This window comes from Pontibacillus salipaludis, from assembly GCF_014642405.1.
In the GTDB taxonomy this organism is placed as follows: domain Bacteria; phylum Bacillota; class Bacilli; order Bacillales; family BH030062; genus Pontibacillus; species Pontibacillus salipaludis.
Window position 1 is genome coordinate 1 of the sequence record NZ_BMIN01000001.1, and the last position, 230,686, is coordinate 230,686.

230 protein-coding genes and 3 pseudogenes (1 of these 233 cut by a window edge) are annotated in these 230,686 nt (G+C 38.6%); 185 read left to right on the forward strand and 48 right to left on the reverse strand.

Translation table 11 applies throughout. From position 1 onward, the window contains the following. The first annotated feature begins 435 nt into the window (after positions 1–435). The 102 genes from flgB (at position 436) to glnA (ending at position 105,368) form a co-directional block, all read left to right on the forward strand. A complete protein-coding gene (flgB, locus tag IEW76_RS00005; protein WP_188649718.1) occupies positions 436–828 on the forward strand; it encodes a flagellar basal body rod protein FlgB in 393 nt (130 codons plus the stop codon). A gap of 2 nt (positions 829–830) precedes the next feature. Further along, the gene (gene flgC / locus IEW76_RS00010) at positions 831–1,286 is read left to right on the forward strand and encodes a flagellar basal body rod protein FlgC (protein ID WP_188649730.1); all 456 of its coding nucleotides are present in this window, start codon (positions 831–833) and stop codon (positions 1,284–1,286) included. A 23-nt stretch (positions 1,287–1,309) separates the two neighbouring features. Then, positions 1,310–1,612 (forward strand): flagellar hook-basal body complex protein FliE, encoded by a 303-nt coding sequence (fliE, locus tag IEW76_RS00015; RefSeq protein ID WP_188649732.1) that lies wholly within the window; start codon positions 1,310–1,312, stop codon positions 1,610–1,612. Positions 1,613–1,682: 70 nt separating this feature from the next. Next, positions 1,683–3,287, forward strand: coding sequence for a flagellar basal-body MS-ring/collar protein FliF (fliF, locus tag IEW76_RS00020; RefSeq protein WP_188649734.1), 1,605 nt, complete (start codon positions 1,683–1,685; stop codon positions 3,285–3,287). Positions 3,288–3,299: 12 nt separating this feature from the next. Continuing rightward, positions 3,300–4,313 carry a flagellar motor switch protein FliG gene (gene fliG / locus IEW76_RS00025; RefSeq protein ID WP_188649736.1) on the forward strand — a complete coding sequence of 338 codons (1,014 nt, stop codon included), beginning with the start codon at positions 3,300–3,302 and terminating at the stop codon, positions 4,311–4,313. Beyond that, entirely contained in the window at positions 4,306–5,067 is a 762-nt protein-coding gene (gene fliH, locus IEW76_RS00030) for a flagellar assembly protein FliH (RefSeq protein ID WP_188649738.1), read from the forward strand. Before fliG ends, fliH begins: the two co-directional genes overlap by 8 nt. Positions 5,068–5,085: 18 nt before the next feature. Beyond that, a complete protein-coding gene (gene fliI, locus IEW76_RS00035) occupies positions 5,086–6,390 on the forward strand; it encodes a flagellar protein export ATPase FliI (RefSeq protein WP_188650466.1) in 1,305 nt (434 codons plus the stop codon). Further along, complete coding sequence (gene fliJ, locus IEW76_RS00040) at positions 6,387–6,830, forward strand: flagellar export protein FliJ (RefSeq protein WP_188649740.1); 444 nt, start codon at positions 6,387–6,389, stop codon at positions 6,828–6,830. The genes fliI and fliJ overlap by 4 nt, the downstream gene beginning before the upstream one ends. A 10-nt stretch (positions 6,831–6,840) precedes the next feature. Further along, a complete protein-coding gene (locus tag IEW76_RS00045) occupies positions 6,841–7,413 on the forward strand; it encodes a MotE family protein (RefSeq protein ID WP_188649742.1) in 573 nt (190 codons plus the stop codon). A gap of 34 nt (positions 7,414–7,447) precedes the next feature. After that, positions 7,448–8,926: a flagellar hook-length control protein FliK gene (locus IEW76_RS00050; protein ID WP_188649744.1), complete on the forward strand. Its 1,479-nt coding sequence runs from the start codon at positions 7,448–7,450 to the stop codon at positions 8,924–8,926. 9 nt (positions 8,927–8,935) lie between these two features. After that, complete coding sequence (flgD, locus tag IEW76_RS00055; RefSeq protein WP_188649746.1) at positions 8,936–9,385, forward strand: flagellar hook assembly protein FlgD; 450 nt, start codon at positions 8,936–8,938, stop codon at positions 9,383–9,385. A gap of 39 nt (positions 9,386–9,424) precedes the next feature. Next, positions 9,425–9,802 (forward strand): TIGR02530 family flagellar biosynthesis protein, encoded by a 378-nt coding sequence (locus IEW76_RS00060; RefSeq protein WP_188649749.1) that lies wholly within the window; start codon positions 9,425–9,427, stop codon positions 9,800–9,802. Between the two features lie 90 nt (positions 9,803–9,892). Further along, the gene (gene flgG, locus IEW76_RS00065) at positions 9,893–10,789 is read left to right on the forward strand and encodes a flagellar basal body rod protein FlgG (RefSeq protein ID WP_188649751.1); all 897 of its coding nucleotides are present in this window, start codon (positions 9,893–9,895) and stop codon (positions 10,787–10,789) included. Between the two features lie 63 nt (positions 10,790–10,852). Further along, positions 10,853–11,068 (forward strand): flagellar FlbD family protein, encoded by a 216-nt coding sequence (locus tag IEW76_RS00070; protein ID WP_188650468.1) that lies wholly within the window; start codon positions 10,853–10,855, stop codon positions 11,066–11,068. A gap of 1 nt (position 11,069) precedes the next feature. Further along, a complete protein-coding gene (gene fliL, locus IEW76_RS00075) occupies positions 11,070–11,486 on the forward strand; it encodes a flagellar basal body-associated protein FliL (RefSeq protein WP_229721072.1) in 417 nt (138 codons plus the stop codon). Between the two features lie 34 nt (positions 11,487–11,520). Next, positions 11,521–12,522 (forward strand): flagellar motor switch protein FliM, encoded by a 1,002-nt coding sequence (fliM, locus tag IEW76_RS00080; protein WP_188649753.1) that lies wholly within the window; start codon positions 11,521–11,523, stop codon positions 12,520–12,522. Continuing rightward, positions 12,512–13,732, forward strand: a complete 1,221-nt coding sequence (fliY, locus tag IEW76_RS00085) for a flagellar motor switch phosphatase FliY (RefSeq protein ID WP_188649755.1) — start codon at positions 12,512–12,514, stop codon at positions 13,730–13,732. The genes fliM and fliY overlap by 11 nt, the downstream gene beginning before the upstream one ends. Positions 13,733–13,753: 21 nt before the next feature. Then, a complete protein-coding gene (locus tag IEW76_RS00090; RefSeq protein WP_036778714.1) occupies positions 13,754–14,116 on the forward strand; it encodes a response regulator in 363 nt (120 codons plus the stop codon). Positions 14,117–14,128: 12 nt separating this feature from the next. Continuing rightward, positions 14,129–14,806 (forward strand): flagellar biosynthetic protein FliO, encoded by a 678-nt coding sequence (locus IEW76_RS00095; protein ID WP_188649757.1) that lies wholly within the window; start codon positions 14,129–14,131, stop codon positions 14,804–14,806. Beyond that, positions 14,799–15,464, forward strand: coding sequence for a flagellar type III secretion system pore protein FliP (gene fliP, locus IEW76_RS00100; RefSeq protein WP_188649759.1), 666 nt, complete (start codon positions 14,799–14,801; stop codon positions 15,462–15,464). The genes IEW76_RS00095 and fliP overlap by 8 nt, the downstream gene beginning before the upstream one ends. A gap of 21 nt (positions 15,465–15,485) precedes the next feature. Next, positions 15,486–15,755, forward strand: a complete 270-nt coding sequence (gene fliQ, locus IEW76_RS00105; RefSeq protein ID WP_036778720.1) for a flagellar biosynthesis protein FliQ — start codon at positions 15,486–15,488, stop codon at positions 15,753–15,755. Positions 15,756–15,757: 2 nt separating this feature from the next. Further along, positions 15,758–16,540, forward strand: a complete 783-nt coding sequence (gene fliR / locus IEW76_RS00110; protein ID WP_188649761.1) for a flagellar biosynthetic protein FliR — start codon at positions 15,758–15,760, stop codon at positions 16,538–16,540. Next, the gene (gene flhB / locus IEW76_RS00115; RefSeq protein WP_188649763.1) at positions 16,541–17,623 is read left to right on the forward strand and encodes a flagellar biosynthesis protein FlhB; all 1,083 of its coding nucleotides are present in this window, start codon (positions 16,541–16,543) and stop codon (positions 17,621–17,623) included. 18 nt (positions 17,624–17,641) lie between these two features. After that, positions 17,642–19,675, forward strand: a complete 2,034-nt coding sequence (flhA, locus tag IEW76_RS00120) for a flagellar biosynthesis protein FlhA (protein ID WP_188649765.1) — start codon at positions 17,642–17,644, stop codon at positions 19,673–19,675. Next, positions 19,672–20,802, forward strand: coding sequence for a flagellar biosynthesis GTPase FlhF (gene flhF, locus IEW76_RS00125; protein WP_188649767.1), 1,131 nt, complete (start codon positions 19,672–19,674; stop codon positions 20,800–20,802). The genes flhA and flhF overlap by 4 nt, the downstream gene beginning before the upstream one ends. Further along, positions 20,795–21,652: a MinD/ParA family protein gene (locus IEW76_RS00130; RefSeq protein WP_188649769.1), complete on the forward strand. Its 858-nt coding sequence runs from the start codon at positions 20,795–20,797 to the stop codon at positions 21,650–21,652. Before flhF ends, IEW76_RS00130 begins: the two co-directional genes overlap by 8 nt. 7 nt (positions 21,653–21,659) lie before the next feature. Next, entirely contained in the window at positions 21,660–22,733 is a 1,074-nt protein-coding gene (locus tag IEW76_RS00135; protein ID WP_188649771.1) for a protein-glutamate methylesterase/protein-glutamine glutaminase, read from the forward strand. Between the two features lie 7 nt (positions 22,734–22,740). Beyond that, a complete protein-coding gene (locus IEW76_RS00140; RefSeq protein WP_188649772.1) occupies positions 22,741–24,831 on the forward strand; it encodes a chemotaxis protein CheA in 2,091 nt (696 codons plus the stop codon). Positions 24,832–24,848: 17 nt separating this feature from the next. Beyond that, a complete protein-coding gene (locus tag IEW76_RS00145) occupies positions 24,849–25,316 on the forward strand; it encodes a chemotaxis protein CheW (RefSeq protein WP_188649774.1) in 468 nt (155 codons plus the stop codon). A 6-nt stretch (positions 25,317–25,322) separates the two neighbouring features. After that, entirely contained in the window at positions 25,323–25,964 is a 642-nt protein-coding gene (locus IEW76_RS00150; RefSeq protein ID WP_188649776.1) for a chemotaxis protein CheC, read from the forward strand. Continuing rightward, complete coding sequence (locus tag IEW76_RS00155; RefSeq protein ID WP_188649778.1) at positions 25,954–26,439, forward strand: chemotaxis protein CheD; 486 nt, start codon at positions 25,954–25,956, stop codon at positions 26,437–26,439. The genes IEW76_RS00150 and IEW76_RS00155 overlap by 11 nt, the downstream gene beginning before the upstream one ends. Further along, on the forward strand, positions 26,439–26,774 hold the full coding sequence (locus tag IEW76_RS00160; protein WP_188649780.1) for a hypothetical protein: 336 nt from the start codon (positions 26,439–26,441) through the stop codon (positions 26,772–26,774). The genes IEW76_RS00155 and IEW76_RS00160 overlap by 1 nt, the downstream gene beginning before the upstream one ends. 21 nt (positions 26,775–26,795) lie before the next feature. After that, positions 26,796–27,572: a FliA/WhiG family RNA polymerase sigma factor gene (locus tag IEW76_RS00165; RefSeq protein ID WP_188649781.1), complete on the forward strand. Its 777-nt coding sequence runs from the start codon at positions 26,796–26,798 to the stop codon at positions 27,570–27,572. A gap of 17 nt (positions 27,573–27,589) precedes the next feature. Continuing rightward, complete coding sequence (locus tag IEW76_RS00170; protein WP_188649783.1) at positions 27,590–28,999, forward strand: flagellar assembly protein A; 1,410 nt, start codon at positions 27,590–27,592, stop codon at positions 28,997–28,999. A gap of 17 nt (positions 29,000–29,016) precedes the next feature. Beyond that, on the forward strand, positions 29,017–29,547 hold the full coding sequence (locus tag IEW76_RS00175) for a coupling factor for flagellin transcription and translation (RefSeq protein WP_188649785.1): 531 nt from the start codon (positions 29,017–29,019) through the stop codon (positions 29,545–29,547). Between the two features lie 151 nt (positions 29,548–29,698). Next, entirely contained in the window at positions 29,699–30,430 is a 732-nt protein-coding gene (rpsB, locus tag IEW76_RS00180; protein WP_036778753.1) for a 30S ribosomal protein S2, read from the forward strand. Positions 30,431–30,585: 155 nt separating this feature from the next. Further along, positions 30,586–31,470 carry a translation elongation factor Ts gene (gene tsf, locus IEW76_RS00185; protein WP_188649787.1) on the forward strand — a complete coding sequence of 295 codons (885 nt, stop codon included), beginning with the start codon at positions 30,586–30,588 and terminating at the stop codon, positions 31,468–31,470. 82 nt (positions 31,471–31,552) lie between these two features. Next, entirely contained in the window at positions 31,553–32,275 is a 723-nt protein-coding gene (gene pyrH / locus IEW76_RS00190; RefSeq protein ID WP_036778758.1) for a UMP kinase, read from the forward strand. A 2-nt stretch (positions 32,276–32,277) separates the two neighbouring features. Next, complete coding sequence (gene frr, locus IEW76_RS00195; RefSeq protein WP_188649789.1) at positions 32,278–32,835, forward strand: ribosome recycling factor; 558 nt, start codon at positions 32,278–32,280, stop codon at positions 32,833–32,835. A gap of 159 nt (positions 32,836–32,994) precedes the next feature. Then, positions 32,995–33,759, forward strand: coding sequence for an undecaprenyl pyrophosphate synthase (gene uppS, locus IEW76_RS00200; protein WP_188649791.1), 765 nt, complete (start codon positions 32,995–32,997; stop codon positions 33,757–33,759). A gap of 15 nt (positions 33,760–33,774) precedes the next feature. Then, positions 33,775–34,569, forward strand: a complete 795-nt coding sequence (locus tag IEW76_RS00205; protein ID WP_188649793.1) for a phosphatidate cytidylyltransferase — start codon at positions 33,775–33,777, stop codon at positions 34,567–34,569. A 27-nt stretch (positions 34,570–34,596) separates the two neighbouring features. Further along, complete coding sequence (gene dxr, locus IEW76_RS00210; RefSeq protein ID WP_188649795.1) at positions 34,597–35,742, forward strand: 1-deoxy-D-xylulose-5-phosphate reductoisomerase; 1,146 nt, start codon at positions 34,597–34,599, stop codon at positions 35,740–35,742. A gap of 16 nt (positions 35,743–35,758) precedes the next feature. Then, positions 35,759–37,015 carry an RIP metalloprotease RseP gene (rseP, locus tag IEW76_RS00215; RefSeq protein WP_188649797.1) on the forward strand — a complete coding sequence of 419 codons (1,257 nt, stop codon included), beginning with the start codon at positions 35,759–35,761 and terminating at the stop codon, positions 37,013–37,015. A 27-nt stretch (positions 37,016–37,042) separates the two neighbouring features. Further along, the gene (locus IEW76_RS00220) at positions 37,043–38,752 is read left to right on the forward strand and encodes a proline--tRNA ligase (RefSeq protein ID WP_188649799.1); all 1,710 of its coding nucleotides are present in this window, start codon (positions 37,043–37,045) and stop codon (positions 38,750–38,752) included. 66 nt (positions 38,753–38,818) lie between these two features. Beyond that, entirely contained in the window at positions 38,819–43,117 is a 4,299-nt protein-coding gene (locus IEW76_RS00225) for a PolC-type DNA polymerase III (protein WP_188649802.1), read from the forward strand. A gap of 212 nt (positions 43,118–43,329) precedes the next feature. Continuing rightward, positions 43,330–43,806: a ribosome maturation factor RimP gene (gene rimP, locus IEW76_RS00230; protein WP_188649804.1), complete on the forward strand. Its 477-nt coding sequence runs from the start codon at positions 43,330–43,332 to the stop codon at positions 43,804–43,806. Between the two features lie 14 nt (positions 43,807–43,820). Further along, the gene (nusA, locus tag IEW76_RS00235; protein WP_188649806.1) at positions 43,821–44,927 is read left to right on the forward strand and encodes a transcription termination factor NusA; all 1,107 of its coding nucleotides are present in this window, start codon (positions 43,821–43,823) and stop codon (positions 44,925–44,927) included. Positions 44,928–44,939: 12 nt separating this feature from the next. Next, positions 44,940–45,209, forward strand: coding sequence for an RNase P modulator RnpM (gene rnpM / locus IEW76_RS00240; RefSeq protein ID WP_188649808.1), 270 nt, complete (start codon positions 44,940–44,942; stop codon positions 45,207–45,209). Between the two features lies 1 nt (position 45,210). Further along, entirely contained in the window at positions 45,211–45,525 is a 315-nt protein-coding gene (locus IEW76_RS00245) for a L7Ae/L30e/S12e/Gadd45 family ribosomal protein (protein WP_188649810.1), read from the forward strand. Between the two features lie 4 nt (positions 45,526–45,529). Then, the gene (gene infB / locus IEW76_RS00250) at positions 45,530–47,689 is read left to right on the forward strand and encodes a translation initiation factor IF-2 (RefSeq protein ID WP_188649812.1); all 2,160 of its coding nucleotides are present in this window, start codon (positions 45,530–45,532) and stop codon (positions 47,687–47,689) included. Further along, positions 47,686–47,964, forward strand: coding sequence for a DUF503 domain-containing protein (locus tag IEW76_RS00255; RefSeq protein ID WP_188649814.1), 279 nt, complete (start codon positions 47,686–47,688; stop codon positions 47,962–47,964). The genes infB and IEW76_RS00255 overlap by 4 nt, the downstream gene beginning before the upstream one ends. A 30-nt stretch (positions 47,965–47,994) precedes the next feature. Continuing rightward, positions 47,995–48,345, forward strand: coding sequence for a 30S ribosome-binding factor RbfA (gene rbfA, locus IEW76_RS00260; protein WP_188649816.1), 351 nt, complete (start codon positions 47,995–47,997; stop codon positions 48,343–48,345). A 162-nt stretch (positions 48,346–48,507) separates the two neighbouring features. Beyond that, positions 48,508–49,419 carry a tRNA pseudouridine(55) synthase TruB gene (truB, locus tag IEW76_RS00265; RefSeq protein WP_308422018.1) on the forward strand — a complete coding sequence of 304 codons (912 nt, stop codon included), beginning with the start codon at positions 48,508–48,510 and terminating at the stop codon, positions 49,417–49,419. Between the two features lie 29 nt (positions 49,420–49,448). Next, positions 49,449–50,381, forward strand: a complete 933-nt coding sequence (gene ribF, locus IEW76_RS00270) for a bifunctional riboflavin kinase/FAD synthetase (RefSeq protein WP_188649818.1) — start codon at positions 49,449–49,451, stop codon at positions 50,379–50,381. A 145-nt stretch (positions 50,382–50,526) separates the two neighbouring features. Then, complete coding sequence (gene rpsO / locus IEW76_RS00275; RefSeq protein WP_036778804.1) at positions 50,527–50,796, forward strand: 30S ribosomal protein S15; 270 nt, start codon at positions 50,527–50,529, stop codon at positions 50,794–50,796. A gap of 120 nt (positions 50,797–50,916) precedes the next feature. Then, complete coding sequence (gene pnp, locus IEW76_RS00280) at positions 50,917–53,034, forward strand: polyribonucleotide nucleotidyltransferase (RefSeq protein WP_188650473.1); 2,118 nt, start codon at positions 50,917–50,919, stop codon at positions 53,032–53,034. A gap of 633 nt (positions 53,035–53,667) precedes the next feature. After that, positions 53,668–54,624: a polysaccharide deacetylase family protein gene (locus tag IEW76_RS00285; protein WP_373285909.1), complete on the forward strand. Its 957-nt coding sequence runs from the start codon at positions 53,668–53,670 to the stop codon at positions 54,622–54,624. Between the two features lie 40 nt (positions 54,625–54,664). Beyond that, positions 54,665–55,885: a M16 family metallopeptidase gene (locus IEW76_RS00290; protein ID WP_188649822.1), complete on the forward strand. Its 1,221-nt coding sequence runs from the start codon at positions 54,665–54,667 to the stop codon at positions 55,883–55,885. 56 nt (positions 55,886–55,941) lie between these two features. Continuing rightward, positions 55,942–56,178, forward strand: coding sequence for a YlmC/YmxH family sporulation protein (locus IEW76_RS00295; RefSeq protein WP_188649825.1), 237 nt, complete (start codon positions 55,942–55,944; stop codon positions 56,176–56,178). Positions 56,179–56,881: 703 nt separating this feature from the next. Then, positions 56,882–57,775 carry a dipicolinic acid synthetase subunit A gene (gene dpaA / locus IEW76_RS00300; RefSeq protein ID WP_188650475.1) on the forward strand — a complete coding sequence of 298 codons (894 nt, stop codon included), beginning with the start codon at positions 56,882–56,884 and terminating at the stop codon, positions 57,773–57,775. A gap of 2 nt (positions 57,776–57,777) precedes the next feature. Further along, a complete protein-coding gene (gene dpaB / locus IEW76_RS00305; protein WP_036778812.1) occupies positions 57,778–58,362 on the forward strand; it encodes a dipicolinate synthase subunit B in 585 nt (194 codons plus the stop codon). Between the two features lie 104 nt (positions 58,363–58,466). Continuing rightward, positions 58,467–59,519, forward strand: coding sequence for an aspartate-semialdehyde dehydrogenase (gene asd, locus IEW76_RS00310; protein ID WP_188649827.1), 1,053 nt, complete (start codon positions 58,467–58,469; stop codon positions 59,517–59,519). A 166-nt stretch (positions 59,520–59,685) separates the two neighbouring features. Further along, entirely contained in the window at positions 59,686–60,906 is a 1,221-nt protein-coding gene (gene dapG / locus IEW76_RS00315; protein WP_188649829.1) for an aspartate kinase, read from the forward strand. Between the two features lie 22 nt (positions 60,907–60,928). Then, positions 60,929–61,801, forward strand: coding sequence for a 4-hydroxy-tetrahydrodipicolinate synthase (gene dapA / locus IEW76_RS00320; protein ID WP_188649832.1), 873 nt, complete (start codon positions 60,929–60,931; stop codon positions 61,799–61,801). A gap of 645 nt (positions 61,802–62,446) precedes the next feature. After that, positions 62,447–63,190 (forward strand): ClpP family protease, encoded by a 744-nt coding sequence (locus tag IEW76_RS00325; RefSeq protein WP_188649834.1) that lies wholly within the window; start codon positions 62,447–62,449, stop codon positions 63,188–63,190. Beyond that, positions 63,187–63,408 (forward strand): YlzJ-like family protein, encoded by a 222-nt coding sequence (locus IEW76_RS00330; RefSeq protein WP_188649835.1) that lies wholly within the window; start codon positions 63,187–63,189, stop codon positions 63,406–63,408. The genes IEW76_RS00325 and IEW76_RS00330 overlap by 4 nt, the downstream gene beginning before the upstream one ends. A gap of 212 nt (positions 63,409–63,620) precedes the next feature. Further along, positions 63,621–65,954, forward strand: coding sequence for a DNA translocase FtsK (locus IEW76_RS00335; protein WP_188649837.1), 2,334 nt, complete (start codon positions 63,621–63,623; stop codon positions 65,952–65,954). Positions 65,955–66,204: 250 nt separating this feature from the next. Further along, entirely contained in the window at positions 66,205–66,930 is a 726-nt protein-coding gene (locus IEW76_RS00340; protein ID WP_188649839.1) for a GntR family transcriptional regulator, read from the forward strand. Between the two features lie 104 nt (positions 66,931–67,034). After that, a complete protein-coding gene (locus IEW76_RS00345) occupies positions 67,035–68,192 on the forward strand; it encodes a BMP family lipoprotein (protein WP_188649841.1) in 1,158 nt (385 codons plus the stop codon). Between the two features lie 224 nt (positions 68,193–68,416). Beyond that, a complete protein-coding gene (gene nupO, locus IEW76_RS00350) occupies positions 68,417–69,946 on the forward strand; it encodes an ABC transporter ATP-binding protein (protein WP_188649843.1) in 1,530 nt (509 codons plus the stop codon). Continuing rightward, complete coding sequence (locus tag IEW76_RS00355; protein WP_188649845.1) at positions 69,946–70,992, forward strand: ABC transporter permease; 1,047 nt, start codon at positions 69,946–69,948, stop codon at positions 70,990–70,992. Before nupO ends, IEW76_RS00355 begins: the two co-directional genes overlap by 1 nt. Next, on the forward strand, positions 70,993–71,949 hold the full coding sequence (locus tag IEW76_RS00360) for an ABC transporter permease (protein WP_188649848.1): 957 nt from the start codon (positions 70,993–70,995) through the stop codon (positions 71,947–71,949). Between the two features lie 309 nt (positions 71,950–72,258). After that, complete coding sequence (locus IEW76_RS21040) at positions 72,259–72,372, forward strand: symporter small accessory protein (protein WP_345238887.1); 114 nt, start codon at positions 72,259–72,261, stop codon at positions 72,370–72,372. After that, a complete protein-coding gene (locus tag IEW76_RS00365) occupies positions 72,372–73,955 on the forward strand; it encodes a sodium:solute symporter family protein (RefSeq protein WP_188649850.1) in 1,584 nt (527 codons plus the stop codon). The genes IEW76_RS21040 and IEW76_RS00365 overlap by 1 nt, the downstream gene beginning before the upstream one ends. Positions 73,956–74,133: 178 nt before the next feature. After that, entirely contained in the window at positions 74,134–75,423 is a 1,290-nt protein-coding gene (gene yfmF / locus IEW76_RS00370; RefSeq protein WP_308422020.1) for an EF-P 5-aminopentanol modification-associated protein YfmF, read from the forward strand. Beyond that, entirely contained in the window at positions 75,423–76,712 is a 1,290-nt protein-coding gene (yfmH, locus tag IEW76_RS00375; protein ID WP_188649852.1) for an EF-P 5-aminopentanol modification-associated protein YfmH, read from the forward strand. The genes yfmF and yfmH overlap by 1 nt, the downstream gene beginning before the upstream one ends. Positions 76,713–76,723: 11 nt before the next feature. Continuing rightward, positions 76,724–77,443: an elongation factor P 5-aminopentanone reductase gene (ymfI, locus tag IEW76_RS00380; RefSeq protein WP_188649854.1), complete on the forward strand. Its 720-nt coding sequence runs from the start codon at positions 76,724–76,726 to the stop codon at positions 77,441–77,443. 83 nt (positions 77,444–77,526) lie between these two features. Then, positions 77,527–77,784 (forward strand): DUF3243 domain-containing protein, encoded by a 258-nt coding sequence (locus tag IEW76_RS00385; RefSeq protein WP_188649856.1) that lies wholly within the window; start codon positions 77,527–77,529, stop codon positions 77,782–77,784. 373 nt (positions 77,785–78,157) lie between these two features. Next, entirely contained in the window at positions 78,158–78,949 is a 792-nt protein-coding gene (locus IEW76_RS00390) for a DUF3388 domain-containing protein (RefSeq protein WP_036778849.1), read from the forward strand. Between the two features lie 18 nt (positions 78,950–78,967). Then, positions 78,968–79,954 carry a helix-turn-helix domain-containing protein gene (locus IEW76_RS20905; RefSeq protein ID WP_188649858.1) on the forward strand — a complete coding sequence of 329 codons (987 nt, stop codon included), beginning with the start codon at positions 78,968–78,970 and terminating at the stop codon, positions 79,952–79,954. 85 nt (positions 79,955–80,039) lie between these two features. Further along, positions 80,040–80,618 carry a CDP-diacylglycerol--glycerol-3-phosphate 3-phosphatidyltransferase gene (gene pgsA / locus IEW76_RS00400; RefSeq protein ID WP_188649859.1) on the forward strand — a complete coding sequence of 193 codons (579 nt, stop codon included), beginning with the start codon at positions 80,040–80,042 and terminating at the stop codon, positions 80,616–80,618. A gap of 1 nt (position 80,619) precedes the next feature. Further along, entirely contained in the window at positions 80,620–81,870 is a 1,251-nt protein-coding gene (locus IEW76_RS00405; protein WP_188649862.1) for a competence/damage-inducible protein A, read from the forward strand. A gap of 165 nt (positions 81,871–82,035) precedes the next feature. Next, positions 82,036–83,073: a recombinase RecA gene (gene recA / locus IEW76_RS00410; protein ID WP_188649863.1), complete on the forward strand. Its 1,038-nt coding sequence runs from the start codon at positions 82,036–82,038 to the stop codon at positions 83,071–83,073. Between the two features lie 324 nt (positions 83,074–83,397). Further along, positions 83,398–84,960, forward strand: a complete 1,563-nt coding sequence (rny, locus tag IEW76_RS00415; protein WP_188649865.1) for a ribonuclease Y — start codon at positions 83,398–83,400, stop codon at positions 84,958–84,960. Between the two features lie 132 nt (positions 84,961–85,092). Next, positions 85,093–85,890 carry a 2',3'-cyclic-nucleotide 2'-phosphodiesterase gene (ymdB, locus tag IEW76_RS00420; protein ID WP_188649867.1) on the forward strand — a complete coding sequence of 266 codons (798 nt, stop codon included), beginning with the start codon at positions 85,093–85,095 and terminating at the stop codon, positions 85,888–85,890. Between the two features lie 108 nt (positions 85,891–85,998). Further along, positions 85,999–86,259, forward strand: a complete 261-nt coding sequence (spoVS, locus tag IEW76_RS00425) for a stage V sporulation protein SpoVS (RefSeq protein ID WP_036778868.1) — start codon at positions 85,999–86,001, stop codon at positions 86,257–86,259. A 225-nt stretch (positions 86,260–86,484) separates the two neighbouring features. Next, on the forward strand, positions 86,485–87,411 hold the full coding sequence (locus tag IEW76_RS00430; protein WP_188649869.1) for a dipeptidase: 927 nt from the start codon (positions 86,485–86,487) through the stop codon (positions 87,409–87,411). Positions 87,412–87,564: 153 nt separating this feature from the next. Beyond that, positions 87,565–88,605: an L-threonine 3-dehydrogenase gene (gene tdh / locus IEW76_RS00435; protein WP_188649871.1), complete on the forward strand. Its 1,041-nt coding sequence runs from the start codon at positions 87,565–87,567 to the stop codon at positions 88,603–88,605. Positions 88,606–88,626: 21 nt separating this feature from the next. Continuing rightward, positions 88,627–89,802 (forward strand): glycine C-acetyltransferase, encoded by a 1,176-nt coding sequence (locus IEW76_RS00440; RefSeq protein WP_188649873.1) that lies wholly within the window; start codon positions 88,627–88,629, stop codon positions 89,800–89,802. Between the two features lie 156 nt (positions 89,803–89,958). Beyond that, entirely contained in the window at positions 89,959–91,518 is a 1,560-nt protein-coding gene (miaB, locus tag IEW76_RS00445) for a tRNA (N6-isopentenyl adenosine(37)-C2)-methylthiotransferase MiaB (RefSeq protein ID WP_188649875.1), read from the forward strand. Then, positions 91,519–91,947: a YlbF/YmcA family competence regulator gene (locus tag IEW76_RS00450; RefSeq protein WP_188649877.1), complete on the forward strand. Its 429-nt coding sequence runs from the start codon at positions 91,519–91,521 to the stop codon at positions 91,945–91,947. A gap of 214 nt (positions 91,948–92,161) precedes the next feature. Continuing rightward, complete coding sequence (gene cotE, locus IEW76_RS00455) at positions 92,162–92,722, forward strand: outer spore coat protein CotE (protein ID WP_036778884.1); 561 nt, start codon at positions 92,162–92,164, stop codon at positions 92,720–92,722. Positions 92,723–92,903: 181 nt separating this feature from the next. Further along, positions 92,904–95,504, forward strand: coding sequence for a DNA mismatch repair protein MutS (mutS, locus tag IEW76_RS00460; RefSeq protein WP_188649879.1), 2,601 nt, complete (start codon positions 92,904–92,906; stop codon positions 95,502–95,504). A 34-nt stretch (positions 95,505–95,538) separates the two neighbouring features. Then, positions 95,539–97,389, forward strand: coding sequence for a DNA mismatch repair endonuclease MutL (mutL, locus tag IEW76_RS00465; protein ID WP_373285922.1), 1,851 nt, complete (start codon positions 95,539–95,541; stop codon positions 97,387–97,389). A 217-nt stretch (positions 97,390–97,606) separates the two neighbouring features. Further along, positions 97,607–98,542 carry a tRNA (adenosine(37)-N6)-dimethylallyltransferase MiaA gene (gene miaA / locus IEW76_RS00470; RefSeq protein ID WP_188649883.1) on the forward strand — a complete coding sequence of 312 codons (936 nt, stop codon included), beginning with the start codon at positions 97,607–97,609 and terminating at the stop codon, positions 98,540–98,542. 39 nt (positions 98,543–98,581) lie between these two features. Continuing rightward, a complete protein-coding gene (hfq, locus tag IEW76_RS00475) occupies positions 98,582–98,806 on the forward strand; it encodes an RNA chaperone Hfq (protein WP_036778891.1) in 225 nt (74 codons plus the stop codon). Between the two features lie 215 nt (positions 98,807–99,021). After that, the gene (spoVK, locus tag IEW76_RS00480; protein ID WP_188650479.1) at positions 99,022–99,906 is read left to right on the forward strand and encodes a stage V sporulation protein K; all 885 of its coding nucleotides are present in this window, start codon (positions 99,022–99,024) and stop codon (positions 99,904–99,906) included. 118 nt (positions 99,907–100,024) lie between these two features. Next, entirely contained in the window at positions 100,025–101,275 is a 1,251-nt protein-coding gene (gene hflX, locus IEW76_RS00485; RefSeq protein ID WP_188649885.1) for a GTPase HflX, read from the forward strand. A gap of 3 nt (positions 101,276–101,278) precedes the next feature. Continuing rightward, the gene (locus tag IEW76_RS00490; RefSeq protein WP_188649887.1) at positions 101,279–102,523 is read left to right on the forward strand and encodes a methionine gamma-lyase family protein; all 1,245 of its coding nucleotides are present in this window, start codon (positions 101,279–101,281) and stop codon (positions 102,521–102,523) included. Positions 102,524–102,579: 56 nt separating this feature from the next. Beyond that, entirely contained in the window at positions 102,580–103,452 is an 873-nt protein-coding gene (locus tag IEW76_RS00495) for a C39 family peptidase (protein ID WP_229721074.1), read from the forward strand. A 140-nt stretch (positions 103,453–103,592) separates the two neighbouring features. Beyond that, positions 103,593–103,994 (forward strand): MerR family transcriptional regulator, encoded by a 402-nt coding sequence (locus tag IEW76_RS00500; protein WP_188649890.1) that lies wholly within the window; start codon positions 103,593–103,595, stop codon positions 103,992–103,994. A 36-nt stretch (positions 103,995–104,030) separates the two neighbouring features. After that, complete coding sequence (gene glnA, locus IEW76_RS00505) at positions 104,031–105,368, forward strand: type I glutamate--ammonia ligase (RefSeq protein ID WP_188649892.1); 1,338 nt, start codon at positions 104,031–104,033, stop codon at positions 105,366–105,368. 112 nt (positions 105,369–105,480) lie between these two features. On the opposite strand, the pseudogene IEW76_RS20760 reads toward glnA, so the two are convergent. Together IEW76_RS20760 and IEW76_RS21045 are read right to left on the reverse strand one after the other, a co-directional pair. After that, positions 105,481–106,313, reverse strand: a pseudogene (locus IEW76_RS20760) (site-specific integrase). Positions 106,314–106,389: 76 nt separating this feature from the next. After that, positions 106,390–106,527, reverse strand: a pseudogene (locus tag IEW76_RS21045) (XRE family transcriptional regulator); the annotation flags it as partial. A gap of 79 nt (positions 106,528–106,606) precedes the next feature. On the opposite strand from IEW76_RS21045, the gene IEW76_RS00520 reads away from it, so the two are divergent. The 3 genes from IEW76_RS00520 (at position 106,607) to IEW76_RS00530 (ending at position 108,324) form a co-directional block, all read left to right on the forward strand. Continuing rightward, a complete protein-coding gene (locus IEW76_RS00520) occupies positions 106,607–107,146 on the forward strand; it encodes a P-loop NTPase family protein (RefSeq protein ID WP_188649896.1) in 540 nt (179 codons plus the stop codon). Between the two features lie 560 nt (positions 107,147–107,706). Then, positions 107,707–107,904, forward strand: a complete 198-nt coding sequence (locus IEW76_RS00525; protein ID WP_188649898.1) for a hypothetical protein — start codon at positions 107,707–107,709, stop codon at positions 107,902–107,904. 183 nt (positions 107,905–108,087) lie between these two features. Beyond that, positions 108,088–108,324 (forward strand): hypothetical protein, encoded by a 237-nt coding sequence (locus tag IEW76_RS00530; protein ID WP_188649900.1) that lies wholly within the window; start codon positions 108,088–108,090, stop codon positions 108,322–108,324. Between the two features lie 509 nt (positions 108,325–108,833). On the opposite strand, the gene IEW76_RS20910 is transcribed toward IEW76_RS00530, so the two are convergent. Next, positions 108,834–108,965: a hypothetical protein gene (locus IEW76_RS20910; protein ID WP_268235016.1), complete on the reverse strand. Its 132-nt coding sequence runs from the start codon at positions 108,963–108,965 to the stop codon at positions 108,834–108,836. A 489-nt stretch (positions 108,966–109,454) separates the two neighbouring features. Between IEW76_RS20910 and IEW76_RS00535 the strand changes: the two genes are divergently transcribed. From IEW76_RS00535 to IEW76_RS00600, 14 genes and pseudogenes are all read left to right on the forward strand, one after another. Beyond that, the gene (locus tag IEW76_RS00535) at positions 109,455–109,640 is read left to right on the forward strand and encodes a DUF3954 domain-containing protein (protein WP_188649902.1); all 186 of its coding nucleotides are present in this window, start codon (positions 109,455–109,457) and stop codon (positions 109,638–109,640) included. Between the two features lie 89 nt (positions 109,641–109,729). Continuing rightward, positions 109,730–109,915, forward strand: coding sequence for a hypothetical protein (locus IEW76_RS00540; protein WP_188650513.1), 186 nt, complete (start codon positions 109,730–109,732; stop codon positions 109,913–109,915). A gap of 14 nt (positions 109,916–109,929) precedes the next feature. Beyond that, positions 109,930–110,382, forward strand: coding sequence for an ArpU family phage packaging/lysis transcriptional regulator (locus tag IEW76_RS00545; protein WP_188649904.1), 453 nt, complete (start codon positions 109,930–109,932; stop codon positions 110,380–110,382). Next, entirely contained in the window at positions 110,382–110,924 is a 543-nt protein-coding gene (locus IEW76_RS00550) for a tyrosine-type recombinase/integrase (protein WP_188649906.1), read from the forward strand. The genes IEW76_RS00545 and IEW76_RS00550 overlap by 1 nt, the downstream gene beginning before the upstream one ends. Positions 110,925–110,998: 74 nt before the next feature. Beyond that, positions 110,999–111,643 carry a hypothetical protein gene (locus tag IEW76_RS00555; protein ID WP_188649908.1) on the forward strand — a complete coding sequence of 215 codons (645 nt, stop codon included), beginning with the start codon at positions 110,999–111,001 and terminating at the stop codon, positions 111,641–111,643. A gap of 274 nt (positions 111,644–111,917) precedes the next feature. Beyond that, the gene (locus tag IEW76_RS00560) at positions 111,918–112,709 is read left to right on the forward strand and encodes a hypothetical protein (protein WP_188649910.1); all 792 of its coding nucleotides are present in this window, start codon (positions 111,918–111,920) and stop codon (positions 112,707–112,709) included. Between the two features lie 198 nt (positions 112,710–112,907). Beyond that, positions 112,908–113,852 (forward strand): hypothetical protein, encoded by a 945-nt coding sequence (locus IEW76_RS00565; protein WP_188649912.1) that lies wholly within the window; start codon positions 112,908–112,910, stop codon positions 113,850–113,852. An 8-nt stretch (positions 113,853–113,860) separates the two neighbouring features. Then, the gene (locus IEW76_RS00570; protein ID WP_188649914.1) at positions 113,861–114,496 is read left to right on the forward strand and encodes a hypothetical protein; all 636 of its coding nucleotides are present in this window, start codon (positions 113,861–113,863) and stop codon (positions 114,494–114,496) included. Between the two features lie 112 nt (positions 114,497–114,608). Beyond that, positions 114,609–114,914, forward strand: coding sequence for an HNH endonuclease (locus IEW76_RS00575; RefSeq protein WP_188649916.1), 306 nt, complete (start codon positions 114,609–114,611; stop codon positions 114,912–114,914). Positions 114,915–115,001: 87 nt separating this feature from the next. Further along, positions 115,002–115,763 carry a DUF6602 domain-containing protein gene (locus IEW76_RS00580; RefSeq protein WP_188649918.1) on the forward strand — a complete coding sequence of 254 codons (762 nt, stop codon included), beginning with the start codon at positions 115,002–115,004 and terminating at the stop codon, positions 115,761–115,763. 167 nt (positions 115,764–115,930) lie between these two features. Continuing rightward, positions 115,931–116,290, forward strand: a complete 360-nt coding sequence (locus IEW76_RS00585; protein ID WP_188649920.1) for a hypothetical protein — start codon at positions 115,931–115,933, stop codon at positions 116,288–116,290. Next, positions 116,287–117,063 (forward strand): annotated as a pseudogene (locus IEW76_RS00590) (terminase large subunit domain-containing protein); the annotation flags it as partial. The gene IEW76_RS00585 and the pseudogene IEW76_RS00590, both read left to right, overlap by 4 nt. 208 nt (positions 117,064–117,271) lie before the next feature. Beyond that, complete coding sequence (locus IEW76_RS00595; RefSeq protein WP_188649924.1) at positions 117,272–117,658, forward strand: hypothetical protein; 387 nt, start codon at positions 117,272–117,274, stop codon at positions 117,656–117,658. Between the two features lie 122 nt (positions 117,659–117,780). Further along, positions 117,781–118,170 (forward strand): phage holin family protein, encoded by a 390-nt coding sequence (locus tag IEW76_RS00600; protein WP_188649925.1) that lies wholly within the window; start codon positions 117,781–117,783, stop codon positions 118,168–118,170. 163 nt (positions 118,171–118,333) lie between these two features. Here IEW76_RS00600 and IEW76_RS00605 read toward each other — a convergent pair whose 3' ends face one another. Beyond that, entirely contained in the window at positions 118,334–118,609 is a 276-nt protein-coding gene (locus IEW76_RS00605; protein ID WP_188649927.1) for a hypothetical protein, read from the reverse strand. A 193-nt stretch (positions 118,610–118,802) separates the two neighbouring features. Continuing rightward, positions 118,803–119,807, reverse strand: a complete 1,005-nt coding sequence (locus IEW76_RS00610; protein WP_188649929.1) for a DUF3427 domain-containing protein — start codon at positions 119,805–119,807, stop codon at positions 118,803–118,805. A 171-nt stretch (positions 119,808–119,978) separates the two neighbouring features. On the opposite strand from IEW76_RS00610, the gene IEW76_RS00615 reads away from it, so the two are divergent. From IEW76_RS00615 to IEW76_RS00630, 4 genes are read left to right on the forward strand one after another with little or no spacing between them, the layout of a single operon-like run. Then, the gene (locus tag IEW76_RS00615) at positions 119,979–121,868 is read left to right on the forward strand and encodes a DEAD/DEAH box helicase family protein (RefSeq protein WP_188649931.1); all 1,890 of its coding nucleotides are present in this window, start codon (positions 119,979–119,981) and stop codon (positions 121,866–121,868) included. Positions 121,869–121,870: 2 nt separating this feature from the next. After that, positions 121,871–122,047 carry a hypothetical protein gene (locus IEW76_RS00620; protein WP_188649933.1) on the forward strand — a complete coding sequence of 59 codons (177 nt, stop codon included), beginning with the start codon at positions 121,871–121,873 and terminating at the stop codon, positions 122,045–122,047. Further along, a complete protein-coding gene (locus tag IEW76_RS00625) occupies positions 122,048–123,982 on the forward strand; it encodes an AAA ATPase-like domain-containing protein (RefSeq protein WP_188649935.1) in 1,935 nt (644 codons plus the stop codon). A gap of 17 nt (positions 123,983–123,999) precedes the next feature. Further along, positions 124,000–124,464: a hypothetical protein gene (locus IEW76_RS00630; protein ID WP_188649937.1), complete on the forward strand. Its 465-nt coding sequence runs from the start codon at positions 124,000–124,002 to the stop codon at positions 124,462–124,464. A gap of 485 nt (positions 124,465–124,949) precedes the next feature. On the opposite strand, the gene lexA is transcribed toward IEW76_RS00630, so the two are convergent. Continuing rightward, on the reverse strand, positions 124,950–125,579 hold the full coding sequence (gene lexA / locus IEW76_RS00635; protein ID WP_188649939.1) for a transcriptional repressor LexA: 630 nt from the start codon (positions 125,577–125,579) through the stop codon (positions 124,950–124,952). Between the two features lie 305 nt (positions 125,580–125,884). On the opposite strand from lexA, the gene IEW76_RS00640 reads away from it, so the two are divergent. From IEW76_RS00640 to IEW76_RS00660, 5 genes are all read left to right on the forward strand, one after another. Beyond that, positions 125,885–126,535 (forward strand): YneB family resolvase-like protein, encoded by a 651-nt coding sequence (locus tag IEW76_RS00640; RefSeq protein ID WP_188649942.1) that lies wholly within the window; start codon positions 125,885–125,887, stop codon positions 126,533–126,535. A gap of 92 nt (positions 126,536–126,627) precedes the next feature. Beyond that, positions 126,628–126,861, forward strand: coding sequence for a DUF896 domain-containing protein (locus IEW76_RS00645; protein WP_188649944.1), 234 nt, complete (start codon positions 126,628–126,630; stop codon positions 126,859–126,861). 446 nt (positions 126,862–127,307) lie between these two features. Continuing rightward, positions 127,308–129,302: a transketolase gene (gene tkt / locus IEW76_RS00650; protein WP_188649946.1), complete on the forward strand. Its 1,995-nt coding sequence runs from the start codon at positions 127,308–127,310 to the stop codon at positions 129,300–129,302. Positions 129,303–129,640: 338 nt separating this feature from the next. Further along, positions 129,641–130,078 carry a sporulation inhibitor of replication protein SirA gene (gene sirA / locus IEW76_RS00655; RefSeq protein WP_188649948.1) on the forward strand — a complete coding sequence of 146 codons (438 nt, stop codon included), beginning with the start codon at positions 129,641–129,643 and terminating at the stop codon, positions 130,076–130,078. 71 nt (positions 130,079–130,149) lie between these two features. Further along, positions 130,150–130,377, forward strand: a complete 228-nt coding sequence (locus IEW76_RS00660; protein ID WP_036778920.1) for a YneF family protein — start codon at positions 130,150–130,152, stop codon at positions 130,375–130,377. A 59-nt stretch (positions 130,378–130,436) separates the two neighbouring features. On the opposite strand, the gene IEW76_RS00665 is transcribed toward IEW76_RS00660, so the two are convergent. Then, a complete protein-coding gene (locus IEW76_RS00665; protein WP_036778923.1) occupies positions 130,437–130,664 on the reverse strand; it encodes a hypothetical protein in 228 nt (75 codons plus the stop codon). 202 nt (positions 130,665–130,866) lie between these two features. Between IEW76_RS00665 and IEW76_RS00670 the strand changes: the two genes are divergently transcribed. The 4 genes from IEW76_RS00670 (at position 130,867) to IEW76_RS00685 (ending at position 133,000) form a co-directional block, all read left to right on the forward strand. Then, a complete protein-coding gene (locus IEW76_RS00670) occupies positions 130,867–131,568 on the forward strand; it encodes a cytochrome c biogenesis CcdA family protein (protein ID WP_036778925.1) in 702 nt (233 codons plus the stop codon). A gap of 66 nt (positions 131,569–131,634) precedes the next feature. Continuing rightward, positions 131,635–132,060, forward strand: a complete 426-nt coding sequence (locus IEW76_RS00675) for a Na(+)/H(+) antiporter subunit B (protein ID WP_188649949.1) — start codon at positions 131,635–131,637, stop codon at positions 132,058–132,060. 30 nt (positions 132,061–132,090) lie between these two features. Then, the gene (locus tag IEW76_RS00680) at positions 132,091–132,447 is read left to right on the forward strand and encodes a response regulator (protein WP_188649951.1); all 357 of its coding nucleotides are present in this window, start codon (positions 132,091–132,093) and stop codon (positions 132,445–132,447) included. 55 nt (positions 132,448–132,502) lie between these two features. After that, positions 132,503–133,000: a CcdC family protein gene (locus IEW76_RS00685; protein ID WP_188649953.1), complete on the forward strand. Its 498-nt coding sequence runs from the start codon at positions 132,503–132,505 to the stop codon at positions 132,998–133,000. Between the two features lie 42 nt (positions 133,001–133,042). Here IEW76_RS00685 and IEW76_RS00690 read toward each other — a convergent pair whose 3' ends face one another. Then, positions 133,043–133,471: a DUF2621 domain-containing protein gene (locus IEW76_RS00690; protein ID WP_188649955.1), complete on the reverse strand. Its 429-nt coding sequence runs from the start codon at positions 133,469–133,471 to the stop codon at positions 133,043–133,045. A 272-nt stretch (positions 133,472–133,743) separates the two neighbouring features. Between IEW76_RS00690 and IEW76_RS00695 the strand changes: the two genes are divergently transcribed. Continuing rightward, positions 133,744–134,853 carry an ATP-binding protein gene (locus tag IEW76_RS00695; RefSeq protein WP_188649957.1) on the forward strand — a complete coding sequence of 370 codons (1,110 nt, stop codon included), beginning with the start codon at positions 133,744–133,746 and terminating at the stop codon, positions 134,851–134,853. Positions 134,854–134,937: 84 nt separating this feature from the next. Continuing rightward, positions 134,938–135,303: a hypothetical protein gene (locus tag IEW76_RS00700; RefSeq protein WP_188649959.1), complete on the forward strand. Its 366-nt coding sequence runs from the start codon at positions 134,938–134,940 to the stop codon at positions 135,301–135,303. Positions 135,304–135,343: 40 nt separating this feature from the next. Here IEW76_RS00700 and IEW76_RS00705 read toward each other — a convergent pair whose 3' ends face one another. Further along, on the reverse strand, positions 135,344–135,496 hold the full coding sequence (locus IEW76_RS00705) for a small acid-soluble spore protein P (RefSeq protein WP_188649961.1): 153 nt from the start codon (positions 135,494–135,496) through the stop codon (positions 135,344–135,346). A 117-nt stretch (positions 135,497–135,613) separates the two neighbouring features. On the opposite strand from IEW76_RS00705, the gene IEW76_RS00710 reads away from it, so the two are divergent. Next, positions 135,614–135,874, forward strand: coding sequence for a hypothetical protein (locus tag IEW76_RS00710; RefSeq protein WP_188649963.1), 261 nt, complete (start codon positions 135,614–135,616; stop codon positions 135,872–135,874). Positions 135,875–136,119: 245 nt separating this feature from the next. On the opposite strand, the gene sspO is transcribed toward IEW76_RS00710, so the two are convergent. Further along, entirely contained in the window at positions 136,120–136,272 is a 153-nt protein-coding gene (sspO, locus tag IEW76_RS00715; RefSeq protein WP_188649965.1) for a small acid-soluble spore protein SspO, read from the reverse strand. 187 nt (positions 136,273–136,459) lie between these two features. Here sspO and acnA point away from each other — a divergent pair, with 187 nt between their 5' ends. The 9 genes from acnA (at position 136,460) to IEW76_RS00760 (ending at position 144,565) form a co-directional block, all read left to right on the forward strand. Then, positions 136,460–139,174, forward strand: coding sequence for an aconitate hydratase AcnA (gene acnA / locus IEW76_RS00720; RefSeq protein ID WP_188649967.1), 2,715 nt, complete (start codon positions 136,460–136,462; stop codon positions 139,172–139,174). 210 nt (positions 139,175–139,384) lie between these two features. Beyond that, positions 139,385–140,053, forward strand: a complete 669-nt coding sequence (locus IEW76_RS00725) for a hypothetical protein (protein ID WP_188649969.1) — start codon at positions 139,385–139,387, stop codon at positions 140,051–140,053. Further along, entirely contained in the window at positions 140,050–140,628 is a 579-nt protein-coding gene (locus IEW76_RS00730) for a redoxin domain-containing protein (RefSeq protein ID WP_188649970.1), read from the forward strand. The genes IEW76_RS00725 and IEW76_RS00730 overlap by 4 nt, the downstream gene beginning before the upstream one ends. A gap of 65 nt (positions 140,629–140,693) precedes the next feature. Continuing rightward, a complete protein-coding gene (locus tag IEW76_RS00735) occupies positions 140,694–140,828 on the forward strand; it encodes an FbpB family small basic protein (protein ID WP_229721075.1) in 135 nt (44 codons plus the stop codon). Positions 140,829–140,913: 85 nt separating this feature from the next. Next, a complete protein-coding gene (locus tag IEW76_RS00740; RefSeq protein ID WP_188649972.1) occupies positions 140,914–141,060 on the forward strand; it encodes an acid-soluble spore protein N in 147 nt (48 codons plus the stop codon). Positions 141,061–141,073: 13 nt separating this feature from the next. After that, entirely contained in the window at positions 141,074–141,310 is a 237-nt protein-coding gene (gene tlp, locus IEW76_RS00745) for a small acid-soluble spore protein Tlp (protein WP_188649975.1), read from the forward strand. A gap of 234 nt (positions 141,311–141,544) precedes the next feature. Then, positions 141,545–143,848, forward strand: a complete 2,304-nt coding sequence (locus IEW76_RS00750) for an AAA family ATPase (protein ID WP_188649977.1) — start codon at positions 141,545–141,547, stop codon at positions 143,846–143,848. Beyond that, the gene (locus IEW76_RS00755; protein WP_188649979.1) at positions 143,845–144,264 is read left to right on the forward strand and encodes an acyl-CoA thioesterase; all 420 of its coding nucleotides are present in this window, start codon (positions 143,845–143,847) and stop codon (positions 144,262–144,264) included. The genes IEW76_RS00750 and IEW76_RS00755 overlap by 4 nt, the downstream gene beginning before the upstream one ends. A 1-nt stretch (position 144,265) precedes the next feature. Then, on the forward strand, positions 144,266–144,565 hold the full coding sequence (locus IEW76_RS00760) for a hypothetical protein (protein WP_188649981.1): 300 nt from the start codon (positions 144,266–144,268) through the stop codon (positions 144,563–144,565). An 84-nt stretch (positions 144,566–144,649) separates the two neighbouring features. Here the strand turns inward: IEW76_RS00760 and IEW76_RS00765 are convergent, their stop codons facing one another. From IEW76_RS00765 to folE2, 3 genes are all read right to left on the reverse strand, one after another. After that, the gene (locus IEW76_RS00765; protein ID WP_188649983.1) at positions 144,650–144,955 is read right to left on the reverse strand and encodes a HesB/YadR/YfhF family protein; all 306 of its coding nucleotides are present in this window, start codon (positions 144,953–144,955) and stop codon (positions 144,650–144,652) included. A 148-nt stretch (positions 144,956–145,103) separates the two neighbouring features. Beyond that, on the reverse strand, positions 145,104–145,334 hold the full coding sequence (gene yidD / locus IEW76_RS00770) for a membrane protein insertion efficiency factor YidD (RefSeq protein WP_188649985.1): 231 nt from the start codon (positions 145,332–145,334) through the stop codon (positions 145,104–145,106). A 20-nt stretch (positions 145,335–145,354) separates the two neighbouring features. Then, positions 145,355–146,281 carry a GTP cyclohydrolase FolE2 gene (gene folE2, locus IEW76_RS00775; protein ID WP_188649988.1) on the reverse strand — a complete coding sequence of 309 codons (927 nt, stop codon included), beginning with the start codon at positions 146,279–146,281 and terminating at the stop codon, positions 145,355–145,357. A gap of 290 nt (positions 146,282–146,571) precedes the next feature. Here folE2 and IEW76_RS00780 point away from each other — a divergent pair, with 290 nt between their 5' ends. After that, the gene (locus IEW76_RS00780) at positions 146,572–146,760 is read left to right on the forward strand and encodes a protein YkzT (RefSeq protein ID WP_188649989.1); all 189 of its coding nucleotides are present in this window, start codon (positions 146,572–146,574) and stop codon (positions 146,758–146,760) included. A 464-nt stretch (positions 146,761–147,224) separates the two neighbouring features. Here the strand turns inward: IEW76_RS00780 and plsY are convergent, their stop codons facing one another. Next, positions 147,225–147,806, reverse strand: a complete 582-nt coding sequence (gene plsY, locus IEW76_RS00785; protein ID WP_188649990.1) for a glycerol-3-phosphate 1-O-acyltransferase PlsY — start codon at positions 147,804–147,806, stop codon at positions 147,225–147,227. A 143-nt stretch (positions 147,807–147,949) separates the two neighbouring features. Between plsY and IEW76_RS00790 the strand changes: the two genes are divergently transcribed. From IEW76_RS00790 to parC, 6 genes are all read left to right on the forward strand, one after another. Beyond that, complete coding sequence (locus IEW76_RS00790; protein WP_188649992.1) at positions 147,950–149,659, forward strand: glycosyl hydrolase family 18 protein; 1,710 nt, start codon at positions 147,950–147,952, stop codon at positions 149,657–149,659. A gap of 110 nt (positions 149,660–149,769) precedes the next feature. Further along, positions 149,770–150,825 carry an ABC transporter ATP-binding protein gene (locus IEW76_RS00795; protein ID WP_188649994.1) on the forward strand — a complete coding sequence of 352 codons (1,056 nt, stop codon included), beginning with the start codon at positions 149,770–149,772 and terminating at the stop codon, positions 150,823–150,825. After that, positions 150,822–152,342, forward strand: a complete 1,521-nt coding sequence (locus IEW76_RS00800) for an ABC transporter permease/substrate-binding protein (protein ID WP_188649996.1) — start codon at positions 150,822–150,824, stop codon at positions 152,340–152,342. The genes IEW76_RS00795 and IEW76_RS00800 overlap by 4 nt, the downstream gene beginning before the upstream one ends. A gap of 19 nt (positions 152,343–152,361) precedes the next feature. Further along, on the forward strand, positions 152,362–152,775 hold the full coding sequence (locus tag IEW76_RS00805; RefSeq protein WP_188649997.1) for a CoA-binding protein: 414 nt from the start codon (positions 152,362–152,364) through the stop codon (positions 152,773–152,775). Positions 152,776–152,952: 177 nt separating this feature from the next. After that, positions 152,953–154,905 carry a DNA topoisomerase IV subunit B gene (gene parE, locus IEW76_RS00810; RefSeq protein WP_188650000.1) on the forward strand — a complete coding sequence of 651 codons (1,953 nt, stop codon included), beginning with the start codon at positions 152,953–152,955 and terminating at the stop codon, positions 154,903–154,905. A gap of 17 nt (positions 154,906–154,922) precedes the next feature. Continuing rightward, positions 154,923–157,379 (forward strand): DNA topoisomerase IV subunit A, encoded by a 2,457-nt coding sequence (parC, locus tag IEW76_RS00815; RefSeq protein ID WP_188650002.1) that lies wholly within the window; start codon positions 154,923–154,925, stop codon positions 157,377–157,379. Positions 157,380–157,452: 73 nt separating this feature from the next. Here the strand turns inward: parC and IEW76_RS00820 are convergent, their stop codons facing one another. After that, positions 157,453–158,415, reverse strand: a complete 963-nt coding sequence (locus IEW76_RS00820; protein ID WP_188650004.1) for a nucleoside hydrolase — start codon at positions 158,413–158,415, stop codon at positions 157,453–157,455. Positions 158,416–158,636: 221 nt separating this feature from the next. Between IEW76_RS00820 and IEW76_RS00825 the strand changes: the two genes are divergently transcribed. From IEW76_RS00825 to IEW76_RS00870, 10 genes are all read left to right on the forward strand, one after another. Continuing rightward, the gene (locus IEW76_RS00825; RefSeq protein ID WP_188650005.1) at positions 158,637–159,233 is read left to right on the forward strand and encodes a TetR/AcrR family transcriptional regulator; all 597 of its coding nucleotides are present in this window, start codon (positions 158,637–158,639) and stop codon (positions 159,231–159,233) included. Between the two features lie 95 nt (positions 159,234–159,328). After that, positions 159,329–160,471 carry an acyl-CoA dehydrogenase gene (locus IEW76_RS00830; RefSeq protein ID WP_188650007.1) on the forward strand — a complete coding sequence of 381 codons (1,143 nt, stop codon included), beginning with the start codon at positions 159,329–159,331 and terminating at the stop codon, positions 160,469–160,471. A 34-nt stretch (positions 160,472–160,505) separates the two neighbouring features. Next, positions 160,506–162,146 (forward strand): AMP-binding protein, encoded by a 1,641-nt coding sequence (locus tag IEW76_RS00835; RefSeq protein ID WP_188650009.1) that lies wholly within the window; start codon positions 160,506–160,508, stop codon positions 162,144–162,146. Positions 162,147–162,166: 20 nt separating this feature from the next. Continuing rightward, on the forward strand, positions 162,167–163,519 hold the full coding sequence (locus IEW76_RS00840) for an acetyl-CoA carboxylase biotin carboxylase subunit (protein WP_188650011.1): 1,353 nt from the start codon (positions 162,167–162,169) through the stop codon (positions 163,517–163,519). Beyond that, positions 163,516–163,728 (forward strand): acetyl-CoA carboxylase biotin carboxyl carrier protein subunit, encoded by a 213-nt coding sequence (locus tag IEW76_RS00845; protein ID WP_188650013.1) that lies wholly within the window; start codon positions 163,516–163,518, stop codon positions 163,726–163,728. The genes IEW76_RS00840 and IEW76_RS00845 overlap by 4 nt, the downstream gene beginning before the upstream one ends. Before the next feature lie 15 nt (positions 163,729–163,743). After that, entirely contained in the window at positions 163,744–164,655 is a 912-nt protein-coding gene (locus tag IEW76_RS00850) for a hydroxymethylglutaryl-CoA lyase (RefSeq protein ID WP_188650015.1), read from the forward strand. Continuing rightward, entirely contained in the window at positions 164,652–165,434 is a 783-nt protein-coding gene (locus IEW76_RS00855; protein WP_229721076.1) for an enoyl-CoA hydratase, read from the forward strand. Before IEW76_RS00850 ends, IEW76_RS00855 begins: the two co-directional genes overlap by 4 nt. A gap of 18 nt (positions 165,435–165,452) precedes the next feature. Beyond that, the gene (locus tag IEW76_RS00860; protein ID WP_188650018.1) at positions 165,453–166,988 is read left to right on the forward strand and encodes an acyl-CoA carboxylase subunit beta; all 1,536 of its coding nucleotides are present in this window, start codon (positions 165,453–165,455) and stop codon (positions 166,986–166,988) included. Between the two features lie 104 nt (positions 166,989–167,092). Next, positions 167,093–168,577, forward strand: a complete 1,485-nt coding sequence (locus tag IEW76_RS00865; RefSeq protein WP_188650020.1) for a UDP-N-acetylmuramoyl-L-alanyl-D-glutamate--2,6-diaminopimelate ligase — start codon at positions 167,093–167,095, stop codon at positions 168,575–168,577. A 51-nt stretch (positions 168,578–168,628) separates the two neighbouring features. Continuing rightward, positions 168,629–168,874, forward strand: a complete 246-nt coding sequence (locus IEW76_RS00870) for a hypothetical protein (protein WP_188650022.1) — start codon at positions 168,629–168,631, stop codon at positions 168,872–168,874. 48 nt (positions 168,875–168,922) lie between these two features. Here IEW76_RS00870 and IEW76_RS00875 read toward each other — a convergent pair whose 3' ends face one another. The 4 genes from IEW76_RS00875 to IEW76_RS00890 all read right to left on the reverse strand — a co-directional run bounded on the left by IEW76_RS00875 (position 168,923) and on the right by IEW76_RS00890 (position 171,986). Beyond that, positions 168,923–169,303 carry a PadR family transcriptional regulator gene (locus tag IEW76_RS00875; protein ID WP_036779022.1) on the reverse strand — a complete coding sequence of 127 codons (381 nt, stop codon included), beginning with the start codon at positions 169,301–169,303 and terminating at the stop codon, positions 168,923–168,925. Between the two features lie 145 nt (positions 169,304–169,448). After that, positions 169,449–170,441: an ABC transporter substrate-binding protein gene (locus IEW76_RS00880; protein WP_188650024.1), complete on the reverse strand. Its 993-nt coding sequence runs from the start codon at positions 170,439–170,441 to the stop codon at positions 169,449–169,451. A 25-nt stretch (positions 170,442–170,466) separates the two neighbouring features. Next, positions 170,467–171,219 (reverse strand): ABC transporter permease, encoded by a 753-nt coding sequence (locus tag IEW76_RS00885; protein ID WP_188650025.1) that lies wholly within the window; start codon positions 171,217–171,219, stop codon positions 170,467–170,469. After that, a complete protein-coding gene (locus IEW76_RS00890; protein ID WP_188650027.1) occupies positions 171,216–171,986 on the reverse strand; it encodes an ABC transporter ATP-binding protein in 771 nt (256 codons plus the stop codon). Before IEW76_RS00890 ends, IEW76_RS00885 begins: the two co-directional genes overlap by 4 nt. A gap of 397 nt (positions 171,987–172,383) precedes the next feature. Here IEW76_RS00890 and IEW76_RS00895 point away from each other — a divergent pair, with 397 nt between their 5' ends. The 7 genes from IEW76_RS00895 to IEW76_RS00925 all read left to right on the forward strand — a co-directional run bounded on the left by IEW76_RS00895 (position 172,384) and on the right by IEW76_RS00925 (position 182,052). After that, positions 172,384–173,514 carry a glycosyltransferase family 4 protein gene (locus IEW76_RS00895; protein ID WP_188650029.1) on the forward strand — a complete coding sequence of 377 codons (1,131 nt, stop codon included), beginning with the start codon at positions 172,384–172,386 and terminating at the stop codon, positions 173,512–173,514. A gap of 66 nt (positions 173,515–173,580) precedes the next feature. Then, a complete protein-coding gene (locus tag IEW76_RS00900) occupies positions 173,581–174,153 on the forward strand; it encodes a sugar O-acetyltransferase (protein ID WP_188650031.1) in 573 nt (190 codons plus the stop codon). 301 nt (positions 174,154–174,454) lie between these two features. After that, entirely contained in the window at positions 174,455–174,883 is a 429-nt protein-coding gene (locus IEW76_RS00905) for a GNAT family N-acetyltransferase (protein WP_188650033.1), read from the forward strand. A 136-nt stretch (positions 174,884–175,019) separates the two neighbouring features. Continuing rightward, the gene (locus IEW76_RS00910) at positions 175,020–176,036 is read left to right on the forward strand and encodes an NAD-dependent epimerase/dehydratase family protein (RefSeq protein WP_188650034.1); all 1,017 of its coding nucleotides are present in this window, start codon (positions 175,020–175,022) and stop codon (positions 176,034–176,036) included. After that, positions 176,037–177,101, forward strand: a complete 1,065-nt coding sequence (locus IEW76_RS00915) for a dihydrodipicolinate synthase family protein (RefSeq protein ID WP_188650036.1) — start codon at positions 176,037–176,039, stop codon at positions 177,099–177,101. Positions 177,102–177,125: 24 nt separating this feature from the next. Next, a complete protein-coding gene (locus IEW76_RS00920; RefSeq protein ID WP_188650038.1) occupies positions 177,126–179,147 on the forward strand; it encodes an alginate lyase family protein in 2,022 nt (673 codons plus the stop codon). Positions 179,148–179,271: 124 nt separating this feature from the next. Further along, positions 179,272–182,052 (forward strand): CBM96 family carbohydrate-binding protein, encoded by a 2,781-nt coding sequence (locus IEW76_RS00925; protein WP_188650040.1) that lies wholly within the window; start codon positions 179,272–179,274, stop codon positions 182,050–182,052. Between the two features lie 37 nt (positions 182,053–182,089). On the opposite strand, the gene IEW76_RS00930 is transcribed toward IEW76_RS00925, so the two are convergent. Beyond that, on the reverse strand, positions 182,090–183,133 hold the full coding sequence (locus IEW76_RS00930; protein WP_188650042.1) for a response regulator transcription factor: 1,044 nt from the start codon (positions 183,131–183,133) through the stop codon (positions 182,090–182,092). A gap of 2 nt (positions 183,134–183,135) precedes the next feature. Beyond that, on the reverse strand, positions 183,136–184,962 hold the full coding sequence (locus IEW76_RS00935) for a sensor histidine kinase (protein ID WP_188650044.1): 1,827 nt from the start codon (positions 184,960–184,962) through the stop codon (positions 183,136–183,138). 141 nt (positions 184,963–185,103) lie between these two features. Between IEW76_RS00935 and IEW76_RS00940 the strand changes: the two genes are divergently transcribed. Genes IEW76_RS00940 through IEW76_RS00965 form a run of 6 tightly spaced genes read left to right on the forward strand, consistent with a single transcriptional unit; the run spans position 185,104 to position 191,006 of the window. After that, positions 185,104–186,441 carry an ABC transporter substrate-binding protein gene (locus tag IEW76_RS00940; RefSeq protein WP_188650046.1) on the forward strand — a complete coding sequence of 446 codons (1,338 nt, stop codon included), beginning with the start codon at positions 185,104–185,106 and terminating at the stop codon, positions 186,439–186,441. A gap of 29 nt (positions 186,442–186,470) precedes the next feature. Continuing rightward, a complete protein-coding gene (locus IEW76_RS00945; protein ID WP_188650048.1) occupies positions 186,471–187,418 on the forward strand; it encodes a carbohydrate ABC transporter permease in 948 nt (315 codons plus the stop codon). A 23-nt stretch (positions 187,419–187,441) separates the two neighbouring features. Further along, complete coding sequence (locus tag IEW76_RS00950; RefSeq protein ID WP_188650049.1) at positions 187,442–188,269, forward strand: carbohydrate ABC transporter permease; 828 nt, start codon at positions 187,442–187,444, stop codon at positions 188,267–188,269. 34 nt (positions 188,270–188,303) lie between these two features. Continuing rightward, a complete protein-coding gene (locus IEW76_RS00955; protein WP_188650051.1) occupies positions 188,304–189,227 on the forward strand; it encodes a helix-turn-helix domain-containing protein in 924 nt (307 codons plus the stop codon). 15 nt (positions 189,228–189,242) lie between these two features. Then, positions 189,243–190,019 carry a sugar phosphate isomerase/epimerase family protein gene (locus IEW76_RS00960; protein ID WP_188650053.1) on the forward strand — a complete coding sequence of 259 codons (777 nt, stop codon included), beginning with the start codon at positions 189,243–189,245 and terminating at the stop codon, positions 190,017–190,019. Positions 190,020–190,022: 3 nt separating this feature from the next. Further along, positions 190,023–191,006, forward strand: coding sequence for a Gfo/Idh/MocA family protein (locus tag IEW76_RS00965; RefSeq protein WP_188650055.1), 984 nt, complete (start codon positions 190,023–190,025; stop codon positions 191,004–191,006). A gap of 234 nt (positions 191,007–191,240) precedes the next feature. On the opposite strand, the gene IEW76_RS00970 is transcribed toward IEW76_RS00965, so the two are convergent. Together IEW76_RS00970 and IEW76_RS00975 are read right to left on the reverse strand one after the other, a co-directional pair. Next, entirely contained in the window at positions 191,241–192,344 is a 1,104-nt protein-coding gene (locus IEW76_RS00970) for an LAGLIDADG family homing endonuclease (protein ID WP_188650057.1), read from the reverse strand. A gap of 208 nt (positions 192,345–192,552) precedes the next feature. Next, positions 192,553–192,846: a Dabb family protein gene (locus tag IEW76_RS00975; protein WP_188650059.1), complete on the reverse strand. Its 294-nt coding sequence runs from the start codon at positions 192,844–192,846 to the stop codon at positions 192,553–192,555. 355 nt (positions 192,847–193,201) lie between these two features. Here IEW76_RS00975 and IEW76_RS00980 point away from each other — a divergent pair, with 355 nt between their 5' ends. Genes IEW76_RS00980 through IEW76_RS00990 form a run of 3 tightly spaced genes read left to right on the forward strand, consistent with a single transcriptional unit; the run spans position 193,202 to position 197,063 of the window. Next, complete coding sequence (locus IEW76_RS00980; protein ID WP_188650061.1) at positions 193,202–194,389, forward strand: CaiB/BaiF CoA transferase family protein; 1,188 nt, start codon at positions 193,202–193,204, stop codon at positions 194,387–194,389. 13 nt (positions 194,390–194,402) lie between these two features. Continuing rightward, complete coding sequence (locus IEW76_RS00985) at positions 194,403–195,596, forward strand: acyl-CoA dehydrogenase family protein (RefSeq protein WP_188650063.1); 1,194 nt, start codon at positions 194,403–194,405, stop codon at positions 195,594–195,596. A 12-nt stretch (positions 195,597–195,608) separates the two neighbouring features. Next, entirely contained in the window at positions 195,609–197,063 is a 1,455-nt protein-coding gene (locus IEW76_RS00990; protein WP_188650064.1) for an NAD-dependent succinate-semialdehyde dehydrogenase, read from the forward strand. 80 nt (positions 197,064–197,143) lie between these two features. Here IEW76_RS00990 and IEW76_RS00995 read toward each other — a convergent pair whose 3' ends face one another. The 12 genes from IEW76_RS00995 to IEW76_RS01045 all read right to left on the reverse strand — a co-directional run bounded on the left by IEW76_RS00995 (position 197,144) and on the right by IEW76_RS01045 (position 210,707). Then, positions 197,144–197,464 carry a DUF3870 domain-containing protein gene (locus tag IEW76_RS00995; protein ID WP_188650066.1) on the reverse strand — a complete coding sequence of 107 codons (321 nt, stop codon included), beginning with the start codon at positions 197,462–197,464 and terminating at the stop codon, positions 197,144–197,146. Positions 197,465–197,476: 12 nt separating this feature from the next. Next, positions 197,477–198,238 carry an IclR family transcriptional regulator gene (locus tag IEW76_RS01000; RefSeq protein ID WP_188650068.1) on the reverse strand — a complete coding sequence of 254 codons (762 nt, stop codon included), beginning with the start codon at positions 198,236–198,238 and terminating at the stop codon, positions 197,477–197,479. Positions 198,239–198,328: 90 nt separating this feature from the next. Next, positions 198,329–199,501, reverse strand: a complete 1,173-nt coding sequence (locus tag IEW76_RS01005; protein ID WP_188650070.1) for a saccharopine dehydrogenase family protein — start codon at positions 199,499–199,501, stop codon at positions 198,329–198,331. A gap of 24 nt (positions 199,502–199,525) precedes the next feature. Beyond that, a complete protein-coding gene (locus IEW76_RS01010) occupies positions 199,526–201,028 on the reverse strand; it encodes an aldehyde dehydrogenase family protein (protein WP_188650072.1) in 1,503 nt (500 codons plus the stop codon). Between the two features lie 59 nt (positions 201,029–201,087). Then, complete coding sequence (locus IEW76_RS01015) at positions 201,088–202,764, reverse strand: thiamine pyrophosphate-dependent enzyme (protein ID WP_188650074.1); 1,677 nt, start codon at positions 202,762–202,764, stop codon at positions 201,088–201,090. Then, positions 202,757–203,935: an aminotransferase class I/II-fold pyridoxal phosphate-dependent enzyme gene (locus IEW76_RS01020; RefSeq protein WP_188650076.1), complete on the reverse strand. Its 1,179-nt coding sequence runs from the start codon at positions 203,933–203,935 to the stop codon at positions 202,757–202,759. The genes IEW76_RS01015 and IEW76_RS01020 overlap by 8 nt, the downstream gene beginning before the upstream one ends. 99 nt (positions 203,936–204,034) lie before the next feature. Continuing rightward, positions 204,035–204,589, reverse strand: a complete 555-nt coding sequence (locus IEW76_RS20915; protein ID WP_268235017.1) for a Na+/H+ antiporter NhaC family protein — start codon at positions 204,587–204,589, stop codon at positions 204,035–204,037. Between the two features lie 23 nt (positions 204,590–204,612). Then, entirely contained in the window at positions 204,613–205,626 is a 1,014-nt protein-coding gene (locus IEW76_RS20920) for a Na+/H+ antiporter NhaC family protein (protein ID WP_268235018.1), read from the reverse strand. Positions 205,627–206,020: 394 nt separating this feature from the next. Next, positions 206,021–207,262, reverse strand: coding sequence for an NAD-dependent epimerase/dehydratase family protein (locus IEW76_RS01030; protein WP_188650078.1), 1,242 nt, complete (start codon positions 207,260–207,262; stop codon positions 206,021–206,023). Between the two features lie 241 nt (positions 207,263–207,503). Beyond that, positions 207,504–208,721 carry an NO-inducible flavohemoprotein gene (hmpA, locus tag IEW76_RS01035; RefSeq protein WP_188650081.1) on the reverse strand — a complete coding sequence of 406 codons (1,218 nt, stop codon included), beginning with the start codon at positions 208,719–208,721 and terminating at the stop codon, positions 207,504–207,506. 139 nt (positions 208,722–208,860) lie between these two features. Next, complete coding sequence (locus IEW76_RS01040) at positions 208,861–209,550, reverse strand: Crp/Fnr family transcriptional regulator (RefSeq protein ID WP_229721077.1); 690 nt, start codon at positions 209,548–209,550, stop codon at positions 208,861–208,863. 74 nt (positions 209,551–209,624) lie between these two features. Continuing rightward, positions 209,625–210,707 (reverse strand): PRK06851 family protein, encoded by a 1,083-nt coding sequence (locus IEW76_RS01045; RefSeq protein ID WP_188650083.1) that lies wholly within the window; start codon positions 210,705–210,707, stop codon positions 209,625–209,627. Positions 210,708–210,844: 137 nt separating this feature from the next. Between IEW76_RS01045 and yxiS the strand changes: the two genes are divergently transcribed. Both yxiS and IEW76_RS01055 read left to right on the forward strand, forming a co-directional pair. Further along, positions 210,845–211,150 (forward strand): protein YxiS, encoded by a 306-nt coding sequence (gene yxiS, locus IEW76_RS01050; RefSeq protein WP_188650085.1) that lies wholly within the window; start codon positions 210,845–210,847, stop codon positions 211,148–211,150. Positions 211,151–211,265: 115 nt separating this feature from the next. Continuing rightward, positions 211,266–212,474: an MFS transporter gene (locus IEW76_RS01055; protein WP_188650087.1), complete on the forward strand. Its 1,209-nt coding sequence runs from the start codon at positions 211,266–211,268 to the stop codon at positions 212,472–212,474. Positions 212,475–212,488: 14 nt separating this feature from the next. On the opposite strand, the gene IEW76_RS01060 is transcribed toward IEW76_RS01055, so the two are convergent. Beyond that, the gene (locus IEW76_RS01060; protein ID WP_188650089.1) at positions 212,489–213,352 is read right to left on the reverse strand and encodes a CvfB family protein; all 864 of its coding nucleotides are present in this window, start codon (positions 213,350–213,352) and stop codon (positions 212,489–212,491) included. A gap of 109 nt (positions 213,353–213,461) precedes the next feature. Here IEW76_RS01060 and IEW76_RS01065 point away from each other — a divergent pair, with 109 nt between their 5' ends. The 3 genes from IEW76_RS01065 to IEW76_RS01075 all read left to right on the forward strand — a co-directional run bounded on the left by IEW76_RS01065 (position 213,462) and on the right by IEW76_RS01075 (position 215,127). Next, positions 213,462–213,911: a YaiI/YqxD family protein gene (locus IEW76_RS01065; RefSeq protein ID WP_188650091.1), complete on the forward strand. Its 450-nt coding sequence runs from the start codon at positions 213,462–213,464 to the stop codon at positions 213,909–213,911. Positions 213,912–214,012: 101 nt separating this feature from the next. Next, on the forward strand, positions 214,013–214,744 hold the full coding sequence (locus IEW76_RS01070; protein WP_229721078.1) for a DUF421 domain-containing protein: 732 nt from the start codon (positions 214,013–214,015) through the stop codon (positions 214,742–214,744). A 17-nt stretch (positions 214,745–214,761) separates the two neighbouring features. Further along, positions 214,762–215,127, forward strand: a complete 366-nt coding sequence (locus tag IEW76_RS01075) for a DUF4363 family protein (protein ID WP_188650093.1) — start codon at positions 214,762–214,764, stop codon at positions 215,125–215,127. Between the two features lie 84 nt (positions 215,128–215,211). Here IEW76_RS01075 and IEW76_RS01080 read toward each other — a convergent pair whose 3' ends face one another. From IEW76_RS01080 to uvsE, 4 genes are all read right to left on the reverse strand, one after another. Beyond that, a complete protein-coding gene (locus IEW76_RS01080) occupies positions 215,212–216,525 on the reverse strand; it encodes a lysine N(6)-hydroxylase/L-ornithine N(5)-oxygenase family protein (protein WP_188650095.1) in 1,314 nt (437 codons plus the stop codon). A gap of 135 nt (positions 216,526–216,660) precedes the next feature. Next, a complete protein-coding gene (locus tag IEW76_RS01085) occupies positions 216,661–217,656 on the reverse strand; it encodes an LLM class flavin-dependent oxidoreductase (protein ID WP_188650097.1) in 996 nt (331 codons plus the stop codon). A 117-nt stretch (positions 217,657–217,773) separates the two neighbouring features. Continuing rightward, positions 217,774–218,688, reverse strand: a complete 915-nt coding sequence (locus IEW76_RS01090) for a formate/nitrite transporter family protein (protein ID WP_229721079.1) — start codon at positions 218,686–218,688, stop codon at positions 217,774–217,776. A 65-nt stretch (positions 218,689–218,753) separates the two neighbouring features. Continuing rightward, positions 218,754–219,725 (reverse strand): UV DNA damage repair endonuclease UvsE, encoded by a 972-nt coding sequence (uvsE, locus tag IEW76_RS01095; protein WP_188650099.1) that lies wholly within the window; start codon positions 219,723–219,725, stop codon positions 218,754–218,756. Positions 219,726–219,838: 113 nt separating this feature from the next. On the opposite strand from uvsE, the gene IEW76_RS01100 reads away from it, so the two are divergent. Continuing rightward, entirely contained in the window at positions 219,839–220,930 is a 1,092-nt protein-coding gene (locus IEW76_RS01100; RefSeq protein ID WP_188650101.1) for a nitric oxide synthase oxygenase, read from the forward strand. Between the two features lie 84 nt (positions 220,931–221,014). Here the strand turns inward: IEW76_RS01100 and IEW76_RS01105 are convergent, their stop codons facing one another. Next, entirely contained in the window at positions 221,015–221,539 is a 525-nt protein-coding gene (locus tag IEW76_RS01105; RefSeq protein ID WP_188650103.1) for a type 1 glutamine amidotransferase domain-containing protein, read from the reverse strand. Between the two features lie 206 nt (positions 221,540–221,745). On the opposite strand from IEW76_RS01105, the gene adh reads away from it, so the two are divergent. Both adh and IEW76_RS01115 read left to right on the forward strand, forming a co-directional pair. After that, a complete protein-coding gene (gene adh / locus IEW76_RS01110) occupies positions 221,746–223,266 on the forward strand; it encodes an aldehyde dehydrogenase (RefSeq protein ID WP_188650105.1) in 1,521 nt (506 codons plus the stop codon). A 1-nt stretch (position 223,267) separates the two neighbouring features. Next, positions 223,268–223,597, forward strand: coding sequence for a DUF779 domain-containing protein (locus tag IEW76_RS01115; RefSeq protein WP_188650107.1), 330 nt, complete (start codon positions 223,268–223,270; stop codon positions 223,595–223,597). A gap of 37 nt (positions 223,598–223,634) precedes the next feature. Here IEW76_RS01115 and IEW76_RS01120 read toward each other — a convergent pair whose 3' ends face one another. From IEW76_RS01120 to IEW76_RS01150, 7 genes are all read right to left on the reverse strand, one after another. Next, positions 223,635–223,826 carry a YfhD family protein gene (locus IEW76_RS01120; RefSeq protein WP_188650109.1) on the reverse strand — a complete coding sequence of 64 codons (192 nt, stop codon included), beginning with the start codon at positions 223,824–223,826 and terminating at the stop codon, positions 223,635–223,637. Positions 223,827–223,913: 87 nt separating this feature from the next. Continuing rightward, a complete protein-coding gene (locus tag IEW76_RS01125) occupies positions 223,914–224,609 on the reverse strand; it encodes a LysM peptidoglycan-binding and 3D domain-containing protein (protein WP_188650111.1) in 696 nt (231 codons plus the stop codon). A 276-nt stretch (positions 224,610–224,885) separates the two neighbouring features. After that, the gene (gene panF, locus IEW76_RS01130; RefSeq protein WP_188650113.1) at positions 224,886–226,328 is read right to left on the reverse strand and encodes a sodium/pantothenate symporter; all 1,443 of its coding nucleotides are present in this window, start codon (positions 226,326–226,328) and stop codon (positions 224,886–224,888) included. Beyond that, entirely contained in the window at positions 226,325–226,606 is a 282-nt protein-coding gene (locus IEW76_RS01135; protein ID WP_188650115.1) for a YhdT family protein, read from the reverse strand. The genes panF and IEW76_RS01135 overlap by 4 nt, the downstream gene beginning before the upstream one ends. A gap of 202 nt (positions 226,607–226,808) precedes the next feature. Beyond that, positions 226,809–228,977 carry a PAS domain S-box protein gene (locus tag IEW76_RS01140; protein WP_188650117.1) on the reverse strand — a complete coding sequence of 723 codons (2,169 nt, stop codon included), beginning with the start codon at positions 228,975–228,977 and terminating at the stop codon, positions 226,809–226,811. 145 nt (positions 228,978–229,122) lie between these two features. Then, positions 229,123–230,001 carry a DUF1206 domain-containing protein gene (locus tag IEW76_RS01145; RefSeq protein ID WP_229721080.1) on the reverse strand — a complete coding sequence of 293 codons (879 nt, stop codon included), beginning with the start codon at positions 229,999–230,001 and terminating at the stop codon, positions 229,123–229,125. A gap of 176 nt (positions 230,002–230,177) precedes the next feature. Further along, on the reverse strand, positions 230,178–230,686 hold the 3' portion of the coding sequence (locus IEW76_RS01150; protein WP_188650119.1) for an ABC-F family ATP-binding cassette domain-containing protein. The gene runs 1,117 nt beyond the window's last position; 509 of the gene's 1,626 nt are visible here — the last part of the coding sequence; the start codon falls outside the window, past its right edge — the gene reads right to left on this strand; the stop codon is at positions 230,178–230,180.

Here is a 230,686-nt window from a genome sequence, read left to right on the forward strand (position 1 = left end):
CTAGGGCTTCGTAGTTTATCTCATCGATATAAATTTCTACGTCAAACTTAGGGAAACCGCCGAGTACGGGTCCGTACGCTCGGTGGTGTGAGAGGACGGAGGTTAGTCACCTCCTCCTACTCGATTATACAACATAAATTGTTTAGAAATAGTTAAATTACCTTTTTCGACATTTTCTTTCATTCGGAGCTATGGCATAATGATACATAGATGTGGCGAAGTAAGGTAAAAAAATAGTAAATAACTCATAAATACCCCCGGTAATAGGTCTTTTTAACTACATACAAGGACTAAATTACTAACATTATTCCAATTTCCATGACAAATCATGTATAAATAGGGAATCCATCTCATGGACAAAAATTCGACGTTTTCTTACAATTAGCATTATGTAGGTCTGGATACTTATTTTTCTACTAAAAAGGAGGGATCTAGATGACAATGTTCGGTGGTACAATCCAAACCCTCGAGAAATCTATGGACTATGCTTCACTTAAGAACAAAACAATAAGTAATAATATTGCTAATGTGGACACACCAAATTACAAAGCTAAAGATGTACAGTTTAAAGATGTTTTCAGTAAACAAATGAGCTCGATTGATGCTAAACGAACGAATAGCAAACATATTCCATTCTCTTCTAATGCTTCTTCCCGATATTCAGTAACTTCAAACGGAAGTACGCAATATAACCACAATGGGAATAATGTGGATATTGATCAGGAGATGGCTGACCTTGCTAAGAACCAAATTTATTACCAGGCATTGGTTGATCGATTAAATGGTAAGTTCAGAAGTTTAGAGTCTGTTATTAAAGGAGGAAGATAACGTTGGGAATATTTAATTCGTTTAATGCAAGTGCTAGTGCGTTAACAGCTCAGCGTCTTAGAATGGATGTTATTTCATCAAACCTCTCAAATGCAGAGACAACTAGGGCAACCCAAACTGAAGATGGCCAATGGGAGCCCTACAGAAGGAAAATGGTAGAATTTCAACCTAAAGGAGAAACATTTCAATCTCATTTACAAAAGGCTATGGGGTCTAGTAATACCCCTGCTGAGGGTGTTGAAGTTTCTGAAATCCAAAAGGATGAATCTCCTTTTCGTATGGTGTATAACCCAAATCATCCAGATGCTGATGATAATGGATATGTAGCAAAGCCAAATGTAGACCCGTTAAAGGAAATGGTTGATCTTATGAGTGCTACAAGATCGTACGAAGCGAATGTTACAGCTGTTAATGCTAGTAAAAGTATGCTAATGAAAGCGTTAGAGATCGGTCGATAAGAAATGACAAGGAGGGAGCAGGTATGGAACCCGTAGTATCACAAGCTAGTCAAGCACCCTTACAAACTACTCAAAATACGAAGAAGATATCACCACAAGAAGCTCAGTCCGCATTTGCGACAAGCTTAAAGAATGCAATCAAAAATGTGAACAACGCACAGGTCGAATCCAATATTAAGACAGAACAACTTGCTAAAGGTGAGATTGATAATCTACACGATGTGATGATCGCTTCCAAAAAAGCGAGTATCACCTTACAGACAGCTGTTGAAGTGCAAGGGAAAGCGGTTGATGCTTACAAGGAAATAATGAGGATGCAAGTATAACTTAATCAACATCATTACATAAAACAAAAGGTACTATATGATTTAGATGATGTTCAGCACGGGGGCTATTATGAGAGAAAAGCTACAAGATTATAAATACAAGACTAGCGAATTTTGGAAGGGGCGCAGTTTGCCTCAAAAAAGTATTATGGTTGGTGCTGTTATTGGTCTATTAGCGCTGATCGTTGGAGCTAGCCTTTTTGCCTCTAATCCAAAATTGGTTCCTTTATATAATGACTTATCCGTTCAGGAAGTAGGGCAAATAAAAGAGGAGCTTGATGCTAGAGGCGTAAAATATGAATTGGGAAATCAAGGTACAACAGTAATGGTGCCAGAAGCAACTGTGGACGGTTTACTTGTTGACTTGGCTGCTCAAGGTCTTCCTGATAGTGGAAGCATTGATTATGGTTTTTTCAGCGATAATACTTCTTGGGGAATGACAGATAATGAGTTTGATGTCATGAAACTTGATGCTATGCAAACAGAATTATCCACTTTAATGAAGCAAATTGAGGGGATAGAGAACGCTAAGGTTATGATAAACATGCCTAAGGAAAAGATCTTTGTTGGGGAGCAGGAGCAAACTGCGTCAGCCTCAATCGTCGTCAACGTAAATCAGGGCTACCAACTAAAAGAAAATCAAATCCAGTCGTTGTATCATCTTGTTTCTAAAGCGATCCCAAATCTCCCTACCGATAATATCGCCATTATGGATCAAAACTTTAAGTATTTTGACCCAAAAAAAACGGGTTCAGTTGCCTCAGGGCAATCGTATGAATACCAACAAACAGTAAAAGATGATATACAAAATGACATTCAAAGACGCGTCCAACAGATGCTTGGCATGATGATGGGACAAGATAAAGTGATGGTTTCAGTCACTGCGGATGTAGATTTCACACAAGAGAAACGGACTGAAAATCTTGTACAGCCTGCTGAAGAAGGTGAAGAAGGTCTTCCTGTTAGCGTTGAACGTATTACAGAAACCTATACAGGTGATCCTGGTGATGTAAATGCTGGTGGAACGGTTACTCCTGATGGAGATGTGCCTGGTTATCAAGGTGAAGATCTTGAAGCTGGAAACGGTGACTATGAAATGATGAAAGAAACGATTAATAATGAGTTTAATCGAATTCAACGTAACATAGTCGAATCCCCTTACAAAATCAGAGACCTCGGTATTCAAGTAGCTGTCGATCAGAACAAAGAAGCCAACCAAGATGGGGCGATAGAGCAGCTATCTACAGCAGAGCAGGCTACATTATCCGAGAGTATCACATCAATTCTAAGCTCAATCGTGTCAACAAGCATAGACGAGGAATATGGACCTGTTGAGCCACAAAATAAAGTTTCAATCGTTTTCCAAGAGTTTAACGGAAAACCTCAATTTAATCCTAAAACATCTCCTGTTATACCAGTCTGGGCTTACGTTGCGGGGGGGATCTTACTTGTTGTTATTGCAAGCTTAATATGGACATTGGTAAGAAAAGGTCGTAAAAAGGAAGACCTAGCAGAAGGGTACGTAGAGCAAGAGCGAACACCGGTTGAGGTTCCAGCTATGGAAGAACCAGAAGAAACGGAAAGTTCTGTACGACGCAAGCAGCTAGAGCGTATGGCGAAAGAGAAACCAGAGGATTTCGCTAAGTTATTACGTTCATGGATCGCCGAAGATTAGGAGTGAGTATATATGGCAAAGCATAAATCAGGACTATCAGGCAGACAAAAAGCAGCCGTTCTCCTCATATCTTTAGGTCCGGATGTTTCAGCGCAAGTTTATAAACATTTGACGGAAGAAGAGATAGAGAAGCTGACACTAGAAATTTCGTCTGTCAAAAAAGTAGAACCAGATCAAAAAGAAGAGATACTAGATCAATTCCATCAAATTGCTCTCGCACAAGATTACATTTCCCAAGGTGGAATTGGGTATGCTAAAACGGTTTTGGAAAAAGCACTTGGGGATAAAGAAGCTTCTGATATTATTAATCGGTTAACCTCATCACTTCAGGTGAAACCGTTTGATTTTGCGAGAAAGGCAGATCCTTCTCAAATATTAAATTTTATACAAAATGAGCACCCTCAAACGATTGCACTAATTTTGTCATATTTGGACTCGGAGCAATCAGCTCAGATTCTTTCAGAACTTCCACAAGAAATGCAGGCAGACATTGCAAGAAGAATTGCCATCATGGATTCTACTTCTCCTGAAGTAATCAATGAAGTCGAACAAATTCTAGAAAGAAAACTTTCAGCAACAGTTACACAAGATTATACACAAACGGGTGGGATTGAAGCTGTTGTCAATGTCTTAAATGGTGTAGATCGAAGCACTGAACGAACCATTTTAGATTCATTAGAAATTCAAGATCCGGAACTGGCTGAAGAAATCAAAAAGCGTATGTTTGTCTTTGAAGATATCGTTACACTTGATAATCGAGCCATTCAGCGAGTCATTCGGGATGCAGATAATGAAGACTTGATGCTCTCATTAAAAGTTGCGAGCGAAGAAGTAAAAGAAGTTGTGTTTAAGAACATGTCTTCTCGCATGAGCGAAACCTTCCAAGAAGAAATGGAATATATGGGACCTGTTCGGTTGCGCGACGTTGAAGAGTCTCAAACTCGCATTGTTTCCATTATTAGAAGGTTAGAAGAGGTTGGAGAGATTGTTATCGCACGTGGCGGAGGTGACGATATCATTGTCTAACCATAATAAAGCTGGTCGTGTAATTGGGATAAAACCGATACGTTCTGAAACCTATGTATCCCAAATTGATCCTTCTTCTGAACAATCTTCAAATCTAGCATCGTCGCTTATCCAAGACGCTAATGACCAAAAAGAGTATGCTAATCAAATACTTCGGGAAGCCGAGGAGAAATCTGACCGTCTTTTAAAAGAAACAGAAGAAAAAATTATATCTCTCCGAAACGATTGGGAAACAGAAAAAGATGAGTTAATAGAAACAACAAAGAAGTTGGCATATAAGGAAGGATTTCAATCGGGTGAACAAGAGGCATTCCGACAGTACGAGGAGCTTGTCCAAAAAGCTCAAGAGACGATAAACCAAGCTAATTTGGATTACCGTTCTAAAATAGATGATAGTGAAGATGCTATCCTTCATTTAAGTATGAAAGCCGCATCTAAGATTATGAATCAAACGCTTGAAGACAACCCTGAACGTTATTTGCCTATTGTAAGAGCTGTAATTGAAGAAGGGAACAATGGTGACCAGCTTCAAGTTTATGTACACCCTGATCAATATGAACAAGTGTTAGAACAAAAATCTGAATTACAACTTATATTGGATCACCAGGCTGAACTTTCCATTTACCCTAAAACAAACTTAAAGCCATTCCAATGTTATCTAGAATCATCCTATGGGAGAGTAGATGTGAGCATCGACAGTCAATTAGAAGAGTTACGGTCAAAGTTGTTTCGTTTACTTGAGGAGGGCAAATAGGTGTATGTAAGTCATTTAATGGATGCGATCGACGACATTGATACATATAAGCGATATGGAAAAATTGTAAGGGTTGTAGGGTTGATGATTGAATCAAAAGGACCTGAAGCAAGTGTTGGAGAGGTTTGTGTCATTCATTCTAGTCCTAAAAAAGATGAGACAATACTTGCTGAGGTTGTAGGTTTTTCTGAGGAGAAAGTTCTTCTGATGCCCTACTCTGAAATTACCGATATTTCTCCTGGTTGTTTAGTTGAAGCTACAGGCGATCCTCTTCAAGTAAAAGTAGGTAGAGGAATGGTAGGGCAAGTTCTCGATTCCTTAGGTAGATCGATGTATGAAACAGCTTCCTTAAAGGGGTTAAGACCTTATCCAACCGATCAATCCCCCCCAAACCCGTTATCACGCCCTCCAATAGAAGAGCCTATACAAGTTGGGGTTCGTTCTATTGATACATTACTAACCGTGGGGAAAGGACAGAGAGTGGGTATATTCGCAGGTAGCGGCGTAGGAAAGAGTACGTTGATGGGCATGATTGCCAGAAACAGTGGGGCTGACATTAATGTGATTGCTTTAATAGGTGAACGTGGTCGTGAGGTAAGGGAATTTATCGAAAGGGACCTCGGGGAGGAAGGCTTAAAGAAATCTATTGTAGTAGTTGCTACATCAGATCAACCTGCTCTGATGAGGATTAAAGGAGCATACACCGCTACTGCAATTAGCGAATATTTCCGTGATTTAGGATACGATGTAAACCTTATGATGGATTCTGTTACGAGAGTGGCTATGGCACAAAGGGAAGTGGGGCTTGCTACAGGTGAACCTCCCACAACTAAGGGATACACACCTTCAGTATTTGCAATCTTGCCGAAACTTCTGGAACGGACAGGGACGAATGCATCTGGCTCTATTACAGCCTTCTATACGGTTTTAGTAGATGGTGATGATATGAATGAGCCAATAGCCGATACTGTAAGAGGTATACTCGACGGCCACTTTGTATTAGATCGGAAATTAGCTGAACAAGGTCAGTTCCCTGCTATCAATGTATTAAAGTCAATTAGTCGTGTTATGAACCATGTAGCAGACAAGGAGCATCTAGAAGCAGCTGTTAGAATGAGAAATCTACTAGCAACCTATGAGGAAAACCAAGAGCTTATTCAAATTGGCGCATACCGAAAAGGGAGTTCAAAAGAAGTAGATGAAGCTATTCAATATCATCCCAAACTTATTTCTTTCTTAAAACAAGGAACCCATGAGCCTGTACGAAATGTTGAGGCCGTTGAACAACTTATTCAATTAGTAGGTCGAGGTGGTCAAGGATGACAAGCTTACGTACATTTCATAAACTATTAGATTTAAAAGAGAAAGATAAACACGTCGCTCAAAAAAACTATCAAGATTCCATGGATCAATTTGAGTACGTGGCAACCTGTCTTTATGAGTTGTTGAAGAAAAAAGAGGATACGGAAGCTGCTTATCAATCATCCGTAAAAAAAGGATTAAGCATTATAGATTTAAATAACTATCACACATATATAGAACAGCTATCTAAACAGATCGAACAGCTTCAACATCAAGTTCAGAATGCAAGAAGTGAAATGGAACAGAAGCAAATGGAACTCTCAGAATCCCATATCGAATATAAAAAGTATGAAATGCTAATCAATCATAAGGTTGAACAAAGAGAGTTAGAGCAAGTAGCTTTTGATAAAAAAATGATGGATGAGATATCAGTCCAACAATATATTAATCAAGGAAATTAGGTGTAAGGTCGTGGCTATAACTGAAAAGCCAAAACAAAAATCAAGTAAAGTTCAATGGTTTGTGTTTGTAATCCTAATTCCACTAATTCTAGCTGTTACCGTAGCCCTTATTATTATGACTGTAGCAGGTGTAAATGTATTTGAGAAAACTAAGCAGTTTGCTGATGATGTACCAAAAGTATCCGCACTACTAAATACAGAAACTACAAAAGAATCAGAAGGTCAAGCTGTGGAATTAAAGGCAACAATTGAAGACCAAAATGCTCAACTTGATGAATTAAAATCTCAACTCACTGTGAAAGATCAAAAAATTGAAGAATTAAACAATGAAATTAATCAATTAACTAAAGAGTTAAAGGATAAAAAAATATCTGATAAGGATAAGGAAGATATTATGACAGATCTGTCTTCTTCCTTTAAGAACATGGACCCGGAACAAGCGGCAGCTATTGTGTCACAGCTAGATCAAGCATCATCTGTTGATCTTTTAGAAAAGCTACCAAGTGATGAGCGGGGCAAAGTTTTAGCGGCGCTAAATCCAGAACAGGCAGCTAATTTAACAAGCGCGCTTATGAATAGGTAAGTTATTCTATGAATCTTTGAAAGGAGGTGAAGTCATGAATGGAAGCGTTACTCTACTAAAGCAAATAGGGACAAATCTTAACGGGGCCAATAAATCATTAATATCTAATGCTAAATCAGAACAGGGTTTTGCAAACAAGTTACAATCTCTACTTGGAGAGGTTTCTTCAAACAAACAAGGACCACAATCATTGCTAAAGCAAATTAAACTTCTTTTGAACAAAGAAATGAACCCTGCTCAAATGGGAAAAGAGTTGAAAACACTAATTGATCAGCTCAAAGCATTCGTTCAATCTCTTCCTGATAATCAAAGCAGTGTTCTTTCTAATATGAGCACGCTTTCTGAGGAGGCAGGAGTGGAGAGTCTTATCCAATCCCTTGAAAAAGCTTTAGAAATCGGGAAGGATCGTAATCTTTCTTTAGATAACAATTTGGTTGAAAAATTAGAAGCGCTAGAAGGATGGCTTTCAGATTTAGAAACTAATCTAGAATCGAATAGTAAAAAAGATGTTCCAAAGCTATCAGCCATGTCATTAAGTATGCCTCAATCAATAACCTATTCATTCAACGTGTCAGAAACTGTAGAATCAAACCCTCTCATAAGTGGAAAGGTTGAAAAATTAGCGACTGAGCTTAAGGGATTGCTACAAGATTTATCGACGTCTTTGACAGGGAACAAAGAGCAAAACCCGCTTCAAATGTCTAAACAATTGAAAGAATTATCCTCTATAGCCGAACAACTAATAAAAATTGAAAAAAATAACCCAGCTTCAACTGATGTTAAACAACTATTGCAACAAGTAAAGCAAGATACAACGTCACCAAAAGCTTTCGCAAGCTTCGAACAAGCATTAATGAATTTAAGGAGACGCTCAAACCTTTCCATAACTAACAAATACAGTCACAATGCCAAAGTAACATCAGCAGAGTTTGGTAAGTGGATGGAAAACTCATGGTCAAGGCTCGGGGACTTTTCTGAAGCTAAGAAAGAATCTTCCTTAAAAACGATTTCGTTTTCTCCAACCGGTGATGGGATGATGACGAAGCAAGAGCAAATGGTTATAAAGTTGAACCCGAGTAGCCAAAGCGATCAAAGTATGCCGAAACAATTAATAGAAGAGTTCCAAAAGATCATGAATCGAAGCCGTTTCAATATGAACAAAGCAGGGTCCCAACTTTCTATTAAATTGAACCCAGGATCTCTAGGCGACATGATGGTGAAGATGACTCAACAAAATGGTGAGATGATGGTGAAAATCATGGTTAGTACTCAAGCTGCCAAAGAAATGTTAGAAGGAAATTTGAATCAGCTTCGTCATATGTTCACACCAAGTCAGGTTCAAATAGAGAAGCAAGATCTCTCTGCCCAACTAGATCAGTCGTTTACCTTTGAGAAAGAAGGAGAACAACAGCAGGAAAGGGATAGACAACAGGAGCAGTCTTCTAATCCAGCGAGTGAAGAAGATGATGAATCGCTAAGTTTTCATGATGTACTAATGAACGAAAAGGTGTAGGTGATAACGATGACAACTATTGATCCCTCTCTTTATTTAAAGTCACAGCAACAAACGAGATCAGTCGATGCTGGTAGTAATAGCATGTTAGGAAAAGATGATTTTTTAAAGATATTGATGACACAGCTTCAAAACCAAGACCCAACTAGTCCTATGAAAGATAAAGAGTTTATCTCTCAAATGACTAGCTTCTCAACTCTTGAACAAATGACAAATATGTCTACAGCCATTGAAAAATTAACACAAGCACAAAATTTTGCACCAGTTGTGAAGTATAGCTCGATGATTGGTAATCAGGTTTCCTACGAAGTTATAAATGAAAACGGTACGGTAATGGGCGCTGAAACCAGTGAGGTTTTAGCAGTTACAAAAAAACAGAATTCAGTAGAGCTAGAACTAAAAAATGGTGAAAAGATATCTCCTGAGCAGATTATGAGAGTTTCTGACCAAACAGATTAAATGTAGACATTTTAGATTAATAGGAAAGAAGGAGGTAACATGGATCCAAGAATCCACTCGTTACAATCTCATCCTCCGCTATCCATTTCAAGCACGAAGAGAACACCTGCTAAAAATGGGAATGCTTCTTTTAATAGTGTGTTACAGCAAGAATTATCCGAAATTAAGATAAGTAAACACGCCAAACTACGAATGAAAGAAAGAAATCTTTACATATCTGAAACAGAATGGGTAAAGATGGAGGAACGAATCCGGGAAGCGAAGCAAAAAGGGGTTACTGATTCGCTTATTCTTATGAAAGATAAGGCGCTTGTTGTGAGTACAAAAAACAATACTGTTATTACGGCGATGAATAAACAAGAAGCCAAGTCACAAATTTTTACGAATATAAACGGAACGATCGTTATGGAAGACTAAGGCTGGACCTGCGGGAGGCCTAAACGCTGCGGACTGAATGATGCAGTGAGTTTAATGGTTCTACTAAAAACCGAAAGGGATGAATGTTACATGTTACGTTCAATGTACGCTGGTATTTCAGGTATGAAAGGTATGCAAACGAAGTTAGATACGATTGGGAATAATATCGCTAATGTGAACACGTCGGGTTATAAAAAGGGAAGAGTGACTTTTCAAGATATGATGAGTCAAAATCTCTCAGCTGCAGAAGGTCCTTTAGCCGAGCGAGGAGGAATTAACCCTTCACAAGTTGGTTTAGGTTCGCAACTAGGAACAATTGATAATATCCATACACAAGGAAACCGTCAAACTACAAATAGACCATTAGATTTGTCATTGGAAGGAGATGGGATGTTTGTTTTAGGTGAAGGTGATTTAACTACTACTAATAGTACAGCTACTAGCCTTACTGGTATGGATGCAGAATTGAGCTATACAAGAGCAGGGAACTTTTACTTAGATAATGACGGCTATATCGTAAATGCGGACGGTAAATATGTTATTGGCGAAAATGCTACCTATGATACAGATGCTAATGGTGACTTGACGGTTCAGCCAGGTACTCAATACAACCCTATTCAAATAGACCCGAGTGCTCAAAGCTTCAGTATTCAAACTGATGGAACAGTTAAATTTATAGATCAAAATGGTAATTCACAAACTGCTGGTCAAATACAGATTGCTAAATTTTCCAACCCGGGTGGTCTTCAGAAGACTGGTGCAAATAACTATACCAACACGGATAATGCAGGGTTAGTTGATAACCTAATTGTTCCTGGTGAAGAGGGGGCTGCCTCTATCGTATCTGGCTCTCTTGAGATGTCCAATGTTGATCTAGCAGAAGAGTTTACAGAAATGATTACCGCGCAACGTGGCTTTCAGGCAAACACACGTATTATCACAACGTCTGACGAGATTCTACAAGAACTAGTGAATCTGAAGCGATAAAAAGATTTGATCCTGACTAAAAAGGGAGGTAGAGGGGCGTTACATACGTCTCTCTCATACATAATGATTTCATTAACCAGGTTAAATGGTGATTCATTTACTTTGAATGCAATTTACATAGAACAAATCCAAGCTCATCCAGATACAACAATTACGTTAACAAATGGTCGGAAGCTTCTTGTTCGTGAGGAAGAAGACGAAGTCATTACGTTAACCAAACAGTTCTACAGACAGATTGGGCTAGCTACAATTAGCGCGAATCAAAAGGAGGGATCATAACTTGAACCCGAAAACTCTAAAAGCAATGGTAATCAGTCTTGTGGTAATCACTGTAGGAGGAGTCGTTGCGCTTATCTTAGTCTTGAACTCTAGTACTCAAGCAAGTGACGAACCAACAATTGATGAATTAAGAGAGTATTCGATTGAAACAGATGAACTTACGACAGATTTACAAAACGATCGCTTCGTTCGCATTCAATTTAGAATCGTAACAGATAGCAAAGACGCTAAAGAAGAGTTAGAAAAACGGGACTTCCAATTAAAGAATATCTTAATTAAGCAATTATCTCCTATGAATGAAGAAGAATTTAAATCAGGGGTCGAAAATTTAGAAGGAACACTTAAAACACGCTTGAACGAACTTATGACAGAGGGTGTCGTGACGGAAGTCTACACCATAAAGAAAGTATTGCAATAATAAAAATGAAGAGCACCTGATTGGAGGTGACGTTTTGGCAGAAGAAGTTCTCTCTCAGAATGAGATTGATGCATTGCTATCCGCGATCTCAACAGGAGAAATGGATGCAGATGATTTAAAAAAGGAAGAGAAAGAAAGAAAAGTCCGCGTGTATGATTTTAAAAGAGCACTGAGGTTCTCTAAAGATCAAATCAGAAGTTTAGGTAGAATTCATGAGAACTTCGCGAGACTATTAACGACGTACTTTTCAGCTCAGTTAAGGACCTACATTCATATTTCTGTTGCTTCAGTTGATCAAATACCTTATGAGGAATTTATTAGATCTATCCCCAAAATGACGATATTGAACGTATTTTCGGTAGAACCTTTAGATGGAAGGATCCTACTTGAAGCCAACCCGAATATAGCATACGCCATGCTTGACCGGGTTTTAGGTGGTAAAGGTGTCAGCGTAAACAAGGTTGAAAGTTTAACGGAAATAGAAACCAATATTATGTCCCAACTTTTTGAGAAAGCAATTGATAATCTTCAAGAGGCTTGGAGCTCTGTGGTAGATATTAACCCTGAACTAGAAGAATTTGAGGTTAACCCCCAATTCCTTCAAATGGTTTCACCAAATGAAACAGTAGTCGTAATATCTTTGAACACAGAAATCGGTGAATCCTCTGGAATGATAAATATTTGCATTCCGCATGTAGTATTAGAGCCAATCATACCGAAATTATCTGTTCACTACTGGATGCAAACACAGACACCTCAAGAGACCAGTCCTGAGGAGTATCACTCACTTTCCAAAACGATTGAGAAGGCTGAGGTAGATGTCAAAGCTTTACTAGGTGAGTCTGAAATTACAGTAGACGAACTTTATCATCTAGCAAAAGACGATGTGATTCAATTGGATCAACTGATTGATGATCCATTAAGAATACAAGTAGACGAAGAAACAAAATTCTTAGCACAGCCCGGACAAATTAAAAAGAAAGTAGCTGTGCAAATATTAGAAGAATACCAAGGGGGGGACGACGATGATGAGTGACGATATGCTGTCCCAAGATGAAATAGATGCTTTATTAAATGGGACCGCTGATACAAGTAATATGAATAATGCACAACCCTCAACCGAGGATTATTTAAGTACATTAGAGCAAGATGCATTGGGTGAGATCGGAAATATTTCATTTGGTAGTTCAGCTACTGCTTTATCAAGTCTTCTAATGCAAAAGGTGGACATAACTACACCAACAATCTCCATCATTAAACGATCTAATTTGGCGGATGAATTTCCTGAACCGAATGTCGCGATTCAGGTCGAATATACAGAAGGGTTTTCAGGCATGAACTTACTTGTTATTCAACAAAGTGATGCAGCGATTATCGCAGACTTAATGCTTGGCGGGGATGGAACTTCACCAACTGATGAAATGAATGAAATTCATCTTAGTGCCGTACAAGAAGCAATGAATCAGATGATGGGATCGGCTGCAACGAGTATGTCTACGGTATTTAATAAACGTGTAGATATTTCTCCTCCAAGTATTGACCTACTTCATGTAAAAGAAGGAGAAGGAACGGAACAAATACCTGATGAAGATTTAGTTAATGTTAGTTTTCAGATTAAGGTTGGAGACTTAATAGATTCTAGAATTATGCAAGTGTTGCCGATTGACTTTGCCAGGGAATTGGTAGATCAATTGTTGAATCCCCCTTCTGAAGAGGGTGATATCTTGCAGCAAGTAGATACACATCATGAATCCAAACCTGCTGGTGAGGTAGAACAAGGGAATACTTCCGCACCGCCTGCCTATCAGCAGACTCAACAAGATGCGACACACCGTGAATCTTCTGAACCATATACCACTCAGTCACAAGAAGCCCCTTCCCCAAGAGAAACGCAATATATGGGGGGGATGAGCCAGGAAGATTCAAGCCAAGTTCAACAAGCCGTGTTTAGTCAGTTTGAACCAACAACTCTTCACCAACAAGAAAAGCGTAATCTCGATATGCTTATGGATATACCGCTAAAAGTCACAGTAGAATTAGGACGTACTAAGCGGACCATTAAAGACATTCTTGAACTATCATCGGGTTCCATAGTAGAGCTTGATAAATTAGCAGGCGAACCAGTTGATATTCTTGTTAATGATAAGCCAATTGCACAAGGTGAAGTGGTGGTTATTGATGAAAACTTTGGTGTTCGGGTGACTGAAATACTAAGTCAGCAAGAGCGATTAAAAAAATTACAGTAAGTAATTATTAGGAGGATCTTTATGGCCAGTAAAATTTTAATTGTAGACGATGCAGCATTTATGAGAATGATGATTAAAGATATTTTGACGAAAAATGGATTTGAGGTAGTAGGAGAAGCTCAAGACGGAAGTGAAGCGGTCGACAAATATAAAGAACTGCAACCAGATCTCATCACGATGGACATCACAATGCCTGAAATGGATGGAATCTCTGCCCTTAAAGAAATTAAAGGGATGAATGCTGATGCTAAGATCATTATGTGTTCTGCAATGGGACAGCAGGCAATGGTTATCGACGCAATTCAAGCCGGAGCGAAAGACTTCATTGTAAAACCATTCCAAGCAGACCGAGTACTTGAAGCAATTAATAAAGCATTAGCATAACAAGGAGGAAGTATGACTAAGCAGTTATTTATTTGGGTGAGTACCCTCGTCATCATTACGGCATTGTGGCCAACATCAATGACTTTATCTGCACAACCAAGTGTAGAAACATGCATAGAAAATCCAGCCCTTGAAGGATGTGGGGATTACGATTCATCTAAAGAAAAAGGAGAAGAGGAAGAACAAAATACCTCTTCTTCGCCTGCTTCCTCTGAGAGTTCGGTTATTTTAGATTTGATTAAGATTATTCTGGCTCTTGCTTTTATTATCTTTTTAATCTATGTGTTATTGAAGTTTATGAACAAACGAAATAAAAGCATTCACCCTTCGAAAGCGATGGAAAATATGGGAGGAGTGCCTTTAGGTCAGCAAAAATCCTTGCAAATTGTTCGTATTGGACAACAATTCTACGCAATTGGTGTGGGAGAGAATGTGGACCTAGTAACAGAGATTACGGATGAACGAACGATAGAAGAATTAACGAAAAAGAATCAAGCTGAATCTGAAAGTTTTTCTCCATCAATGGTAAAGCAATTGTTATCACAAAAGAAAAAACAGACAAGTCATAATGAAAGCTTTCAAAATCAATCGTTTCAGAAACTATTTCAATCTGAACTTTCTTCTTTAAAGGAACGGAGACAACAACTTATAGAAGCGGAAAAGAAAAAGAAAGAGGATTCAAATGAATGAATTTATAAATCTATTTGCAGACTCAGATCCCACAAACGTAGCCACATCTGTGAAGCTTCTATTAGTGCTTACGGTTCTCTCTATAGCTCCTGGAATTTTAGTTCTTATGACTAGTTTTACAAGAATTATTATTGTTCTATCATTTGTTCGTACATCACTGGCAACACAACAAATGCCTCCAAACCAAGTGTTAGTAGGGTTAGCTTTGTTTTTATCTTTCTTTGTGATGGCACCTACACTACAAGAAGTGAATGAAGAAGCGCTCACTCCTTTGTTTAATGAAGATATTTCTTTAGAAGAAGCTTATCAGAATGCTAGTGATCCCATGAAAGAGTTTATGGCAAAACATACGAGGGAGAAAGACCTTGCTTTGTTTATGAACTATGCTCAAATGGAAAAGCCAGAAAGCGTTCAGGATATCCCTTTAACGACTATGGTCCCAGCCTTTGCAATTAGTGAGTTAAAAACGGCTTTTCAGATGGGGTTTATGATTTTTGTTCCCTTCCTAGTGATTGATATGGCTGTTGCAAGTATCCTAATGTCAATGGGAATGATGATGTTACCTCCTGTAATGATTTCACTTCCGTTTAAGATATTGCTTTTTGTTCTTGTGGATGGTTGGTATCTCATTATGCAGTCACTTCTAGAAGGGTTTTAATATAGGGAGGGAGATCAATAGATGAATAGTCAGTTTGTTATTTCACTTGCTGAAAAAGGTGTAGTAACCGTGCTTACCATTACAGGGCCATTGCTCATATTGGCGTTATCAGTGGGCTTACTTGTTTCTATATTCCAAGCCACAACACAAATTCAAGAACAGACACTTGCCTTTATTCCGAAAATTGTAGCTGTTATGGGTGGACTTGTATTCTTTGGTCCATGGATGTTAACAAGAATGGTAGAATTTACAGCTACTATTTTTGAGAACTTGAACCAGTTTGTAGGATAGGAATGGTTAGTTTAATTGACCTAGCAAAGGTGCCTGGACTGTTATTAATATTCATGCGAGTCACAGCATTTTTTGTTACCCTTCCTCTGTTTTCGTATCGGAATATGCCCACTCAGCATAAAATAGGATTTAGTGTGTTTTTGGCTTTATTAATGTATTTCACAATTGATGTACCAATTATTCTATTAGATGAAACGTTTATTCTCCTAATTTTGAAAGAGGCCATGGTTGGATTATTAGTGGGTTTCATGGCTTACCTGATCTTATCAGCTATTCAAATAGCGGGAGGATTCATTGATTTTCAAATGGGGTTTGCAATCGCAAATGTAATCGATCCCCAGACCGGTGTTCAAAGTCCTTTGATTGGACAGTATCTTTATACGTTTACACTATTGTTTTTGCTAGCTGTAAATGGTCATCACTTATTAATTGATGGTGTTTTTTACAGTTATGAGGTAATTCCTATGGAACAAGTATCGATACCTTTTGGTGAAGGTTCTATTGCTGAGTTTGTTCTATTAACTTTTAATAAAATGTTCATAGTAGCTTTTCAAATGGCAATGCCTGTTGTTGGCTGCCTATTCCTGGTTGACGTAGCTTTAGGAATTATTGCTCGTACAGTTCCCCAATTGAACGTTTTCGTAGTCGGATTACCTTTAAAAATATTTGTAAGCTTTGTAGTTATTATTATTTCATTTGGTATGTTTTCAATCCTAGTACAGAATTTATTTGATTTAATGCTTGTCTCAATGAGGGATTTAATGGCACTGATGGGAGGATCTTAAATGCAGAAGTTACAATTAGATCTGCAGTATTTTTCTGGTGAGAAGACAGAGAAAGCAACACCGAAAAAACGTGAAGACTCTCGTAAAAAAGGTCAAGTAGCCAAAAGTCAAGATGTGAATACGGCTCTACTTCTTTTTTCTGTGTTTTTAATGATGTTCGTGATAGGTGGTTTTTTAAGAGATAGGTTCACAAGCCTTTACAGACATACGTTCCAAGAGTACATCACTTGGGAAGTAACAGAGCAAACAGTCCATCAAATGTTACTTCAGGTTACGATGGAGATGGCTTTTACAGTAGCGCCTTTGATGGGGGCGGCTATTGTGGCGGGCCTAGCTGCAAATTTTTTGCAAATTGGTTTTCTGTTTACGGGAGAACCATTAAAAATGGATTTGAAAAAGTTAAACCCTATTCAAGGGGCCAAAAAGATCTTTGCAGCTCGTGCATTAGTAGAACTGCTTAAGTCTTTACTTAAAATTGGTTTTATCGGGACTGTAACATTCACAGTTCTATGGATGAGACGGGGCGACCTTTTAGAAATGTCTCAAAAAAGTGTAGAAAGCGCCGTAAGTTTCTTTGGCCAAACAACCGTAATTATGGGACTTGCTGCTTCTCTTTTGCTTTTACTGTTATCTAGCATTGATTATATTTACCAGCGCTATGACTATGAAAAGAATATCCGGATGTCAAAGCAAGATTTGAAAGATGAGCATAAAAACATTGAAGGGGATCCTCAAATTAAGTCAAAGATAAAAGAACGTCAGCGTCAGATGTCACAGCAGCGAATGATGAGTGAAGTGCCAGAGGCGGATGTAGTCATTACAAACCCAACCCACTTTGCCATTGCGATTAAATATGATGAGGAGAAAGCTCAAGCCCCTTATGTTGTTGCTAAGGGTGTCGATTATGTCGCATTAAAAATAAAAGAGATTGCGCATGCAAATGACGTTACCACTGTTGAAAATCGACCGTTAGCAAGAGCATTGTATGATCAGTCAGAAATCGACCAACCCATAGGTGAAGAATTTTACCAAGCGGTTGCAGAAATATTAGCTTACGTATATAAACTTCAGAAGAAAGCGTAATCGTAGGGAGAGAAATGCATGGCCATTAGAGATTTATCGGTATTGGTTGGCGTTATACTTATCATCGTCATGTTAGTTATTCCAATGCCTCCTGTACTCTTAAGTATTTTTATACTCATAAATATTACATTAGCTCTCATTGTCATTTTAGTGGCAATGAACACGACTGAAGCATTACAGTTTTCCATTTTTCCATCTCTCTTATTATTGCTCACTTTGTTTAGGTTGGGGTTAAACGTATCTACTACACGTTCGATCTTAGCGAATGCGGAGGCTGGAGGCGTTGTTGCAACATTTGGTACTTTTGTAACAGGGAACAGCGCACTAGTTGGTTTTGTAATCTTTTCCATACTTGTGATCATTCAATTCTTGGTCATAACTAAAGGAGCTGAACGTGTGTCAGAAGTTGCCGCACGATTTACATTAGATGCGATGCCGGGTAAGCAGATGAGTATTGATGCTGACTTGAATGCTGGATTAATTTCCGAGCAACAAGCAAAAATGCGTCGTGAAAAGATTGAAAACGAAGCCGATTTTTATGGGGCAATGGACGGTGCGAGTAAGTTTGTAAAAGGTGATGCCATCGCTGGAATCATCATTGTATTAATTAATATCATCTTCGGACTTATTATCGGTATGACTCAAAAAGGGTATGGCTTTTCTGAAGCTATTGATACATATATGAGATTGACTGTGGGAGATGGGCTTGTGAGTCAAATTCCCGCTTTGCTTATTTCTACTGCAACAGGAATTGTCGTTACACGTGTGGCTTCAGAAGGAAATCTTGGAACAGATGTTTCTACACAGCTGTTAAGATACCCAAAACTGTTATACATTGCGGCTGCTACGATCTTTATGCTGGGGCTTACACCGATACCGATATTCATTACAACCTTTATATCAGGCGTCTTAGCCTTTGGAGGCTGGTGGCTGTCAAGAGAGGAAGCTCAAGACCAAGAACCTGATTTAGAAGAAGAGACTGAACAAGAAAGTTCAGACATGAAGTCACCTGAGAATGTCGTTAGCTTGATTTCAACTGATCCTATTGAATTTGAATTTGGTTATGCTCTTATCCCCTTGGCAGATACAAACCAAGGAGGGGATTTACTAGATAGAATTGTAATGATCAGGCGACAGTTAGCAATTGAACTCGGTTTAGTTATCCCTGTTGTTAGAATTAGGGACAACATTCAGCTAAACCCTAATGAATATCGTTTAAAAATAAAAGGCAATGAAGTGGCTAAGGGAGAGCTTCTTCTTGATCATTATTTAGCCATGAGTCCAGGAGTAGAGGACGATAGTGTAGAGGGAATTGATACGCAAGAACCAGCTTTCGGTTTACCAGCTAAATGGATTGCTGAGGAAACGAAAGAAGATGCTGAAATGTTTGGTTACACAGTGGTAGACCCACCATCTGTTGTTTCTACACATATAACAGAAGTTATTAAGCAGTATGCTCACCAGTTATTAGGAAGACAGGAGACGAAACAACTTATTGATCATTTGAAGGATTCCTATCCTATTCTGGTTGACGAAGTAACACCAGAGCCATTGTCTGTAGGGGAAGTGCAAAAAGTATTAGGGAAATTATTGAGAGAAAATGTATCGATTAAAAATCTTCCTGTCATTTTTGAAACATTGGCGGACTTTGGAAAGATGACGAATGATACTGAACTTCTTGCTGAGTATGCAAGACAGTCGTTATCAACTCAAATCACTCAACAATATTCTACTGGCCCGAATGGACTGAAAGTTATTACAGTGTCAGGAAAAGTGGAAAAAACCATAGCTGAGCATGTTCAACAAACAGAGCATGGAAGTTATTTGGCGTTAGATCCTGAGACTCAACAGCAAATCGTTCAATCAGTTGCTAGTCAAGTCGAGCAGCTTTCCTTACAGGAAGAGACTCCGATTGTATTGTGTTCTCCTGCTACTAGAATGTATGTAAAACAATTGTTAGAGAGGTTTCTTCCTCAGGTCGCAGTCCTTTCTTACAACGAATTAGAGCCTAGTGTAGAAGTGCAAAGTGTAGGGGAGGTGAATGTAGCATGAAGGTGAAGAAATATCGTGCACCAACGATGCCAGAAGTAATGAAGCAGGTACGTAATGAATTAGGTGCAGAAGCTGTCATTCTAAATTCCAAAGAAATCAATAAGGGAGGGTTTCTTGGAATGTTTAAGAAAAAGTCCATTGAGGTGGTAGCTGCTATAGACCCAGAACCTAAACGTGATTCAGAGCAAACTTATAAAGTGCAAACTATGCAACGTACACATGGTAATTCATCAGAAGAGAAACACCCTGATCAAAGTCAAAATGTGTACGAAGAATTACAAGAGCTAAAGAAATTAATGAAGACTCAATCAACAAGCAGTCCCCTGGTGTATCCAGGCGTGTTACAAAAATTATATAACCACCTTATTCATCAAGAAGTAGCTGAAAGGATTGCAAAACGTCTTATAGATCCTTTGGTCGAACATTATTACGTTGCAAAGGGGAACATTGACATTGCAACGGCTAAAGAGTGGGTGAAAGAGCGTCTTTCCTCTGAATTAGAAGGAATACCTTTTGGGGGTGTTGACTTTACTAAGAAGTACATCCATCTCGTAGGGCCTACAGGAGTAGGGAAAACAACTTCTCTTGCTAAGATCGCTGCAGAAGGTGTGTTAAGCCATCATAAACGAGTGGCTTTTATTACTACTGATACGTTCCGTATAGCAGCGATAGACCAATTAAAAACATATGCAAAAATATTAGATGTTCCAATAGAAGTTGCTTATAACCTTGATGATTACAAGAAAGCAAAAGAAAGATTTTCAGAGTACGATATTGTCTTAGTTGACACAGCGGGACGGAATTTTAAAGATGAGAAATATGTTCAAGAATTAAAGGAAACGGTTGATTTTGAGGAAGAGCTTGAGACTTATTTAGTTTTATCCATTACAAGTAAAGCTAAAGACATAGAGGAGATTTATAAACAGTTTAACAGTGTTCCTATTAAACGATTAATCTTTACTAAAGTCGATGAAACATCTCATTATGGTGCAATGGTTAATATAATGATGAAATATAATGTTGGTGTTGCTTATCTAACGGATGGACAAAACGTTCCGGATGATATAAGGAAAGCTTCCTCTCAAACAATTGTCGAAAAAGTAGTGGGGGGACTGTCATATGAGTGACCAAGCCTCTAACTTGCGTGAGAGATTGGAATCCATTAAATATTCCAAGGAAGCTAAAACAATTGCTGTTACAAGTGGTAAAGGGGGCGTGGGAAAATCAAATTTTGCTCTTAACTTTGGTCTGACTCTAGCCGATAGGGGGAAACGAGTCCTGCTGTTTGATCTTGATATTGGTATGGGGAACATTGATATTCTATTAGGACTTACTCCGAAAAGATCAATAGTAGATATGTTTGAACACCATTTATCCGTTTACGATATCATTGAAAAAGGACCTAAATCTCTTTCCTATATTGCAGGGGGATCAGGGCTTTCTACGATATTCACCTTTCATGACGGGCGTATGGATTACTTTTTTGATCAATTAGAGAAACTTATGCAAAGTTATGATTATATTCTTTTTGACATGGGAGCAGGAATTACAAATGAAGGTGTCCATTTCATTCTTGCGAGTAACGAATGTATCGTTGTAACAACACCTGAACCGACATCATTAACAGATGCTTACGCCATGATGAAGCATATCCACCAAAGAACGAGTGAACTACCCATTCGAGTGGTTGTTAATCGTTCGTTTTCGAATAAATCCGGTGAAGATACACTTAAACGTTTACAAACAGTTTCAGAGAAGTTCTTGAATCGAACTGTCTACCCACTTGGGATCCTTCCAGATGATCGAACAGTCGTAAAAGCTGTAACAGCACAAGTCCCTTATACGATATACAATAATAAAGCTCAAGTCAGTAAAGCGATCAATGAAATCGCTCTAAAATATTTAGGGGATCGGGTAACAGTAAATCCCAAGCGGTCGTTTTTATCCCGGTTAAAGCACTCTATATTAGAAAGGTAGATCTTTTATGAACACCATTCGAGTTTTGGTCGTTGATGACTCTGCCTTCATGAGAAAAATGATACGGGATATTTTAGAAGCAGATCATCGAATAACTGTAGTTGGAACAGCAAGAAATGGAGAAGAAGGCCTGAAAAAGGTCAGAGAATTATCTCCTGACATCCTAACGCTCGATGTAGAAATGCCTAAAATGGATGGACTGACCTGTTTAAAAGAAATAATGAGGACACACCCGCTCCCCGTTGTGATGTTATCAAGCATGACGACACTTGGTGGTGAAAATACACTAAAAGCCATGGAATATGGGGCAGTCGACTTCATAGAGAAGCCTTCTGGAGCGATATCTTTAAACATCGATTCAATAGGAGAAAAAATTGTAGCAAAAGTGATTGCTGCATCAAAGGCCAATCTGAATGCAGTTAATAAACCGCAGCTTTCCCCAAGAGTTACTTCTTCTAAAATTATAGATAGAAATCGATTTGATTATTCAAGGGGGAAGCAGGATTTGATTGCTATTGGTACTTCAACTGGTGGTCCAAGAGCTCTTCAACAAGTGTTAACGGCCTTACCAAAAGATTATCCAGCTCCAATAGTTATTGTGCAACATATGCCTCCAGGCTTTACTAGGTCTCTTGCTCAAAGACTTGACAGATTATGTGATATTTCCGTGAAAGAAGCGGAACATCAGGAAATTTTACAACAAGGTGTAGCATACATAGCACCAGGAAATTACCATATGAAGATTCAGTATCAAACGAATTTAATCATTCACCTAGATCAGACAGATGCAACAAAAGGACATAGACCGTCAGTAGATGTATTGTTTGATTCGATCGCTCGTTTAAACTCGATCAGCATGACCGCCGTAATAATGACAGGTATGGGGTCAGATGGAGCATTAGGTTTGGAGCAATTGAAGCAATCAAACAATTCTGTAGCAGTTATTGCAGAATCAGAAGAATCATCCATTGTGTTTGGAATGCCTAAAGCAGCCGTTCTAACCCGTTTAGTGGATGAAGTTGTACATGTAAATGAGATCAGTCTAGCTCTTATGAAAAGGGTGGGCGTACACAAGAGGTGAAGATTTAATGGAAATGAGTCAATATTTAGAAGTTTTTATTGAAGAAAGTAAAGAACATTTACAAACTGTAAATGATTCACTATTAAAGTTAGAAAAGAACCCAGAAGATCTGACCATAGTTAGCGAGATTTTTCGGGCTGCCCATACATTAAAAGGGATGTCAGCTACGATGAACTATCAAGATCTGGCTAATTTAACGCATAAGATGGAAAATGTTCTTGACCTCATTCGGAATAACAAAATTCAAGTAGACAGCGACTTATTAGATATTATTTTTGATGCTGTAGACGATCTTGAAGCAATGGTTGGTGATATTGCATCCGGAGGGCAAGGGGAACGGGATGTTCAACACGTTGTAGGAAAGCTTGAACGTATTGAGGAAGGTGAAGCTCCTGCCAAGGTACAAAGTGAACAAATTGTCAGTGAGTCTAAAGAAGTATGGACTAGTGAGATTTCATATGAACTCACCATAGATGAATTCCAGCGTACAGTTTTGATGGAATCTGCTGAACAAGGGTTTATCAATTATGAAATCACCGTTTCTCTTACCAAAGATTGCATGTTAAAAGGTGCGCGTGTCTATATGGTATTTGAAGTGTTAGAACAAATAGGAGAAGTAGCTCAATCAGCGCCGACAGTTGATCAACTGGAAGAAGAAAACTTCGATCTTCAATTTAAGGTGTTACTCCTTTCAACACATGAAGAAGAAGACATTCAAGCTCGCATACTAAAAGTTTCTGAAATCGATTCGGTAGACATAAAGAAAGTAACAGCTGAAGACTATGTATCTGATCAAGAAGGTGTTGCGAATTCCGCATCCCATGATCATTTTGTTGATGACTCCAATGAACAATCTAGAAAGAAAGAACAAGCGGCCATAGCTGTAAAAGAGAAGGGGGCTGTCTCTAAAGAGTCAAATAATCAAGAGGCTTCTCCTCAAAAGGCAGCACAGAGTAAAACAATTCGAGTTAATATTGATCGATTAGATGTTTTAATGAACCTGTTTGAAGAACTAGTCATTGATAGAGGGCGCTTGGAGCAAATTTCAACAGATTTAAACCATTCAGAACTTCAAGAAACAGTAGAACGAATGTCTCGTATATCTGGAGATCTGCAAAGCATTATTTTAAATATGCGTATGGTGCCGGTTGAGCAAGTATTTAACCGTTTTCCTAGGATGGTTCGGCAATTGGCGAGAGATTTGAATAAGAAGGTAAATCTAGTTGTTGAAGGTGCTGAGACCGAGCTTGACCGCACGGTAATTGATGAAATTGGTGACCCGCTAGTTCACCTAATCAGAAATTCATTAGATCATGGAATAGAAACACCTGAGAATCGTCTAGCAAAAGGGAAACCAGAAGAAGGAAACTTAAAACTCCAAGCCTATCATAGTGGCAATCACGTTTTTATTGAAATCTCTGATGATGGTGGAGGGATAGACCGAGATAAGGTACTAAATAAAGCTATAAACAATGGACTTGTTACGAATGAACAAGCTTCTGGTTTATCTGACCAACAAGTTTTCGATTATATCATGTCGAGTGGGTTTTCTACTGCTGATCAAATCTCTGATGTGTCTGGCCGTGGTGTAGGTTTAGATGTAGTGAAGAATACGATTGAATCGCTTGGTGGTTCTATCACAATTGATTCTGTTCCGGATAAGGGATCAACCTTCTCCATTCAATTGCCACTTACGTTATCTATCATTTCAGTCATGCTTGTTGAGGTACAACAAGAGAAGTATGCTGTTCCGCTTTCTTCTATTATTGAAACGGCTATCGTTAAGAAAGAAGACATCATGCATGCTCACAATAAACAAGTCATCGATTTTAGAGGTAGCGTGGTACCGCTTGTTTCCCTTGAGGATGTTTTTGAGGTGCCACAGGAAGTGGACAAAGGTGACTATTACTCTATAGTAATCATACGTAAGGGAGATAAAATGGCTGGTCTTGTTGTAGATTCATTTATTGGTCAACAAGAAGTTGTACTTAAATCTCTTGGCAACTATCTTCAAAACGTATTTGCTATTTCAGGAGCTACGATTTTAGGAGACGGACAGGTGGCTCTTATTATAGACAGTAATGCACTAATTAAATAAAAGGGGGAAGTGGAGGTATGGAAGATCATACTCAGGATTTAAAAGTAATTGTATTTCAATTGAATAATGAGGAATATGGAGTTCCTGTGAGTCGAGTAGGCTCTATAGAGAGGATGCAACCGATAACTCGAGTTCCTCGTACTGCTTCTTTTGTTAAAGGAGTTATGAATTTAAGGGGAGTTGTCACACCCATTATTGATTTGAGGGAGCGTTTTGATATTGGGGGAGCAACCTATGATGATCGTACACGTATAATCATTGTTCATCTTGAGGACATGGAAGTAGGCCTTGTGGTTGATGCTGCTAATGATGTCATAGATATTCCTGGTGGAACTATTGAGCCCCCTCCAGAGGTAGTAGGGACACTAGATGCAGATTACATAAGTGGGGTGGCAAAACTGGAGCGCCGACTTCTCATTCTACTTGATTTAGAGGAAGTATTGTCAGATCAAGAAATGAAGCAATTACAATCTATAGAAGGGTAATTCTGAATGAACCTTGACAATCGTTTTACCTCATATCATTTAGATATTTTAAAAGAGATTGGAAACATAGGCGCAGGAAATGCTGCCACAGCATTATCCAAACTCTTACAACGTAAAATTGACATGAAAGTACCTTCTGTCCGAGTAGTGGATTTTGATGAAGTAATGGATATTGTTGGAGGGGCAGATCGGATGATTGTTTCTGTATTCCTTCGTGTTGAGGGTGATGCCCCAGGAAACATGTTCTTTATTATGTCTCCAACGCAAGCTAGTCGCTTTGTAAGGTATATGACAGGGGATGAAGCCTTTGATTTCAATACACCACCTTATTCAGAACTTGCTATATCTTCTGTACAAGAATTAGGGAATATTTTATCAGGGTCATATTTATCGTCCATGTCGGATTTTACAAATTTAGACCTCTATCCATCCGTGCCCTCTATTGCAATCGATATGGTCGGGGCCATCCTTAGTTATGGACTTCTAGAGCTTTCGCAAGTCAATGATTATGCCATTGTTATTGATACGACGTTTGTAGATGACGTCGCTCAAGGGGAAGAAATGAAAGGTCACTTCTTTCTTCTTCCGGATCCCCCTTCATTTGAAACAATTTTCACTTCTCTTGGAGTCCCTACAGATGAAACATGATTTTGTGGTGAAAGTGGGAATAGCTGATTTAAATATTGTTCACGATCCGGCCGTAATCCGGACATCTGGACTGGGTTCATGCATAGGGGTTGTTATTTATGACTTACGCGCAAAATTAGGAGGAATGGCGCACGTAATGCTTCCTGATTCCTCCTTGGCTAAAGGAGAGCATATAAAGCTTGCTAAGTATGCAGATACCGCTATTCCGATGTTAATGGAACTGTTAAGGAAAGAAGGCGGGAAAACGTTTAAAGCGAAGCTTGCAGGAGGCGCTCAAATGTTCCAGTTTCAAAGCAATGATATGATGCGTATTGGCCCTAGGAACTTGGAAGCTGTTAAAAAACAGTTGAAGGATTATGGCGTTCCCATTGCAGCAGAAGATTGCGGGGGCAGCAATGGACGTACTATTGAATTTAATCCTTCTAATGGTGCCTTACAAATAAGAACAGTTAATAAAGGTGTGACAGAGATTTAATGGTGGGTTCAATCATATGGAATGTACTTTTTGCAAGTGTAGGTGCTTTACTAACCTTCGTTTTATCTTCACCTCAAAATACAATGCCTACTACCTCAATTAAAGTGGGAACTGTATTTACTCTCTTCTATTTATTTATGTATCTCTTCCGAAAGGCAATAGGAGTTTCTGTTGTTTCGGTAGGGAAACAAAACGGGGGAGTTCCGGGAGAAGAAAACTCAGGAGTGGATTTCCAGGAAACAAGTGAACAAGAAACAATGGAAAGTCGATTATCAGATGAAGAAGCCAAGCAAACCTCAGACATGGTTAGGGCTTTATTGAATGAAGATCAATAGGTAATAGCGAGGAGGGTATCTATGACCAACAATTCGGCTCCTCATGAAGAACAATTATGGGAGAGATGGCACAAGGAACGAGATTTAGAATCTGGAGATGAGCTTGTGAAGCGATATATGCACCTTGTCATGTACCATGTGCAACGAATTGCTGCTCATCTGCCTCAAAGTGTTCATAAGGAAGATATTCGGAGTCTGGGATTAATCGGACTGTATGACGCTCTTGAAAAATTTGATGTGACACGCGACTTAAAATTTGACACGTATGCCTCATTTCGTATTAGAGGGGCCATTATGGATGGCCTTCGAAAAGAAGATTGGTTGCCTCGTTCCATTCGTGATAAATCAAAGCGTATAGAGCAAACGGCAGAACATTTAGAACAGTCCTTGCAAAGAGAAGTAACATCAAAGGAAGTTGCAAATCATTTGGGCATACCTGAACAAGAGGTGGATTCTATTGTTAAGGACACTGTCTTTGCCAATCTTTTGTCTATTGAAGAAAAACCAAAGGATACAAAAGATGAGCATAAAGAGGGGATTGGTTATTCATTGCCGGACCATAACACCATTACCCCGCATGACCAAGTTATAAAAGAAGAGAATTATAGTGACTTAGCACATGGGATAAAGAAGTTAAATGAGAAAGAACAATTGGTTGTTAGTTTGTTCTATCAAGAAGAGCTAACCTTAACGGAGATTGGGCAAGTGATGAGTCTAACAACTTCTCGTATTTCTCAAATTCACGCACGTGCACTGTTTAAATTGAGGAAGGTTCTCAAAGATACGATAAGTATGTAAACGAGGGGGGCTTTTTAATGGGGGTTATTGAGAATTTTTCAGATTATTTCACTGTACAAGTTGCTTCAGATAAAATGTTAGCAACACTTCTATTAAAGAAAGAATACCATTTAGAGCTCTCCTGTTCTAAAGGCGATCTGATCGAAACATTAAACGCTTACCATATTTCATGGGGGCTTAAAGATGACAGTCTTCAAGTTATTGCTTCCGGGGCACAAGAGGATCAATTCCCTATTGTGGTTGCTGAAGGAATACACCCGCAGCATGGTATTGACGGTAAAATACAATATGAAAAAGAGTTGTCTCAGACATTCACTTATGATGAAAAAGTAAACTTTCGTGATGTCATTAAAATTCCTTCTGTTCACGCTGGAGATGCCTTACTTACGATTCTAAACCCCACGAATGGAAAGCCTGGCAAAAACGTGACTGGGGAAGAGATTCCTCCTAAACCAGGACGTTCTGTGCTATTACGACCAGGTCAGAATGTAGAATGGAAAAAGAGTGAATCAAGAATGTACTCAACTTCAGATGGTCAACTATCAGTTGGTGACAGAAGTATTCATGTATACCCCTTATATGAAGTTCATGGTGATGTATCTATGAGAACAGGCAATATAGAGTTTGTGGGAAGCGTTGTAATTCGTGGGAACGTACCTACAGGTTATACCATTAAGGCAACGGGGGACGTTACGATTTATGGCCTCCTTGAAGGCTCAACAGTTGAAGCAGGAGGTTCAGTATACATATCAGAGGGGATTGCAGGGCATGGAAAAGGTAGTGTAAGAGCTGGAGTAGACATTAAATGTGGCTATATAAATCAGGGGAAGATAGAAGCAGGGCGGGATCTATTCGTTGAAAACTCTGTATTACATAGTGATGTAATAGCGAGAAAACATATCTATTGTCAAAAGGGAAACATCATCGGTGGGGCCCTTTCTGCTGGTTCTTCGATTGAAGCGAAAGACATCGGTAACAAAATGAATACACCTACTCAAATCTATGTTGGATCAAATAAGAAGCTGTTAGAGACTCAGCAGGAACTTGAATTCGAAAAGGATCAATTAATGGATACTTTACATAAGCTCTCGATTATCGGAGATAAATTACTTCTAAAACAAGAAAATTCTGGACTCAGCGGTAAGGAACGCATAACCTTATTGCGACAGCGTAACTCATACGAGCAAACCTATACGAGGCTTCAAGTCGTGCAAAGGGAGTTAGAAGCTTTGGTTCCTGATTACGAAGATGGAGATCAAGCTTATTTATTGACTCACGGTACATTATTTGCGTATGTGACTATTGCATTTGGAAAATACCAACGTAGGGAAAGTAGAAATTACACCAAAGCAAAAGCTACATTCAAAGATGGTGAAGTACTTATACAATCTATGGAAGATCACCCTCAATCTTCAGTTTCTGTGTAGGTAAGGAAAGGAAATTTATGATATCATATTTAATCGCCATTAGCTTTTTGTTACATGGAATTCTTCTAGTAGCCATTGTGATCTTATCTCTAAGAGTATCGAAAGCGAAGGAGCTAGAAAAACGTCAGGAACAGATAGCTAAAGAAATAGAAGATACATTTACTGCTTATTTAATTGAAATTAAAGAAGAAAACGCCAATCTTTTGAATAAACTTGAAGAAAATGGTGACAATGGTGGGAAGGTGAAGCCGGATGAGGAAACGCTAGAGGATGCTCCTTATATTTTGAATACAAGAAATGATATAAATCATTCTTATGATCAAGTAGTGGAACAAGAGGACACAGGAAGCAAAAGGGGCAACAAAAATGAGACTCCTTCCTATCAGCCTCCAGTTCCGGATGAACAAGATCACTATCAGCCATCAATTGAATCAACCGTTCTTCAAATGTATAATGAAGGTGCAACGATCGAGGAAATTGCCAAACGGTTAGATCGTGGCACAACAGAAATTGAACTTACACTGAAATTCCACTCAAGAATGTCATAATTATTCTTGCTAGGAATGATGTCGTATGATATATTTATTTTTGGTGTTAGTACACACGCTTGTCGATTCATGCGGGTGGTGCTCTGCTCAGAGTTCCGTAATGAAGATGATACAGGCGGAGGATAACAAATAACCATTAGGAGGAAACATCATGTCAGTAATTTCTATGAAACAGCTTTTAGAAGCTGGTGTTCATTTCGGACACCAAACTCGTCGTTGGAATCCAAAGATGAAGAAATATATCTTCACGGAGCGTAACGGCATCTACATCATCGACCTTCAGAAAACAGTTAAAAAGGTTGACGAAGCGTTTAACTACGTTAAGGAAGTAGCAGCGAACGGCGGTAACGTCCTTTTCGTTGGTACGAAGAAGCAAGCACAAGAATCTGTTAAGGAAGAAGCAACTCGTGCTGGTCAGTACTACATCAACCAACGTTGGTTAGGTGGAACACTTACAAACTTCCAAACAATCCGTAAGCGTATTGCTCGTCTTAAAGATATCGAGCGTATGGAAGAAGACGGTACATTCGACGTACTTCCTAAGAAAGAAGTTGTAGAACTTCTTAAAGAAAAAGAACGTCTTGTTAAATTCCTTGGCGGTATTAAAAATATGGAAAGTCTTCCGGACGTAATGTTCATTATCGACCCGCGTAAAGAGCGTATCGCTGTAGCGGAAGCTCACAAATTAAACATTCCGATTGTTGGTATCGTTGACACAAACTGTGATCCAGACGAAATCGACTACGTTATCCCTGCGAACGATGACGCGATTCGCGCTGTAAAACTTCTTACTTCTAAGATGGCAGACGCTGTTCTTGAAGCTAAACAAGGCGAAGAAACTGAAGAAGTTCAAGCTGAAGAAGCAGAAACAGCTGCTGAATAAAGAAGGTTTGAAAGGTGATAAGAGGGATTAACCTTTTATCACCTTTTTTAAAGAAAAGATAGCATAATGTTTACGTTTTACAACAAGGAAAACGCCACAAATCGTAATTGCTTTTCTTTGAAACATAATATTGAACATTTAAGGAGGATTTTATAATGGCTGTAACAGCAAAACAAGTTAAAGAACTACGCGAACAAACGGGCGCGGGTATGATGGATTGTAAAAAAGCCCTTACTGAAACTGATGGTGATATGGAAAAAGCACTTGAATGGTTACGTGAAAAAGGTATGTCTAAGGCTGCCAAAAAAGCGGACCGTATCGCTGCAGAAGGTTCTGCTTCTATCGAAGTAGACGGCAACACTGCTGTTATCTTCGAATTGAACGCAGAGACAGACTTCGTTACGAAGAATGATCAGTTTAAAGCAATGCTTTCTGAAATTGGTAAGCATCTTGTGAAACAACAACCAGCAACTGTAGAAGCGGCACTTGAGCAACCACTTCATGGTGAAGGGGAAACTCTTCAAGACTACATCACTTCTCAAGTAGCTAAAATCGGAGAGAAAATTTCACTTCGTCGTTTCGAAATTATCACTAAAGGTGATAACGACGCATTTGGCGCTTACACTCACATGGGAGGTCGCATTGGCGTACTTTCTCTTCTTGAAGGTACAACAGATGAGGCTGTTGCTAAAGACGTTGCAATGCACGCTGCAGCAGTTAACCCTCGTTACGTGACACGTGACGAAGTACCTGAAGAAGAAGTAAACGGTGAGCGTGAAGTTCTTAAGAAAGAAGCGCTAAACGAAGGTAAGCCTGAGCATATCGTTGAAAAAATGGTAGAAGGTCGTCTTAACAAGTTCTACGAAGGTATTGTTCTTACTGAGCAAGCATTCGTTAAAGACCCAGACCAAAAAGTTAAACAATATGTATCTGAAAAAGGTGCTTCCATTAAAGGCTTTGTACGTTACGAAGTTGGCGAAGGCATGGAGAAGAAAGAAGAAAACTTCGCTGAAGAAGTAATGAACCAAGTAAATAAATAAAACATGATAGCTTTAGTGGAATAGGGGACACGTGGTGTTCCCTATTTTCAAAAGCTTACATAAATGTGATATGGAGGTTATTATGACAACAGCTCACTATCGTCGTGTTGTATTAAAGTTGAGTGGAGAAGCGTTAAGTGGTGCAGAAGGATATGGGCTAGACCCAGCAGTCATTCAATCCGTGGCACGTCAAGTTAAAGAGATTTCAGAATTAGGTGTTGAAGTTGCAGTCGTTGTTGGCGGCGGAAACATATGGCGTGGAAAAGTAGGAAGCGAAGTTGGCATGGACCGTGCAACTGCTGACTATATGGGGATGCTAGCGACTGTAATGAATTCGTTAGCGATGCAAGATAGCCTTGAGAATATTGGGATTCCTACACGCGTTCAAACGTCCATTGAAATGCGCCAAGTAGCAGAACCATATATTCGTCGAAAGGCAATTCGTCATCTTGAAAAGAAACGAGTAGTGATCTTTGCTGCCGGAACAGGTAACCCTTACTTCTCAACAGATACTACTGCCGCATTACGCGCTGCTGAAATTGAAGCAGATGTCATCTTAATGGCTAAGAACAATGTAGACGGCGTCTATAATGACGATCCTAAACAAAACAAAGATGCGAAAAAGTATGACGAATTATCTTATCTCGATGTTCTTAACGAAGGATTAGGCGTAATGGATTCAACTGCCTCTTCCTTATGTATGGACAACGACATCCCACTTCTTGTATTCTCAATTACAGAAGAGGGTAATATTAAAAAAGCCGTTCTAGGCGACCAAATAGGAACTATTGTGAGGGGGAAATAAATATGCCTAAAACAGTATTACAACAAACAAAAGAACAAATGGAAGAAGCGGTTCGCGCGTTTACACGTCAATTAGCTACGGTACGAGCAGGACGTGCAAACCCATCCATCCTTGATGGTGTGAAAGTAGACTACTATGGTGCTGTAGTACCACTAAATCAATTAGCAACAATTTCTGCTCCTGAAGCACGAATGCTAGTAATTACACCATTCGACAAGTCTTCAATTAGTGAAATTGAAAAAGCTATTCAAAAAGCTGACCTTGGTCTTTCTCCATCTAGTGATGGTAATATTGTTCGTATTAATATTCCAGCGCTAAATGAGCAGCGTCGTAAAGACCTTGTTAAAGTAGTTAAGAAATATACAGAAGAAGCAAAAGTTCAGGTTCGTAATGTTCGTCGTGATTCTAACGATCAACTTAAGAAGCTTGAGAAAGATGGAGATATCACGGAAGATGAACTTCGCAGCTACCAAGATGATGTGCAAAAAGAAACAGATAAGAACATTGCTGAGATCGACAAAGTTGCTAAGACTAAAGAAGAAGAAATCATGGAAGTTTGATGTATTTCCTTGTACAATGAATGATGAACCCTCTTGCTAGAAGGGGGTTTTTCATTTTTGGGCTAGTCAAGGTGTGCAGATGATTGGCTTTCGCTAATAAGCGAAAGCCTCATTTTTCTATACATATACAATTAACGCCCCCCAAATGGAGGATCTCGCATGGTACTAAAACTTCCTTTTTTTAAAAAGAAGATGACACCGACAGAATCAATACCACTTGACCGTACTAATATTCCTAGGCATGTTGCTATTATTATGGACGGGAATGGAAGATGGGCAAAAAAACGTGGGTTACCTCGCGTGGCTGGTCATAAAGAAGGAATGGATGTTGTCAAAAAAATCGTTCGTCGTGCAACAGACTTGAACGTTGGCGTCCTAACGTTGTATGCATTTTCTACAGAGAATTGGAAACGTCCTAAAAACGAAGTAGAATTTATTATGAAATTACCTGATGAATTTCTCAACACATATTTACCAGAATTGATGGAGAATAATGTGAAAGTAGAGACCATCGGGCATATTGAAAAGCTACCTCCTCATACAAAGAAAGCTGTAGAAAACGCTAAGAAACAAACCCAAGGCAATACAGGACTTATTTTAAATTTTGCTCTTAATTATGGCGGACGTGATGAAATTGTTCAAGCCGTTCGTCAGGTAACCCAGCAGGTCATAGATGAAAAAGAAAATCCATCTACTATTTCAGAAGAGATGATCTCCTCACATCTTTACACACACCAGTTGCCAGATCCTGATTTGTTAATTCGAACGAGTGGAGAACAGCGATTGAGCAACTATCTGCTATGGCAACTTGCCTATGCTGAATTTTGGTTTACAGAAGTATTATGGCCTGATTTTGATGAAGGTCAATTCGAAAAAGCTCTCCATGATTATCAACAACGCAAGCGACGTTATGGAGGGGTATAAGGTGTTGAAATTGTTATGAAACAACGAATCGTTACGGCGATTATATTTGGTTTGTTAATCATTCCTATATTCTTTTTTGGACAACTTCCGTTTGTCATTCTTATTTATGGTTTTGCGACCATTGGTCTTGCTGAACTAATGAGAATGAGACGAATATCCCCTATCTCGTTTCCAGGGGTTGTATCTTTTGTCCATTTATGGGTGCTGTTAGCTCCTGAAGAAACATTTTCAGGAATCATTGACATGACCAAAGCAGAATTCACATTATTAGCTGTGTTTATACTTTTAGGTTACACAGTTCTTGTTAAAAACAAGTTTACTTTTGATGAAGCAGGTTTCTTACTGCTTTCTGCTGTATACGTAGGTATGGGATTTTATTATCTAATTATGACTAGAAATGTGGAAGAGTTCGGTGTTCATTATGTCTTTTTCACATTATTGCTAATATGGGCTACCGATACGGGAGCTTTCTTCTTTGGTAAAGCAATGGGGAAACGCAAGTTATGGCCACAAATTAGTCCTAAGAAAACAATAGAAGGCTCTCTTGGAGGGATATTGTTAGCTTGTGTGGTAGCTGTTATTTTCCACTTATTAGCGCCACTTGATAAATCAATGTTCGTCATAATTGCTGGGGCTGTTCTTATTGCTGTATTTGGTCAAATTGGAGATCTAGTGGAGTCAGCCTACAAACGACACTATTCAGTTAAGGACTCAGGAAAGTTATTGCCAGGTCATGGAGGAGTACTAGACCGCTTCGATAGCTTAATTTTTGTGCTCCCCATTCTGCATTTTATCCAATTTATATCATAGGATTAAATTAGCATAGGAGCGTGAGGAATGAAACATATAGCTTTGTTAGGGTCTACTGGATCGATTGGGATCCAAACCACTGACGTTATACGCAATCATCCGGAAGAATTTAATCTTTTTGCGATGGCATTTGGGCGAAACGTAGAAAAAGCTTTGCCTTTAATCAGAGAGTTTAATCCGTCCATCATCGTCGTTCAAGATGAAGAAACCAAAACAAAACTAAGCGAAGAAAATGTACAAGCAGAAATATTAGCTGGATCTAAAGGCATGAAGGAGATCGCAACACATGATCGCGTTGATGTATTGGTAAACGCGATTATGGGAAGTGTGGGGCTAGAAGCCACTCTTGGGGCTATTGAATCACATAAACAAGTTGCTCTTGCCAATAAAGAAACTCTTGTTACAGCTGGTCATCTAGTTATGGATGCTGCTAAAAGGAATCAAGTTGATATCCTACCAGTAGATAGCGAACATTCTGCTATTTACCAATGCTTAAATGGAGAGAATCGTAAGGATGTTAACAAGATCACTCTCACAGCATCTGGTGGAAGCTTTCGCGACAAGACACGTGCTGACCTTGAAGGTGTAACCGTAGAGGATGCTTTGAATCACCCTAACTGGAGCATGGGAGCTAAGATTACGATTGATTCAGCCACCATGATGAACAAAGGTTTAGAAGTGATAGAAGCTCATTGGCTTTTCGATATCTCCTATGATGATATTGATGTTATTCAACATCGCGAAAGTGTCATTCATTCTATGGTTGAATTTAAGGATAAAAGTGTAATTGCTCAATTAGGCACTCCTGATATGCGTGTTCCGATTCAATATGCGTTAACTTTTCCTAATCGACTTGAAATGCAAGAAACGAAAACGTTAAACTTAGTAGAAATAGGAAAACTTCACTTCGAAGAAATGGATTTTGATCGCTTTCCATGCTTACGAATGGCTTATGAGGCTGGAAGAGCGGGAGGAACGATGCCTACTGTATTAAACGCTGCAAATGAACAAGCTGTAGCACTTTTCCTAGAAGGCAAGATTTCTTTCCTAACGATTGAAGCGTTAATTGAACGTGCATTAGAAGAGCATGAGGTAGTCTCTAAGCCCTCTCTTGACACGATCGTAGCGGTTGATCAAGAAACACGAACAAGAATCAAATCATACGTAAAGTAAAAGGTAGGTGCTATTTTTGCCAACTGTATTAGCATTTATATTCATGTTTGGATTGCTTGTATTTGTTCATGAACTGGGTCACTTAATATTCGCTAAGCGTGCAGGCATGTTGGCTCGTGAATTTGCAATTGGATTTGGTCCAAAAATCTTCTCATTTATGAAAAATGAAACACTTTACACCATTCGCTTATTGCCAATTGGTGGGTATGTACGTGTAGCAGGAGAAGATCCTGAAATTGTAGACTTAAAGCCAGGTCACCATATTGGTCTTGAATTTGGTCAGTCTGGAAAAGTTAATCGAATTATCGTGAACAATAAGTCTAAATATCCAAATGCGAGAGTCATTGAAGTTGAACATGCTGACTTAGATCATAAGTTGATGATTCAAGGGTATGAGCTTGATGAAGATGAAAAGCTTCTATTTGAAGTTGAACCAGATGCTATGTTTGTAATGGATGAGAAAGAAACGCAAATTGCACCATACGACCGTCAATTTGCATCAAAGACAGTATCTCAACGTGCTATGCAATTATTTGCTGGTCCAATGATGAACTTTCTGCTCGCTATCATCATCTTTTATCTTCTGGCTATGATTCAAGGGGTACCTTCTAATGATTCTACCCTAGGTAAGCTAACAGAGGATGGGCCTGCTCAAGAAGCGGGGCTACAACAAGGAGATAAAGTTACTTCTGTTAATGGGGAAAACGTAGGAACTTGGGTTGAGTTTGTAGAGGTCTTACAAGGAAAACCTAATGAAACAGTAGAATTATCGATCGTTCGAGATGGAGAAAGTTTGACCGTTCCTGTAAAAACAGGAGTCATGGAACGCGGTGGTGAAGAAGTTGGAAAGATAGGAGTTTTCCAACCCAAAGAAAAATCTTTCACTACATTAGCGACATATGGGTTTACGAAAACGTATGAAATCACTACAATGATTTTGACAAACCTCGGGAAGTTGGTCACAGGTCAATTATCAATTGATCAGTTATCAGGTCCTGTAGGTATTTACAATGCAACTGATGAAGTTGTTAGTATGAGTTGGGCGAATTATATGCCATGGATTGCGATGTTAAGTATTAATCTTGGGATTATTAACCTTGTACCACTTCCTGCCCTAGACGGAGGACGTTTACTATTTGTAGGCGTCGAAGCGGTGAGGGGGAAACCAATTGAACCTCAAAAAGAGGCTATTGTACATTTCATTGGTTTTGCTCTTCTCATGTTACTCATGATTGTTGTAACGTGGAACGATATTCAAAGATTATTTTTATAAGTAAATAGAGAGACGAGGTGAACAAGGATGAAACAGAGTGAAATGCTCTTACCTACACTACGTGAAAATCCTGCAGATGCAGAGATTAAAAGTCATCAACTACTAGTTCGTGCCGGTTTCATCCGAAAAGTAGCTTCTGGTATATATTCCTTTTTACCAGCAGGTACGAAAGTATTACGAAAAGTAGAAGCGATTGTTCGAGAAGAAATGGAAAATGCGGGCGCTCTTGAAATGAATATGACGGCGCTACAGCCATCTGAACACTGGAAAGAAACAGGGCGCTGGAATACATTTGGTCCTGAGTTAATGCGGTTGAACGACCGTCACAATCGTGAATTTGCTCTAGGTGCTACTCATGAAGAAGAAGTAACAGCTATTATTCGTGATGAAGTGAAGAGTTATAAACAATTGCCATTAACGGTTTATCAAATTCAATCCAAGTTCCGAGATGAAAAACGCCCTCGTTTTGGGTTGCTTCGCGGTAGAGAATTCTTAATGAAGGATGCGTACTCCTTCCATAGTTCTAATGAAAGTCTTGATCAAGCTTATGAACGTATTTTTCAGGCTTACACGAATATCTTCACTCGTCTTGGTTTGAATTTCCGTGCTGTTATTGCTGATTCAGGTGCTATGGGTGGTAAGGACACTCATGAATTTATGGTATTATCTGAAGTTGGTGAAGATACGATCGCATACTCAGATAAAAGTAGTTATGCAGCCAATATTGAAATGGCTCCAGTTGTAGATACGTACGAAGCTTCAACTGACCAACCGAAGGAACGTGAAAAGGTCGCTACACCAAATTGTAAGACGATGGCAGAAGCTGCTAATGCACTTGGGCATTCTATCTCAGAAGGTATGAAAGCCATTATGTTTAAGATCGATGATGAAAAATTAGTCATGGTTCTTACGCGCGGAGATCATGAAGTAAACGACGTTAAGTTAAAGAATCTTTATGATGCTAGCTTAATCGATTTAGCCTCAGAAGAGGAAGTTAAAGCTGCCATTGGTGCAGGATTTGGCTCACTAGGTCCTGTTGGGGTTTCTGAAACAGTCGAAATTGTAGCAGACCATGCCGTTAAGGGTCTTGCTAATGCGACTTGTGGAGCCAACGAAGATGGATTCCATTATACAAATGTTACACCTGGGAAAGATTTTGAGGTTACCCATTACGCGGACCTTCGTTTCATCCAAGAAGGAGATCTATCTCCAGATGGTGAAGGCATGATTCAATTTGCTAAAGGAATTGAAGTAGGGCATGTATTTAAGCTTGGTCAGTTCTATGCAGAAAAAATGGGAGCTAATTTCCTTGATGAAAACGGAAAGAACCAAACACTCATTATGGGGTGTTATGGAATTGGGGTATCACGCACGTTAGCTTCAATTGTAGAACAGTATCATGATGATTCAGGTATTACTTGGCCAAAACAAGTTGCTCCTTATCAAGTTCATCTTTTAGCACTAAATGTTAAAAAAGATGAACAAAAAGAATTAGCTGAGCGTCTATATACTACCCTAAAAGATGAGGGTGTTGAAGTATTATATGATGATCGTAAAGAACGTGCAGGCGTGAAGTTTGCGGATAGCGATTTGATTGGAATTCCACTTCGTATTACAGTAGGTAAGCGAGCGGATGAAGGAATCGTTGAAAGTAAGGTTCGCTCAAGCGGTGTACAGTCTGAAGTGCATGAAAATGAACTAGTTGATCATATTAAAGAATTACTAAAAGAATTGTAAGTGGAAAATAGGTACCTTCGTCAGCGAAGGTACCTCTCTTTGCTTATGAAGGGGAGGATATATAGCATGGACCTTTCACAGATAGAAAAAATGCAGTTGCTCCTAAAGCAAATCGAAATGCCAGAGGATCTTGTGAATGAACACTTTCAAGATAGCAAGTTAACGAAATTATCAGTGCATAAGCCGACAAAAGAGTGGCACTTTTACTTTTATATCCCTAAAGTTTTACCCGCAGACGTTTATGCTGTTTTCACGACGAAGCTTTATGAAGCTTTCCATCACATTGCAACGATTACATGGTCAATTGATACAGATGATAAAAAGCTAGATGAAGATGGCATTTGTGATTACTGGTTACACTTTGTCAAATCAATACCAGATCTATCACCTGCTTATAAAGATTTATTACATGAGCAGCGTCCTCAAATTGATGGAAATAAGCTTATTTTGCATGCACGTAATGATGCGGAAGCTCATGCCTTGAAACGTCGCTTAAGCGAACCATTCCAAGCTTTCTGTAATCGTGTGGGGGCTTCTCTATATGTTCTAACGGTTGAAGTGACTTCTTCAGAGGAAGCTCTAGAACAGTTTAAGGAGCAAAAGAAGCAAGAGGATAAAGACATTGTTCAAAAGGCAATCCAGGAAAAAGAACAGCGTGCTAAGGAGAAAGATGATGATGAAGTGCTTCATGATGGTCCACTTCTCATTGGTTATAACATTAAAGATGTTCCTGAAAAAATCGAATCCATTCAAGAAGAAGAAAACACGATGGTCATCCAAGGTTATGTCTTTGATGTTGAAATAAGAGAGCTTCGTTCAGGTCGTCACCTTCTTATGGCGAAAATGACCGACTACACTGATTCAATCCAAGTGAAGATGTTCTCTAGAAGAGATGATGATGAAGAGAAGTTCCAGCGGTTGAAAAAAGGCATGTGGATTAAGGCTAAAGGTCGTGTTCAGACCGATAACTATACGAATGAATTAACCATGATGGGTTCAGATATTAATGAAGTTAAGCCTGTTGTGCGTAGAGATGAAGCTCCTGAAGGAGAAAAGCGAGTCGAACTCCATGCTCACACCACGATGAGTCAAATGGATTCTACGGTATCAGCTTCTCGTTTGGTTGAACAAGCAGCTAAATGGGGACACAAAGCTGTTGCCATTACGGACCACGCTGTCGTACAAGCATATCCAGAAGCCTATGCAGCAGGGAGCAAGAATGGTGTTAAAGTGCTTTATGGCTTGGAAGCCAATATTGTAGACGACGGGGTACCCATTGCCTATGAAGAACAAGACCGTGACCTAGCAACAGATGAATATGTTGTCTTTGACGTGGAAACGACTGGCTTATCAGCTATTTATGATACTGTTATTGAATTAGCGGCTGTAAAGATCAAAGAAGGGGAAATTATTGACCGTTTTGAGTCATTCGCTAATCCTCATGAACCTTTAAGTCAAACAACAACTGATCTTACTGGGATAACAGACGATATGGTAAAAGATGCCCCAGACCCAGATGATGTCATTAAAGATTTCCATGAATGGATGGGGAATTCTATATTAGTTGCTCATAATGCAAGCTTTGACATGGGCTTCCTAAATGCAGGGCTGAAAAAGATTGGTTACGAGAAAGCAGCCAACCCTGTCATTGATACGTTAGAGCTCGCAAGACTCGTTGTCCCACAGCTTAAGAACCACCGTCTTAATACACTTTGTAAGCAGTTTGATATTGAATTGACTCAGCACCATAGGGCGATTTATGACGCAGAAGCTACTGGGTATTTGCTGTGGAAATTATTAAAGGAAGCTCGTAAGAAAGACATTAACAATCATATGGATTTAAACAAATACATGGGAGAAGGGAACGCATATCAACGTTCTCGCCCTTCACATGCCATTTTATTAGCTCAAAATCCAACAGGTCTCAAAAACATTTACAAGCTCGTTTCCATGTCTCTTGTGAATTATTTCTACCGTGTCCCTCGTATTCCAAGGTCTGTGCTTAAAAAGTATAGGGAAGGAATACTGATTGGTAGCGGGTGTGATAAAGGTGAAGTATTTGAAGCGATGATGCAGAAGTCACAAGATGAAGCTGAGAAAGTGGCTGAGTTTTATGATTATATTGAGGTACAACCTCCTTCAAACTATTACCATCTAATCGAAAAAGACCTTATAAGAAATGAAGCTCATTTATATGATATCTTAAAAAACTTAATCAATATGGCAGATCGATTAGATAAACCGGTTGTTGCTACAGGGAACACGCACTATGTCGAAGAGCATGAGAAGATTTATCGAAAAATCCTTATTGCTTCTCAGAGTGGTAATCCCCTTAATCGCCAAACACAACCTGATGTGCATTTTAAAACAACAAATGAAATGCTAGATGATTTCTCTTTCTTAGATGAAGAAACAGCTAAAAGGGTTGTAGTAACCAATTCACAGCAGATAGCAGATTCAATCGAGGAAATCAAACCGGTTAAAGATGATCTGTACACGCCTAATATTGATGGTGCTAATGATGAAATGCGGGAAATGACCTACAATAAGGCTAAAAGTATTTATGGTGAACCTATACCTGAGCTTGTTGAAAAACGAATTGAAAAAGAACTTGATAGCATTATCGGGAACGGTTTTGCTGTTATCTATTTAATCTCACAGAAGCTTGTGACGAAATCTTTAGATGATGGCTATCTTGTTGGTTCACGTGGGTCAGTTGGTTCGTCTTTCGTAGCCACCATGACCGATATCACTGAAGTAAATCCTTTACCACCTCACTATGTCTGTAATAAATGTCAGAAATCAGAGTTCTTTACGGACGGATCAGTCGGTTCTGGTTTCGATTTACCAGAGAAAGACTGTCCTGACTGTGGTATAGCGTATAAGAAAGATGGTCAAGATATTCCGTTTGAAACGTTCTTAGGATTCAAAGGGGATAAGGTTCCTGATATTGACTTAAACTTCTCAGGAGAATACCAGCCAAGAGCACACAACTATACTAAGGTTTTGTTTGGTGAAGATAAAGTTTTCCGTGCGGGTACGATTGGTACAGTTGCAGAGAAAACAGCATACGGATTTGTTAAAGGCTACGCAGGCGACCATGAAATTCAATATAAAGGTGCTGAAGTAGACCGATTGGTGCAGGGGTGTACTGGGGTGAAACGAACAACAGGACAACACCCTGGAGGAATTATTGTTGTGCCTGATGATCAGGATATTTATGATTTCACACCTATCCAGTATCCAGCAGACGACCAATCATCTGAGTGGATGACAACACATTTTGATTTCCACTCTATTCATGACAATCTCTTGAAACTTGATATACTAGGACACGATGATCCAACAGTTATCAGGATGCTACAAGATTTAAGTGGGATTGATCCTAAAACCATCCCTACAGATGATGAAGAAGTGATGAAGATCTTTAGCGGTCCTCAAGTGTTAGGAGTAGAACCAGATCAAATTATGTGTAAAACAGGAACACTTGGTGTGCCTGAGTTTGGTACTCGATTTGTACGTCAGATGCTTGAAGATACCAAACCATCTACTTTCGCAGAGCTTGTTATCATTTCAGGCTTGTCACACGGAACGGATGTTTGGCTAAATAACGCCGATCAACTTATTAGCGACGGCATTTGTACTCTTTCTGAAGTAATCGGTTGTCGTGACGACATTATGGTCTATCTAATGCACAAAGGGTTAGAAGCTCCTACAGCCTTTACTATAATGGAATTTGTTCGTAAAGGACGTGGCTTAAAACCTGAATGGATCGACGAAATGAAAAAACACGGTGTGCCAGATTGGTATATTGAATCTTGTAAGAAGATTAAATATATGTTCCCGAAAGCACACGCAGCTGCTTATGTTCTTATGGCTGTTCGTATCGCTTACTTCAAGGTCCATCACCCAATTTATTTCTATGCTGCTTATAACACGGTACGTGCTAGTGACTTTGACATTGACACGATGGTGAAAGGGTCAGAGGCTGTACGAACACGTATTAAAGAGATTAATGGTAAAGGGTTAGACGCCACTCCTAAAGAAAAGAGTTTGTTGACGGTCTTAGAATTGTCTCTTGAAATGCAAGAACGCGGATTCTCTTTCCAAAAAGTGGACTTGTATCGCTCTGCTGCAAGCGAATTTATTGTAGACGGGAATACATTGATTCCCCCATTTAACTCTATTGATGGATTAGGGACAAACGCAGCCATTAATATTGTAAAAGCACGAGAAGATGGAGAGTTCTTATCAAAAGAAGATCTCCGAGAGAGAAGCCGTATATCTAAAACCGTTCTAGAGTATTTAGATGAGCATGGATGCTTAGAAGGATTACCTGATAAAAACCAGTTATCCTTGTTCTAACTGTTTATGAACCATGGCTTGCTAAAATTTCGTGTGTGTGGTATATTTTTGTTGGTATGACAGAAGATACGTATGAGAGTAAAAGAGTGGGGAAACCCACTCTTTCGTATTACTTCCGAATTTGACCGCCGAACGAATTCCCTGCTGTCTCAGCAGGGAATTTTAGCGTATCGGCTTATCTAGCTAGCAATTATAAAAAGGAGGGAATTCCATTGGGAAGCCAGAATGTTACGGAAATAACTGAAGAACTCATTCAACCAATCCTTGAAGACATGAACCTTGAACTTGTAGACATTGAGTTTCAACAAGAAGGGAAAAACTATTTTCTACGAGTTTACGTTGATAAAGAGGGTGGGGTTGATATTGAAGAATGCGGCCAGGTTAGCGAGCAATTAAGCGAGAAACTTGATGCTCAAGATCCCATTACCTTCCCTTACTTTTTAGAAGTATCATCACCTGGTGCTGAGCGCCCATTAAAGAAGAGAAAAGACTTTGAAAAATTCGTAAACCATAATGTGAATATAAAAGTATCGGAACATATTGATGGTGAACAAGAATTCGAAGGACGCTTACTATCCTTTGAAAATGATACAGCTTCTGTAGAAGTAACAATCAAAACACGTAAGAAAACATATGAAATACCGTTTGACAACATTGCTAAAGCAAGGTTAGCTGTCAGTTTTAATTAAAGGGGGAAGAAACGGTGAGTAGTGAGCTTTTTGATGCCATTCATTACTTAGAGAAAGAAAAAGGAATAGACAAAGACCTTCTAATGGAAGCATTAGAAGCAGCACTTATTTCTGCTTATAAAAAGAATTTTAAATCAGCCACGAATGTTCGTGTTGATCTTAATGAAGTGAGTGGAGGCATGCATGTTTATGCCCGAAAACTTGTTGTTGAAGAATCTATGGACCCACAACAAGAAATTTCTCTAGATGAAGCTAAAAAAATCGATCCAAACTATGATATCGATGATGTAATTGAAATTGAAGTAACACCGAAAGACTTTGGTCGTATTGCAGCACAAGCTGCTAAGCAGGTTGTCACTCAACGTGTACGCGAAGCTGAGCGCGGTGTGATCTTTAATGAATATATTGATCGTGAAGAAGATGTTATGACAGGGATTATTCAACGTAAAGACGCACGATTTACTTACATTAATCTTGGTAAAGTTGAAGCCCGTCTTCCTGTTGGTGAACAAATGCCTACAGAAGAATATCATGTACATGATCGTATAAAAGTATTTGTTACTAAAGTTGAAAACACAAACAAAGGGCCTCATATTTATGTGTCCCGTTCCCATCCAGGTCTCCTTAAACGTTTGTTTGAGATGGAAGTACCAGAGATTTATGATGGAACAGTAGAAATTAAATCTGTATCTCGTGAAGCAGGAGATCGTTCTAAGATTTCTGTTCATGCTCCAGACCCAGAAATCGATCCAGTTGGTTCTTGTGTAGGACAACGAGGTCAAAGGGTACAAGCTATTGTGAATGAGTTAAAAGGTGAGAAAATTGATATCGTGCAGTGGTCAGAAGATCCTGTCGTATTCGTGTCAAATGCCTTAAGCCCTGCCAAAGTGGTAGAGGTATTAGTGGATGAAGAAGAAAAAGCAACAACAGTCGTTGTACCGGATCATCAACTTTCATTAGCAATCGGTAAGCGTGGACAAAATGCACGTCTTGCTGCTAAATTGACTGGATGGAAAATTGACATCAAGAGTGAATCAGATGCTTTAGAAGACGGCACGATTACTCCTGGTGAACATCAAGAGGACGCTTATTCTGAAGTAGACGAAGATCTATTTGAATAAGGGGGACTCGAAATGGCTAAGAACAAAAAAACACCATTAAGAAAATGCGTAGTTACCAAAGAAATGCTACCTAAACAACAGCTAATTCGTGTCGTAAGAAATAAAGACGGGGAAGTTTTTATTGATGAAACCGGAAAGAAGAACGGCCGAGGTGCTTATTTAACTAAGGATGCAGAAGTCATTAAAACCGCTCAAGAAAAAAGTATTTTATCCCATCATTTAAAGACCAAAGTGGATAAGGAGCTATATGATCAGCTCCTAGATATGGTACAAGAGGATTAACATGAATCAGAAGTTCCTCAACATGATTGGACTTGCATTTCGAGCGGGGAAATGTACTTTAGGTGAAGAAGCCATCGTTCGTGATATACAACGAAAACGAGCCTGCCTGGTTTTAATAGCAAATGACACGGGGATGAATACTAAAAAGAAGCTAATTGACAAATGTAGCTTCTATAAGGTCCCTTATCGGGAAGTTGTTGATAGGGACACATTATCCGGTGCGATAGGGAAATCAGGCAGAGTAGCCTTGGCTATAACCGATCGTGGTTTCGCAACGAAAATCACATCGATGCTCGATGAATCTATTCGGGGGTGAACGTATGACGAAAATGCGTGTTTATGAATATGCCAAAGAGAAAAATGTAACCAGTAAAGATGTATTAACGAAATTACAGAACATGAATATAGAGGTCTCAAACCATATGTCCACTATTTCAGACGATACGAAAACTCGTCTTGATGGTGTGTACAACAAAGGGAAAAGTGACCAGAACCCTCAAGCAAAGGGAGCAGAAAAGAAACAAAATAACTCACAAGGTTCTGCGAAGCCATCTAGTAACCAAAAAGATGGCGGTCAGAAAAAACGTGAGAAAGATCAGGATAATCGTATGAATAAAAACACTAAAAATAATAACAAAAAGCAAAACCAAAATAACAAACGAAACAACCGTGGCGGACAAAACCGTAACAATCAACAACAGCGCCCGCAGGCTAAGAAACCTCAACTACCAGAGAAAATCACGTACACAGGTAGTTTGCAGGTATCAGAGCTAGCTGAAAAACTATCCAGAGAGTCTTCTGAAATTATTAAGAAGTTAATGTTCTCTGGTGTAATGGCTACAAAAAACCAGGATCTAGATCCTGACACCATTGAACTAATCTGTGATGAATACGGCGTGAAGGCTGAAGAAGAGATTATTGTAGATGAGACAGACTTTGAAAACTATATTGCTGATGACGAACCTGCTGATCTAGTAGAACGCCCATCAGTCGTAACAATCATGGGCCACGTTGACCATGGTAAAACAACTCTTCTTGATTCCATTCGTAAAACGAAAGTAACAGCAGGGGAAGCTGGAGGAATTACACAGCATATTGGTGCTTACCAAGTAGAAGAAAATGATAAGAAGATTACATTCCTTGATACACCAGGTCACGCAGCATTTACTAGTATGCGATCTCGTGGAGCTCAGGTAACAGATATTGCGATCTTAGTTGTAGCAGCAGACGATGGGGTTATGCCTCAGACTAAAGAAGCAATCAACCACGCTCAAGCTGCAGAAGTTCCTATTATTGTAGCTGTTAATAAAATGGATAAAGAGGGCGCAAATCCAGATCGTGTGAAACAGGAGCTTATGGAATATAATTTAGTTCCTGAAGAGTACGGTGGAGAGACGATCTTTGTTGAACTTTCAGCTGTTAAAGGTGAAGGTATTGATGATCTTCTAGAAATGATCGTGCTTGTTTCAGAAGTAGAAGAGTTAAAAGCAAATCCAAATCGCCTAGCTATGGGTACTGTTATTGAAGCAGAATTAGATAAAGGTCGCGGTTCTGTCGCAACATTACTTGTACAAAATGGTACATTAAACGTAGGAGATCCAATTGTCGTTGGAAATACGTTTGGACGTGTCCGTGCGATGGTAAATGACTTAGGACGTCGTGTGAAAGTGGCTCCACCTTCTACACCAGTTGAAATCACTGGACTAAACGGTGTGCCTCAAGCAGGAGATCGCTTCGTAGCGTTTGATGATGAGAAGAAAGCCCGCCAGGTTGGGGAAGCTCGTCAACAGCGTATGATTGAGGAAAATCGTGGAGAAAAAGCAAAAGTTAGCCTTGATGATTTATTCGAACAAATTAAACAAGGTGACATGAAAGAAATTAATATTATTATTAAAGCAGATGTACAAGGTTCTGCAGAAGCCCTTGCTTCTTCCTTGCAACAAATTGATGTAGAGGGTGTGAAGGTTAAAATCATTCACACAGGTGTTGGTGCAATTACAGAGTCTGATATTATCTTAGCTTCAGCATCTAACGCGATTGTGATTGGCTTTAATGTTCGTCCGGATGTAAATGCTAAACGTACAGCAGAATCTGAAGACGTAGACATTCGACTTCACCGTATTATCTATAAGGTAATGGAAGAAATCGAAAGTGCTATGACAGGTCTTCTAGACCCAGAATTTGAAGAGAAAATCGTAGGTCAAGCAGAAGTTCGCGAAATCTTCAAAGTTTCTAAAGTTGGAACAATTGCCGGAAGCTATGTAACAGAAGGTGTTATCAAGCGTGAAGGTGGCGTCCGTCTTATTCGTGACGGTATTGTCCAATATGAAGGCGAGATTGATGCATTAAAGCGTTATAAAGATGACGCCAAGACCGTACAAAAAGGGTATGAATGTGGTATAACAATCAAAAACTACAATGATATCCGTGAAGGTGACATTATTGAAGCTTTCGAAATGCAGGAGATCGAACGTAAGTGATTGTCTCAGTAGAAATAGAATGCCTCATTTATGATGCTCATTCTTTAAAAGAAAAGCGTTCGGTTTTGCGCCGAATATTAACTAGAGCTCATAATGAGTATAATGTTGCTGTTGCAGAATTGGATCACCAAGATGTTTGGCAACGAACAGGCCTTGGCTTTGTCACGATTTCTAGTGACAAAGTTCAGGCTGAAAAAGAGATCAATCGAGTGTTAGCGATGATCGACTCTTTTCCAGAAATTGAACGCACCACAACAAATTTGGAATGGTTGTAGCCCTCCCTCAGAATAAAGAGGTGAAAATGAATGAGTGATTTAAGAGCAAACCGTGTCGGTGAACAAATGAAAAAAGAAATGGGAGATATTATTAGTCGTAAGATTAAAGATCCTCGCATTGGATTTGTCACTGTCACAGAAGTGAAAGTAACAGGTGACTTACAGCAAGCTAAAGTGTACATCTCTGTTTTAGGTGATGAAAAACAGAAACAAGATACATTAATTGGCTTAGCTAAAGCGAAAGGATTTATTCGCTCCGAAATTGGACGAAGAATTCGCCTTCGCAAAACACCAGAAATTACGTTTGAATTTGATGAAGCTGTTGAATACGGAAATCGTATCGAAACAATTCTACAAGATTTAAATGATACAAACGAATAAAATCTGGTAAGAGGGTGTCCCACAAGGGGGCTGCTCCCCAAAATGTGGCATACAGGTTTGTATGATAAAGTACACATCAGGGGGACTGTCCCTTTAAGGGGCACTCTTTTTGTTTGTAATAAAACCCATACATATTTACGTGAATAAGGTGAGGGGGCTTTTATGATGAACGGGATCATCCCTTTATGGAAACCAAAAGGCATGACATCACACGATTGTGTGATGAAGATGAGAGGTATATTAAGAACTAAAAAAGTGGGCCATACTGGCACTCTTGACCCGGATGTAGAAGGGGTTCTTCCAATGTGTGTTGGAATGGCAACCAAAATTTCTTCATATGTAACGGAGTCTGAAAAAGTATATAAAGCAGAAGTAACTCTGGGAACAGCTACCGAAACAGAGGATCAAACAGGTTCTGTCATCTCTGAAAAGATGGTAGAAAAAATAAACATGAATGAAATTAGAAGTGTGTTAGAATCATTTACGGGTACAATCACTCAGATCCCCCCTATGTATTCTGCTGTGCGCGTAGATGGCAAGCGTTTGTATGAATATGCTAGAGAAGGATTGGAAGTAGAAAGACCTAAAAGAACAGTTCAGATCTATGATATAAATCTAACATCTGAGGAAGTATCTTATCATGACGGAAAAGCTTCCTTTACCATTGACATTACATGCTCAAAAGGTACCTATATCCGTACGCTCTGTGTGGATATTGGTAAAAAGCTCGGATACCCTTCTCATATGTCTTCATTGGTCCGTACTGCTTCTGGTTCGTTTACAGAAAGTGAGTCATTCACGTTTGAACAGATTGAAGAGGCAAGAGATGAGCAAAACATTGATCAGCTCTTGCAGCCTTTAGAGAGAGGTGTGCGCCATCTTGATAATCTGGTTGTAGAAGCTGGAGAAGAAGATCAAATATACCACGGTATGGTTTTCCCTAAACCTTCTATATTGCCAGCTACTAATCCATTCGGTATGGTTAGTCAAGAAGGTAAATTACTTGCCATTTATCAAGTACACCCAAAGAAACCACATTTAATCAAGCCAGTCCGAGTTTTTCAATACGAATGAAACGTATAAGGAAAAGAGGGTGAGAGGAAATGGAAATTTATGAACTACAACATCCCCATACACTCAAGTATCAAGACCTGCCTGAAACTGTATTAGCTGTAGGTTATTTTGATGGGGTTCATCGCGGACATCAGGAGGTCATACGAACAGCAAAGCAAATAGCTGATGAAACAGGTCGAACTAGTGCTGTTATGACCTTTCATCCTCATCCGTCTGTTGTTTTGAAGAAAGAAACCCAACATGTGAAATACATTACTCCTCTAGAGGATAAAATAAAAGTCTTTGAAGATTTAGGGATTGATCGTGTATATCTTGTTGAGTTTAACAAAGATTTAGCAGGTTTATTACCTCAGGATTTTGTAAATCACTATTTTATTGGTTTACATGTGTCTCACGTTGTAGCAGGTTTTGATTTCACATATGGACGAATGGGGAAAGGAACTATGGATACCCTCCCTACGCACGGAGGAGAAGAGTTATCTCAAACGGTCGTATCTAAAGTGACGGAGCATGAGAAAAAAATAAGTTCTACGTTAATCAGAGAATCAATTAAGGAAGGGAACATCTCTTTAGCGAATGAACTGCTTGGACGCCCCTATCAAATTCGAGGTACCGTGGTTACAGGGGATCAAAGAGGGCGTACGATTGGTTTTCCTACTGCAAACCTTTCTGTCTCAGAAGACTACTTGCTTCCTAAAGTAGGCGTATATGCTGTAAGAGTTGTCCACAATAATTCTTCATACTATGGAATGGCGAATATTGGGTATAAACCAACCTTCCAAGACATAAAAGTACTTTCTGTTGAAATTAACCTATTTGATTTTGAGGCGGACTTATATGGAGAAGAGTTAACAGTAGAGTGGCATGCATTCATCAGGGATGAAGTGAAATTTAATGGAGTGGATCATCTAATCGATCAACTTCAGAAAGACGAAGCCGAAATTCGTAACTTTTTTGCTTAGAATTCCCGCTTCCCCTTGCATTTTTCCTTAAAAACATGTACATTAATAGTTGTGCTGCATGCACAGGAACCATCGCTTGGCAAGTCGAAATCACCGACGCTTGCTAGGGGATAGGGGTTCGATAAAATTTTAGGAGGTGAATAGGATGGCTATCACACAAGAACGTAAGAATGAAATCATTAGTAAGTTCAAGACACATGAAAACGATACTGGATCCGCTGAGGTTCAAATCGCTGTCCTTACTGAAAAGATTACAAAATTAAACGAGCATTTACGTACTCATAAGCAAGATCACCACTCTCGTCGTGGTCTTCTAAAAATGGTAGGTAAACGTCGTAACCTTTTAAACTATTTACGTAACAAAGATGTAACTCGTTACCGTGAATTAATTAAAGAACTAGGCCTACGTCGTTAAGTAGTAAAAAAGCGGGATGATTTCCCGCTTTTTCTATAGCTAAAATTAATACATAAGAGGAATCTTATGCACAATAAGAATGAGAATATAAGATCGAGTATGAGAGGTGTTAACATACAAATGGCAGAAGAAAAACAAGTTTTCTCCACCGAAATTGCTGGCCGCCCTTTACGTATTGATATTGGAGAGTTAGCTAAACAAGCAAGTGGAGCATGTATGGTGCAATACGGAGACACATCTGTTCTAGCAACCGCAACAGGATCTAAAGAGCCAAAAGATTTGCCGTTTTTCCCTCTTACTGTAAATTACGAAGAGCGATTATATGCTGTAGGTAAAATCCCTGGTGGATTTATTAAGCGTGAAGGACGTCCAAGTGAGAAAGCAGTTCTTGCTTCACGTCTAATTGACCGCCCAATCCGTCCTCTTTTCCCTGACGGCTTTCGTAATGAAGTACAAGTAATCAGTACAGTAATGAGTGTGGATCAGGATTGTTCATCAGAAATGGCTGCAATGTTAGGGTCATCTCTTGCATTATCTATTTCGGACCTTCCATTTAGCGGTCCAATTGCAGGTGTAATTGTAGGTCGTGTTGATGGAGAGTTTATCATCAACCCTACGATTGAACAACAAGAAAAAAGCGACATTCAACTAACAGTAGCTGGTACAAAAGATGCTGTTAACATGGTAGAAGCAGGAGCGGATGAAGTACCTGAAGAAGTCATGTTAGAAGCAATTATGTTTGGTCATGAAGAAATCAAGCGCCTTGTTGCTTTCCAAGAAGAAGTAGTAGAAGCAGTTGGAAAAGCAAAACGTGAGGTAACGCTGTTTGAGCTTGATGCAGATATCGTTGAAGAAGTTGAAGGCAAAGCAAAAGACGCACTAGTTAAAGCAATTCAGACAGAAGAAAAGCATGCACGTGACGAAGCAATCACAGAAGTTAAGAATAACGTGGTGGCTGAGTACGAAGAAGCTGAGGCTGAGAGCGAAAAGATTAGTCAAGTTAAATCTGTTCTTGATAAAATCGTCAAAGAAGAAGTACGTCGCTTAATTACGAAAGAAAAGATTCGTCCAGACGGGCGTAAACCGGATGAAATTCGTCCATTATCTTCTCGTGTAGGCGTATTACCACGCACACACGGTTCTGGACTGTTTACTCGTGGACAAACCCAAGCGTTAAGCATTTGTACACTTGGTGCACTAGGTGATGTTCAGATCCTTGATGGTCTTGACTTAGAAGAATCAAAACGCTTCATGCACCACTACAACTTCCCACACTTTAGTGTAGGTGAGACAGGCCCAATGCGTGGACCAGGTCGTCGTGAAATCGGCCACGGTGCATTAGGTGAGCGTGCTCTTGAGAAAGTCGTACCATCAGAAGAAGACTTCCCTTATACAGTACGTCTTGTGTCAGAAGTATTAGAATCTAATGGTTCGACGTCACAAGCAAGTATTTGTGCAAGTACACTTGCAATGATGGATGCTGGTGTTCCGATTAAAGCACCTGTAGCTGGTATTGCAATGGGTCTTGTGAAATCAGGCGAAGATTACACAGTCCTTACTGATATTCAAGGTATGGAAGACTTCCTTGGAGACATGGACTTTAAGGTAGCTGGTACAGAAAAAGGTGTAACAGCTCTACAAATGGATATTAAGATTGAAGGTCTATCTCGCTCAATTTTAGAGGATGCACTTACACAGGCGAAAGCTGGACGTAAAGAAATCCTAGATAGCATGATGGCAACAATTGAACAACCACGTGAAGAGCTTTCTGCATACGCTCCGAAAATTCTTACCATGGCAATCAAACCTGATAAGATTCGTGACGTTATCGGACCAAGTGGTAAACAAATCAACAAGATTATCGAAGAAACAGGTGTTAAAATCGATATCGAGCAAGACGGTAAAATCTTCATCTCATCTACAGATGCAGCAGCGAACCGTAATGCAAAACAGATCATCGAAGACTTGGTTCGAGAAGTTGAAGTTGGAGAAACATACCTTGGTACTGTTAAACGTATCGAAAAATTCGGTGCTTTCGTTGAGCTATTTAAAGGGAAAGACGGCTTAGTGCACATTTCTCAATTAGCTGAAGAGCGAGTAGGTAAAGTAGAAGACGTTGTAGCAATTGGAGATCAATTGAAGGTTAAAGTAAAAGAGATTGACAACCAAGGACGCGTCAACCTATCTCACAAAGACGTTATCATTGAAGAGAAGAAACAACAAGAAACTACAGAGTAGTTTAGCAAAAAGGAGCTGGCGTGCCAGTTTCTTTTTTTATACATAATTATTTGATTCATTTTAGATGTTGGTTTTTGTGAGTTTGTGATTGCACTTTTCGGATCGTCTAGCTCCGGCTCCTAGCCCCTAGCGTCATAAGCAATCTGACTGCAGTCCGCTAAGCGAACTTCCGTCAGCTTGCTTATGCAGGCCTCAGGATGCAGGTCAGTTCGGTGTTGGCTATTGACGTGCCGCTTTTAACCGAACTTCCTCTTCTGCTGACCAGTCGCCTGCGCTTTTCTGTGATGTCTAGCTCCGGCGGGGAGGGCCTAGCGAGATAAGCAATCTACCTCCAGTCTGCTATGCAGACTTACAGTAGCTTGCTTATCCGGCCCCACACGATGTGGGGTCGTTCGACGTTGTCACAGGACGTGACGATCTTAGTCGAGCTTCCTCTTTTATTATGAAGCCCTTTGCGCTTTTTTGTGATGTCTAGCTCCGGCTCCTAGCCCCTAGCGTCATAAGCAATCTGACTGCAGTCCGCTAAGCGAACTTCCGTCAGCTTGCTTATGCGTACGGGGCTGACCAGTCGCCTGCGCTTTTCTGTTCTACCTTGTCCTTTCTTCACATAGGTTGTGTTAGAGGGGAGTGGTGGTGATGAGGCGGTTTGTGCCGATTGTGGTGTTTGTTTTTATGGTGCTGGTTTCTTATAAGGCGTTTGAGAATCCTTATTCCTCTTCTTATTTGACGAGTATGAAGGATCAAGTGACACCTGTTGCGAATACGGAAGATGCGCTTTATAAAGAGATTGAAGAGAAGGCTCAAGAATTTGAGAAACCTGCAGAGGATGCGGTCATTCATGATGTGTGGAAGAAGATGCCTGGGTTAAATGGTCTCGAGGTAGACATCGACCAATCTTATAAAAAGATGAAAAAGAAGGGTACGTTTGATGAATCTTTACTGGTATATAAACAAACTAAACCAGAAATTTCTCTAAAGGATTTACCTGCAGCTCCTATATTTAGAGGTCATCCCGACAAACAAATGGTCTCTTTAAATATCAACGTTTCCTGGGGAGAGGAATATATTCCTGATATCTTAAACATACTTAAAAAGAATAAAGTGAAAGCTACGTTTTTTATTGAGGGAAAATGGGCGAATAAGAATGTAGATTTAGTTGAGATGATTCAAGATGAGGGCCATGAAATTGGGAACCACGCATATAACCATCCTGACATGGCGAAAATATCTAGAGATGAAATACAAAAACAAATTAAACAAACGAACGATATCCTCCAAGCTATTACAGGGGAAAAGCCAAAATGGTTTGCTCCTCCAAGTGGTAGTTGGACAGATGAGGTAGTCGAACAAGCGGACCTTCTAGGGATGGAGACGATTTTGTGGACAGTTGACACAATAGATTGGAAAAAGCCTGCTCCAGACGTTATGGTTGGCAGGGTTATGAGCAAGTTAGAAGGTGGATCTTTTGTACTTATGCATCCAACAACATCTGTGCAAAATGGATTAAACGACCTGATTTTGAAAATTAAACAAAAAGGCTATACAATAGATACAGTCACCAAGATGTTAGATGAGAAACGCTTAAAGTAATTTACTCATCGATTAAGCACTAATTTTAGGAGGATGACCTTTGGTTAAAAAATATACCTGCTCCAACGGGCTTAGAATCGTATTGGAGGAAATCTCGAACGTCCGCTCTGTTACCATTGGAGTATGGGTGAAAACGGGATCAAGAAATGAACAAGAACAAAACAACGGAATCTCTCATTTTATTGAGCATATGTTTTTTAAAGGAACTAAAACACGTTCTGCTCGTGAAATAGCTGAGAGTTTTGATTCAATTGGCGGACAAGTTAATGCCTTTACTTCAAAAGAGTATACGTGCTACTACGCAAAAGTGTTAGATACACATGCGAAAAAAGCTCTCGACATATTATCAGACATGTTCTTTAACTCAACGTTTGATGAAACAGAAATGGATCGCGAGAAGAAAGTAGTTCTTGAAGAAATCAAAATGTATGAAGATACACCTGATGATATCGTACACGATTTATTGGCCCAGGCTACATATGGCAACCATCCATTAGGTTATCCGATATTAGGAACAGAAGAAACATTAAAGTCATTTACACCAGAATCTATTAGGTCTTATATGGATCAGCAATATGTGCCGGAAAATGTAGTCGTGTCGGTAGCAGGAAATGTTGACGAATCATTCTTTAAAGACGTAGAAGATCGCTTTGGAGGCTATACTAGTCAACATAGCCCAGATCCATTTACTAAACCTGCTTTTCAAACAGGTGCTATTCGTCGCAAAAAGGATACAGAACAAGCCCATCTTTGCTTAGGATATGATGGTCTTCCAATCGGGGATGACCGCGTATTCAGCTTAGTCGTTTTGAATAATGTGTTAGGTGGCAGTATGAGCTCTAGATTGTTCCAGGAAGTTCGTGAGCAACGAGGGTTAGCTTATTCAATTTTCTCTTACCACAGTTCTCACGCAGACAGTGGACTCTTAACGATTTATGGCGGTACAGGTAAAGATCAATTAGGTGTTCTTCAAGAAACAATCGATACCACGGTTAATGAGTTTATTCGTGATGGCTTAACCAATAAAGAGCTTGAAAACAGTAAAGAGCAACTAAAAGGAAGTATCATGCTAGGACTTGAGAGTACCAATAGCCGGATGAGTCGAAATGGTAAAAATGAACTCATGCTAGGTCGTCATCGAACACTAGATGAAATGGTTACCCAAATTGATAGCGTAACTCATGAATCTGTAGACCATGTCTTAAAAGCTGTGTTTACTGGAAACCAATCTTCTTCTATTATTTCACCGATTGAAGAGTAGTTGATGTTCATACCTCGTTCCTTTTCTTCATACAGTTTTATAAAGGAGCGATGACTATGAGATATCGTGAGCTTAGTGGGAAAGAAATTGTAGATGTAAGACATGGCTCTAGACTCGGTGTTTTGGGACAAACGGACTTAGAAATCGATCCGAATACAGGAAACATCCATTCTTTCATTATTCCTAACTACAAATGGTTTGGAATGAAAAAAGAAGGGGCTGAAGTAAAACTTCATTGGTCCGATATTCAAAAAATCGGGGATGACATGATTATCATTGATCCAAAAGAATAAAATGCAGCTATCCCCATATGAATAGCCCATAAACCGCTCTGAGTTATATAACTCAGAGCGGTTTTTTTATTTCTTCTATTCTAACTCCTACTCTTTTCTCTAAAACGATTGATTATTGTACTATTCAACAATAGGGCAGAATTGTTGAAGACTCGAAACTGAGAGAATGATCCCGTTAGCTTTAATTGAGTGTAAGGCGGGCCTGGAAACCACTCGCTTTCCTGTGGGGAACAAGACTGGCTCTTCTGCCCACGGGAGTCTCGCAGTTTCCAGGCCCACCTTTGCCACATTAGTCTGAACGGAAACAAGCCATGCGAGAAGAAGCAAGATTACTTGGTGTGATTCCGGGACCGTTAACCTAGTTAACGTTAGGGCTAGCTCGGGGACTGCGAGACTCCCGCGGGGTAAGGAGCCTAGGGGAGACCCCACAGAGAGCGACAGCGAACGAGGAGGCTTCCCAGCTCCCCGCAGGAAAGCGAGTTGTCCCCGAGCTAGCCCCACCACTCATCAAACATAACGGTCCTTTCCAGCTTTAACATCTCAGCTTCAAGTATTCCACATAAGGGGGCTTATGCGGAATGCCATTCCTTTGAGGAAAGGGAAGAAAAGATGATTTACATAAGACATTCACCATTCGATTTCACCCCTCATAGGATAGGAGAGAATCAAGAGATATTATTCCATGCAAGGCGAGGTGAATGGAATGCTAACTGGATATACAATTGGGATTCTAGGTGGAGATGCGAGGCAATTGGAGGTTATTCGAAGACTAAGTGAATGGGATGCGACCTTAATTCTTACAGGTTTCGATCAACTGGATCATGGTTTTACAGGGGCGAAGCAAGTCGATTTCGATGAAGTGGATCCTGGTAGACTGGATGCAGTCATTCTACCTGTGCCAGGAACAAACCAGGATGGGAAAATCGATACAATCTTTTCGAATCAATCTCTTTCCTTAACGAAGGAGTGGATAGAGAAGACACCAAAGCACTGTCTGTTCTTTACCGGGATTACTAATAAATATTTAACCGGCATTACAGATGAAACAAAGCGAACGTTGATTCCTTTATTCGATCGAAATGACGTGGCTATCTATAATTCTATTCCAACCGTAGAAGGAACCATTATGATGGCGATTCAACACACAGATTTTACAATTCACTCTTCGAAAGTGACGATATTAGGACTTGGTCGAGTTGGGATGAGTGTAGCGCGTGTGTTTGCATCCCTGGGAGCAAAAGTTAAAGTGGGAGCGAGAAAATCAGAGGATCTAGCACGAATATCAGAAATGGGGCTCATCCCGTTTCCTATAAAAGATATTAAAGATCATACACAGGACAGCGATATTGTCATTAACACCATTCCTGCTCATGTAGTAACAGCAAGTGTCATCCAAACGATGCCAACGCATACCTTAATTATTGATTTGGCATCTAAACCTGGTGGAACTGATTTTCGTTATGCAGAAAAGCGAGGTGTGAAAGCACTTCTAGCTCCAGGGTTGCCTGGAATCGTTGCGCCAAAGACAGCGGGTAATATTTTGGCGAATGTAGTTACTCAAATTATTATAGAAAAACTAGGTGAGGGGAGTTCATAAGTATGTCACTTAAGGGGAAAACAATTGGTTTTGGTTTAACAGGTTCACATTGTACGTATTCAGAGGTTTTTCCGCAAATGCAGAAACTGATGGATTTAGGGGCTACGGTGGTGCCTGTAGTGTCATATACGGTGCAGAAGACTGATACGTATTTTGGGGAAGCAGCAGAACATTTAAAGAAGATAGAAGAGATCACAGGTGAAAAGTTAATCTCGACTATTCCTGAAGCGGAACCCCTAGGACCAAAACGCCCACTAGATTGTATGGTTATCGCTCCGTTAACTGGAAACTCAATGAGCAAAATGGCAAATGCATTAACAGATAGTCCTGTATTGATGGCAGCCAAAGCGACTCTTCGGAATCAAAGTCCAGTCGTATTAGCCATTTCAACGAATGATGCTCTAGGACTAAATGGAGTCAATCTAATGAGACTAATGGCAACAAAGAATATCTTCTTTGTACCTTATGGTCAAGATGATCCGGTTAAAAAACCAAATTCTATGGTTGCGCGTATGGACTCACTTGTAGAGACCATTGAAGCAGCTCTTGAATTTAAGCAAGTTCAGCCAGTAATAATTGAGAGATGATGATAGAAATAGGTATCTTGAAGATTTGAGATTGTGGTAGAATATAAAGTAATCTTTTTATGTAGATATAGGAAGAAAACGTAAGGACGAAGGGAGAACATACTATGGTCGAAAATAAAAAATATCATGTAGCAGTTGTCGGAGCAACAGGGGCAGTAGGAGAAAAGATGATCGAAACATTAGCCGATCGTAATTTCCCAATTGAAACCTTAACGTTGTTATCATCCAAGCGCTCTGCTGGTAAACGCGTGCGCTTTCAAGATAAAGAAATTATTGTGCAAGAAGCAACACCGGAAAGCTTTGAAGGAGTAGATATTGCTCTATTCTCAGCTGGGGGCTCAATTTCTAAATCTTTAGCGCCTGAAGCAGTTAAACGAGGTGCTGTCGTTGTCGACAATACGAGTGCATACCGAATGGATCCTGACGTACCTCTTGTCGTACCTGAAGTTAATGAGGGGGACCTTGCTAACCATAATGGTATTATCGCAAACCCGAACTGTTCAACCATCCAAATGGTGGCAGCACTTGAGCCAATTCGAAACTCATACGGGTTAAACCGTGTTATTGTATCAACTTACCAAGCTGTTTCTGGTGCAGGAAATCCAGCAAATGACGAGTTAAGAGCTCAATCAGAAGCATATTTGAAAGGTGAAGAAATGAAAGCTGAAGTCCTACCAGTTGGTGGGGATGAGCATCATTATCCAATCGCTTTTAATGCACTCCCTCAAATTGATAAATTCCAAGAAAATGGATATACATTTGAAGAAATGAAAATGATTAATGAAACGAAAAAAATAATGCATATGAACGAATTACCTGTAGCGGCAACTTGCGTAAGACTTCCGTTCTTTACTTCACATGCCGAAAGTGTTTATATTGAAGTAGAAACGGATAATGTAACAGTTGAGGCTATAAAAGAAGCGGTTGCCAATGCTCCAGGATTGGTTTTAGAAGATGATCCTAGTAATCAAATTTACCCTACACCTTTAAATGCAACAGGTAAACGTGATGTATTTGTAGGTCGTATTCGTAAAGACTTGGATCAGCCTCGTGGCTTCCATATGTGGGTTGTTTCTGATAACCTACTTAAGGGTGCTGCATGGAACTCTGTACAGATTGCAGAGAGTCTAGTTCAAAACGAGTGGCTTTCAAAGTAAGTATTTAGTAGATTCATTGTGAAGACGGCAGGCAGCGTAGCGAACATCCGTTGACTGCCGTCTGATTCTTTTTGAGCAATAATCGTTTCCATGGAGCAGCTTTTATTACCTGGTAGTGGTAATAGGGAAATTTAAACAACAAGAAAAGATAATTAGAGGTGTCCTTATGAAGATTTTAGTTCAAAAGTTTGGAGGCACTTCGGTAAAAGACGAAGAGAGTCGAGAGAAGGCCATTGCCCACGTTCAAAAGGCGCGTGCTGAGGGATATAAAGTCGTCGTTGTCGTATCGGCAATGGGGCGTAAAGGTGATCCTTATGCAACAGATAGCCTTTTAGGTCTTATCGATTTCCCAAACACAAACTCATCTAAAAGAGAACAAGATTTATTAACGTCTTGCGGCGAAGTCATTTCTTCAGTCGTTTTCTCTAATGAATTGCAAAACGTTGGCGTAAGCTCTGTTGCTTTAACAGGTGCTCAGGCTGGTTTTGTGACGAGTAATGATTTTACCGAAGCTAAGATTCGCGCAATGAATCCCGAGCGCATCATGCAGGAACTCCAGTATTCAGATGTTGCCGTTGTAGCTGGATTCCAGGGTCAAACTGAATCTGGTGACGTTACTACAATTGGCCGTGGTGGAAGCGACACTTCCGCAGCAGCACTAGGGGCTGCATTAGATGCTGAATATATTGATATTTTTACAGATGTAGAAGGTATTATGACTGCTGATCCAAGGATCGTTGAGACAGCAAGACCTCTCAAGGTTATGACTTATAATGAAATTGTTAACTTGGCTTATCAAGGAGCAAAAGTCATACATCCAAGAGCAGTCGAAATAGCTATGCAAGCAAAGGTGCCGATTCGAGTGCGCTCGACCTATTCAGATGATTTCGGTACACTTGTAACGCAATCTAGACATGATGGGAGAGGGAAAGATATTCCAGATCGCCCGGTAACAGGAATTGCTCATTTGTCTGGGATTGCGCAGATTAAAGTATTTGCTAAAGATGAGCCTTACCAACTCCAGTCTGAGGTATTTAAATCAATGGCTGAAGCAGGAATCTCTGTGGACTTTATTAATATCTCCCCTAAAGGCGTTGTATACACGATTCCGGATATGTACACCTCTAAAGCACGTGAGATTTTAGAAGCACTAGGGTATGAACCAGAAATCACTCATAATTGTGCGAAAGTCTCTACAGTTGGAGCTGGAATAACAGGAGTACCTGGTATTGCAGCTAAAATTGTGCATACCCTAACATCTGCAGGTGTTCAAATCTTGCAATCTGCAGATAGCCATACAACCATTTGGGTACTTGTAAAAGATGAAGATCTTAAGCAAGCTGTGAATGCCCTTCATAAAACATTTGAACTACAATTAGACGAATAATTAAAGAAAGGAGCATTTGCTTATGAACTTTGGAAATGTATTGACAGCTATGGTGACTCCATTTGATAATCGTGGGAATCTAGATCTAGATAAGACCACACAACTCGTCAACTACTTAATTGAAAATGGATCTGACGGTCTTGTTATTGCAGGGACTACAGGGGAATCACCTACGTTAACTTCGGAAGAAAAGATTGCTTTATGTAAACATGTTGTTAGCGTCGTTGACAATCGAGTACCTGTTATTGCAGGAACCGGAAGTAATAACACACATGCTACAATTGAATTAACGAAAAAAGCAGAACAGACTGGTGTAGATGGCATTATGCTAGTTACTCCTTATTACAACAAACCGAGCCAGGAAGGGCTTTATCAGCACTTCAGTACTATTGCTAAAGAAACATCTTTACCAATAATGCTCTATAACATCCCTGGACGTTCTGTTGTGAATATAGATGTAGATACAATCACGCGCCTGTCAAAAATTGAAAACATTGTTTCTGTTAAAGATGCTAGTGGTGATTTAGACGCTATGACGGAATTGATTTCCAATACAGACGAAGGTTTCAGCGTTTACAGTGGTGAGGATAGCCTTACACTTCCTTCTGTTGCTGTTGGCGCAAATGGCATTGTGTCTGTATCTGCTCATGTAATCGGTAATGAAATGCAAGAGATGATCCGCGAATTACGACAAGGAGATTCTCATAAAGCAGCGAAACTTCATCAAAAGATTCTACCTGTGATGAATGCTTGCTTCATGGCCCCATCTCCAACACCTGTTAAAACAGCTCTTCAAATGAAAGGATTAGATGTAGGCGGAGTGCGCCTTCCCCTAATTCCATTGTCAGCAGAAGAACGAAGCACACTATCTAAAGCTCTAGCCCCTTTTAAATAATATTAAGTTCCCTGACTTACTTGTCAGGGAGCTTTTTTATTATTATATAAACTACATATCCTTAATATATAGAAGTATCTATTTAATTATAGTCGTTTAATGTCGTTATCTCTATAACATGATTGTTTAAGAGTAGGGCACAATTGTTGAACACTCGAAGTTGAGAGAATGTTTCCTTTTGCGTTGTTAGAGGGTGGACCGGGAAATCACTGGTTTTCCTCGGCGAGCTAGGGAACCTCCTCAGCCGGTACGCTAGAACTAGACTGGCTTTCTTCCCACGGGAGTTTCGCAGTTTCCAGGCCCACCTTTTCCATATGAGTGTGAACGGAAACAAGTCATGTGAGGAGAAACAAGATTAACTGGTGTGATCCCAGGACCGTTAACCTAGTTAACGTAAGGTCTAGCTCGGGGACTGGGAGACTCCCGCGGGGTAAGGAGGCTTTCCAGCTCCCCGCAGGAAAGCGAGTTGTCCCCGAGCTAGCCCAACGACTCATCAAACATAACGGTCCTTTCCATTAATAGAGCCAATGTATTAAGAAAACAAAATGTAAAACATTCTGGATTAACAATTGTATTTTGTAAACGGTGCATGCTTCTTTTTCAGTTCGCTCATACTAGGGATAATGATGAAAGGAGCGAGTTATTATGGGAAAAGAAGAAACGACAAAAAAGGGCCAAGACCAAGAGCAAGAACAGGATCAAAATTCTCAATCTTCGTTAATGCAAAAAATTCAACAGCTAGGTCAATCCAATGTACCGCAAGCACCAGACTCAAACATTCACATTTTACCTATTATTGGGCAAGTTGAGGGACATGTACAACTTCCTCCTAAAAATAAAACTACAAAATATGAACATTTAATACCTCAAATTATTGCTATTGAACAAAACCCTAAAATTGAAGGGGTCATCGTCTTGTTAAATACTGTCGGAGGAGATGTGGAAGCAGGTCTTGCCATATCTGAGATGATTGCTTCCTTATCAAAGCCTTCTGTTTCTATAGTACTAGGAGGGGGGCACTCTATTGGAGTACCCATTGCTGTAGCTACGAATTATTCTTTTATAGCAGAGACAGCTACAATGACCATTCACCCTATTCGATTAACAGGTCTTGTAATTGGTGTGCCTCAGACATTTGAGTATTTAGATAAAATGCAGGAGCGTGTCATTAATTTTGTGACACATCACTCAAACGTATCAGAGGAGAAATTTAAAGACTTAATGTTTGCAAAGGGAAATTTAACTCGTGATATAGGGACGAACGTCATTGGCGACGATGCAGTTGAGTGTGGGTTGATTGATGCAGTTGGTGGGGTTAGTCATGCAATGAAGAAATTAAATGAGTTAATCGCTGAAAATAAACAAAAAGAACAGCAGGTGATCCAATGATCCATTACACTCCTTTGAGTGACTATGACATTATTGAAGATGACGTATCAAGCTATGAGAAACATCAGACAATGACAATAAATGGGAAAATGTGTAGAGTTGAACAGCTTGATGATGGATCTTATCAACTCGTTCAGTTGCTATCTACAGATCCTCAGGATTATTTAAATCAACAATATTTACCCGGCACAATTCTAACAAACGGCCTAAGTACCTAAGGAACGGGTATATTTGTTCGCTTCTTTTTATGCTATAATAGGGTCTGAAGGGTTGCCTATCCAAACGAGGCATACTTTGGAATGAAAATCCTGTAACGGCTTATGTTGCAGGATTTCTTGTTCTCTTTTTAGAAATATTATAGTAGCTAAGAGATGGATGTTGCTCATTTAATGGAGCAATTTACTATACTTGCTTGAAAGATGGTGAGCGAATGGCGAAAAAACGTCAAAAAAAGAAACAAAAGAAAACACAAGTAAAAGATCAGGTTAAGTTTGAACTCATAGGTCTGTTATTTATATTTTTGTCCGTTTTCGGGAGTGGTGCTAGTGCGATTTCCGGTGGAGCGATTCCGAACAGTTTAGAACATTTATTCCAATTCTTCTTTGGAGTATGGTACTTTATTGTCTCCATTTTTCTATTTGTTGTGGGAATTTACTTAATGGTGCAGCGAAAATGGCCTATGTTTATACATAAACGATTTGTAGGCTTTTATATTTTGTTTGCGGCCATACTCCTTTTAACACATGTTCAAACATTTGAAGCGGTGATGAAAGATAACGTCGAGCCCTCCATATTAAAGGTAACCTGGAACCATTACCAAGCATACACTCAAGGAACCCTAGCTTCTTCTCAATTAGGAGGAGGGTTAATCGGAGGGAGTTTGTTTGCGTTTACCTATTATTTGTTCGCACCAACAGGGGCTAAGATTGTTTCTATCTTTGCGATGATTGTAGGCATACTATTCTTAACAGAGATTTCTCTAGGAGACCTCTTAAGGAGTGTGTTAGGTAAAGGAAAAGAGTTTATGGGTCATCAGTGGTCTTCTGTAAAAGAACAACGAGAGCAATATAAAGAAAAGCGTCAAAGAGATAAAGATGAACAGAAAGATGAGGAAGAAGCTCCAATTGAATATGGGAATGGAAGTAAGCAAGGCAAACAAACAGAGCCTGAGTCAGAATCAGAGGAAGCACTTTCTTCTCCTATTATTCAAGACTTTACGGACAATGCTTATAAACAAGAGAGGATTTCTGGACAGAAATCAACTGCTCAGAGCTCTCAAGAATCTCATACTGACGAGGAAGGTTTAGCTGAAACTTTACCTCTCACAGAAATGGAAAACGTGGACTATCAGTTGCCTTCCTTGGACTTATTAGCAGAACCGACTCAAAATACCCAGCAGCAAGAACGTTCTAAGATCCAAGCTACCGTAAAAAAACTTGAACAAACTTTCCATAGTTTTGGTGTGAAAGCAAAAGTGACGAAGGTCCACGTGGGGCCATCCGTAACGAAGTACGAGGTCTATCCTGATGTTGGTGTGAAGGTAAGTAAGATCGTAAATTTACATGATGATCTTGCTCTTGCATTAGCAGCTAAAGATATTCGTATAGAAGCCCCTATACCTGGGAAGTCAGCGGTAGGGATCGAAGTTCCAAATCAAGAAGTCGCAATGGTTAGTTTAAGAGAAGTGATAGAGCCTCATCAGAGCCAATCCGATTCTAAACTATTATTTGGACTCGGTAGAGATATCTCAGGTGATGCCATTGTGTCTGAATTAAATAAAATGCCTCACTTATTAGTAGCGGGTGCTACAGGAAGCGGTAAGAGTGTGTGTATTAATGGCATTATTACAAGTATTTTAATGAGAGCCAAACCTCATGAAGTAAAAATGATGATGATTGACCCCAAGAAAGTAGAACTTAATGTTTATAACGGCATACCGCATCTTTTAGCTCCGGTTGTTACAGATCCTAAGAAAGCTTCCCGGGCTTTGAAGAAAGTAGTTTCTGAAATGGAAAGAAGATATGAGCTGTTTTCAGATACGGCTACAAGAAATATTGAAGGTTACAATGAACATATAAGGAAACACAATGCTGAAAGTGAGGACTCTCAGCCACAACTCCCTTACATTGTAGTTCTAGTTGATGAGCTTGCAGACTTAATGATGGTTGCATCAAATGAGGTAGAAGATGCTATTACCCGTCTTGCTCAGATGGCGCGTGCTGCAGGCATTCATCTTATTATTGCTACGCAGCGCCCATCTGTGGATGTTATTACAGGTGTTATTAAAGCTAACATCCCTTCTAGAATTGCCTTTAGTGTATCTTCACAAACGGATTCCCGGACGATCTTAGATTCAGGTGGAGCTGAGAAACTCCTTGGGCGAGGGGATATGTTATTCATCCCTGTAGGTTCTTCAAAACCTACTCGTGTTCAAGGAGCGTTCTTATCAGATGAAGAAGTAGAACGTATTGTAGATCATTGTGTAGAACAACAGAAAGCTCAATATGAGGAAGAGATGATCCCAGAAGAAGAAAGTGAAGTAAAACAAGAGGTGGACGACGATTTATATGATGATGCTGTATCTTTAGTATTAGAAATGCAAAGTGCAAGTGTATCAATGTTACAACGAAGATTCCGAATAGGTTATACTCGTGCAGCAAGATTAATTGATGCTATGGAAGACCGTAAAATTGTAGGACCTTATGAGGGCAGTAAGCCAAGAGAGGTTCTTGTTTCACAATCATCAGAGGAAATATCTTCTTAAAGAAAGACACCAATGTGTCTTTCTTTTTTTTATGTCATACAAAATAGAGGAAACGCTTACGTTCTTGTATGACGGTGAAAGGGCCGTGGGAAGGGAAGTGAATCAATGTCAGAAAAGAGGATATTTTGATAAAAATAGTAGAATTCTATTTATTTATACTCATAAAAGTGTTATATTAATCTCGAATATGATGAGTCGAACGTCAGATGTCAGATCTCTTATAAGAGAAAACGCTTGGAGTGAACTACACATGAGTATAAAAACAGATACACGCCATTTATATTTACAAGTCATTGATCAAATCAAGAAAGATATCGATAACGGAACCTATAAAGAGAGGGAGAAGCTTCCTTCTGAGTTTCAGTTATCGAAGTTACTAGGTGTTTCAAGAGCTACATTACGTGAGGCTTTGAGAATATTAGAAGAAGAGAATATTGTAACAAGACGTCACGGTGTAGGAACTTTTGTGAATGCTAAGCCAATCTTCTCTTCAGGTATCGAAGAATTGTTTAGTGTCACTGAGATGATCGAAAGAGGCGGCATGAAACCTGGTAGTCAATATTTGTCTACTGAGATTTTGGAAGCTACTGAAGAGGATGCTAAAAAATTTTATCCTTTCCATGTCGAAAAATTAGCAAAAGTCGAAAGAGTCAGAACAGCGGATGGTGAGCCCGTTGTTTATTGTGTGGATAAGATTCCAAAAGGATTGATTCCATTGGAGCACGTACACAAAGAAGATTCCATGTTTCAGTTGTTAGAGGAATATAGTGAAAAAGTTGTAGGTTATGCAGTCACTTTTATTGAACCAGTAGGGTATCAGGAGCGTATTTCTACAATATTAAATTGTGATCCAGACCAACCCCTTCTTTTATTAAAGCAAATGCATTATACAACAGATGACGAGCCGGTTCTGTATTCTAGTAACTACTTCAGGCCAGATACGTTTGGATTCCATGTATTGCGAAAAAGAGTGTAAGGGCTTACATTTTGTGTGGATTTTAAGGAGGTGGTGGGCCTAAGCGGAAGCAGGTCGTATGAATGGTCTCTAATCTATTAATCTTTTTAAATTCGTAGGGGGTAATGAATTTGAAACAAAGTCGTATTTTACTATTAGCGTTACTATTAGCGCTAGGCATGGTTCTAGCTGCATGTGGCTCATCGGATGATGCTTCTACAGATTCTGATAGTGGTTCTGACAATGAAGACACAGAAGAAACAGATACAAGTTCAGATGATGGTTCTTCAGAAGGTACATCGAGTAATAACAGTGACTTCTCTGTAGCTATGGTTACAGATGTTGGTGGTGTAGACGATAAATCGTTTAACCAATCAGCATGGGAAGGGCTTAAGCAATTTGGTGATGATAATGGATATGAAGAAGGTAAAGGATACACATACTTACAGTCAAATGAAGCAACAGACTATGCTCCAAACTTAAATCGCCTTGTTCAACAAGGATATAACTTAATTTATGGTATTGGTTACAAACTACATGACGATATTGAGAATGTTGCAAAGCAAAATCCAGACACTCATTTCTCAATTGTAGATGATGTTGTTGAACAGCCTAACGTTGCTAGTATCACGTTCAAAGAACATCAAGGTTCGTTCCTAGTAGGTGTTGCAGCAGCTAAGAAAACCCAAACAGATAAGATTGGATTTGTCGGTGGTGTAGATGGTTTCCTTATCAACAAATTTGAAGCAGGATTCGTGGCCGGAGCTAAATCTGTAAACCCTGATATCGAAGTAGAAGTACAGTATGCAGGTGGATTTGATCAACCAGCAAAAGGTAAATCAATCGCTAGTAACATGTATAATAGCGGAATCGATATTATCTACCATGCGTCAGGTGGTACGGGTGTTGGTGTATTCAACCAAGCAAAGGACATCAAACAAAGCAACCCTGATGAAAATGTATGGGTAATTGGTGTTGACCGTGACCAGTATGAAGAAGGTCAAGTTGGTGACAACAACGTAACATTTACATCTATGATTAAACGTGTAGACATCGCTGTTGCAGACGTTGCTGAACAAGCAATGAACGGTGAATTCCCAGGTGGAGAGCAGATTGCATACGGTCTTAGTGATGACGCAGTAAGTGTTGCTGAAACAAATGAAGAAGCGTATACAGATGAAATTAAAGAAGCTGTGAAAGAATGGAAAGACAAAATCACTAGTGGTGAAGTAGAAGTTCCTCAAGATCGTGACGAACTTGAGACTTATGTAAACAACTTGTAAAAAATGTAAATCAGGCAGAAGGGGCTGGTCTTTCCTTGTAAGTCAGCCTCTTTTGTACCGTTTTATAGTAAGAAAAGTCATCAAATGAAAAGGATATCCGACAACCGGCCTTTTTCATTTGCTGATTTTAATCTTTTGTTTGGATTTTTCAGACAGGTGGAGAGGATAACTCGATATTCTAAAAGGATATCGTGTTTTCTAATGGAAGTGGGGGAGTGAATAAAGTGGACTATGTTATTGAAATGTTAAATATTCGTAAAGAATTTCCTGGAATAGTAGCCAACGATAACATTAATTTACAGGTTGAAAAAGGCGAGATTCATGCTTTACTGGGGGAGAATGGAGCTGGAAAATCAACTTTAATGAACGTGTTATTTGGATTATACCAGCCAGAGAAAGGTGAAATTCGTGTCAATGGAAAGCCGGTTAAAATTACCAACCCTAACATTGCAAACGATTTGGGTATTGGGATGGTGCACCAACACTTTATGCTTGTTGATACGTTTAGCGTAACGGAAAATATTATTTTAGGATCAGAACCTAAGAAATCAGGAACAGTCGACATAAAAAAGGCAGAAGCTGAAGTGCAAGAGATATCAGAGCGTTACGGACTTAAAGTGGATCCAACAGCAAAGATTAAAGATATATCTGTAGGGATGCAACAAAGGGTTGAAATTTTAAAGACTCTTTACCGAGGTGCCGATATCCTCATTCTTGACGAACCTACAGCAGTTCTTACACCGCAGGAAATCCATGAATTAATTGAGATTATGAGAACCCTTATTAAAGAAGGGAAATCCATTATATTAATTACACATAAGCTAAAAGAGATTATGGAAGTATGTGATCGTTGTACTGTTATTCGAAAGGGACAAGGCATTGGTACGGTAGACGTCAAAGAAACCTCTACAACTGAACTCGCGTCATTAATGGTTGGACGAGAAGTTAGCTTCCGTACAGAGAAAACGCCTGCACACCCTAAAGAAGAAATCCTTAAGATTTCTGATCTTCGTGTCAAAGATGCAAGAGGAGCTGAAATGGTGAAAGGGTTACACCTTGACGTTAAAGCGGGTGAAATAGTTGGAATAGCTGGGGTTGATGGAAATGGTCAGAGTGAACTTATTGAAGCAGTAGCAGGACTAAGAAAAGTCGAATCAGGTTCAATACTATTAAATAATGAATCTATCACTCATTTCACACCACGAAAAGTAACGGAATCAGGGGTAGCGCACATACCTCAAGATAGGCATAAATTTGGACTTGTTCTTGATTTTCCGATTGGGGAAAATATGGTCCTGCAAAACTACTATCAAAAGCCTTATTCTTCTATGGGAGTTTTAAATTATAAAGAAATTTATAAGCAGGCCAATAAACTGATCAATGAATATGATGTCCGTACACCGAGTGAACATACCCCAGCTCGTGCTTTATCAGGCGGGAATCAGCAGAAAGCTATTATAGGTCGAGAAGTAGATCGTTCTCCAGATCTTTTAATTGCAGCTCAGCCAACTCGTGGATTGGATGTTGGGGCTATTGAATTTATTCATCGGAAGTTAATCGAAGAACGAGATAAAGGCAAAGCTGTATTACTCTTATCGTTTGAACTAGAAGAAATTATGAATGTAAGTGATCGTATTGCTATTATGTTTGACGGTCAAATCGTAGCTAATGTAAAACCAGAGGATACAACTGAACAAGAATTAGGGTTGTTAATGGCCGGAAGCCAAGTAGAAAAGAAAGCAGGTGAAAGCTGATGCTCAGAGATCAACGATTCATCAATGTTTTAATACCCATTATCTCTGTCATTCTAGGGTTATTAGCTGGAGCCATTATTATGCTGAGCTTTGGCTATAATCCTGTTGAAGGGTACGGTGCATTATATGAAGGTGCATTTGGAAATTCCTACTTTATGGGTGAAACGTTTGTTAAAGTAACACCCCTTATTTTATCCGGTATTGCCGTTGCTTTTGCATTTAGAACTGGTTTATTCAATATCGGAGTAGAAGGGCAAGTGTTTGTTGGGTGGTTAGCATCTGTTTGGGTAGGTATTTCTTTTGAATCACCTATGATTATTCACCTTCCACTTGCGATTTTATCTGCAGGTGTAGCGGGTGCATTATGGGGGTTCGTTCCAGGTTTTTTAAAAGCCAAGTTTGGTGTTCATGAAGTTATTGTATCTATTATGATGAATTACATTGCGCTTTACACATGTAACGCTATAATTCGAAATGTTTTAACAGATCGATTAGATAGTACAGATCGTGTCGCTGATACAGCTTCGTTATCTTCGCAGATGTTTTATAACTGGACAGGCTCTCGTCTTCACTGGGGAGCGATTATTGCTCTTGCACTTGCATTTGTCATGTGGTTTATATTAGAAAAAACGACAAAAGGATATGAGCTTAGGTCTGTAGGATTCAATCAAAATGCGTCCAATTATGCAGGTATGAACGTTAATCGGAATATTGTTTACTCATTCTTGATTTCTGGTTCATTCGCAGGAATAGCAGGTGCCATGCAAGGTCTAGGTACATACGGGAACATGTTTGTGCAATCTAGTTTTACAAACATTGGTTTTGATGGGATTGCTGTTGCTTTACTCGGTGGTAATACCGCTCTTGGTTCTGTCTTTGGAGCTTTCCTATTTGGAACGCTTAAAAATGGAGCGGGAAGTATGCCACTTGTGGCAAACATTCCTAAAGAGTTAGTTGATATCATTGTCGCTTTAATTATTTTCTTTGTTGCATCAGGTTATATTATTCGTTGGGCTTTAACACGCTTTAAAAGGGAGGGGAAATAAATGAATATCATTGATATTTTACTAGCGATTATTCCGGTAACGATTTTCTATGCTGCCCCTCTTATTCTAACAGCGCTTGGTGGGGTCTTTAGTGAACGTGCAGGTGTTGTAAACATTGGTCTTGAAGGTCTAATGGTTATGGGGGCTTTTACAGCAATCGTAACTAATTTGATGATGGCTGATACGCTTGGGAGTTTTACACCTTATGCTTCACTTTTGCTAGCGGCTATTATCTCTGGACTTTTCGCAATAATCCATGCTGTAGCATCGGTTTCTTTTCGAGCAGATCAGGTAGTAAGTGGGGTGGCTATAAACTTCCTTGCTCTCGGTGTTTCGTTGTTCTTAGTTCAAGAACTATATGGAGCCGGTCAAACTGGTCAAGTTTCAAGGCCAATTTACTCAAATGACATTCCCATCTTAAGTGATATCCCAATTATTGGGGAGATGTTCTTTACTCACCATGTTACATCCTATGTCGCTGTAATATTAGCATTTGTTGTATGGTTTATTATCTTCAAAACACCATTTGGTCTACGCCTGCGTTCTGTAGGGGAACATCCAATGGCAGCTGATACAAATGGTATTAATGTGTATCGCACGCGATATATTGGCGTAATCCTATCAGGTGTATTCGCAGGTCTTGGTGGGGGCGTATTTGCTTTAACCATAACAGGAAACTTCTCTGGTGCTACCATAAGTGGTCAAGGATTTATGGCTCTTGCAGCTATGATCTTTGGTAAGTGGCACCCATTAGGAGCGATGGGGGCAGCATTTTTCTTTGGTTTCGCACAGAGTTTGAGTGATGTTGCAGCTGGAATTCCTTTACTTGAAAGCATTCCATCTGTGTTCTTGTTAATTGCTCCTTATGTCCTTACGATTCTTGCATTAGCTGGTTTTATAGGACGAGCTGAAGCTCCTAAAGCAATCGGCACACCTTACATAAAAGGTAGTCGATAATTCCCGGTTATTAGGGAAACAGATATATGCTTAGCCCTCAATGATAATTGTCGTTGGGGGCTTTTATTATTCCCCTCCAATTCCCCTGTATTGAATATTGCAACCAGTTTCTTCTATAGCTAAAAGGGATTTCAGGTCAATACTTTCTTCTATACATATATCATATAGTTGAGCCATCTTAAAAGTATTTTTAAAGCATTGGCGGTCATGATACATTAATATGTGAAAATTCAGAAAAAACAAAAGGTTTAGCGAGGTAGCGCTCGGTTTTTTGTAAGCGTTTTCTCGAAAGGGGAGGGTGAGCTAATTATGCTTGGTATGGAGAGTGTATCTATTGCTGTAATCTGGATTTTAACTGTACTTTCTACAATTGGGTGTGTGGTCTACGGAGCCGTGATGTGGAATAAAGGAGGGGACAGCTAATGAATATGTCGATCTTAATCCCACTATGTATTGTCTATATTGGGATTATGTCAGGTTTAGCTTATTATGGATATAAAAAGACAGTAACGGAATCTGATTACTTGCTTGGTGGAAGAAATATTAACCCAGTTGTTATGGCGCTATCATATGGTGCAACTTTTATTAGTACATCAGCGCTAGTTGGTTTTGGAGGAGTTGGATCCATTTTTGGTATGGGACTTCTCTGGTTAGCGTTTTTAAATATTGTACTAGGAATTTTCGTAGCTTTCGCAGTTTTTGGTACTCGAATTAGAAGGTTATCTATTGAGCTAGATGCATCCACATTTCCTTCATTATTAGGGAAGCGTTATGGGTCTAAATTTATTACGGTTTTTGCGGGTGCCATGATTTTTATATTTATGCCAGCTTACACAAGTATCGTATTAATCGGGGGAGGACGCTTTCTGCAAGAATCATTGTCTCTAAACTTTAATCTTTCTCTTTTCATTTTGGCTGCAATTATAGCTTTATACGTAATTAGTGGGGGCATTAAGGCTGTTATGTATACTGATGCCTTTGGTGCAGTGATTATGCTTATTGGTATGGTTGTGTTTTTAGTTGTTACTTACCAGGCTGTGGGTGGTGTGGTTGATGGTCATGCCGCGTTAAGTGCATTAAAAGATATGGTTCCTGAATCCCTCGCATCAGGTGGCCATCAAGGATGGACGAGTATGCCTGTGTTTGGAAGTCCTTTGTGGTGGACGCTTGTAAGTACAATTATCATGGGCGTTGGAATTGGTGTTTTAGCGCAACCACAGCTTATGATGCGTTGTATGACGGTTAAAGATGACAAAGCCTTATACCGTTCTGTCTTGATCGGTGGAGTATTTATTTTCTTTATGACCGGTGCTGCTTTTATAATTGGTCCACTAAGCAATGTTTATTTCATGGAAACAACAGGCCAATTATCAATTACTGCAGCGGAAGGAAATTCTGATTTAGTTATACCTAAATTTATCAATAGCTTAATGCCTGAATGGTTCATTTACTTATTTACGCTTACATTGCTGTCCGCAACCATATCAACGATCAGCTCTCTTGTGCACTTACAAGCTTCAGCATTCGGGGAAGATATTATGAAGTCTCTTGGTTTGAAGTGGAGAAGGAATGGGCAAGGAATGACTCGGTTAGGGGTAATCGTGGGCATGTTAGCTGCAATTGGCCTGGCATATGTATTACCAGGAGGGGTTATTGCAAGAGCAACCGCATTTTGGTTTGGTATATGTGCAGCAGGATTTTTGCCTACATTAATGGGAGCACTATTTTGGAAAAGAGCTTCAAAAAATGGAGCGATTTTTAGCATAATTACGGGTTTCACTGTTAGTATACTAGGATTTTTGTTTCTTCATATAAAGGAATCTGGTGTGCTTGGTTTATCACAAGCTTTGTTTGGCAAAGATGCTTTGCTTGCATTTCCATGGACGCATATTGATCCTTTATTCTACGCATTACCCTTATCAGCTCTTGTGTTCGTGACTGTAAGTTTATTGGATCGGCAGAAAGAAGCAAGTGTCCAGTCTCAATCAAAATCCATTGTAAAGTAATAGGACGCTACCTTTCCCGGAGGGGGAGGGTAGTGTTTTTGTCTTTTATGTAATACTTCTCTTTATTCGCATTCTAAAAGAAAACACGTTACAATCAAAGAATACTTAAACTATTGGATAGTTTTTCATACATTAAGATAAGCTAACCATAAATAGTGTGACTCACGAAGGAGGAAGTATGATGTCAACCATTGAAGAACATGTCTTCAAACAAGAGGGATATCACTTACATATGATCCCGACGAAGAAATATAAAACAAATACCATTTCTGTTAAATTAAAGTCACCTCTTAATCGAGAGGTCATCACAAAGAGGGCTTTGTTACCTTATGTGTTGCAACAAGCCACAAGCAACTATCCTTCTGCTCGATCTTTCCGAACAGCTTTAGATAGCCTGTATGGTGCTGTTCTAAGCGTGGATTCCTCCAAAAAAGGGGAAGATCACGTAATGACTTTCAGAATGGAGCTTCCAAATGACGAAATGCTCTCTGGAGATGAATCCTTACTAAAGCAAGGATTAGCTCTTATAAATGAAATCATCTTTCACCCTAAGGTAGAAGGTGAAGCACTAGATAAAGCAATCGTTAATCGTGAGAAGCAAACTCTAACACAAAAGATTAAGTCATTGAAAGATGATAAAATGAGTTACGCGAACACGCGCCTCATTGATGAAATGTGTAAAGAAGAGTCTTACCGTTTCCATGTTCATGGTTATGAAGAAGACCTTAATGATATTACCGCAGAGAACTTATATGAATATTACCAAGATATGTTATCAAACGATGATATGGATGTGTACGTACAAGGGAACTTAGACCCTAATGAGGTTCAGCAAATCGTTCAAGGAACGATTAAGAGACAGTCTGCCCCGAATCGTTCAGAAAACAAAACGACCCAACAAGACGCACCTTCTGAGGTTAAGGAGATTGTTGAACGTCAAAACATTCAACAAGGGAAGCTTCATCTAGGCTATCGAACATCCATTCGCTATGGCGATAAAGATTATTATGCTCTACAAGTCTTTAATGGTATTTTTGGTGGTTTTCCGTCTTCAAAATTATTTATGAATGTACGTGAGAAGCATAGTCTAGCTTACTATGCCGCTTCTCGATTTGAGAGCCATAAAGGTCTGTTACTTGTTTTTTCAGGTATTGATCCTAATGATTATGAACAAGCCAAAGATATTATTGAAAAGCAAATGGACGCTATGAAAGCAGGAGAATTTTCTGAAGAAGATGTTCAAGAAACTAAGCAACTTGTAGTTAATCAGCTAAGAGAGACGATGGATAACCAACATGGCTTAATTGAATTAATGTACCACCAGGTGCTGTCAGGTTCTAAAGTGACGCCTAATGAGATCATTGAAAACGTTGAGCGTGTCACTCACGAAGATGTTTTACAAGTAGCAAAGAAAGTAGCACTAGACACCGTCTACTTCTTAACGAAAGAAGAAGGGGGAAATGAATAATGAAGACAACTAACTATGAACAAATACAAGAAACATTGTATTCTAAAAAGCTTGAGAACGGATTAGAGGTCTACTTACTTCCTAAACGAGAAATGGCTAAGACATTTGCTGTTTTTACAACTGAATATGGATCTATTGATCAGACTTTTACACCACTTGGTAAAGATGAGCAAGTGACAGTTCCAGAAGGTATCGCTCACTTTTTGGAGCACAAACTTTTTGAAAAAGAAGACCGTGATGTATTCCAAGACTTTTCAAAGCAAGGTGCTTCACCGAACGCCTTCACATCCTTCACAAGTACAGCTTACTTGTTCTCAGCAACAAGTCAGATCTCAGAAAATGTTCAGACCCTTTTAGATTTTGTGCAGAACCCTTATTTCTCAGATGAGTCTGTTGAAAAAGAGAAAGGCATAATTGCTCAAGAGATCCGCATGTATGATGATCAGCCAGATTGGAGATCTTTCTTTGGTACCATACAGAGCCTATTTGAAGAGCACCCTGTCAAAATTGATATTGCAGGTACTGTTGATTCAATTCAGGATATTACAAAAGAAGATCTGTATACTTGTTATGAAACGTTCTACCATCCATCGAATATGACCTTTTTCCTAGCAGGTAACTTTGACCCTGAAACAATGATGAAACAGATAGAAGACAACCAGAATTCGAAATCCTTCGCTCCTCCAGAAGATATCAAGCGCTCTTATCCAAGTGAGCCAACAGAAGTTGCCAATAAGCATAAAGTAATTGAGATGCCTGTTTCTGTATCAAAATGTTTAGTGGGTGTAAAAGAAGACACTTCAAGCTTAACGAAAGATACATTTTTGCAAACGGACATGATCAAGAGTATGGTTTTAGATCATTTCTTCTCTAAGAGTGGAGAATACTTCGAAAAGCTATATAAAGAAGATCTTGTTGATGATAGTTTCTCTTTTGAAACCCATCTTCATAAGACATTCGGTTTCACCATTTTAGGTGGGAACACCAGAGAACCAGAACAGTTTCAAAAGAGGGTTAAAGAAATGCTTCATGAATTGAAAGAACGCGATCTTACGGACGAAGAGTTTGAGCGTATGAAGAAGAAGCGTATTGGACAGTTCTTACGTTCAATGAACTCTCTTGAGTTTATTGCTACTACTTTCGTTCAGTACCGTCATTTAGGGATTGATTTGTTCCAAGTTCTTCCTGAAATTGAGAAATTAACGAAACAAGATGTAATGAATCATATTCAGAATTGGATTTCAGAAGACCGCATTGCTGTTTGTGAAGTTCGTCCTTCAGAAGCGTAAGGGAATGAAGTATGAAAACATGTTTTTTATTAGGGGCTAGTGGAGGGATTGGGCAAGCTATTGCTAAAAAGCTTGCCCAATCTGGCTACAGCCTTATTTTACATTATCAAACAAATCAATATGCAATTGAACAATTGTGTAAGTCACTTCCCGAAGGTAGTGTACTACAAACCGTGCAATGTGATCTTCGAAATGAACCTAGTATAAATGAAATGGTCGAGGGCATCGAGTTCCCTGTGGATACATTGGTATTTGCTAGTGGGACGAGCTTGGTCAAACTTTTCCAAGATGTAACCTCTAAAGAGATGGATGATTTGTTATCGATTCATATAAAATCCCCGTGGCTCATTTCTCAACGCCTCCTTCCACATATGATTAAGCAAAAACAAGGTCACATTGTCATAATATCCTCTATCTGGGGTGAAGTGGGTGCGAGCTGTGAGGTTGTGTATTCTTCTGTTAAAGGTGCTCAGGATAGTTTTGTAAAAGCTCTGGCGAAAGAAGTTGGGCCCTCAGGTGTACATGTTAACGGAATACGGCCAGGCTTCATACAAACGGATATGAATGCACAATTTTCAAGTGAAGATCTAGCTGAAATTAAAGAGGAAATACCGGTAGGCAGGCTAGGAAAACCACAAGATGTTGCTGATGCTGTTGAGTTCTTAGTTGGAGCTGGCTCATCTTATATACAAGGTCAAATGTTAAATGTAAATGGCGCTTGGAATGGTTGATTTTCGTTAAGCTGATGAATAATTCTCTCCTTCTACACAAATGATAATAGTGTAAGTTCGAGTCATATGAAGGAGGAATAACCATGTCTGTATTAGATAACTGGGGTTCTTGGAAAGACTTTTTAGGTGATCGTCTTCATCAAGCTGAAGGCGATGGTTTAGATGACCGTGCCGTATCAGAACTGGCTTATGAAGTAGGCGATTACTTAGCGAACCAAGTGGATGCAAAAAATGATCAAGAAGCGGTTCTTCGTGATCTTTGGAGTGTTGCTTCTAAAGAGGAACAACATGCAATTGCAAACATGATGGTTAAGTTGGTCCACAATAACGGTACGAAGTAACAAGAGGGGGAGAGCCCCCTCTTGTTTTTTTGTTTTTTTAGTTCTTTTGTTCTTATCCTATATGGAGTTCTTTAACTCAAGAGGTTTTTATTTAGAGATCGTTTAGGTATGTTTCCGTGGGCTATAATGGAGCCGTTTGGAAAAAAGGTTGTTTGAAGGATTCATGAGCGGAGTGTTTGGGTACGTATAAGAATAGGTGTGTATAATAAAACGTTTCTGAAATCAAGACATTATATCCTTTTCTAATATTTGAAAATCATTTATGATAGTAATAGTATTCAAAAAACTTCAATTGTGAAAAGTTAATGGATCTATCGGGTAACTATGCCTGATCTTTATAGAAGAGGGATAAAGGATGGGAAGGAGTTGTGATATGGAAAAGAAGGAATGGTACTTGGAATATGAAATCCAAGTAAATAGACCAGGTTTACTAGGAGATATCTCCTCTTTATTGGGGATGCTTTCTATTAATATCATTACCATTAACGGTGTAGAGGATTCTAGGCGTGGTATGCTACTCCTTTGCAAAAATGATGAGCAGATTAATCGTTTAAGATCCATACTTGAAACAATGGACACGATTAGCATAACAAAGTTTCGTCGTCCTAAATTGCGTGACCGATTAGCAGTGAGGCATGGAAGATATATACATAGTGATATCGATGATAAGAAGACGTTTCGTTTTGTCAGAGAAGACCTTGGGCTGTTAGTAGACTTTATGGCAGAGCTTTTTAAGAAAGATGAGCATAAGCTTATCGGGATAAGAGGCATGCCAAGGGTTGGGAAAACAGAGTCGATTGTAGCAGCTAGCGTTTCAGCGAATAAGAAATGGTTATTTGTTTCAAGCACCTTATTGAAGCAAACTATTCGAAGTCAATTAATTGAAGATGAATACTCTTCTGATAACGTTTATATCCTTGACGGGATTGTTTCTACTCGTCGTGCCAATGAAAGGCACTGGCAATTAGTTCGCGAAATTATGCGCTTACCAGCTACAAAAGTAGTAGAGCATCCTGATATGTTAGTACGAGAAACCGAATACAAACTGGACGATTTTGATTATATTCTTGAGCTTAGGAATGACGAGAACGAAGAAATTACATATGAAACAGTCGACAAGCCAGACTTAGATCAAAAAGACGGCTTTTCCATGTTTGATTTTTAAGATGGAAGGTGTTATGCAATGGAAATAGGTGCTAGATTAAAGGAAGCAAGAGAGTCTCAAAACATGACTCTTGAGGATGTACAACAAGAAACAAAGATTCAAACTCGTTATTTACAAGCTATTGAAAAAGGGAATTTCAGTATTATGCCAGGTAAGTTCTATACTAGAGCTTTTATTCGTCAATATGCAGAAGCGGTTGGCTTAGATGCTGAATCCCTGATGGAGGAACATAAAAGTGAACTTCCCTCTTCTAGTGAAGAAGAATATATACAGTATACAAGGCTTCAGCGACAAAAGGATGAATCACCCTCTGGTAGGAATTCTGCATTTTTGTCATTCTTGCCAAAGCTAACCATTATTTTATTAATTGTTGGTATACTTGTTGTTGCTTTAGTGTTCTACCAAAAAACAATGGGGTCAAGTAATGATAATGACAGCCCTACACAGCAAACAGACGAGCCCGTAGATACGTATGAACGTTCTGGAAGTAATGGGAATTCACCAGAAGATAGTGGTAAGGCGAGCGCTGATGAATCTGAAGCAAATCAAGAAGAAGAAGAAAAAGATTCATCCAATAGTCAATCAAAAGATGATGATGAGTCTAATGAATCTACTCAAGAAGAAGACAAACAAGAAGATGAAACTAAAGAGGAGCCAAAGAAACAACTTGTTCTAAAAGAAAAAGGGCAAACACAAAATGGTGTAACCCCTATTTCTGTTTATGAACTTCAAAATTCTGAGGAGCTAAAAGTAACGTTCTCTACTGTTAATGGCTCAACGAGTTACGTAGATATTAAGGGTGCTTCTGGAAATCTTATTTTTATGGAGAATGCTATTAAAGATGGTCAGGAAGTTGATCTTAATGGTCAAAAAGAAGTGACTATTAACATTGGAAGAACGCCTGGGGTTACCCTTAAAATAAACGGAGAGCCTCTTGAATATCCGATTTCACCAGATAAGCAAGATGTTCAAAAAATCCGTATTATAAAAGCTTCGGCAGAATAACACCAGAAGGGAGTCATCTTGACGATGGGGCTCCCTTCTTGTATTTTATATTTGATTAAGAGAGACTATTGGAGGTCAAGTGAACATGAATATCCCGAATAAAATTACCATTTCAAGAATTTTAATGATTCCTATTTTTATGATCCTATTATCTGTTCCTTTTAACTGGGGTACACTGGATATAGGAGAGAGTGAGCTGCCAGTTTCTCATCTCATAGCAGCCATTTTGTTTATCGTAGCTTCTGTTACGGATTGGGTTGATGGCTATTATGCGCGGAAATTTAACCTAGTAACAAATTTGGGGAAATTTCTTGATCCGTTAGCAGATAAGTTACTTGTGTCAGCTGCTCTTATTTCTTTAGTTGAATTAGACTTAGCTGCAGCGTGGATTGTTATTTTAATTATAAGTCGTGAATTTGCAGTCACAGGTTTACGTTTAGTTGCAGCAGGAGAAGGTATTGTACTTGCAGCAGGCCAAATGGGTAAGTTAAAAACGTGGATTCAAATTATAGCAGCTTCAGCTTTACTTCTTCATAATTTCCCGTTTTCTTATATTGGCTTTCCATTTGGAACCATAGCATTATATTTGGCTATGATTATTACAGTGGTGTCAGGTATAGAGTACTTTATGAAAAACTGGCATGTAATGAAAGGATCTAAATAAAATGACACAACTTGTTAAAGGTGAAATTGTCGCAGTCGGAACAGAATTGCTTTTGGGGCAAATTGTGAACTCTAATGCACAATGGATATCACAAGAATTAGCGAATAGAGGTGTTGGAGTCTTTTATCATACGGTTGTAGGTGATAACTTAAGCAGGCTCGAAGCACAGTTTAAAGAGTCAGCACAACGCTCTGACCTAATTATCATTACTGGAGGATTAGGACCTACCGACGATGATCTGACTCGTGAGGCAGCGGCCAACGTAATGGGGAAAGAGATTATACAAGACGATGAAGCATTAGCTTCTATTGAAGCCTATTACGCTAGAAATAACCAACAAATGACACCAAATAATAAGCGTCAAGCACGAATTATTGAAGGAGGTAATCTGCTTCATAATCGTGTAGGTATGGCTCCAGGGTTTGTTGTTCAACAAGACCAAAAGTTATGGGTGTTTCTTCCTGGTGTACCTAGAGAAATGAAAGCCATTTTAGAAGATGACGGTTTTAAGTATATAGAAAAGTATTTTAAAATTAATCAAACCATCCAATCTCGCATGTTGCGTTTTATTGGGATTGGGGAATCTCAACTTGAGCATGACCTGAAAGATTTAATAGAAGGCCAATCTAATCCTACGATCGCCCCTTTAGCCAGTGCGGGAGAGGTGGGGCTACGTCTTACAGCAAGAGCTGATTCTGAGAAAGAAGCAGTGGCCCTTATTGAGGGAGCAGAACAAGAAATTAAGAAGCGTATTGGAAAGTACTGTTATGGATCGGATCAAGACACTATTCAGAGTAAGGTGATGCAGTTACTTCAAGAAAAGGGGCTTACAGTAAGTGCTGCTGAGAGCTTAACCGGTGGACGATTTACTGACAGCCTTATTTCAATTGAAGGAGCTTCCTCAGTATGTAAAGGTGGGATCGTGTCTTATTCTAATGAGTCTAAGAAAAGTCTTTTAGATATACCAGGACTTATTCTAGGTGAATACGGAGCGGTGTCAGAAGCTTGCGCTATGTCAATGGCTGTGAATGTAACAGAGAAGCTTAATACTGATATCGGCATTAGTTTTACGGGTGTAGCAGGTCCTGATCCTTCAGAGGGTCAAGAGGTAGGCACGGTTTATATTGGAATTTATGTAGATGGAAACCAACCCATCGTTAAATGTTTTCACTTTAATGGTGATCGTGATATGATTAGACATCGAAGTGTTAAAAAAGGTTATGAACTTTTACATCATTTATTAAAATCGTAAAATTAGCAACGTACTCTCCCTTAAAATTTTGTTTCCGTAACAGTATATTTCATTTTTAAGGGAGAACTTCTTATTAAAAATAGGGAACATTTATTCGCATTTTTGTTGGCAAATGATTAAAAACACGTTATGATAGGTGTAGTTAATTCGTAAGGGGGAAACAAAGTGAGCGATCGTAAACAAGCGTTAGATATGGCTCTACGTCAAATAGAAAAGCAATTCGGTAAAGGTTCAATTATGAAATTGGGCGAGCAGGCCGAAATGAAAGTAAATACAGTACCAAGTGGTTCATTAGCTCTTGATGTGGCTTTAGGTGTAGGTGGCTATCCTCGTGGTCGTATTGTAGAAGTATATGGGCCAGAGTCTTCTGGTAAAACAACGGTTGCGCTTCATGCTATTGCTGAAGCTCAACGTCAAGGTGGACAAGCGGCATTTATTGACGCTGAGCATGCTCTAGATCCCGTTTATGCACGTGCGTTAGGTGTAGATATTGAGAATCTGTTACTCTCTCAACCTGATACAGGGGAGCAGGCACTTGAAATCGCGGAAGCCCTTGTTCGAAGTGGAGCAATTGATATTATTGTCATTGACTCTGTAGCAGCTTTAGTACCAAAAGCGGAGATTGAAGGGGAAATGGGAGACTCGCACGTAGGTCTGCAAGCTCGACTTATGTCACAAGCACTTCGTAAACTTGGCGGTGCTATTAATAAATCGAAAACAACGGCTATGTTTATCAACCAAATACGTGAAAAAGTCGGGGTTATGTTTGGTAATCCTGAAACAACTCCTGGTGGACGCGCGTTAAAATTCTACTCTTCTGTACGTTTAGAAGTGCGCCGCGCTGAAACGCTTAAGCAAGGAAATGAAATGGTTGGTAACAAAACAAAAATTAAAGTCGTTAAGAATAAAGTAGCTCCTCCATTCAGGCAAGCTGAAGTTGATATCATGTACGGTGAAGGGATCTCTAGAGAAGGTGAGCTTATCGACATCGGTACTGATCTCGATATTATAACGAAGAGTGGTTCTTGGTATTCCTATAACGATGAACGTATGGGTCAAGGCCGTGAAAATGCAAAAAGTTATCTTAAAGAAAACCCTGATCGATACGATGAAATTAACACGAAGATTCGTCAACATTATGACATGTATGATGATCCTGAAGGTTCTAAAGAGAATGGGAATCAGGATACTCTAGATGTTTAAAAGATAGTAGTTTACCTAAAAATCCTGCAAATGTTGCAGGATTTTTTCCTACATATTGTTATGCAGTTCTATACGGTGATGAAGAGATAGGGTTTGAGTGGGTTATTAAATATGAAAGAGAATGAATGAAATAGAGGGAGAAATTGGACGCTTCCTTGACAATAACACTCGTCAAGCTTAGAATTAATATGTATAATTTTCATTTTTCTTAACTTTATACGAAATGTTTTGAATCTTTAAAAACGAAAATGAAAATGAAACAAACATGTACATGCCGACAAACATGTATGGTAAAAAGTGAAAAAGCAAGAGGAGGTGAATGGTATGGATAACTTAATCACAATCATCCTCATTTTGCTTTTCGTCATCATCGCTTATGTTGTTGGTTATTGGGTTCGGAAGTCCATTGCTGAAGCGAAAATTTCTAGTGCCGAGGATTTGGCGAAACAAATTGTTGAAGAGGGTCATCGAAATGCGGATGCAGCAAAGAAGGAAGCGCTGCTTGAGGCAAAAGAAGAAAATCATCAACTTCGTCAAGAAGCTGAACAAGAAATTCGCGAACGACGCACAGAGCTTCAAAAGCAAGAAAGCCGTTTGATGCAAAAGGAAGAGAATCTGGATCGAAAAAGTGAAACGCTTGATAAGCGCGAACTGACGTTAGAAAAGAAAGAAGAGTCTTTAACTGAAAAACAACAACAAATTGAAGAAACGGAAAGCAAAGTGGATGAGATGAGAAAGCAGCAACAAACTGAGCTTGAACGTATTTCTGGATACACTACAGATCAAGCAAAGCAGGTTATTTTAGAGCGTGTTGAACAAGAAGTTGCTCACGAATCAGCACTTATGATTAAAGAGGCAGAAAACCGTGCTAAAGAAGAAGCGGACAAGAAAGCGAAGAACATTCTTTCTCTTGCTCTTCAACGTTGTGCTGCTGACCACGTTGCTGAAACAACGGTTTCCGTTGTAAACTTACCGAACGATGAGATGAAAGGTCGTATCATTGGTCGTGAAGGGCGTAATATCCGTACTCTTGAAACACTTACTGGAATTGATCTTATAATTGATGATACCCCAGAAGCTGTGATTCTTTCTGGATTTGATCCAGTTAGAAGAGAAATCGCGCGTAATGCGCTAGAAAAACTTGTTCAAGATGGACGAATTCACCCAGCACGAATTGAAGAAATGGTCGAAAAATCACGTCGTGAAGTAGATGAGTTTATAAGGGAAGTTGGGGAACAAACCACGTTTGAAGTGGGCGTTCACGGATTACACCCAGACCTTGTTAAGATATTGGGTCGTTTGAAGTATCGTACAAGTTACGGTCAAAACGTATTGAAGCATTCTACAGAAGTCGCATACTTATCTGGACTTTTAGCTGCTGAGCTAGGTGAAGACGAAACGTTAGCTCGACGTGCAGGTCTGTTACACGATATTGGTAAAGCGATTGACCATGAAGTAGAGGGAAGTCACGTTGAAATAGGTGTAGAATTAGCGAAGAAATATAAAGAAAATGATACCGTTATTAATGCGATCGCTTCACACCATGGAGACGAAGAACCTACTTCTGTTATTTCTGTTCTTGTAGCAGCAGCAGACGCCTTGTCTGCAGCTAGACCAGGAGCGCGAAGTGAAACGTTAGAGAACTATATTAAGCGTTTAGAAAAGCTTGAAGAGATTTCTGAGTCCTATGATGGCGTTGAGAAATCCTTTGCCATTCAAGCAGGACGAGAAGTTCGCATTATGGTGAAACCAGAAGAAATTGATGACTTGAAGTCCGTTCAACTTGCTAGAGATATAAGAAACCGTATTGAAGGTGAGTTAGATTACCCAGGTCATATAAAAGTAACCGTTGTTCGAGAAACAAGAGCGGTTGAATATGCCAAATAATAAAGCGACCCTTAGGGTCGCTTTATTTTATGTCTAAACCTATGTATAATACTAAAAACAGCCACAAAGTCATTATAACTTCTAATATGACTGTGTATCACTGAATGAAACGAGATAAGAGAGGGACTAAACATGAAAATATTATTCGTCGGAGACGTAGTAGGCTCGCCGGGCCGCCAAATGGTAGAAGATTACTTACCTAAATTAAAAAACTCTTACCAACCACATTTCACTATTATTAATGGGGAAAATGCAGCTTCTGGTAAAGGGATTAATCATAAGATCTATCAAAAGTTTCTTGAACTTGGAGCTCAAGCCGTAACATTAGGAAATCACGCTTGGGACAAAAAAGAAATCTTTGATTTTATTGATGATGCCGATAAAATGATCCGCCCAGCCAATTTCCCCGAAGGGACCCCAGGGGATGGGATTATGTACGTGAAAGACAACGGTGTAGAGTTAGCTATTATTAACTTGCAAGGCAGAACCTTTATGCCTCCTTTAGATGATCCATTTAAAAAAGCAGATGAATTAGTTAAACAGGCTAAGAAACGAACAAATCTTATATTTGTAGATTTTCATGCTGAAGCAACTTCCGAAAAGCAAGCCCTAGCTTGGTATTTAAACGGTCGAGTAAGTGCTGTGGTCGGAACTCATACTCACGTTCAGACTGCAGATGACCGTATTCTATCGGATGGAACTGCTTATATAACCGACGTAGGAATGACGGGTCCTTATGATGAAATTTTGGGGACAGACAAAGAGGCAGTCATCAAGAAATTTCTTACAAATTTACCAGTACGTTTTGAAGTTCCAAAAACGGGAAGAACACAACTAAGTGCATTCCTGGTTGATGTGGATGCCTCCTCCGGCAAAGCACGTAAGGTTGAGCGAATTCTAATAAATGATGATCATCCATTTTTTAGCTGATTATTTGAATTTTTAGAAAAATTCGTTCATAATAGGAGGGAATAACTTTTCAACTCCATGAATATAGTAGAAATGGAAGAATCTTAGGTTACGAAGGAGGAACTAGTAGTGGAAATATTAAAAGTTTCAGCAAAATCTAACCCTAATTCTGTAGCAGGTGCACTTGCGAACGTGCTAAGAGAACGCGGCTCAGCAGAAATTCAGGCTATCGGCGCTGGTGCGCTTAACCAGGCCGTGAAAGCGGTAGCAATCGCTCGAGGATTCGTTGCTCCGAGTGGTGTTGATCTGATTTGTATCCCTGCCTTTACGGATATAATGATTGACGAGGAAGAACGTACGGCTATTAAACTCATTGTTGAGCCAAGGTAACTGAATAAACAGGGTGTCCCCTATTCTTTTTTGGGACACCCCTTTTATATGCTTGAAACCATTTTCCTACTAGTTATATAAATAGGGCTCACTTAGGTATGAATCTAGATCAATCTAGTGATTGAATTAGAATCCTCTTAAGGGAGCCTTTTTTTATCGTTTACTTTTTGTGGATAATAGAATTTTTTTAGTTTGATTGATAGTAGGACAACGAGGAGGTACATCATGATTATTGATGCTCATTGTGATGCGTTATGGAAGTTATGGGAAAAACCTGACCGCTCTTTTTTTAATAGTTCTGATTTACAAGTGAATTACGAGAAATGGATGAATTCTCCGGTAAAGGTGCAATGCTTTGCTATATTCGTTCCAGAGACAGTGCCGAGTGCTTGTCAATTTGATGTAGCTTTAGAGATGGTTCAATTATTTAAGGAACGTATAATAGATCCTTATAAAAAAATAGTCTGGATAAAAAGTCAAGATGACATTCTATCTCTAGGACCTAATGAAAGAGGTGCTGTCTTAACACTTGAAGGCTGTCATCCAATAGAGGATCAATTGAGTCGTCTTAAGACCCTTGTTCAGCTAGGAGTGAGGGCGGTTGGTTTAACATGGAATCAGGGGAATGCGGTTGCAGATGGAATAGGTGAGTCAAGAGGAGCGGGTTTAACAGACTTTGGGAGAGATGTTATTCGGTATTTAAATAAAGAACAGATATGGACAGATCTATCTCATGTTTCTTATAAGGGGTTTTGGGATACGATGCAAATTGCTGACTTCCCTATGGCGAGCCATTCAAATGCATATTCTATTGCTTCACACCCAAGGAACCTGGACGATGCTCAATTACGAGCATTAATAGAGAGGGGGGCCTTTATTGGTGTAACATATGTTACGGAATTTCTAAACTTAACTCTAGAGGCATATAGGAAAGATGTACTTCGTCATATGAAACATATCATTAACCTTGGTGGTGAGTGCTCCCTTGGTTTTGGATCTGACTTTGATGGGACAGATAAAGTGGTTACAGGTCTTGAGGATTATACAGATTATGAATCTTTTTTATCGCAAATTGTAATTAATCACTTTCCGCAAGACATAGTAAGAAAGGTGTGTTATGAGAATTTCATACGAACTTTTCCGAGGAAGTAAACGTTCGTTTTGGTGTAAATTTTGAAAACGTTTTCTTCTGACGTTCATTTGTTCGTTTCAGGTGGACAATACTAAAAGCGGTACTAGATTCATATCTATATTTATGATATTAATAGTATTAAAGGGAGTTTTAATAAGGAGTTGTTGTTCATCATGAATGGAAAAATGAAAGCAATAATGAAGAGTGAAAGGGGTCCGGGTGCTGAATTAGCTGAAGTAGAGATTCCGACAATTGGAGATTTGGATGTTTTAATAAAGGTGAAAGCTACGTCTATTTGTGGGACAGATGTCCATATTTATAATTGGGATGAATGGTCGAAGAGTCGTGTTCATCCACCGTATGTATTTGGTCATGAATTTGCAGGAGAAGTTGTAGAGGTAGGAGAAAAAGTAACGAAGGTAAAAGTTGGAGATTATGTTAGTGCAGAAACGCATATCGTGTGTCATCAGTGTCCACAATGTTTAACAGGCCAATTCCATATTTGTGAGAACACAAAAATTATTGGAGTAGATACTCAAGGATGTTTTGCAGAATATGTTGCCTTACCAGAAGAGAATATGTGGAAGAATCCTGAGGATATGCCAATAGAGATCGCTTCTATTCAAGAGCCTATGGGGAATGCAGTACATACTGTTTTAAATGGAGATGTTGCTGGAAAAACCGTAGCCATCATTGGTTGTGGTCCAATTGGTCTTATGGCTGTTGGTGTAGCTAAGGCTGCAGGTGCTTCACTCGTATTAGCGTTTGATGTAAATCCTTATCGCTTAGAGCTAGCAGGAAAAATGGGAGCAACCATAACTATTCATTCTATAAATGAGGACCCTGTTAAACGTGCAAAAGATTTAACTGATGGGCACGGTATGGATGTTGTCTGTGAAATGAGTGGTCATCCAGTTGCTATGGATCAAGGATTTAAGATGGTAACAAATGGTGGCCGGGTATCCATTTTAAGCTTGCCTGTTCAACCCGTTCACATTGATATTACAAATGATGTTGTATTTAAAGGCATTCAAGTGCAAGGTATTACAGGAAGGAAAATGTTTGAAACATGGCAACAGGTTTCGAGACTCTTGCAATCAAAGCAAGTTGACGTAACACCGATTCTTACTCACCACTTACCTCTAGAAGATTTCCATAAGGGGTTTGAGTTAATGAATAATGGTCAATGTGGAAAAGTTGTATTACATCCATAATAATTCAGGAGGTTTTAAGTTATGAAAGGTTTTGAACATTTACAAACAGAACTAGAGGAAATGAAAGACCAAGGGACATATAGAGAGCTAATTCCGCTCGAATCTGCACAAGGTTCTCGTGTAACGATTAAAGGGAAAGATGTCATCCAACTGTCTTCTAATAACTATCTTGGGTTAACTTCGCATCCTAGGCTTAAGCAAGCTGCTGAAGATGCGGTTAAAGAATATGGAGTTGGAACTGGGTCAGTTCGTACCATCGCAGGAACACTTTCTATGCATGAAGACTACGAACGGAAATTAGCCAAGTTTAAACATACAGAAGCAGCTCTTGTGTTTCAGTCTGGCTTTACAACAAACCAAGGTGTTTTGTCTTCTATGCTAAGTGACCAGGACGTTGTCATTTCAGATGAACTTAACCATGCTTCTATTATTGATGGAATTCGTTTAACGAAAGCTGCAAGAAAAATCTACAAGCATGTAGATATGGAGTCACTCGAAGAAAAATTAAAAGAATCAACTGAATACCGAACGAGGCTTGTTGTAACGGATGGAGTATTCTCCATGGATGGAAACATTGCTCCTTTAATAGAAATTGTAGAGCTTGCTGAGAAGTATGATGCACTTATTATGGTGGATGATGCTCATGCTAGTGGTGTTCTTGGCGAGAATGGAAGAGGTACTGTGAACCACTTTGGATTAGATGGCAGAGTACATATCCAAGTAGGAACTTTAAGTAAGGCTATTGGTGTCCTTGGGGGTTATGTGGCTACCTCTCAGACATTAAAAGAATACTTAATTCATAAAGGCCGTCCGTTTTTGTTTAGTACATCTCATCCTCCTGCTGTAACAGCAGCATGCGATGCAGCAATTGATGTTTTACTTGAGGAACCAGAGTTAATTCAAAAGCTTTGGGACAATACGAAATTCTTTAAAGATGGTTTGAAAGAGCTCGGGTTTAATACAGGCATTAGTGAAACGCCTGTTACTCCCGTTATGATAGGTGATGACGCGTTAACGCATAAATTCTCCGATGAGCTGTTTAATGAGGGTGTCTTTGCTCAAGGAATTGTTTTCCCGACGGTACCTAAAGGAAAAGGGCGTATTCGTACAATTGTGACAGCTGAACATTCAAAAGAAGAATTGCAGGAAGCACTCAATGCATTCGAACGGGCTGGAAAGACGCTTGGGCTTTTGTAAACCATAACATCGATTTTTTTATGGAAAGGCCGTTCCTTTGGAGGAATAGGCCTTTTCTTATTCTTTTCTACATATGTTCACGAAATTTTCTTTTATTTTAAGGTCAGAGACTGATATAATATTACAATTAGAGACAGTGTGAAAGGAGTTCTCTGAATGAATGAACAACAACGAAAAGAAATGAGTTCCATTCAACAACCTGAACGAGACAAGCCTGCTCAGGATAAACCTTTAAAAGAGAAGAAAACTGAAGACTTTGCTAAATATTTTGAAACGACTTATCAACCCCCTTCTTTAAAAAGCGCAAAGAAACGTGGAAAAGAAGATGTGAGTGTTCATTATGACTTTGATATTCCTGAAGATCTCAAAGGATTAGGTAAAGGTAAGAAATTTCTTATTCGAACATACGGATGTCAAATGAATGAACATGATACAGAAGTAATGGCTGGCATATTAACAGATATGGGCTATGAATCTACAAGTGATCAAAAAGAAGCAGATATCATTTTACTTAATACGTGTGCGATCCGAGAAAACGCTGAAAATAAAGTGTTTGGTGAGATTGGCCACTTAAAATCCTTAAAGCGTGAGAAACCAGATCTGCTTTTGGGTGTATGTGGGTGCATGTCTCAGGAAGAATCCGTCGTAAATCGAATTTTACAAAAGCACCAATTCATAGACTTAATATTTGGTACACATAATATCCACCGTCTTCCATACTTAGTGAAAGAAGCGCTATTTGGGAAAGAAATGGTCGTTGAAGTATGGTCTAAAGAAGGTGACATTGTAGAGAATCTTCCAAGAGAACGCAAAGGCAATATAAAGGCATGGGTGAACATTATGTATGGTTGTGATAAGTTCTGCACATACTGTATTGTTCCATACACACGAGGCAAGGAACGGAGTCGTCGCCCGGAGGATATTATTCAGGAAGTGCGTCAATTGGCAGCTCAAGGTTATAAAGAAGTCACCTTACTCGGTCAAAATGTAAATGCTTACGGGAAAGATTTCGATGATATGACATATGGTCTTGGTGACTTAATGAACGAGATCCATAAAATTGATATTCCGAGAGTACGCTTCACAACTTCTCATCCTCGAGATTTCGACGACCGATTAATTGAAGTGTTAGCTCAAGGTGGAAACTTACTCGATCATATTCATTTACCAGTTCAATCTGGGAGTTCAGAAGTTCTTAAGATTATGGCGCGTAAATATACACGCGAACGCTATCTTGAGCTCGTTGATAAGATCCGAGCAGCAATGCCGAATGCAACAATGACGACTGATATAATTGTCGGATTCCCTAACGAAACAGAAGAGCAGTTTCAGGAAACGTTAAGCCTCGTTGAAGAAGTAGGCTTTGAAGGTGCTTATACGTTCATTTACTCTCCAAGAGAAGGGACTCCAGCAGCGAAGATGCAGGACAACGTTCCAATGGAAGTGAAAAAAGAGCGCTTACAGAGACTGAATGCTGTTATTAATCATCAATCCGCTCAAGCAATGAAGAAGTATGAAAATGAAATTGTCCATGTGTTAGTAGAAGGGGAAAGTAAGAATAACCCTGATGTACTTGCTGGGCATACAGATAAAAATAAGCTCGTGAATTTCCGTGGTCCAAAATCCATTGTAGGTCAAATTGTCCCTGTTAGGGTGACAAAAGCCAAAACATGGTCGCTGGACGGAGAAATGGTCGAAGCAGTAGAGGTGAAATAAATGTCAACATATACTCGTAGCGAAGTCATTCAACAAGCTCAAAGCCTAGCGCATAAAATCGTAGAGACGCCAGAAATTGAGCGTTTTAAGCAAGTGGAAGCAAAGTTAAATGAAAATAAAAAGGTTCAGGAATATATCAGTCGTATTAAATCTCTTCAAAAGCAAGCTGTGAACTTTCAATACTATGAAAAAACAGAAGCTCAGAAGAAAGTAGAGAAAGAAATTGATCGTCTTCAAGCCGAATTAGATGCAATTCCGGTTGTGGAAGAATTCAAACAAACGCAATCCTCCGTTAATGACTTCTTGCAAAGTGTGACGAACACGATCGCTAATGAAGTAACAAATCAAATTATTCGTGACACAGGTGGCGATTTGTTAGAAGGAACAACAGGTTCTGCAGTTCAATCAGGTGGTTCTTGTGATCATTAAAGAATGAGATGAAGAGTACTCTCGAAAAAAGAGAGTGCTCTTTTTTATTGCTTATAAAACTTTTCGTACATTTTTCTAGGCTCTTGCATAGAATGAAGTAGGAACTAAAGTTTCAACCTGCCATGATTATCGATTTATCTTTATGATCTGTGCACTTAGGGCGAATGTCTCGCATAGTATGTGAGTGAACAAAGAAGGAGGAGGTTGGGCTCTCATGTCGTTATTTGATCAGGAGTATCGTGAGATTATTACAAAAGCGGTATGTGGAAAGGGTAGGAAGTTTATCCAGGACACAAATACTGTAACACCATCTCATCGCCCAACAAGCATTCTAGGATGCTGGGTAATCAACCACATTTATAATGCAAAGAAAAAGGGCGATTACGTTGAGGTTTCTGGTAGTTACGAAATCAATGTATGGTATTCGTACAGCGATAATACAAAGACAGAAGTCGTTACAGAGAAAGTACATTACTGTGATAAGGTGCCTTTATCCATTAAGGATGAAAACTGTCTTGACTGTGACTTTGAAGTCATAGCCCGTGTCGTGCAACAACCAAACTGTTTAGAAGCACGCATTGCGCACCAAGGACATAAAATTATCGTTGATGTTGAGCGGGAATTCATTGTCGAAGTCATAGGTGAGACAAAGATCTGTGTTAAAGTCGACCCAGATGGCTGTGTATGTGATGAAGATGACTGGGGATATGATGTCTCAAGTGATGATTTTTCACACGTTAATCCAGATTTCCTCGCACAAGACGAAGAAGAATAACGCTCGAAGAAGACCTGACAAGTGTCAGGTCTTCTTTGCTGTAAAGGACAGAAGGGTGCCAGACACCCTTTTACCCTTTACAGTGGAATAGTATTCGGTTTCCAGTATGATTCGGTCGTTAGAATGGTTCTTGATATGCTATAATGTGTTGTAATTGAAATTCGTTCGTGGAGGATTCTTTATGGCAAAGCAAACACCAATGATGCAGCAATATATGCAAATTAAGGCGCAATATCAAGATGCCTTTTTATTTTTCCGTTTAGGCGATTTTTATGAGTTGTTTAATGAAGATGCAACGAAAGCCGCTCAGGAATTAGAAATTACATTAACAAGTCGTGATGGTGGAAACATCCCAATGTGCGGGGTACCTTACCACTCATCTGCAAATTATATAAAAACATTAATTGAAAAAGGATATAAAGTAGCAATCTGTGAGCAAGTGGAAGACCCAAAAACAGCAAAAGGTGTTGTGAAAAGAGAGGTTGTTCAACTTGTAACTCCCGGTACCGTAATGGAGGGGGCGATGCTTTCTGAAGATGAGAATAATTACTTGGCTTCTATTACGCCCTTTAATCAGCAAACGTATGTAGTGGCTTATAACGATTTAACCACTGGAGAAAACAGTATTGCTTTATTAGAAGATGGATTTGACGGTGTGCTAAGTGAATTGTTTAATCGCCCTGTGAAAGAAATTATTGTCCCTCCAATGTTTGATGAAAACCATCAAAAAGCCTTGCAAGACCGCCTTGGTGTGACTATATCCAAGCAAGAAGAGAATACCATCCCTGAAAGTTTTCAATCTCTTGTAGATAATTTGCAGGATGATCGTCTCATTACTGGATTCGGGCAATTATTTAACTATATCCAAGACACTCAGAAGCGATCGCTCGATCATCTAAAACCTGTATATCAAATCCAGCTTAAAGAATACATGACACTCGATATGTATTCAAAACGTAACCTTGAACTTATGGAAACGATCCGCAAGCAAGGGAAGAAGGGGAGTCTTCTTTGGGTGCTTGATAAAACTGTTACATCCATGGGAGCTCGTACATTAAAGAAATGGGTGGAGCGCCCGTTACTTCGTAAGGAAAGCATTGAAGAACGCTACAACCAGGTAGAGGGCTTTATGGAGCAATTCTTTGAAAGAGAAACGCTCAGAGAATCATTGAAGTCTGTTTATGACCTGGAGCGTCTAGCTGGTAGAGTGGCGTATGGAAATGTTAATGCTCGTGACCTTGTTCAGTTAAAGCAATCGATTGGACGTATTCCTGAAATTAAGTCTCTACTTGCTTCTTTTGATAAACCTGAATTAAAAGCTTTATCTGAACAACTTCAACCCTTAGATGAGGTTCATGATCTGTTAGAGAAAGCAATCATGGATACACCACCTATTACAGTGAAAGAAGGTGGGCTAATAAAAGACGGCTATAATGGCCAGTTAGATGATTACCGGGATGCGGCTAAGAACGGAAAGCAATGGATCGCGCAACTCGAACAGAAGGAGAGACAAGAAACTGGTATTAGCAAGTTGAAAATTGGCTATAACCGTGTATTTGGTTATTACCTTGAAGTGACTAAAGCAAATATTCACCTCCTTCCTGATGGGCGATATGAGCGTAAACAAACACTTGCCAATGCTGAGAGGTATATTACACCTGAATTAAAGGAAAAAGAGACACTTATCCTTGAGGCTCAAGAGAAAAGTGTTGAACTTGAATATGATTTATTTATAGAAGTTCGGGATCAAGTGAAAAACTTTATTCGCCCATTGCAAATCCTTGCAGAGCAAATTAGCGCAATAGACGTGTTGCAAGGGTTTGCAACAGTAAGTGAAGAGTACCAGTATACTAGACCTTCTATTGTTGAAGAACGTGAAGTTTCCATTGAAAAAGGCCGTCATCCGGTCGTTGAAAAAGTTATGCAAAATGATACGTTTGTTCCAAATGATGTAGATATGCCTGAAGAAACAGATATCCTACTCATAACTGGTCCAAACATGAGTGGTAAGAGTACGTATATGCGACAATTGGCGTTAACTGCAATTATGGCGCAAATTGGTTGCTTTGTCCCATGCGAAGATGCTAGACTTCCAATCTTTGATCAAATCTTTACAAGAATCGGAGCAGCAGACGATCTTGTTTCTGGTCAGAGTACCTTCATGGTAGAAATGCTTGAGGCAAAACATGCATTAACGCGTGCAACAGATAAAAGCTTAATTTTGCTCGATGAAATCGGAAGAGGGACAAGCACCTATGATGGAATGGCTCTAGCCCAAGCGATCGTTGAACATATTCACAACCATATTCATGCAAAAACCATGTTTTCAACGCACTACCATGAACTGACAGCTCTAGAAGAACAACTGAACCATCTTAAAAATGTTCATGTACGAGCTGAAGAATACGAAGGGCGTGTTGTGTTTCTTCATCAAATTCAAGACGGAGCGGCTGATCAGAGTTACGGCATTCACGTAGCTCAACTTGCTGAGTTGCCTGAAGGACTAATTAATCGTGCTAACGAAATTCTCGCTCAATTAGAAGGTTCTTCTAGTGAAGGGAATTCATCCGTACAAATTAAGGATTTGGAAAACGAACCTGATGAACAATTATCCTTATTTAAGGAAGAGCCAATCCCGTTTAAAGAAACAAAACAGCCGTCTGAAAGGAGTACTAATCAAGATCAGGTATTAAAGCAATTGTCAGAGCTTGATCTTTTAGAATTAAATCCTATTGAAGCGATGAATCATTTATACACGTTACAAAAACAATTGAAGAAATAAGAAAGGGGGAGGTCAAGTGGCGACTATTCATCAAATGCCTGATGCTTTAGCGAATAAAATTGCAGCGGGTGAAGTAGTAGAACGTCCCTCATCGGTAGTTAAAGAACTAGTTGAGAATAGTATTGACGCAGGAAGTACTTGGGTGAAAGTGGAACTAGAGGAAGCTGGTCTCTCCAAAATTAAGATCATGGATAATGGCAAAGGCATGAGCGAAGAAGATAGTGAACGAGCATTCTTACGCCATGCTACTAGTAAAATTACACATGAGAATGAGCTTTTTCGTGTGAAAACACTTGGTTTCCGAGGAGAAGCCCTGGCTAGTATTGCAGCCGTCAGTCGTTTAACTGTTAAAACATCAACAGGTAAAGAAGCTGGAACGAAACTTTATTTAGAGGGTGGAGCTTTAAAAGAAAAAGATAAAAGCGATGCCAGACAAGGTACAGAAATAACGGTTGATGAACTGTTCTTCAATACACCAGCAAGACTAAAGTATATGAAAACCATTCACACGGAACTTGGACACATTACAGATGTTATGAATCGTATGGCTTTGTCTCATCCTGAAGTCCGTTTTGAATGCTATCATAACGGGAAGCGCTTATTCCAAACGACAGGAAGAGGAGATATTCTTCAAGTTATCTCTCAAATTTATGGGATGTCTACAGCAAAAAAAATGATTCCCATTGAAGCGAAGACGTTGGATTTTACCATTACTGGTTATATAGCTAAACCTGAGATTACTAGAGCTTCAAGGAACTATATGTCTACAATCGTAAATGGTCGGTATATTAGAAACCCAGCAGTCAATAAAGCCGTTTTGCAAGGGTACCATACGCTACTCCCAATAGGGAGGTACCCACTTGTGGTTCTGCAAATTGAAATGGATCCTTATTTGGTGGATGTAAACGTTCATCCAGCTAAATTAGAAGTTCGTTTCAGTAAAGAAAAAGAGCTTTTCGACGCAGTACAAGAAGCTGTTACAAGTGTTTTCCGGAAAGAAACGCTTATACCGGAAGTTGAACAGAAGCCAAAACGTGCAAAAGAGAAAGACTCTTCTGTTCAGGGGAGCTTCTCTTTTGAAGAAAGACCAAAACCTACTTCCTTTGTGTCAGAACCTCATGCAGATCAGTGGAAATCTGATCCTAGAAGAGAAGAGCCGGAGTGGATGAAAGAAAGTGAAGCTCATGATTATGCGGAAATAGTTAAAAAGGCAACTGCACCAGACTTGGAAACAGATGCTAAAGATCATGAACCAATTGTCTCCGAAGAGGAACAAGAAGAAGTGGCTGTAGAGCCAACGTATCGCGTGCCCATTCTTTATCCAATTGGTCAGTTACACGGGACCTATATTCTTGCGCAAAATGAAAAAGGTCTTTATATTATTGACCAGCACGCTGCACAAGAGCGAATTAAATATGAGTTTTTCCGTGATAAATTAGGTCAGACGACTAATGAAGTTCAGGAATTACTTATGCCAATGACTTTTGACTTCACAAAGCCAGAAGCCATTTTGATTCAAGAGCACATGGAAAAGTTGCAACATGTAGGATTGTTCCTTGAACCATTTGGAGAGCAAACCTTTATTGTTCGATCGCATCCACAATGGTTCCCTAAAGGTCATGAACAAGAAGTTATCGAAGAAATGGTAGATCAAGTATTAAATGAGAATAACATTAATATTACTTCTTTACGTGAAGAAGCGGCCATTTTAATGAGCTGTAAACGATCCATTAAAGCAAACCATTATTTAAACCACGATGATATGAAGCGTCTCCTTGATGACTTGCGGGAGTCTACGGATCCATTTACATGCCCTCACGGTCGCCCAATTATTGTTCATTTCTCTGAGTATGAAATGGAAAAGATGTTTAAACGTGTGATGTAATGACGAGAGATAAGCGGACTAGATCCTTTTTAAGGATCGTTCGCTTTTTTTTATTAGGGTAAAGTAGCCAAGGGTGATATGGAAATTTCTTGATTATTCATCCGCATAGGCTATGTAGATTTATACGTGGCTTTCTTTTCTTGTGTGGAACATGTATAATAACGATAGCAAAAACCTTTAAAGAACAATTGTTCGTTTAACAAAGTGAGGCATCAAAATGAAACAACCAGTTGTAGCGATTGTCGGGCCAACAGCAGTAGGGAAGACGTCTTTGAGTATTCAGATCGCTAAGCGCTTTAATGGGGAAATCATTAGCGGAGATTCTATGCAAATCTATAAGGGGATGGATATCGGAACTGCGAAAGTGACCCAAGAAGAAATGGACGGCATTCCTCATTATATGATTGATATTAAAGACCCTGGTGATGAATTCTCGGTGGCAGAATTCCAAGACAGAGTATCCCGATACATAGAGGAAATTTCGGATAGAGGAAAGCTACCCATTATCGTTGGTGGGACAGGACTTTACATTCAATCGGTCTTGTACAATTTCCAATTTTCCAAGACAGCACGTGATGATCAGTACAGACATCATCTTGAGAAAAAGATAGAAGAAGAAGGAGTTATGCCCCACTTTAATCGTTTGAAGCAAATTGATCCTGAACAGGCCTCTAAGATTCATCCGAATAATATAAGAAGAGTGATCCGAGCTCTTGAAGTTTATGAATTAACAGGAATGACTATGAGTGAATACCAAGCTACTCAACAGCCTACCTCCCCATACAATCCTATATTAATTGGGTTGAATATGGACAGGGAAGCACTTTATGAACGAATAAACAAGCGCGTAGATGATATGATTGAAGGTGGCTTGCTTTCTGAGGTGAATCGACTTATTGAGCAAGGATATGAAGATGCTCAAAGTCTGCAAGCAATTGGCTATAAGGAGTTCCTTCCTTATTTACGCAACCACCAACCTCTCAACCAAGCAATAGAAGAGTTGAAACAAAATTCACGACGTTATGCAAAACGCCAACTCACATATTTCCGAAATAAAATGGACGTGAACTGGTATGAAATTTCATTAGAAACGGCTCCAGAAAAGTTTGAAGAAATTTTAACTGATTTAGCAGGAAAGCTGAATCAAATATAGAAATATAGTAAGCACAGATAGAAAAGAGGAGGAAGATTCATGGCTCAAACAGTGAATATCCAAGATCAATTTTTAAATACTCTTCGTAAGGAACATGTTCAAGTAACAGTATTTTTGCTTAACGGTTTCCAACTTCGCGGAGTCGTTAAAGCTTTCGATAATTTCACGGTAATGTTAGAAACCGACGGAAAGCAACAATTAATATTTAAGCATGCGATCTCAACATTTGCTCCATCTAAGACCATCACGTTAGATAAAGAATAAGCTGAAAGCGGACTCTGTTAAGGGTCCGTTTTTTCTTATACATAAGCTATTTGTAATACTGAAGGATAGGAAACTTTATATTCTAAAATCTTCAGTGGTGAAATATATAGGCATTTGTCACACCCCTCCTTATGATTGCGTATACTGTCAGTGAATAAGGGGTGATCCTATTGGATACGCAAGTGACCTATAAAAAGAATGGTCAGATCAATATTATGTTTCATGATAGGGAACATCAAGCAGTCGAACATAGAGAAATTGCGGCAACTTCTTATGCAACGAATCCATTTCAACGTATCGATACACAATTTGAAGAATTCATAGGACTTGACCATTTAAAATCTACGGTTAAAGAAATTTATGCTAGTATTTATGTGAATCAAAAGCGGGAGGAAGCAGGCCTCAAGCCTTCTAAGCAAGTGCTTCATATGTTATTTAAAGGGAATCCAGGTACAGGTAAAACGACAGTGGCGCGAAAAATATCAGAACTATTTCATGAGATGAATGTTCTCTCAAAAGGTCATTTTATTGAAGCTGAACGTGCGGATCTTGTCGGAGAATACATTGGACATACGGCTCAAAAAACTAGGGATCTTGTAAAAAAGGCGATGGGTGGAGTTTTATTTATAGATGAAGCTTATTCATTAGCTCGTGGCGGGGAGAAAGATTTTGGAAAAGAAGCCATTGATACATTAGTGAAACACATGGAAGACAATCATAATGATTTTATTTTGATTCTAGCGGGTTACCCTGATGAAATGGACCGGTTTTTACGCTTAAATCCAGGATTGCAGTCAAGGTTTCCAATTATATTAGATTTTAAAGATTATTCTATTGATGAGCTCATGACGATTGCGAAGCAAATGGCCGCTGAACGAGAATACGAATTTTCAAAAGACGCAGAATGGAAGCTTAAAGATCACTTAATCCGAATGCAGCAACATCGGGGAGGCGGCTTTTCAAATGGACGTTATATTCGAAACATTATTGAACAGTCTATACGCAAACAAGCGATGCGAATCATGAAACAAAATCGCTTTTCCGCATCAGAACTTATGCAAATAACAGGTCAAGATTTAATTTTTCAAACGAAAACTTAATGGTGCTCCTCGATAGAGAGGGGCTCCTTTTTGTTTATCAGAATAATGTTCTCATTTCGCTTTAAAAAAAGGTCTGTGTTATGATAGGAGCACGATTAGAAAGTTGAGGGATGTTGTCATGGAACAAGCAGTCATAGTAGCTTGCCAATTACCAAATACAGACGAAGAGCGCTTCCACTCTTCTATTGAAGAATTACAATCTTTAACAGAAACCGCTCATGGTCAAGTACATAAAATATTTGTTCAAAAACGAAACAAAATACACCCTGCCCTATATATAGGAGAAGGGAAATTACAAGAAATAAAAGACTATTTAGAGATGAATGACATAGGACTTGTTATTTTTAATGATGAGTTATCACCAGGTCAAATGAGTAAGTTGGCGGATTATTTGGATGTAGGTATCATCGATCGAACCCAGCTTATCCTTGATATATTTGCAAGAAGAGCGAATACAAAGGAAGGTAAGTTACAAGTGGAACTTGCCCAACTTCAGTACATGCTACCCCGTATTTATGGACAAGGGAAGAATATGTCGAGGCTCGGTGGTGGTATTGGAACACGTGGTCCTGGTGAGACGAAGCTTGAAACGGATCGTCGACATATTAGGCGTCGTATAGACGATATTAAAATGCGTTTATCACAAGTGGTAAGTCAACGTAATCAATATAGAAAGCGTCGTAAGGAAAATCGCGCTTTTCAGATAGCGGTCGTAGGATACACAAATGCGGGTAAGTCTACTCTTTTCAATCGCCTGACTAACAGTGAATCTTTTGAAGAGAATCAGTTATTCGCAACTCTCGATCCACTTACACGTCAGATCCAGTTGCCTTCAGGTTTTAGAGCTCTCTTATCTGATACTGTAGGGTTTATTCAAGATTTGCCAACAACGTTAATTGCAGCGTTCCGTTCAACGTTAGAAGAAGTAACGGAAGCAGATTTCATATTGCATATGGTCGATGCTTCTCATCAAGATCACATTCAACATGAGAAAACCGTTCAACAGCTTTTAACTGACTTAGGAGCGGATCATTTACCGATGTTAACGGTTTATAATAAACGAGACCTTTTGGATGCGAACTTCTTTCCAGCAACATTGCCTGCAGTTACGATTAGCGCACATGATCCAATTGACTTAAAGCGTTTGTTAGATAAGATCGAAGAGGTAATTGTAGAAGATTGGGAACCTTTCCAAATTTATATTCAAGCTTCGGACAGTAACTTTCTTCATCGCGTTGAGTCAAATTCAATAGTTAAAGAACGTGATTTTCTTGAAGAGGATGAAAAATATTTTGTGAAGGGATGGATAGACAGAGAGCATCCACTTTACCATCAACTAAAGAACAACCGCAGAGGGGAAAAAGAATAGACAATGGAAACACATGAATTAGATCAATTAGCAGCAGAAGCAGAACTTGATAGTAAGGATATTCACGATTCAATCAATAGACTTGTCGAGCATAATCAAGCACGGGTTTTATCAGCGTTTAGAGACCAGCAGGTAAGTGATTCCCACTTTAACCCAACTACTGGGTATGGATACGATGATATGGGACGAGATAAATTAGAACAGGTTTACGCAGACGTTTTTGGGGGAGAGGATGCTCTTGTACGCCCTCAAATTGTTTCAGGTACACATGCCATTACCATTTCGTTATTTGGGATGTTAAGGCCCAATGATGAACTTTTATATATAACCGGAGCCCCATATGACACATTAGAAGAAATCGTAGGAGTGAGAGGTTCAGGGAATGGCTCACTGAAGGACTTCCATATTGGCTATCATCATATCGACCTTTTAGAGAATGGAGCAGTTGACTTTCAAGAAGTCCAAAAATCAATAACTTCTCAAACAAAAGTAGTTGGAATACAGCGTTCAAAAGGATATGCAGATCGCCCGTCATTCACTATCGCTGAAATAAAAGAAATGATTGAGTTTGTAAAAGGGATTAACCCTGAAATAATCGTTTTTGTCGACAACTGTTACGGAGAATTCGCAGAAGAGCAAGAACCGATTCACGTTGGGGCGGACCTTATAGCAGGGTCTCTAATAAAAAATCCTGGAGGTGGCTTAGCAAGAACAGGCGGTTATATTGCGGGTAAGAAAACCCTAGTCGAGCAATGTGCTAACCGTTTAACTGCACCTGGTTTAGGTAAAGAAACGGGGGCTACCCTTCATAGTTTGCAGGAAATGTATCAAGGGCTTTTCTTAGCACCTCACGTCGTAGGTGAAGCAATGAAGGGGGCTGTCTTTACATCCCGATTTTTAGAGAAGCTCGGATTTATAACGACCCCCCATTACAAGGCTAAACGCACTGACCTAATACAATCAGTTACTTTCAACACAGCCGAACAAATGGTAGCTTTCTGTCAAGAGATACAAAAAGCTTCACCCATTAACTCTCACGTGACACCATATCCAAGTTACATGCCTGGATATGAACATGATGTCATTATGGCAGCGGGGACATTTGTTCAAGGAGCAAGCCTTGAGTTAACAGCAGACGGGCCTATTCGTGAACCTTATACGGCTTTTGTTCAAGGTGGTTTAACTTATGCGCACGTTAAGATTGCAATTAAGATGGCAGTAATACGATTATTAAAAATACCAGGATAATAAAACAACCTAACTTTCTTTAAATTTAGCCCCTGTTATTTATAGGGGCTTTAATTATGAGTAATTTAGCGCATAAGGGAGTACATATGAATAATATAAAACTATTTATCCCAGTAATTTTGGCATTTACTTTCAACACCTCATTTTCCTCTATAGATGAACCAACAGTTAATATAGTAAGAGAAATGGAGTCAAATTCCGTTAGTTTCGAGAATCTAGATCCTTTGTTTCTAACAGGTGATGTAAGCTATGTATCTAGTAAACTGCTATCACAAAAGGTACGTTGGGATGTCACAGACTATAATTTATACGCAACAGTTCAAGGGGAAGAGGATTTAAAAGGTGAATCATTTAAGAACCCTCTGAATGTCCCTTTACTAAACCAAATGGATGCACCGAGGCTATATAATGGGTGTGAAGTCACTAGTTTAGCAATGGTATTAAATTATCATAACGTTGATGTAAAAAAAAATGAGCTTGCAAACCAAATTGATCGAGTACCCCTTACTTACTCGAATGGATTAAAGGGCAATCCAAATGAAGGCTTTGTAGGAGATATGGAAAATGGCCCTGGTTTATCGGTTTATCATGGCCCTATTTATGAACTTGCAAAGTCATATGTGGGCGAGCGAGCCGTGGATTTAACAGGCAGTGATCCTGAGACATTATATGAATATGTAAAGGTTGGAAAGCCAATATGGGTCATCACTACAGGGAATTTTGCTCCTGCTAACGACTTCAAGACATGGAATACACCACATGGTGAGGTTGATGTAAGCTATAGTGTTCATAGTGTTGTTATAACAGGATACTCAGAAGAGTATGTCTATATTAATAATCCATATGGAGAAAAAAATCAAAAGGTAGATCGACACTTATTTGAACAAGCCTTTAAGCAAATGGGGAGTCAGGCAATAGTGATTAAGTAAAAGGTCACAATGTGTATGGGCTTTCATTGGCGGCATAAAGGCATTTGATAATATGTAAAAAAAGCTAACATGTATTGACAGAATATGATTCATTACATACAATGAAGATACATAAACGTTACGATAAGGAGGGCTAAATCATGAATGATGAACTACGAAGATCGATGCCTCTATTCCCAATAGGGATTGTAAAATCACTTACAGACCTTTCTGCAAGACAGATTCGGTACTATGAAGAACATGATTTGATTCATCCTGTTCGCTCTGATGGAAATCGACGTTTATTTTCGTTCAATGACGTAGATCGTTTATTAGAAATTAAATCATTAATTGAAAAAGGGGTTAACCTTGCAGGCATTAAGCAAGTGTTGTCCATGCAACCTCAACAAAAAAATGATTACTCAGAAGAAGAAATTCAAGAAGTACGAGAAGAATTATCTGAGAAAGAGTTGCGAAAGATGCTTAAAAACGAACTGTTTCAAGCAAATAGGTTCGGGAAATCCTCGTTGCGTCAGGGAGAATTATCACGATTCTTCCATTAATATAAACTTATGTATACTGGGAGGAGAAAGTCGCTTATGGCAGCTAAATTGACTAAGGATCAGATCCTTGAGAAGATCCAAGAAGAGAATGTTAAATTCATTCGATTACAATTCACAGACTTACTAGGAACGATTAAAAACGTAGAAATTCCATTCAGTCAGCTTGATAAAGCACTTGATAACCAAATGATGTTTGACGGGTCTTCCATTGAAGGCTTCGTACGTATTGAAGAATCTGACATGCTTTTATATCCTGATCTTGATACGTTTGTAGTATTTCCATGGACATCTGAAAAAGGGAAGGTAGCTCGCTTTATTTGTGATATTTACAATCCTGATGGTACACCATTTGAAGGGTGCCCCCGCTATAACTTGAAGCGTAACTTAAAGAAAATGGAAGAGCTGGGCTTCTCAGCCTTTAATCTTGGTACGGAACCTGAATTCTTCTTATTTAAGTTAGATGAAAAAGGCGAACCTACAATGGAGCTAAATGACCGAGGTGGTTACTTTGATTTAGCTCCAACTGACCTTGGGGAGAATTGCCGTCGTGACATTGTACTTGAACTAGAAGAGATGGGCTTCGAAATTGAAGCATCTCATCACGAGGTAGCTCCTGGGCAACACGAGATTGATTTTAAATATGCAGATGCTTTAAAACACTGCGATGATATCCAAACATTCAAACTGGTAGTAAAGACGATTGCTCGTAAGCACGGTTTACACGCGACGTTTATGCCTAAACCCCTTTTCGGTGTTAATGGTTCAGGTATGCACTGTAATATGTCTTTGTTTAAAGATGGAACGAATTCCTTCTTCGACGAAAAAGGCGATCAGCAATTAAGTCAGACAGCTTATCAGTTTATCGCTGGTATTGTGAAGCATGCAACGAACTTTACAGCGGTCACAAACCCAACGGTTAACTCTTATAAGCGTTTAGTACCTGGCTATGAAGCTCCGTGTTATGTAGCATGGTCTGGCCAGAACCGTAGCCCTCTAATTCGTATACCGGCTTCTCGTGGACTTAGTACCCGCATTGAGGTTCGTAGTGTAGACCCTTCTGCGAATCCGTATCTAGCAATGGCTGTCCTATTAGCTGCTGGGCTAGATGGTGTTGAAAACGGTTTGAAAGCTCCAACTCCAGTAGATCGTAACATTTACGTGATGGATAAAGAAGAGCGCGTCAAACACGGCGTTCAAGACTTGCCGGCAACGCTTTCTGATGCATTAGAACTACTTAAAAAAGACGAAACAATGGTTAAAGCTTTAGGCGAACATCTATTTGAGCATTTCATTGAAGCGAAAGAAATCGAATGGGATATGTTCCGTACACAGGTTCACCCATGGGAGCGCGAACAGTATTTATCAACTTACTAATATCGGAAACCCTTGATGCCATTGGTGTCGAGGGTTTTTGTTTTTTGGTCATAAGTATATTGTTAAATCTCAAAATCCTATTTGACCAAAAAATGACCAAAAAATATAAAGATTATTTTAGAAATTGTTTTGTATATGTTTCGAATTTGGTCATTGTTTCTTTTTCGATTTTCTTACTAACATGAGCATATACATCAGAGATGATCTCAAAACTTCCGTGGCCCAATCTTTCCTGAATGTATTTCATACTTGCTCCTGATTCTAATTGTAGAACTGCGTGTGTGTGTCTTAAGGAATGAATAGGTAAGGAAGGAAGTTCAGCTCTCTTTAAGATGCGAGAAAAGGAATTAAATAAGGAAGACCTTGGCATGAAGTTTCCGTCATTCCTTGCTAAAACAAGATCGAGGTCATGATGATATATATTGTTTAGAGCTAATTTGTTTTGGTTTTGATATTTCTTATGGTATTGCAAATCATTAGTTAGAGATTGGCTTATTGAAATACATCTTTTTTCGTAACACCAAAAAGCTCTTCTTTTTTCTTAGCACTAAAATCTAATGTTTTCGATATAGTGATCGTCCTTTCTTTAAATCTACATCAGACCACTGTAGTGCAGCCGCTTCCCATTTACGCATGCCAGTTTCTGCAAGAACTTTAAAAAAGATCCAATAGATATACCCATATTTATAAGACTCTTGAAGAAAGGTATTTTTTCTAATAGTTCCTTCTTTATGTTCAAGTAGCCAATCTTTTAGATATTTCTTTAAAGTAGAGGGAGTTGGTGAATCCTTCCAATAATTCTTCTTCCATTAACCTTGCCGCAAGTTGAGCTTCTCTCTTAGTTTTAAATCCGCTTTTAGATTTAACTTTGTGTTTATGAGTTAGGGGATCTTTATAAGAAACTCTAAATTCCCACTTTTCTCCTCTTTTACGGAAAGTAGCCATATTATTCACCTCTTTATTTAAAATCCTAAATTAAAATATCAGCCTCCTTTCATCGAAATTTTATTTATAGCCAGCTCTATAGATTCTGTGTATATTGAATTGCTTTACCTATGATACGAACTGGATAAGTGTCATCGCCTACAATAGGGTCGAATTCACTATTGTCGAGCATTAATAAAATGCGCTCTCCTTGCTCTCTAACCCTTTTTAAAGTAGCTTCTGTATCTCCATCAGAGCTTCAGGAGGTAAATTTCGAAGATTACATTCCTAAGAAAACTGAAGAGGAAGAAGCTATGAAACTAGTACATCAATTCATTCAAGGAAAACAGAAGTCTTTGGTTTTTCAAGGTGCTCCAGGAACAGGTAAGTCTCATTTGTTCAGGTGTGCTGCTAGGGAAATGAAGCAACAAACGATTGAGTATGAAGAAAACGGTAAGAAATGGACTGTACCTATAACTGTATTGCTTCTCAAGATACCTGAGTTAATGAAAACTATCCAAAGAACCTTTGGTAGTGGACGTAAAGATGGTTTAACAGAAGCTAAAATTTTAGATGCCATTACAAAAGTAGATGTATTAATACTCGATGAGATAGGTGGAGAACGATCTAAGTCTGATCCTAATGGTTTTGAATCTTGGAGCGGTGACATTCACTATCAAATTCTCGATCACAGACAAGGTGGCCGCAAATTATACAACCTCAACTATGATAGTAAGTCTGTGAAATCAAAATACGGGGAGGTTCAAGGCAAACGGATCCTCTCCAGAATGATGTTCGAAGCAAAGCACCATCATGTAGTCGGTCCAGATCATCGGATTATAGGTTTGAAATGATGGGAGGTACTGTTATTGACGGATTCAAACGGAAGCGGATCGTGTATCCATCATAGAACAACTAACACTTGTTACAGGATACGGTCGTGAATATTTCGAAAAGCTCTCTAATGATCAGCTGGATCACAAGATGAGAGAACTATACGGACAATAAGAAAGGCGGGGAGAACATGTGTAGCATTTGCGGTGGGGAATATTCAGTCCGTACACCAGTTGATTATGGTTTTTTATATCATCTGTGTCCACATTGCGGTTCACAACCTCATGAAGAGCTCGATAAAGAGTTTGCTGAACTCTACAGACGTCTGGATGAAGCAGAAGATAGAAGTAAAAAGGGGCGGTCGGCATGAGTAAAGATCGGCTTTATATCGCTCTTGATAAGTGTAATTTGGATTGGTGGGAATCTGAGGTGAAGAGATTCCAAGGATATTGGGGCCAGGGCTATAGCTTTTAAGAAATAGCTAAGATGTTAAGACGGTCGCAGAAAGATGTATTGGCCTTGATGCTAGATCAAACAACGGAAGAACTTGTTTCCGGAAGACATGGAGGTTATTTAGGTAATGAATGGGGAGGAAAACCTGTTAAGAAAAGCGGTTAATGCTTCACGTCGGAGACAGTATTTGATCGATGTACTCCTTGATATGGATGTAGAAAGTTCAGCTGATGGGACACCTACTAAAGAGCTGTCTCTCCATGAATTAGAAGTCCTGCACATTAGTAAGAAGTACCGGTTTGCTAATAGCGGGGTGAAGTCATGAAGCAAAATAGACGAGCTGTGACTACGTACACTTTAAGCTCTGAGGAGCTAGAAAAGAAGCCGATAGGTGCTAAGTGCAATATTAACGGTGGGCAGAATAGGAGAAAAGTGAGATATGAGTGGCCTGGTAACAAAGGGAAAGGCAAGAACTAATGGGGAAGCGTAAAGGCTGGAAGGTGATCTGATGGAACAACTGAATATTTTCGGTGAGATCGCTGAACATGGGTGGCCCAATAAAGGCGATGAGTTTCTGATTGAGGACGATGTGAAGATCGAGGTACTGTGCTTCAAGCGTACCTGGTCTTCCACTCAATCTAAAGAGCTCATCATTTGCACAGAAAAGAAGAGTCATTACGGAAAGGCTTATACGCTGGAAGAGTTCTCTGACAAGTTAGCAAATGCTCAGATCAGGAGAGCTTGAAGAAACAAAGTAAGCATTTTGTATAATTCGACTAAAAAACTACTAACATTAATGTTAGTAGTTAAGCTTGAATGGATAAGTCACACCTTTTCACGTTTTATAGGCGAAGTGATGTCTGAAACAAGCATGTCCAACTGATCTCTTGAGCTAGATTGGAGAGCTTTATCATTAATTTCAGGGTAATCATCTTCAAAAAACAAAGATCTTTGACCATTAGCGTTAATACTATAAATCTCAACCTCGGCTTTTGTCTGAATGTGCATGCGAAAAGGAGATAAAAGAACAAGCCATTTCAAATATTTTTCTCTGACAGAATTAATTTTAATTTTATCTATCAGATTGTTTGAAGCTCTTAGGTTTTTTAATCGGTTCTCGTATAAAGTTACTATCTTCTTTGTCTCAATTAGATATTGTAAGTAGTCTTTTAAGCTATTTTCGCTTGTATCCCCTATATAGAATAGGTGAATTTCTGAATATTTTTCTTCTATTTTCTTGGCGTCACGTGAAATTTACTCTATTCTTCTTTTTGCCCATTGAGTAAGAGCTTTGCCACTTTCCTCAATTATTGTAGTTATAAGTGTTTCTCCACTTTTTACAGCAGCATTTTTTAAAGAATTAGATGCATCTTTATTATCAGACAAGTGTAAAACCTCCATCTTTTTTGATAACAATACCATATTTTTCTGTATATTGATAGTAAGTTGTTTCTAAGTTAAACAAAATGATAGGTGTGCTGAACTATTGGAGGGAAAATGAACTTAATTTGTATAGTATTTGGCCACCAGGAGGTAACATTAGTAGATTCTTATGAAAAGATAGTAAGTTGCCCAAGAGGCAATAAGTTACTTTCATGGCAAATATACAAAGCTCCATGGCTGGTATATGGACCAGAATATATCATGATTTAAGATTCAAAAATCGGTAAATCAGAACAAAAAAAGGAGTTTTATAAATGATTAAGTATTACTGCAGCATATGCCATCAAGAATGTTGGTCAGCGAAGATTGAGGTGTTAAGTTGCTGTGGATAATATGTGGAGCATATAGAAGAATAAAAAGCCAAGGGCAGGCCCTGACCTTTTAGAATAAGTACTTGGTAACTACTATTCTACCATATTGGGGGTCTGTTTTGTGGGAATTAACATGGAAGCAACGGTGCATCTAACAGAAAATGCAATGTATGTAGTGAAAGATGGTCAGATCACCAAAATAAGTGCCAAAGACTACGGTACTGATGAAGTGATTTGGAAAGATGGCGAAGTTATCGATGTTGTAAGAACCGAACGACAAAGACTTAACGGACAAGCAGTAATTTAATAAAGTTCTGAGCAAAGAATGCAGGGACACAGATCTAGAGCTAAATGGCTCTTGGTTTGTGTCTTTTTTCTTTCGAGAGGAGGGATGTTATGTCAGAGCAATTAAACCAGCAACTTAAGCTATTTAAAAAGAAACATGGCATCAAGACTCATTCACCAAAAAGAAATAAAATGAGAAAGACAGAAGAGTTCTCAGAAAACGATATTGAGAGTTTGATGGGAATGAACCATCCGATTTATAAAAGAGGTCGAGGCGGAGCTTACAAGCAAAATTAGAGGAGTGTGGTCTTATGGGTATTAGTCAAATGAGTTTTGAGTTACCTAAAATAAAGCGACGTGAGACTAGGGAAAAGGTTGAATCTGCATTGGAGAAATACCAAATATATAAGCTCATGGAGCCATTAGACGTATCCACGAAAATAACATCCTCATTCAAAGACGTACCTTCGTGCTCCAGTGGAACAAACCATTCCAAGACGGAGGCAGTTGCCATTCATAAAGTTGATCAAGAAGCTCACAGAGAGAAATATATGCGCTGGATAGAGAGAGCACTGAAGCGTCTTAACAGAAAAGAAGAAGCAGTTATTAACAAGCTGTACATGGAAGAGGATGACGTCTTTGATTATGAAGCATACAACGAATTAGGATTCAGTGAGCGCACGTTCTACCGGATAAAATCCGATGCCTTCTATAAACTGGCTTTCATATTGAAAATAGCTGTATATGATGAGCAAGAGCAATAATGAACTTTGTCCAACCAATAAGGGATCCTATTATGATTCAACAGGTTAAGGACTACCTCTTGGAGAGTAGTGAACGTAACTACATGTTGTTTGTTATAGGTATTAATACCGGTCTGCGAATATCAGATATATTACAGTTAAGGGTTAAAGATGTTGAAGGAATGCATATCTCCTTACGTGAGCAAAAGACTAAGAAACGGAAGAAGATAAGAATTACTCCACAATTACGGAGAGAAGTCAAATGGTATATGGAGGATAAGGGTACCGGAGACTATCTTTTTAAAAGCAGAAAGGGCACAAACAAGCCGATAGGGAGAAGTATGGCATATAAGATACTTAGGGATGCAGCAAATCAATTTGGGCTGCGGGAGATAGGTACACATACGCTAAGAAAAACATTTGGTTATCACTTCTATCTACAAACCAAAAACACAGCCATGCTACAGGAGATATTTAACCATAGCTCAGAGAAAATCACATTAATTTATATAGGCATCAATCAGTATACACTTGATAAAGCAATGTCCAAGTTTAAAATTTAAACACTTATTAGAGTGCTTTTTTATAAAGGTTTTAAAAATCAGAATATAGAATAGAAGATTGGGAGGGTTGTAAATTGGAAGAGATAGATTTAATGGGAATTGTTGTAGGGAAGGATGTCCCAGATGAAATACATGAGGCTACATATAATATTGTGACAGAGTTGGGCGCTCATCAATTGATGATAAATCATGTGTTAATTTGGGATGAAAGTGCCCTAGAAAAGGACATGCGAGAAAAGATACAAGATGGTAACATAGAAAGATTCATTGAAATCGAGGCACATATGCTTAACAATGTGGTATTACCGGGGTTATTTAAATCATTGTTCGTAAGTGCTTATAATCTGTTTGAAGATGCTCTTAATAAAATTTGTTATGCATATGAGAGCTACAGCGGAGAAACACTTTCTTATAAAGATTTATACGGAAATGGAGTGGCCAGATCAGTAAGTTACTTTGAGAAAGTAATTGGGTTAGAAATAAAACATAAAAATCAATGGGCACGGATTCAAAAGTGGAACCAAGTTAGAAATAGCGTTGTACACAAAAATGGAAGGCTAGAAGGTCAGCAAATTAATGCAGCGAAAATGCTAGGGATAGAAATAATGCAGGATCATTATGAAAATATATTATTTATGCAAAAGTCTAATTTGAATAACTTTATTTTCGATTCTGAGAAATTTTTAGAAATAGTGATTAAAAGTTTTGTGAAAGAATGATTAAAAGAATAGCTTTTTTGTTTAATGAATCATAAATAAGGAGTTGTGTAATTCAGATTAAGAATTTGGTTGGAAATAGTGATAGCAAGGCTTTCAGCCTTGGGTTGAATGAATCAAACTATAAGATATGAGTAATTCAATGGATTCACTAACTAAGAAAATAACTTTATTAATGCATTTGATGCACAATTAAAGTAGCTAATAAAGTGATCTAAATAGAGGTTAGTTGAAAATCTGAGGCAATTAGTAGGTTATTAAATGTGGAGGGTCTAATTTGACTAAACTTGGTGAGTATTTTCGTGAAGAGGATAGAGATGGAATATTCATTTTACTAAAGTTTTCGAAAAGGGAATATTTAGAAATGATCCAAAAGGGTAAGTTGTATATGAATAACTTTGAATATTTTATAAATTTAGAGAGAGAAACAGGTATAAAAGGTCAAGGAGATAAATTAGAAGCAGCCAATGTAATGAATGATATGATATTACAGGTGCTAGACCCAGGTAGTCATGATATTGTTGGAGAATTAGAGGCCTCGCAAATGCACTTCAGACCTGATTACATGAAGTATATTCCTATATTTTGTATGACATATATCGGACCAAATGATATAGAAATAATTGAAGAAAGCCAAGAGCAAATGAATGCAGTTATTAATTTAAATGAAGACTTAAGATCGAGAATAACTCAGGAATTTGGTGAACACGTTTTAGTTATATCGCCTAATGAGTTTATAAAAAAAGTTATGACTATGGCAGAAAGAGAAAATTTAGCATTGAGAGCAGGTAAAGTAAATTACAGTAACTTATCTATAAATGATAAGGAGCGCTTCGACGAATTTCATTCAGGAAACCCAGCATTGTATTTTAGGAAGGACAAATCATTCGAGTACCAAAATGAATTTCGCCTTGTACTTCATGGAGAACATACGAAAAAACCTGTTATAAAAGATATTGGAGACATCTCTGAGGTCAGTAAATTAATGACTGTTGATCAATTGTTAAATAACAAAATCCAGGTAACCTTTAATCGCCGAAACAATGGCAGAAAAATGACAGAAAAATAACAGATCATATACTAAATAATGTTTTATATTAATAGTATGAAAAATATAATTTGATTATCAAAAAGTATTATAATTAAGCACCTTGGCACTTGCCGAGGTGCTTAATTTTTAAAAATACCCTTTAATAAAAAGTGCAGAAAAAGAAGGAATGTTAGGATTGTTTGTCGAAATTTGTACAGTTGAAAGGGAGGAATATAATTGAAGGAAAATAAAGACGGATTCATAGCAAACTTCAACTGTACATTTGGCGATGAAGATAAGCCGATGTTAAATTATTTTGAAGAAATTATTTTACCAGCTTTTAAAAAGGGATATGTAAGAAAGAAAAAAGGAAATAGCTTTACAATTGAGAATGTCCATCTAACTATGCAAAATGGTATTTTTATGTTGGTAGGTCTTTTTGTGAAAAGCACTTTTTTGGAGGTAAGGTCAAGAAGGGATGAAAATGGTAACCTACAAAGAACTGAAGATAACATAAAGGCAGATCCTTACTCATACTTTATTATTAATTTGAAAAACCATCGTATGGCTTTAGTAAAGAATCAAAAAGGAAGTCCGTCATTGTCTGAATTCGGAGATGTGGCTGAATATTACTTAAAAAATTTTGTGAGGGAAACTAATAAAGCTAATAAAGGAACAGATACAAAAGAGCTACCAAAACCTAATTTACACGTAGTAGCTGTACCTTTAAATGGAAAAATTAAAGAAGAGTTGAATAAAGTAGAGAAAATACAAAGAGCGGTCTTCCGTTTTTATCCTTTAAATGGAGATATACCGCAAAATGAAATTGTAAATGAACTCAGAAGTCAATTACCTGATTTTGAGAGTAAAAGTGGTAATGTACAAATAAACAGTCCAAAGAATATAGATAAGGTTGGTGAAACATTAGAGGAGACTAAAGGATTGGTTAAGCCTTCTATTGCGGCTGAATATCCTGATGGTACAACGAGAACACTAAATGACGAAAACTTTACTGAAAGAGCTACATTTTCCGTAGAGGATAGCTTATCTTTTAATGATAACCTAAGTACAATAGCAGGGAAGGCTATATCAAAAAATGAGTTCAAGGAGACAAGTGAAGAAAACAAAAATATCTATCAAAGATTCTTTGACAGATTAGAAAATATTTTGTCAAGAAAGTAGGTTTATAAATGCAGCCAAATGATAAGAAAAAGCTTTCTCAAAATGCTGATCAGCTATTGCAAGGTCTTATATTTAAGGAAGTTTTAAAGAGAAGTATTACCTCATTGAAATTTTCTAAAAACAGGCTGTTTATATTAATTGGTTTTTTTATCGCTTTTTTTAATCTTTATTTATTTGTTTTTACTAAACACATAAATGGAATTGAACATACTCTTACAATAGTTGAGAATGTAACCACTTTTTCGATTACTATTTTGGCTGTATTAATAACGGGATATGCTATTTTTCAAGCATTAGCCACTGGTTCAACATTATATAATTTAGTAAAGACAAAACAAGGTTCTGTAAGTTACTTCATGAGGTATAATGATTACTTTTTTTCCGTTTCTTTACTATATTTAAGTGTAATTGTTCTGAACTTTTTACTTTTTATATTTCTTAATGGAATCCCTGTAAATTGGAGCTTACCTTTTTATTGCACTAATGGAAATAACACAATATATTCTTTTCTCATGAGCTTATATATTATATTAATTTTAAATAGTTTATTTGAGCTCAAGTCATTCATTTTTAACTTGTATTCAGTATTCTCAACTAATGCAGCAATTGCAGCAATAAATAAAGCAAATGAATCAGATGAATAGATAAAATAAAATCTTTTATTTGGAGGAGTTCTTAGTGATTACTGTAAATATAGTTCAAAGGTGATTACATATATTTTCTGTTTGTATTTCAATAAGAGGGTGATTAATAACTATGAAACCTTTTGCAAAGAAGTTTTATAAATCAGCATCTTGGCGTAAATGCCGGGATGCTTATTTTAATTCCCAACAAGGTATGTGTGAGCGATGCGAGTCACCAGGAAAGATTGTTCACCATAAGACGTGGCTTACTTCTAAGAACATAAATGATCCTTGCATTTCTCTAAATTATGAAGAACTTGAGCTGCTGTGTCAGGACTGCCATAACAAAGAGCACCATAGCACTAGCTGTTCAAGAAGGGAAGATGTGAAGTTTAATAAAATGGGTGAATTAGTAAAAGTAGGTGATAAAACAAAATAAGTTTACTATACACAAAAGGAACTATGTACATGAAGTCGAATGATGTAAGATACTGGTTTTAATCTTAAGTTTTTCGGAGGTGTTAAATTGCTTGATAAATTAAGTGTGCTACAAAGAGGAATGGAGCTTAAGCTCGAAGAGATACAATTAAGCCATAAGCATAAAGGGAATAGAGGAGACAACTCGGAAGAAGTCGTTAGAGATTTTCTAAGAGAGTTTTTACCCTTATATAACCGAATTGGCCATGGAGAAATAGTTGACACTATAGGGAATGTTTCTAATGAGTCCGATATTGTAATTTTAAATGAATATCACCCATATTTGAATGACTTAGCAAATCCCAGCTTGTTTTTTATAGAAGGTGTTGCTGCAGTGGGAGAGGTGAAGAGTAATTTGTCAAGTAAGGATCTCTCTGATACTCTCGACAAATGCACTAGATTTAAACAGATGCATATTGATATGCAAGGTCATGCATTTGTTGTTGCAAACGATTCAGATATAAAAAGATTTGTTATGAAGAGGCCATTTTTTTTGTTTATATTTGCTTCCCAATTGAAACTAGATACGATTTTGGAGAAAATTAGAACATATAATGAACAAAAGGGTTTAGAAGTAGAAAATCAAATTGATGGTGTTTTTGCATTGGACAGAGGTACGATTTTTAACGTAGGAGATGGTGAAGGTTCGTTAGGATTCAAAGAGAAAAGTGATTCAAGTAAATTAGAGGGTTATATATCTATTGAGCAAGGGAGTGATAACAATACTTTATTTAACTTCCTTACATTCTTAAGTAGTTCAATGCCTCACTTAAGATTACATTATCCTATTATAAGGGAATATTTAAGATAGAAATGTTTTTATCTTAAACGCCATCTTGGTTCTTAGACAAGAGGTGCTTTTTCTTATTCGCCCCCGTGTTTGAAATTTTTTATTATTTATTATGGGTACCGATGGGGGGAGATTCGTGTAATACACAGGTCATTTTCACATAACTACCCCAGAAAGAAGGTGATTTTATGTCGGCCAATGAAATGACTGAAAAAGAGAAGGAAATCAAAAAAGAATTCAATCGACTACGGCGTATTTTGAAAAAGTTTGATATCGAAAAGAATCGTCTTTCTACGGCTGAGGGTTTGCTTCATGAATCAGCTTTTATGCGGGTTACACTGCAAGAGCTTAAGGAAGACATTAACCAAAATGGGGCCATTGATGAAATGCCCCAGGGCGACTACTCAATTATGAGGGAAAGCCCTTCGGTGAAAACATACAATACGATGGTCCAAAGATACGCTACAGTGAACAAAGAAATTTTCAGCTTGCTTCCTAAAGATCAATCGAAGGCAGATGATGATTTTGAGTCGTTCGTGATGAAATGATGATCAATTATCCTTTAACCTACAATCCTATAATCGAATACTGGAATAAGATCCAGTCAGGCGACGAAGTTGTAAGTGACAAAGTGCGCAGGGTTTATAAAAAACTCGTTGCCGACATCCATGATCAGTCTTCAATTTATGAGTACAGTCCTGCGCGTGCCAATCACTCGATTGAGTTTGTAGAGAACTTTTGCAAGCACTCTAAAGGTGAAAAAGCAGGACAAGCTTTCGAACTTGAATTATGGCAAAAAGCGATGCAAGCTGCACTGTTCGGTTTTATACACAAAACCGAAGAGACTAGGAAGTATCGCGAATTAATTTTTAGTGTTGCTCGTAAAAGCGGAAAATCAGCTTGGGGATCAGCGGTTGCGTTGTATATGATGACTGCTGATGGTGAAGGTGGCCCCGAAATCGTAAGCGCTGCTACGAAAAAGGACCAGTCGAAGATCATATGGTTAGAGTCGAAGCGCATGGTTAAAAAGTCTCCTGTACTTAGAAAAAGAATCAGATCTTTAGTTTCTGAACTTCTATCTGATTTTAACGACGGTTCATTTAGGACGTTATCAAGCGATTCAATTACGTTAGATGGATTAAATCTTCATTGCTCACTCATCGATGAGCTCCATGCTATTGAAGATAAAAATCTTTACGATGTTATCGTCGATGGAATGAGTGCTCGTCTACAACCTCTCTCCATTATTACAACTACTGCAGGTACGGTTAGAGAAGGGATCTTTGATATCAAGTACGATGAGATTGAAAAGATCATTAATTGTAGGTTTAGTGGATCAGTAGAAAACCAATGGGACAGTGGGAGCAATAAGCTGTGATTTTTACAATTCTTCTGCACAGAGGTGTGCAGTCGATGGAGCAAGGATAATAGGCTATCAGTGTGGAGGAATAGTTACGTTTGCGAAATCTTCTGAAGTTACAAACTGTTATATCCAAGGGGAGTTAGTAGGAAATGGTGGACCAAGTTACATGGGTGGTTTGGCAAATGACATTTATGAGGGCAGTCTTTTCTCTAACTGTTATTCAGTTGTAGGGATATCAAACTACGAAAGGATCTCATCCTTTATGGACCCCATTACAACCCTACTTGAAGAAGGAACGAATATAAAAGGTTGTTATGCTGATGTTAGCAAGTTACAAAGTGATCAATGGGGTGGGAACGAACAATGGGAAGGGAAAAACAGTTATGGAGACGGGGCTTATCATCGCACCACTAGCCAAATGAAAACTCAAACAAACTATGTAGATTGGAACTTCGACGACATATGGAAAATCAGAGAAAATGAGTATCCTAGATTAAGGACTTCCTCTAAAATAACATGCCGAGTTTTGCCCATAAGTAGCTTTATTGCTTAATATATTTTTGGTAGCCAGACTTTCACTTTTAATTTGATAGAAGATTGGGGGGGAATTATGGAATCGTTAATTAACGCAGTTAAACCAGCCACTTTTGGTGTATCTGAGTTGTATTACCATATTTGTTTGGTGAGTGGAGCGTCCTATTAGGGGCGCTTATTTGTTTTGTTACGTTTGATTACTTGAGTGGGGTCATAGCTGCGTGGCATCAAGGCAAACTCAACGCTCAAGTGGGTTTTTGGGGGATCCCAAAGAAAGTAATGATTTTTGGGATGGTGGCCATTGCTCATGTTGTAGATAAGGTTTATTTGGATCAAATTGGTGAGCCTTTGGCGATTGGTGAATTTCAGGTCAGTGTTATGGCTGCTATGATCCTTTACTATTTGTTTAATGAGTTTGTAAGTATTACGGAGAATCTCGGCAAGATGGGGATGCCGGTTCCTGCTCCTCTCAAGAAAGCCATTGAAGCTTTTAAAGACAATGCTTATACAGATAAAAATAAGGGGGCGTAATCATGAGTAAGCACTTAATTGTATTAGGACATGGTAAAGGGCCAAACGGAGTATATGATCCAGGAGCCAGTGGTTGTGGAACAATTGAGGACAAATTTAGACCGTTTAGGAGCGCTAGATGATTAAAAAAACCCCTCACCCTTTTGTGGGTGAGGGGAATATTTTAAAAATCGTCCACTTCATCATCTTCATCATCAAAATGTTCTTCATATAATGTGTCTTGTGGATCTCCATCCTTATACACCAAATGAAAATTGCAAAGATAAGCTAAATCTCTTCTTTCATCCTTTTTTGAGTATCCTAATTTGTGTTTAGACCTTCTAACAATTTCGTCCATTCCATGTTTTAGTACGGGATTACCTTGAGGATCGTAAAAGTAGTTCTCATTTTCTCTTAAAAAGTTAACGTATTCTTCAAATGTCACTTCTGTTAAATACATATGTATCTCCACCTCCTTTCTACAATTACTTACATTCTTCTTAAAAGTAAACCTTTCCTTCAAATTTTAGGAATTGAACAGAAATTGAAAAACTGTATTTATCTTTGATTGATGGTTTATATGTAAAGATTAAATATTAAAAGGTATAGATAAATATATTTAAAAGAAAGAGATCAGTTTGAGCTGATCTCTTTTAGATGATTTTATATTGAGTTGGGGTTAGTGAGCATATTTTTGATATATCCCCATGAATTATATAGGCTTTAGCATTATTATTTTTGTCACAGTATTCATAAAGTCTATAAAGATAATATTTAGATGCGTTATCTTGTGTATATTTTATTTCATTAGCACTCATATAGTATGGAGTTTTTATGCCTCCTCTAGTTGTTTTGACTTCAATGTATTTCTTTTGACCATCTAAAGTCCAAGATAAAATATCATAACCAGCCCCGTCACCTTCCTCCTTGGATGTATGGAATACTTTTTGAGCTAAATCTTCTCTTTTATTTATATTTAAAAAATTGACTTCAGTTTGAAAAACAAGTAACTCCCCTTTAAGGCCTAATTCCTGTTTCTTCTCATTTTCTTCTGCAAAATCAACTATTGAAGCATTAGATAAAGGTAAGTTGTTTTTTTTTGGTGAATTATTTGGTTTATCGGTTACCGTTAATGAATTTTCTTGAAGGTGATTTTCTTTAGAAGTTATAGCTGCAGGAATGATTTCTATATTTGTGTGTGTTTTCATCTCTTCTAAGTCCCAATCTAAAAGCTGCCACGTAAAATGGACTGGTTGTTCTTGATTTGGATCATGTTTTATATAGCCCAATCTTCCTAAGTATGTATAGGGTTCTGACTTTTTAGTTTCAGGGTTAATTTTATTACTCCTTAGAAACAAGTAAATATTATTAACTAAATGGTCATGGTTAATAAACTGTTTAATCTTATGATCTGTTAGTTTTTGTTTAGGTTGGGACTGCCAAGTCAATATACCATTCTCATCGATGCCCTCTCTAAATTTGAAATTTCCTTCTTTATGACCAATAGTCACAAAGAAAACAAAATCATTTGATCTTTCTGGTATTTTTACTATTCCTTGGAGCCCCCATGTCCCCCTTTGGGGTACAAAATTGGAGAAAGGATCGAATATATCATGAACTTCTCTTCTACTATATCGTTCCCAAAGTTTTAATGGCATTTTAAATGTCTCCTTTTTGTCTAATCTTATTATGAAACTATTAATATTACAAACACTGGTTTATGTGTAAAAAGCGCTGATTTTTAGTAAATATATTCAAAATATGAAGGTTTTGCTATAATTTTATAGAAATAAAGTTTTAGTAAGAAATATCTGGATTGGAGGGAGATTATGTCGGAGTTTCCAGTATTGCCTTTCACTTTGAATACTTCAGACAATAATTTAACAGAGGAATTTTATACACCATGTTTAAAATGGGCAACAAAATATGATCGTGGGGTAGGATATTTTACATCTGGCTGGATATCTAGAAATGCTACAGGAATGAGTGAATTTGCTGCTAGTGGCGGAACTGTTAGATGGATAACGAGTCCTATATTGGATAGTAATGATTTTGAAAGTATAAGAAGTGGTTTAAATGATCCGGAAAACCTCGAGTTATTTAAGGTATTAAAAGAGGATGTGGAACTATTAAAAATTTACTTAGAAGATCACACTCAAAATGTAATAGCCTGGCTGATTTATGACGGATTACTAGAGTTTAAGTTTGCTGTTCCTAAAAATGATTTAGATGGCGGTGATTTCCATGACAAATTTGGAATATTTAAAGACGATGAAGATAACTTTATTTCATTTAATGGTTCAATAAATGATAGTAAGAAGGGATACTCCAATTATGAAAGTATCAAGGTGTTTTCAAGTTGGATAGAAGGTCTAGATCATTTTGTTAAAGAGGATATTAATAAATTCGAAACTTTATGGAATGACCATGATCCCAACGTCAAAGTTTATAATACTCCAGAGGGAATTAAGGAAGAAATATTTAAGTTGAGAAAATCTGAAAGACCGTATAATCTCCAATCCACCAAAAGCAAACTTAATAAATGGAGGCATCAATCAGAAGCCATTGATAAATTTTTACTAAAAGGAAATGGAATTCTTGAGATGGCTACTGGTACAGGCAAAACGAGAACGGCTTTGAGAATAGTTAATGAGCTTTTCGAACGTGATGAAATAAAATATGTCATTATCACTGTTAAAGGAACTGACTTACTTGATCAATGGTGTAAAGAAGTGAGTAAGTGGACTAACTTAACAATGTATAAACAGTTTTCTTCTTTTAAAGAGATATCCGGATTTAAACTGAGTACAGGTAAATCGGTTCTTGTGATATCAAGAGATAATTTAAAAAAAGAAATAACTAAAATCCCTTCATCCTATATATCGAACACAATAATAATTGCTGATGAAGTACATGGACTAGGCTCACAATCTATGGTTGAAGGACTAAAAGGGAGGCTAAAACCATTTAAATATAGGTTGGGTCTAAGTGCAACACCCGAAAGGGAGTATGATGAAGAAGGTAATCAATTCATTGAAGAAGAAATTGGAGTGCCTATATTTCAATTTAAACTGGCAGATGCTATTAGAAGAGGTATCCTATGTGAATTTGATTACCACCCTATAGAGTATAGTTTATCTGATGAAGATAATAGGAAAATCAAGCAGATTATCTCAAATTTTAAAGCGAAAGAAAAGGAAGGTATTTTTGTTAGTCAAGAAACTTTATATAGGGATTTAGCAAGGGTGAAGAAGACTTCTGAAAATAAACTGCCTCTTTTTAGTGAGTTTTTGAAAGAGCATCCTAATATCGTAGATAGATCAATAATATTTGTGGAGACAAAAGAGTTTGGGGAGAAAGTTCAAGAAATTTTAATGAGGTATCAGCCATATTATCACACTTACTATGGTGAGGATGATAGGCGAAATTTAGTTCAATTTAGTAATGGGGAATTAAATTGCTTAATTACTAGTAAAAGGATCTCAGAAGGTATAGATATAAAGTCAGTAAACAATATCATCTTATTCTCTGCGGATAAAGCTAAGATTCAAACCATACAACGAATAGGTAGGAGCTTAAGAATTGACCCGGATAATGATAATAAAAGGGCAGCAGTAGTAGATTTTATTCAAGAACAAAACGATGATAAAGAAAGAAATTCTGATCAAGAGCGCAAAGATTGGCTTCAAATATTATCAAATATAAAGCGAGTTGAGTAATAGTGAGTAGAAATGGTGTTTTGTACGAAGCTTTAAATGAAGTATTGTCAGAACTTAACGAAACTAATGATTTTAAAGAAAGATTAGAACATTTAGTTAGAAATACAATGGAAGATACTTACCACGAAGACGATATTTTAGCAGTAATTGAATTAATTACATTGGGGGTTGGTGAGTAGATGAAAATTTCAATAATTGAATGGAGTTATAGTAATATTAGGGGAGTAAATGACTTAAAGATTAACCTTGAAGAATTTGAAAAACAGCCGTATGATGTGACTTTGATTATGATGCCAAATGGGTATGGTAAAACAACCACTCAAGTCTTATTAAGGGCAATTTTTGATGGGGGAGCAAAAGATTGGAGTCCAGATTATGTAAGGGAATTTAGGCCTCCGGGATCGGAAATCACCCAGGGGGAATTTAGTGCTTCCATGTTAATTGATGAAAAATTTTATATAGTTAAGCTGATTCTAAATTATGAAAAGGGATTAGTAACTTATAAAACAGTAAAAAGCGGACAAGGTGGTCTAGAAGAAGGGAGAAAATTACCGAGCAGTTTAAAGTATGCCTTTTCTAGTGAATTCGTCAAACGTTTCATATTTGATGGTGAATTAGCAAAGCAAATTATAGGCCAAGAAAGTCAAGAGGCAGTAAGAACAATTAGATATTTATACCAATTGAATAAATTAGATGAAATGTCCAACCGTATAAAAACAATTGTTAAAGAGAAACAAGACAATATGAAATTGTCTCAAACAAAAACTGAGGTTGGTCTCGGAAAGTTACGAAGATCGAAAGAAGATTTTGAAAAATGTTTACGTAAACTAAAATATAAACGTAAAATTATGAGTGAAGAACAAACAACAAATGCAAAAGACATTGAAGATAAAAGAGAAAAGATTACAGCACTCATAAAATCTGACGAAAACCTTAATGCTGAATTTGAAAGATTACAAACTGATTTAAGTAACGTTGAAAGCGATATAAAAGAAACTTCCCAACATAACTTAAATATTCTAAGAAACCCTTACTTTATAAGTAATAAAATCTCCAATGACCTTCAAACGTTATCAAGTCAAATGAAAAAATTACAACTACCTAGAACAATGTCTAGAACGTTTTTTATAGACTTGGCCGATAATGATTCTTGCGTTTGTGGTAGGCATATTGGTGAGGGAGAAAAGAATTATATACTTGAAAATGCTGATAGATATTTAGGGGACGATCAAATATCTGTTATTAATGCTGTGAAAAATGCTATTAGTGACCGAGTACAAAGTGAAGACATAAATACACATTTTACTAATTTACTAGAATTAATAAACAAAAGAAGTGAATTAAGAACTGACCTGGATAGATTAGTAACAAATAGAAATTACTCCAATGCAGATGCTGTAAAAGAGTTAGAGGATGAATTGAAAGAATTAGAAAAAAGTAGTGACGAAATTAATAATAGTTTGAATGAACTGACTGCAAAGAATAAATCAGAAATTACTAATCTTTCATACGAAAATAATATATATCTTTGTGAACAGGCTCTTGAAAAAGAAAAAGAAAAAATTGCTGAGGCAACTAATACTCTTGACCTCGTAAAAAAGTCAGAGCGGTTAGAAGCTTATATTTCAGATATCCAAGAGCTAACTATGGAAAAGCTAAAAGAAAAGATAAAATTGGAAACAAATCAAAAACTTAAAGATTTACTAAGATATGAAGACGTAAGTGTTGAAGAAATAAAAGGCTACATAAAATTAAAAGATAAAGAAGGTGCAAGTGAAGGTCAGTCGCTAGCGATCGCTTATTCTTTTCTAGGTTCTATGTTTGATACTTCTTCATATAACCTTCCATTTGTAGTAGATTCCCCTGCAGGTTCTCTAGATTTATCTGTAAGAAGACAAGTATCAAAGATAATTCCAAATTTATTTGACCAATTAATTGTTTTTATCACCTCGGGCGAAAGAGAAGGATTTAAAGAACATTTTTATAAGATTGGAGATCAAGTTCAGTTCTTAACTATCAATAAAGATGGTGATGGAACTAATTGTATTGAGAGTCGAGAATTATTCGATGCATTTCAAAGCGAAGACGATGAAGAAGCGGTTGAAACTTATTAAAGAAGGAGATTGTTAAGGTGCCTTTTAAATTACCTAAAGAATCAAGAAGTTTTTTTAAACCAATTGATGATAGTTCGAAAAATAAATTTGAAACGTTATTTGATAAATATTACATGTGCTTAATGATGGGATTGAGTCGTGAAAAATTGGGTATGAAAGAAGAAGTTGAACCCCAAGAATTTGTGGATTATTATCCTGAATTATATGTAGATAAGAAAGAATTAATAATGGGGTTATTAATTAATGCAGAGGCAAAAAGACAAGGGATATCTAATAAAGATAGCTTGGAAAAATTAATGCTAGAATTGATTGATGACAAAACAGTAACAAAGCTAAGTAGTAAAGGTGTTGATAAGTTGAATTTATACGCGGCAGGCGGCATGAATATCATCTCAGATCAATTAGATAAGACAGATAAGCTCGAAGAATTTCTTGTCCATTATTATAGACTTATCAATAATGATGAGAATGAAGCGGTATAGAAAAAAGCCTTTCCATAATGGAAAGGCTTTTACTCTAACCAGATAATATATCTAAGTGTTGTATCAAGATACGTTGATGAACATGACCAAAATTATGACCAAAAAATGACCAAAAACAAGTAATTCTATTTGATTACTTTCGATTTCTCTAAATACATAAGGCTTGTTTTTAAGCATCTTTGATTGCTTTTAATCCATGTCTCTTCCTAAAATATATGTTCCGTACACAGGTTCACCCATGGGAGCGCGAACAGTATTTATCAACTTGCTAAGATTGAAGACCCTCGATACCATTGGTGTTGAGGGTTTTTCGTGTATATTATATGAATGGGTGATCGTACTCAGGAAGGCGTTTACTAGAGGTTGTATATTAATATTTTACAAACTAAATATGTTTTATCATAAAAAAGCATCGAATTATACATTCGATGCTTTTTGTAATTATGATTTTAAAATGAGGTTGGAGAGACAGTCTCACTTAATAATTAGTGGATATGGCGATATAATCCTACTACTTTACCAAGTATACTTACATTTTGCACAATGATTGGGTCCATCGTTGCATTCTCAGGCTGCAGTCGAATATGAGTGGACTCTTTGAAGAAGCGCTTAACAGTTGCCTCGTCATCTTCTGTCATAGCTACTACAATATCTCCGTTTTGAGCGGTTTGCTGGCGACGAACAATAACCATATCTCCGTCTAAGATCCCCGCCTCAATCATACTTTCACCTTGAACAACTAGAACAAATATATCGTCATCTTGAGCTGCAAGTGTATCTGGTAGGGGTACATACTCCTCAATATTCTCAATAGCAGTAATAGGCATACCTGCTGTTACTTTACCAATTACAGGAGCATAAGTTGCTTCTCCCTTAGGAATCGTTGTAATGGAGTCTTCCTCCAATTCTAGCACTTCAATTGCTCTAGGTTTAGTAGGGTCTCTACGAATATATCCTTTTTTCTCTAACCTGGACAAATGCCCGTGTACAGTTGAGCTAGAGGCTAGCCCTACAGCTTCTCCTATCTCTCTTACAGAAGGTGGATACCCTTTTTCTAGTACACGGTTTTTTATGAAATCTAAAATTGCTTCCTGCCTTTTTGATAGTTTCGTCATATTTTCTACACCTCGTACATATCATTTATTACCGTCATTATACCATGGTAGGAAAGGTTATACAAACATTCGTTCGCAAAAAGTATTGACAAGAACGGATGTTCGTATATAATATGAACTAGACACGAACAAAAGTTCTTATTTTTCTGGAGGCGATTAATATGTTTCAAAATCTATCAAAACTAGACGTAGTGTATTTCTTGTTATTTGCAGGCAGTTTAGCCTTTATGTATATTGGGTTGCTTTCAAGTTAATCTTTACGTAACGAGGCATATCCTTATATGATAGAGAAAAAAGGAGATCCTATGAAAGCTATCATCTATTGTCGCGTCAGCACAGAAAAAGAAGCACAAGTTTCATCATTAAAACGTCAACGAATTGAACTAGAAGAACTAGCTACTCAACACCAATTTGAAATCCATAAAATTATAGAAGAACAAGCAAGTGGATACGAAATTGAAAGGGACGGTATCTTAGAAGTACTGGAAATTCTATCAAACAACGAAGCAGACTTGCTTCTCATTCAAGATGAAACAAGGCTTGGGCGGGGAAATACGAAAATTGCCTTGTTTCATCAACTTACAAAACTCGGCGTTCCAGTCTATTCCGTTTCTCATCAAGGAGAGCTTACTTTATCAGAATCAGATTCAATGGTGCTGCAAATTGTGGGAATTGTAGAAGAGTACCAAAGGAAAATACATAATATTAAGATAAAGCGCGGTATGAAGCGGGCTGTAGAAAATGGATTTAATCCAGCTCAAAACCTCTCTAACCAGCACTTAGCACATGGTCGAGAAAGAAAGGACTTCCCAATTGAAGAGGTTGTTCGATTGCGTCAAAACAATTTAACGTTCGATGAAATAGCAGCGACTCTGAGAGGTATGGGGTTTAATGTATCAAAGGCTACTGTCCACAGAAGGTACAAAGAATTCGTTTCACTTGAAAACAACGTCTAAACACGTTACGATATAGGGAGTAGAAAGGCAGGCATCCTACTTTGGACTCTTGCCTTTTTTACTTGGAGTTTAACAAGTAAAGGAGCATGTAAATGATTTCTCAAGATAAATTAAACCGAATTAACGAACTATCTCATAAATCTAAACAACAAGGTCTAACTATGACTGAACAAAATGAACAGAAAAAACTACGCCAGGAATATCTGAAAAACTTTCGTAACTCTTTCAAGAGCCAGCTAAAAGGCATGAAAGTTGTAGATCCTGAAGGTAATGACGTAACACCAGAGAAATTAAAAGAAGAACAAGAACGAAATAAAAAGCATTAATCGAAACACACGAATATCATTCGTGTGTTTTTTTTGTTTTCCTTTGTAAAAGTTTATGATGTTGTTAAAAGGATAGGGCAGGTTTTGGAAGGTTCGAAGCTGTGAGAATGTTTTTTAGTTAGTTTTAGCTCAGTGTAAGGTGGGGCCTAGAAAGCGAGTTGTCCCTTTGCAAGCCCAAGCAATCATAAACGCAGGAGGCTACTTTCAGGTGAAACATCTTAACTTTGATTTGTACTCTTTTATACAATGTAAGAAAAAACGGTGAGGTAATTCTAAACTCATAAAACCGTTCCATGCATAAGAAAGGCCTTATAGTCACAATTTAAACTAGTCAAGAAAAAGAATTTTCGACTCTTTTCCTTGGAATGCTTGTCACTTAAACGATTTCATTATAGTATTTAGACTGTACATAGTTCGCGTAATGCGAAATTGAAAGGAGCTATTACATGACACATCAAACAGAACAACAATCTATTAATACGATCCGCACACTTTCTATTGATGCGGTAGAAAAAGCAAATTCAGGTCACCCAGGTATGCCAATGGGCGCTGCTCCAATGGCTTATACGCTTTGGACTGAATTCATGCAGCATAATCCTAAAAACTCTAGCTGGTTCAATCGTGACCGCTTTGTATTATCAGCAGGTCATGGTTCTATGCTTCTATATAGCTTACTTCATCTATCTGGCTATAACGTAACAATTGATGACCTTAAAAACTTCCGTCAATGGGGTTCAAAAACACCAGGACACCCAGAGTATGGGCATACAGACGGTGTTGAAGCAACTACAGGACCACTAGGCCAAGGTGTAGCGATGGCTGTAGGAATGGCTATGGCTGAGTCTCACTTAAGTGCGAAATATAATAAAGATAACTTTAACGTAGTTGATCACTATACGTATTCTATTTGTGGTGATGGCGATTTAATGGAAGGGGTTTCTCAGGAAGCCGCTTCATTAGCAGGCCACTTAGGACTAGGGAAACTTGTTGTGCTTTATGACTCCAACGATATCTCATTAGATGGGGACTTACACCGTTCATTCTCAGAGTCTGTAGAAGATCGCTTCAAAGCTTATGGCTGGCAAGTGATTCGCGTAGAAGATGGAAATGACACTCCGGCACTTCGCCAATCTATTGAGGAAGCAAGAGCTAATACAGATCAACCGACTCTTATTGAAGTGAAGACTGTAATTGGGTATGGTTCACCGAATAAATCGGGCAAATCTGCTTCTCACGGTGCTCCACTAGGAGAAGAAGAAGCGAATCTGACGAAGGAACATTATAAGTGGGGTCATGAACCATTTGACGTTCCGCAAGATGTGTACCAGGACTTTGAAACAAAGGTTCAAACTCGTGGTGCAGACGCAGAATCAAAATGGAATGACTTAGTAAAACAGTATAAGGAAGCGTATCCTGAACTAGCAGAAGAATTTACTCGTGCTATTAACGGAGAACTCCCTTCTGATTGGGATAAAGAGCTTCCTCAATACACACCAGGTGAGGACAAACTTGCTACTAGAGCAGCTTCTGGTGAAATGATCAATGCATTATCTAAACAAATTCCAAACTTCTTCGGTGGTAGTGCGGATCTTGCAGGGTCTAATAAGACAAGCGTAAACGGAGAAGAGGATTTCTCTCGTAACAATTATGCGGGTCGTAATATTTGGTTTGGTGTACGTGAATTTGCGATGGCTTCAGCCATGAATGGTATGGCTCTTCACGGTGGGTTAAAAGTGTATGGCGGTACATTCTTTGTCTTTAGTGACTATTTACGTCCAGCTGTCCGTCTATCTGCATTAATGGGTGTTCCTGTAACATATGTATTCACCCATGACTCGATTGCTGTTGGAGAAGATGGTCCTACACACGAACCAATTGAACAATTGCCATCATTACGTGCAATGCCAGGCTTATCTGTTGTTCGTCCGGCTGATGGTGTAGAAACAGAAGCAGCATGGCGTCTTGCTTTAGAATCCACATCAACACCTTCTGCTCTTGTGTTAACTCGTCAAGGATTACCGACGCTTGAAGGCTCAAGTTATGAAGGCGTTAAGAAGGGTGCTTATGTAGTGAGCCCAGCAAATAAAGAAGAACCGGATTGCTTGTTACTAGCAACTGGCTCTGAAGTTCAGCTAGCGGTACGTGCTCAAGAGAGTCTTCGTGAAAAAGGCGTTGAAGTAAGTGTAGTCAGCATGCCTTCATGGGATCGCTTTAACGCTCAGGATAAAGCGTATAAAGAAGAAGTGTTACCAAGTAATGTGAAAGCGCGCCTCGCTATTGAGATGGCTTCTCCATTAGGTTGGGAGCGTTACGTAGGTCTAGAAGGAGATGTGCTGGGAATTGAAACATTCGGTGCATCAGCTCCTGGAGACCAAGTCATGGAGGAATACGGATTTACAGTTGAAAATGTAGTAAACCGTGTTGAGAACCTTCTAAAATAAAGCAATTTTTAGCCTGTAAAAGTGATCTTTTACAGGCTTTTTATTTTGTATCTATAATGGTTGAATGTCGGATTTAGGTGTTTGTTTATAAGATGAATATAAAAATGTTTTCATTTTTTATGGAGGTTAAGAAGAAGCGGGAATGGTTCAATTTCTTCGAATGAATGCTATCAAATGAGGAATCTAAAGGGGTTCTAAGATAAGTACCACCTCTATGAATAGATACGAGAGGTAAAATAGCTATTAAATTCGACAAAACTTTCGCTGCATCTGTGACGAAATTAGACACATAATTTCTTCCAAATCGGGTAGAATGTCTCTAACAAGGGGGACATGCTATGCGTGAATATGCTTTATTTTGGATTAAGGACGAATTTTCAAGCCACTATTTTCATAAGACCAATATTCTATTTGACTTTTTGAAAGAATGGAAATACCATCCTGATCATACGTTGTCTACTACACAATTTCAGTATGTCACAAAGCCAATTCCGCTAGATATGTTAGTCCATTACGTCACAGAAAAAAATCGTAAACCTGTAGAAATGACCTATTATCAGAATAAAATGTCGTTTGTAATTCAGTGTAAAGGTCAAAATATTCGTTTAACCCAAATGAGTGATCGAGAAGTACGGATTACCGCTGAAAGCCTTCATCAAGCGGAAACAATGATCTTTGAAACACTTCGCACATTCAACCATTCTTTTTTTATAATGGATGAAGATATGCGACAGTACGGGTGGATTGCTCCTATTAAAAAGGAAGCGATTCTCTAGCCTACTATTGTATTATCCTCCTCAATTTACTATAATATTTGAGAGACAACATGAAGGAGGAAATTTGTACGATGTCCTTAGGTATTGTTTGGGTAATTGTAATTGCCGTTGTAACGCTACTTGCTGGCGTAGCACTTGGTTTCTTTATCGCCAGAAAGTACATGATGAACTATTTAAAGAAAAACCCACCGATTAATGAACAAATGTTACGTACATTGATGATGCAGATGGGCCAGAAGCCATCGCAGAAGAAAATTAATCAAATGATGCGTGCTATGAATAACCAACAACAAAAATAAACTTCAAAACGCACAAAAAATCCTTCTCTTACATGTAAGAGAAGGATTTTAATTATGGATTAATGATTGTGTAACTTTGAATCTCTTTCATTGTAATGAGAAGTGATCCAATTCTTTAACTGAGTCAGTATAGCAAATGACCACACGAAATTAATAGTAAGAACACCCGCTAACAAGGACAGGTCATGGTAAACGATATAATCATAAGGTTTTACAGCTACAATGATGGTAGACTGAACAATTAGAAGAATAATACTTGCAATCAGGGAAGCCGTGATTCGCACCATACAGTCGTCCTCCTCTTTTTAAAAGGGTTCCTTTTAGTAAGTTTAATATACAATATATTCACAATTTGTTCAATTTTTAATCACATTTTTGTCAATTATTAAAAACAGATGAATCGTAGAGTTTCAAAACGTTATTGTTTACAATGATTAGGGAGAGTTTTCTACTCCTGCGTTAATTTTAAAATAAAGGAGCTTTACTACTATGGATCTTAATTTGTTTTTAACTTTTGGAGCAGGGTTTTTGTCGTTTATTTCTCCTTGTGTATTACCCTTATATCCAGCTTTCCTCTCTTATATTACAGGAATGAGTGTAAATGAACTGAAATCAGAGAATGCTATGCTTAACCGAAGAAGTGTTCTACATACAGTCTTGTTTTTACTTGGTTTTTCAAGTATTTTTATCCTTTTAGGCTACTCAACCTCTTTTATTGGCGAATTCTTTTATCAGTATCAGGACTTGATTAGACAATTAGGCGCAATTTTAATTATCTTCTTTGGTTTTGTCATTATCGGAGTATTCAATTTTGAATTTCTCATGAAAGACCGTAAAATTACATTTAAGAACCGTCCAGGAGGGTATGCTGGTTCTTTCCTTATTGGCATGGCTTTCTCTATGGGATGGACACCATGTACTGGTCCTATTTTGGCAGCGGTTTTAACACTTGCAGCTCAAAATCCTGAAAGTGGAATGATCTATTTAATTACATATTCCCTAGGTTTTTCTGTACCTTTCTTGATTTTGTCTTTCTTTATTGGTCGAATCAACTGGATCAAACGTCATAGTGCTCGAATAGTCAAAGTTGGTGGGTATATCATGATTTTTATGGGTATCTTTTTATTCTTTGATTTAATGACTAAGCTAACGTCATACCTAGCTGGTTTATTTGGTTTTAGTGGTTTCTAATCGATGATGGCATTCAAGGCACATTTATATTATTATAGAACTATGTTTGGAAAAGGAGAAATCTAAATGCGGACAAATGATCTAATACTACGAACAACAACAATACTTATTGCTTTTATTTTGTTAGCATTTTCAATTTACCTATTTTTAGCAGGACATAATGCTCCTGGTGGAGGGTTCATTGGAGGGCTGATGACGTCAGCAGCATTCGTTTTAATGTATATGACGTATGGCTATGACCAAGTTAAAAAGATTATACCTGTCAACTTTCGTTATATTATTCCGGTAGGACTATTGATTGCAGTTTTAACGGGTGCTGGGTCCTTTTTATTCGGTGAGCCTTTCTTAAGTCAAACATTCGCTCATTTACACCATGTACCAATCTTCGGTGAGATGGAGCTTGCTACAGCAATGTTATTTGATCTAGGTGTTTACCTAACGGTCGTAGGCATTACCTTAACAATTATACTATCTATTGCTAACGATCAATAAGGGGTTTATCGTGCAAGGGGGGAGACATCTTTGGCTACCATATTAGTTGTCGATGATGCTAAATTTATGAGGATGACTTTAGGAACAATATTAGAAAAAGGGGATCACAAGGTGGTTGGTGAAGCTGAAGATGGACAAGAAGCCATTGAAATGTTTCATAAACTTAAACCTGATTTAGTAACTATGGACATTACGATGCCAGAGGTAAACGGACTTGAAGCAGTCGAATCGATCTTATCATCTCATCCATCTGCTAAAATCATTATGTGCTCTGCTATGGGTCAGCAAAAGATGGTGGTGGAGGCAATTGAAAGAGGGGCAAAAGATTTTATCGTAAAGCCTTTTGATGAAACAAGAGTCCTTGACGCTATTAAACGAGTTTTATGAAAGAGCGTGAGTTTCAAGATACATATGATTAAGACATTCGAAGAGGGTTGATTTCATGTTTTGGGCGATAGCCAGTACCTTGGGTGCAGCCATAATGGCAACAACGATGATATTTGTTCGAATGCGAGCTTCCAAGAAGCCTGCATCTGTAAAGAAAATTATATTACCACCATTTTTCATGAGTACAGGCGCATTAATGTTTGTTTTTGAACCTTTCAGGGTTGAATGGATACAAGTGTTAGAGGCGTTTGCTGTAGGTGTATTCTTCTCTTTATTTCTAATTAAAACATCTACATTTGAAGTTAGAGATCAGGATATTTATTTAAAGCCTTCAAAAGCCTTTGTTTTTATATTATTTGGATTGCTTATTCTGCGAATTATCCTAAAGTTAATTATTGGACAGACCGTTTCTCTAGGAGAGACAAGTGGGATGTTTTTCTTACTAGCCTTTGGGATGATTTTAACGTGGCGTATCGCAATGTTAGTAAAATATATTCGACTACAAAGAAAGCTAGATGCACGTGTCGGTGGAAAATGGAATGCTACGAATTAAAAAAACCTGCAACAATATGTTGCAGGTTTTTTATATCTTATCTTATTGTTCAAAAAGTGGTTGATAAGGTTGGATATCGATATTTTTTTCGTGTAACGTTTTCTTCAAGAATTTATGATCCCTTTTAGGTGTGGCCAGTATATACCCTTCAATAATGATCTCTTGTGTAATAGAAGTAGCTTTTTTTTGTAAGGCCACTTCAGCAATACGGGCCGCAATTTTCTGTTTAGCCACATCCCGGAATAACTCAGGAACAGGCGTTACAAGCTCTTCTAAAAACTGTTTTTGTTCATCTCCCCACATGTGAAGGGTTTGGTCAATATAATGTTCTTCCCAATCAATAATGGATTTCCCGTCTTCTTTTGGTAAGCGCTTTAGGAATTTACGAAACATAAAGAAGCCACCAATGGCTAATAAAATTACCATTATGACGGTCCAGCCCAGGATTAATAAAGCGAAGGTAGAGTTCATCCAATCACCTTTTCCGTTGTAATAAACTTAACTCTAGTATAGAACAGGTTATGGTAGGATTCAATATGCACAACCACTTTATACCATTGTAATCAGACTTCCGACAGGAATAGTTTATGTTTTAAGAGAATAGAATGGGAATGAGTTATATGTTGTTTCTTAAACAAAAAACTTCTAGTTTTTTGAAGTTTTTTAAGTAGTTTTCTTGAACGTTGTTAAATGGGTGGGATAAAATGTTATTATGTGTTGTAAGGAAGAGGAGGGCAGGTAGGATGAAGGATAAATCAGAACATACGTCCATAGAACATCAATATACTGATTCTTTGTTGGTCTCATATACATCATTAGCGGATCTTCCCCCTGTATTCCAGAGGTGGATTGATTCGTATGGGTTTGACCTAATCAGTGTATGTGATCAGCAAGGTGTGATTCAATATGTTACCGCTTCCTCAAAGAGACTAATTGGTTATTCAAAAGATTCACTATTAGGTACATATAGCTTAGATTATGTTTCACCTCAAGATAAACATCGTTTACTAAAATTACATAGAAGCATCGAAGTGGATGAATTAGTGACATCTGAGGTGCAGATCAAACATCGTTCAGGAACCTATGTGTGGGTTGAGGTTGTCTCTTCATCAGTTTACGACCCAAATACGCATTCTCAAGTTTTTATCGCTGTACTAAGAGATATATCAGATCGTAAAGAAGCTGAAGAAATGATGATACGTTCAGAGAAAATGTCAGTAGCAGGTCAATTAGCAGCTGGAATAGCCCATGAAATCCGAAACCCTCTAACCTCTTTGAAAGGGTTTCTGCAATTGTTACAAGCAGGAATAGAGGGGAAAGATGAATATTATTCCATTATGGGAGAAGAAATCGACAAAATTGAAAATATTACATCAGAATTATTATTTATTTCTAAACCAATGACCAATGATCCTAAAGAAGAGTCTGTTCTTTCTTTAATGAGAGATGTATGTATGTTGATGGAAACGCAGGCTCATTTACATAATGTCAATCTCATGATAAAACAAGAGGAGCCCATTAACGTATACTGTGACCGATCCCAGATTAAACAAGTATTTATCAATATCATTAAAAATGCCATAGAAGTAATGAGTGAGAGCGGTGGGACGGTAACGGTTAATGTATATAAGAGAAATGATACAGCTTGCATGGATATAATTGATGAAGGTCCTGGAATTCCGGTTCATTTAATTGAGAAAATTAAAGAACCATTCTTTACAACTAAGAAAAATGGAACAGGGCTTGGGTTAATGATTACGAATCAAATCTTAGAAAAGCATGACGGGAGCTTAAACATTTTGGACAATGAACCAAGAGGGAGCATATTTAGGATATGCTTACCTCTCTATTAGCAGTGCTGTGGAACATTAATACTTGAACCTCGTCCTCTTACGACTGTGTTAACTATGACAAGAGATATTAAGGAGGAATACACTGTGATCGATAAAGACATAAAAGATGAAGTAGTAGAGAGTGTTTATGAAAGGTATTTGATTCATTATCCTGAACTATTTGTATATTATGATGAAACGAAACTAGCACATATAAAAAAAGATACTTACTATCACCTAGAGCACTTAGAAGCTACATGGCCAATAAAGATGGATATTATTTTCTTAGATTATGTTGATTGGGTGGATTCTGTCTTATCTAGCAGAGGCGTAGAAACTAGGTTATTAAAAGATTGCTTCGACTGGATGAAAGAAAGCTTGTTATCCTATAAATCATCAGAAGAAATCGCCTATTATATTTCTTTGTTAGATCAAGCTTCTAATCAATTACAAAGCGAAAAGAGTAAGTAAAGGAGGACCAAAACCATATAGGTTTGGTCCTCTATTTATTCTACATATCATGAGATGAGTGGTTCTTTTGACGGGTGTGATTGCGATTTTTCACTTTATGAGAACCACTTGTTGGTTCCCCATATGGTTGTTTAGGACTTTTAGGTAATGAAACACGATCTTGTTGCTTGGGGCCTTTTGGTTTACCAGACATAATCATCTCTCCTTTCAGGATTAGATTTCGACGTTTCATTCACTTTTATACAAGTGAAGGTATGGAAAGTGTAAATGTACATACACTAACTATGAAATCGCCAAAAGGAGTGGAACCATGCCTTATCATAAAAACAAACAACAGGCTTTTCAAGCAGCGCAGCAAGGATACGAACAAGCAATTGATGCAAACGAAACACGCCTTCAATCTGTAGATCAAGCTGATTATGGTAAAGAATTGGCTCACTTGACTCAAGAAGTTAATGAAGCCTATCAACAAATCGACAAAGCACTCGAAGTAGCCAGTGAACACCAATATGAACAGCTTAAACAGTATCAAAATCAGCTAACTCAAATTATGTCCGAATTAGAAAAATAAGAAAGTGTCCTTCCCTTACGGGTTAGGACACTTTTTTATGGTGTGGTTCAGTCCAGTCTATACGTTGCTAATCGGGCACTTACGCTTTAGTTACATCCAGCTTCAGTGCCCAGCAACTAGTAGACTTCCTTCACCTCTGGTCGATAAGTCAACATCGACTCGCTAAAGCTCTTCGTGTTTCCTTTATCTCACTCCGGTTCAGTCCAGTCTATACGTTGCTAATCGGGCACTTACGCTTTAGACTATTACTGATTTTTTTTGCGTTTTTTATTATTTTGACGTTCTTCTGCGCTCAGTGGATGCTGTGGGGTTTCTTCGTTGTATCCAGCTCCTTGTCCTTGTGCAGAAGCGTCATTCATGCCTGGTCTTACGTGGTTGGCTTTACGTTTTTTACTCATATCTTTCACCTCCACTCTTATTATGAGGAAAAATTCGACGAAATATTTTACTTATAAATCGTTTTCATTTAAAATGAAAGTTGCAGAATTTTTCTTTCAATTCTTAATTGGAAGTCAAACAATGGGGGATCGATGAAACGTACTATTCGTTTCAAAGGTTTCATTATCATTGAGGGGGTAAAAGAATATGGCAGTAAATGATGCTTATAATTCGCGCAAGCAATTTGAACTTAACGGAAAAACGTACAATTATTACCAGTTAAAGGCGCTAGAGGAAGCTGGATACGGAAAGATTTCTCGTCTTCCATATTCCATTCGCGTATTACTTGAATCAGTACTACGTCAATATGATGGCGAAGTCATTCAAAATGAACATGTAGAAAAGCTAGCAAAGTGGGGAGAAAAGGATTCAGAGAGCGTAGACGTTCCGTTTAAACCGTCTCGTGTTATCCTTCAGGACTTTACTGGTGTTCCTGCTGTGGTAGACCTTGCATCTTTACGTAAAGCAATGGTTGATATGGGAGGAAGTCCCGACAAAATTAACCCCGAGGTTCCTGTAGACCTAGTTATTGACCACTCGGTACAAGTTGATAAATATGGTACTCAGGATGCCCTTCAAGTTAATATGGAACTAGAATTTGAGCGTAACAAAGAGCGCTATGAATTTCTAAATTGGGCTAAAAAGGCCTTTGATAACTATGAAGCAGTTCCACCTGCAACAGGAATTGTTCACCAGGTGAACCTTGAGTATATTGCAAATGTGGTACATGCTTTAGAAAATGAAAACGGTGAATATGAAACATATCCTGACACATTAGTAGGTACTGACTCACACACTACGATGATTAATGGTTTAGGTGTATTAGGTTGGGGTGTTGGTGGTATTGAAGCTGAAGCTGGAATGCTTGGTCAGCCATCCTATTTCCCTGCTCCAGAAGTAATTGGTGTGAAATTAACAGGCGGTTTCCCACAAGGAACTACTGCAACTGACTTGGCACTAAAAGTTACACAAAAACTTCGTGAGAAAAATGTGGTAGGGAAGTTTGTAGAATTCTTCGGTCCTGGATTAAAAGATATGCCACTTGCTGATCGTGCTACGATCTCTAATATGGCGCCTGAGTACGGGGCTACATGTGGTTTCTTCCCGGTAGATGAAGAATCTCTTGAATACTTACGTTTAACTGGTCGTAGTGAAGAGCAAATTAAGGTTGTAGAACAATATTGTAAAGAAAATGACCTGTTCTATTCTCCTGAATTTGCTGACCCTGAATTTACTGAACTTGTTGAGATCGATTTATCTGAACTTGAGCCAAACTTATCTGGACCTAAACGTCCACAAGATTTAATTCCTTTATCTGAAATGAAGAAGTCATTTAATCATGCATTAACAGCGCCTGAAGGAAATCAAGGCTTCGGTCTTACAGAGAAGGAAAAAGAAAAAGAAGTGACCATCGAACATCCAAATGGTAAATCTTCGACTATGAAAACCGGTTCTGTTGCAATCGCAGCCATAACTTCTTGCACAAATACTTCTAACCCGCACGTTATGTTAGGGGCTGGTCTTGTTGCGAAAAAAGCAGTTGAGAAAGGTCTAGAAGTACCTGAGTACGTTAAGACTTCACTTGCACCAGGCTCTAAAGTTGTAACAAGATATTTAGAGGATTCTGGACTTATGGAGTATCTTCAACATCTAGGCTTTAACCTTGTAGGGTATGGCTGTACAACGTGTATCGGTAACTCTGGTCCACTTGCAGAAGAAATTGAGGAAGCTATTGCTCAGAATGATTTAACTGTTTCTTCTGTTCTTTCTGGTAACCGTAACTTTGAAGGGCGTATTCATCCACTTGTGAAAGCGAACTATTTGGCTTCGCCACCACTTGTTGTAGCTTATGCATTAGCAGGTACAGTTGATGTTGATCTTAAGAATGATCCAGTAGGTACAGATAAAGATGGAAAGCCTGTTTACTTTAATGATATATGGCCATCAATAGAAGAGATTAAAGCTGAGATTGACAAAAATGTTAATCCTGAAATCTTCCGAAAAGAATATGAAAATGTATTTGATTCAAACGAAAAATGGAATCAAATTGATACTACAGATGAGCCTTTATACGATTGGGATGAGAATTCTACTTATATTCAAAATCCTCCGTTCTTTGAAGGGCTTTCAAAAGATCTTGAATCTGTAAAGAGTCTTAATAATTTACGAATGGTTGGAAAATTCGGCGATTCTGTAACAACGGATCACATTTCTCCAGCAGGTGCAATTGCAAAAGATATGCCAGCAGGTCAATATCTTCAAGACAAAGGCGTTTCTCCTAGAAACTTTAACTCATATGGTTCTCGTCGCGGTAATCATGAAGTAATGATGCGCGGTACATTCGCTAATATTCGTATTCGTAATCAGTTAGCTCCAGGAACTGAAGGCGGCTATACAACATACTGGCCTACTGGTGATGTAATGCCTATTTATGATGCGGCTATGAAGTACCAACAAGATGGTACGCCACTACTTGTTGTAGCTGGTAAAGACTACGGTATGGGAAGTTCTCGTGACTGGGCTGCTAAAGGTACAAACTTATTAGGCATTAAAACAGTTATTGCTGAAAGCTTTGAGCGTATTCACCGTTCAAACCTTGTCATGATGGGTGTGCTTCCACTACAATTTAAAGCAGGTGACAGCGCTGATTCACTAGGTTTAACAGGGCAGGAAACGTTTAATGTAGAGATTGACGAATCTGTTCAACCTCATGATGAAGTGAAGGTTGTTGCTACAGATGATAAAGGTAACAAGACAGAGTTTAACGTTATAGCTCGTTTCGATAGTCCTGTAGAAATTGATTATTACCGTAACGGTGGTATTCTTCAAAAAGTTCTTCGAGACAAAATGGCATCTAAATAAAACATTTTTAAAAAGCAGCTGCTGTACTAGCAGCTGCTTCTTTATGTAGTATGCAATTAAATTGGTAGTAAATAGAATTACCTTAAGAATAAGTATTTATGCAGTTATAAGGTACAATTTAACAATTTATTTACGATGAGGGGTATAGCTTTACATGGATTTGAATCCAATATAGTATAGAAAGTAATATGATTGTCTAGGGGTTGAAGTATGGAGATTCCTTCACTAACAATCGGTCCAATCTTTATCCAAAGTACATATTTATTATGGAGTTTTGGGGCTGTTGTAGCATTTCTTTGGATCATTTCAATAAACCTATATAATAAGAAGCCTCATGGGCGCTTTTTTGCTTTTGAGTGGGTTCAATCGCTTTTACTTATAGCGATCATTTGGAAGTTCAGTTATTTTTTGAGTCACCCCATTAAAGCTATTCAGTCACCAAAGACAATACTTTTCTTAAATGGTGGGACTCTAGGAATCGTGTTGGGGATTTTGGTTTCATTTGTTGTTTATATAAGATCTATACATAAATCAGGTTTTTCACTCATATATTCCATTAATTTATGGATGTCAGCTCACTTTCTTTGGGTTGGGATTACACAAATTGGGTTCACGTTAGGGTTCACAGTTTATTATACCCCTTTGTGGTTGTATGGGTATTTTGTAATTCTTGCGTTATCTTACCTTTTTGTAAAGAACTTGTATCATTATAGAGTCATTGTAAATTATATCCAACTAGGTCTCTTGGGTTGGGTGTCATATAGAGTATTTTTTACGACTATACATTTAGGAGATTTAGCTGTCTGGTTTACGTTTGCAACGATTGTAGGAATATCTCTTGTAGATTATGTGTTAAATAAAGGACGTGAAGCCACATGATAAAACGAATATTTGGCGCAGTTGTCATTCTTGTATTGTTTGGGTTCGCTATAATAAATGTCGTTCAAAAAGATGAGACAGGAGGAGAAGCTGTCTCATTGGATAATAAGAACGGAACTGCCATGCAATCTCCGAATGCTCCTGAAGGATTAAAAATAGGGGAGTATGCACCGAACTTTACAGTAACAACTTTCGAGGGAAAAGAAGTGAAACTTTCTGATCTAAAAGGAAAGAAAATATTCTTAAATTTCTGGGCGACATGGTGTCCACCTTGTCGAGTAGAAATGCCTGAGATGCAAAGATTCTATGAAGAATTTGGAGAAGAGGTAGAGATTATGGCAGTGAATGTCACTTCAACTGAGAAAAGTGTTAAGGATGTGACCTCTTATGTTCATAATGAAGGCTTTACATTTCCCATTTATTTAGACCGAGGACGTAATGCTGCAGATCAATACCGTATCCCTGGCTATCCAACCACTTATTTTATAGGGACGGATGGAAAAATCCAGAGTAAGGCGTATATTGGAGCGATGGATTACGACTTTATGAAGAAAATGAAGAATAAATTAGACTAAGATGGGTATATTTTCTGACAATTCAGCCGATCCTGATATTACTAACCTAAAGGAGTGAAGGGATCGTGCCACGAAAGAAAAAACCATCTTTTGAAGAACTAATACAGGAAAATAGACGAAAAATTATAGAAGATGAACAATTAATGAATCAGATTGAAGAAAGAATTGAAAAACGAATCAATGACACGTTAAACAGATAGCCTTGATGGCTATCTGTTTTTGAATAGATTTTTTTATAGCGCGTAAACTAAACGATGTAACCAAGAGAAAGGATGTGGCTACATTATGGGAAATCCAAAAAAGGATTCTAAACATTTTGCTCCTAGTCATCCGGGGACTCAACCTCGAGAAGCAGGAAGCAATAAAGGCAAACAAATGCAAATGCAAAATGCACATAAACCGAAAGTTATTCAAACTAAAGGGAAAAAATAGAGGGGGAAGCAATATGGGTAAAGATAACCAACGATATGCGAATCCTGATGACCGTAGTGATAATGTAGAAAAGTTACAGGAAATGGTGCAAAATACGATCCACAACTTAGAGGCTGCTCATGAAACGATGCAGTTTTCTTCAGAAGAAGAGAAACAAAAGATCATGGATAAAAATAAACGGCGAGAAGAGTCCATTGTCTCGTTCCGTAACGAAATAAGAGATGAAGCAAAACACAATAAAGAAAAGTAAACCAAGGGAAAAGAGGGCTCATTTAAAGAGCGCTCTTTTTCTCTTTAGTATTTGACTCTATATCTTATGTGTGCAGACCTTCGTTTCTAGCTAAGAGAAGTGTGGTGTTTACTGAGGATTTTATATGGCTTATAGAAAGCAAAACCAGTGAGTTACATAAAACATCATCATCAACGTGGAAGGCTTACTTATGATACAATATGTTAATGGATTAAGTATAGTAAGGATGATGACATGACGATTGATACTGAACAACTCGAAAATATACAAGAATGGACTACACTAAGCGCACATCCTCCTCTAAATGAAACGGAAGCGTTACGACTCATTAATGATTATGAGCAAGGAACTACTCACATAGATGCTTTACTTGTTAGTCGGTTATATAGTCTCATTGCTTATTATCGATTAAATCGCACGATTAGCAATCGGGACCAAATAGCGGAAGAATTTATCTTAAGAGCGAAGAACTTAGCTGAAAACGATTCTGTTGTGGTTGAGCTTCAGGAACTAATTAACGTACAATCTCATCTTCAAATGTTGAAAGGCCAAACGTATAAAAATTTGGCCGTGCATGAAACAGATCACCAATCAGTTAAGCGAAAAAAGTTACAACAGATCTTAGGGATCGTAGAACCACTAGAAGAAAATTGGTCCAACCAATTTGTTTATTCAAAAGATAGTAAAAGGACTCGATTTCAAACCCTATTTGAAAAGGGCCAACGATTATTTGATGAGTTAATACAAGAGACAGAACCTCACAAACGTAACGAAACAAATGGATTTAACCACGTATCAACGGTACGTATCAACCAATTATTAAGAGAGTTGGACCAATTGACCGTTGATCTTGAAGAATTATTACCCGGAGGTGTGGATCAACACCAGGGGAAAGATCCTTTGAAACAGTTGGATGAAATGGTCGGACTAACAGAAGTGAAAGCGTACATCCATCGCTATTATCACTATTTAAAATACCAGCAGTACCGTAAGGATATTGGTTTTCAAATGGTCGATGAACCAGAACTGCATATGATTATTACTGGAAATCCTGGTACAGGTAAAACCACAATTGCAAGGTTACTGGCCAATATTTATTATGATCTTGGTTTACTTGAGACAAGAGAAGTTATTGAAGTCAATCGTTCTCATTTAGTGGGCTCTTATGTGGGGCAAACTGAAGAGAATACGATGAATTATGTACAGCAAGCCATCGGGGGTATCCTTTTCATAGATGAAGCCTATAGTTTGCAAAGGGAAGGTCAAACCGGTAATGACTATGGTCAAGCTGTAATCGATACACTTGTATCTGCTATGACTAGTAAGGAATATGGGGATAAATTTGCAGTTATTTTGGCTGGTTATCCCGATGAGATGCGACAGTTTTTATGGGGGAATCCAGGCCTTAGAAGTCGATTCCCTGAACAAAATCATGTTCATCTTCCCAATTATTCGATCCCTGAATTAATTGAAATTGGTGAACAAACAGCTCTTGGAAACGATTATTTCTTTACCGAAAAAGCCGTTTTAAGCCTTGAACGCTCTATTGATAAACAACAAGTAGATGATACTTTTGGCAATGCGCGTGCTGTTCGAAATATAGTTCTTCAGACCATTTTTCAAAAAGGGGCAAGTGAATCAGATCAAGCACATCATGAATCTAAGCTTGACCTAATGCGAATAGAGGAAAAAGACTTTAATTCCCCTTCAGATAGTCAAGACGACTCAAAATCACCTATGGAACGGTTAGATCAATTGATTGGTTTGAAGCCTGTTAAAGATGAGGTGAAAAAGCTTTCTTCTTTTGTTAGGTTGCAAGGAAAGCGAGAAGAAAAAGGTCTTCCATCTGTGCCAATTCAATTACATGCTGTTTTTTCAGGGAATCCAGGAACAGGAAAAACAACCGTTGCCCATATTTACGCAGACATTTTGAAAGAATGTGGACTCCTAAAAAGGGGACATGTGATCGTAGCTTCAAGAAGTGACCTTGTAGCCGGATACGTGGGACAGACCTCCATTAAGACAAAGAAGAAAATTCGAGAGGCGCTAGGTGGAGTCCTTTTTATTGATGAAGCATACTCACTTTTCCAATCTGGATCAAATGATTTTGGGAAAGAGGCAGTAGATACTCTTGTTGATGAAATGACAAAGCACAATGAAAATTTAGTAGTGATATTAGCTGGGTATAAAAATGAAATGAGATCACTTATTCAAAGTAACCCTGGATTATCTTCAAGGTTCAAGAAGTTTCTTCACTTTCCGGACTATGATGCAAAAGAACTTGTTGAGATGACGAAATACCAGGCAAGCTTGTATCAATATGAGTTGGAAGAAGAAGGTGTAATTTATTTAGAGGATGTTTACACAACCAACGTAATTGATGGTAACGGTCGCTATGTTAAAAACCTAATCGATGAAGCGATTCAATATCAAGCGCTAAGAATTGATGAACAAGATGGTGAAGGTCAATATGATGTCTTGTCAAGAGAAGACCTAGAGCTTGCATGGAGTGCTGTTAAAGGGAGAGAAGTAGGATGATTACGACAACTGAAGTAAAAGTACGGTATCAGGAAACAGACCAGATGGGAGTCGTTTATCATGCGAACTACCTGGTTTGGTTTGAACTTGGACGAACAGCTTTTATAGAAGGGTTAGGATTTCAATACCACGAAATGGAGAGTAGTGGGATTGTTTCTCCTGTGGTGGATGCGAATATACAATTTAAAACACCGCTTCGTTACGGACAAACGGCAAAGGTTAAGACATGGTTAGAATATTATGATGGAATTCGGGTCACCTATGGATATGAAATTCAAACCCCAGAGGGTGAAGTTGCTGTAACGGGGACGACCAAACACGTTTGTGTCAAGAAAGATAGCTTTAAACCTGTTTCTATAAGACGAGTTTTTCCTGACTGGCACGAAGCTTACATGGAAGCTAAAGGGGAATCTTAACGTGGCTTTCGGAATAAAGCGTCAAGAAGTGAATGAGTGGAAGCGGCGAGTTAAGTTAGGGGAAATCGCTTTTCTAACTCACTTTTGGATAGATGATCGCTTTCCGGATGTGAAGACAGTTACAAAAGTGGGGTGCATGGACCTTCATAAATTAACAGAATGGGGAAAGCAATACGGATTGAAGCCTCATTGGATTCATAATGACCCCCGTTTTCCTCATTTTGATTTAATGGGAGAAACACAAAAAAAGATTCTAAAAAAAGAAGGCCTTCACGACCATATAGAACGATTTAACTTATAGTAAGACTTGAAAAAGCATTAACCATTAGTAACAGAGCCAAAAGGAAAAAGGTGCCATGATGGATGTCCATCATGGCACCTTTTTTTATGATTCATTTTCGGATTCGTAGTAATCGAAATCTGGTTCTTGTGTATCTGGGTCATATTTGACGGTTACATTGTAATGATCAAAATACCAAGCGTCTTCTTGTTCTACATAAAAGCGTATCCCTTGTTGCTGGTCTTCAGCAATAGGTTCAGCAGGGCTGTCTGGACGAACCCCAAGAGACATACCAGGCTGAAGCCCCCCTACACCACCGTATCGAACAAAAAAGCGTAAGGAATCGTTATCTTCTAGTTCTAATTCATTCTTGTACCATTGTGCTGCTTCTTCTTGTACTTTTAATATCATTTTTTCAACTCCTTGCAGGTATTGGCTTGATATCCATCGTAATACAATAAAGGTTGGGATTCAAATAAACGGTACTAGGAATAGTTTTATAGGAGAGAAAATGAGACGAAGCTGAGATAAAAATAGCCAAGTGTCCTAGGACACTTGGCTATTTTTTACGTTTCTTTTCTGGCACATAATCAAATCCACCAGGATGAAAGGGATGGCATTTAACAATTCTTTTGATTGTTAACCATCCACCTCTAAGGGCTCCAAATCTTGAAATAGCTTCAATCCCGTATTGAGAACAAGTAGGATAAAAGCGACATGTAGGAGCTGGTTTTAATGGGGAAATGGCTTTCTGGTAAAAGCGAATAATCCATAAAAATATGGTTTTCATGCTATTCATCCTTATAAACGCTATTCTTCAGTTTTATCATACGTTACTTCTGCAATGGCATCGTGAAGATGAATGGACTCTTCATTTCGGCAGGCTACATAAAAACGTTCCACAAAAGGAAGTTCATAGAGATCAGCAGCAACTAATCGAACAATGTCTTCGACGAAACGCGGATTTTCATAAGCTTGTTCGGTAACAGCTTTTTCATCTGGCCGCTTAAGTACAGGATGGATACGGGCTGATGCATTTGACTCGGCAGCTTCTAGCAAGGCTTCTTTCCAGTCCATGTCATTTTCATCAAAATCTTCGGTTAAACGAACAGACATCGTTACATTCCCGCGTTGATTATGGGCGGAATACTCACTAATTTCTTTAGAACATGGGCAGAGAGTTGTGATTTTCCCAGTTAGGGATACTTCCACATCAAAGCCGGTGTGCTGATGATAAGACACTTTCATCGTAGCGTCCGCATGGTTCATGCCTGCTAAATCAGAGAATGGACCTCTTCTTTCGAAAAACCATGGGTAAGTGACTTCCACTTCAGCATCTTCTTGTTTTAAGCGGTCAGCTAATTCTTTCGTGAATTTTTTTAAAGTCGTGATATCAACAGCGAAGCCATCATTATGATAGCGCTCAAGCTGTTCAGTAAAGCGACTCATGTTGGTTCCTTTGCTTCCTTTTCCAATGCTTGAAGCAAAGCGGAAGGTCCCGATCGTGGTTTGCATTTCTGGTTTTTTTGAACTATATATTCTGATTGGGTGTTTAACATTAGAGATGCCTACAGCATCAAGATCAAATAAGAAATCTTCACGAGAATTTTGAAGGTCTGCCATTTCATCTTTCTCTATGGGTTTCGTGCGTGGACCTGGGTCCACAGAACCAAATAATTTATGACGATCTTCTTTAGAAGGTAGCTGTTTTTTTGTGTTTATATTTGTCTGGTTCATAGCAGTGACTCCTTTCAGCTTCTAGAATAAGCTATTCAAAGTATACAAGAAACGAATTCATAAGTTCAATTTTTATACTCATCAAATGTGTTTGATATCAGCATTGAAACGTTCTATTTATACTCTTCACATATGAATTCTATTTTACTACAAAAGGGACCGGGTTGGGAAATAAGGAATGCGTTTTCTAAAATCTAAAAATTTAAAATATGCTCCTACCTGTTGGCAATCTGAATAAAATTACATAAAATAGATTCGCAATAAGAATTGACCGAAAGAAGGTGGCATATATGAAAGGCACTGCTGTATTACAAACTCAAAACGAAAAAGTTATTGTACTTGAAGATATAAATAAAGAAACTTATGACCATTGGAAAGCACAAGGTGGATATGAGAAAGCATGCATCAAAACAGGTGATGTTGAACATGTGTTTCCTGTTCAGTTTACAAGTGATGTAGATTGGGCATTTGGTTACTAAACGATAAAACGGGCGCTTCTATAGAAGCGCCCGTTTTATCGTTCTACCTACGTTTCATGATGGGAACTTTTTTAAGAAGAGGTAGCTTAATGGATAGAGGGAACGTACTTATACTTTTTTATTCTACAGACTTTCATTTCATTATTTAAGTTTTCTTAAAATACTTAGTAGCAACTCCGAACGATGTTATAAAAAATGCCACATTCATTTATCTGATTGTTCATGTGGTCGCTTGGCCAGATCATAAGGCACCTTATACTATCAAACATATAATGAAATCAAATGTGTCCATTGCTATGGGGAATACTTTGTTCGATAGAGGGAAGTTACCGAAAAATTTGAATGTCCTTCGAAAATGAACTGAATATATTTAATAATCATACTTAGTAGCAACTCCGAACATGTAATAAAAAGAAAAAAAGACGCCTTTGGCGTCTTTTTAATTAATAAATAGTATGATTTCATTACATCCATTTAATTTTAGGTTCTGTTTTATCCATAATTCGCTTAATATTTGATCGATGACGATAGATGACGAACGCGGTTAATATACTTGTGACAATAATGAGTCCAATGTGGCCAAGGATAATTGACATAATAACAGTAACAATTCCTGTAACCATTGAAGATAATGAAACGTATTTACTAATCTTCAACATGATAAAGAATGTAAGCAACATGACTCCAAACAGTATTGGTTCTACTGCTAATATGACGCCACCGGATGTGGCTACCGCTTTACCGCCTTTAAACTTAGCAAAAATAGGGTACATATGACCAATGACAGCGAAAATACCAATAATTAAAATGTTAACATCAGCAGCGAATATCCATGGAATGCGGGCTGCAATGGTTCCTTTTAGTATATCTGAGATGGTGACAATGAGTCCTGCTTTCTTGCCAAGCACTCGGAAGGTGTTCGTACCACCCAAGTTTCCGCTCCCATGTTCCCGGATGTCAATGTTATACCCTAACTTGCCTACGATTAGACCAGAGGGAATAGAACCAACTATATAGGCAATGATTGCAAACAAAACATAACTCATATGAAAACTCCTTTATCTTTCGCTCCTAGCTTTATATATTTTATCAGAAACTAAGAGTAGAAAGAACAACTATTCTATTTTTATTGAAACTATTTTCATGGATCATTCCTTTCTATAATATAGAGGGAAGAGGAGGCAAGGCAATGGCGTCGATTAATATGAACACTCAATCACAAAAAAGGATTTGGATTTTAGGGGGACTTGGGGTCCTTTTTCTATTATCATCTGCAGTTTTCTGGGTGTTATATCCATTTCCCTCAAATGAGTTGGCAAACTATTATAAAACAGAATATCCAATAGTATTTAATGGGAAGAAGTATGAAGGAGAAATACTCTTCGAAGATGGTGTGTATATATCATTTGATTTTATAAATGAAGAAATTGACAATGATCTGTTCTTTGATAAGCCATCAGATTCAATCATTTTAACAACACCCCAAAATGTCTATCAAATGCCTATTGGTTCAGAACAATACTATATGAATAATAAAACCACAAAAGCATCATCACCGCCAATTAAGTCGGATGGAGAAAATGTTTATATCTCAGCAGATTGGTTGAAAGATATTTATCCTATTCATGTACACGATCATCAAGAAACGACTATTGTCTCGATCTACGAAGGAGATCAAATGTTGCAACAAGGTGTTGTAGAAGTAGAAGAAGAGGACTTACGCAGGGTTCGAACTGCACCAAGTTTGTCTTCATCTTATGTCCATGAATTAGAGATAGATGAGAAAGTAACTATAGAGAAAGAACAAAAGGACTTTTATTTTATTAGGACAAATGAAGGAATAGGCGGTTATGTGAGAGCCTCCTCTCTTGCATTAACAGAATCTAAACAAATTGAAGTCAATGAAAAGAAGAAAAGTACGTTTGTTCCTTCTGTTGAACTCCCAGTCCATGTTACTTGGGATCAATTAGCCACTAATGAGCCGTTGCCTTCTTTACCTGGCGTCCAGATTGTATCGCCTACATGGTTCAAGCTACAAAATGGAGAAGGGGATATTAGAAATATTGCTTCAAAAAGTTATGTTCAAAATGCAAAGGAAAAAGGGTATTCAATTTGGGCCTTATTTTCAAATGGGTTTGACCCTGATCTTACTGAAGAGGCTTTAGAAACTTATGATAAGCGAAAGTCTATGATAGACCAACTTCTATACTTTGCAGAGATTTATGGATTTGACGGTATTAACCTTGATTTTGAAAATGTATATGAAAAAGATGGTAGAAATTATACACAATTTATTAGAGAACTTACTCCTCTAGCCCACCAAAAAGGACTCGTTGTTTCTGTTGATGTCTCATTTCAATCTGGAAGTGCTCAATGGTCTCGCTTTTATGAGAGAGAGGAATTAGCTGAAGCGGCTGATTTCATCATGGTCATGGCTTATGATGAACATTGGGGGAGTTCACCAGTGGCAGGAAGCGTTAGTAGCTTGCCTTGGGTTAAGAGTAACCTTGAAAGAATACTCAAAAAGGTTCCTAAGGAACAACTTATTCTTGGAGCTCCTCTCTATACACGTTTATGGAAAGAAGAAGTAATGAAAGATGGTTCTATAGAAACGAGCTCGGAATCTATGTCAATGGAAGAGGTTAAGGATTGGATGGAAGAAAGAAATTTACAACCTACTTATGACCCTGAGACTGGGCAAGATTACGTAGAATATCAGAGTGAGAATAACGTAACTTATAAATTATGGCTTGAGAACAGTTCGTCTCTACGCAAACGAGTGAACTTAGTCCATCAGTATCAACTTGCAGGAATTGCTACTTGGAGTCAAACTTTCGCTACAGAAGAAGCTTTTAAAACCATTAATCGCCAGTTAAATGAAGAAGAAGCAATTGAATAGAGTTAGAGCACATTAAGCAGGCAGGATCTTTAGCATTCCTGCCTGTTTTCATATATGATGGAAATACGTTTTTATGAAATAATAATTGGAAAAGATCAAGGGGGAGAAGAATGATTGAATTTGAGAAGGTTCAAAAGAAATTCCCAGATGGTACAGAAGCTGTAAAACAGATTTCTTTCCGCGTCGAAAAAGGGGAATTCCTGACCTTAATCGGGCCAAGTGGGTGTGGGAAAACGACATCTATGAAGATGATTAATCGTCTAATTGAACCAACATCGGGGCTCATTAAAATAAATGATAAAGATATAAAAGAATATAATATTCACGAATTAAGGTGGAATATTGGCTACGTATTACAAGAGATTGCTCTGTTCCCACATATGACTATTGAGGAGAACATAGCAGTTGTCCCGGAAATGAAGAAATGGAAAAAGAAAGATTTAGAAAAACGCACTGACGAATTAATGGAAATGGTTGGTTTAGACCCGAATACATATAAATCCAGAAAGCCAAGCGAGTTGTCAGGAGGTCAACAGCAAAGAGTCGGTGTAATTAGAGCTCTTGCTGCAGACCCAGATATTATCTTAATGGATGAGCCTTTCAGTGCTCTTGATCCGATCAGCCGTGAACAACTTCAGTCAGACATCCAAAAACTTCAACAAGAAATTCAAAAAACCATCGTTTTCGTTACACATGATATTGATGAAGCACTAGCTTTAGGGGATAGAGTTTGCTTAATGAATGAAGGAGAAGTCGTCCAAATTTCAACTCCACAAGAGCTCATATTAAACCCTCAAACGGATTTTGTAAGAAACTTCGTAGGAGAACGAAAGTCACCTTGGCAAACAGCCGTTGATGTAATGGTAGACACGACGAAGAAACACATCGTTCAAGAAGGCACCTCCTATCCTGAGGTTGGCACTTATATCATTGAAGGAGAAAACCAAAAATACATCGGTGCTGTTCAAAACGGGGAAGCCATCGACCTCCCACCTATACAAAATGATTTGCATTTACGCCGAGCTACAACAGTCTTTGATGAGTATGAAACTAGTATTCTCCCTGTTGTAAAAAACAATATATTGGTAGGTACCCTCTCTTATCGTGATATCGTCCATTACCTTCAAAGACAGACGAAGCTAGAAAACGGGGTGATCCATCAATGAGCGAATTAAAAGCTACCTTTCTAGATAGACAGGACATGTTTTGGCAAAGCATATGGGAACACTTACAGTTATCGATCATCTCGCTGCTTATTGCTATATTAATTGCAGTGCCTTTAGGTCTTCTTCTGACTAGGACGAAAAAGATAGCTGAGCCCATTATTACTATAACGGCTATCTTACAAACAATTCCTAGTTTAGCTATTTTAGCGTTTCTTATTCCGATTGTTGGGATAGGTTTTAAACCTGCAATATATGCACTTTCAGCGTATGCTTTGCTCCCTATTCTAAGAAATACGTATACTGGTATTAATGAAGTTGACAGAGCGCTTATAGAAGCGGCAAAAGGAATGGGGATGAGTTCATTCAGGCGATTGGCCAGAGTCGAATTACCTCTTGCTATGCCCGTTATTATGGCTGGTATACGAACCTCTATGGTTCTTATTGTAGGAACAGCGACGATTGCCGCTTTAATTGGTGCTGGTGGATTAGGAGAATTGATTCTTCTTGGCATTAATCGAGGGGGAGATATTCCGCTGATCTTATTAGGTGCAATACCTGCAGCTCTTCTAGCGATTGCACTAGATAATATTCTTCGTTTATTTGAGAGAACTTCAGCAAAATCTGGATTTCGCTCATTAGCGACCATTCTTGTTGCATCGTTACTCATTGTAACCATTCCCTTCGTTATAAATGGTGATGACCAAGCGGACCTTGTCATTGGCGGCAAGCTCGGTGCTGAACCAGAAATTTTAATGAATATGTACAAAGTATTAATTGAAGAAGAAACAGACTTGACCGTTGAGACGAAACCAAATTTCGGAAAAACGGATTATGTATTTGAGGCATTAAAAGGCGGAGATCTTGATGTATATCCAGAGTTCACTGGTACGGTTATTACCACACTCTTAGGCGAACAAGCAAATAGTAATGTGAAGCAGGAAGTGTATGAACAGGCTCGAGATGGTATTAAAGAGGCAGAAAATATGGTACTTCTTGAACCGATGGAATACAATAACACCTACGCTGTTGCCACAACTCAGGAAGTTGCAAAACAGTATGGTCTTGAATCAATTGGAGACCTTAAGGTTGCAGAAGACAAAGTGACTGCTGGTTTTACTCTAGAGTTTAACGATCGCTATGACGGGTATGTAGGTATGCAAGAAGAATATGGGTTAGATCTTACTGTTAAGACGATGGAACCTGGTGTAAGACAAACTGCAATTAAAGAAGGGGATGTACAGGTGATTGATGCTTATGCTACTGCTGGATATATGGTAGCGTACAATTTAAAAGTGCTAGAAGACCCTGAGAATATCTTCCCACCCTATCAAGGAGCTCCATTAGTGAAGCAGTCTACATTAGATCAGTACCCTGAAATTGGCGATGTTCTAAATCAACTTGGTGGAAAGATTACTAAACAACAAATGCAAGAAATGAACTATAAAGTGGACTTTGAGGATGAAGATGCTTACCAAGTAGCCCGCAATTTCTTAAAGGATAATGGATTTATTGATTAGAGAAGGGGGATACATGATCATGCGCAACCCATCGAATGAAGAAATTAGAGTCATATTAGAGAAAACCGAAACGATTGCTGTAGTAGGTTTATCTGATCGTCCTGAGCGAACTTCTTACCAAGTTTCAAAAGCGATGCAGGATGCAGGATACAAAATCATTCCTGTAAATCCAACAATTGAAGAATCACTTGGGGAGAAGGCGGTCTCATCTCTTAGTGAGATATCAGAGCCCGTTGATCTTATTAACGTTTTTAGACGTTCTGAGTTTTTACCTGATTTGGCAAGAGAAGCAGTCGATACAGAAGCAAAAGTTTTTTGGGCACAACAAGGTGTTCAAGATGAGAACACCTATCAATATTTAACGGAACAAGGCATGACTGTGCTAATGGACCTCTGTATTAAAGTTGCACATTCTGTTACAATAGGTAGGTAATACGAGAGAAAATCCCTGTTCTTGCAGGGATTTTTTTCTTTTCGTGGAAAAAGGTTATTTGATTAAATTGTAGAAACCGCTAAAATAAAAGACAGGCGCTTTGCCCGGGCTCTTATTTACAAAAACGAACATCCGTTCTATTATAGGTATAAGAGCATTGAAAGGAGTACAAACAGATTGGTTAAGAATTCTACTCAATATAATGATGATTCAATACAAGTGTTAGAGGGATTAGAAGCTGTTAGGAAGCGACCTGGTATGTACATAGGAAGCACAGACCATCGTGGGCTTCATCACCTCGTTTATGAAATAGTGGACAATGCCGTTGACGAAGCCTTAGCGGGTTACGGAAATCGGATTACAGTAACCATCCATAAGGATCAAAGTGTATCTGTACGAGATGAAGGACGTGGTATGCCTACAGGGATGCACCGACTTGGAAAGCCCACCCCTGAAGTCATACTTACCGTGCTTCATGCTGGGGGTAAGTTTGGTCAAGGTGGTTATAAAACAAGTGGGGGACTTCACGGTGTCGGAGCCTCTGTTGTGAATGCGTTATCAGAATGGCTTGAAGTGACGATTTATCGTGATGGACAGACTTATTATCAACGGTTTGAAAACGGAGGAAAAGCTGTAACCTCTCTTGAGAAGAAGGGTGCAACACGAAAAAGTGGGACAACTATCCATTTCAAGCCTGATCCCGAAATTTTCTCTATGACAACATATAACTTCGAAACGCTGTCAGAACGACTTCGAGAAGCTGCGTTTTTACTTAAAGGGATGGAGATCGTCCTTGAAGACAAACGCCAAGAAGACCAAAAGGAAAGTTATCAATATCCGGATGGCTTAGAATCGTTTGTTTCGTATTTAAATGAGGAAAAAGATACACTTCATCCTGTTGTAGCGTTTGAGGGGATACAAGACGAAATTGAAATTGATTTTGGATTCCAGTTTAATGACGGCTATGCTGAAAGTATGCTCTCATTTGTGAACAACGTTCGTACTAGAGACGGGGGAACACATGAGTCTGGAGCGAAAACAGCTATTACAAGAATATTTAATGATCACGCAAGGAAAACAGGCCTCTTAAAAGAGAAAGATAAAAACCTTGATGGGAATGATATCAGAGAGGGCTTTACAGCAGTTGTTTCTGTCCGAATTCCTGAGGAGAAGCTTCAGTTTGAAGGACAGACGAAAAGTAAATTAGGAACTTCTGAAGCCAGATCTGCTGTTGATGCAGTGGTAGCCGAGAAATTATCTTATTTCTTAGAAGAAAATCCTGATGTTGCTACCATGCTTATTCGAAAAGCCATCAAAGCGAAGGAAGCCCGTGAAGCGGCTCGCAAAGCAAGGGAAGATGCAAGGTCAGGCAAGAAGAAAAAACGAAAAGAAACATTACTAAGCGGTAAATTAACGCCCGCGCAATCTAAAAATGCTCAGAAAAACGAACTATATCTTGTCGAGGGTGACTCAGCAGGAGGTTCTGCGAAGCAAGGTCGTGATCGTAGATTCCAAGCTATTCTTCCGCTAAGAGGTAAAGTTATAAATACAGAGAAGGCTAAACTGCAGGACATACTTAAAAATGAAGAGATCTCTACGATTATTCATACCATCGGAGCAGGTGTGGGATCTGATTTTGATATCAACGATTGTCAGTACGACAAAATCATTATTATGACCGATGCGGATACGGATGGGGCACACATTCAAGTCCTTTTATTGACGTTTTTCTATCGTTACATGCAAGAGCTCGTTAAAGAAGGTAAAATCTATATTGCACTTCCACCTTTATATAAAATCTCAAAAGGTAAAGGGAAGAAAGAGAAGACGCGTTATGCATGGGAAGAAGACGAAATGCAACAAGTCTTAAAAGAGTTTAAAAATGGGTATACCATACAACGTTATAAAGGTCTTGGTGAAATGAACGCAGACCAGCTTTGGGAAACAACAATGAATCCAGAATCAAGAACATTAATTCGTGTTACAATAGATGACTTAGCTCAGGCAGAACGTAGGATCACCACTCTTATGGGAGATAAAGTAGAACCACGTAGAAAGTGGATTGAATCGCACGTAGCCTTTGGATTAGAAGAACAAAGTAATATCTTAGAAAATGATAAATTGCAATAGAGTAGGAGGTTCACCTTTTGTCTGAATCAGAACAGTATATGGATTTGCCATTAGAAGAAGTATTAGGTGACCGGTTTGGTCGTTATAGTAAATATATTATTCAGGATCGTGCACTTCCGGATGCAAGAGACGGCCTGAAGCCAGTACAGCGTCGTATTTTGTATGCGATGCATCAGGAAAAGAACACTCATGATAAACCTTACCGTAAATCAGCCAAGACGGTCGGTACAGTTATTGGTAACTATCACCCTCATGGAGACACTTCCGTTTATGATGCGATGGTGAGACTTAGTCAGGACTGGAAGCTAAGGAACTTGTTAGTCGAAATGCACGGGAACAACGGAAGTGTAGATGGAGACCCTCCAGCAGCGATGCGTTATACAGAAGCACGACTTTCTAGTATGGCTTCTGAACTGTTACGTGACATTGATCAGGAAACAGTGGATTACATCCCGAACTTTGATGACACCATTGCTGAACCGGTTGTGTTACCCGCAAAGTTTCCGAATCTACTTGTTAATGGTTCGACAGGAATATCAGCTGGGTACGCCACGGAAATCCCGCCACATAATTTGAGTGAAGTAATCGATGCTGTCATGATGAAAATCGATCGTCCAGATGTATCTGTTGATGAGTTGATGTCAGTTATGAAAGGCCCCGACTTCCCAACAGGCGGTATTATTCAAGGTGTTGATGGCATTAAGAAGGCTTACGAAACAGGAAAAGGAAAAATTGTCGTGCGTGGCCGTGCTGCGATTGAACAGCTCAGGGGTAATCGTGAGCAAATCGTAATTGATGAGATCCCCTATGAAGTAAACAAAGCGAACCTTGTGAAAAAGATGGACGAACTGAGGATTGATAAGAAAGTCGAAGGTATAGCAGAAGTTCGTGATGAGACAGACCGTACGGGTTTACGTATTGTAATCGAGTTGAAAAAGGATGTAGATAGTGAAGGGATTTTAAAATACCTTTATAAGGCAACAGATCTACAGATTAGTTACAACTTTAATATGGTTGCTATACACGATAAAACACCTAAGTTAATGAGCCTGAAGGGTATTCTTGATGCCTATATTGCTCACCAACGGGATGTTGTAACTCGTCAGTCTGAGTATGAATTAAGAAAAGCTAAGGAAAGAGCTCATATTGTAGAGGGGCTAATTAAAGCTATTTCTATTCTGGATGAAGTCATCACAACCATCCGTTCATCCAATGATAAACAGGATGCAAAACAAAGACTGATGGAAGAGTACGGGTTTACTGAGCCTCAATCAGAAGCCATTGTAAACCTTCAATTATATCGTCTAACGAATACAGATATTACTTCCTTAGAAAAAGAAGCGGAAGAATTAAATAAACGCATTAGTGAGTTAGAAGCCATACTTAGTGATGAGAAAAAACTTCTTAGAGTAATTAAGAAAGACTTGTCTTCTATGAAGAAGAAATATCATACAGATCGTATGACCGTTATTGAGGATGAAATTGAGAAATTAGAAATAAATCCTGAAGTAACTGTCCCAAGTGATGATGTACTTGTTTCTGTTACACAAGCTGGCTATATTAAGCGAACGAGTCTTCGTTCGTATGCGGCATCAGGAGGAGAAGACTTTGCTATGAAAGAAGGAGACCGTCTGCTTGGTTTGTTTGAGATTAACACAACGGATACAGTACTTCTTTTTACTAACAAAGGTAACTATCTGTACCTTCCTATTCACGGCTTACCGGATATTCGTTGGAAAGATCTAGGGCAGCATATTGCAAATCTAATAACGGTTGAGAAAGATGAGCGTATAATAAGAGCTGTGCCAATTAGGGATTTCTCTGAAGCAAAATATTTCTTATTTATAACGAAGGCCGGCATGATTAAACGGAGTGAAATATCTCTTTACCAGGCTCAGCGCTATTCCAAGCCGCTGGTGGCCATTAATGTTAAAGGCGAAGACGAGGTAGTAGATGTTCATGTCACAGATGGACATCAGGACATTTTCCTTGCTACGAATACCGGTTATGGATTGTGGTATCACGAATCTGAAGTGAAAATTATAGGTCAACGAGCAGCTGGTGTGAAAGCAATGGCTTTAAAAGATGATGAAGAGATTGTTGCAGGTAAAATATTTGATGAAAATAGTGATCCGTCCATTCTTCTTGTGACACAACGTGGAGCAGTCAAGCGGATGAGGCTAAAAGAGTTTGAGAAATCAACGCGTGCTAAACGCGGGGTAGTCATGTTAAGAGAGCTGAAAAGTAACCCACACAGAGTGGTTGGATTACAGCTAACACAAGGAAAAGAAATAGTGTTCCTCGAAACAGAGAATGGAACGACACAAGAAGTAAATGCAGGATCCTTTAAAGCAAGTGACAGATACAGTAATGGATCTTTTGTCATCGACCAAGATGAGTTTGGTGAAGTAGTTGCATTATGGCGAGAAGCGAATTATGAAAAAGTATTTGATAGTGAAGAAGAACCCTCATAAATAACTAAAAAGACTCTAAAGGATATTCCTTTAGAGTCTTTTTGTTATTAATCGTGATTTAAAAAGTCTTTCGTCAATCTTCCTTGGTAAAAGCGCTAAAGATGGATTGAATGAAGGCTTGATAGTTAAATCCTATAGCGATATGTTGCAGGGGGTAATCTTCCTTTTGATCGCTAATTCTTACATCTGCGATCGTCTGACCATATGCATCACCTTTTTCTACAACCACTGTTACTGGAGCTTCTATGTAATTCATGTATTCTGGATGGAATGCCGCCCAGAGGGCTAACAAATCGTGTATAGGGGCACCTGTGTTTGAATGTGTAGCATTTGTTTCTTGATAAAATTCAAAATAATAATCAAATATTTCTTTAATAATTGGGCCAATAGAAGGATCCTTACAATACGTAGTGATAATTTGGATCATATCTTTTGTGAGTATGGCAAAGTTCGTTACATTCAACGGAATGATCTTAACTTTCTTTTGAACAGTAAACACTAAGTTGGCAGCATAAGGGTCTCCGTATATATTTGCTTCTGCTACAGGTGTTACATTACCTGGTGTGAAGAAAGCGCCACCCATCACATAAATCTCTTTAATCATCTCAGCTACTTCAGGGTAAAGGACAAGCATGGAGGAAAGAGAGGAAAGTCTACCTACATTGACAACTGTAATCTGGTTGCGATGTCTCTTGATCAGGTCTACAGCTTTTGAGTAGTCGTGAATTCGTTTATTTTCAATGTTAGCCGAATATGGTGAAAGAGGGCCAAGTCCAAATTTACCATGAATTTCTTCTGGATAATGAGGAAAGGCCCCTGTATAGGGTTTATAAGCACCTCTTATTATATCGATAGAGCCTTCCGCTTTCGTTAACGCTCTTAAAAATAGAGCGTTATCTTCTGCATTATGTTCTGAAATATTACCGTAACCCGTCACAAGTCCGACAATTTCTATCGACGGATCCATTCTTGCATATAGAAGAGCGATGACATCATCAACTCCAAAATCTCCAAAGAATAGTATCTTTTTGGCCAATTAAAACACCTCCCAAACCACTTATACAATATATGGTAAAAACAATAATTTATAACAATTAGTAACGCAACTAGTTGAGGATGCAAAATAAAAAAACGATCGCATAAAAACTTAGTAGCAACTCCGAATGGTAATAAAGAACGAAGATCAAAAAATAATTTTAATTATTCTGAAATTTGTGCTACGATGTAAAGGAAAAACAAAATGAAAGTAGATGATCTATGAAAGAGTTAAAAGAAAGAATTATAGATTCAGCACTCATTTTATTTGAGAACAAAGGTTATCATGGTGTAACAGTCAATCAGATTGTGGAGAATTGTAATGCTTCAAAAGGAGGGTTTTACCACCACTTTGATTCAAAAGATGAATTGTTATATGTGATACATGACACCTTCATTACATATGTTTTAGAAAAAGCGCATGTAGCGAAGGAAACCTACCACCATCCCACAGATCAACTTCAAGCGATGATTACATCCTTCGTAAAAGTATTTGACCTATATAAGCCGCACATTTATGTATTCTATCAGGAAAGCACGTATTTAAAGCCTCAGTATGAAGAACGTATTAAAGAAAAGAGAAAACAGTTTAAAGAACTCCTGTTTTCTGTAATTGAAAAGGGACAGCAAACTGGCGAGTTCAGGAGTGAATTGCCTGTTGTGATTACGGGTATGTCTATTCTTGGAATGGTGAACTGGACCTATAAATGGTATAGAAAAGATGGAGGTAAGAGCATCGAAGAGATTGCAGATATTTATGTTGACTTAATTTTACACTCTATATTACAAGAACCAACGAAGCGTCTTTTACATTTATAAAAGACTATTTTTATGTTTTGTGATAAAGCGCTTACATTTGAGTTGTACCGACTAAGCGGTCGGTCAATTTATTATTGATATAAGGAGTGAAAGGTATGAACTTTGAATTAAGTAAAGAGCAAGAAATGACACAAAAAATGGTCAGGGATTTTGCTCAGGAGGTAATAGCTCCTAGAGCTGTTGAGTTAGATAAGACATCCACTTTTCCAAAGGATATCTTTGATCAGATGGGGGAGCTTGGACTTTTAGGTATTCCATTCCCAGAACAATATGGAGGGTCGGGGGGGGATACGATTACATATGCGTTAGCTGTAGAAGAAATTGGACGTGTATGTGGAGGAACAGGGCTGAGCTATGCCGCTGCTGTATCCCTAGGGTCGAGTCCAATTTACTATTTTGGAACAGAAAAGCAAAAAGAAGAATTTTTAGTTCCATTAGCTAAGGGTGAAGCTCTTGCATCTTTTGGGTTAACAGAGCCGAATGCCGGAAGTGACGCTGGAGGCACTCAAACAAGAGCAATAAGAGATGGAGATGAATTTGTCATTAACGGAGAAAAGTCTTGGATTACAAATGCCGGATACGCAAAAACCTTAACGGTTACAGCGGTATCAGGTAAAGATGATAAAGGGAAAAATATTATATCTGCTTTTCTTGTTCCTACAGATACTCCTGGTCTCAAAATTTCAAGTAACTATGACAAGATGGGGGTGAGAGCATCAAATACATCAGAGATTATCTTAGAGGATGTACGCGTCCCGAAAGAGAATATATTAGGTGATCCATCTAAAGGATTTAAGCAGTTTTTATATACACTAGATGGAGGTCGTATTTCTATCGCTGCTTTAGCTGTCGGTATTGCGCAAGCCTCCTTAGACAAAGCTTTAGCATATGCGAAAGAACGAAAGCAATTTGGGCAACCTATTTCAAATTTTCAAGCGATTCAATTTAAGTTAGCAGATATGGCTATGGAAGTTGAGTTAGCTCGGAACATTGTTTTAAAGGCTGCGTGGTTGAAAGATCAGAAAAAGCCATTCACAAAAGAGTCAGCCTATGCCAAGTTGTTTGCATCTGAAACCGCTTTCCGATCTGCCAACCAAGCCATACAGATTCATGGTGGATATGGATATATGCGCGAGTATGAGGTAGAACGCTTTTTGCGTGATGCAAAGCTTTTAGAAATAGGTGAAGGGACCTCAGAGATTCAGCGTTTGGTTATCAGTCGTCAACTAGGTTGCTAGTATTCATTTTCATTAAAAAGGAGGAAGATGTCAGGTGTCCTTATTAGAAGTGACGGTCGGAGAGTTGTTAGAAGAGAAAGCGAAAGCATTTCCAGACCATGAAGCTTTTGTTTATCCTGAGCTAGGGTTACGTAAGACTTACCGCGAATTTGATGAAATGACTGATGCTGCAGCTAAAGGGTTTATGAGTTTAGGGATTGAAAAAGGAGAACATGTTGCTATTTGGGCAGATAATAAACCTGAATGGCTGATCTCTCAATTTGCTACAGCTAAAATGGGAGCAGTTCTCGTTACAGTAAATACAAACTATCAAGCTAGGGAACTAGAATATTTATTAAAACAATCGGATGCAACCACCCTTGTGTTGGCAGAAGAATATAAAGGAACCTCCTATTTAGAAATTCTAAATGAAATATGCCCTGAACTTGAGAGCTCAGAAAAAGGAGATCTCTACTGCCCCTCATTACCTTATTTAAAAAATATTATTGTACTTAGTGACCGTCAATCTTCTTTCATGTATAACTTTGAAGAGGTCGTTGAAAAAGGAAAGAATATCTCCTCCAATCAGCTCGCTCAACGTAAGAAGACATTGTCATATAATGATGTAATTAATATGCAGTATACATCTGGAACAACAGGCTTTCCAAAAGGCGTTATGTTGTCCCATTACAATATTGTGAATAACGGTAAACAAGTATCTGATGCAATGAAGCTCACTGAAGAAGATCGCCTTTGTATACCTGTTCCATTTTTTCATTGTTTTGGTTGTGTACTTGGAACAATGGCGGCTGTATCAAAAGGAACAACAATGGTCATCTTGGAACAATTCGATCCTGTTACTGTTATGAGAGCCGTTCAAGACGAGCGGTGCACAGGTTTACATGGAGTGCCGACAATGTTTATTGCTGAACTCAATCATCCTGAGTTTGTTAACTATACGTTTTCACATTTGCGGACTGGAATTATGGCAGGTTCTACCTGTCCAATGGAAGTAATGAAAAAGGTCATTGTAAACATGGGAGCATCGGAGATTACAATCGCCTATGGTCAGACAGAATCTTCTCCTGTTATTACTCAAACCACTACAGATGATCCAATTGAACGAAGAGTTGGAAGCGTAGGAAAAGCTCACCCTCATGTTGAAGTTAAAGTGATTGATCCGGCAACAAATGAAGAAGTAGAAGCAGGGACCCCAGGAGAACTCTGTACCAGAGGATATTTAGTAATGGAAGGTTATTATAAAAATAAAGAAGCAACTTATGCTGCTATTGATGAAGAAGGTTGGCTTCATACCGGTGATATAGCTGTAATGGATGAAAAGGGATATGTTGAAATAACTGGGCGTATAAAAGACATGATTATACGCGGAGGTGAAAACATCTATCCAAGAGAGGTAGAAGAATTTATATATACTCATCCTGATATCCTTGATGTACAAGTGATTGGAGTTCCTGATGAGAAGTACGGTGAAGAACTAATGGCATGGGTTATTGTTAAAGAAGGAAGAGAGCTTTCAAAAGATCAGCTGATATCGTTTTGTCAGGGGAAGATTTCTCGTCATAAAATCCCAAGATATGTTGAATTTGTTTCAGAGTATCCAATGACCGCAAGTGGAAAGATACAGAAGTTTAAGCTAAGGGAAAACGCGCTCCACCTTATTCAAAAAAATACTTAATTGGACTGGAGGATGCTACTATGTTTGCAAAACTACTCATAGCAAATCGTGGCGAAATTGCGTCTCGAATTATCCGGACATGTAAGCGTTTAAATATTCAAACTGTGGCGATTTATTCCGAACCAGATGAGGATAGTCCTTATGTTAAAGAAGCAGATGAAGCTTATCCCCTTGGTGGGTCTAGGGTTCATGAAAGTTATCTGCAAGTAGATAAAGTATTGGATATAGCTAAAAATGCAAATGTGGATGCAATCCATCCTGGCTACGGGCTATTAAGCGAAAATGCTGATTTTGCCGAGCGTATACAATCAGAAGGAATTACCTTTGTGGGACCAACGAGTGATGTTATTCGAAGTATGGGAAGTAAAGTAGAAGCAAGAACTACCATGAAACGAGCTGGAGTTCCCATCATTCCCGGGACATCTTCTTCAACTGAAGACGTAGATGCTGCTATTGAAGCTGCTTCGGACATTGGTTATCCCATAATGCTGAAAGCTTCAGCCGGTGGTGGTGGTATTGGTATGCAAGTCGTGAACACTGACGAAGAATTAAGAAAAGCTTATGGAAGTAATGCGAAGCGAGCTCAAATGTTTTTTGGCGATGGGACAATGTTTTTAGAGAAGAAGATTGTAAATCCCCACCATATTGAAATTCAGGTGCTGGCAGACCAAGAAGGAAATGCTCTTTATCTATTTGAAAGGGAGTGTTCTGTGCAACGCAGACACCAAAAGGTAGTTGAAGAAGCCCCCTCTCCTTTTATTTCTGAAGAAACAAGGGAAAAAATGGGCGGAGCTGCTCTGAAAGCAGTTCGAGCACTTGGGTATCAAAATGCAGGTACAGTAGAATTTTTGGTAGATGAAAATCAACAATTCTACTTTCTAGAGATGAACACACGACTTCAAGTAGAACATCCTGTAACAGAGGAAATAACAGGATTTGATTTAGTAGAAGAGCAGATCCGTATCGCTTATGGGGAATCTTTACGGTACAAACAAAATGAGTTAACGATCCATGGTCATGCCATTGAGGTTCGAGTTTATGCCGAAGATCCAAAGACTTTTTATCCAGCACCTGGGCAAATGACAGATTTGCAAATACCAGTTGGGGATCACATCAGACACGAGTTGGCTGTCCACTCAAGCAGCTTCGTATCACCTTTCTACGATCCTATGATAGCAAAATGCATTACTTGGGGAGAGACGAGGGAAGAAGCGATTGAACGGATGTCTTACGCCCTTAGTCAGTATGAAGTAGAAGGGATCAAAACGAACCTTCCTATGCTAAGAACTGTTCTTAGTCACGATCTATTTAAACAAGGAAATATCACAACTAATTTTGTAGAAGAACACTATCTAAAGGAGGAAGCAAAATGACAGAAGTAAAAGCTAATATGGCAGGAAGTGTATGGAAAATTGTTGTAACAGAAGGGGACCAAGTTACATCTGGTCAAGATCTATTAATTTTAGAATCCATGAAAATGGAGATCCCCATTGCTACAGATGATGAGGGCACTGTGAAAGAACTAAAGGTTCAAGAGGGAGATTTCGTAAACGAGGGAGATGTTGTTGCCATACTTGAATAAAGGGAGGAGATTTTTATGCAGCTACCTAGCGAAGTAAAGGTTAAAGAAGTCGGACCAAGAGATGGATTGCAAAATGAAAAGGAACATATATCTACTATTGATAAAATTGAGTGGATTAACCAGCTCTCAGAAACAGGACTTTCCTATATAGAAATCACCTCATTTGTGCATCCAAAATGGATCCCCCAATTGGGCGATGCGGTAGATGTAGCAAGACAAATTAATCGAAACCCGGAGGTAACATATGCGGCCCTCGTTCCTAATGAAAGAGGGCTAGAACGAGCGTTGGAAGCTGACATCGATGAGGTTTCAATCTTCATGTCTGCTTCTGAAGCGCATAACCGGAAAAATATTAATAAGTCTATAGGAGAAACGTATCCTGTTTTATCACCGGTAGTTGAGACAGCTAAGAGTGAAGGGAAATCCGTTCGAGCATATGTTTCTACTGTGTTTGGTTGTCCATATGATGGGAAAGTCGAAATGAATCAAGTTTTATCCGTCTGTGAACGTTTGTTTGAAATGGGAATTGATGAATGCTCAATAGGAGATACCATCGGAGTCGCAAACCCTTTGCAAGTGGAGCAAGTGCTTAGTTCTTTAAGTGATTATTTTCCAAAAGATAAATTAGCCCTTCATTTTCACAATACAAGAGGCACGGCTCTTGCTAACGTTTTGACGGCTCTACAATTAGGGTTTACGACGTTTGATAGTTCGCTTGGAGGATTGGGTGGATGCCCTTATGCCAAAGGGGCTTCAGGAAATCTCGCTACAGATGATCTTCTCTATATGCTCGAGGAAATGGGCATTCATTCTGGCATTGATCATCGTAAACTTTTGAAGTCAGGAGAATGGATCCAAAACGTTGTCGGAAAACCACTTCCAAGTCACCATATGCAAATGCTCAGAAGCGGAGGGATACATGTTTGAAGAAAGTTGTAGAACTGCAAAAACTAGATGGATATGTATACGAAATCTCTTTATCGCGTCCTGAAGCAGCAAATGCGTTCTCGCATGCCTTGATGGATGATCTTGACGCTTGTTTAGAAGAAGTGGAGGCATCCACAGATGTAAGGTGTGTAATTATTAAAGGGACGGGTGAAAAAGCCTTTTGCGCTGGTGCTGATTTAAAGGAACGGCAGGGTATGAGTGATCAACAAGTCATCAAAACCGTACATAGAATCGGCCAATGCATTAAGAGAGTTGAAGCGTTAGAGATCCCTACTATAGCCTCTATAAACGGTGTAGCCTTTGGTGGTGGTCTCGAACTTGCACTAGCTTGCGACCTTCGTATAGCAAGGGACGATACGAAGATGGGTTTGACAGAAACATCACTTGGTATCATCCCAGGGGCAGGGGGGACTCAGCGTCTTCCTCGCTTAGTAGGAATAGGTAAAGCAAAAGAAATGATCTATAGCGCTATCAGAATCTCTTCAGAAGAAGCGATGAATATTGGTTTAGTAGAAAGGGTTGTTCCGTCGTCTGTACTATTAGAAGAAACGAGGATTCTTGCTAGTCTTATTGCCAAGAATGCACCACTTGCACTAAAACAGGCAAAACGAGCGATTGATTCAGGAATAAACACAGATAAAGAAACAGGTCTCTGTATTGAATCCCTTTGCTATCAGCAAACCATCCCAACAGAAGACCGTTTAGAAGGGTTGAACGCTTTCAAAGAGAAACGCACCCCACAATATAAAGGAAGATAACAAAGGAGGAGAATCTATATGACAACGAAATATGATCAAACATTTCAAGATAAAGTCGATGAAATTAAACAAGGTGGATCAGACAAATATCATCAAAAAAATGCAGAAAAAGGGAAAATGTTTGTTCGTGATCGCTTAGAGCAGTTATTTGATGATGGAATCGATGTTGAAGATGCTTTCTTTGCCAATTGTCAGGATGGCAGTCTTCCTGCCGATGGCGTTGTAACAGGTATAGGTAAAATAAACGGAGAAACAGTTTGTGTGATGGCTAATGATTCTACAGTTAAAGCAGGGTCTTGGGGAGCACGAACTGTCGAAAAAATTATCCGTATACAAGAAACGGCTGAAAAACTTGAAGTCCCGATGTTATACTTAGTGGACTCAGCAGGAGCAAGAATTACGGATCAAGTTGAAATGTTCCCAGGAAGACGTGGAGCGGGTCGTATTTTCTATAATCAAGTTAAACTTTCAGGTCGTGTTCCTCAAGTTTGCTTACTCTTTGGACCTTCAGCCGCTGGTGGAGCATACATCCCTGCATTTTGTGACATTGTTGTTATGGTAGAAGGAAATGCATCCATGTATTTAGGTTCCCCTCGTATGGCTGAGAAGGTCATTGGAGAAAAAGTAAGCCTTGAAGAAATGGGCGGGGCAAAGATGCACTGTTCTGAATCTGGTTGTGGAGATGTACTAGCAAAGACGGAGCAAGAAGCCATTGAATACGCAAGAAACTATTTAAGCTATTTTCCGAAAAATTTCAGAATACCTGCACCAACTAAAGATCCGCTACCTGTAAAACCTCACGATAAAACCATCCAGGATTTAATACCCGAAAACCAAAATGCTCCTTTTGATATGTACGAACTAATCGACCATTTAATTGATGAAGACTCATTTTGTGAGATTAAGAAGTTATTTGCGAGGGAACTGATTACTGGACTAGCTCGAATGAACGGAAAACCTGTTGGAATTATCGCGAACCAACCACGTATGAAAGGTGGCGTGTTATTCCACGATTCAGCAGATAAAGCCGCCAAATTTATTAATCTATGTGATGCGTTCCATATACCGCTTCTATTCTTAGCTGACATTCCAGGATTTATGATTGGAACACGTGTAGAAAAAGCAGGGATCATTCGCCATGGGGCTAAGATGATATCAGCCATGAGTGAAGCAAGCGTACCAAAAATTTCTGTAATTGTCCGCAAAGCATACGGTGCCGGCCTTTATGCTATGGCAGGTCCAGCTTTTGAGCCGGATTGTTGCATTGCTCTTCCTAGCGCTCAAATAGCTGTAATGGGTCCAGAAGCTGCTGTTAATGCTGTATATGCTAATAAAATTGCTGAACTATCAGAAGAAGATCGACCTCAATTCATAAAGGAAAAGCAAGAAGAATATAAAGAGAATATCGATATCTATCGCCTGGCTTCTGAAATGGTTGTAGATGATATAGTTGATCCTAACCGGTTACGAGCAGAGCTGATTACCCGGTTTGCCTCTTATGAAACAAAACGTCTACAATTTACAGAACGAAAACATGGGGTTTACCCGGTCTAGTACGTTTGTTTTTTGCAGATAGCTATTAAATGGCGATAGAATTGACAAGCACATCAAGGGCTTTTCTTTAGAGATTAAACTGACCCTTAATGGAGGTTCTACAAATGAAATTACAAACAATTTTAAACAAAATCGACTACACGACTCTGCAAGGGGACGTTCAAGTAAACATTGAATCTGTTGCTTACCATTCTGGGTTAATCCAACAAGATTCATTGTTCATTTGCCTTGAAGGAACGAAGCGAGATGGACATGATTACATTGCCCAAGCGGTTATGAAGGGCGCAGTAGCGATCGTTATTCAAAAACAAGTAGGCCTGGAGTTCGTTCCAGATGACATGACAGTCATACAAGTTGATGATACTAGGCATGCGTTACCCATCATTGCGAGTCAGTTCTATAGCCATCCCTCACAAGCTTTTCGTTTAGTAGGTGTCACGGGGACAAACGGTAAAACGTCTGTATCTCATCTCATCTCCTCTATACTTCAGTATACAGGTAGAAAGGTTGGCACAGTTGGAACACTTGGAAATCGTATAAATAATGAGGATATTAAAGCTTATCGCACTACACCAACTACCCCTGAGACAGTAGATCTGCAAGCTTCCTTTGCAGCTATGCGCGATCAAAGCGTTACGGACGTAGTTATGGAAGTATCGTCAATGGGACTAAAAAATAAGCGTGTCTTGGAGTGTCAGTTTGATGTGGGGATCTTTACGAATCTCTCGCAAGATCATTTAGACGATCATGGTTCTTTTGAAGATTATAAGGAAAGCAAACTCTCTTTATTTCCCATGTGCCCTTATTCCATTCTAAACATTGATGATCCTTTTGCTTCTGAATTTATTGGGGCAACTAACGGTTCTTATGAAACATACGGAATTGAGAATAAGGAAGCAGACCTTAATGCAACAGGTATCAAAAGTGATGAAAAGGGCGTACATTTTCAGGTTAATCATAAAGAATTTCAAAATGATGTATATGTTCCCATACCAGGTGAATTTACTGTTTCGAACTCTCTAGCAGCTATATGTTGTTGTCTTCATTTAGGGCTTGATATTGAAGATATTATTGAAGCGCTAAAGCACGTTAAAGGTCCAGATGGACGTTTGCAAACGATTCATTCTCCTGAAGGATATACAGTCATGGTAGATTATGCTCATACCCCTGACGCATTAGAGAAAGTTTTATTAAATTTATCCCCTATAAAAAAAGGGAATATATTTGTTGTATTTGGTTGCGGTGGTGATCGTGACCGAGGCAAGCGTGCTGTGATGGGAGAAATAGCTTCTAGGTGGAGCGATTACGTTATTCTCACGACAGATAACCCGCGTTCAGAAGAGCCGGCTAGCATCCTAGCTGATGTAGAAGAAGGCATGCAAGCTCCTGGAGACTATGAAATTATTGAAGATCGTGAAGAAGCGATTCAGCGCGCGCTAAGCATGGCAGAACCGCGGGACATTGTCCTTATCGCAGGGCGTGGAAATGAAAACTACCAGGAAGTAAACGGATCAAAGCGTTCTTTAAATGATTTTGATGTGGTTGAAAGGTTTATGAATCAACACACTTCAACTATCAAGGAGGGATAAATCATAACGAGCCAGGTGAAGAGGCGTATTGTGTTTGGTTGTGGGCTTTTTTTGGGATTATATCTACTACTGAAAGGGATCGATTTCTTCCAAGAATACGGAAGTAACATTGGTTCATCACCTGAATTGCAATTGTTTTTAATCGATGTTACCAATCTACTCCCTTTTCAACAAACTACAATCACTGGAACGATTTTGTTAGTAATGGGATCGATCATCGCTGTCTTATCATTTGTGGCTTTTCTTCGTACAAATCAACATGATCATTATCAAAATGTGGACCAAAACGGTAAATGATTACCTGTTAACAGAAAAACCGCTCCCTTATAAGAGGGAGCGGTTTTTTTATTGGTAAACTTCATTCATAATTCTTTTCAAGATATGAATTTGTTCGTCAAAGAGAATTTTATAATGTTTTTTCATAACTTCAAATTCTTCTGTTCCTTGTTCCGTTACACGGTACCAATATACTTTTTGGCGTTTTTTCTCAAGGGACTTGTAGTCTTCACGTCGTTGTAATAAACCTTCTTCTGTCATGTCATGAAGGGTATCGAGTAACGTTGAAGGAGCTGGCTGCCAGTTGCCTGTCAGCTTACTAAACTCCTCTTTAAAATGTTCACTGATTAAAGATGTGCGCTTGTGCAACAAATGTAAAATATAAAACTTTGTAAACTGAGCGGCAGACATGTTCAAAGCAAATTTCTTTGGATTGTTCTTGTTTGACATCCATTCCACACCCCTTTTGGTAGAAAATAAGTTTGTTGCCAACATCTACATATCTAGTATACCATATTATATACTTAGTAGTAACTCAGAATGTACATAATAAAACCCTTGAGAACAGCATAATAGCCATTCTCAAGGGGACATACTATTCTATAAAACTCTTATCAACTAACCCTTCTAGATCTGGTTGTTCTTTTAAGAATTCCAAATCGAATGATGAGTTAGCAAACATTTGAAGGTAGTCGGGGTTAATTTCGTATGTGAACGTTATACGCTCCCATGCACTGTCAATTACGCTTCGAGATAACTCTTGATCTGTAATATCTTTAATCTTGTTAATAGCAATCGTTTTGGATTCATCAGGATTTTCTTGAATAAATTCCGTCGCCTTCATGTGTCCATCAACTAATTTTTGAACGAGTTCCGATTCATTCTTAACCAAATTGCTAGATGTTACAAACACGGCGGCAGGAAGTGTTTCACCGTAAGCTACGTTCTTCGTGTCAATTAGAACATCTCCATATCCTTCTTCTTCAATATAAGAAGCCCAAGGTTCTGGAACGGTTGCTACATCCACTTTGCCATTCGCAAATTGTTGAGCATATGTTGCTGGTTTACCTGTCACATGCTTCATATCTCCGTTTAAACGATCAGATTTCATTCCAAATTCGCGCATCATTAGTGTTTCGAATTGCACATCATGAGTACAGCCAACTCGAGGAGAGATAAACGTTTTTCCTTTAATATCTTCTGGTGAGGTAATACCGGAATCTTTTCGAGACATTATGACTGTACCGCCCGTAGAACCTGCGGCTAATATGTTAATCTCCGCTCCGTTTGTAAAATGATTCATTGCCGGGCCAGGGCCTACCAAGCCGCCGTGAATTTCACCAGTTTCAATTGCTGTCATAAAGCTAGAACCATCTGGAAAGTACTTATAACTTACTTCCGTACCATCTGGCAATGTCTCTTCGTAAAAGTTCTTTTCTTCTGCTACCATTCCAGCAACGTGATTAATATTTGGGAAGTATCCAATTACAATTTCCTCAGGTGTTTCCCCTGATGTAGACTTACTTCCACAAGCCGATAATATAACGGCTAGGAGAGCAATCGTGCATACATATAGTAATTTTTTCATAAGTCATCCACCTCTTTTAAAAGTTTTATAATAGACCCCAGCGTTTCATGACGGTTTTCTCTAATTTAGAGAAGACAAGATGATCTACAGTTGAGCCAATCACACCAATAATCAAAATAATTGCCATAACAACGTCAACTCTTGCAAAGTCAAAAGCGTACGTTAAGGAGTAGCCAAGTCCGGGTCCGTTACTTAATAATTCACCTGCCATCAAGGCACGCCAGCTAAATGCCCAAGCAAGACGGATGCCGGTCATGAAGTGAGGAACAGAAGCGGGGATTTCAACCTTAAAGAACAGCTCTAAACCGTTCACCCCCATAGTTCGTGCTGCCTTCTTGAAAGATGAAGGAACGTTACGAAGTGCTGTTCGTGTATTGAGAGCCATTACAAAAACTCCACCTATAATGACTACAAATATTACAGCCATTTCGTTGAATCCAAATAGTAATAGGGAAAGAGGAACCCAAGCGATACTAGGGATACTTTGTAAAGCTATTAAGTACATACCAGCTGTTTCATCCGCTTGTTTAGATTTAGCTAACAATACACCAATCGATGTACCAAGTACAATACTAATGGGTAGGCCATATAATAAATGTTTAAAACTAGCCAAAAGGGCTTTCGTTAAAGTCCCATCACCAAATCCTTCAATCAAAGCATAGTAGACATCAAGAGGAGGCGGGAATGCGATATCTGGGAAGACTCCCGCTGAATAGACACCTTGCCAGAGAGCAATAACCGCTACAAGAAATAAAATTCGTTTCAGTAAGATTTTCATTGTAATTCTTCCTTTAAAACTTTGTTGATTTCTCCTTCTAATAATCCCATTACATGCTGCTCCATAGCGATGACATTAGAATTTGTTCTTACTCTAGGTCTTGGGAGTGTAATGGATAAATCCTCAATAATGCGACCAGGACGTGTTCCCATTACGATAATTCGGTCTGATAACTTAATAGCTTCAGAGATTGAATGGGTGACAAAGAGTATGGTTTTCTGGTCTTCTGACCATATCCGTAATAACTCGTCGTGTAAGATGTGCCTGGTTTGTTCATCTAAAGCACCAAATGGTTCATCCATTAGTAACACTTTCGGATCCATAGCAAGGGCACGGGCAATCGCTACTCGTTGTTGCATACCACCTGAAAGTTCATGAGGGTAAGATTGTGTGAAACGACTAAGATGGACCATTTGTAAATACTTCTTTGCTGTCGTGGCTTGCTCTTTCTTCGATAGGTGTTTTAATGGAAACTTAACGTTTTCTAAGACATTTAACCATGGGAATAGTGCAGGTTGCTGAAAGACCATACCTCTGTCCGGACCGGGTTTTGATACTGGCTGATCTTCTAAAAGGATATCTCCATCCGTTATAGACTCAAGACCCGCTATCATAGAGAGAAGCGTCGATTTACCGCAACCTGATGGACCTAATATAGATACAAAGTTATGTTCCTCTATAGAAAGGTTGATGTCAGAAAAAACCTCCCATGCTCCGTTCTCTTCGTGTGGAAAAGATTTCGATACGTTGTTGAATTCTAAGTACATTAGCTCAGCCCTTTTCTTTAATTCTTATAAGAATAATCGGAATTATATGCGTTATATTATACGGTTCTGTGGAAAAACGTGTCAACCTATTTTAGAATTTTATGAAATTTCATTTTCAGAATGATTGATCTACCGAAAGTTGATAACTGTTTAATGTGTAGAAATATGGTACAATATGTGCGGTATTGGCTTACATAATTTACGTTTCATATATAAAACTCACATATTTTTAACAAGGATTTCAGGCTTTTGTAGTGAAAAGGAAGCTAGATTACTGATATGATTAGAATTAGATGGAACAGTAAAAACATATTTGGTTTATCAAAATGTACATAGAGTAAAATAGCATTGATATGGAAACCTTAAACATTAATAGTGAAATAAAGGAGTATGCAGCTTGAAGATCGCCATTGTAACAGAAACCTTCTTACCATCTACTGACGGAGTGGTAACAAGGCTTAAAGAAGCTATTAAATACCTGAGGAGCCAGCAACATGAAGTCGTTGTTATTGCTCCTGACTTAGGTGTTTATGAATATGAGGGAGCTATTGTGGAGGGTGTAAAGACAACGACTTTGCCCTTTTATAAATATCGTCCTTTCTCATTGCCGAATAAGGTAGTAAAGTCATTACTTCAAAAACACAATCCGGACATCGTTCATGTAGTGAACCCTGCCCTTGTTGGAGTGTCAGGAGTGAAGTATGCAAAGGAATTGAATCTCCCCTTGCTAGCTTCTTATCACACCCACGTTCCAAAATACTTGGACTACTATAAATTATATGCCTTTAAACCGTTACTATGGTGGCATTTTAAACGCCTTCATAATCAAGCGGACCTGAATCTTTGTACTTCACAAGCGGTTAAAGATGAACTTGATGAAGAAGGATTTTATAATGTTCATGTATGGAAACGTGGCGTAGCAGTGGATCGTTATTCTCCAGAACATTATAGTCAGGAAATGAGGAATCGTCTTACAGGAGGAGAACCACATAAGAAGTTGCTGGTTTTTGTTGGACGGCTTGCAGCTGAGAAGGAGATACACAAACTGAAGCCGCTTCTTGAACAGCGAGACGATGTCCGATTAGCCATTGTTGGAGACGGTCCAGCTCGTGAACAAGTTGAGAAAACATTTGAAGATACAACTGCGATCTTTACAGGTTTTTTGCATGGAGATGAGCTAAATCAAGCATTTGCATCAGCTGATGCCTTTATTTTCCCTTCTGTAACGGAGACGTTAGGACTTGTTATTTTAGAAGCGATGGCCTCAGGACTTCCTGTCATCGCAGCAAAGAGTGGTCCTACTATGGAGCAAGTAGAAGATGGACGAACAGGACTATTGTTTGAAAATGAAGATACTCAAAGCTTGATTGAAGCGGTAGAGAAGATAGAAGATGCGGAGCTTATGCAAACTCTACGAGAAAATGCTCGAGCAGAAGCGGAAAAGTTCAGTTGGACAAAACCTTCTGCACAGTTATTGGAGTATTATGAGCAAGTGTTAGGATCTATAAAAATGAAACAAGCAAATTGAAACCATCATGAAAAGTCTTAGTCATCCTAAGGCTTTTTCTTTTTATCCTTAAAGGAGGCATATATAATGAATTCTGAAAAACGTAAGATGCTAGCTGGGGATTTGTATGACGCAAGTGACGAGGAATTAGTCAAAGACCGACTTAATGCCAGGGAATTAACAAGACTTTTTAACCAGTCAACAGAAACGGAAAGCACTAGACGTACAGATATATTAAAAGCGTTGTTTGGCTCTACAGGCGATAATCTTGCCATAGAACCCACTTTTAGATGCGATTATGGATATAACATTCATGTAGGTGAGGATTTCTATGCCAATTTTGACTGCATTATTTTAGATGTTTGTCCAGTAACAATAGGAGATCAATGTTTATTAGCTCCAGGTGTTCGAATTCTCACAGCTACTCATCCGATAGATCCGGAAACAAGAAGTTCAGGGCTTGAGTATGGTAAACCGGTAACCATCAAAGATCATGTATGGATTGGTGCGAATGCAATCATTAACCCTGGTGTTACCATAGGTCATAATGTAATCATTGGCTCTGGAGCTGTCGTCACAAAGGATGTACCGGATAATGTCATAGTTGGGGGTAACCCTGCTCGAATTATTAAAAAAGTTGAATTTAACACAAATGCATAGCGTCTAAAAAAGATGAAGAAATGGATAACTTATTTATTCCTTCATCTTTCTTAATATAAAAAATGATAAATCCTTAAAATTGTAGTAACTATTTCATGTATAGTCATTATTATACGCTTTAAGAAAATAGCAACATTTTTACATAAATAAAACATAGAATGAATCGAACCCACGATAATTTGATCACTATATGCAAGTTTTTAGAATAAATATACATCATCCATTGCTTCTTTTGTTCGCTGTGAGCTTAAATTAATGATTCATTACAAGAATATAACGCAATGTCTTAGGAGAGGATCACATGGAGTTAAAAAGAGTAGAAAAAGAAGAAGACATTAAAGCCATTTATCCGCTTATGTGCCAGTTACGTAGTCATTTAAATCAAGTAGACTATGTGGAGCTTGTCTCAGAAGCCATGGCTTTTGACAGATACCAACTTGTAGCATTAATGGAACATGAAAAGCCTGTGGCGGTGATCGGATATAAAAGGATGACGACATTATACTATGGGCGGTTTATATGGGTATGTGATTTGGTCACAGATCAGAAAGAGCGTTCAAAAGGTTATGGAAACCAGTTACTTACCTATGTAGAGAAAGAAGCAGCAACTTTAGGGTTCGATACAGTTGCTTTATCCTCTGGTATAAAGAGACATCTGGCCCACCGCTTTTATGAGGATCATAAAGGATACAGCAAAGTGAGTTTTGTGTTTAAGAAAAGCGTCGAGTGAAGTTTACATTCCTTATTTTATTACGGACTTACATGTAAGATTTACGGTCCTATTAAAGACATTGTTTCAAGGTACCCCTTACCATAAGATAAAAATAACTAGGATACTATGATTGTGGAAAAGGGGGAATTAAATTTTGAGGAATATTCATGATTTAGAGGAAAAAATGTGTGAACCATCTGCTGGTTTAGTACGAGATATCACCTTACTTGATGGTGATATTATGATATTAGGAGTAGGCGGAAAAATGGGACCGACATTAGCAAAGCTAGCTAAAAATGCAGTCGATCGAGCTAAAGAGCAAAAACAGATTTATGCTGTTTCAAGATTCTCGAAAGGTTCTCTTAGAAGTGAGCTTGAAGCGTTTGGAGTTAAGACTATTGCAGCTGATCTGTTAGATGAAGACCAGCTACATCAATTACCTGATGTGAAGAATATCATCTATATGGTTGGCCATAAATTTGGAACTACAGGAAACGAACATTTCACATGGGCTATGAATTCCTTTTTACCTGGTCTAGTAGCAAAGAAATTTAAAAATTCACGAATTGTGTCGTTCTCAACGGGAAATGTATATCCCCTTACCTCTGTTAAAAACGGCGGTGTATCAGAAGAATACCCTACTGCCCCAATTGGGGAGTATGCACAATCATGCCTTGGGCGTGAACGTGTATTTACTTATTATTCTCACAAATACAACATTCCTCAGCTTCATTTTCGCTTAAACTACGCTATAGATCTTCGCTATGGCGTACTCCTTGAAATAGCTAAATCTGTAAAAGAAGGCAAGCCAGTTGATGTTACGATGGGCCATGCTAATGTAATTTGGCAAGGTGATGCGAACGACATGGCTTTACGTTCTTTATTATATTGTAGTTCTCCTCCTCAAACCCTTAACGTTACAGGTCCTGAAACAATGTCCATTCGCTGGGCTGCTGAGCAGTTTGGTGAGTTAATGAATCGCACACCAGTCATTATTGGAGAAGAACAAGATACAGCTTTATTGAGTAATGCTTCAAAAGCTCACAAGCTCTTTGGATACCCCAGGGTGACTCTACGAGAAATGATCGAGTGGACAGCAGACTGGTTAGAATATGAGGGAGAGACCCTTGATAAACCGACCCACTTTCAGGAGAGGGAGGGAAAGTATTAAGTGGATACACGCATAAATAAAGAAAAGTGGAAGTTACTACACGAAGGTACCGTTATTCCAGCACATCCTTTAGCTCTAACGAAAACAAAAGAATTAGATGAAAGAAGACAACGAGCATTAACGCGTTACTATATGGAGAGTGGGGCTGGTGGAATTGCTGTAGGAGTTCATACGACTCAATTTGAAATACGGGAACCAGAAATTAATTTGTACGAAACTGTTCTTAGGTTGGCTGCAGAGGAAGTAAATCATGCTAGTCTTAAGAAACCTTTCTTAAAAATAGCAGGAATTTGCGGCCCAACTAATCAAGCTCTTGCAGAAGCTAAACTTGCGAAAGATTTACGTTACGATATAGGACTTGTGAGTATGGGTGGTTTGCACTTAACGGAGGAAGAACACCTAATACGAGTGAAGGAAATCGCGAATATTATGCCGGTATTTGGATTCTATCTTCAACCTTCAGTAGGTGGAAGAACGTTTTCTTATGAGTTTTGGGAACAATTTGCTGAAATTGAAGGGGTATGTGCTGTAAAAATGGCACCCTTTAACCGTTATCAGACGCTTGACGTTGTGAGAGCTGTATGTAACTCCAGTCGGGTGGATGAAATTGCTCTTTATACAGGGAATGACGACAATATCGTCATTGATTTACTTACAAGTTATCAATTCACGGTCAATGAAAAAACCGTTACAAAACCGATTGTAGGTGGCCTCCTTGGCCATTGGGCTGTTTGGACATCTAAAGCGGTTCAACTACTTGAAGAAATTAAGAAAATACGAAGAAAAGAAGTTCTACCTTCCTCAATACTTACGACTGCTACACATGTTACAGATAGTAATGCGGCACTATTTGACGCTAGTCATCACTACAAAGGTTGTATTGCAGGCATTAATGAAGTGTTGAGAAGACAAGGTTTATTGTCTGAGAATACGTGCTTAAGTGATCAAGAACGCTTAAGTCCAGGGCAATCAGAAGAAATTAATCGTATTTACGAGCAATATCCCCACCTTAATGATGATTACTTTGTAAACGAGAATTTAGAGAAGTGGCTCTTGGAAAGATAGATGACTTAACAGAGGAGGCTTCTTTTGAATAAGCGATTTTTTTACAATAAGGCTGATAGAAAAGATATTATATCCTTTTGTGGCTCAGTGTGGCCAGAAGAAGTAAGAGAAGTCATCCATCGGGCGGATCTTGCTTCCGAGCAATCGTTTATCTTTACGCATCGGTGGGATATGGAAAGGTGTGAAATTCCGGTAACTTTTGATAACAAGATCGACTGGACGTACCGATTTAAGGGAGATTTTGAGTGGACGGTTAACTTAAATCGAAGCAGATTCATGTCTGAATTAGGTCAAGCGTATTGGTTAACGAGTGATGAGAAGTATGTAACCTCTTATATCAATCTATTAAAAGACTGGATTATGCAAAATCCATTATCAATAGAAGAAATACACTCAAGTAAGGAACAAAATTATAATGTTAAAGATACATGGCGAAAATTGGACAGTGGCATTCGTATTGTAAATTGGATAAAAGGGTATCAATGTGTGAGGGAATCACGTTATTGGACGAGTGAAGTTGAGCAGCTCTTTAAGGAGGCCGTGCATTTACACGGCACTTATTTAAGTATAGCTTTTACTCCGCATGACAGGCAAAGTAATTGGGGATTTTTAGAGACGAATGGGTTGTTTCAAATTGCTATGCTGTTTCCGGAGTTTCTTGAATCGAAAACTTGGCTTTCGATTGCTGTAGACCGCTTAGTAAGTATGTGTGAGTTGCAAATCTTTGAGGATGGCATGCATAACGAGCAAAGCCCTATGTATCATCACGAAGTGCTCCATTGTTTATTTGAGTGTGTATGGCTAGCCAAGAAAAACGAATTTCCTTTGCCTTTCATATGCGAGGAATCTTTAGAACGCTTATTTCTCGCGTCTTTAGCCTTTGTCAAACCGACTGGCTATCAACCTATGATTAGTGACAGTGATGATACGGATATACGAGATATACTATGTCGGGGAGCAGTCTTATTCAAGCGAGGAGATTTGAAGCATCAGGCTTATGATCAATTGGATTATGAGAGTGTTTGGTACTACGGAAAAAAAGGGATAGATGAGTTTCATAACCTCGTTGCAAATCCACCTTCAGCAGCATCCATCCATTTATCCGAGAGTGGTTATTCCATAATGAGGAGCGGGTGGTCTGAAAGAAGTCATTATTGTTTATTTGACGGTGGTCATATGGATATTATCCAGGCACATGGACATGATGATTTTTTACACATTGACCTAAATGTCTTTGGTCAGGATATGCTGATCGACACAGGTAGATACACGTACATGGAAGGTGAAGAACGAAGATACTTTAAAGAATCTTTTCAACATAATACGACGATCGTAGATTATACTTCTATATCTGAGTTTAAAGATTCCTGGACGTGGGGCGAAATTGCAAGAACCACTCCGTCATATTGGAAGACATGTGAAGCTTTTGACTATGCTGAGGCGGGCCACGATGGTTATCGTAACTTAAAAGATCCCGTTCAAGTAGTGCGGAAGCTTCTATTTGTTAAACCGTATTATTGGTTGGTCGTAGATGAATTCCAGGCGAATGAGGCACACCATTTTGCTCAACATTTTCATTTAAGTGAGGATGTTTCTGCGCATACTTATCCCAATCGCTCTGAAGCGGTGTGTAAATTGAATGAGAAGGAAGGACTATTCATTCGATCTATTACTTCAGCTAAGCTAACAAAGGACAGGTGTTGGATCTCTCGGAATTACAATGAGAAACATCCATCTTCTAAACTTGTATTTGAGCATCAGGCTATAGGTAAAACTCGAATGGTTACAGCTCTTATCCCGTTTCACGAAACAGTGACTGAAGATGTTGTTATAAAAGAAATAAAAGTAAGAAATACGATTGGTAATTATTGTACAAATGACGATGTAACAGGGTTGGAAATCAATATAGGGAAAGAGAAGCATTGGTTGGTTGTATCTCATTCTGGACCGAACAGCTTCCAATTTGCAGGGCATCACATGACTGGATCAGTGATGCTCGTGAAGAATGAAGGAGATCGCCCTCTCAAATGGGTTGTTAAAGTTTAAATCAACTCTATTAACGGACGTTTAACGGTCAGTCTATTTATCCTCTTATAACCATAAACTCATCACAAAGGTGGTGGATTTATGGTTCTTTGTATTTCAAAATTTAATAGAAGGTGGTCTTTTCATGAAAAAATGGATACAACGTAGACTGATAGTTTTCTTGGTGCTGCTTATTCCTCTATTCTTCTTCCAGGGTGTGTCTCCTCATATTGGGCATGCCGAATCATCTCTAACTATTACTTCGCATCCAAATGGTGACCTCCTTCCTGTTGGTGTTGTAAGAATCTCAGGGTCTTATTCAGCTGTTACGAATATTGAGGTAATTATCAATGCTATGACAGTAAATAAAGCTCAACTAGTTCCAAACTCTTCTGACTCTGGCGAATGGTTTTATGATCTTGATACCAACGACTTTGACGGAAGTGTAGAAATCGTTCTAAAAGGAACAAGTACGATCACCAGATATTCCACTTGGTCTGAACCGCTTCTTCTTGAAGTGGATAATAATAAGGCCAACATTCCCGCAGTTATGATCCAGGACCCAAAAACGGACACAACCATCATGAAAAACACAAAGGTGACGGTAACTGCTTCAGGTAAAAATGATATAGAAGCGGTTTACGTCCGGGTGAATGGAGGAGAATGGACGCTTGCGAAAAGGAAAAGTGACATCTATTCATATCACTTAGCCACTCCTTCAGAACAAGACAAAACCTATAGCATTGAAGCTAAAGCTGTAGATAAGTTAGGTAATATAGGTGTAAGCCAAACCGTATATGTGAGGACAGGGAACGGAAGGCCAGTTGACAATACTGTCGATAAACAGGATCGTTCCATGTGGATATGGGAAAATGCTTCTTATAATTTAATCTACAATGAAGGTTCAAGAGACGTACTAGACGCTTTTGCAAAAGATACCACAACATTTAATCAGGATGCCATTACAACTCTTTACCTTGGGGTAGATCGGTATTATGGAGTGGATATGCTTGAGGATGAGAGAGACCGAGTTCGGAATCTAGTTTCGTGGGCACATTCGAAAGGATATAAAGTCCATGCTCTTATTGCTGGCGGAACAAAACCACCTCATTTAGGAGCTTTTGAAAGGTATCATGATCTTGCTCTTAGAGAGGTTGAAAATATAATTAATTATAATCTCTCTTCAAAGAGTGAAGAGCAATTCGATGGTGTGAATATAGATATCGAACCCTATATAGCTTCTCAGTTTAAAACAGAGAAACCTTCCTTGCAGATTCAATATCTTGATTTATTAGAGAAGATTATGGATCTGAAACGTGTGTCTGACTCTAGTTTATTAATGGGAGCGGCTATCCCTAATTGGTATGACAGCTCTCCATATGCTGAGAATATTACATGGGGTTCCAACATGAAGGGTGGAGAAAGTGAAACAAAATGGTTATCTCAGCACATACAAGACATACTAGATTATATTTCAATCATGGATTATAGAGATTTTGCAGAAGGTTCAAATGGAATTATTGAAAGAGCTACAGATGAATTAGAATATGCGATTTCCATTAACAAACCAAACTCGGTCGTTATTGGGGTAGAAACAAAGGATATTGCAGATGGAGGAGACCCTGAACTTATATCGTTTAGAGAAGAAGGACGTACTTATATGGAACAAGAACTTGATAAGGTCTATGCTTCTATGAATTCATCCCCTTCTTTTGGTGGAATCGCGTTACATCACTATGATACATTGAGATATTTACCATCAGAATGGAGTGGCGATGGCGTATTTTGGGAGCCACCTCTTGATTCTGAAGCTCCGACACAAGTAGATCGTCAGCCGAATGCCTTATCAACTAGTTATCAATCGATTTTCATTGATTATGGTAGAGCATACGATAATGGTGAAGTCGAACATTATGCGATTTACAGAGGTCTGACACCTGATTTCACACTAGATGAAAGTAATTTGGCCGGAGAATCTAGAGGGTTATCCTATGTAGATGAGGGTTTACTAGCAGATACGACCTATTATTATAAGGTGGCAGCAGTTGATGTAAATGGAAACATGGGTCCAGCATCTTCCGTCACATCAGCTACAACGACCCAAACATCCTTAAAGCCATTAACGGTTGAAGATGCTTCTATAAGCTATTCTAACGGAATAGCAAATGTAACGTTAACGGTTTCAGATTTACAAACGGGTTTACCTGTAAAGTCCAATCTAAGCGGAAGGTTTGAATATGTAAGTGGGAAAGTCGTAAATGGAACAACCGATAATCAAGGACAGATTTCCTTCAACTCAGAAACGATTGGAACGAACAAAGGGAAAATTGGGTTTAAAATAAATGCAATCCAATCCTCAGGGTATTACTGGGCTTCTTCAAAGGATGTTTCTTATGATTTAGAGACTACCTGGGCGTTTGAAAGTGTCCCAGCAAGTGAGGATGCCTATGTACGAAGTGATTCTTATGGAGACCTAAACTATGGAGATTCTCCTATTCTAGAAGTAAAAGGTTTAGAGGAATCTGTTGTGAATTATAATCGTAGAGCTTATATTCAATTCTTACCAGAGCCATCGTCTCTTGTTAACCCTACTAAACTAACACTAAACTTTTATATCGACCGGGGTATTAGTGATTCTGAAGTATCAAGTGTACCGATCTCCATTTACGGAGCAGTCAACCAAGAATGGATTGAAGAGGACATTACGTGGAATACACAACCAGATTTATTAAACTTTAGCAAAGTGGGGGAGATAGAGGTATCAGCTAAGGGATGGTACCAACTCGATTTAACAGAATGGGTTTCTAGTATAGAAAATGTTCACTCGCTTACCTTACGCCTCTCTGATGAGGCTCTGATGGATCGTTTAGTCCCTATTCAAAGTAAAGAGAGTACGAATCCTCCAACATTAGAAATTCGTAAGTAACAAGAAAGGTTGCCCCTAAATAGGAGGCAACCTTTTATTATTCAACTCCAATACGTTTTCTGTATTCAGTTGGAGTATATCCGGTGATTTTTTTGAAGGTCTTCGTAAAATGTGGATAATCTACATAACCAATGGCATCTGCAATTTCATAAGTTTTATAGATCGGATTCTTTAATAATGTTTTAGCCTTATCTATACGTAACTTTGTTACAAATTGTTTATAGCTCTCTCCCATTTCCTTCTTAAACTCCATACTGAAGTAGGAAGGAGACATATCCACTATGTTTGCTACTTCATTTAGGGTCAATGTACTTTCTTTGTAATTTGCCTCTATATATCGAGCGGCAGAAAGGATATTTGCTTTATGACCAATATTTCTTTTTTGCTTTAGAAGATTGATCCAATTTTTGCAATGTGTCGTCAGGTGGTCTTGAAGAAGGTCGGTCTCATTAGGGAATGGTTTACGAGATGGTAGATTGTATGAGGTGCGATTCTCTAAGTTAGTCGTAATAGTAGTGAATAAATCCTGATAAAAGTCGTTTGTAAGGGAAGTAGTAAACCCTTTTTCTTGTAAAGCTTTGTGGATCTCGCTGATTCTCTTAACAAGCTTCTCTTCTTCAAGCATCCACACCAAATTACTGATCTCCTTAGCCGATGAGTTTATTAACCCCAGGCGCTCCTGACGCTCAGAATAGGAGGGGTGCTCTTGTTGGATCTGATTATAAACAGTATTTAATGTAGAGAGAAATAAATCCGGTTTAATGGGTTTCAATAGAAAGTCACTTACGCCATACCTTAAAGCTTGTTGGGCGTATATGAATTCATCATAACCTGATATAACGATAAACTTCACTTGATGATCTACAGACCTTACTTTTTGAATGAAATCTAACCCATTTAGTTTAGGCATTCGTATATCTGTAATGATTAGATGAGGGTGGTACTTAGAAACGAGCTCCATCGCTTCTTGACCATCATTTGCTTCGCCTACGACTTGAAACCCTGTTTCATTCTTATGAATTAGAGCTGAAATACTCCGCTTAATTAATTTCTCATCATCCACCGTTATGACTTTGAACACAATTACGCCTCCTTTATTGTATCTTCCATACGTAAAGGCAAACGGATTTCAATAACCGTACCAGATTGGTTAGACTTCTTGATGAACAATCCATAAGGAAACCCTAATTCAGAGTGAATTCGCTTATGAACGTTTAAGAGTCCAATACGTTTTGTCGTTCTATAATCTTCAGGTGGCTCTGTATTGTGTATAAAGGCATAGTTATATGCTTCTGTGGTTTCGGCTACCATGCCTTTGCCGTGGTCAACCAGGTATAAAAGATAATCATGATTAACTTTCTTCCCGTATATTCCAATAAAAGTTGGAACTAAGGAATGTTCTTCATAACCATGAGAGAATGCATTTTCGATTATAGGTTGAAGCGTTAACCTTGGTGTTAAAACATGTGAAATCAATGATTCGTCTACCTCAATAGAGACATGTAGCCCTTCAAAACGTTCCAGTTGAATTTGAAAATAAGCTTTAATATGCTGCAGCTCTTCTTCTAGTGAGACAACCTTCTTTGTATTGCTAACATTGTAGCGGAACATGTCAGCAAGAGAGGTCGTCATGCGACTAATTTCCATTTGATCTTCAATTATGGCGTAGGAATTAATGATCTCTAGCGTGTTATATAGAAAGTGAGGATTAATTTGAGACTGCATCGCCTGTAACTCCGCTTCTTTCGTTTTAATCTGTAATTCCTGTTCTTTTAATTTCGACAAGCGGATCTGCTGTATGAGCTCAGAAAGTTTCTCCGTCATACTGTAAAAACTGTTATATAGGTCACTAATCTCATCTTCTTGATAAAGGGCAAGGGGACGAGGCTTTTCTGTTGGGAACTTTCCAGAAGCCACTTCTCGCATGAGTTTCTGCAAATGCTGTAGGGAGTAAGTTAATGTGAAAGAAAAGCCTCCTACGAAAAGAATAGCAAGTCCTATCAAAATTAAACCTACTAGAATGGTGAAATTCCTAAGTGTTACTAACCTAGTCATCGCATCTTCTAAAGGAACGCTAGCCATGATCATCCAATTAGCATGTGGGAGAGATTCTCGAACTAGTAAGTTTTTTTGTTTATCAAGCTGAGTAATAAAAGAAATGTTCTCATCCGTATAATCAGCTTGGAACGGTTGCCCTAATTGGTTACGAAGCGGATGATAGACAATTGTATTATCCTCATTAACTAACCACACCTCATTGAAATGATGATCTGTTATCTCATTCAATATAGAAGCAATTTGGTTAAGATGAAGGTCTACTACGAGTAAGCCAATCGTTTCATAAGTGTTTTTATCATATATTTTTTGAACAATTGTCAGAATAGGAGTAGATTCATAAAAGCTTAAATCTAGTAGTTCATAACTCTCAAATTGTTCATGGTTGTTCCATAAATCTATATTTCTTTTTTTTATCTCATTAATATCAATAAATCCCTTCACCTGAGAGTAATTATGTTCTTGCCTCCCATCTTTGCTGATTAACGACAGGCCAAAAATATCAGAACGTCCATTTAGGATTTGTCCAAATATCTCTTCTTGAATTCTTTTCGTTTCAATATACTGATCGTAACGTGTATCAGGGGTATGATTAGATTTCAAATAGTTCTGTATAGAAGTACTACTTAGAAGGGGAGTTGTGGCTTTTTGTAAGTCAGCCAAATAAAAAGATAAGTATTCCTTGGTTTGGTTTAGAAGTTGTTGGCTGGCATGAACAGCGTTATCTTGTATAGCAGTGGTTGTTCTTTCGTACCAAATGTATCCGAATACTAGCAGGGGAGTACATACAAAGATAATGATTACCCATAACAATTTAGATTGAATAGACCTTCTATGAAAGAGATCATTCTTCAAGAGCTATTCACCCTTTCATTGTGGTTTATATCTAATACATTTTTGAAAAAAACACAACAAATCAAATCGATGTCTATTCTGTAATTTCGACTGTAGTACTAAGATAATCGTGTAAGCGTTAACAAAAGAGGGGGAGACGGGATGAAGTATTCACAGAAATTTGGCCTTTTATTATTACTTTCTTTGATTTTAGCTTTTTCTATGGCAGGATGTAGCAATGAATCGGATGCTGACAGTGAAAACTCAGACGAGCAAGTGGAGATTAAGCTAGGATATTACTCATCTGGTAGTGCTGATGAAAAAATGGAAGAGCTTATTGATCAATTTGAAGAAAAACATCCGAATATTAAAGTTACTACTCAAAATGCCCCTTATTCTCAGTTCTTTCAAAAGTTAGATACACAAATTGCAGGTAATAATGCTCCAGATGTATGGTTATCTGATGGGGTGCTCGTATCAAAATATGCTGAACGTGGTGCGGCAAAAGATGTAACTGGTTGGATTGAAAGAGATTTAAATAAGGATGAGTATTATGGTCTTGATTTTAATAAAGATGCTAGCGGAAAGTACTTTGCTGTTCCACAAGGTATTCAAATCGGAGCTTTGTTTTATAACAAGGATATGTTTGATGAAGCGGGTGTAGACTACCCAGATGATACTTGGACGTGGGACCAACTACAAGAAACAGCAGCACAGTTAACGATTGATGCTAACGGTAAGCGAGCAACGGATGATGGTTTCAATTCAGAAGCAGTCAATCAATATGGGATGACATTCTTTAACATCACAGAAGGATGGATGCCTGTATTGAAATCTTTCGGTGGTGGTGTTTTGGATGAAGAGTTAAAGAATTCAGTCATTGATTCTGAGGAGAATAAAAAAGCTATGGAATGGATCGTTGATGGGATGCAAAAAGGTGTCTTAACAGATCCATCTGACCTTCAAAGTTTCCAAAGTCCAATGTCACCTTTCCCAAGCGGTACTGCGGCAATGAGAATAGGGATTTATGCAAGGGTACTAGCAGCCAATGAAACGGGTATAAATTACGATGTTACAGTTTTGCCAAAAGGTCCAGACGGTAAGCGGTTCGCTCCTGTAATTGCAAACTCTTGGATTGTAAATAATAATAGCTCAGACGAAAAAGCAGAAGCGGCTTGGGAATGGGTTAAATTCTGGGTTACAGAAGATGAAGTCCAAAAGGAATGGGCTGAATTAGGTGAAGCGGTACCTGTTAAGAAGTCTGTTGCCAACTCTGATTTGTTCTTAAACTCTGGTGATAACACGATTAACAAGCAAGCATTCTTAGATAGTTTTGAATTTGCAGGAACACTCGATACAAATGCTGTATGGTCTGAGTGGCTTCAAAAGTTTAACGACAACATAAACAGAGCCTTCTTAAATGAAACAAGTATAGAAGAAGCATTGCAACAAGCAGACAAGGAAGTGAAGAAAGTTTTGGATGATTTTTATAAGGAATAACCAAATTTAAAGAAGAAAGTGTGTCCTAGATGCCAAAACTTGTAGATCGAGTTAAACCTCTTAAAAATCGTAAACGAAAGAAATTATCAGCAGAAGGGAGATGGGGATTCCTAATGGTTTCCCCATACCTTATTCAATTCGTTGTATTCTTGTCATTTCCTCTAGCTGCTTCCTTATATTTTAGTTTCTCAAAATACGACATGCTAAATGCTCCTAAATGGATCGGAGTTGAAAATTACACAACGCTTATACAGGATCCTGTGTTTCATAAAGCCCTTTGGAATACCTTTTACTTTACGATTTTGTTCGTACCTGCTCAAACGATTCTCGCATTAGTTCTTGCTGTTGCGCTTAATCAGAGTTTAAAAGGGTTAAAGTTTTTTAGAATTGCTCATTTTATCCCTGTTATTTGTTCGTGGACCGTTGTCCTCTACGTGGCAGATGCCATTTTAAATCCCCGCTTTGGTCTTGCAAATACAATCCTTGTGAAATTAGGAAACAACCCGCAACCATGGCTAAGTGATGAAGCATTGATCATCCCTGTTCTTGTTGCTGTCGCTGTATGGAAAGGGGTCGGTTACATGATGATTATCTTTTTAGCTGGCCTTCAAAATGTACCAGAGGATTTGTATGAGGCAGCTGAAATAGAAGGGGCAGGGGTTTGGAAGAAATTCAGACACGTAACAGTACCGTTGATTTCAGGGACTACGTTTCTCGTATTAGTTCTAACAACCATCACAACTTTTCAATCCTTTGAACAAATCTATGTCATGACAAGTCATTTAGGTGATGTAACCTCTGCAGGAGGACCGAATAACGCGAGTATGGTACTGATGCTCTATTTATTTCAACAAGGCTTTTCCTTCTTAAAGATGGGGTATGCGTCCGCTATTGCATGGGTGTTGTTTATCATCTTATTTGGCATCACGATGATTCAACTAAAGCTGCAAAAAAAGTGGGTTTACTATGAGAAATAGTCTGTTATGTTGGGGTGTTAATCATGTTTAATCGATCTAAAAAAAGAAAGGCAATTAGCTATACGGTTATCCTGTTTAGTTCTCTGCTTATGCTAACACCACTTGTAAGTGCAGCACTAAATTCATTAAAGTCTTACAAAGAGTACACCGCAATTCCAGTACAATGGATCCCAAATCCCTTTCAGTGGCAGAATTACATTGAAGTATGGAAAATGACTTCAATGGATACCTATGCTTGGAATAGTTTCATAGTAACGGTCTTATCGGTTATAGGAGCGTTACTATCTTGTTCCATGGTAGCCTATGCATTTGCAAGACTCGAGTTCCCATTTAAGAATTCATTGTTCGTGATGGTGCTCGGTACACTGATGATCCCACCAGTCGTTATGATCATTCCGCAATTTATGATCTTTAATCAACTAGGTCTCGTAGACACACTTGTGCCTTTATGGATTCTTGAATGGTTAGCTCAACCCTTTGGTGTGTTCTTAATGCGGCAAGCCTTTCTTGCTATTCCAAAAGAATATGACGAAGCAGCCAAACTGGATGGGTGTAATCCGTTCCAAACGTTTGTGAAAGTCTATTTGCCTATGTGTAAGCCACAATTAGCTACACTTACGATTTTTACCTTTATGACAAAATGGAACGAAATTATGGCGCCCGTTATTTATCTTTCTTCAGAAGATAAATTTACGTTACCGATTGGCATATTATCAATGTCTGGAGCCTGGTTTGGGCAAGAGCAGTACTTAGTTGCTGCAGCGCTTATGTCTTTATTGCCAATCTTAATTGTTTTCTTATTCGCAGAGAAATATTTTGTGAAAGGGGCTAGCTCTTCCGGGCTTAAATAGTTTGCGCGGAACAGAAAGAAGGATGTGAAGTGAGATGAACTTTAACGTATTGGTGATGGGGTGTGAAGAAATCGTTAAGAAAGTTTCTGAAATGGACCATTTATACAAACAATTTACGTTCGTCCCGTCTATCTATCAAGAAGGTAAACTTCTTTCAGAAGACATAAGTCAGTTTCATGCCATTTTACTAGCCAACCCTCTAAGGATCCCTAAAGACCTCTTAACTACTATTGAACATATACCCATCTTTACACTTGAGGTCTCTGAAACCACTCTTTATTCGAGCCTATTTAAGTGCAGTTATGAATACGTTCCTGAACAAACGGGCCATTATACAATTAGTGTTGACGCAATGAATCTTACTCAATCTAGTATATCTGAAGAACTCCGAGGGAAAGGAATTATCCTTACTGAATATAAAGTGGGAGGAAGAGATCAAGTTTTAATGCATCATGTTCAATTATGGAACACAAGGCAAGCTCAGTGTGTCGTTACATGTGATCCTTTCATTAAGGATCAATTAGAAGCTTTGTGTATACCCGTACATTTGATCGTGCCGACCCAAAAATGCATAGAACAATACTTAAATCATATTACAGACGAGGTAAGGAGATATGTAATCCAAGAGAAAGTCGAAACTAGTGAAAAGGTTCGATTGGAGAATCCATCCGCTTTTCAATTGTTGCAAGATTTAAAGGTTAGTGCTAAAACACTTCACAGGCTGCAATGCCTCTGTTATTCGAATGGGAAGAATACCATTACAGCTTCGGAACTTGCTAGAGGGTTTTCAATTACTTTACGTAGTGCTAGAAGAATCTTATCTACCCTTGAGGATCATCAAATCGCAACTGTGATTGGAGAGGAACAGTCAAATAAACGAGGGAGGCCAAGCGCTATATTCCGTATTAATTTGCACCCTCTACAAGAAGACATTCTCTCCAACTGTAGCTATCATTAATAAAGGGGCGAGTTCATGCCAAAGATTCTCTTAAATACTGTTTTATTGGAGAAAAATCGTTGGAAAGATGGCCAAATACCTTCCATACAGGTTAGTGAATGGATACCTGCTATAAAAGAAAATGGCTTTGACGGATTAGAAATATGGCAAAACCACCTTTTGAAGGCAAGTGGGGAGGAGCAAGCAAGATTAAGGCAAGGTAAGTTACCTATTGAAGTATTTAATTCTTATATTAAGTTTGAGGACGGTCATGAAGATGAGAGGGCCAAAGTGGTTGATTTAGTAACAGAGATTCAATGTAAGGCGGTTAAATTTAATTTAGGTCATTCAATGGTGTATAAAAGCAAGTATATTACACATGTAAAAGAGTTGTTGAATCAATTGCCTCACTTCTGTGAGCTCCGGTGTGAATGTCATCCAGGTACGGTTATGGAAGACCCAGAAACAGCTTACCAGGTTTTTGACCAAATCGGTTCTAATCGAGTGAAGGCGATTATTCACCCTTTCCATGATCAAGTTAATATAGAGAGATGGTTTCAACACTTAGGTTCATCCATTACACATGCTCATGTCAGTCTTTACAGAAATCAACTGTTTCATCTGTTGAGCAGCGACGAGTCGTTTGTGAGAAAGCGTATAACTAAATTACATGAGCTTCAGTTTAAGGGGTCTTATTCCATTGAATTTACAGCAGGAGTAGCAATAGGAGATGAGAATACGGATCAAGTATTTACGAATGCAAGTGAAGATCAATACTTATTACGTCAACTAACTTCAGAATTAGGAGTATAGCTTATGAGCTTATCGATCTGTGTAATTGGAGCTGGGATTATATCGCAACATCATTTGAGAGCGATTAAAGAGATTACTGGTACTGAACTACTAGCTGTAGCAGACAATGACTATGTTAAAGCCATGAATGTAGCTGCAAAAAACGGTATTAAAGGATACACATCATATAAAGAAATGATTGTGAAAGAAACACCAGACCTCGTGATTATCACACTTCCTCATTTCCTTCATAAAGAAGCAGCACTTTTTTCCGCAAATAAGGGATGCCATATCTTATTAGAGAAACCGATGGCTTTAACCGTTGCTGAATGCGATGAAATTTTGCATTGTGTAAAAGATAACGGTGTAAAGCTTATGGTTGCTCATACTCAGCATTATCTATCAGAAAATATCACGGCTAAAGAATATATTGAGACTCATGACCTGGGACCACTATTGATGATCAATGACTCAAGGTTTGTTCCTTATTTTAATCCTGACCGACCGAAATGGTTTTTGGAGAAACGAAAGGCAGGAGGAGGGATCTTTATGAACCTTGGAACTCATTCGATTGATAAGATTCAGTGGCTTACAGCGTCAACATTTTCATATGTGAAAGCGAATTTACATTATCCAACATCCATCATAGAAACAGATGTAGAAGGGAGTGGGACTGTTTATTTGGAAACTGATATGAGTGTGCCTGTAACGATCTCAATGTCTGGATTTTCTGGTGTGCCTACACAGCGAACGGAATTGATATTTGAGAAAGGTATGGTGAAAGTTGAAATAGGAAAAGGAGTTTTCATTAATAAGGGTGGAAAATATGTAGCAGTAAACGTTCCAGATTTACCGGATCCATTTGTATTGCAGCTAGAAGATATGATTCGAACCATTCATGGAGAAAAAGAAAGCAATGGAAACTATGCGAAATCATTAATTCGTATAGTTGAATGTATTTATGAATCGAATGATCAGAATAAAGGATTAATTATTGCTAATAGATGATCATAGTAAAGGTTTAAAATTCTAGATAAATGTATTTTTAATGTTGAATTGAAATTAGTATTTGCTTGATGGTTAACGGTATGAATTTTAGAAGTTATAGCTTAAAAAATTTTAATCTCATCTCAATATCACAAGTATACTTTGGTTATGAGATGAGATTAATGTTTTTGTTGTTACTACCGATAATATATATTATGTTAACTAGAAAATAAAAATAAAAAAAGTGATGTTTGCTCATCTTCTCTCTTTACCTTCTATATTATTTAGAATAAACCATTCTCTAATGCTCAATTCAATTAATTCGTTCATCCTCATATCTAATTGTTTAGCAATTATTTTAGCGTGCTCTAAAACATTTTTATCATAAGTGGTTTTATATTGAATGCGATCTTGTGGTTTTGATTTCTCCAAAAGTTCAATATCCGTATAATCAAGGATCGATTTCAACGCTTCCTCAATTATATAATTGCCATACTTTCCACTTTTTTTCGCTTCATGTCTTACGCTATCTAATAATTCCTTACTCACGTTTGTTCTAAATTTAACTCTGTTAGATGTACTTTTATATTCTGGGTTCTTCATTAAATCTCTCTTATAATAGACACAGTCTTCTAGGGCATGTTGATACACAATATCTGATAGCTTTAATAAATCTCTTTTTCCTTTCACCCATACGCGATAATACACTTTTTGAGAAGTGCTTAATTGTCGAGTTAAATTGCAACGGAGCTCCCAAGATCGGAATGTTTCAAGAATTCCTTTTGCAAAGCTTAGACTTGCAGAAATAACATTCATAACATAACCTTCTCGATCTACCCAACCGTCTCCATCAATTACTCCTCTTATAAATGAAGGTAAGTAATCCTTTGGAACATGTGGAAAGCCCACAGTTCTTGACTTATTTGCGTAGATACCTAACCTTTCTAAGTCTTCTTTGATGATCTTTGAATTAACAGTTAGAACAGAAACCTTTCTTGTGGATATCGGTTGTATTATTTCATATTTGGCATCCATAAGTTTTGCTACCAGTCGCAGCAGTCTCTCGTCTTTTTGAGAAAATGAAATACTATTCGATTGATTGACACACCCATCTGTGATAAAAAGTCCTAATACCCAGGCCATTTGGTGACTCCAGTTTTTAAAGAAATCTTCGTTTACAGCGTGTTTCCTTGGTTGCCCTGAATATTGCTCACGATTCATCTTCACATTATTCTTATACATAATATTACGTATTGCACGATCTGATAATCCCGAGATTACTGACATCTTTTTAAAAGGTGTCCCCTTTTTGTATAAGTCTATGAGGTACTGATCTGAAATACCAGGCTTACGAGGCATAATAGCGCCACTCCCACTTTAATTATTTAGGCAACGAAAGGAAAATATTTATATATATACCTATTATACAAACATACGTTCTTGTGGTCGAATTTTAGCACTCGGAAGGCTTAGATAACGAATGGAGAGTGAAAAGAATAAGGTAAGCGCCTACCAGGAAGTAAGGCGCTTACCTTTCTATAAAATCAAATAATAATGTAAGTAAGATCTACATCTCAAAATCCACAACTAAAATATCAGAAAGCCCTATTTCTTTTAAGTATGCAACCACTTCCTGATGCTTCTCATGCGGTCCGTATTGCTCAAGAGCTTCCTTGTCTTCAAAGCGTACTGTTAATCCTAATTCGTACCCTTTGTTTCGATCTGAGAAATTCAAGCCAGCTTGTATATCGATAATGCCTGGGATTTCTCCTTTAAGAGATGTTAACCTCTCAATGGCTTCCTTTTGTTGTTCTTCTGTTGTCTGTTCTTCAAATTTGAATAAAACAATATGTTCAATCACTGATCTCAACTACCTTTCTGTCACTCATGATTTTCTCTGATATTATATCACTTCTTGCCTTTTTACAAACTTACTTTGTTTTGCCCCCCTTCTTTTAGTAGATGCAAAAAAATTCATTTACTTTATTGTCAGAATATTTTAAAATTGAATAAAGGTATGAATTTGTCTCCAAGCCCATCCCAGGCAGCTACAGACGGATCACCTTGTAAACTTACCTATCATATAACTGTCTATCTTGCTTCCATGTCTCCATACAAGACAGGATTCAGCAGGTAAAAGCCAGTTTGAAATCACGCATTCACATGTGTGTATTTCAAACTGGCTTTTTTATTCGGAAGAAGGAGCGTGATAAAACATGAGCACTTCTTTAGAAGGCATACGAGTACTGGATCTCACGCGAGTTTTAGCAGGTCCATATTGTTCCATGATTCTTGGTGACCTCGGTGCTGAAGTGATTAAAGTGGAAGCCCCTGGTGGTAGTGATGATACGAGGAAATGGGGTCCTCCCTTTCAAGAAGGTATTAGTGCGTATTACCTTTGTGCGAATCGAAATAAGAAGAGCATGACAGTAGATTTAAAGTCCTCAGAGGGAAAAGAAATCATTCATAAGTTAGTCAAAAGAAGCGATGTTGTCATGCATAATTTTAAAACGGGAACGATGGAGCGTCTTGGTTTAGATTATAAGGCATTAAACGAAATAAACCCGCGTATCGTATATTGTTCCATTACAGGATTCGGAGAAACTGGTCCTTATAAAAATCTCCCGGGTTATGACTTTATCATTCAAGCTATGAGTGGACTGATGAGCATTACAGGTGATGAACACTCCGGTCCTCAGAAGCTAGGGATTGCCATTACAGATGTTCTTACAGGGCTTTATGCATGCATTGGCATACAAAGTGCTCTTCTTGAACGACAGAAATCAGGAAAAGGACAAATGATTGACCTCTCTCTTTACGATGCAGCAGTATCCTCTCTCATTAATATTGGTAGCAACTATCTTATGTCCGGAGAAGTTCCAGAGAGATTAGGAAACCAACATGCCAATATTGTCCCTTACCAAACCTTTTACTCGTCTGATGGTGAGATGGTGATTGCGGTTGGTAATGACAGGCAATTTCGTTCCCTTTGCAGACTGTTAGGTCAGCCTCAACTCTCAGAGGATCCTCGTTTTATAACGAACCCTGATCGAGTTGCTCACCGCCAGCAATTAACACCACTTTTGCAAAAGGCATTCTCGAAGCAATCAACCGCTTATTGGAAAGAATTATGTGATAAAGAAGGAGTCCCCTTTGGTCCTATTCAAACAATAAATGAGCTTGTTCAAGATCCTCAATTACAAGCCCGTAAGATGTTTTTACAAACAGATCATCCAAAAGCTGGCCGTATTAAATTAATCGGTAGCCCTTTGAAGCTTTCAAGAACTCCAACCGTCTTATCACACTATCCTCCGGACCCAGGAGAGCATACATCAGAAATATTAGATGGTCTTGGGTATAGTGAAGAAGAAATCAAACGAATGATACACGATCAATCAATATAAGGAGATGATTACGATGAACTTTGAATTGTCAGAAGAACAACAAATGCTTCGTAAAACAGTCCGTGATTTTGTTGACCATGAAATTATGCCCCATATTGGTGAATGGGATGCTAAAGGTCATTTTGACACGGATACGTTGAAAAAAATTTCAAAACTTGGACTAATGGGTGTATGTATCCCTTTTAAATACGGTGGTAGTGGGATGGATTATAACTCTTTAGCTATCGTATGTGAAGAGTTAGAACGTGGAGATACTGCATTTAGAACAGCTGTATCCGTGCATACAGGTTTAAACAGCATGACATTACTTCAATGGGGAAATGAAGATCAGAAGGCAAAGTACTTAGTCCCTCAGGCTAAAGGCGAAAAGGTCGGTGCATTTGGATTAACAGAACCTGGCGCAGGATCTGATGTGGCCTCTTTACAGTCTACAGCGAAACGAGATGGTGATGATTATATTTTAAATGGACAAAAAACGTGGATCTCCCTTTGCGACACGGCAGATCACTTCCTTGTATTTGCATATACCGATAAGGAAAAAAGCCACCACGGTATTTCATGCTTTATCGTCGAACGTACGATGACGGGATTCTCATCCAAAGCTACGAAAGGGAAACTTGGTATACGAGCAGGTAACACTGGAGAATTATTTTTTGATGATGTACGCGTACCAAAGGAAAACTTGCTTGGTAAAGAAGGCGATGGCTTCAAAATTGCCATGGCTGCACTCGACAACGGTCGATTCACAGTAGCAGCAGGAGCATGTGGGCAAATTATGGCCTGCCTTGAAGCCAGCGTAGAGTACTGTCACGAACGGAAAACGTTTGGGAAAGAAATCGGGAAACACCAATTAGTTAAACAAATGATTGCGAATATGGAAGCTGGTCTTCAAATGAGCCGATTGCTAGTTTGGAAAGCTGGTGAGTTAAAGAATAAAGGCAAACGGAACACCCGGGAAACCTCTTTAGCCAAGTGGCAGGCATGTGACTTTGCAAACAAAGCCGCAGATGACGCTGTTCAAATTCATGGAGCATACGGATATTCAAATGAATATCCTGTTGAGCGCTACCTGCGTAACTCTAAAGCACCAGTTATTTATGAAGGAACTAGAGAAATTCATACCATCATGCAGGCTGATTATGTCTTGGGTTATCGTAAAGACAAATCTCTTGATCAAATGCTCCCTGAGTGGCCATTCGAAGATTAGGAGGGGATTTGAATGATTATATGGGATGACAGCTTAAACTCCCTTTTTATTAATGGAAAGTGGCAAAGTTCCATTTCAGGAAGATCAGAAAGTGTCATTAACCCAGCCACGCATGAGAAACTAACGGAGGTCGCATGGGCAGGTCGAACAGAAGCAGAAAGTGCAATCCAATCCGCTTCCTCTGCCTTCCACTCATGGTCTAAGAAGACTGCACGAGAACGGTCGGAAATTTTATATAGAACTCATGAGTTATTATTAGAACGTGTGGATCGTCTCTCTACAATCTTAACGATGGAACAAGGAAAACCATTAGCAGAAGCTAAGGGAGAAATCCGGTCCGCTGCAAACTTTTTTCTTTGGTATGCTGAAGAAGCGAATCGTTTATACGGAGAATGGATTCCTTCTTCCATTCCAGGAAAACGACTACTTGTAAAGCCAGAACCTATTGGAGTAATTGCAGCCATTACACCTTGGAACTTCCCTTCTTCCATGATTGCTAGAAAGCTTGCTCCAGCACTTGCTTCAGGATGTACCGTTATCTTAAAACCCGCTCCCGAAACACCTTTATCTGCTATAGAACTAGTTTCAATTTTAGCAGAAGCAGGCGTTCCAGATGGAGTCGTTAATTTAGTTACAGGTGATGCTTTAGAAATAGGTTCTGCTTTAATGGAGAGTAGAGATGTACGTTTGATTACCTTTACTGGATCTACAGAAGTCGGAAAGCTCCTAATGAAAGGTAGTGCAGATACACTTAAGAAACTTTCACTCGAACTTGGTGGTCATGCACCTATTCTTGTATTTGAAGATGCCAATCTTGAACGTGCTGCTAGTCAAACCTTAGCTAGCAAATTTCGTAATAGCGGGCAAACGTGTATATGTGCTAATCGCGTTTATGTACATGAGAATGTTAAAGAACGTTTTATAGACTTACTTCAGAATAAGATTCGTCATCTAAAAGCAGGAAACGGGTTAGAAAAAAGTGTAGATCTAGGCCCCTTAATTAACCGACAATCATTAGATAAAGTGCAATCCCATGTAGAGGATGCTATTCAAAAAGGAGCAAAGGTTCTAAACGGAGGCGCCCCCCTCCAGGTTGACTTGAGTGGCCACTTCTATTCCCCCACTCTTCTGACGAAGGTCACTAATGATATGAAAGTGATGCAAGAAGAAACATTTGGTCCCCTTCTACCGCTTCAGACTTTTATAGAAGAAGCAGACGTGATTCATAGAGCTAATGACACAGACTATGGCCTAGCAGCCTACTTATTTACTGAAAACCTGAGTCGCGCTACGAGAGTATCAGAAGCTCTTCAATATGGAATCGTAGGAGTAAATGACGTATTTCCAGCTGTTCCAGAGGCTCCATTTGGAGGGATTAAGCAATCTGGAATTGGCAAAGAAGGAGGATCACTTGGTATTCATGAGTATGTAAATATTAAATATATCTCGACGATGATTGATGAATAAAGACATTACTCTCTTTTGGATGACTCGCTCATTCATGAGAGAGTTTTTGTATATGAAAAAGAAAGCATCCATAGATGTGACTATGAATGCTTGGCCTCGTATTGTAGTTCGTACTGCTTGTATAAATCCTTTAAAGCGGATACGAGGGCATTCCCCGCTTTACCTAAATAATGGTGTCGTATAGCTTCAATAGGTTCATCAACAGAATGCCTCAAGCTATACCCTCTAAGAAGTTCGCTAATAAACTGACGTCCGTGTTCTGTTGCCAACGTACAGTTAGCCTCCATGATGACACCATAGTTACAATCCACTTCTGCTGTAATTGTTAGGACATCATACATATTGTGAGCAGCCATTCCAGCAGGCAATCTAGCGTGACCAGCAATAAAGTACGTCTTCACATAATCCCCCCACTAGTATTGTCGATAACCGATACTTATAGAAATTTGATGAGCAGTGCGTGCTGCAGCCTCCTTAATTACACTCAAATTGTGCCCTTCGAAATGACTCGACAACCCACTCACAGCGAGAGCGGCTATAACTTCATTCTTGTGATTATAGATTGGATAAGAGATTCCTGTTGTATCATGGTCTTGCTCCCCCTTGCTAATTGAGTATCCTTGCATTCTGATCATTTCTAATTCAAGCTTAAGATCTTCTAAATCGATTTGAGTGCAATCATCCATGGATAATGATAAATCTCTTAAAATACTCATCTTTTTATCTGATTGTGTAAATGCAAAAAGAAGTTTAGGGCCTGACCCTATATAAAGAGGAACCGTTTTCCCGATCTTCGTATACAAGCGAAGCGCTCGATTTGAATCAACTTTCTCAATATAGGTCGCTTTATCATCATTCACTACTGCAAGATGGATGACCTCATTTATATCTTTTGCTAAAGCCTCCATTAAAGGCTTTGCAATCCGTCTTAACTCAATTTGATCTGCCACACGGTACCCGAGTTCCATTAACTTAATTCCTAGGCGATAACGACTATCATATTCAGATTCCTTTGATTTTACTAGAAATCCTCCTTTTTCGAGCGATGAAAGTAGACGATAAGCAGTTGCCTTTGGAAGGTTTGATTTTAGTGTGATCTCTCTGAGGGTGAGTTCTGGTGTCTCTTCTGTAAAGTAGTCCAGTAGTTTCAAAGCTTTCATGACACTCTGATTCATCTTTGGTCTCCTTTGTTTATCTTGCCCTCATAATATTCGTACAGACTCTTTATAAAAAGGAGGGATCAATTGATCCCTCCCCTTGTGTTCTTAGATTTGTACATGTGATGGATGAATCGTCATTTTTTCTTTAATATCTACACCTCGTTTCGCCATTTCTTTAATGTAGACATCTCCAGGCACAATTTTTTCAGGAGGGTGCACGCCTCTTTTCGTGATCACCCCACTACCAATTAATTGTGAGACGACTGAAATCGTATTAGCAGTTGCACGTGCCATTGCGGTTACGTTACTAGAACGGTCCTTAAAGGTTACCATTTCATATTCATAAGTTGTTTTTTGACCATTTTTAAGCCCGCTTACTTGAACGCGTAAAAGTACTGCATCATCTTTATCCTTAAGATCAACTATTGGATCAATGGTTTTAAGGAGCACTTCACGAGGTTTTACCATCATTCCGTTTATTTCTACTTCATAATCATTACTTGTAAGATTAAGATCTACTAACAGTTTCATTTTCTCTGCATGACCTGGGTATCGTATTGTTTTGTACTCGAGGTCATGAATATTCGGAAAAGAATGAAGCAATGTTGATGTGCCACCAGAGGTATGAAACGCCTCCAGGGGACCAAATTTATCAAAGTAAAGACGTTCAACCTCCGTTAAAGAAGCTACTTGTTGCTTTGATCCATTCCGAATAATCGTAGATGGATCCGTGTAGTGGTCAAATAATCCTTCCATGGAGAAAACATGATTATACTCAAGTGGTGCTTCTGGTTTTACAGGGATGCCTCCAACAAATAAACGGATCGACTCAGGATGGTCCAGTTTGCTAGCTCCATAACCCGATAAAATGTTAATCATACCTGGGGCAACGCCGAGGTCAGGTATAATCGTTACATTAGCTATATTGGCATCATCATGCATGCGTAGAACATTATCTGTAACGCTTCCAATATGACCACCTAAGTCTACCGAGCTTACCCCAACTTCTATCGCTGCCTGTGCGACTCGCTCATTAAAGGAGTAGAACAATGCATTAATGACTACATCAAACTGTCTTATATATGCTTTTAAGTCTGTAGGGTTTCCGGCATCAACTTGATACGCTTTAAGTTTAGAAGAGTTCAGTATTCGACATACTGCTTCGGCTCGCCCTAATTCAATATCAGCCAGCCCAACTTCTACAACAGCTGGATTTTGAGTTAAGTCACGTGCGGCTTCTTTACCCATTAAACCTGAACCTAGTACACCTATTTTCATGAGATCAAGTCCCCCTTTTAAGAATTAATCAACGTCGATTTGAGCTCGTTGGAGTTTACCGCTGTAGTCTACATAGACTGCTTTCCACTCTGTAAATACATCAAGGGCCGCTACACCTGAATCACGATGTCCATTCCCAGTTCCTTTCGTGCCTCCAAATGGTAAATGGATTTCAGCACCTGTTGTCCCAGCATTGACATAAACAATACCTGTATCTAAATCTCTTTGAGCAGCAAAAACTCGGTTCACATCTCGCGTGAAAACAGAACTTGATAAGCCATATTCAACACCGTTGTTTACTTCAATTGCCTCCTCGAAGCTCTTAACAGGTATCAAGGATACGACAGGACCGAATATCTCCTCTTGTGCGATCTTCATATCAGGCGTAGCGTCCGTAAACAGCGTTGGGGCAAAATAGTTCCCATCTGCATATTCTCCATTAGTTAATACATATCCCCCCGCAAGTAATTTTGCGCCTTCTTCTTGACCGATCTTAATATAGTTCTGGATCTTTTCAAGGCCATCTTTGTTAATAATCGGGCCAACTTTATTCGTTTCATCTAGTCCGTTTCCAATAGTAAGTTTCTCCATCTCTGAAAGGAGGCGCTCTTCAAGACGTTCTTTTACATCTTCATGTACAATCACCCTGCTACAAGCTGTACAGCGCTGTCCGCTAGTGCCAAAAGCACTCCACAGTATGCCTTCTGTGGCCAGGGATAAATCTGCATCATCCATGACGATCACAGCGTTCTTCCCGCCCATTTCTAGAGACACTTTTTTAAGTTGCTCTCCGCATTTGGCTGCAATCGTCCTCCCTACATCATTAGATCCTGTAAAAGAGATTACGCGTACATCCTTATGATGAACCATCGTATTACCAACCTTAGATCCTGAACCAAATACTACATTTAATACGCCTTTAGGCAAACCAGATTCTTCAAAAATCTTGGCAAGTTCATAAGCCATTAGCGGCGTCTCTGTGGCAGGCTTCCAAACCACCGCATTTCCTGCTACAATGGCGGGAAATGACTTCCAAGTAGCTATGGCAATTGGGAAGTTCCAAGGCGTAATAATACCTACAACTCCGACTGGCGCTCGTACGCTCATAGCAAATTTGTCTTTTAGCTCAGAAGGAGTAGTTTGACCAAATAATCTTCGCCCTTCTCCTGCCATATAAAAAGCCATGTCGATGCCTTCTTGAACTTCTCCACGTGCTTCTTCAATGACTTTTCCATTCTCCATCGTTAAGATTTGTGAAAGGTCCTCTTTTCTTTCTTTCATTAACATACCTACCCGATACAAAACTTCTGCTCGCTGTGGAGCTGGCACAAGCGCCCATTCTTTTTGTGCTTCCTTTGCTGTTTGGACAGCTTTGTTCACATCCTCCTCACTTGATAAGGGAACTTGGACAAGTGTTTCCAAATTTGCAGGATTCTTCACCTCTGTGAATTGGTTGCTAGAAGTGTTTACCCAATTACCGTTAATAAAGTTCATTAGTTTTTCTTCTTGGATGAGTGTTTTTGTCATGAAAATGACCTCCTTAGAATGATAGTTATATGGTTAATGAACAATGATGTCCATAACACTTACCTTTGTTGCTTTCTGATCCCCTCAATCGTAGAGGAGACCGAAATGAGATTCGGATCGCTTTCGATTTCAATGACGACTGGCTTCTCGGTTTGGAGTGCGCACTGGATAGCCATTTCAAATTCATCAATGGTCCGAACAAAGTACCCAGTCGCTCCAATAGATTGGGCCAGATTAGTAAACGGAACGCTTCCAAGCTCTGTACCAATTGGCTTAAAAGGATAATGCATCTCCTGGTGCATACGTATAGTTCCGTACATTTTATTGTTAAATACAATAGATATGATCGGGATGTTGTATCTAACCGCTGTTTCGATCTCCTGCATGGTCATCATAAACCCGCCGTCCCCTGAAAGAGAGATGACTGTACGTTGTGGGTGAGCAAGCTTTGCACCAAGAGCGGCAGGCATACCATACCCCATTGCACCAGAAGTAGGGCCTACATACGTATTTCTCTCTGTAAACTGAAAGAAGGTATGTAACCAACCCGCAAAGTTTCCTGCATCATTTGTTACTAATGCATCCTTAGGTAAGTGAGCTTGTAGCTTACCTATAATTTGTGAATGGAAATTATGACAATCTAAATCTTGTAGAGTAAGTCTCGTCACATTTTCATATACTTTCCTTCGTTCCTCTGCCCAGTCCTTCCACACAGTTGATAGGTTAATAGATAATAGATCTTGTAAACCTTCTTTAAGATCGGCAACTATGCCGATATCAGGCTGATAGGTTTTGCCAATTGTTTCGTAGTCAATATCTATGTGAACAAGCCTCTTCTCCCCCGTAATCATTGAGTAATCCTGTGTTGTGACTTCTGATAAGCGAGTACCAAAAGCAAGGATTACATCCGATTGTTGAACGGTTTCTAAAATAGATTTGTGAGTTCCTAAACCTAGGTGGCCCAAATAGAGAGGGTGGTCATTTGGCAAAACATCATGTCTTCTGAACGATGCCATGACGGGAATTTGATACTTGTTTGCAAATTGTTTTAATTCCTCCTCAGCTCCAGAAGCCTTAACGCCTCCACCAGCAATGATTATTGGATGTTCCGAAGATTGTAATAACTGTTCAACACCATTAATCTCATTTTGTGAAGGGCGAGGTGCAGGTCTTCGAACAGGAGGGCCAAATGCCATAACAGATTCGTGTAGCAAGAGATCTTCTGGGAGAGATACAACGACAGGACCTGGCCTACCGGTTTGAGCTACTCTAAAGGCTCTCTGGACTAATTCTGGAACCCTTTTTGCATCACGTATTTCCACTGTCCATTTCGCAATATGGCTAAAATACTGGTCAAGATCAACTTCTTGAAACCCTTCTCTCCCCCTAAAGTCGCTGTGTACTTGCCCAAGGAATACAACCATAGGTGTGGAATCCTGGTGTGCTGTATGAACTCCTATCGTCAGGTTTGATCCCCCAACCCCTCTTGTAGCCATTACCACACCTGGTTTACCGCTAGCCTTGGCATAACCTTCTGCCATGAATGATGCTCCGCCTTCATGACGAGCAGATATGAGCTTGATGGAAGGTTCATCATAAATTGCATCCATAATAGGAAGGTAACTTTCTCCAGGAACACAAAATACGTGTTTTACTCCTTCAATTTTCATGCACTCTACAATAGCGTGAGCGCTTGTAAGCGTACGTTTAGTGGTTTTTGAACTCTTCTCAATCATTTGTTACCTCCCAGTCTAGAGCTTGCATACGTTGAACAGCTTCATTTAAACGATCTGTTGGAACACATAAAGATAAACGAAAGTATCCCTCTCCACCTTTACCAAATGCGTGACCAGGGGTAACAATAACTCCAGCTTCATTAAGTAGCTTTTCAGCAAAAGTTTGCGATGAATAGCCATTTGGAACTTTAGCCCAAACAAAGAATGTTCCACGAGGTTTTTCTGCTTGAATGTTTAGTTCTTTTAGAACATGGAGTATACTTTCTAGTCGTTCCTCATAGATATGATTATTCTCTTTTACTGTACTGAAGTCACTATTAAGGGCAGTCGCCCCTGCTTGTTGTATGGGAATAAATTGACTTGTGTCAGTGTTGCTTTTGATGATTGACATTGCACGAATTAATTCTGGACTCCCGGCGACATAGCCGATTCTCCAACCGGTCATATTAAAACTCTTGGAAAGAGATCCAAATTCAACAGCTATGTCTTTAGCGCCTGGTACCTCAAGTAAACTAGGAGCCTTATAGCCACCAAATGTTACAAGACTATAGGCTGCATCGTGAGCAAGACAAAGACCATGTTTTTTAGCAAATGTAAACGCTTCCAAAAATGTTCTATACTCTACTGTTGCCCCCGTTGGATTACTAGGATAGTTTAATAACATGACTTTGGTATTCTGTATCTCTTCTTGGGACAGCTTCTCATACATAGGGGTATATCCATTGAACGGATCAAGAGGTAATCGAATCGAGTTTCCATAAGCTAGATGTACAGCAGACTGATAGACTGGATATCCGGGATCAGGAAGGAGGACACTGTCTCCAGGGTCTACCACAGCTCGAATTAGATTAGCTAACCCTTCTTTCGAGCCAATAAGTGTCAATATCTCTGTTTCTGGATTAAGAGAAACCCCGTGATAGTTCTTGTAAAAGCGAGCTACAGCTTCTTTGAATTCTTGAATACCACTATAGGGAGAGTATTTATGGTGAGCTGATTTTTTAACTTCCTCAGTCAGTCGATCAATGATAAAGGAAGGTGTTTGTAAATCAGGAGCTCCAATACCAAGGTCAATAACATCTATTCCTTGTGCCTCTAGTTCCTTTTTCTTTTGATGAAAAACGGAAAATAAATATGGGGGTAAACTATTTACTTTTTGGGACACAAATGTCATAAGGTGCACCCTCCTCTTTATCATTTCACTAATCGAAACGCCATTTCATTATATGAATAGTAGTGAAGTCACATGACAATTTAAAGAAAGCTTTTAACTCTACTTTGCGATGGAATCTTGTTGTTCGTTTCTCACCATGGATTGAGGGGTTGGTTTCAATAAAATATAAACAATGATTAGCCCTACGACAACCATGCATAAGCTTAACCAAGTGCTGTTTGTTAGTCCTAAAACGATATATCCTAGCAAGGAAATTGCCGCAGCAGTAAGGGCATAAGGTATTTGTGTAGTGACATGGTCCATGTGATGACAATTTGCCCCTGTTGAAGAGAGAATCGTTGTATCAGATATTGGAGAACAATGATCCCCCATTACGGCACCTGCGAGTACAGCAGCAAGCATTGGTAAAAGTAAGTTCACGTCTGTAGCTACTGCAATTTGACCTGCAATTGGGAGAAGCAACCCAAAAGACCCCCACGAAGTACCTGTTGAAAAGGCAATCACACCTGCGAAAACGAAAAGAATGGCTGGTAAGAAGCTAGCGCTTATATTGGCCTCTTTCACAATTTCTGCAAGAAAATTACCCGTACCAAGTTGGTCAATTAAAGATACAATCATCCATGCTAGTATTAAAATCCCTATACTATGCATCATTGATCGTGTTCCTTCTTTTACACCTAGCCAAAGTTTAGATTCTGAAAACCTTCATTCTTTGAACTCTGTGAGTAGTACATAACAAATGTAACAACTAGGCCGACAATTCCTCCCACTAGTAAACCTTTTGGCACATCAGCATTTCCGAATACGTTAATGAGTGTCATTTCTTCTGTAGTGGCACTAATTCCTGACCATACGATCATACCGACCGTGGAGACAAACAAAATGGTAAGTGGCACAAATAAGTCACGCACTCTTCCTTTCTTACTTATTGGAAGTTTTTCCTCAGCATCAACAACTTCTTTGTGAGCAGGGTCAGTTACTTGCCCTGTCTGAAGTGCTCGTTTTTCGTGAACATTCATCGGACCGAAATCGACGTTTCGTATAGCGATAACAAAAACTAGTCCTAGAGCTGCCCATACATATAAGTTCATCGGGATCATCTGAATAAAGGCACTGAAAGCAGAAAAGTCATTAATGCCTTGTGTAACTAAAATACTTCCTATAATACCTATAATATAAGCTCCCCAACTAGAGATAGGTGCAACGACACATACGGGAGCGGCTGTAGAATCAATAATGTATGAGAGCTTTGCTCTTGAAATGCGGTGTTGATCCGTTACAGGTTTACAAACTTGCCCTACTGTAAGACTGTTAAAATAATCATCGATGAAAATTACGATTCCTAATAGAGCTGTCATAACTTGCGCCCCTGCCCTCGATTTGACTCGTTTGATCATCCACTCACCGAAAGCACGAGCACCTCCCATCATACTAATGAAAGCAGTAATGACACCAAGCATAAGTACAAATAACAAAATAAACACGTTCCAAGTATTTAATGATTCACCATCAACAAACACGCCTGAAAATGCGTCCCATATTAACCAGAAGCTATCTAACACATTAAATTGAGCTAATAACAAAGATGCAGCTACGATTCCAATTGCCAGAGATACTAATACACGCTTAGTTAGCAACACAAATAAAATCGCTAACAAAGGAGGTAACAAAGACCAAACCGTATTTTCCATACTTTAGTCTCCCTTATTCTATTTCATACCTGGCTGAGCCACTCTACATTGCTAAACGTTTGCTCAATCGATCCCCCTCCCGTAAATTAAGTCAGAATATTTGAATTATTTAATATTATTGCACAAATTTTAGTTATAAGGAATGGGAGTAAAGAATGTTTTTGAAATAAATTCCATATAAAAGATTCTTGTTACATATCACTATATAATCTTGTAATCATTTGTTTTGTATATGCACTTCTATTTGACTTGCAGAATGTCTAGTGAGGATTTATAACCAACTCATAGCAAAAATACTTGTTAGAAAACACCTTAAGAATTTAATCCGAAGGTTTTTAGGAACCATATGCCAAAATAAAAAACCTCCAATTTAAGACTGGAGGCTTTCTTATAATTACTTATTTAATTCTTTACTTGTTTCTGGTATGCCAGGTTGTTGTTCCTTTGTCCACGTACTTGTGGCTGGAATTTTCGAATAATCAGCTCTGTGAGCATATTTCCCTGCAACTTCAGTTACTTCCTGTAGAAGCCCTGTATCTAGTGTTGTTGGGTTTAATCCCTTAGATAAGAAGAGATCATTTCTTACATGAAGATCGTTTGCAGCAGCTTCTTTACGTGGGTTGGATACATAAGCAATTTCGCCGTTTGTCATTTCACTAACTAACTTTGCTAAGTCGTTAACACGATGGGTTTCTGTCATCTGATTAAAGATCATTACGCGATCCTCACTCGAAGGTGCATTTTCAATAGCGAGTTCGATACAACGGACCGTGTCTTGAATATGAATAAAGGCACGTGTTTGTCCACCTGTACCGTGCACTGTAATTGGATAACCAACTGCAGCTTGCATTAAGAAACGATTTAATACTGTACCATAATCGCCGTCATAATCAAAACGATTAATTAAGCGATCATCCATATTTGTTTCAGCTGTATTTGTACCCCATACGATTCCTTGATGCAAGTCCGTAATACGTATGGAATCGTTCTTATTATAGTATTGGAAGAGTAATTGATCTTGTGTTTTAGTCATATGATAGACAGAACCTGGGTTCGTTGGGTAAAGAATTTGTTGTTCAATTCGTTCGCCCGCTTCTGTTTTCACTTCCACATCGAGGTACCCCTCAGGAATCTTCATGCCCGCTGTTCCATAACCATAGACACCCATAGTTCCTAAGTGAACAAGATGAGTATCCAAGCCGGATTCTACGATGGCACAAAGAACATTATGCGTAGCATTAATATTATTATTAACCGTATAACGTTTATGTTTTGGTGATTTCATTGAATAGGGAGCTGAACGTTGCTCAGCAAAATGAACAATCGCGTCAGGCTTTTCTGAATTTAAAACGGCAAGAAAACCTTCGTAATCTTCGGCGATATCGATGTTATGAAAGCCGATCGTGTTCCCTGATACTTCCTTCCATGCTTCGATCCTTGTCCCCATTGGCTTAATAGGGGTCAATGAATCCGCTTCTAGTTCGTTATCAATATTACGTCTGGAGAGATTGTCGATGATTACAACTTCATGACCTATATTAGATAGGTGAAGACTTGTAGGCCAACCACAGAATCCATCCCCTCCTAAGACAAAAATCTTTTTTCTTGATTGTGTGTGTTTACTTTCTGAACTCATTTAAATACACCCTTTTATCGTTAATATGTACTGTTTCTTTAGGAGAGAAAGTAAGGAAAGAACATAATGCTAGATGGTCTACTACAGGAGTATAATGTTTTCCTTTTTATAAAAACCCCTTTTCATCATAACGAAAGCGGGAATTTGGTGCAACTATATTCACAGCCCGTTAACTATGATGACAATAAAAAAGAACCAAGAGCATGTAACTCTTAGTTCTTTTTGGAATATTAAGGTTCATTTAGTGAACTGTTTCTAGTTGTTTGGCCGGGCCAAAGAATTCATAATGCATACGTTCTTCCGGTACCCCCCATTGTTGTAACGCCTGGAAAGTCGCATTCATAAACCCAGACGGTCCACAGAAATAAAAGTCCATCTGATTATGTGGGAGAACCTTTTGCAACCATTCTAATGTTATATACCCTGTGTTTAAATCTTTTAATTTCCTATCCTCTTCGGTTGGATTTGAATACAACGTATAATTTTTAACCGTGTCAATTTGCTTAACAATTTGGTTTATTTCTCCCTTAAGCGCATGTAGCTGACTATTTCTGGCAGCGTGGATAAAGGTAACTTCACGATTAGGCTGTTGAGTTACAACCGTTTTTAACATGCTTACTAGAGGTGTAAGACCGACACCACCACTAATTAACACTAATGGAGTATCTCTTGATGTATCTAATACGAAGTCACCAGCTGGAGCACTTACTGGAATCGTATCCCCTTCTTTAATCGATTTGTGTAAATAGTTGGAAACCACCCCTTCTGGGTCATGATCACATTCCTGTTTAACGCTAATCCGGTAGTAATCTTGATGTGGGGCATCGGATAAACTATACTGACGAACATGTGTATAAGCCTCTCCCTCGATATGCAATTGAACACTAATATACTGTCCTGGTGAAAAGCTAGGTAAGGGCTTCTTGTCAATAGGTTCTAAATAGAAAGAGGTAATCACATCACTCTCGATCTCCTTACGGGTAACTTTAAACGCTTTAAAACCTTCCCATCCTCCAGGCTGCATGGCAGCTTCATCATACATATCTTGTTCTATTTCAATGAAGACGTTTGCAATAATACTATAAGCTTCTTCCCATGCTTGTAATACTTCTGGAGTAGCTCCATCACCAAGGACTTCTTTCATGGCTAACAGCAAATGTTCACCTACAACTGGATAGTGCTCAGCTTGGACACCAATACTTCTGTGCTTATGTGCAATTTGTTTCACTACAGGTAGGATCTCTTCTAGTCGGTCAATGTTTTCAGCCGCCGCATAAACTGCGTTTGCTAAAGCTGTTTGTTGACGACCTTTCTTTTGATTCGTTTGATTAAACAGATGTAATAGTTCAGGGTGATTAGCAAATAAGCGTTCATAGAAACGGGAAGTAATTTCTACACCTCTGTCTTTTAAGATAGGAGCTGTTGACTTAATAATCGCTATATTTTCGTTAGAAAGCATCTATAAAACCTCCATAAGTACGTATTGTTCTTCCTATATGTACATTGTAAATAAGAGGATCCTTATGTTTTGTGATGTATATCACACTATTTTTGACAATGTTGTTACAGAAACTATCACATAAAATTTTGCAAGACCTTTACCTTAAAGAATCTTTTAAGTCTGAGAGGTTCATAATCTCAATTGAAGAGCGACTCGAACGGATAAGCTCTTTCTTCTTTAATTCATTCAAAATCCGATTTATACTTTCTCTTGTAGAGCCTACCATATTAGCTAGGTGTGTATTTGTAAGTGGAACGCTAATATAAGCAGGTTGATTTTCAACAGTAATCCCCGATTCTTCTGCAAGTCGAATTAATGTTGAGATTACACGATGCCTTACATCTCTTGAAGATAACTCCTGAATACGTTCTGTGAGAAGAGATAACTTTTGTCCCATAACCTTCATTACCTGAACAGCAATAGATGGGTGATCGAGCATAAGCTGATCGAAGTCCTTAATTCGAATAACGTAAAGCTCCGCTTCTTCTAATACTTGCGCAGTAGCGGGATACGGTGTTTGTTCAAAAAAACCTACATGGGGAAACATTTCTCCTGATTGAAGAAAGTTAATGATATGCTCCTTCCCATTTAGGTCTGTTTTAGATGTTTTAATAATCCCTTTTCTTATAAAGTAAACAGCCTCTCGTTCTTGCCCCTCCATAAAGACGACTTCTTGCTTTTGATAGAGACGCTTCGTGGTAATTGTGCCTAAAGTGTATAAGTCCTTTTCCTCTAATGTGGAGAATAAAGGGATTTGTTTCAATAAATAATTTGTTTCCTCCGTCAATTCTAATTCCCTCCTTCACTATGCAAGTGTAACACGTTGAAACTAAACGAAGAAAAAGACCCGATATGGGCCTTTTACTTACGTAGAATATCATTAATCCACTCTTCTTTTTTCTGATCTACAAATGCATAGTCCATAGCTTTTGAATAAATGGTTTTGAGTTGATCTCTTACATTCTTCGCATTTTCAAGGAGGGATATAGCCTCATTCATTTTATCTTTATACTTTTTCGTGGTGCGATCTATCTCAATTGCATATGCTTCATCTGTTCCTGCCTGGATGCATCGCTTGTAAACATCGACAATTTCATCATTTTCTCGGTCTGGGAAGTATTCATGGGGAGCAGTGGAATCAAAAATAGCAATACCGAGTTCGCGTAAGATAATCATGTCTAGACTATTTGGGTCAAACCCACAGTGATATACTTCCAAATCATACCCTTTTTCTTCCCCCGCTTGAGCTATTTTCTTAAGCATTGTTGATTTACCTGAACCTGCTCTTCCTTTAATAAAGTATCGATTGTTTATGTCTGAAGTGAGTTGCTGTATAAAATCTTTAGCCCCTTCAGGTGTAGCGGCACCAAGAAAACGATGTTCAACTTTTGAGGCTTTAGATTGATCTTCATTTCCATAAAAAAGCTGAATTAACTCATTCGTCAACTTATTCGCTTCGTTAAAGTTCATCGAAGAAATGTATATATCCTCAAGTTCATCGTGAGCGCGAAGAGAATCGTTAAAGGTTTTATAGGACAGGTCGTAAAGTCGATCCAATTGCTTTGATAGGCGTACAATATCATCTTTATGTTGTGTTAATGAAACTGGGTCTACCCCTTCACTTAAATGAATAAAATGTGCGTCTCCCAGTTCATCCTTTTTAAGATGACGAATTAGTTGTTCATCTACTAACGCAATTCCTTTATCACGTATGATTAAACCGTCCAGACTTCCTGGTTCAGATGGAGAATGTAGGTATTCTAAGAAATGCTTCGTCCCTTTTACCTCTTCAGCAACTGACTTAATAAATGTCGACTTCCCGATGCCAGGCCCACCGGTTAGAACATAACACTTATCCAACCCTTTTAAAATGGATTCTGTTAGACGGTAATATCCTTCAGCAGTATTACCTGCAATATAATAGTGATGGCCATTTTGACTCATGCAGTCACCCTCTTTCATTCGATACCGCTAGCATATGAAGGGATCCTCTAATAGGTGAATGCCTAAACATTTATTCTTGTAAGCCAATCCTTTTTCTAGCTATAATAGAGCTACCGATTAATAAAGGAGTATTACATATGGAAAAGAAAGACTTAGAAGAACAAATTATTAAAAACTTTCAACAAGATGAACAGATGATGATTCTTGTTTTTGCTCAGTGGTGTGTTAACCATGACCTGGATCCGAAAGAATTGTATTTCAGAGCTTATCCAAATCAACAGGATAACCCTTCCCTTCAACAAGGTATAGATTTAACGGTATCAAAACAGGAAGCTGAACATATACCAGACCAAACGCTTCTTGGTGTGCTATCGCTTTATGGAAACGATGACCTTGCATTTGCTGTAACAGAAGAAATTCATGAGAGGGACAAAAAGGAGTAGCGTATTAGGCGCTACTCTTTCTTTATGTATAGAGGAAGCATGAATCTTCTAGAGTTGAATCCTTATCAGCAAATTGGTATATTTATATACGTATACCCGTATCGGGAGGGTTAATATGAATATCGAAAAAGGCATCCGCCAAAATCTTGTTACTTTTATCATATTAGTGTGCATTAATGTTTTCGTTGGCTCTATGGTGGGGTTAGAAAGAACAGTATTACCTATATTAGCTAAAGAGGAATTTGGCATTGCTTCTGTTACAGCAACTTTGTCGTTTATTGTTTCTTTTGGTGTAACTAAAGCTTTAATGAATTTATTAGCTGGACATTTAGCGGATCGCTTTGGAAGGAAATCGCTTTTAATCGTTGGATGGTTCATTGCAGGTTGTGTACCACTCCTAATTATATTCGCTCAATCCTGGTGGATCATTATAGCAGCAAATGTACTTCTAGGCTTGAGTCAAGGACTTACATGGTCCATGACAGTAAATATGAAAATTGACCTTGCCAAAGACAATCAAAAAGGAATCGCGGTCGGATTAAATGAATTTGCCGGTTATGTTGGTTTGTCTCTTACAGCCTTATTGTCTGGGTACGTTATGACTAGATACTCCGCAAGACCTGAACCTTTCTTAATCGGTTTCTTCATTGTGTTTTTAGGTCTTACATTGTCTGCAATGGTAAAAGACCATCAGCACAAAGACAAAAAGATGAAAAGGTCCACACCTACATTTCGTTCTGTTTTTGTTAAAACTTCCTTTCAAGATTCCAATTTATCAACTACAAGCTTGATTGGATTAACGACCAACTTCAAAGACGGAGTAGCTTGGGGTCTATTCCCTTTATTCTTTGCTACAACCTCTCTATCCGGAAGTCAAATGAGTCTTGTTATTGCTCTCTATCCGGCAAGTTGGGGGATTTTCCAGCTGGTTACGGGTCCACTAAGCGACAAATGGGGGCGCAAGTGGCTCATCCTTTCAGGTGTAATGCTGCAACTTATTGGCCTCCTAAGTATACTGTTTGGAACAATGTTTTACACTTGGCTGATGGCATCTTTATTATTAGGAATCGGAACAGCGCTGGTTTATCCAACATTAATTGCTAGTATAAGTGATGTAGCTTCTTCTTCATGGCGTGCCACTTCTTTAGGGGTGTATCGCTTTTGGCGTGATAGTGGTTATGCATTTGGGGCTTTAGCAGGTGGTGTTGTAGCTGATCAATTCGGAATAGAAAATGCTTTGCTATTTACGGTGTGCTTCATAGGCTTAACATTACTAATCGCTCTTTTCCGTCTAACGGAAACAAATATAAAAAATGACGCCTAATAAGGCGTCATTTTTTATTCTGAATCTTTCAGTGTAGTTAAACCGTCGTGTTGTTCAATCTTGCCTTGTTTTAACAAACGCCCCAAGGCACGCTTGAATGCAGCTTTACTAATGTTAAATGTGTCGCGGATTTCATCTGGATCACTTTTATCAGTAAAGAACATTTTACCGCCTCGTTCGTTCATAAATGCAAGTATTTCTTCTGAATCTTCATCCAAAGCCTCTTCTTTAACGGGGCGAAGAGAAATGTTAAGTGTGCCTACACTTTTCACATCAATAACTCGGCCTTTCACCCATTCACCTAAACGAGGTTCTTCTTTGCGCTCTGAATGGTGAATAAAGCCTCGGTACCCTTCTTCTGTAATTAAGAAAGATCCCACTTTATTAGAACGATAAATATGACCGCTTATCAACTGATGTAAAAGAGATTCTGGAGCAGGTTCACAATACATTTCAACTACGTTCTCAGTAGCAGGTTTAGCAAGCAAACGTCCCTTTTGGTCATTAGATAGACAGACAAATAATTTGTCCCCAGCCTGTGGCCATACATGTTCTATTATTGGGAGGTCGTCTTCTGACACTAACAAATCTTTGCTAATCCCGATATCTACAAAGACACCGAGACGCTTAACGGATTCTTTTACTTCCACCCAGTCGTATTGTTCAAAGGAAACACTCGGTATGGACATAGTTGCAGCCATACTTCCTTTTTTCGTATGATAGAGAAATACAAGGACGTCTTCATCGACTTCCAATTCTTTTGTAGCTTCATTTGTGTGCAGTAATACTTCTTGATTATTCAGGGTCAACACGTATCCGGTTTCGATCGCTCTTAAAACAGAAAGATTTTGTGTTGTACCGACTTGTAATTCTGTCATTCCTTAGCCTACTTCCTTTTCTAGATTCATCTATTATAGCATATCTTATGGAGGCTTTTTAGTCCCTGGATCCAAATACTTTAACCAACTACCTTTAGGAGGAATTTGTTTGAACATATATGTAGACGCAGATGCTTGCCCTGTTAAAGAAATTATTATCGAAGAAGCCACTAAAGAGCGGCTTCATGTAACCCTTGTGAAAAGCTTTTCTCATTATTCAAATAAACAAGAACCACCTGGTGTGGACACTGTTTATGTAGATACTGGTGCAGAAGCAGCTGATTATCGTATTATGCAATTAGCTCAAGCTGGTGATCTCATTGTTACCCAGGATTATGGGCTTGCTTCACTAGCCCTTACAAAAGGATGTATCGTACTCCATCATAGTGGTTTTGCCTATACTCATGACAATATCGATCGTCTCTTAATTACCCGTCACGCCAGTGCTCAAGCAAGAAAAAGCGGAAAACGAACGAAAGGCCCTAAAGCTCTTACGTCTAAAGATCGAGAAGCATTCAGGGAGTTATTGGTTCAGTACATAAAACAAGCACCTTTTTAAAGCACCCCTTTAAAAGGGTGCTTTTTTATTGCTGTTGAAGCATAGAACAAACAATCAAGTAGAAAATAAGAATAATACGAATCCTTCAGGAGGATTGAATTATGATCGATGAAACCCTAGTAGTAGTGGTTAGAGTAATATTTTCATTCTTTACTCTTCTCATTTTCACACGCGTACTCGGAAAACAAGAAGTTGGACAACTAACGTTCTTTGATTATATTAATGGCATTACTATTGGTTCTATAGCAGCTAATTTGGCCACTGACCTCTCAGCTACAACATGGGGACATTGGGTAGGGCTTACCGGGTATGCCCTTTTAACAATGATTTTACAAGTCATTTCTATGAAAAGCCGTTATTTAGGAAAGGTATTAGAAGGTGAACCTACTGTGGTTGTGAAAGATGGAAAAATTCTTGAGGACAACTTAAAGAAAATGCGCATTAAAGTCGGTGAACTTATGATGCTTCTCAGGCAAAGAGGCGTATTTAATATTACGGATGTAGAATTTGCTCTCATTGAAGTAAATGGAAAATTATCTGTACTGCCTAAATCTCAATACTTGCCCGTCACACCTTCAGACTTGAGGATTCCGACCGATGAAGGTGGGATTGCTACAGAACTAATCCAAGAGGGACAACTCATAACCCAGAACCTACAGCAAAAAAATGTGACGCAAGAATGGATTGAAGATCAGTTAAAACAGCAAGGTATTGATCAGATTGAGGATGTTTTTTACGCCCTATACTTACCGAATGGGAAATTATATGTAGATTTGTACGAGGAACAAGTCGGTGTAGAAGAAGATATAAGCGATTATCCAGGCCCTTATTAAGGTGAGGTGAAGAAGATATGAACCGATTTTTGTTATATACTATTCCGATTGTAACATTGACTATATTTATAGTCATCATGACAGGTGGGAGTTGGTTAAAACAGCCTTTTGGTAATCAAGATCGTGTCTATGAGTCATTCGAGAAATTAGAAGATTATGTAGGAGATCGAGAATGGGATAAAGCTCAGAATGAAGTCGATTATACTGCTAAGGCTTGGAAAAAGGTCGTAAATCGAATTCAATTTAGTGCTGAGAGAGAATACATGTTAGATATTGCGGGAGTTATTGCTAAAGTTGAAGGAAGCATAAAAATCAAAGATCAAGAAGCCATACTACAGGAGATTTACTATTTCTACTCGCTTTGGGAAAACTTAGGTCGTTGAAAATTAGTGAGGAAATAAAAGTAGCAGACATCAATTAATGAATTGATATCTGCATTTTTGTTCAGAGAAAAGTTATCCTTGAATTTACTTCTTGGGTTTAAAAGATTGAAACACGTTTTGATCAGGAATTGGATAAACATCTCGTTTTAACAAGTGGTTTATAATGACCTTGTTTCGATGAACGGCAAGTCCAAGGTTAGTTGAACCTACTCCATGAGAATGAGATATGCCACTGTGAACATAAATCTCATTATCAGCCATTTTTATCTTTCTAATGCGATAGTCAGCTTCAACCTTGTATCGCCCTTTTTCATCCCACTCTATTATCCCCTCTAGTGATTTCACAAAATCTGGGACATAAGGTTTGTATCCTGTAGCCGCAATCACTACTTCCGTTTCATGTGTAAAGGAACTTCCTTCTTGATGATGAGTGCAAGCTATTTCATATCCTTTACTTCCAGGTTTCTTGGTAATCCCGTTTACCTCTGTTAATACTTGCAATCCTACATTGGGATTCTCACCGCCAACAGAATATTCATAAAGGAGATCATAAATGTCTGTAACTGTATGTGTACTAATTCCTTTATAGTAAAGACCTTGGGTAGCAAACACCTCATCTTTTTTTGATTGAGGTAGTTGATAAAAATAATTAACATAGTCTGGTGAAAAATGTTCGAGACTAAGCTTTGATTCTTCCATGGAAGCAAATCCAGGTGAACGGGTGATCCAATCCAATCGAAAGTTATGTTCGCGTTGTTCATTTAATAACTCTCTAAATGTCTCAGCAGCACTTTGCCCAGAACCAATGACTGTAATAGACTCGGCTTTTCTACAACGATGTATGTTTTCTTTAAATTGTGCGGTATGAAAAACGTCTTCTTTTGGCAACTGATTAAAGGATGCTGGCATAACTGGCACACTTCCTGTACCAAGTAGAATATGTTTACTCTTGAAACCATTTCTTTCGCCTGTATCAGTATCGACTACTAACACCTCAAAATAGGTTTCATTATCTTCTATGTAACGAACCGATTCGACTTTTGTACCGAATTGGCAACTGCTTAACTGAGCTGCAACCCATTGACAGTAATCATTATACTCCCGACGAGGTATATCTAAGCGTTGAAGAAAATAGAACGGATACATTCTCCCGTGCTCATTGATGTAGTTTAAGAAAGAATAGTGACTTTTAGGGTTTGCCATTGTAACGAGGTCGGCAATGAAAGGTACTTGCATCTTTGTTCCTTCAATTAACATTCCTGGATGCCAATCGAATGAAGAGCGTTGTTCAAAAAATAAAGCGTCAACTTCCGAATGGTCATCTAGAAGAGCAGCCATGCTCAAATTAAAAGGGCCAACCCCTACGCCTATTAAGTCATATATTTTGTCAGAACTCATTATAAACATGTCCCCTTTATCTTGTGAAGAGTTATACAATTCTGTTATCTCTTATTTATAGTAACATATTCTTAATTTAAAATACGCGGAAGGCTTTGAGACGAAAAAATCGGAAAGGGGTCTACCCTTTCCGATTTAAGACTGAAAAGCCTCTGCTATTAGTTTATAAGATTGTTTTTTCTTTTCGAAATCATAAATATTTGTAATGAGTAGCAGTTCGTTAGCGCTGTATGTATGTGCCAGCGTTTCAAGTTGCTCCTTCACTTCATCAGGTGTTCCGATCACGGCCCTTGACCGGTTTTGTTCAATCTTTTTCAGCTCATCACTTGTAAAGGTGTGCGCTTTTACTTCCTCGATCGAAGGAACTCTTGTTTCTTTCCCTTTTTCAACCTGGAGAAGCCACATGTCTTGACTTAATGCTAGTTCTTCCGCTTCTTCTTTAGTTTCTGCGCAGACCACAAATATACAAGCATTGACTGCAGGCTCTTTTCTTTCCGGCGAAGGACGAAAACGTTCCAAATAAGTTGATATTGCTTCAGAGGATTTATCTGGGCTAATAAAATGACCAAATGTAAAGCCAGTCCCATTAATAGCTGCATGTTTTGCGCCTCGGTCTGATAAGCCTAGAACCCAAGTCTCGGGGTTTGTTGAGGTTTGAGGGGTAGCAACAACCCCTTTATATTCATGATCCTCAGGCAGCGTATTGTATAAGAACCCATGTAAATCTTTTACTTGTCGTGAGAAAGCGCTGAGCATCTTTTGTGATCCATCTGTAAGAGCTAAACGCGTCTTCTGACCTCCTCCTGGAGATCGACCGACACCAAGATCAATGCGCCCCGGAAACATAGCTTCAAGCATTTTGAAATTTTCAGCTACTTTTAACGGGCTGTACTGAGGTAATAAGACCCCTCCAGATCCAACTCTAATCTTATCCGTTAAGGAAGCAATACGAGTAATTAATATTTCAGGCGCGGTACTGGCGAGCCCATTTGTATTGTGATGTTCAGCAACCCAATAGCGATAATATCCGAGTTTTTCTACAAATTGGGCTAATTCAACCGTGTTACGTAAGGTTTGTTCAGGAGTATTTCCTTTTGATATCGGAGCCTGGTCTAATACGCTAATTTTCATAGTGCTCCCTCCTTCACTTTAGTGCTTCTATCGTATTGTCCTATACAAATGGCAAGATTTCGAGCTGTTTGCTTAAAGGCATTAATAAAGGGCAACGTTAAAGTTGCCCCATTCATGCTAATCTTTCTTGTTTAAAGCTGTTTGAATATCATCTTTATAGGCGTAAGAGAAAATAAGAGACACGAATATGGTACCACCTATTATGTTCCCAATACTAGCTGGGATAAGATTGAGGAATAGAAATTCATACCACTCATATTTATCAGAAGATAATATCCCCATACTAAAATACCCCATATTTGCTGCGCTATGCTGGAAGTTTCCAGCTACGAATAAAACAACCGGTAATGTTGTTCCTAAAATCTTTCCAGTTAAATCCCTTGCCGCAGTTGTTAAGAAAGCAGCCATCCCGATTAACCAATTGGCAAGGACGCCAGATACAACAATCTGAAACCAACCGACCCAACCATGGTCAAGGAACTTCATCTTTTTATCTAAGTACATAGATAACTCTGTATAAAAGGAATTTGATAATGAGGAAGAAAGTTGAATCAAAACAGCAACGAATAATGCCCCAATGATATTCCCTATATAAGCCGAGAACCAAAATTTGAGTATGTTTTTTTGTTTTTCCATTGCATTAAACACATAGGTTGGTAACAATACATTAACTTCCGTAAATAGGACAGAACCTGATATAAACACCATTGCATATCCTGCTGCAAATCCAAATCCGGAAAGAAGATGATAAAGACCTTTTACTTCTACTTCAATAGCAAGAAGAATTGAAAATAAGGCTCCAAATGTCATAAATGAACCTGCCGTTAAGGCAAGGATAAATTGAGACCGAAATGGTTTAGATAGATGATCTTTCCCTTTTTGGGCAAATTCACTGACAATTTGAGAAGGAATATAAAATTGCCTTCCGGGCCGATCGGGGTTTGTTCGGGATTCAATTGTGGTTCCTACATTTTTATCCTCTTGTTCTTCTTCCGTCATAGCTTCATTGTTATTATGTTCGTTTTCCGACATTTTTCATCCCTCCACTTCCCTCGCCTATTCCCTATAAAGATGTATTTTAATCACATGAAAACATGTTAGTATCCCTTGAGAGTAAATAGAGATGGTGTTTCCATTGTTATAGATGAGTCTTCGTGGAGTTGGTGACTCAATGTAAATAGGGCTTCATCTTTTAGTTTCGCTTCAATCATACAGTCAACCTTTTGAACAGTGCCTGCCACATGTTGAAGGAAACTTTTGAACATTTCATAGTCGATAAGGTCTGCATGGCTTTTAAAATCCTCGGGACTTTTAGGGCTCGAAATGTGCATTTTCAACGGCAAAGGTGAATGTTCCCAAGTAGCAACGACCCGATCCCAATGTAACGTCCAGTCGGAAGCATTGTGATTTGCCATATGATGATGAAGGTCAAAAATAAAGGGTATATTTAACTTTTCACACACATACAAACAATCCTCCATGGTAAATACCTTGTCATCGTTTTCAATCATAACCATTTTTTGTATGCCTGAAGGGACATAAGCCCAGTTTTCAATAAAGTGTTCAAGGGCTTTCTCTTTATTTTGATAAGCTCCTCCAAGGTGAAGTACACATCGATGAGTTGGGTCTATACCCATTCCGTGAAGTAAGCGGTAGTGATATTTCAATACTTGAAGTGAGAATTTAAAGGTATCTTTGTCTGGACTATTAAGAACAACGAAATGATCAGGATGAAAATCAATTCGCATTTCTTTCTCTTTAGCATATGTTCCAATCGCTTGGAGGTCGTCTTTTATAGGTTGAATATAGTTCCAATCTGATAGGTTCTCATGAGTAGCAAGCGGGACAAGACGTGAACTCAATCTGAAGAACGTTACACCAGAAGCTACAGAATGCTTTAAAAGCCTAAGTGTATTCGAAAGGTTAGATTGAGCGATACGTTCAAGTTTCCTTATAGCTGCTTGTCGGTCATTTAATGAAGAAAACTGTTTAAAGGTCATGGTTTGAGACGGGGAAGCATTTTGTACATGAACGCTCATGGCCACATATCCTAATCGAAACTGGGTCATGGTTTCATCTCCTCAACTGTTTGGTATAATTAGTTTTTTCATAACGCAAACGGTTTATGTACCGTAATCCATGTATGGTATAATCCGCATAAAGAGTCATCTAGTGGAGGTAAATGCGAGTGAGCACAAGTTTATTTCAGCAAGCAGAACAATTTATACATAGATGCTTCCGTGAGCTAGGGAAAACGGAGCAAGAGATCCATGAGCGATTGGCAGAAATTCGAATGCAAATTTCTGAATCAAATCATTATGAACATACATATGAGGAACTAGAATACGGAGCTAAAATGGCATGGCGTCAAAGCAATCGCTGTATAGGTAGGTTGTTTTGGGATTCGTTACATGTCTTTGATTTTCGTCAGATCTCCTCAGTAGAAGGAGTGTATGAGGCTTTATGTAAGCATTTAAGTTACGCAACAAATGAGGGCAAGATTAGGTCGACCATTTCCGTATTTAAGCCACGAAAGCACAATCAGGATCCAATCCGCTTATTGAACCATCAGCTTTTGAGGTACGCTGGTTATGAGGAAGATGATCAGATTATTGGTGACCCAGCTTCTATTTCATTTACAAAATACTGCCAATCACTCGGTTGGCGTGGTGATTATACAGACTTTGACCTCTTGCCATGGGTGATTCAAATTGAGGATCAAGAGCCAGAGTGGTATGAAGTCCCTAAATCGTTAGTAAAAGAAGTTCCACTAACCCATCCTGATTACGAATGGTTTGCTGACATGCAGCTGAAGTGGTATTCCGTTCCAGTTATATCGGATATGATGCTTGAAATTGGTGGGATTGAATATGTAGCTGCACCCTTTAATGGCTGGTATATGGAAACAGAAATCGGTGCGAGGAATTTAGCAGATGAATGTCGATATGATTTGTTGCCGCAAGTTGCTTCTCGAATGGGATTAGATATAAAAAGAAACCGTTCTCTTTGGAAAGATCGGGCATTGTTAGAGCTAAATGCAGCGGTTCTTCACTCATTTAGAGAAAATGGTGTGAGTATTGTAGACCACCATACGGCCGCAAACCAGTTTAAATTATTTGAAGAGAAGGAACATGCGTGCGGACGCTCTATTACAGGGGATTGGACATGGTTGATTCCACCGATCTCTCCAGCTTCCACTCATATCTTCCATCAATCATATGATGATACGATAAAGAGCCCTAACTTTTTCTATCAGGACTCCCCTTATAAATGAATTAAACTTCTTTAAGCTCTCCCTAGTTCATAAGAATAAACAAACCGCTTAGATTGTTTCTAAGCGGTTTGTTGTCATTGGCACTTATTTTGATTCTAATACCTTAATAAATTCTCTCATATAGTCAGGTAGATCAGGAGGCCTGCGACTTGATACAAGATGACCATCAACTGTAACAGGTTCATTGACCCATTCCGCTCCTGCGTTCATCATATCGTGCTTGATTCCAGGCGTACTTGTTACACGTTTGCCCTTTAAGATATCAGCAGAGATAAGAACCCAGCCAGCATGGCAGATCTGACCGATCACTTTTTCATCATCATTCATGCTTTGAACCATCGTTAGGATTGATTCATATCGACGAAGTTTATCGGGGGACCATCCACCTGGGACGAGAATCGCATCATAATCACTAGCTTGTACTTCTTCAAATGAACAGTCTGAAGTAACTGGTACTCCGTATTTTCCTTTATACTGTTCATTTGCTTTCTCCCCTGCAATGTGAACTTCTGCTCCTTCTTCACGCAAACGTAGAACAGGGTACCACAGTTCAAGATCTTCGAATTCATCACTTACAATCTGAATAACTTTTTTTCCTTGTAATTTCAAAAGGATCGCCCTCCTTACATTAACTTCTCTTCTTATTTAACATGATTCCATCTTGCAATGCAATGAAGAAGAACAGTCTTTTTTCTTGCATTAATTTATCTGAAAATTTAAAATAAATGGTGAGGCTTTCTTTTAATCCGAATAAGGAAGTTCTCGTTTTTTGAAAGCGCTATCAATTATGTACATATTATCGAGGAGGTATGTTAATGATCTATGCAAACCCAGGAGAGCAAGATTCAAAAGTAACGTTTAAGGAACGATATGAGAATTATATTGGTGGGAAGTGGACAGCCCCTTCTGGCGGTGAATACTTTAAAAATGTCAGCCCCGTTAATGGTAAAGCCTTTTGTGAGGTAGCAAGGTCTACTGAAGATGATATCAATCTGGCCATAGATGCAGCCGATGAAGCTAAGGTTGCGTGGGGGCAAACATCCACAACTGAACGCGCTAATCTTCTTAACAAAATAGCAGATCGATTGGAAGATAACCTTGAAATGCTAGCCGTTGCTGAAACGTGGGATAACGGTAAGGCAGTTAGAGAAACACTTGCAGCTGATCTTCCACTTGCAGTTGATCATTTCCGCTATTTTGCTGGATGTATACGAGCACAAGAAGGTTCAATAGGTGAAGTAGATGGAGATACCATTGCCTATCATTTTCATGAACCACTCGGAGTGGTGGGGCAAATTATTCCGTGGAATTTCCCTATATTAATGGCTACTTGGAAGCTTGCTCCAGCACTCGCTGCTGGTAATTGTGTAGTGTTAAAGCCAGCTGAACAAACCCCTGCTTCTATAATGGTTTTAATGGAATTAATTGAAGACATTCTTCCACCAGGGGTCATTAATATCGTAAACGGATTCGGTGTAGAAGCAGGCAAACCTCTTGCTCAAAGTGATCGCATTTCTAAGATTGCATTCACTGGTGAAACAACAACTGGTCGTTTAATCATGCAATACGCGTCTCAAAATATCATCCCCGTTACGCTTGAGTTAGGTGGGAAATCACCAAATATCTTCTTTAAAGATGTAATGGACCAAGATGATGACTTTTTAGATAAAGCGATTGAGGGCTTTTTGATGTTTGCTTTAAACCAAGGTGAAGTATGTACCTGCCCTTCACGCGCTCTTATTGATGAGTCGATCTATGACGAATTTATGGAGCGGGCGCTTACTCGTGTGAAGGAAATAAAACAAGGAAATCCTCTAGATACAGATACAATGATCGGAGCTCAGGCATCAAGTGAGCAACTTGAGAAGATCCTCTCCTATTTAGATATTGGTAAGGAAGAAGGAGCCGAGTGTCTAATTGGTGGGAGTAGAAACACATTAGAGGGTGACTTAAGCGAGGGATACTACGTAAACCCAACGATCTTTAAAGGGTCGAATGATATGAGGGTTTTCCAAGAAGAGATTTTTGGTCCAGTCGTTTCTGTGACCACATTTAAAACTGAAGAAGAAGCAATGAGTATAGCTAACGATACGCTTTATGGTTTAGGAGCGGGTGTATGGACTCGTAACATAAATACTGCTTATCAGTTCGGACGTGGCATTGAAGCGGGACGAGTATGGACAAATTGTTATCATGCTTACCCTGCTCACGCTGCTTTTGGTGGATATAAGATGTCAGGTATTGGACGTGAGAACCACAAAATGATGTTGTCTCATTATCAACAAACTAAAAATATGCTTGTTAGTTATAGTCCTAAAAAGCTAGGATTTTATTAAGATGGAGCGGGTTACAGCAACTGATTCAGCACTTGCACTAATTGAGAAGCTAAAATCTAAACATGGTCCTCTCTTATTTCATCAGTCAGGTGGGTGTTGTGACGGTAGCTCGCCTATGTGCTATCCACAAGATGATTTCTTAATTGGTAAAGCTGATGTACATTTAGGCGATATTGGTGGCTGTCCATTTTACATGAATAAAAAGCAATATGAGTATTGGAAACACACCTTACTCATTATAGATGTAGTTGAAGGTCGAGGAGGAATGTTCTCGCTAGAAGGTCCAGATGGTGTTCGTTTCTTAACTCGCTCGAAGATCCTTCCTGAATAGAGAAAAAGGCTGTTCCGTTATTGGAACAGCCTTTTCTTTATTTATTATGTTTTTTGGCTCGTTGATCCGCTGCTTGTGACCGTTCCTGTGCTTTGCGGTCTGCTTCATCTGCAAATTCTTGAGCGAATTCTACGTCACGTCCATCTTCCACAATGTCTTGTTTAGGCGTTTGAGAAAGGTCACGTGTTTTATTTTTGTTTTTACCTTTTTTACTTTGTCCTCTTGTCATGAAAAATCACCTCACCTGAGATTGTGGAGCTGTAAATGCCCCTTCTTAATATGTGTCAATTGGTGAGGGATATGAGGAGAAATTGTCTTAGCGATAAACTTTCACTGTAACGCTCTTTCTTCCCCATTGAATCGCTTCTTGATAATCTGGTATAAAGACGTCAATAGCCTTTCCATCAATGCTGCCCCCTATGTCCTCAGCTGTTGCATATCCATACCCTTCTACCCATACAGTCGAGCCTAGTGGAATTACATCCGGGTCTACTGAAATCACTTTTTGATCTGGATTCGCTTTTAAGTCTACGCCAGTCGCCGTTATGCCTGAACAACCTGCACAGTTTGCTGTATAAGCTGTAGCCGTTGCTGTAAAGGTTTCAATAACATCCGTCGTATCTTCATCAGATGATGTTCCTTGAGTCGTTGAATCGACAATGAGCATATCTCCTGGATGGATGATCGTTGATGATAGCTGGTTCAAGGATTGTAACTCCGTGACCGTTAGTCCATATGTATTTGCAATTGCCCACAGTGAGTCCCCGGAACGAACAGTATAGGTTTCTCCATCAGATGTATCATTACTGATAGTAAGTTGATCTCCAGGGTAAATAATAGTAGAGTGTAAATCGTTCCAATCTTTTAATTGAGTAACTGAAACGTTGTGCTCAACAGAGATGCCCCAAAGCGTATCTCCACTTTGTACAGTTACATCCTCTGCCGATACTTGCCCGGTAATGGAAGCAGATAACCCAGTTGCAGCTACTAGTGTAAGTATCGTTTTTTTCATGTGTACGTCCTCCCAATTTTGATGGATCATTTTACGATGAATCCTCTCCCCATCAAACCACAGCAAACAACAAGGCACAATCGGTTAACAATCCTATTTTGTGAAATCGACATCGTTATAATTTATAATGAATTCCGTACTTATGGATCGCCAACATTGAATCCTTTTCCATAAAAACGTAATAAATGGATGAAATATAAGCGGATCACCCTATGTATGCTAAATAAAAAACCCTCTGGTCAAATTAAGGGACCGGAGGGTTTTTTAAATTTTCATTTAGTGTTGATGCTCAGTTACTTTATGTTGTGTGAATAAACTTACTAGTACATAAATGACCAATGATGATAGTACTGGCAATACAACGGTATGCATACCGAACAAAGGTGTAGTCGTCATTTGATCAATCGCAATATAGGATCCAATTCCTACTAACATAGAAGCTAATGCTCCATATTTGTTTCCTTTTGACCAGTATAATCCCATAACAACAGGCCATATAAAAACAGCTTCTAATCCACCAAATGCAAATAAATTTAACCATATAAGAAGATCAGGCGGGTTTAATGCCATTAGAAATACGAGGATACCAAGGACCGCCGTAATGGTAATACTTAACTTTTTTACCCGTTGGTTACTAGCATCTGGCTTCACGTAATTTAGGTAGACATCTTTTAAAATGGCTGAACTTACAAGAAGCAGAAGAGAATCAACTGTAGACATAATGGCAGCCATTGGAGCTGCAAGCACGATTCCTGCTAACCAAGGAGGCAACACTTCTTGAGCGATAAGTGGCATAACTTTGTCTCCTACTTCGATACCAGGAAGAATAGGGCGAGCAAACACACCTATTAAATGCATATTTAACATTATAAAACCAACTACAATGGTTCCAATTATAAGTGCTCGATGCATGGCTTTAGAACTTTTATAAGACATTGCCCTTACGGTTACTTGAGGTAATCCCACAACCCCAACTCCGACTAAAATCCAGAAGGAGGATACGTAACTCGGAGTAAGATCAAGATTTGCCCCATATGGTGTTAGTAAGTTGGGATTCTCAGCAGAAAGGTCTGCTACAATGGATGAAACACCACCCCCAGCAATGATCGTAGCAACAAGTAGGATTAGCGTTCCAAAGAACATGACAATCCCCTGGACTGTATCAGTTAAAGCAACAGCCCGAAACCCTCCTATAATAACGTACACTAGAACAGATAAAGCAAATAAGAAGAGTGCGCTTGTATAGGATAGTCCTGTAATCGATTCAATAAGTCTGGCTCCACCGACCCATTGAGCAGCCATGGCAGAGAAGAGAAAGATAATAATGCTCAAAGCTGATGTAATGACCACCCATTTGCTGTTGTACCTTCCCTTTAAAAAGTCAATAAGGGTAACTGCATTGTATTTTCTGGCCATGATGGCAAATTTCTTCCCAAGGATCATAAGAACGAAATAACCAGTAGCCACCTGGCTCATGGCAAGTAAAACCCATCCAAGACCCTGAGTATAAGCGACACCTGGACCTCCAACAAAGCTACTTGCACTTCCGTATGTAGCCGTCATGGTCATAGCTAGAATGAACCCACCTAGTTGCCTACCTCCAAGGAAATAGTCTTCTAAGAAATTTTGTGAAGCGTGTAACTGACGACTGCTCCATAAGCCGAAGAAAAAGATTAATATTAAGAATAGTAGTAATGGGATAATAACAGATACATTCATTCTGGTCCCCCTCCCTCTTCGTCAAAAGGAACCTCTTTAAACCATACGGTCACAACAAATGTAACAAGAACCGCCATCAATATAAATCCACCTATACAGCTATAGACAAACCATGAGGGTAAGCCCCAAATATAGGTATAATCCTCAGGAGTTTGATCGCCTAAACCGTAAGCAAAAGCAAACCACCATACAAAGTTAATTATGGCTAACCCAACTCCGATTAGCGCTTCACGATGGGCAATTTTAAACCTGGGATCGCTATTTTTGTTATTTTCCACACAGGCCCCTCCTTTTTAGTAATGTTCATAAAAGGTTTACATTAAAATCGAACATAACCTCTAGTGTCGACATAACGTCTCTTGGTGGCACTAGTTATCATATCGGTTTTTTTTACGTATGAAAAGATAAATGTTTATGATTCTATATAAAAAGAAACGACTATTATGTCGTTTCTTTTAAAAGGATGATGGTTAAAGGTTATTAGTCAATAGCAGAGTGGACAGGAAGAGAAACGATAAAGGTTGTACCTTCCCCGGGTTTGCTATCCACACGAATGCTGCCATTGTGACTTTCTATAATTTTATATGACATCATCAAACCCAAACCATTCCCGTTATCTTTGGTAGTATAGAAAGGTTCCCCAAGTTGTTTAATTTGTTCTTCTGGAATACCCTCTCCTGTATCTTGGACAAATACATTTACATATTCACCTGAGATTTCTAAGAAGAGCTTTACCTCTCCCCCTACGTGGTTCGCTTCAATCCCGTTCTTAATTAAATTGAGGAAAACTTGCTTTAACCGGTCTTCATCACAATAGATTGCAGTTGACTCAGGGGGATCTTTAAAGATTAAAGAAACTTTGCTTTTCCTTGCTTGATAATCGAGCAAGGATAAGACATTTTGAAGTATAGGCGTAATCCTCTTTTCTTCTAAATGAACCGCTTTTGGTTTAGATAAAACCATGAACTCTTCAACTATAACATTCACACGTTCAATCTCATCAACAATGATATCAAGCAGATCCCGTCTTGTGAGATCTTCTTCGTCTAACTGGAGGTATTCTGCATATCCTCTCATTGAAGTAAGTGGATTACGTATTTCGTGTGCTACCCCTGCAGCCAATTGACCTACAGCTGCTAATTTATCTTGACGATGAAGGACTTCTTCGGTTTTCTTTCGTTCTGTGATATCGTTTCTTATCGCCAAATATTGATAAGGCTTTCCATTTTCGTTCATAAAGGGAATGATCGTCGTATCTACCCAGTAAAACGTACCATTTTTCGCTTTGTTTCGGATTTCGCCACGCCAAATGTGCCCTGTTCCAATTGTTTTCCATAGCTGTTTAAAAAATTGAGGGGGGTGATAGCCAGAGTTCAAAATGCGATGATCTTCCCCTAATAGCTCCTCACGAGAATACCCAGAGATTTCGCAGAATTTATCGTTCAAGTTATGGATAATCCCCTTCTCATCTGTAATGGCTACAATAGTTGATTGATTAAGAGCAAATTCAATATCCTGTACTTCTTTAAGGGCATTTTGTAATCGCTGTTCTGCTTCCTTTCTTGTTGTGATATCAGATCGAATGGCAATATATTGATAGGGCTTTCCTTTCTTATTAAGGAACGGCACGATCGTTGTATCTACCCAATAAAAAGAATCGTCTTTTGCTTGATTTTGGATTTCACCTTTCCAAACTTGACCAGTGCCTATTGTCTTCCACATTTCTTTAAAGAAATCTTTTGAATGATAGCCAGAACTTATAATTCTATGATCCTGACCAATAAGTTCATCTTCTCTGTATCCAGATATCTCACAAAACTTCTGATTTACATACGTAATAAATCCCTTTGAATCTGTGATGGCAACAATAGAAGACTCATCAAGAGCGAATGTAATATCTTTCAAATATGTATCTCTTGAAGCTAATCTTGTGTTTAGAAGCGTGCTCGAAACAAGAACACCTGCAATAATTAGTACAGACACAAAGAGTAAAAAATAGATGGAAAAAGAATACTCGCCTGTTACGGGTAATCCTGACGTATCTATAGTCTCTTCAAAAGATACAGACTTTGTTAACAAAAAGTACCCTTCAACTATTGCTCCTGTGATGATCAAGGCACTTATAGGCTTCAACCATGGGTTTTTAGAGTAAATGATATTTTTGTAATAAAACAAAATCCATAATGCCAATAAGAATGATCCATACAGAAGTAACAAAGACCATACAAGGATAAATGGTTCGTAATACACCGAAGACTTCAAGGTATACATCCCTGTAACGTGAGTTGCAAATACACCCATAGTTAAAAAGAAGCTACCCATTATAAGGTTCATTGTTTTTATGGATTTATTGGTTACAAAGTAAAAGGAGATGCCAGCAAAGGATATACCTAATCCCACTGACAAGATCGTAAGGGGAACTTGATTGTTTATGACATTATAAGAGTCGGAAGATAACATCGTGAGAAAGTTCATCACCCAGATTCCAATTCCCATAGAAATCATACCGCCTATAAACAGAAATTTGCCGTTACGTTCAGATGTTTTATACAATGTGAATAAATCTAATGCTGTATAAGAGGTCATCATTGTTAGTAGAATTGCGATTAAAAATAAAATTGGACTATAGGAAGCTAACATCGATTCCATTATAGGCCCCCTTTCTTTGAGGTTTCTCCTACTATTGTACTGGAAACCCCACCCTTATAAAAGCGTATTTGTTTGACTATATGAAAGAATTACAAAAAAATCCTCCTCTATTATCAGAGGAGGATTTTACATATCTACTAATTCATTATGAGATTTTTAAGTGACGGTTTTTACCTTTGAGAATCTGGAAAATGCCAAATAGTGCAAGGCCTATAGAAACGATACCTAGTAACCACTTGCCATATGGTTGAGAAGCTAGCTCAGATAACGCAGCGTCAAGTCCTGTTGCTTGCTGAGAACTTGAAGTCATTGCCATTTGAATAAAGAAGTAACCGATAATTAACATGACGACACCTCTAGCTAGTAGACCAAATTTCCCTGAGCGTCGAACAAGTTTCTTCTCACTCTGATTCATCTCACCAAATTTAAATTCTTTCTTGAATTTTTCAGTGAAACCTTTGTACATTTCATATAACCCATATCCAATAATGACAACACCAACTGCTCCAATGATCCATTGACCTGCTGGTTGGGATAATACTTTAGCGATTAGGGATTGCTTAGAGTTACCTGATGAACCTCCTGAAGATCCCAATGAGCTAGAAGCAAGTGAAATAGCTTTATAAGCTAATGCACCATAAATGATTCCGCTAATTAAGTAAGCTATGCGCATTCCGATACCTGAACCATCTTTTCCTTTGTGTTCAGGGTCTTTAACAACTTGAATAATTCTCCACATAACATATCCTATTAATCCAACTGCAGTAATCCATAAAATAATGTTTCCATAAGGTTTACTTGCGATAGTAGCTAACGCACCTTTAGTTCCTGTAGTTTTTCCTCCACTAACTCCTAATGCAGCCATTAATGATAATATTCCAAGTAATACGTATACAGCACCTTTAGCAGTATAACCGAAGCGGGCAAACCCTCGTAACCAAGGCTTAACATCTTGACTAGCTTCATCAGCTTTCTGCTCAGTGCGTTTAGCAGCGCGTTTGGCGTCGTTCATTGCACCTGCCATTTTAATCACTCCTCTTATTTGGTTGATACTCTACTTTCCCCGCTCAAAGAAAATAAGAAACCTCTCTCCTCTTAAAATAGGTACAAGGTGCCACTAATTCTTTGTCGTGCTAAAGCAAAAAGTGAGTAATAATAAAAAAGCTTGGAAAGTTAACTTTCCAAGCTTTTCTTGACACCTTATGAGGTTTGCATTAATTCTTTACGCTGTTGGTCGACCTTTTCATCGTTAATATATTCATCATATGACATCTCTTTATCAATTAAGCCATTTGGTGTGATCTCAATAATACGGTTTGCAATTGTATCGATAAATTGGTGGTCATGTGATGCGAATAACATTGAGCCTTTGAAGTTTGTAAGCCCTTCGTTAAGAGCAGTAATGGCTTCTAAGTCCAAGTGGTTAGTAGGTTCGTCCAATAGAAGAACGTTTGAACCGCTCAGCATCATCTTAGAAAGCATACAACGAACTTTCTCTCCACCTGATAAAACACTTGGCTTTTTCTTCACTTCTTCACCAGAGAACAACATACGCCCTAAGAAGCTACGTAGGAATGTTTCCGTTTGATCATCAGGTGAATACTGGCGTAACCAATCTACCAACGTTTGATCATCATTTTGGAAGAATGCTGAGTTATCTTTAGGGAAGTAACTTTGAGAAGTTGTGACGCCCCACTTGTAAGTTCCTT

What these genes read in the sequence shown, in the direction of transcription:
- flgB (WP_188649718.1), top strand. Translation starts at nt 436, where the DNA reads ATGACAATGTTCGGTGGTACAATCCAAACCCTCGAGAAATCTATGGAC.
- fliE (WP_188649732.1), top strand. Translation starts at nt 1,310, where the DNA reads ATGGAACCCGTAGTATCACAAGCTAGTCAAGCACCCTTACAAACTACT.
- fliF (WP_188649734.1), top strand. Translation starts at nt 1,683, where the DNA reads ATGAGAGAAAAGCTACAAGATTATAAATACAAGACTAGCGAATTTTGG.
- fliG (WP_188649736.1), top strand. Translation starts at nt 3,300, where the DNA reads ATGGCAAAGCATAAATCAGGACTATCAGGCAGACAAAAAGCAGCCGTT.
- fliI (WP_188650466.1), top strand. Translation starts at nt 5,086, where the DNA reads ATGGATGCGATCGACGACATTGATACATATAAGCGATATGGAAAAATT.
- fliJ (WP_188649740.1), top strand. Translation starts at nt 6,387, where the DNA reads ATGACAAGCTTACGTACATTTCATAAACTATTAGATTTAAAAGAGAAA.
- IEW76_RS00050 (WP_188649744.1), top strand. Translation starts at nt 7,448, where the DNA reads ATGAATGGAAGCGTTACTCTACTAAAGCAAATAGGGACAAATCTTAAC.
- flgD (WP_188649746.1), top strand. Translation starts at nt 8,936, where the DNA reads ATGACAACTATTGATCCCTCTCTTTATTTAAAGTCACAGCAACAAACG.
- IEW76_RS00060 (WP_188649749.1), top strand. Translation starts at nt 9,425, where the DNA reads ATGGATCCAAGAATCCACTCGTTACAATCTCATCCTCCGCTATCCATT.
- flgG (WP_188649751.1), top strand. Translation starts at nt 9,893, where the DNA reads ATGTTACGTTCAATGTACGCTGGTATTTCAGGTATGAAAGGTATGCAA.
- IEW76_RS00070 (WP_188650468.1), top strand. Translation starts at nt 10,853, where the DNA reads ATGATTTCATTAACCAGGTTAAATGGTGATTCATTTACTTTGAATGCA.
- fliY (WP_188649755.1), top strand. Translation starts at nt 12,512, where the DNA reads ATGATGAGTGACGATATGCTGTCCCAAGATGAAATAGATGCTTTATTA.
- IEW76_RS00090 (WP_036778714.1), top strand. Translation starts at nt 13,754, where the DNA reads ATGGCCAGTAAAATTTTAATTGTAGACGATGCAGCATTTATGAGAATG.
- IEW76_RS00095 (WP_188649757.1), top strand. Translation starts at nt 14,129, where the DNA reads ATGACTAAGCAGTTATTTATTTGGGTGAGTACCCTCGTCATCATTACG.
- fliP (WP_188649759.1), top strand. Translation starts at nt 14,799, where the DNA reads ATGAATGAATTTATAAATCTATTTGCAGACTCAGATCCCACAAACGTA.
- fliQ (WP_036778720.1), top strand. Translation starts at nt 15,486, where the DNA reads ATGAATAGTCAGTTTGTTATTTCACTTGCTGAAAAAGGTGTAGTAACC.
- fliR (WP_188649761.1), top strand. Translation starts at nt 15,758, where the DNA reads ATGGTTAGTTTAATTGACCTAGCAAAGGTGCCTGGACTGTTATTAATA.
- flhB (WP_188649763.1), top strand. Translation starts at nt 16,541, where the DNA reads ATGCAGAAGTTACAATTAGATCTGCAGTATTTTTCTGGTGAGAAGACA.
- flhA (WP_188649765.1), top strand. Translation starts at nt 17,642, where the DNA reads ATGGCCATTAGAGATTTATCGGTATTGGTTGGCGTTATACTTATCATC.
- flhF (WP_188649767.1), top strand. Translation starts at nt 19,672, where the DNA reads ATGAAGGTGAAGAAATATCGTGCACCAACGATGCCAGAAGTAATGAAG.
- IEW76_RS00130 (WP_188649769.1), top strand. Translation starts at nt 20,795, where the DNA reads ATGAGTGACCAAGCCTCTAACTTGCGTGAGAGATTGGAATCCATTAAA.
- IEW76_RS00135 (WP_188649771.1), top strand. Translation starts at nt 21,660, where the DNA reads ATGAACACCATTCGAGTTTTGGTCGTTGATGACTCTGCCTTCATGAGA.
- IEW76_RS00140 (WP_188649772.1), top strand. Translation starts at nt 22,741, where the DNA reads ATGGAAATGAGTCAATATTTAGAAGTTTTTATTGAAGAAAGTAAAGAA.
- IEW76_RS00145 (WP_188649774.1), top strand. Translation starts at nt 24,849, where the DNA reads ATGGAAGATCATACTCAGGATTTAAAAGTAATTGTATTTCAATTGAAT.
- IEW76_RS00150 (WP_188649776.1), top strand. Translation starts at nt 25,323, where the DNA reads ATGAACCTTGACAATCGTTTTACCTCATATCATTTAGATATTTTAAAA.
- IEW76_RS00155 (WP_188649778.1), top strand. Translation starts at nt 25,954, where the DNA reads ATGAAACATGATTTTGTGGTGAAAGTGGGAATAGCTGATTTAAATATT.
- IEW76_RS00160 (WP_188649780.1), top strand. Translation starts at nt 26,439, where the DNA reads ATGGTGGGTTCAATCATATGGAATGTACTTTTTGCAAGTGTAGGTGCT.
- IEW76_RS00165 (WP_188649781.1), top strand. Translation starts at nt 26,796, where the DNA reads ATGACCAACAATTCGGCTCCTCATGAAGAACAATTATGGGAGAGATGG.
- IEW76_RS00170 (WP_188649783.1), top strand. Translation starts at nt 27,590, where the DNA reads ATGGGGGTTATTGAGAATTTTTCAGATTATTTCACTGTACAAGTTGCT.
- IEW76_RS00175 (WP_188649785.1), top strand. Translation starts at nt 29,017, where the DNA reads ATGATATCATATTTAATCGCCATTAGCTTTTTGTTACATGGAATTCTT.
- rpsB (WP_036778753.1), top strand. Translation starts at nt 29,699, where the DNA reads ATGTCAGTAATTTCTATGAAACAGCTTTTAGAAGCTGGTGTTCATTTC.
- tsf (WP_188649787.1), top strand. Translation starts at nt 30,586, where the DNA reads ATGGCTGTAACAGCAAAACAAGTTAAAGAACTACGCGAACAAACGGGC.
- pyrH (WP_036778758.1), top strand. Translation starts at nt 31,553, where the DNA reads ATGACAACAGCTCACTATCGTCGTGTTGTATTAAAGTTGAGTGGAGAA.
- frr (WP_188649789.1), top strand. Translation starts at nt 32,278, where the DNA reads ATGCCTAAAACAGTATTACAACAAACAAAAGAACAAATGGAAGAAGCG.
- uppS (WP_188649791.1), top strand. Translation starts at nt 32,995, where the DNA reads ATGGTACTAAAACTTCCTTTTTTTAAAAAGAAGATGACACCGACAGAA.
- IEW76_RS00205 (WP_188649793.1), top strand. Translation starts at nt 33,775, where the DNA reads ATGAAACAACGAATCGTTACGGCGATTATATTTGGTTTGTTAATCATT.
- dxr (WP_188649795.1), top strand. Translation starts at nt 34,597, where the DNA reads ATGAAACATATAGCTTTGTTAGGGTCTACTGGATCGATTGGGATCCAA.
- IEW76_RS00220 (WP_188649799.1), top strand. Translation starts at nt 37,043, where the DNA reads ATGAAACAGAGTGAAATGCTCTTACCTACACTACGTGAAAATCCTGCA.
- IEW76_RS00225 (WP_188649802.1), top strand. Translation starts at nt 38,819, where the DNA reads ATGGACCTTTCACAGATAGAAAAAATGCAGTTGCTCCTAAAGCAAATC.
- rnpM (WP_188649808.1), top strand. Translation starts at nt 44,940, where the DNA reads ATGGCTAAGAACAAAAAAACACCATTAAGAAAATGCGTAGTTACCAAA.
- IEW76_RS00245 (WP_188649810.1), top strand. Translation starts at nt 45,211, where the DNA reads ATGAATCAGAAGTTCCTCAACATGATTGGACTTGCATTTCGAGCGGGG.
- infB (WP_188649812.1), top strand. Translation starts at nt 45,530, where the DNA reads ATGACGAAAATGCGTGTTTATGAATATGCCAAAGAGAAAAATGTAACC.
- rbfA (WP_188649816.1), top strand. Translation starts at nt 47,995, where the DNA reads ATGAGTGATTTAAGAGCAAACCGTGTCGGTGAACAAATGAAAAAAGAA.
- truB (WP_308422018.1), top strand. Translation starts at nt 48,508, where the DNA reads ATGATGAACGGGATCATCCCTTTATGGAAACCAAAAGGCATGACATCA.
- ribF (WP_188649818.1), top strand. Translation starts at nt 49,449, where the DNA reads ATGGAAATTTATGAACTACAACATCCCCATACACTCAAGTATCAAGAC.
- rpsO (WP_036778804.1), top strand. Translation starts at nt 50,527, where the DNA reads ATGGCTATCACACAAGAACGTAAGAATGAAATCATTAGTAAGTTCAAG.
- pnp (WP_188650473.1), top strand. Translation starts at nt 50,917, where the DNA reads ATGGCAGAAGAAAAACAAGTTTTCTCCACCGAAATTGCTGGCCGCCCT.
- IEW76_RS00295 (WP_188649825.1), top strand. Translation starts at nt 55,942, where the DNA reads ATGAGATATCGTGAGCTTAGTGGGAAAGAAATTGTAGATGTAAGACAT.
- dpaA (WP_188650475.1), top strand. Translation starts at nt 56,882, where the DNA reads ATGCTAACTGGATATACAATTGGGATTCTAGGTGGAGATGCGAGGCAA.
- dpaB (WP_036778812.1), top strand. Translation starts at nt 57,778, where the DNA reads ATGTCACTTAAGGGGAAAACAATTGGTTTTGGTTTAACAGGTTCACAT.
- asd (WP_188649827.1), top strand. Translation starts at nt 58,467, where the DNA reads ATGGTCGAAAATAAAAAATATCATGTAGCAGTTGTCGGAGCAACAGGG.
- dapG (WP_188649829.1), top strand. Translation starts at nt 59,686, where the DNA reads ATGAAGATTTTAGTTCAAAAGTTTGGAGGCACTTCGGTAAAAGACGAA.
- dapA (WP_188649832.1), top strand. Translation starts at nt 60,929, where the DNA reads ATGAACTTTGGAAATGTATTGACAGCTATGGTGACTCCATTTGATAAT.
- IEW76_RS00325 (WP_188649834.1), top strand. Translation starts at nt 62,447, where the DNA reads ATGGGAAAAGAAGAAACGACAAAAAAGGGCCAAGACCAAGAGCAAGAA.
- IEW76_RS00330 (WP_188649835.1), top strand. Translation starts at nt 63,187, where the DNA reads ATGATCCATTACACTCCTTTGAGTGACTATGACATTATTGAAGATGAC.
- IEW76_RS00335 (WP_188649837.1), top strand. Translation starts at nt 63,621, where the DNA reads ATGGCGAAAAAACGTCAAAAAAAGAAACAAAAGAAAACACAAGTAAAA.
- IEW76_RS00340 (WP_188649839.1), top strand. Translation starts at nt 66,205, where the DNA reads ATGAGTATAAAAACAGATACACGCCATTTATATTTACAAGTCATTGAT.
- IEW76_RS00345 (WP_188649841.1), top strand. Translation starts at nt 67,035, where the DNA reads ATGAATTTGAAACAAAGTCGTATTTTACTATTAGCGTTACTATTAGCG.
- IEW76_RS00355 (WP_188649845.1), top strand. Translation starts at nt 69,946, where the DNA reads ATGCTCAGAGATCAACGATTCATCAATGTTTTAATACCCATTATCTCT.
- IEW76_RS00360 (WP_188649848.1), top strand. Translation starts at nt 70,993, where the DNA reads ATGAATATCATTGATATTTTACTAGCGATTATTCCGGTAACGATTTTC.
- IEW76_RS21040 (WP_345238887.1), top strand. Translation starts at nt 72,259, where the DNA reads ATGCTTGGTATGGAGAGTGTATCTATTGCTGTAATCTGGATTTTAACT.
- IEW76_RS00365 (WP_188649850.1), top strand. Translation starts at nt 72,372, where the DNA reads ATGAATATGTCGATCTTAATCCCACTATGTATTGTCTATATTGGGATT.
- yfmF (WP_308422020.1), top strand. Translation starts at nt 74,134, where the DNA reads ATGATGTCAACCATTGAAGAACATGTCTTCAAACAAGAGGGATATCAC.
- yfmH (WP_188649852.1), top strand. Translation starts at nt 75,423, where the DNA reads ATGAAGACAACTAACTATGAACAAATACAAGAAACATTGTATTCTAAA.
- ymfI (WP_188649854.1), top strand. Translation starts at nt 76,724, where the DNA reads ATGAAAACATGTTTTTTATTAGGGGCTAGTGGAGGGATTGGGCAAGCT.
- IEW76_RS00385 (WP_188649856.1), top strand. Translation starts at nt 77,527, where the DNA reads ATGTCTGTATTAGATAACTGGGGTTCTTGGAAAGACTTTTTAGGTGAT.
- IEW76_RS00390 (WP_036778849.1), top strand. Translation starts at nt 78,158, where the DNA reads ATGGAAAAGAAGGAATGGTACTTGGAATATGAAATCCAAGTAAATAGA.
- IEW76_RS20905 (WP_188649858.1), top strand. Translation starts at nt 78,968, where the DNA reads ATGGAAATAGGTGCTAGATTAAAGGAAGCAAGAGAGTCTCAAAACATG.
- pgsA (WP_188649859.1), top strand. Translation starts at nt 80,040, where the DNA reads ATGAATATCCCGAATAAAATTACCATTTCAAGAATTTTAATGATTCCT.
- IEW76_RS00405 (WP_188649862.1), top strand. Translation starts at nt 80,620, where the DNA reads ATGACACAACTTGTTAAAGGTGAAATTGTCGCAGTCGGAACAGAATTG.
- rny (WP_188649865.1), top strand. Translation starts at nt 83,398, where the DNA reads ATGGATAACTTAATCACAATCATCCTCATTTTGCTTTTCGTCATCATC.
- ymdB (WP_188649867.1), top strand. Translation starts at nt 85,093, where the DNA reads ATGAAAATATTATTCGTCGGAGACGTAGTAGGCTCGCCGGGCCGCCAA.
- IEW76_RS00430 (WP_188649869.1), top strand. Translation starts at nt 86,485, where the DNA reads ATGATTATTGATGCTCATTGTGATGCGTTATGGAAGTTATGGGAAAAA.
- tdh (WP_188649871.1), top strand. Translation starts at nt 87,565, where the DNA reads ATGAATGGAAAAATGAAAGCAATAATGAAGAGTGAAAGGGGTCCGGGT.
- IEW76_RS00440 (WP_188649873.1), top strand. Translation starts at nt 88,627, where the DNA reads ATGAAAGGTTTTGAACATTTACAAACAGAACTAGAGGAAATGAAAGAC.
- miaB (WP_188649875.1), top strand. Translation starts at nt 89,959, where the DNA reads ATGAATGAACAACAACGAAAAGAAATGAGTTCCATTCAACAACCTGAA.
- IEW76_RS00450 (WP_188649877.1), top strand. Translation starts at nt 91,519, where the DNA reads ATGTCAACATATACTCGTAGCGAAGTCATTCAACAAGCTCAAAGCCTA.
- cotE (WP_036778884.1), top strand. Translation starts at nt 92,162, where the DNA reads ATGTCGTTATTTGATCAGGAGTATCGTGAGATTATTACAAAAGCGGTA.
- mutS (WP_188649879.1), top strand. Translation starts at nt 92,904, where the DNA reads ATGGCAAAGCAAACACCAATGATGCAGCAATATATGCAAATTAAGGCG.
- mutL (WP_373285922.1), top strand. Translation starts at nt 95,539, where the DNA reads ATGCCTGATGCTTTAGCGAATAAAATTGCAGCGGGTGAAGTAGTAGAA.
- miaA (WP_188649883.1), top strand. Translation starts at nt 97,607, where the DNA reads ATGAAACAACCAGTTGTAGCGATTGTCGGGCCAACAGCAGTAGGGAAG.
- hfq (WP_036778891.1), top strand. Translation starts at nt 98,582, where the DNA reads ATGGCTCAAACAGTGAATATCCAAGATCAATTTTTAAATACTCTTCGT.
- spoVK (WP_188650479.1), top strand. Translation starts at nt 99,022, where the DNA reads ATGTTTCATGATAGGGAACATCAAGCAGTCGAACATAGAGAAATTGCG.
- hflX (WP_188649885.1), top strand. Translation starts at nt 100,025, where the DNA reads ATGGAACAAGCAGTCATAGTAGCTTGCCAATTACCAAATACAGACGAA.
- IEW76_RS00490 (WP_188649887.1), top strand. Translation starts at nt 101,279, where the DNA reads ATGGAAACACATGAATTAGATCAATTAGCAGCAGAAGCAGAACTTGAT.
- IEW76_RS00495 (WP_229721074.1), top strand. Translation starts at nt 102,580, where the DNA reads ATGAGTAATTTAGCGCATAAGGGAGTACATATGAATAATATAAAACTA.
- IEW76_RS00500 (WP_188649890.1), top strand. Translation starts at nt 103,593, where the DNA reads ATGAATGATGAACTACGAAGATCGATGCCTCTATTCCCAATAGGGATT.
- glnA (WP_188649892.1), top strand. Translation starts at nt 104,031, where the DNA reads ATGGCAGCTAAATTGACTAAGGATCAGATCCTTGAGAAGATCCAAGAA.
- IEW76_RS00520 (WP_188649896.1), top strand. Translation starts at nt 106,607, where the DNA reads ATGAAACTAGTACATCAATTCATTCAAGGAAAACAGAAGTCTTTGGTT.
- IEW76_RS00525 (WP_188649898.1), top strand. Translation starts at nt 107,707, where the DNA reads ATGAATGGGGAGGAAAACCTGTTAAGAAAAGCGGTTAATGCTTCACGT.
- IEW76_RS00530 (WP_188649900.1), top strand. Translation starts at nt 108,088, where the DNA reads ATGGAACAACTGAATATTTTCGGTGAGATCGCTGAACATGGGTGGCCC.
- IEW76_RS00540 (WP_188650513.1), top strand. Translation starts at nt 109,730, where the DNA reads ATGTCAGAGCAATTAAACCAGCAACTTAAGCTATTTAAAAAGAAACAT.
- IEW76_RS00545 (WP_188649904.1), top strand. Translation starts at nt 109,930, where the DNA reads ATGGGTATTAGTCAAATGAGTTTTGAGTTACCTAAAATAAAGCGACGT.
- IEW76_RS00550 (WP_188649906.1), top strand. Translation starts at nt 110,382, where the DNA reads ATGAACTTTGTCCAACCAATAAGGGATCCTATTATGATTCAACAGGTT.
- IEW76_RS00570 (WP_188649914.1), top strand. Translation starts at nt 113,861, where the DNA reads ATGCAGCCAAATGATAAGAAAAAGCTTTCTCAAAATGCTGATCAGCTA.
- IEW76_RS00575 (WP_188649916.1), top strand. Translation starts at nt 114,609, where the DNA reads ATGAAACCTTTTGCAAAGAAGTTTTATAAATCAGCATCTTGGCGTAAA.
- IEW76_RS00585 (WP_188649920.1), top strand. Translation starts at nt 115,931, where the DNA reads ATGTCGGCCAATGAAATGACTGAAAAAGAGAAGGAAATCAAAAAAGAA.
- IEW76_RS00595 (WP_188649924.1), top strand. Translation starts at nt 117,272, where the DNA reads ATGGGTGGTTTGGCAAATGACATTTATGAGGGCAGTCTTTTCTCTAAC.
- IEW76_RS00605 (WP_188649927.1), bottom strand. Translation starts at nt 118,609, where the DNA reads ATGTATTTAACAGAAGTGACATTTGAAGAATACGTTAACTTTTTAAGA.
- IEW76_RS00610 (WP_188649929.1), bottom strand. Translation starts at nt 119,807, where the DNA reads ATGCCATTAAAACTTTGGGAACGATATAGTAGAAGAGAAGTTCATGAT.
- IEW76_RS00615 (WP_188649931.1), top strand. Translation starts at nt 119,979, where the DNA reads ATGTCGGAGTTTCCAGTATTGCCTTTCACTTTGAATACTTCAGACAAT.
- IEW76_RS00625 (WP_188649935.1), top strand. Translation starts at nt 122,048, where the DNA reads ATGAAAATTTCAATAATTGAATGGAGTTATAGTAATATTAGGGGAGTA.
- lexA (WP_188649939.1), bottom strand. Translation starts at nt 125,579, where the DNA reads ATGACGAAACTATCAAAAAGGCAGGAAGCAATTTTAGATTTCATAAAA.
- IEW76_RS00640 (WP_188649942.1), top strand. Translation starts at nt 125,885, where the DNA reads ATGAAAGCTATCATCTATTGTCGCGTCAGCACAGAAAAAGAAGCACAA.
- IEW76_RS00645 (WP_188649944.1), top strand. Translation starts at nt 126,628, where the DNA reads ATGATTTCTCAAGATAAATTAAACCGAATTAACGAACTATCTCATAAA.
- tkt (WP_188649946.1), top strand. Translation starts at nt 127,308, where the DNA reads ATGACACATCAAACAGAACAACAATCTATTAATACGATCCGCACACTT.
- sirA (WP_188649948.1), top strand. Translation starts at nt 129,641, where the DNA reads ATGCGTGAATATGCTTTATTTTGGATTAAGGACGAATTTTCAAGCCAC.
- IEW76_RS00660 (WP_036778920.1), top strand. Translation starts at nt 130,150, where the DNA reads ATGTCCTTAGGTATTGTTTGGGTAATTGTAATTGCCGTTGTAACGCTA.
- IEW76_RS00665 (WP_036778923.1), bottom strand. Translation starts at nt 130,664, where the DNA reads ATGGTGCGAATCACGGCTTCCCTGATTGCAAGTATTATTCTTCTAATT.
- IEW76_RS00670 (WP_036778925.1), top strand. Translation starts at nt 130,867, where the DNA reads ATGGATCTTAATTTGTTTTTAACTTTTGGAGCAGGGTTTTTGTCGTTT.
- IEW76_RS00675 (WP_188649949.1), top strand. Translation starts at nt 131,635, where the DNA reads ATGCGGACAAATGATCTAATACTACGAACAACAACAATACTTATTGCT.
- IEW76_RS00685 (WP_188649953.1), top strand. Translation starts at nt 132,503, where the DNA reads ATGTTTTGGGCGATAGCCAGTACCTTGGGTGCAGCCATAATGGCAACA.
- IEW76_RS00690 (WP_188649955.1), bottom strand. Translation starts at nt 133,471, where the DNA reads ATGAACTCTACCTTCGCTTTATTAATCCTGGGCTGGACCGTCATAATG.
- IEW76_RS00695 (WP_188649957.1), top strand. Translation starts at nt 133,744, where the DNA reads ATGAAGGATAAATCAGAACATACGTCCATAGAACATCAATATACTGAT.
- IEW76_RS00705 (WP_188649961.1), bottom strand. Translation starts at nt 135,496, where the DNA reads ATGTCTGGTAAACCAAAAGGCCCCAAGCAACAAGATCGTGTTTCATTA.
- IEW76_RS00710 (WP_188649963.1), top strand. Translation starts at nt 135,614, where the DNA reads ATGCCTTATCATAAAAACAAACAACAGGCTTTTCAAGCAGCGCAGCAA.
- sspO (WP_188649965.1), bottom strand. Translation starts at nt 136,272, where the DNA reads ATGAGTAAAAAACGTAAAGCCAACCACGTAAGACCAGGCATGAATGAC.
- acnA (WP_188649967.1), top strand. Translation starts at nt 136,460, where the DNA reads ATGGCAGTAAATGATGCTTATAATTCGCGCAAGCAATTTGAACTTAAC.
- IEW76_RS00725 (WP_188649969.1), top strand. Translation starts at nt 139,385, where the DNA reads ATGGAGATTCCTTCACTAACAATCGGTCCAATCTTTATCCAAAGTACA.
- IEW76_RS00730 (WP_188649970.1), top strand. Translation starts at nt 140,050, where the DNA reads ATGATAAAACGAATATTTGGCGCAGTTGTCATTCTTGTATTGTTTGGG.
- IEW76_RS00740 (WP_188649972.1), top strand. Translation starts at nt 140,914, where the DNA reads ATGGGAAATCCAAAAAAGGATTCTAAACATTTTGCTCCTAGTCATCCG.
- tlp (WP_188649975.1), top strand. Translation starts at nt 141,074, where the DNA reads ATGGGTAAAGATAACCAACGATATGCGAATCCTGATGACCGTAGTGAT.
- IEW76_RS00750 (WP_188649977.1), top strand. Translation starts at nt 141,545, where the DNA reads ATGACGATTGATACTGAACAACTCGAAAATATACAAGAATGGACTACA.
- IEW76_RS00755 (WP_188649979.1), top strand. Translation starts at nt 143,845, where the DNA reads ATGATTACGACAACTGAAGTAAAAGTACGGTATCAGGAAACAGACCAG.
- IEW76_RS00765 (WP_188649983.1), bottom strand. Translation starts at nt 144,955, where the DNA reads ATGATATTAAAAGTACAAGAAGAAGCAGCACAATGGTACAAGAATGAA.
- yidD (WP_188649985.1), bottom strand. Translation starts at nt 145,334, where the DNA reads ATGAAAACCATATTTTTATGGATTATTCGCTTTTACCAGAAAGCCATT.
- folE2 (WP_188649988.1), bottom strand. Translation starts at nt 146,281, where the DNA reads ATGAACCAGACAAATATAAACACAAAAAAACAGCTACCTTCTAAAGAA.
- IEW76_RS00780 (WP_188649989.1), top strand. Translation starts at nt 146,572, where the DNA reads ATGAAAGGCACTGCTGTATTACAAACTCAAAACGAAAAAGTTATTGTA.
- plsY (WP_188649990.1), bottom strand. Translation starts at nt 147,806, where the DNA reads ATGAGTTATGTTTTGTTTGCAATCATTGCCTATATAGTTGGTTCTATT.
- IEW76_RS00790 (WP_188649992.1), top strand. Translation starts at nt 147,950, where the DNA reads ATGGCGTCGATTAATATGAACACTCAATCACAAAAAAGGATTTGGATT.
- IEW76_RS00795 (WP_188649994.1), top strand. Translation starts at nt 149,770, where the DNA reads ATGATTGAATTTGAGAAGGTTCAAAAGAAATTCCCAGATGGTACAGAA.
- IEW76_RS00800 (WP_188649996.1), top strand. Translation starts at nt 150,822, where the DNA reads ATGAGCGAATTAAAAGCTACCTTTCTAGATAGACAGGACATGTTTTGG.
- IEW76_RS00805 (WP_188649997.1), top strand. Translation starts at nt 152,362, where the DNA reads ATGCGCAACCCATCGAATGAAGAAATTAGAGTCATATTAGAGAAAACC.
- IEW76_RS00825 (WP_188650005.1), top strand. Translation starts at nt 158,637, where the DNA reads ATGAAAGAGTTAAAAGAAAGAATTATAGATTCAGCACTCATTTTATTT.
- IEW76_RS00830 (WP_188650007.1), top strand. Translation starts at nt 159,329, where the DNA reads ATGAACTTTGAATTAAGTAAAGAGCAAGAAATGACACAAAAAATGGTC.
- IEW76_RS00840 (WP_188650011.1), top strand. Translation starts at nt 162,167, where the DNA reads ATGTTTGCAAAACTACTCATAGCAAATCGTGGCGAAATTGCGTCTCGA.
- IEW76_RS00845 (WP_188650013.1), top strand. Translation starts at nt 163,516, where the DNA reads ATGACAGAAGTAAAAGCTAATATGGCAGGAAGTGTATGGAAAATTGTT.
- IEW76_RS00850 (WP_188650015.1), top strand. Translation starts at nt 163,744, where the DNA reads ATGCAGCTACCTAGCGAAGTAAAGGTTAAAGAAGTCGGACCAAGAGAT.
- IEW76_RS00860 (WP_188650018.1), top strand. Translation starts at nt 165,453, where the DNA reads ATGACAACGAAATATGATCAAACATTTCAAGATAAAGTCGATGAAATT.
- IEW76_RS00865 (WP_188650020.1), top strand. Translation starts at nt 167,093, where the DNA reads ATGAAATTACAAACAATTTTAAACAAAATCGACTACACGACTCTGCAA.
- IEW76_RS00875 (WP_036779022.1), bottom strand. Translation starts at nt 169,303, where the DNA reads ATGTCAAACAAGAACAATCCAAAGAAATTTGCTTTGAACATGTCTGCC.
- IEW76_RS00880 (WP_188650024.1), bottom strand. Translation starts at nt 170,441, where the DNA reads ATGAAAAAATTACTATATGTATGCACGATTGCTCTCCTAGCCGTTATA.
- IEW76_RS00885 (WP_188650025.1), bottom strand. Translation starts at nt 171,219, where the DNA reads ATGAAAATCTTACTGAAACGAATTTTATTTCTTGTAGCGGTTATTGCT.
- IEW76_RS00890 (WP_188650027.1), bottom strand. Translation starts at nt 171,986, where the DNA reads ATGTACTTAGAATTCAACAACGTATCGAAATCTTTTCCACACGAAGAG.
- IEW76_RS00900 (WP_188650031.1), top strand. Translation starts at nt 173,581, where the DNA reads ATGAATTCTGAAAAACGTAAGATGCTAGCTGGGGATTTGTATGACGCA.
- IEW76_RS00905 (WP_188650033.1), top strand. Translation starts at nt 174,455, where the DNA reads ATGGAGTTAAAAAGAGTAGAAAAAGAAGAAGACATTAAAGCCATTTAT.
- IEW76_RS00925 (WP_188650040.1), top strand. Translation starts at nt 179,272, where the DNA reads ATGAAAAAATGGATACAACGTAGACTGATAGTTTTCTTGGTGCTGCTT.
- IEW76_RS00940 (WP_188650046.1), top strand. Translation starts at nt 185,104, where the DNA reads ATGAAGTATTCACAGAAATTTGGCCTTTTATTATTACTTTCTTTGATT.
- IEW76_RS00945 (WP_188650048.1), top strand. Translation starts at nt 186,471, where the DNA reads ATGCCAAAACTTGTAGATCGAGTTAAACCTCTTAAAAATCGTAAACGA.
- IEW76_RS00950 (WP_188650049.1), top strand. Translation starts at nt 187,442, where the DNA reads ATGTTTAATCGATCTAAAAAAAGAAAGGCAATTAGCTATACGGTTATC.
- IEW76_RS00955 (WP_188650051.1), top strand. Translation starts at nt 188,304, where the DNA reads ATGAACTTTAACGTATTGGTGATGGGGTGTGAAGAAATCGTTAAGAAA.
- IEW76_RS00960 (WP_188650053.1), top strand. Translation starts at nt 189,243, where the DNA reads ATGCCAAAGATTCTCTTAAATACTGTTTTATTGGAGAAAAATCGTTGG.
- IEW76_RS00965 (WP_188650055.1), top strand. Translation starts at nt 190,023, where the DNA reads ATGAGCTTATCGATCTGTGTAATTGGAGCTGGGATTATATCGCAACAT.
- IEW76_RS00970 (WP_188650057.1), bottom strand. Translation starts at nt 192,344, where the DNA reads ATGCCTCGTAAGCCTGGTATTTCAGATCAGTACCTCATAGACTTATAC.
- IEW76_RS00980 (WP_188650061.1), top strand. Translation starts at nt 193,202, where the DNA reads ATGAGCACTTCTTTAGAAGGCATACGAGTACTGGATCTCACGCGAGTT.
- IEW76_RS00985 (WP_188650063.1), top strand. Translation starts at nt 194,403, where the DNA reads ATGAACTTTGAATTGTCAGAAGAACAACAAATGCTTCGTAAAACAGTC.
- IEW76_RS00990 (WP_188650064.1), top strand. Translation starts at nt 195,609, where the DNA reads ATGATTATATGGGATGACAGCTTAAACTCCCTTTTTATTAATGGAAAG.
- IEW76_RS01000 (WP_188650068.1), bottom strand. Translation starts at nt 198,238, where the DNA reads ATGAATCAGAGTGTCATGAAAGCTTTGAAACTACTGGACTACTTTACA.
- IEW76_RS01005 (WP_188650070.1), bottom strand. Translation starts at nt 199,501, where the DNA reads ATGAAAATAGGTGTACTAGGTTCAGGTTTAATGGGTAAAGAAGCCGCA.
- IEW76_RS01010 (WP_188650072.1), bottom strand. Translation starts at nt 201,028, where the DNA reads ATGACAAAAACACTCATCCAAGAAGAAAAACTAATGAACTTTATTAAC.
- IEW76_RS01015 (WP_188650074.1), bottom strand. Translation starts at nt 202,764, where the DNA reads ATGATTGAGAAGAGTTCAAAAACCACTAAACGTACGCTTACAAGCGCT.
- IEW76_RS01020 (WP_188650076.1), bottom strand. Translation starts at nt 203,935, where the DNA reads ATGACATTTGTGTCCCAAAAAGTAAATAGTTTACCCCCATATTTATTT.
- IEW76_RS20915 (WP_268235017.1), bottom strand. Translation starts at nt 204,589, where the DNA reads ATGATGCATAGTATAGGGATTTTAATACTAGCATGGATGATTGTATCT.
- IEW76_RS20920 (WP_268235018.1), bottom strand. Translation starts at nt 205,626, where the DNA reads ATGGAAAATACGGTTTGGTCTTTGTTACCTCCTTTGTTAGCGATTTTA.
- IEW76_RS01030 (WP_188650078.1), bottom strand. Translation starts at nt 207,262, where the DNA reads ATGAGTTCAGAAAGTAAACACACACAATCAAGAAAAAAGATTTTTGTC.
- hmpA (WP_188650081.1), bottom strand. Translation starts at nt 208,721, where the DNA reads ATGCTTTCTAACGAAAATATAGCGATTATTAAGTCAACAGCTCCTATC.
- IEW76_RS01045 (WP_188650083.1), bottom strand. Translation starts at nt 210,707, where the DNA reads ATGAGTCAAAATGGCCATCACTATTATATTGCAGGTAATACTGCTGAA.
- yxiS (WP_188650085.1), top strand. Translation starts at nt 210,845, where the DNA reads ATGGAAAAGAAAGACTTAGAAGAACAAATTATTAAAAACTTTCAACAA.
- IEW76_RS01055 (WP_188650087.1), top strand. Translation starts at nt 211,266, where the DNA reads ATGAATATCGAAAAAGGCATCCGCCAAAATCTTGTTACTTTTATCATA.
- IEW76_RS01060 (WP_188650089.1), bottom strand. Translation starts at nt 213,352, where the DNA reads ATGACAGAATTACAAGTCGGTACAACACAAAATCTTTCTGTTTTAAGA.
- IEW76_RS01070 (WP_229721078.1), top strand. Translation starts at nt 214,013, where the DNA reads ATGATCGATGAAACCCTAGTAGTAGTGGTTAGAGTAATATTTTCATTC.
- IEW76_RS01075 (WP_188650093.1), top strand. Translation starts at nt 214,762, where the DNA reads ATGAACCGATTTTTGTTATATACTATTCCGATTGTAACATTGACTATA.
- IEW76_RS01080 (WP_188650095.1), bottom strand. Translation starts at nt 216,525, where the DNA reads ATGAGTTCTGACAAAATATATGACTTAATAGGCGTAGGGGTTGGCCCT.
- IEW76_RS01085 (WP_188650097.1), bottom strand. Translation starts at nt 217,656, where the DNA reads ATGAAAATTAGCGTATTAGACCAGGCTCCGATATCAAAAGGAAATACT.
- IEW76_RS01090 (WP_229721079.1), bottom strand. Translation starts at nt 218,688, where the DNA reads ATGTCGGAAAACGAACATAATAACAATGAAGCTATGACGGAAGAAGAA.
- uvsE (WP_188650099.1), bottom strand. Translation starts at nt 219,725, where the DNA reads ATGACCCAGTTTCGATTAGGATATGTGGCCATGAGCGTTCATGTACAA.
- IEW76_RS01100 (WP_188650101.1), top strand. Translation starts at nt 219,839, where the DNA reads ATGCGAGTGAGCACAAGTTTATTTCAGCAAGCAGAACAATTTATACAT.
- adh (WP_188650105.1), top strand. Translation starts at nt 221,746, where the DNA reads ATGATCTATGCAAACCCAGGAGAGCAAGATTCAAAAGTAACGTTTAAG.
- IEW76_RS01115 (WP_188650107.1), top strand. Translation starts at nt 223,268, where the DNA reads ATGGAGCGGGTTACAGCAACTGATTCAGCACTTGCACTAATTGAGAAG.
- IEW76_RS01120 (WP_188650109.1), bottom strand. Translation starts at nt 223,826, where the DNA reads ATGACAAGAGGACAAAGTAAAAAAGGTAAAAACAAAAATAAAACACGT.
- IEW76_RS01125 (WP_188650111.1), bottom strand. Translation starts at nt 224,609, where the DNA reads ATGAAAAAAACGATACTTACACTAGTAGCTGCAACTGGGTTATCTGCT.
- panF (WP_188650113.1), bottom strand. Translation starts at nt 226,328, where the DNA reads ATGAATGTATCTGTTATTATCCCATTACTACTATTCTTAATATTAATC.
- IEW76_RS01140 (WP_188650117.1), bottom strand. Translation starts at nt 228,977, where the DNA reads ATGGAATCGATGTTAGCTTCCTATAGTCCAATTTTATTTTTAATCGCA.
- IEW76_RS01145 (WP_229721080.1), bottom strand. Translation starts at nt 230,001, where the DNA reads ATGGCAGGTGCAATGAACGACGCCAAACGCGCTGCTAAACGCACTGAG.